Annotated in this window: 201 protein-coding genes, 2 pseudogenes and 4 riboswitches (2 of these 207 running past the window's edge); of the genes and pseudogenes, 111 read left to right on the top strand and 92 right to left on the bottom strand. The window is 72.0% G+C overall.

The window, feature by feature from the left end; all coding sequences use genetic code 11:
* Positions 1–342, bottom strand: the 5' portion of a protein-coding gene (locus C2865_RS20650; protein WP_157963833.1) for a hypothetical protein. 111 nt of this gene lie to the left of the window's left edge; only the first 342 of its 453 coding nucleotides appear in the window; it begins with the start codon at positions 340–342; its stop codon lies beyond the left edge, outside the window.
* Between the two features lie 203 nt (positions 343–545).
* Between C2865_RS20650 and C2865_RS20655 the strand changes: the two genes are divergently transcribed.
* Positions 546–1,700, top strand: a complete 1,155-nt coding sequence (locus C2865_RS20655; protein ID WP_106400180.1) for a hypothetical protein — start codon at positions 546–548, stop codon at positions 1,698–1,700.
* 149 nt (positions 1,701–1,849) lie between these two features.
* Here the strand turns inward: C2865_RS20655 and C2865_RS20660 are convergent, their stop codons facing one another.
* Positions 1,850–3,472: an AMP-binding protein gene (locus tag C2865_RS20660; RefSeq protein ID WP_106400181.1), complete on the bottom strand. Its 1,623-nt coding sequence runs from the start codon at positions 3,470–3,472 to the stop codon at positions 1,850–1,852.
* Between the two features lie 109 nt (positions 3,473–3,581).
* Here C2865_RS20660 and C2865_RS20665 point away from each other — a divergent pair, with 109 nt between their 5' ends.
* Positions 3,582–4,445, top strand: coding sequence for a helix-turn-helix transcriptional regulator (locus tag C2865_RS20665; protein ID WP_106400182.1), 864 nt, complete (start codon positions 3,582–3,584; stop codon positions 4,443–4,445).
* A gap of 164 nt (positions 4,446–4,609) precedes the next feature.
* Positions 4,610–5,875 (top strand): MFS transporter, encoded by a 1,266-nt coding sequence (locus tag C2865_RS20670; RefSeq protein WP_106400183.1) that lies wholly within the window; start codon positions 4,610–4,612, stop codon positions 5,873–5,875.
* A gap of 58 nt (positions 5,876–5,933) precedes the next feature.
* On the opposite strand, the gene C2865_RS20675 is transcribed toward C2865_RS20670, so the two are convergent.
* Complete coding sequence (locus C2865_RS20675) at positions 5,934–6,428, bottom strand: winged helix-turn-helix transcriptional regulator (protein WP_106400184.1); 495 nt, start codon at positions 6,426–6,428, stop codon at positions 5,934–5,936.
* A gap of 101 nt (positions 6,429–6,529) precedes the next feature.
* Between C2865_RS20675 and C2865_RS20680 the strand changes: the two genes are divergently transcribed.
* The 6 genes from C2865_RS20680 (at position 6,530) to C2865_RS20705 (ending at position 13,384) form a co-directional block, all read left to right on the top strand.
* Entirely contained in the window at positions 6,530–7,966 is a 1,437-nt protein-coding gene (locus C2865_RS20680) for an MFS transporter (RefSeq protein ID WP_232835735.1), read from the top strand.
* Between the two features lie 287 nt (positions 7,967–8,253).
* Entirely contained in the window at positions 8,254–9,360 is a 1,107-nt protein-coding gene (locus tag C2865_RS20685) for a serine hydrolase domain-containing protein (RefSeq protein WP_106400186.1), read from the top strand.
* Positions 9,361–9,409: 49 nt separating this feature from the next.
* Entirely contained in the window at positions 9,410–10,453 is a 1,044-nt protein-coding gene (locus tag C2865_RS20690) for an alpha/beta hydrolase (protein ID WP_106400187.1), read from the top strand.
* A 241-nt stretch (positions 10,454–10,694) separates the two neighbouring features.
* Positions 10,695–12,119, top strand: coding sequence for an MFS transporter (locus tag C2865_RS20695; protein WP_106400188.1), 1,425 nt, complete (start codon positions 10,695–10,697; stop codon positions 12,117–12,119).
* A gap of 60 nt (positions 12,120–12,179) precedes the next feature.
* Positions 12,180–12,761, top strand: coding sequence for a TetR/AcrR family transcriptional regulator (locus C2865_RS20700; protein WP_106400189.1), 582 nt, complete (start codon positions 12,180–12,182; stop codon positions 12,759–12,761).
* A 77-nt stretch (positions 12,762–12,838) separates the two neighbouring features.
* Positions 12,839–13,384 carry a dihydrofolate reductase family protein gene (locus C2865_RS20705; RefSeq protein ID WP_106400190.1) on the top strand — a complete coding sequence of 182 codons (546 nt, stop codon included), beginning with the start codon at positions 12,839–12,841 and terminating at the stop codon, positions 13,382–13,384.
* Between the two features lie 19 nt (positions 13,385–13,403).
* Here the strand turns inward: C2865_RS20705 and C2865_RS20710 are convergent, their stop codons facing one another.
* From C2865_RS20710 to C2865_RS41475, 5 genes are all read right to left on the bottom strand, one after another.
* Positions 13,404–14,741: an oxygenase MpaB family protein gene (locus C2865_RS20710; protein ID WP_198653478.1), complete on the bottom strand. Its 1,338-nt coding sequence runs from the start codon at positions 14,739–14,741 to the stop codon at positions 13,404–13,406.
* Between the two features lie 39 nt (positions 14,742–14,780).
* Entirely contained in the window at positions 14,781–15,947 is a 1,167-nt protein-coding gene (locus C2865_RS41470) for a PucR family transcriptional regulator (protein WP_106400192.1), read from the bottom strand.
* Positions 15,944–16,156: a hypothetical protein gene (locus tag C2865_RS20720; protein ID WP_106400193.1), complete on the bottom strand. Its 213-nt coding sequence runs from the start codon at positions 16,154–16,156 to the stop codon at positions 15,944–15,946. The genes C2865_RS41470 and C2865_RS20720 overlap by 4 nt, the downstream gene beginning before the upstream one ends.
* 65 nt (positions 16,157–16,221) lie before the next feature.
* Positions 16,222–18,021, bottom strand: a complete 1,800-nt coding sequence (locus tag C2865_RS20725; RefSeq protein ID WP_106400194.1) for a hydroxysqualene dehydroxylase — start codon at positions 18,019–18,021, stop codon at positions 16,222–16,224.
* A 124-nt stretch (positions 18,022–18,145) separates the two neighbouring features.
* Positions 18,146–18,757 (bottom strand): TetR/AcrR family transcriptional regulator, encoded by a 612-nt coding sequence (locus C2865_RS41475; RefSeq protein ID WP_106400195.1) that lies wholly within the window; start codon positions 18,755–18,757, stop codon positions 18,146–18,148.
* Between the two features lie 79 nt (positions 18,758–18,836).
* Between C2865_RS41475 and C2865_RS20735 the strand changes: the two genes are divergently transcribed.
* A complete protein-coding gene (locus tag C2865_RS20735) occupies positions 18,837–20,303 on the top strand; it encodes a flavin-containing monooxygenase (protein ID WP_106400196.1) in 1,467 nt (488 codons plus the stop codon).
* Between the two features lie 27 nt (positions 20,304–20,330).
* Here the strand turns inward: C2865_RS20735 and C2865_RS20740 are convergent, their stop codons facing one another.
* Both C2865_RS20740 and C2865_RS20745 read right to left on the bottom strand, forming a co-directional pair.
* The gene (locus tag C2865_RS20740) at positions 20,331–23,699 is read right to left on the bottom strand and encodes a pyruvate carboxylase (protein ID WP_106400197.1); all 3,369 of its coding nucleotides are present in this window, start codon (positions 23,697–23,699) and stop codon (positions 20,331–20,333) included.
* 164 nt (positions 23,700–23,863) lie between these two features.
* Complete coding sequence (locus tag C2865_RS20745; RefSeq protein WP_106400198.1) at positions 23,864–24,133, bottom strand: helix-turn-helix domain-containing protein; 270 nt, start codon at positions 24,131–24,133, stop codon at positions 23,864–23,866.
* Between the two features lie 88 nt (positions 24,134–24,221).
* On the opposite strand from C2865_RS20745, the gene map reads away from it, so the two are divergent.
* The 4 genes from map (at position 24,222) to C2865_RS20765 (ending at position 29,242) form a co-directional block, all read left to right on the top strand.
* Entirely contained in the window at positions 24,222–24,986 is a 765-nt protein-coding gene (map, locus tag C2865_RS20750; RefSeq protein WP_106400199.1) for a type I methionyl aminopeptidase, read from the top strand.
* Positions 24,987–25,062: 76 nt separating this feature from the next.
* A riboswitch (cobalamin riboswitch) is annotated at positions 25,063–25,272 on the top strand.
* A 98-nt stretch (positions 25,273–25,370) separates the two neighbouring features.
* Positions 25,371–27,563, top strand: coding sequence for a ribonucleoside-diphosphate reductase subunit alpha (locus C2865_RS20755; RefSeq protein WP_106400200.1), 2,193 nt, complete (start codon positions 25,371–25,373; stop codon positions 27,561–27,563).
* Positions 27,554–28,576, top strand: coding sequence for a ribonucleotide-diphosphate reductase subunit beta (locus tag C2865_RS20760; RefSeq protein WP_106400201.1), 1,023 nt, complete (start codon positions 27,554–27,556; stop codon positions 28,574–28,576). The genes C2865_RS20755 and C2865_RS20760 overlap by 10 nt, the downstream gene beginning before the upstream one ends.
* 75 nt (positions 28,577–28,651) lie before the next feature.
* A complete protein-coding gene (locus C2865_RS20765; protein ID WP_106400202.1) occupies positions 28,652–29,242 on the top strand; it encodes a Uma2 family endonuclease in 591 nt (196 codons plus the stop codon).
* 57 nt (positions 29,243–29,299) lie between these two features.
* Here C2865_RS20765 and C2865_RS20770 read toward each other — a convergent pair whose 3' ends face one another.
* From C2865_RS20770 to C2865_RS20785, 4 genes are read right to left on the bottom strand one after another with little or no spacing between them, the layout of a single operon-like run.
* Complete coding sequence (locus C2865_RS20770; RefSeq protein WP_198653479.1) at positions 29,300–30,112, bottom strand: ABC transporter ATP-binding protein; 813 nt, start codon at positions 30,110–30,112, stop codon at positions 29,300–29,302.
* Positions 30,109–31,185 carry a FecCD family ABC transporter permease gene (locus tag C2865_RS20775; protein ID WP_106400204.1) on the bottom strand — a complete coding sequence of 359 codons (1,077 nt, stop codon included), beginning with the start codon at positions 31,183–31,185 and terminating at the stop codon, positions 30,109–30,111. The genes C2865_RS20770 and C2865_RS20775 overlap by 4 nt, the downstream gene beginning before the upstream one ends.
* On the bottom strand, positions 31,182–32,168 hold the full coding sequence (locus C2865_RS20780; RefSeq protein ID WP_106400205.1) for an ABC transporter substrate-binding protein: 987 nt from the start codon (positions 32,166–32,168) through the stop codon (positions 31,182–31,184). The genes C2865_RS20775 and C2865_RS20780 overlap by 4 nt, the downstream gene beginning before the upstream one ends.
* Positions 32,169–32,180: 12 nt before the next feature.
* A complete protein-coding gene (locus C2865_RS20785; RefSeq protein WP_106400206.1) occupies positions 32,181–32,576 on the bottom strand; it encodes a hypothetical protein in 396 nt (131 codons plus the stop codon).
* A 39-nt stretch (positions 32,577–32,615) separates the two neighbouring features.
* Positions 32,616–32,805, bottom strand: a riboswitch (cobalamin riboswitch).
* A gap of 137 nt (positions 32,806–32,942) precedes the next feature.
* Here C2865_RS20785 and C2865_RS20790 point away from each other — a divergent pair.
* Both C2865_RS20790 and C2865_RS20795 read left to right on the top strand, forming a co-directional pair.
* The gene (locus C2865_RS20790) at positions 32,943–33,503 is read left to right on the top strand and encodes a hypothetical protein (protein WP_106400207.1); all 561 of its coding nucleotides are present in this window, start codon (positions 32,943–32,945) and stop codon (positions 33,501–33,503) included.
* An 84-nt stretch (positions 33,504–33,587) separates the two neighbouring features.
* Positions 33,588–34,970, top strand: a complete 1,383-nt coding sequence (locus C2865_RS20795) for a PepSY-associated TM helix domain-containing protein (protein WP_106400208.1) — start codon at positions 33,588–33,590, stop codon at positions 34,968–34,970.
* A 141-nt stretch (positions 34,971–35,111) separates the two neighbouring features.
* Here C2865_RS20795 and C2865_RS20800 read toward each other — a convergent pair whose 3' ends face one another.
* Positions 35,112–37,565, bottom strand: coding sequence for a WD40 repeat domain-containing protein (locus C2865_RS20800; RefSeq protein ID WP_106400209.1), 2,454 nt, complete (start codon positions 37,563–37,565; stop codon positions 35,112–35,114).
* Complete coding sequence (locus C2865_RS39505) at positions 37,566–37,946, bottom strand: hypothetical protein (protein WP_157963834.1); 381 nt, start codon at positions 37,944–37,946, stop codon at positions 37,566–37,568.
* Between the two features lie 45 nt (positions 37,947–37,991).
* On the opposite strand from C2865_RS39505, the gene C2865_RS20805 reads away from it, so the two are divergent.
* On the top strand, positions 37,992–39,422 hold the full coding sequence (locus C2865_RS20805) for an ATP-binding protein (RefSeq protein ID WP_157963835.1): 1,431 nt from the start codon (positions 37,992–37,994) through the stop codon (positions 39,420–39,422).
* 41 nt (positions 39,423–39,463) lie between these two features.
* Here C2865_RS20805 and C2865_RS20810 read toward each other — a convergent pair whose 3' ends face one another.
* The gene (locus tag C2865_RS20810) at positions 39,464–39,952 is read right to left on the bottom strand and encodes a hypothetical protein (protein ID WP_106400211.1); all 489 of its coding nucleotides are present in this window, start codon (positions 39,950–39,952) and stop codon (positions 39,464–39,466) included.
* A gap of 283 nt (positions 39,953–40,235) precedes the next feature.
* Between C2865_RS20810 and C2865_RS20815 the strand changes: the two genes are divergently transcribed.
* Entirely contained in the window at positions 40,236–41,219 is a 984-nt protein-coding gene (locus tag C2865_RS20815) for a tetratricopeptide repeat protein (RefSeq protein WP_106400212.1), read from the top strand.
* 13 nt (positions 41,220–41,232) lie between these two features.
* Here the strand turns inward: C2865_RS20815 and C2865_RS20820 are convergent, their stop codons facing one another.
* Positions 41,233–41,865 (bottom strand): TetR/AcrR family transcriptional regulator, encoded by a 633-nt coding sequence (locus C2865_RS20820; protein ID WP_232835736.1) that lies wholly within the window; start codon positions 41,863–41,865, stop codon positions 41,233–41,235.
* A 132-nt stretch (positions 41,866–41,997) separates the two neighbouring features.
* On the opposite strand from C2865_RS20820, the gene C2865_RS20825 reads away from it, so the two are divergent.
* Together C2865_RS20825 and C2865_RS20830 are read left to right on the top strand one after the other, a co-directional pair.
* Positions 41,998–43,059, top strand: a complete 1,062-nt coding sequence (locus tag C2865_RS20825; protein ID WP_106400214.1) for a hypothetical protein — start codon at positions 41,998–42,000, stop codon at positions 43,057–43,059.
* An 11-nt stretch (positions 43,060–43,070) separates the two neighbouring features.
* A complete protein-coding gene (locus C2865_RS20830; RefSeq protein WP_106400215.1) occupies positions 43,071–44,810 on the top strand; it encodes a hydroxysqualene dehydroxylase in 1,740 nt (579 codons plus the stop codon).
* A 1-nt stretch (position 44,811) separates the two neighbouring features.
* Here C2865_RS20830 and C2865_RS20835 read toward each other — a convergent pair whose 3' ends face one another.
* Entirely contained in the window at positions 44,812–46,161 is a 1,350-nt protein-coding gene (locus tag C2865_RS20835) for an outer membrane protein assembly factor BamB family protein (RefSeq protein ID WP_106400216.1), read from the bottom strand.
* A gap of 105 nt (positions 46,162–46,266) precedes the next feature.
* On the opposite strand from C2865_RS20835, the gene C2865_RS20840 reads away from it, so the two are divergent.
* On the top strand, positions 46,267–46,860 hold the full coding sequence (locus tag C2865_RS20840; RefSeq protein ID WP_106400217.1) for a DUF4291 domain-containing protein: 594 nt from the start codon (positions 46,267–46,269) through the stop codon (positions 46,858–46,860).
* A 144-nt stretch (positions 46,861–47,004) separates the two neighbouring features.
* Here the strand turns inward: C2865_RS20840 and C2865_RS20845 are convergent, their stop codons facing one another.
* Positions 47,005–47,727, bottom strand: coding sequence for a CAP domain-containing protein (locus C2865_RS20845; protein WP_157963836.1), 723 nt, complete (start codon positions 47,725–47,727; stop codon positions 47,005–47,007).
* A 525-nt stretch (positions 47,728–48,252) separates the two neighbouring features.
* Here C2865_RS20845 and C2865_RS20855 point away from each other — a divergent pair.
* Positions 48,253–49,086, top strand: coding sequence for a siderophore-interacting protein (locus tag C2865_RS20855; RefSeq protein ID WP_106400220.1), 834 nt, complete (start codon positions 48,253–48,255; stop codon positions 49,084–49,086).
* 217 nt (positions 49,087–49,303) lie between these two features.
* Here C2865_RS20855 and C2865_RS40875 read toward each other — a convergent pair whose 3' ends face one another.
* Positions 49,304–51,679, bottom strand: coding sequence for an AfsR/SARP family transcriptional regulator (locus C2865_RS40875; RefSeq protein ID WP_106400221.1), 2,376 nt, complete (start codon positions 51,677–51,679; stop codon positions 49,304–49,306).
* 105 nt (positions 51,680–51,784) lie between these two features.
* Between C2865_RS40875 and C2865_RS20865 the strand changes: the two genes are divergently transcribed.
* From C2865_RS20865 to C2865_RS20895, 7 genes are all read left to right on the top strand, one after another.
* Positions 51,785–52,663 (top strand): alpha/beta fold hydrolase, encoded by an 879-nt coding sequence (locus C2865_RS20865; RefSeq protein WP_106400222.1) that lies wholly within the window; start codon positions 51,785–51,787, stop codon positions 52,661–52,663.
* Between the two features lie 130 nt (positions 52,664–52,793).
* Complete coding sequence (locus tag C2865_RS20870; protein WP_106400223.1) at positions 52,794–53,072, top strand: DUF1905 domain-containing protein; 279 nt, start codon at positions 52,794–52,796, stop codon at positions 53,070–53,072.
* A 159-nt stretch (positions 53,073–53,231) separates the two neighbouring features.
* A complete protein-coding gene (locus C2865_RS20875; protein ID WP_106400224.1) occupies positions 53,232–53,654 on the top strand; it encodes an NUDIX hydrolase in 423 nt (140 codons plus the stop codon).
* A 384-nt stretch (positions 53,655–54,038) separates the two neighbouring features.
* The gene (locus C2865_RS20880; protein ID WP_106400225.1) at positions 54,039–54,671 is read left to right on the top strand and encodes a GNAT family N-acetyltransferase; all 633 of its coding nucleotides are present in this window, start codon (positions 54,039–54,041) and stop codon (positions 54,669–54,671) included.
* Positions 54,672–54,724: 53 nt separating this feature from the next.
* A complete protein-coding gene (locus tag C2865_RS20885) occupies positions 54,725–55,492 on the top strand; it encodes a DUF2071 domain-containing protein (RefSeq protein ID WP_106400226.1) in 768 nt (255 codons plus the stop codon).
* Positions 55,493–55,825: 333 nt separating this feature from the next.
* Complete coding sequence (locus C2865_RS20890) at positions 55,826–57,187, top strand: alpha/beta hydrolase domain-containing protein (protein WP_232835738.1); 1,362 nt, start codon at positions 55,826–55,828, stop codon at positions 57,185–57,187.
* Positions 57,188–57,230: 43 nt separating this feature from the next.
* Positions 57,231–58,052, top strand: a complete 822-nt coding sequence (locus C2865_RS20895; protein WP_232835739.1) for a poly(ethylene terephthalate) hydrolase family protein — start codon at positions 57,231–57,233, stop codon at positions 58,050–58,052.
* A 49-nt stretch (positions 58,053–58,101) separates the two neighbouring features.
* Here the strand turns inward: C2865_RS20895 and C2865_RS20900 are convergent, their stop codons facing one another.
* Positions 58,102–59,418 (bottom strand): outer membrane protein assembly factor BamB family protein, encoded by a 1,317-nt coding sequence (locus C2865_RS20900; RefSeq protein WP_106400227.1) that lies wholly within the window; start codon positions 59,416–59,418, stop codon positions 58,102–58,104.
* A gap of 245 nt (positions 59,419–59,663) precedes the next feature.
* Here C2865_RS20900 and C2865_RS20905 point away from each other — a divergent pair, with 245 nt between their 5' ends.
* Entirely contained in the window at positions 59,664–59,894 is a 231-nt protein-coding gene (locus C2865_RS20905) for a helix-turn-helix domain-containing protein (RefSeq protein WP_106400228.1), read from the top strand.
* Positions 59,891–60,451 (top strand): Clp protease N-terminal domain-containing protein, encoded by a 561-nt coding sequence (locus C2865_RS20910; protein WP_106400229.1) that lies wholly within the window; start codon positions 59,891–59,893, stop codon positions 60,449–60,451. The genes C2865_RS20905 and C2865_RS20910 overlap by 4 nt, the downstream gene beginning before the upstream one ends.
* A gap of 2 nt (positions 60,452–60,453) precedes the next feature.
* Here C2865_RS20910 and C2865_RS20915 read toward each other — a convergent pair whose 3' ends face one another.
* Positions 60,454–61,017, bottom strand: a complete 564-nt coding sequence (locus C2865_RS20915; RefSeq protein ID WP_157963837.1) for a hypothetical protein — start codon at positions 61,015–61,017, stop codon at positions 60,454–60,456.
* Positions 61,018–61,235: 218 nt separating this feature from the next.
* On the opposite strand from C2865_RS20915, the gene C2865_RS20920 reads away from it, so the two are divergent.
* Entirely contained in the window at positions 61,236–65,909 is a 4,674-nt protein-coding gene (locus C2865_RS20920) for a phosphatase PAP2 family protein (RefSeq protein ID WP_106400231.1), read from the top strand.
* Between the two features lie 13 nt (positions 65,910–65,922).
* Positions 65,923–66,669, top strand: a complete 747-nt coding sequence (locus C2865_RS20925; protein WP_106400232.1) for a cobalt-precorrin-6A reductase — start codon at positions 65,923–65,925, stop codon at positions 66,667–66,669.
* Positions 66,670–66,699: 30 nt separating this feature from the next.
* Here C2865_RS20925 and C2865_RS20930 read toward each other — a convergent pair whose 3' ends face one another.
* The 3 genes from C2865_RS20930 to C2865_RS20940 are packed head-to-tail and all read right to left on the bottom strand — an operon-like array spanning position 66,700 to position 70,862.
* Positions 66,700–68,109, bottom strand: coding sequence for a cobyrinic acid a,c-diamide synthase CobB (locus C2865_RS20930; protein ID WP_106400233.1), 1,410 nt, complete (start codon positions 68,107–68,109; stop codon positions 66,700–66,702).
* Positions 68,103–68,717, bottom strand: a complete 615-nt coding sequence (gene cobO, locus C2865_RS20935; RefSeq protein ID WP_106400234.1) for a cob(I)yrinic acid a,c-diamide adenosyltransferase — start codon at positions 68,715–68,717, stop codon at positions 68,103–68,105. Before cobO ends, C2865_RS20930 begins: the two co-directional genes overlap by 7 nt.
* Positions 68,718–68,768: 51 nt before the next feature.
* Positions 68,769–70,862, bottom strand: a complete 2,094-nt coding sequence (locus C2865_RS20940) for a VWA domain-containing protein (protein WP_106400235.1) — start codon at positions 70,860–70,862, stop codon at positions 68,769–68,771.
* A gap of 21 nt (positions 70,863–70,883) precedes the next feature.
* Positions 70,884–71,018, bottom strand: a riboswitch (cobalamin riboswitch).
* Positions 71,019–71,086: 68 nt separating this feature from the next.
* On the opposite strand from C2865_RS20940, the gene cbiE reads away from it, so the two are divergent.
* From cbiE to C2865_RS20955, 3 genes are all read left to right on the top strand, one after another.
* Positions 71,087–72,292, top strand: coding sequence for a precorrin-6y C5,15-methyltransferase (decarboxylating) subunit CbiE (cbiE, locus tag C2865_RS20945; protein WP_106400236.1), 1,206 nt, complete (start codon positions 71,087–71,089; stop codon positions 72,290–72,292).
* A complete protein-coding gene (locus tag C2865_RS20950; RefSeq protein WP_106400237.1) occupies positions 72,289–73,056 on the top strand; it encodes a cobalt-precorrin-4/precorrin-4 C(11)-methyltransferase in 768 nt (255 codons plus the stop codon). The genes cbiE and C2865_RS20950 overlap by 4 nt, the downstream gene beginning before the upstream one ends.
* Positions 73,057–73,171: 115 nt before the next feature.
* Positions 73,172–74,719 carry an amino acid permease gene (locus tag C2865_RS20955; protein WP_106400238.1) on the top strand — a complete coding sequence of 516 codons (1,548 nt, stop codon included), beginning with the start codon at positions 73,172–73,174 and terminating at the stop codon, positions 74,717–74,719.
* A 48-nt stretch (positions 74,720–74,767) separates the two neighbouring features.
* Here C2865_RS20955 and C2865_RS20960 read toward each other — a convergent pair whose 3' ends face one another.
* Positions 74,768–75,472: a TetR/AcrR family transcriptional regulator gene (locus C2865_RS20960; RefSeq protein ID WP_106400239.1), complete on the bottom strand. Its 705-nt coding sequence runs from the start codon at positions 75,470–75,472 to the stop codon at positions 74,768–74,770.
* A gap of 156 nt (positions 75,473–75,628) precedes the next feature.
* Between C2865_RS20960 and C2865_RS20965 the strand changes: the two genes are divergently transcribed.
* From C2865_RS20965 to atzF, 4 genes are read left to right on the top strand one after another with little or no spacing between them, the layout of a single operon-like run.
* Positions 75,629–76,453: an urea amidolyase associated protein UAAP1 gene (locus C2865_RS20965; protein WP_106400240.1), complete on the top strand. Its 825-nt coding sequence runs from the start codon at positions 75,629–75,631 to the stop codon at positions 76,451–76,453.
* On the top strand, positions 76,450–77,055 hold the full coding sequence (locus C2865_RS20970) for an urea amidolyase associated protein UAAP2 (RefSeq protein WP_106400241.1): 606 nt from the start codon (positions 76,450–76,452) through the stop codon (positions 77,053–77,055). The genes C2865_RS20965 and C2865_RS20970 overlap by 4 nt, the downstream gene beginning before the upstream one ends.
* Positions 77,052–80,597 (top strand): urea carboxylase, encoded by a 3,546-nt coding sequence (uca, locus tag C2865_RS20975; RefSeq protein ID WP_106400242.1) that lies wholly within the window; start codon positions 77,052–77,054, stop codon positions 80,595–80,597. Before C2865_RS20970 ends, uca begins: the two co-directional genes overlap by 4 nt.
* Positions 80,598–80,613: 16 nt before the next feature.
* Positions 80,614–82,239: an allophanate hydrolase gene (gene atzF / locus C2865_RS20980; protein WP_106400243.1), complete on the top strand. Its 1,626-nt coding sequence runs from the start codon at positions 80,614–80,616 to the stop codon at positions 82,237–82,239.
* A gap of 6 nt (positions 82,240–82,245) precedes the next feature.
* Here atzF and C2865_RS20985 read toward each other — a convergent pair whose 3' ends face one another.
* Together C2865_RS20985 and C2865_RS20990 are read right to left on the bottom strand one after the other, a co-directional pair.
* Positions 82,246–82,848 (bottom strand): response regulator transcription factor, encoded by a 603-nt coding sequence (locus C2865_RS20985; protein WP_106400244.1) that lies wholly within the window; start codon positions 82,846–82,848, stop codon positions 82,246–82,248.
* Positions 82,845–84,056 carry a sensor histidine kinase gene (locus C2865_RS20990; protein ID WP_106400245.1) on the bottom strand — a complete coding sequence of 404 codons (1,212 nt, stop codon included), beginning with the start codon at positions 84,054–84,056 and terminating at the stop codon, positions 82,845–82,847. Before C2865_RS20990 ends, C2865_RS20985 begins: the two co-directional genes overlap by 4 nt.
* 172 nt (positions 84,057–84,228) lie before the next feature.
* On the opposite strand from C2865_RS20990, the gene C2865_RS20995 reads away from it, so the two are divergent.
* Both C2865_RS20995 and C2865_RS21000 read left to right on the top strand, forming a co-directional pair.
* Entirely contained in the window at positions 84,229–84,657 is a 429-nt protein-coding gene (locus tag C2865_RS20995) for a hypothetical protein (RefSeq protein ID WP_106400246.1), read from the top strand.
* Entirely contained in the window at positions 84,650–85,201 is a 552-nt protein-coding gene (locus C2865_RS21000; RefSeq protein ID WP_106400247.1) for a hypothetical protein, read from the top strand. Before C2865_RS20995 ends, C2865_RS21000 begins: the two co-directional genes overlap by 8 nt.
* 143 nt (positions 85,202–85,344) lie before the next feature.
* Here C2865_RS21000 and C2865_RS21005 read toward each other — a convergent pair whose 3' ends face one another.
* Entirely contained in the window at positions 85,345–86,568 is a 1,224-nt protein-coding gene (locus C2865_RS21005) for an oxygenase MpaB family protein (RefSeq protein WP_106400248.1), read from the bottom strand.
* A 171-nt stretch (positions 86,569–86,739) separates the two neighbouring features.
* Between C2865_RS21005 and C2865_RS21010 the strand changes: the two genes are divergently transcribed.
* The 4 genes from C2865_RS21010 (at position 86,740) to C2865_RS21025 (ending at position 91,453) form a co-directional block, all read left to right on the top strand.
* The gene (locus C2865_RS21010; RefSeq protein WP_106400249.1) at positions 86,740–87,420 is read left to right on the top strand and encodes a TetR/AcrR family transcriptional regulator; all 681 of its coding nucleotides are present in this window, start codon (positions 86,740–86,742) and stop codon (positions 87,418–87,420) included.
* Between the two features lie 111 nt (positions 87,421–87,531).
* The gene (locus tag C2865_RS21015; RefSeq protein WP_106400250.1) at positions 87,532–88,083 is read left to right on the top strand and encodes a (2Fe-2S)-binding protein; all 552 of its coding nucleotides are present in this window, start codon (positions 87,532–87,534) and stop codon (positions 88,081–88,083) included.
* Entirely contained in the window at positions 88,080–89,171 is a 1,092-nt protein-coding gene (locus C2865_RS21020) for an FAD binding domain-containing protein (RefSeq protein ID WP_106400251.1), read from the top strand. The genes C2865_RS21015 and C2865_RS21020 overlap by 4 nt, the downstream gene beginning before the upstream one ends.
* Positions 89,168–91,453 carry a xanthine dehydrogenase family protein molybdopterin-binding subunit gene (locus C2865_RS21025; protein ID WP_106400252.1) on the top strand — a complete coding sequence of 762 codons (2,286 nt, stop codon included), beginning with the start codon at positions 89,168–89,170 and terminating at the stop codon, positions 91,451–91,453. Before C2865_RS21020 ends, C2865_RS21025 begins: the two co-directional genes overlap by 4 nt.
* Positions 91,454–91,549: 96 nt before the next feature.
* Here the strand turns inward: C2865_RS21025 and C2865_RS21030 are convergent, their stop codons facing one another.
* Both C2865_RS21030 and C2865_RS21035 read right to left on the bottom strand, forming a co-directional pair.
* Positions 91,550–92,110, bottom strand: a complete 561-nt coding sequence (locus C2865_RS21030; protein ID WP_106400253.1) for a hypothetical protein — start codon at positions 92,108–92,110, stop codon at positions 91,550–91,552.
* Positions 92,111–92,748: 638 nt separating this feature from the next.
* On the bottom strand, positions 92,749–93,315 hold the full coding sequence (locus tag C2865_RS21035; RefSeq protein ID WP_106400254.1) for a TetR/AcrR family transcriptional regulator: 567 nt from the start codon (positions 93,313–93,315) through the stop codon (positions 92,749–92,751).
* Between the two features lie 101 nt (positions 93,316–93,416).
* On the opposite strand from C2865_RS21035, the gene C2865_RS21040 reads away from it, so the two are divergent.
* Complete coding sequence (locus C2865_RS21040) at positions 93,417–94,340, top strand: NmrA family NAD(P)-binding protein (protein WP_106400255.1); 924 nt, start codon at positions 93,417–93,419, stop codon at positions 94,338–94,340.
* Between the two features lie 117 nt (positions 94,341–94,457).
* Positions 94,458–96,506 (top strand): hypothetical protein, encoded by a 2,049-nt coding sequence (locus tag C2865_RS21045; protein ID WP_157963838.1) that lies wholly within the window; start codon positions 94,458–94,460, stop codon positions 96,504–96,506.
* An 85-nt stretch (positions 96,507–96,591) separates the two neighbouring features.
* Here the strand turns inward: C2865_RS21045 and C2865_RS21050 are convergent, their stop codons facing one another.
* From C2865_RS21050 to C2865_RS21070, 5 genes are all read right to left on the bottom strand, one after another.
* Positions 96,592–97,173, bottom strand: coding sequence for a Uma2 family endonuclease (locus C2865_RS21050; RefSeq protein WP_157963839.1), 582 nt, complete (start codon positions 97,171–97,173; stop codon positions 96,592–96,594).
* Positions 97,174–97,338: 165 nt separating this feature from the next.
* Positions 97,339–98,424: a hypothetical protein gene (locus tag C2865_RS21055; protein WP_157963840.1), complete on the bottom strand. Its 1,086-nt coding sequence runs from the start codon at positions 98,422–98,424 to the stop codon at positions 97,339–97,341.
* A 98-nt stretch (positions 98,425–98,522) separates the two neighbouring features.
* Positions 98,523–100,061 (bottom strand): precorrin-2 C(20)-methyltransferase, encoded by a 1,539-nt coding sequence (locus tag C2865_RS21060; RefSeq protein WP_106400259.1) that lies wholly within the window; start codon positions 100,059–100,061, stop codon positions 98,523–98,525.
* Positions 100,058–100,708, bottom strand: a complete 651-nt coding sequence (locus C2865_RS21065; protein WP_106400260.1) for a precorrin-8X methylmutase — start codon at positions 100,706–100,708, stop codon at positions 100,058–100,060. The genes C2865_RS21060 and C2865_RS21065 overlap by 4 nt, the downstream gene beginning before the upstream one ends.
* A gap of 73 nt (positions 100,709–100,781) precedes the next feature.
* Entirely contained in the window at positions 100,782–101,759 is a 978-nt protein-coding gene (locus C2865_RS21070; RefSeq protein ID WP_232835740.1) for a nitrite reductase, read from the bottom strand.
* 75 nt (positions 101,760–101,834) lie between these two features.
* A riboswitch (cobalamin riboswitch) is annotated at positions 101,835–102,027 on the top strand.
* 23 nt (positions 102,028–102,050) lie between these two features.
* Between C2865_RS21070 and cobN the strand changes: the two genes are divergently transcribed.
* Together cobN and cobF are read left to right on the top strand one after the other, a co-directional pair.
* Positions 102,051–105,674, top strand: a complete 3,624-nt coding sequence (gene cobN / locus C2865_RS21075) for a cobaltochelatase subunit CobN (protein ID WP_106400262.1) — start codon at positions 102,051–102,053, stop codon at positions 105,672–105,674.
* Positions 105,671–106,444, top strand: coding sequence for a precorrin-6A synthase (deacetylating) (gene cobF, locus C2865_RS21080; RefSeq protein ID WP_106400263.1), 774 nt, complete (start codon positions 105,671–105,673; stop codon positions 106,442–106,444). Before cobN ends, cobF begins: the two co-directional genes overlap by 4 nt.
* A gap of 24 nt (positions 106,445–106,468) precedes the next feature.
* Here cobF and C2865_RS21085 read toward each other — a convergent pair whose 3' ends face one another.
* Genes C2865_RS21085 through C2865_RS21105 form a run of 5 tightly spaced genes read right to left on the bottom strand, consistent with a single transcriptional unit; the run spans position 106,469 to position 111,578 of the window.
* Positions 106,469–107,428 carry a winged helix DNA-binding domain-containing protein gene (locus C2865_RS21085; protein WP_106400264.1) on the bottom strand — a complete coding sequence of 320 codons (960 nt, stop codon included), beginning with the start codon at positions 107,426–107,428 and terminating at the stop codon, positions 106,469–106,471.
* Positions 107,429–107,468: 40 nt separating this feature from the next.
* Positions 107,469–108,134 carry a response regulator transcription factor gene (locus C2865_RS21090; RefSeq protein ID WP_106400265.1) on the bottom strand — a complete coding sequence of 222 codons (666 nt, stop codon included), beginning with the start codon at positions 108,132–108,134 and terminating at the stop codon, positions 107,469–107,471.
* The gene (locus C2865_RS21095) at positions 108,122–109,363 is read right to left on the bottom strand and encodes a sensor histidine kinase (RefSeq protein WP_198653480.1); all 1,242 of its coding nucleotides are present in this window, start codon (positions 109,361–109,363) and stop codon (positions 108,122–108,124) included. The genes C2865_RS21090 and C2865_RS21095 overlap by 13 nt, the downstream gene beginning before the upstream one ends.
* The gene (locus C2865_RS21100) at positions 109,360–110,496 is read right to left on the bottom strand and encodes a glycosyltransferase family 4 protein (RefSeq protein ID WP_106400267.1); all 1,137 of its coding nucleotides are present in this window, start codon (positions 110,494–110,496) and stop codon (positions 109,360–109,362) included. The genes C2865_RS21095 and C2865_RS21100 overlap by 4 nt, the downstream gene beginning before the upstream one ends.
* Positions 110,481–111,578, bottom strand: coding sequence for a glycosyltransferase 87 family protein (locus tag C2865_RS21105; protein ID WP_157963841.1), 1,098 nt, complete (start codon positions 111,576–111,578; stop codon positions 110,481–110,483). The genes C2865_RS21100 and C2865_RS21105 overlap by 16 nt, the downstream gene beginning before the upstream one ends.
* Positions 111,579–111,977: 399 nt before the next feature.
* On the opposite strand from C2865_RS21105, the gene C2865_RS21110 reads away from it, so the two are divergent.
* Both C2865_RS21110 and C2865_RS41480 read left to right on the top strand, forming a co-directional pair.
* On the top strand, positions 111,978–112,511 hold the full coding sequence (locus tag C2865_RS21110) for a hypothetical protein (protein WP_106400269.1): 534 nt from the start codon (positions 111,978–111,980) through the stop codon (positions 112,509–112,511).
* A 569-nt stretch (positions 112,512–113,080) separates the two neighbouring features.
* Positions 113,081–113,275, top strand: a pseudogene (locus C2865_RS41480) (TetR/AcrR family transcriptional regulator); the annotation flags it as partial.
* A 452-nt stretch (positions 113,276–113,727) separates the two neighbouring features.
* On the opposite strand, the gene C2865_RS21120 reads toward C2865_RS41480, so the two are convergent.
* The 5 genes from C2865_RS21120 to C2865_RS21140 all read right to left on the bottom strand — a co-directional run bounded on the left by C2865_RS21120 (position 113,728) and on the right by C2865_RS21140 (position 120,040).
* Entirely contained in the window at positions 113,728–114,483 is a 756-nt protein-coding gene (locus tag C2865_RS21120; protein ID WP_106400270.1) for an SDR family NAD(P)-dependent oxidoreductase, read from the bottom strand.
* Positions 114,484–114,486: 3 nt separating this feature from the next.
* Positions 114,487–115,764 carry a cytochrome P450 gene (locus C2865_RS21125; RefSeq protein ID WP_106400271.1) on the bottom strand — a complete coding sequence of 426 codons (1,278 nt, stop codon included), beginning with the start codon at positions 115,762–115,764 and terminating at the stop codon, positions 114,487–114,489.
* 11 nt (positions 115,765–115,775) lie between these two features.
* Positions 115,776–116,246, bottom strand: a complete 471-nt coding sequence (locus tag C2865_RS21130; RefSeq protein ID WP_106400272.1) for a hypothetical protein — start codon at positions 116,244–116,246, stop codon at positions 115,776–115,778.
* 3 nt (positions 116,247–116,249) lie between these two features.
* Positions 116,250–117,542: an aromatic ring-hydroxylating oxygenase subunit alpha gene (locus tag C2865_RS21135; RefSeq protein ID WP_198653481.1), complete on the bottom strand. Its 1,293-nt coding sequence runs from the start codon at positions 117,540–117,542 to the stop codon at positions 116,250–116,252.
* A gap of 1,469 nt (positions 117,543–119,011) precedes the next feature.
* A complete protein-coding gene (locus C2865_RS21140; RefSeq protein ID WP_232835741.1) occupies positions 119,012–120,040 on the bottom strand; it encodes a sensor histidine kinase in 1,029 nt (342 codons plus the stop codon).
* A 180-nt stretch (positions 120,041–120,220) separates the two neighbouring features.
* Between C2865_RS21140 and C2865_RS21145 the strand changes: the two genes are divergently transcribed.
* Both C2865_RS21145 and C2865_RS40885 read left to right on the top strand, forming a co-directional pair.
* Positions 120,221–121,087 carry an ATP-binding cassette domain-containing protein gene (locus tag C2865_RS21145; RefSeq protein ID WP_232835774.1) on the top strand — a complete coding sequence of 289 codons (867 nt, stop codon included), beginning with the start codon at positions 120,221–120,223 and terminating at the stop codon, positions 121,085–121,087.
* Entirely contained in the window at positions 121,084–122,616 is a 1,533-nt protein-coding gene (locus C2865_RS40885) for a hypothetical protein (RefSeq protein ID WP_232835742.1), read from the top strand. The genes C2865_RS21145 and C2865_RS40885 overlap by 4 nt, the downstream gene beginning before the upstream one ends.
* A gap of 592 nt (positions 122,617–123,208) precedes the next feature.
* Here C2865_RS40885 and C2865_RS21155 read toward each other — a convergent pair.
* The gene (locus C2865_RS21155; protein ID WP_106400274.1) at positions 123,209–123,811 is read right to left on the bottom strand and encodes a TetR/AcrR family transcriptional regulator; all 603 of its coding nucleotides are present in this window, start codon (positions 123,809–123,811) and stop codon (positions 123,209–123,211) included.
* A 73-nt stretch (positions 123,812–123,884) separates the two neighbouring features.
* Here C2865_RS21155 and C2865_RS21160 point away from each other — a divergent pair, with 73 nt between their 5' ends.
* Together C2865_RS21160 and C2865_RS21165 are read left to right on the top strand one after the other, a co-directional pair.
* Positions 123,885–124,712, top strand: coding sequence for a class I SAM-dependent methyltransferase (locus tag C2865_RS21160; protein ID WP_106400275.1), 828 nt, complete (start codon positions 123,885–123,887; stop codon positions 124,710–124,712).
* A 647-nt stretch (positions 124,713–125,359) separates the two neighbouring features.
* On the top strand, positions 125,360–125,929 hold the full coding sequence (locus C2865_RS21165; RefSeq protein ID WP_106400276.1) for a hypothetical protein: 570 nt from the start codon (positions 125,360–125,362) through the stop codon (positions 125,927–125,929).
* Positions 125,930–126,069: 140 nt separating this feature from the next.
* Here the strand turns inward: C2865_RS21165 and C2865_RS21170 are convergent, their stop codons facing one another.
* Positions 126,070–127,281: an MFS transporter gene (locus tag C2865_RS21170; RefSeq protein WP_106400277.1), complete on the bottom strand. Its 1,212-nt coding sequence runs from the start codon at positions 127,279–127,281 to the stop codon at positions 126,070–126,072.
* Positions 127,282–127,427: 146 nt separating this feature from the next.
* Here C2865_RS21170 and C2865_RS21175 point away from each other — a divergent pair, with 146 nt between their 5' ends.
* From C2865_RS21175 to C2865_RS21195, 5 genes are all read left to right on the top strand, one after another.
* Positions 127,428–127,871 carry a MarR family winged helix-turn-helix transcriptional regulator gene (locus C2865_RS21175; RefSeq protein ID WP_106400278.1) on the top strand — a complete coding sequence of 148 codons (444 nt, stop codon included), beginning with the start codon at positions 127,428–127,430 and terminating at the stop codon, positions 127,869–127,871.
* Between the two features lie 154 nt (positions 127,872–128,025).
* A complete protein-coding gene (locus tag C2865_RS21180; protein WP_157963842.1) occupies positions 128,026–129,213 on the top strand; it encodes a sensor histidine kinase in 1,188 nt (395 codons plus the stop codon).
* Entirely contained in the window at positions 129,213–129,878 is a 666-nt protein-coding gene (locus C2865_RS21185) for a response regulator transcription factor (protein ID WP_106400280.1), read from the top strand. The genes C2865_RS21180 and C2865_RS21185 overlap by 1 nt, the downstream gene beginning before the upstream one ends.
* A 150-nt stretch (positions 129,879–130,028) precedes the next feature.
* Positions 130,029–130,232 carry a ferredoxin gene (locus tag C2865_RS21190; protein WP_106400281.1) on the top strand — a complete coding sequence of 68 codons (204 nt, stop codon included), beginning with the start codon at positions 130,029–130,031 and terminating at the stop codon, positions 130,230–130,232.
* Positions 130,229–131,560, top strand: coding sequence for a cytochrome P450 (locus C2865_RS21195; protein WP_198653482.1), 1,332 nt, complete (start codon positions 130,229–130,231; stop codon positions 131,558–131,560). Before C2865_RS21190 ends, C2865_RS21195 begins: the two co-directional genes overlap by 4 nt.
* A 45-nt stretch (positions 131,561–131,605) precedes the next feature.
* Here the strand turns inward: C2865_RS21195 and C2865_RS21200 are convergent, their stop codons facing one another.
* From C2865_RS21200 to C2865_RS21245, 10 genes are all read right to left on the bottom strand, one after another.
* Entirely contained in the window at positions 131,606–132,637 is a 1,032-nt protein-coding gene (locus C2865_RS21200; protein ID WP_106400282.1) for a 2-hydroxyacid dehydrogenase, read from the bottom strand.
* 13 nt (positions 132,638–132,650) lie between these two features.
* Complete coding sequence (locus C2865_RS21205) at positions 132,651–133,244, bottom strand: histidine phosphatase family protein (RefSeq protein ID WP_106400283.1); 594 nt, start codon at positions 133,242–133,244, stop codon at positions 132,651–132,653.
* Positions 133,241–134,665: an FGGY-family carbohydrate kinase gene (locus C2865_RS21210; RefSeq protein WP_106400284.1), complete on the bottom strand. Its 1,425-nt coding sequence runs from the start codon at positions 134,663–134,665 to the stop codon at positions 133,241–133,243. Before C2865_RS21210 ends, C2865_RS21205 begins: the two co-directional genes overlap by 4 nt.
* Positions 134,662–136,131, bottom strand: a complete 1,470-nt coding sequence (locus tag C2865_RS21215) for an FGGY-family carbohydrate kinase (RefSeq protein ID WP_106400285.1) — start codon at positions 136,129–136,131, stop codon at positions 134,662–134,664. The genes C2865_RS21210 and C2865_RS21215 overlap by 4 nt, the downstream gene beginning before the upstream one ends.
* Position 136,132: 1 nt before the next feature.
* Positions 136,133–137,362 (bottom strand): sugar ABC transporter permease, encoded by a 1,230-nt coding sequence (locus C2865_RS21220; RefSeq protein WP_198653483.1) that lies wholly within the window; start codon positions 137,360–137,362, stop codon positions 136,133–136,135.
* The gene (locus C2865_RS21225; RefSeq protein ID WP_106400286.1) at positions 137,359–138,153 is read right to left on the bottom strand and encodes an ATP-binding cassette domain-containing protein; all 795 of its coding nucleotides are present in this window, start codon (positions 138,151–138,153) and stop codon (positions 137,359–137,361) included. Before C2865_RS21225 ends, C2865_RS21220 begins: the two co-directional genes overlap by 4 nt.
* A 68-nt stretch (positions 138,154–138,221) precedes the next feature.
* The gene (locus C2865_RS21230) at positions 138,222–139,295 is read right to left on the bottom strand and encodes an ABC transporter substrate-binding protein (protein ID WP_106400287.1); all 1,074 of its coding nucleotides are present in this window, start codon (positions 139,293–139,295) and stop codon (positions 138,222–138,224) included.
* A 201-nt stretch (positions 139,296–139,496) separates the two neighbouring features.
* Positions 139,497–140,477: a sugar-binding transcriptional regulator gene (locus C2865_RS21235; protein ID WP_232835743.1), complete on the bottom strand. Its 981-nt coding sequence runs from the start codon at positions 140,475–140,477 to the stop codon at positions 139,497–139,499.
* A gap of 374 nt (positions 140,478–140,851) precedes the next feature.
* Positions 140,852–141,580, bottom strand: coding sequence for a hypothetical protein (locus C2865_RS21240; RefSeq protein WP_106400288.1), 729 nt, complete (start codon positions 141,578–141,580; stop codon positions 140,852–140,854).
* Positions 141,581–141,645: 65 nt separating this feature from the next.
* Entirely contained in the window at positions 141,646–143,619 is a 1,974-nt protein-coding gene (locus C2865_RS21245; protein ID WP_106400289.1) for a hypothetical protein, read from the bottom strand.
* Positions 143,620–143,766: 147 nt separating this feature from the next.
* On the opposite strand from C2865_RS21245, the gene C2865_RS21250 reads away from it, so the two are divergent.
* The 4 genes from C2865_RS21250 to C2865_RS21265 all read left to right on the top strand — a co-directional run bounded on the left by C2865_RS21250 (position 143,767) and on the right by C2865_RS21265 (position 147,701).
* A complete protein-coding gene (locus C2865_RS21250; protein WP_232835744.1) occupies positions 143,767–145,056 on the top strand; it encodes a hemolysin family protein in 1,290 nt (429 codons plus the stop codon).
* Between the two features lie 128 nt (positions 145,057–145,184).
* On the top strand, positions 145,185–146,762 hold the full coding sequence (locus tag C2865_RS21255) for an alpha-L-fucosidase (protein WP_157963843.1): 1,578 nt from the start codon (positions 145,185–145,187) through the stop codon (positions 146,760–146,762).
* 80 nt (positions 146,763–146,842) lie between these two features.
* Complete coding sequence (locus tag C2865_RS21260; RefSeq protein WP_198653484.1) at positions 146,843–147,487, top strand: HemK2/MTQ2 family protein methyltransferase; 645 nt, start codon at positions 146,843–146,845, stop codon at positions 147,485–147,487.
* On the top strand, positions 147,471–147,701 hold the full coding sequence (locus tag C2865_RS21265; RefSeq protein ID WP_106400293.1) for a CDGSH iron-sulfur domain-containing protein: 231 nt from the start codon (positions 147,471–147,473) through the stop codon (positions 147,699–147,701). The genes C2865_RS21260 and C2865_RS21265 overlap by 17 nt, the downstream gene beginning before the upstream one ends.
* Here C2865_RS21265 and C2865_RS21270 read toward each other — a convergent pair.
* Together C2865_RS21270 and C2865_RS21275 are read right to left on the bottom strand one after the other, a co-directional pair.
* Positions 147,672–148,703 carry an iron-containing redox enzyme family protein gene (locus tag C2865_RS21270; protein ID WP_106400294.1) on the bottom strand — a complete coding sequence of 344 codons (1,032 nt, stop codon included), beginning with the start codon at positions 148,701–148,703 and terminating at the stop codon, positions 147,672–147,674. The two genes, C2865_RS21265 and C2865_RS21270, sit on opposite strands and share 30 nt — an antisense overlap.
* Positions 148,700–149,815: a carboxylate-amine ligase gene (locus tag C2865_RS21275; RefSeq protein ID WP_106400295.1), complete on the bottom strand. Its 1,116-nt coding sequence runs from the start codon at positions 149,813–149,815 to the stop codon at positions 148,700–148,702. The genes C2865_RS21270 and C2865_RS21275 overlap by 4 nt, the downstream gene beginning before the upstream one ends.
* Positions 149,816–150,064: 249 nt before the next feature.
* Between C2865_RS21275 and C2865_RS21280 the strand changes: the two genes are divergently transcribed.
* Complete coding sequence (locus C2865_RS21280; protein WP_157963844.1) at positions 150,065–150,325, top strand: DUF6343 family protein; 261 nt, start codon at positions 150,065–150,067, stop codon at positions 150,323–150,325.
* A 6-nt stretch (positions 150,326–150,331) separates the two neighbouring features.
* Here C2865_RS21280 and C2865_RS21285 read toward each other — a convergent pair whose 3' ends face one another.
* Positions 150,332–150,958, bottom strand: a complete 627-nt coding sequence (locus C2865_RS21285) for a flavodoxin family protein (RefSeq protein WP_106400297.1) — start codon at positions 150,956–150,958, stop codon at positions 150,332–150,334.
* Between the two features lie 118 nt (positions 150,959–151,076).
* On the opposite strand from C2865_RS21285, the gene C2865_RS21290 reads away from it, so the two are divergent.
* The gene (locus C2865_RS21290; protein WP_106400298.1) at positions 151,077–151,703 is read left to right on the top strand and encodes a TetR/AcrR family transcriptional regulator; all 627 of its coding nucleotides are present in this window, start codon (positions 151,077–151,079) and stop codon (positions 151,701–151,703) included.
* Here the strand turns inward: C2865_RS21290 and C2865_RS21295 are convergent.
* The gene (locus tag C2865_RS21295) at positions 151,676–151,882 is read right to left on the bottom strand and encodes a DUF1918 domain-containing protein (RefSeq protein WP_106400299.1); all 207 of its coding nucleotides are present in this window, start codon (positions 151,880–151,882) and stop codon (positions 151,676–151,678) included. The two genes, C2865_RS21290 and C2865_RS21295, sit on opposite strands and share 28 nt — an antisense overlap.
* 142 nt (positions 151,883–152,024) lie before the next feature.
* Here C2865_RS21295 and C2865_RS21300 point away from each other — a divergent pair, with 142 nt between their 5' ends.
* Positions 152,025–152,432 carry a nuclear transport factor 2 family protein gene (locus C2865_RS21300; protein WP_198653486.1) on the top strand — a complete coding sequence of 136 codons (408 nt, stop codon included), beginning with the start codon at positions 152,025–152,027 and terminating at the stop codon, positions 152,430–152,432.
* A gap of 6 nt (positions 152,433–152,438) precedes the next feature.
* Here the strand turns inward: C2865_RS21300 and C2865_RS21305 are convergent, their stop codons facing one another.
* Entirely contained in the window at positions 152,439–153,008 is a 570-nt protein-coding gene (locus C2865_RS21305; RefSeq protein ID WP_106400301.1) for a dihydrofolate reductase family protein, read from the bottom strand.
* Between the two features lie 166 nt (positions 153,009–153,174).
* Here C2865_RS21305 and C2865_RS40890 point away from each other — a divergent pair, with 166 nt between their 5' ends.
* The 10 genes from C2865_RS40890 to C2865_RS21360 all read left to right on the top strand — a co-directional run bounded on the left by C2865_RS40890 (position 153,175) and on the right by C2865_RS21360 (position 161,721).
* Entirely contained in the window at positions 153,175–153,978 is an 804-nt protein-coding gene (locus C2865_RS40890; protein WP_232835745.1) for a hypothetical protein, read from the top strand.
* A gap of 406 nt (positions 153,979–154,384) precedes the next feature.
* Positions 154,385–155,158 (top strand): MarR family transcriptional regulator, encoded by a 774-nt coding sequence (locus C2865_RS21320; RefSeq protein WP_106400302.1) that lies wholly within the window; start codon positions 154,385–154,387, stop codon positions 155,156–155,158.
* Between the two features lie 53 nt (positions 155,159–155,211).
* Positions 155,212–155,586, top strand: a complete 375-nt coding sequence (locus C2865_RS21325; protein WP_198653487.1) for a roadblock/LC7 domain-containing protein — start codon at positions 155,212–155,214, stop codon at positions 155,584–155,586.
* On the top strand, positions 155,586–156,017 hold the full coding sequence (locus C2865_RS21330) for a hypothetical protein (protein ID WP_106400303.1): 432 nt from the start codon (positions 155,586–155,588) through the stop codon (positions 156,015–156,017). The genes C2865_RS21325 and C2865_RS21330 overlap by 1 nt, the downstream gene beginning before the upstream one ends.
* Positions 156,018–156,260: 243 nt before the next feature.
* Complete coding sequence (mbhE, locus tag C2865_RS21335) at positions 156,261–158,981, top strand: hydrogen gas-evolving membrane-bound hydrogenase subunit E (RefSeq protein ID WP_198653488.1); 2,721 nt, start codon at positions 156,261–156,263, stop codon at positions 158,979–158,981.
* Complete coding sequence (locus C2865_RS21340) at positions 158,978–159,292, top strand: sodium:proton antiporter (RefSeq protein ID WP_106400304.1); 315 nt, start codon at positions 158,978–158,980, stop codon at positions 159,290–159,292. The genes mbhE and C2865_RS21340 overlap by 4 nt, the downstream gene beginning before the upstream one ends.
* A complete protein-coding gene (locus C2865_RS21345) occupies positions 159,289–160,752 on the top strand; it encodes a monovalent cation/H+ antiporter subunit D family protein (RefSeq protein ID WP_106400305.1) in 1,464 nt (487 codons plus the stop codon). Before C2865_RS21340 ends, C2865_RS21345 begins: the two co-directional genes overlap by 4 nt.
* Positions 160,749–161,123 (top strand): Na+/H+ antiporter subunit E, encoded by a 375-nt coding sequence (locus tag C2865_RS21350; protein ID WP_157963845.1) that lies wholly within the window; start codon positions 160,749–160,751, stop codon positions 161,121–161,123. The genes C2865_RS21345 and C2865_RS21350 overlap by 4 nt, the downstream gene beginning before the upstream one ends.
* Positions 161,123–161,377, top strand: coding sequence for an MrpF/PhaF family protein (locus tag C2865_RS21355; protein WP_232835775.1), 255 nt, complete (start codon positions 161,123–161,125; stop codon positions 161,375–161,377). The genes C2865_RS21350 and C2865_RS21355 overlap by 1 nt, the downstream gene beginning before the upstream one ends.
* Positions 161,374–161,721: a cation:proton antiporter gene (locus C2865_RS21360; protein ID WP_106400308.1), complete on the top strand. Its 348-nt coding sequence runs from the start codon at positions 161,374–161,376 to the stop codon at positions 161,719–161,721. Before C2865_RS21355 ends, C2865_RS21360 begins: the two co-directional genes overlap by 4 nt.
* Positions 161,722–161,726: 5 nt before the next feature.
* Here the strand turns inward: C2865_RS21360 and C2865_RS21365 are convergent, their stop codons facing one another.
* From C2865_RS21365 to C2865_RS21385, 5 genes are all read right to left on the bottom strand, one after another.
* Positions 161,727–162,272 carry a TetR/AcrR family transcriptional regulator gene (locus C2865_RS21365; RefSeq protein WP_106400309.1) on the bottom strand — a complete coding sequence of 182 codons (546 nt, stop codon included), beginning with the start codon at positions 162,270–162,272 and terminating at the stop codon, positions 161,727–161,729.
* A gap of 63 nt (positions 162,273–162,335) precedes the next feature.
* Positions 162,336–163,502, bottom strand: coding sequence for a hypothetical protein (locus C2865_RS21370; RefSeq protein WP_106400310.1), 1,167 nt, complete (start codon positions 163,500–163,502; stop codon positions 162,336–162,338).
* Entirely contained in the window at positions 163,499–163,996 is a 498-nt protein-coding gene (locus tag C2865_RS21375; RefSeq protein WP_106400311.1) for a SigE family RNA polymerase sigma factor, read from the bottom strand. The genes C2865_RS21370 and C2865_RS21375 overlap by 4 nt, the downstream gene beginning before the upstream one ends.
* A 102-nt stretch (positions 163,997–164,098) precedes the next feature.
* Complete coding sequence (locus C2865_RS21380; RefSeq protein ID WP_198653489.1) at positions 164,099–164,887, bottom strand: enoyl-CoA hydratase/isomerase family protein; 789 nt, start codon at positions 164,885–164,887, stop codon at positions 164,099–164,101.
* A gap of 60 nt (positions 164,888–164,947) precedes the next feature.
* Positions 164,948–165,538, bottom strand: coding sequence for a helix-turn-helix domain-containing protein (locus C2865_RS21385; RefSeq protein ID WP_106400313.1), 591 nt, complete (start codon positions 165,536–165,538; stop codon positions 164,948–164,950).
* Between the two features lie 80 nt (positions 165,539–165,618).
* Here C2865_RS21385 and C2865_RS21390 point away from each other — a divergent pair, with 80 nt between their 5' ends.
* Entirely contained in the window at positions 165,619–166,671 is a 1,053-nt protein-coding gene (locus C2865_RS21390) for an NAD(P)/FAD-dependent oxidoreductase (protein WP_106400314.1), read from the top strand.
* Positions 166,672–166,677: 6 nt separating this feature from the next.
* Here C2865_RS21390 and C2865_RS21395 read toward each other — a convergent pair whose 3' ends face one another.
* Positions 166,678–167,409: an ABC transporter permease gene (locus C2865_RS21395; RefSeq protein WP_232835746.1), complete on the bottom strand. Its 732-nt coding sequence runs from the start codon at positions 167,407–167,409 to the stop codon at positions 166,678–166,680.
* Between the two features lie 131 nt (positions 167,410–167,540).
* Between C2865_RS21395 and C2865_RS21400 the strand changes: the two genes are divergently transcribed.
* The 4 genes from C2865_RS21400 to C2865_RS21415 are packed head-to-tail and all read left to right on the top strand — an operon-like array spanning position 167,541 to position 174,707.
* Complete coding sequence (locus C2865_RS21400; protein ID WP_106400315.1) at positions 167,541–168,551, top strand: ADP-ribosylglycohydrolase family protein; 1,011 nt, start codon at positions 167,541–167,543, stop codon at positions 168,549–168,551.
* A gap of 56 nt (positions 168,552–168,607) precedes the next feature.
* Entirely contained in the window at positions 168,608–170,140 is a 1,533-nt protein-coding gene (locus tag C2865_RS21405) for a TIGR02677 family protein (protein WP_232835747.1), read from the top strand.
* On the top strand, positions 170,137–171,330 hold the full coding sequence (locus C2865_RS21410; protein WP_106400316.1) for a TIGR02678 family protein: 1,194 nt from the start codon (positions 170,137–170,139) through the stop codon (positions 171,328–171,330). Before C2865_RS21405 ends, C2865_RS21410 begins: the two co-directional genes overlap by 4 nt.
* Positions 171,330–174,707 (top strand): SbcC/MukB-like Walker B domain-containing protein, encoded by a 3,378-nt coding sequence (locus C2865_RS21415; RefSeq protein ID WP_106400317.1) that lies wholly within the window; start codon positions 171,330–171,332, stop codon positions 174,705–174,707. The genes C2865_RS21410 and C2865_RS21415 overlap by 1 nt, the downstream gene beginning before the upstream one ends.
* Position 174,708: 1 nt before the next feature.
* Here C2865_RS21415 and C2865_RS21420 read toward each other — a convergent pair whose 3' ends face one another.
* On the bottom strand, positions 174,709–174,894 hold the full coding sequence (locus C2865_RS21420) for a hypothetical protein (protein ID WP_157963846.1): 186 nt from the start codon (positions 174,892–174,894) through the stop codon (positions 174,709–174,711).
* A gap of 225 nt (positions 174,895–175,119) precedes the next feature.
* Between C2865_RS21420 and C2865_RS21425 the strand changes: the two genes are divergently transcribed.
* A complete protein-coding gene (locus C2865_RS21425; RefSeq protein WP_106400319.1) occupies positions 175,120–176,160 on the top strand; it encodes a DUF5753 domain-containing protein in 1,041 nt (346 codons plus the stop codon).
* Positions 176,161–176,249: 89 nt separating this feature from the next.
* Here the strand turns inward: C2865_RS21425 and C2865_RS21430 are convergent, their stop codons facing one another.
* From C2865_RS21430 to C2865_RS40115, 4 genes are all read right to left on the bottom strand, one after another.
* Positions 176,250–176,582: a plasmid stabilization protein gene (locus C2865_RS21430; RefSeq protein ID WP_106400320.1), complete on the bottom strand. Its 333-nt coding sequence runs from the start codon at positions 176,580–176,582 to the stop codon at positions 176,250–176,252.
* Positions 176,583–176,625: 43 nt separating this feature from the next.
* The gene (locus C2865_RS21435; RefSeq protein ID WP_106400321.1) at positions 176,626–178,692 is read right to left on the bottom strand and encodes a catalase; all 2,067 of its coding nucleotides are present in this window, start codon (positions 178,690–178,692) and stop codon (positions 176,626–176,628) included.
* A 97-nt stretch (positions 178,693–178,789) separates the two neighbouring features.
* Positions 178,790–179,284: a DUF6328 family protein gene (locus C2865_RS21440; RefSeq protein ID WP_232835776.1), complete on the bottom strand. Its 495-nt coding sequence runs from the start codon at positions 179,282–179,284 to the stop codon at positions 178,790–178,792.
* A 274-nt stretch (positions 179,285–179,558) separates the two neighbouring features.
* Positions 179,559–180,929: a helix-turn-helix domain-containing protein gene (locus tag C2865_RS40115; protein WP_106400323.1), complete on the bottom strand. Its 1,371-nt coding sequence runs from the start codon at positions 180,927–180,929 to the stop codon at positions 179,559–179,561.
* A gap of 191 nt (positions 180,930–181,120) precedes the next feature.
* On the opposite strand from C2865_RS40115, the gene C2865_RS21450 reads away from it, so the two are divergent.
* From C2865_RS21450 to C2865_RS21480, 7 genes are all read left to right on the top strand, one after another.
* Positions 181,121–182,059, top strand: a complete 939-nt coding sequence (locus tag C2865_RS21450) for an ATP-binding protein (RefSeq protein WP_106400324.1) — start codon at positions 181,121–181,123, stop codon at positions 182,057–182,059.
* A gap of 2 nt (positions 182,060–182,061) precedes the next feature.
* Positions 182,062–182,487 carry a roadblock/LC7 domain-containing protein gene (locus C2865_RS21455; RefSeq protein ID WP_157963847.1) on the top strand — a complete coding sequence of 142 codons (426 nt, stop codon included), beginning with the start codon at positions 182,062–182,064 and terminating at the stop codon, positions 182,485–182,487.
* Positions 182,484–182,828, top strand: coding sequence for a DUF742 domain-containing protein (locus C2865_RS21460; RefSeq protein ID WP_106400326.1), 345 nt, complete (start codon positions 182,484–182,486; stop codon positions 182,826–182,828). Before C2865_RS21455 ends, C2865_RS21460 begins: the two co-directional genes overlap by 4 nt.
* Positions 182,809–183,399 (top strand): GTP-binding protein, encoded by a 591-nt coding sequence (locus C2865_RS21465; protein WP_106400327.1) that lies wholly within the window; start codon positions 182,809–182,811, stop codon positions 183,397–183,399. The genes C2865_RS21460 and C2865_RS21465 overlap by 20 nt, the downstream gene beginning before the upstream one ends.
* A 16-nt stretch (positions 183,400–183,415) precedes the next feature.
* Entirely contained in the window at positions 183,416–184,648 is a 1,233-nt protein-coding gene (locus C2865_RS21470; protein ID WP_106400328.1) for a styrene monooxygenase/indole monooxygenase family protein, read from the top strand.
* Between the two features lie 112 nt (positions 184,649–184,760).
* A complete protein-coding gene (dapF, locus tag C2865_RS21475; RefSeq protein ID WP_106400329.1) occupies positions 184,761–185,756 on the top strand; it encodes a diaminopimelate epimerase in 996 nt (331 codons plus the stop codon).
* Positions 185,757–185,833: 77 nt separating this feature from the next.
* Positions 185,834–187,120 carry a carotenoid oxygenase family protein gene (locus C2865_RS21480; RefSeq protein ID WP_106400330.1) on the top strand — a complete coding sequence of 429 codons (1,287 nt, stop codon included), beginning with the start codon at positions 185,834–185,836 and terminating at the stop codon, positions 187,118–187,120.
* Positions 187,121–187,523: 403 nt separating this feature from the next.
* On the opposite strand, the gene C2865_RS21490 is transcribed toward C2865_RS21480, so the two are convergent.
* A complete protein-coding gene (locus tag C2865_RS21490; protein ID WP_106400332.1) occupies positions 187,524–188,198 on the bottom strand; it encodes a formylglycine-generating enzyme family protein in 675 nt (224 codons plus the stop codon).
* Between the two features lie 368 nt (positions 188,199–188,566).
* On the opposite strand from C2865_RS21490, the gene C2865_RS21495 reads away from it, so the two are divergent.
* Complete coding sequence (locus C2865_RS21495; protein WP_106400333.1) at positions 188,567–188,878, top strand: DUF6191 domain-containing protein; 312 nt, start codon at positions 188,567–188,569, stop codon at positions 188,876–188,878.
* A 4-nt stretch (positions 188,879–188,882) separates the two neighbouring features.
* Here C2865_RS21495 and C2865_RS21500 read toward each other — a convergent pair whose 3' ends face one another.
* The 5 genes from C2865_RS21500 to C2865_RS21520 all read right to left on the bottom strand — a co-directional run bounded on the left by C2865_RS21500 (position 188,883) and on the right by C2865_RS21520 (position 195,363).
* Positions 188,883–189,356, bottom strand: coding sequence for a DUF6194 family protein (locus tag C2865_RS21500; RefSeq protein ID WP_106400334.1), 474 nt, complete (start codon positions 189,354–189,356; stop codon positions 188,883–188,885).
* A gap of 158 nt (positions 189,357–189,514) precedes the next feature.
* Positions 189,515–190,525: an NrfD/PsrC family molybdoenzyme membrane anchor subunit gene (gene nrfD, locus C2865_RS21505; RefSeq protein WP_106400335.1), complete on the bottom strand. Its 1,011-nt coding sequence runs from the start codon at positions 190,523–190,525 to the stop codon at positions 189,515–189,517.
* Complete coding sequence (locus C2865_RS21510; RefSeq protein ID WP_106400336.1) at positions 190,522–191,352, bottom strand: 4Fe-4S dicluster domain-containing protein; 831 nt, start codon at positions 191,350–191,352, stop codon at positions 190,522–190,524. Before C2865_RS21510 ends, nrfD begins: the two co-directional genes overlap by 4 nt.
* A gap of 1 nt (position 191,353) precedes the next feature.
* Entirely contained in the window at positions 191,354–194,593 is a 3,240-nt protein-coding gene (gene fdh / locus C2865_RS21515; protein WP_106400337.1) for a formate dehydrogenase, read from the bottom strand.
* Between the two features lie 77 nt (positions 194,594–194,670).
* A complete protein-coding gene (locus tag C2865_RS21520) occupies positions 194,671–195,363 on the bottom strand; it encodes a hemerythrin domain-containing protein (RefSeq protein ID WP_106400338.1) in 693 nt (230 codons plus the stop codon).
* 291 nt (positions 195,364–195,654) lie between these two features.
* Between C2865_RS21520 and C2865_RS21525 the strand changes: the two genes are divergently transcribed.
* Together C2865_RS21525 and C2865_RS21530 are read left to right on the top strand one after the other, a co-directional pair.
* The gene (locus C2865_RS21525; protein ID WP_106400339.1) at positions 195,655–196,641 is read left to right on the top strand and encodes a DUF7064 domain-containing protein; all 987 of its coding nucleotides are present in this window, start codon (positions 195,655–195,657) and stop codon (positions 196,639–196,641) included.
* A complete protein-coding gene (locus tag C2865_RS21530) occupies positions 196,638–197,696 on the top strand; it encodes a phosphotransferase (protein WP_157963848.1) in 1,059 nt (352 codons plus the stop codon). The genes C2865_RS21525 and C2865_RS21530 overlap by 4 nt, the downstream gene beginning before the upstream one ends.
* Before the next feature lie 121 nt (positions 197,697–197,817).
* On the opposite strand, the gene C2865_RS21535 is transcribed toward C2865_RS21530, so the two are convergent.
* The gene (locus tag C2865_RS21535) at positions 197,818–198,213 is read right to left on the bottom strand and encodes a hypothetical protein (RefSeq protein ID WP_106400341.1); all 396 of its coding nucleotides are present in this window, start codon (positions 198,211–198,213) and stop codon (positions 197,818–197,820) included.
* 124 nt (positions 198,214–198,337) lie between these two features.
* Here C2865_RS21535 and C2865_RS21540 point away from each other — a divergent pair, with 124 nt between their 5' ends.
* The gene (locus C2865_RS21540) at positions 198,338–198,709 is read left to right on the top strand and encodes a DUF6221 family protein (protein WP_157963849.1); all 372 of its coding nucleotides are present in this window, start codon (positions 198,338–198,340) and stop codon (positions 198,707–198,709) included.
* 6 nt (positions 198,710–198,715) lie between these two features.
* On the opposite strand, the gene C2865_RS21545 is transcribed toward C2865_RS21540, so the two are convergent.
* Positions 198,716–200,302 (bottom strand): CocE/NonD family hydrolase, encoded by a 1,587-nt coding sequence (locus C2865_RS21545; protein WP_106400343.1) that lies wholly within the window; start codon positions 200,300–200,302, stop codon positions 198,716–198,718.
* A gap of 9 nt (positions 200,303–200,311) precedes the next feature.
* Positions 200,312–201,946: a DUF3237 family protein gene (locus C2865_RS21550; protein ID WP_106400344.1), complete on the bottom strand. Its 1,635-nt coding sequence runs from the start codon at positions 201,944–201,946 to the stop codon at positions 200,312–200,314.
* A 62-nt stretch (positions 201,947–202,008) separates the two neighbouring features.
* Here C2865_RS21550 and C2865_RS21555 point away from each other — a divergent pair, with 62 nt between their 5' ends.
* The 3 genes from C2865_RS21555 to C2865_RS21565 are packed head-to-tail and all read left to right on the top strand — an operon-like array spanning position 202,009 to position 203,963.
* Positions 202,009–202,506, top strand: a complete 498-nt coding sequence (locus tag C2865_RS21555; RefSeq protein ID WP_106400345.1) for a MarR family winged helix-turn-helix transcriptional regulator — start codon at positions 202,009–202,011, stop codon at positions 202,504–202,506.
* A gap of 45 nt (positions 202,507–202,551) precedes the next feature.
* On the top strand, positions 202,552–203,367 hold the full coding sequence (locus C2865_RS21560) for an SDR family NAD(P)-dependent oxidoreductase (RefSeq protein ID WP_106400346.1): 816 nt from the start codon (positions 202,552–202,554) through the stop codon (positions 203,365–203,367).
* Positions 203,367–203,963, top strand: a complete 597-nt coding sequence (locus C2865_RS21565; protein ID WP_106400347.1) for a TetR/AcrR family transcriptional regulator — start codon at positions 203,367–203,369, stop codon at positions 203,961–203,963. Before C2865_RS21560 ends, C2865_RS21565 begins: the two co-directional genes overlap by 1 nt.
* 7 nt (positions 203,964–203,970) lie before the next feature.
* On the opposite strand, the gene C2865_RS21570 is transcribed toward C2865_RS21565, so the two are convergent.
* Complete coding sequence (locus C2865_RS21570) at positions 203,971–204,579, bottom strand: acyl-CoA-like ligand-binding transcription factor (protein ID WP_106400348.1); 609 nt, start codon at positions 204,577–204,579, stop codon at positions 203,971–203,973.
* A gap of 144 nt (positions 204,580–204,723) precedes the next feature.
* On the opposite strand from C2865_RS21570, the gene C2865_RS21575 reads away from it, so the two are divergent.
* Both C2865_RS21575 and C2865_RS21580 read left to right on the top strand, forming a co-directional pair.
* Complete coding sequence (locus tag C2865_RS21575) at positions 204,724–206,916, top strand: MFS transporter (RefSeq protein ID WP_232835777.1); 2,193 nt, start codon at positions 204,724–204,726, stop codon at positions 206,914–206,916.
* Entirely contained in the window at positions 206,909–208,006 is a 1,098-nt protein-coding gene (locus C2865_RS21580) for a CU044_5270 family protein (RefSeq protein WP_106400350.1), read from the top strand. Before C2865_RS21575 ends, C2865_RS21580 begins: the two co-directional genes overlap by 8 nt.
* 7 nt (positions 208,007–208,013) lie before the next feature.
* On the opposite strand, the gene C2865_RS21585 is transcribed toward C2865_RS21580, so the two are convergent.
* Positions 208,014–208,601 (bottom strand): TetR/AcrR family transcriptional regulator, encoded by a 588-nt coding sequence (locus tag C2865_RS21585; RefSeq protein ID WP_106400351.1) that lies wholly within the window; start codon positions 208,599–208,601, stop codon positions 208,014–208,016.
* 145 nt (positions 208,602–208,746) lie between these two features.
* Here C2865_RS21585 and C2865_RS21590 point away from each other — a divergent pair, with 145 nt between their 5' ends.
* The 7 genes from C2865_RS21590 to C2865_RS21615 all read left to right on the top strand — a co-directional run bounded on the left by C2865_RS21590 (position 208,747) and on the right by C2865_RS21615 (position 216,106).
* The gene (locus tag C2865_RS21590; protein ID WP_198653490.1) at positions 208,747–210,270 is read left to right on the top strand and encodes an MDR family MFS transporter; all 1,524 of its coding nucleotides are present in this window, start codon (positions 208,747–208,749) and stop codon (positions 210,268–210,270) included.
* Between the two features lie 114 nt (positions 210,271–210,384).
* Complete coding sequence (locus tag C2865_RS39515; protein ID WP_157963850.1) at positions 210,385–210,528, top strand: hypothetical protein; 144 nt, start codon at positions 210,385–210,387, stop codon at positions 210,526–210,528.
* A gap of 111 nt (positions 210,529–210,639) precedes the next feature.
* A complete protein-coding gene (locus tag C2865_RS21595; protein ID WP_106400353.1) occupies positions 210,640–212,094 on the top strand; it encodes an APC family permease in 1,455 nt (484 codons plus the stop codon).
* Positions 212,075–212,560 carry a hotdog family protein gene (locus C2865_RS21600; RefSeq protein WP_106400354.1) on the top strand — a complete coding sequence of 162 codons (486 nt, stop codon included), beginning with the start codon at positions 212,075–212,077 and terminating at the stop codon, positions 212,558–212,560. Before C2865_RS21595 ends, C2865_RS21600 begins: the two co-directional genes overlap by 20 nt.
* A complete protein-coding gene (locus C2865_RS21605; RefSeq protein WP_106400355.1) occupies positions 212,553–214,103 on the top strand; it encodes a class I adenylate-forming enzyme family protein in 1,551 nt (516 codons plus the stop codon). Before C2865_RS21600 ends, C2865_RS21605 begins: the two co-directional genes overlap by 8 nt.
* On the top strand, positions 214,079–215,275 hold the full coding sequence (locus C2865_RS21610; protein WP_106400356.1) for an MAB_1171c family putative transporter: 1,197 nt from the start codon (positions 214,079–214,081) through the stop codon (positions 215,273–215,275). Before C2865_RS21605 ends, C2865_RS21610 begins: the two co-directional genes overlap by 25 nt.
* 585 nt (positions 215,276–215,860) lie before the next feature.
* A complete protein-coding gene (locus C2865_RS21615; RefSeq protein WP_157963852.1) occupies positions 215,861–216,106 on the top strand; it encodes a hypothetical protein in 246 nt (81 codons plus the stop codon).
* 1,412 nt (positions 216,107–217,518) lie between these two features.
* On the opposite strand, the pseudogene C2865_RS41980 reads toward C2865_RS21615, so the two are convergent.
* The 4 genes and pseudogenes from C2865_RS41980 to C2865_RS21655 form a co-directional block, all read right to left on the bottom strand.
* A pseudogene (locus C2865_RS41980) lies at positions 217,519–218,657 on the bottom strand (IS701 family transposase); the annotation flags it as partial.
* 65 nt (positions 218,658–218,722) lie between these two features.
* Positions 218,723–219,526, bottom strand: coding sequence for an SAM-dependent methyltransferase (locus C2865_RS21645; protein ID WP_106400363.1), 804 nt, complete (start codon positions 219,524–219,526; stop codon positions 218,723–218,725).
* Positions 219,527–219,651: 125 nt separating this feature from the next.
* A complete protein-coding gene (locus tag C2865_RS21650) occupies positions 219,652–220,164 on the bottom strand; it encodes a hypothetical protein (RefSeq protein WP_106400364.1) in 513 nt (170 codons plus the stop codon).
* Positions 220,161–220,886: a hypothetical protein gene (locus C2865_RS21655; protein WP_106400365.1), complete on the bottom strand. Its 726-nt coding sequence runs from the start codon at positions 220,884–220,886 to the stop codon at positions 220,161–220,163. Before C2865_RS21655 ends, C2865_RS21650 begins: the two co-directional genes overlap by 4 nt.
* Before the next feature lie 142 nt (positions 220,887–221,028).
* On the opposite strand from C2865_RS21655, the gene C2865_RS41495 reads away from it, so the two are divergent.
* The 4 genes from C2865_RS41495 to qcrB all read left to right on the top strand — a co-directional run bounded on the left by C2865_RS41495 (position 221,029) and on the right by qcrB (position 226,110).
* Entirely contained in the window at positions 221,029–221,625 is a 597-nt protein-coding gene (locus tag C2865_RS41495; RefSeq protein ID WP_269802736.1) for a TetR/AcrR family transcriptional regulator, read from the top strand.
* Complete coding sequence (locus C2865_RS21665; RefSeq protein ID WP_106400367.1) at positions 221,622–222,959, top strand: MFS transporter; 1,338 nt, start codon at positions 221,622–221,624, stop codon at positions 222,957–222,959. Before C2865_RS41495 ends, C2865_RS21665 begins: the two co-directional genes overlap by 4 nt.
* The gene (locus tag C2865_RS21670) at positions 222,949–224,391 is read left to right on the top strand and encodes a pyridoxal phosphate-dependent decarboxylase family protein (protein WP_106400368.1); all 1,443 of its coding nucleotides are present in this window, start codon (positions 222,949–222,951) and stop codon (positions 224,389–224,391) included. Before C2865_RS21665 ends, C2865_RS21670 begins: the two co-directional genes overlap by 11 nt.
* Before the next feature lie 102 nt (positions 224,392–224,493).
* The gene (qcrB, locus tag C2865_RS21675; protein ID WP_106400369.1) at positions 224,494–226,110 is read left to right on the top strand and encodes a cytochrome bc1 complex cytochrome b subunit; all 1,617 of its coding nucleotides are present in this window, start codon (positions 224,494–224,496) and stop codon (positions 226,108–226,110) included.
* Positions 226,111–226,112: 2 nt separating this feature from the next.
* Here qcrB and ctaD read toward each other — a convergent pair whose 3' ends face one another.
* Together ctaD and C2865_RS21685 are read right to left on the bottom strand one after the other, a co-directional pair.
* Positions 226,113–227,780, bottom strand: coding sequence for an aa3-type cytochrome oxidase subunit I (gene ctaD, locus C2865_RS21680; protein ID WP_106400370.1), 1,668 nt, complete (start codon positions 227,778–227,780; stop codon positions 226,113–226,115).
* Between the two features lie 170 nt (positions 227,781–227,950).
* Positions 227,951–228,044 carry the final stretch of an acyl-CoA desaturase gene (locus C2865_RS21685; protein ID WP_106400371.1) on the bottom strand. 863 nt of this gene lie beyond the right edge of the window, so the window shows 94 of its 957 coding nt (coding positions 864–957); the start codon falls outside the window, past its right edge — the gene reads right to left on this strand; it ends in the stop codon at positions 227,951–227,953.

A 228,044-nucleotide genomic window follows, 5' to 3' on the forward strand; every position in this document is an offset into this window, starting at 1 on the left:
GCCCTCGGCCGCCAGGGCGGCTCGGAGCTCGGCGTAGTAGTGGCTCTTGTCCGGGACCGCCATGGAGACGACGGGCCAGTAGAGCAGCCCGGCGAGCGTCACCGCGACCGGCGCGAGCCAGGGGGCGCCCGCCGCGTCGGCGAGCAGGGCACCGAGGACGGACACGGCGAGGTAGCCGACCGCGGAGGCCAGTTGCAAGCCGAGTGCCAGCAGCGCGGCTCGAAGGGCGCTGCCGCGGGCCGCCGGCAGCAGCGGGCGCCACAGCGCGGTGCGGAAGCGGCGGCGCTGGACATGGCCCCAGCAGAGCAGGAACAGCTGAGTGAAGACCAACAATGCCGCCATATCGGCTGAATGCTCCTAAGGACGGGCTACGGGGGTGGTCATCATGCCACGTGCCGCGGACGGATTCCCGCGGCAGGCGATCGGACGGGTGACCCGGCCGCTTTACAGAAAGCGGAAACCATCAAGAGAATTCCACGAAGGCGGCTCCCGGATTCGTCGTTCTCGCCGTTGAGGGCGTAGGGCGGACTGCCGATAGTGGCCGCATGAGAAAGCAGCGCATCATCATGGCGGGAGTGGTCGCCGCGACGGTCGTGGCGGCGCCCGCGACGGCCCGCGCGGCGGACGGGGACGAGTGGCGCGCCATCCGGCCGGTCGTCACCCTGCCGACCCGGGACCTCCGGGACGTCGAGGCCGTCAGCCCCACGGAGACCTGGATAGCCGGCTACCAGTACAACCACCGCAGCGAGGCCCCCGACTACTTCCCGATCCTGCAGCGGTGGAACGGCAGGAGCTGGAAGGCGTACGAGCCCACGGGCATCGGGTTCGAAGGCCGGCTGTACGCCCTCAGCGCGGTCGGCGCGAACGACGTCTGGGTGGCGGGCTCCCTCGAGGGGGAAGAGGACGCGAGCTACGCCGACACCTACCTGGGGCACTGGGACGGCACCGCGTGGAGCAGGGTCGCCGCTCCGCCGGTGACCGAGGCCGGCGGGCGGCTGCGCCACATGGCGGCGGACGAGGGCGGCGTCTGGCTGTCGGAGCTGAACGGCAGGGTCTCCCGCTGGGACGGGACGTCCTGGACCACCCATCTCGAACTCGGGAAGCGGGTGATCGTCCTGGAGTCCTTCTCCTCGGGCGAGGCGTGGCTGCGGGCGGAGGACGGCCTGTACCGGTGGGACGGCACCTCCTGGAGCCGGGTTCAGCTCCCCGCGGGCGCCGAGCCGTCCCACGTGAGGATCGACAAGGCGGACGGGGTCTGGACGGCGACCCCGAACGGGCTGGCCGTCTGGAACAACGGCTCCTGGCAGGAGACCCCCTACCCCGAGGAGTACCGGAACAGGCGCGTCGGCAACATCTCCCAGGGGCACTGGGTCCACCTGCGGGACAACGAAGGTCCGGTGAGCTGGCTGCGCTGGACCGGCTCCGACTGGACCGTCATCTCGGACGAGTCGCAGAACACCCCCGGCAGGCAGGTGATGACCGACTCCGCAGGACGCATCTGGGGCGTCGCGTACGCCTACCTCCCTTTCGTGGACGGGACGAGCGGCAAGCTGGTCCGCTTCGAGAACGGCCGATGGAAGACGGTCTCCGGCCTGCCCCGCGCCATCTACACGCTGCACGCCATCCCCGGCAGCGACAAGCTGATCGGCGTGGGCGTCGACGGCTTCACCGGCGACCTGAAGGCCATCACCAACGGCTGACGACGACGCACGGCGACCCCTTCACCAGGGGCACGGCCCCGGCCGTGCCCCTCCGGCCACACGTATGACCGGGCCGAGGCCGCCTCTCGACGGGGACGGCGATCAGCCGCCTTCGAGCCGTGTGAGAAAGGAGCGCGTCATGGCGGAGTTCACATGCCGCTGGTGCGCTGCTTGCGGAGGACGAAGCGCTGGACCTTGCCGCTGGGGGTCTTGGGGAGGGCGTCGATGAAGTGGACGGCGCGCGGGTAGGCGTGGGCGGCGAACCTGGTCTTGACGAGCTGCTGGAGCTCCCGGACGAGGGCGTCGGCCGGGGGCGTGCCGGGGCGGAGGACGACGTAGGCCTCGAGGACCTCGCCGCGCAGGGTGTCGGGGACGCCGATGGCGGCGGCCTCGATGACGCTCTCGTGCTGGACGAGGACGCTCTCGACGTCGAAGGGGCCGATGCGGTAGCCGGCCATGATGATGATGTCGTCGTCCCGGGACGAGAAGCGGAAGAAGCCGTCCTCGTCCCTGGTGCCGGCGTCGCCGGTGAGGTACCAGCGGCCGTCGGGGGTGAAGCGTTCGGCGGTCTTGCCGGGGGCGTCCACGTAGCCGTGGAACCACATCAGCGGGCTTTCCGCGACGTTCAGCGCGACCCGTCCGAGGACGCCGGGGCCGGCGGGTTCGTCGCGGTCGTCGTGCAGGACCTCCGCGGACCAGCCCGGCAGGGCCCTGCCCATCGAACCGGCCGGGACGTCGGTGCGCAGGCCGTCCGCCCAGGCGTCCGCGATCACCATGCCGTGCTCGGTCTGGCCGTAGTGGTCGCGGACGGCGGTGCCGAGCACCTCGCGGGACCAGGCGTTGACCTCGGGGGTGAGCGGTTCCCCGGCGGAGGAGGCGCGGCGCAGCCGGATCCCCTCGGGGGCGGGGGCGTCGGAGGCGCGCAGGCTGCGGTAGACGGTCGGGGCGGAGGTGAAGTTGGTGACGCCGAACTCCTGGAGCACCTTCCAGGTGAGTTCCGGGCTGAACCCGGCGCTCAGCAGCAGGTTGCGCCTGCCCGCGGCGAGCGGGGCGAGGATGCCGTAGTACAGGCCGTAGGCCCAGCCGGGGTCGGCGGCGTTCCAGAACACGTCCTCGGGCCGCACGTCGAGCCCGTACTCCAGGTAGGCATGGAAGGACGCCAGCGCCTTGACCGGCACGGGGACGCCCTTGGGCGTACCGGTGGTGCCGGAGGTGAACAGCTGCACGAGCGGGGCGTCGCCGCCCATGACGGCGGGGGCGGCCGAGGGCTCGTCGCCGCCGTAGAGCTCGAGCAGCCTGCCGAAGGAGAATCCGTCGGCGGTGCCCTCTCCGGCGACGATCGTCTCCCAGGGCGCCTCGGCGGGGATGTCCTCGCCCGGGGCGAGCTTGGGCAGCTGCCCGGAGTCGACGACCACGACCTTGGCCTTGCCGGCGTCCAGCCGCAGCGCGATGGCCGACGGCGCGAACGCGGTGAACAGCGGGATGTGCACCGCGCCCCGCCGCCAGATGCCCAGCAGCGCCACGACGAGGTCGGCGGACTTGCCCATGAGGGTGGCGACGGCGTCCCCCGGTTCGACGCCCAGCCCGGCCAGTGCCGCCGCGAACCGCGCCGAGTCGTGCCGCAGCCGTCCGTAGGTGAGGTCCTCGAAGGAGAGGTCGGCGTTCACGACGGTGAACGCGACGGCCTCGGCGGGGTGCCGGTCGCACAGCAGTTCGGCCGCGCAGGCCCGCGGAGATCCGTAGAGGGCGAGCAGCTCCTCGACGTGGTTCATGAAGATCCCTCTCTTTCTCCGGTGCAGCGGTTTTCGAGTGGAGTGTGACCTTCGTCTATCTTGTGAGGAGAGTTCAGAACGGGACTACCCCCGGAAAGGGGTGAACAAAATGCACCCCGCTCCGGACGGCCTGCTGCGGCCCGACGACGGCGACGCCTACCGCCAGGAGCTGCGCCTCCTGCGCGACCGGTCCGGCCTCCCCGTCGTCTTCGGAGGCCAGGTCCTTGACGGGAACTTGACACTCGCCCAGTTCCTCGGCGTCCGCACCTCCGGGCTCCGCGGCCTGCGCGTCACCCCCGGCAGCGGCCTGGGCGGCCGCGTCCTGGCCGCCGGGCGCCCCATGGCCCTGAACGACTACGGCTCCGCCGGATCGATCACCCACGACTACGACACCCCCGTCCTGGCCGAGGGCATCCGCGCCGTCACCGCCGTCCCGGTGACCGTCCTGGGCACGGTGAGGGGCGTCCTGTACGCCGCCGACCGCAGCCCCGCCCCGCTGGGCGGCCGCGCCCACGACCTCCTGGCGGACGCCGCCCGCCGCCTCGCCGCCGAGCTGTCCGTCCGGGACGAGGTGGACCGCCGCATCCGTCTCTCCCGCACTCTCCCCGCCGCCGCGGACGGCCCCCTCACCCCCCGGGTCGCCGAGGAGCTGCGCGCCCTCCACGCCGAGCTGCGAAGCATCGCCCAGGACGCGGCGGACCCCGCCCTGCGCACCCGCCTGCGGTCGGCCGCCCGCCGCCTGACCGCCCTGGCCTCCCCCCAGGACCCCCCGCCCCTCACCCCCCTGTCCCCGCGGGAACTGGACGTCCTCTCCCAGGTCGCCCTCGGCTGCACCAACGCCGAGGCCGCCGCCCGGCTCTCCCTCCTCCCCGAGACCGTCAAGGCCTACCTCCGCAGCGCCATGCGCAAACTGGACGCCCACACCCGGCACGAGGCCGTCGTCTCCGCCCGCCGCCGAGGCCTCCTGCCCTGACCCGGATCGACACGATCGGTGATCTCCCCTAGGCTCCCCTGCCGTGACAGCTCTCTTCGGGTAGCGGACCGCGTGGTCCTGCGGCGTCGTAGCAACGCTCCGCCGCGGCCGCGCGCTTTTCATGTCCGCCCGTGAGAGCTTCTGTCATTTCTGGAGGATGCGCCGTGCGCACCGTCCCCTCGTCTTCCCAGCCCTCCCGGCCGAGCCTGTGGCGGCACCGGGCGTTCGCGCTGCTGGCCTCGGCTCACGCCGTCAGCCAGGTGGGCAGCCAGATCAGCCTCGTCGCGCTGCCGCTGCTCGCGCTGACGGTCCTGCACGCCTCGCCGGTGCAGATCGGGTTGCTCACCGCCGCCGAGACCGCGGGATTCCTGCTGGTCGGCCTGCCCTCCGGGGTCTGGGTCGACCGGATGGCCAAGAAACCCGTTCTGGTCGTGTGCGACGTGATCCGGGCACTCGCGCTCGGATCGCTGCCGGTCGCCCACCTGCTCGGGGTCCTGGGCCTGCCGCAGTTGTACGCCGTCGCGCTGGTGACGGGCCTGGCGACGGTGTTCTTCCAGGTCGCCTACCAGTCCTACCTGCCGGTCCTCGTCGACTCCGACCGGCTGGTGGAGGGCAACACCAGGCTCCAGACGCTCGGGACGGCGGCGGAGGTCGCCGGTCCCGGGCTGGGCGGGTGGCTGACGCGCCTCGTCGGGGCGCCCGTCGCGATCGTCCTGGACGCCGTCAGCTTCCTCGGCTCCGCCCTGCTCCTGCTGGGGATCAGGGCGGACGAGCCCGCACACGCCACCGAGCGGCGCGGGTTGTGGACGGAGATGCGCGAAGGGCTGGCGTTCCTCGCCCGCCACCGCATCCTGCGCGCCGTGGTCGCCGCTTCGGCCTTCGCGAACCTCTTCGGCACCGCGCTGATGGCGATGCTGCCCGTCTTCTTCATCCAGGAGGCGGGCGTCGACTTCAGCACGTACGGGATGGTCCTGGCGGCGGGGAGCGTCGGCGGGGTGCTCGGCGCGATGACCACCGAGTGGCAGCAGCGGCTGATCGGCGGGGCGCGGATGCTCTGGCTGAACGCGATCCTCGCCGGGCTGGCGCTCCTGCTCGTGCCGCTCGCCGAACCCGGCTGGAAGCTCGGCCTCGCCGTCGCCGGACTGGCCGTCGACGGCTTCTTCGTCGCCTCGTGGGCGGTCGCTTCCGTCAGCCTGCGCCAGACCCTCACCCCGACCGGCCTGCTCGGCCGCGTCAACGCCACCGCCCGCTTCGTCAACTGGGGCGTCATGCCCGCCGGAGCCCTCCTCGGCGGCCTCCTCACCGAGGCGATCAGCGCCCGCACCGCGCTGCTGGTCTTCGGCGCCGGCTACCTGGCCTCCTGCCTCCCGGTCCTCCTCTCGCCCCTGCGCGGCCTGCGCTCCCTGCCTCGGAGCGGCGGCGTCCGGTGACCGGGCGGCGGGGAGGCCCGCCGCCCCCGCACGGCGGCCGATCCGCGTTCCGGGGAGGTCAGCGGCCGCGGGCGAGGACGCTACGGGCGAGTGCCGTCCGTTCGGCGGCCTCGTCCGCGGCGGCCTGCTCCTCGGCGGCGACGCGGGCGTCGTAGGCGGTGCGGGCGGCGGCTATCTGGTTCTGGTGCTCCTCGGTCCAGGTGACGAGGGCGCGGATGGTCGTGTGGAGGGTGGCGCCCAGCGGGGTGAGGGCGTAGTCGACGCGCGGGGGCACGGTCGGGTGCACGGTGCGGCTGACCAGGCCGTCGCGCTCCAGGTGGCGCAGGGTGCGGGTGAGCATGCGCTGGCTGACGCCGTCGATCATGCGGCGCAGCTCGGTGAAGCGGAGGCTGTGCTTGTCGAGCAGGGCGATGACCAGGAGCGACCACTTGTCCGCGACGCGGTCGAGGATCTGGCGGACCTCGCAGTCCTCCCGGGTGTCCCACTGCAGGATGTCGTAGTCGTCGCCGGTATCCCCGCAGTAACCGGGGGACTCTGATGTGCCTTCTTCCATGATCCTTCATGGTGCCCGACGATGGGGCCGGTTACAAGAAGGAACCGGCATGCACTCGGGGAACCGGGAAGCCGGTCCGTGTCCTGGAGAAGGGGTGGACCGTGTCCACGACATCCGCATTGAACGAGCGCATGGACGCGCGCGCCTGGGGCGTGCTGCTCGTGCTGGCCGGGGCGGTGTTCCTGGAAGGCGTCGACGTCGCGATGCTGAACGTGGCGCTGCCGGCGATCCGGGCCGACCTCGGGCTGTCCACAGGGACGCTCAGCGGCGTGGTCAGCGCCTACGTGCTGGGGTACGGCGGGTTCATGCTGCTGGGAGGGCGGGCGGCGGACCTGCTGGGCCGCCGCCGGATGTTCCTGTCCTGGCTGGTCGTCTTCCTGCTCTTCTCCGGTCTGGGCGGCTTCGCCAGTGAGGGCTGGATGTTGCTGCTCGCCCGGTTCGTCACCGGTGTCGCCGCGGCGTTCATGGCGCCCGCCGGGCTGGCACTGCTCATCGGCGCCTTCCCCGAGGGCCCGCGGCGCACCAAGGCGCTCGGCGTCTACGCGGGGACGGCCGCCGGCGGGTTCTCCCTGGGGCTGGTCGTCGGCGGCCTGCTGACCTCGGTCGGCTGGCGGTGGGTGTTCTTCGCCCCGGTGCTGCTCGCCGCGGTGATCCTGGTGGCGGCGCTCCTGCTCATCAAGGAGGCCGACGAGCCGGAACGCCCCGAGGGGGGCTTCGACCTGCCTGGCGCGTTCAGCATCACCGGCGCGATGCTGCTGCTGGTGTACGGGGTGGTCCGGCTCGAGCACTCCGGAAACGGCATGGCGGGCACCCTCGGCGTCTTCGCCGCGGGGTTCGCACTGCTGGCCGCCTTCGTCGCGATCGAACGCCGCTCGCCCGACCCGCTGGTCCGGCTGGGCATCCTGCGCTCGGCGCCGTTCGTCCGGGCCAACCTGGGAGCGCTGCTGTTCATCGGCTCGTTCATGGGCTTCCAGTTCCTGGCGACCCTCTACCTCCAGGAGGTGCGCGGCTGGAGCCCCCTGCAGACGGGCCTGGCCATGCTGGTGGTCGGCGTGGACACCGTCCTCGCCCCGACCCTGACGCCGCGCCTGGTGAACCGCTTCGGCAACGTGCCCGTGCTGTTCGGCGGGATGGTGCTGGCCGTGCTGGCGTACCTGTTGTTCCTGCCGCTGGGGATGGACTGGACGTACGCCGCGATGCTCCCGACCATGGTCCTGCTCGGCCTGGCGTTCTCCCTCGCGTACGGCCCGCTCACCATGGCCGCCACCGAAGGCGTCGACGAGCGGGAGGAAGGCCTGGCCAGTGGCATCTTCTACACCTCCATCCAGTTCGGCACCGCCCTGGGCGTCTCGGCCGTGACCGCCGTGAACGTCGCGGCGCTCGGCGACGCCACCGCCCCCGCCGCGAAGCTCGACTCCCTCCAGGCGGCCCTGCTCATCCCGCTCGCCGCCGCGGTCGCCGGCGCGGTGATCACCGCCTTCGGCCTCCGCGGGGCCACCGCTCCCGAACGGCCCGAGCCGGTGCGCGTCCCCGTCTGAGCAGCCCCTGACGCGCGAGGCTCCGGACCGGGAACCCCCGGTCCGGAGCCTCGCCGGTCGCTCCCTGCCCAAAAACAGCCACTTGTAACAAAAACCTCACTACATGTCCGGTTTTGGTCTCCATCGCCTTTCGCGGGGGGCCGCCCGTCATGATCAAGGAGCGGTCCCCGCCCCGGGGGTGTGCGGACGCCCGGTTGTGATCGACTTCTCATCGTCAAATATACATAAATGTCTATTTGACAGTTAGGCTGCCGCTCGGTCAAACCTCCCCTTGCTCGAGGAGTGTCATGAAAGCCAAGCGGTTCTCCGTGGTCGCGGCCCTGTGCGGCCTCGGCCTGTCCACGGTCGCGGTCCCGGCCGAGGCATCCGTCCCCGACGCCGCGCAGGTCCTGCTGGACGGCATGGAACAGGGCCACGCGGCCGGATATCCGGGTGTGATCGGCATGGTCCGCGACGGCGGGCAGGAGCAGTCCGTGCACGTCGGCGTCGGCAACCGGTCGACGAACGCGGCGGCCGACCCGGCGGCCAGGTTCCGGATCGGGAGCGTCAGCAAGTCGTTCACGGCCGCGACGGTCCTGCTGCTGGAGGCCGAGGGGCTGCTCGACCTCGACGACAGCGTCGAGCAGTGGCTGCCCGGCGTCGTCAGCGGCACCGGTTACGACGCGACGCAGATCAAGTTGCGGCACCTGCTCAACCAGACCTCCGGCCTGCCCCAGTACACGATGAACATCGACGGTTTCCTGTGGGGCGCCGAATGGACGCCGCAGCAGCTCGTGAACGGCGCCACGAAGAAGGCGCCGATCGGGGCGCCGGGGCAGACCTGGCACTACTCCAACGCCAACTACGTCCTCGCCGGCATGGTGATCGAGGCCGCGACCGGCACCAGCGCGGCCGCGGCGATGCAGGCACGGATCTTCACCCCGCTCGGCCTCGCCGACACGAGCCTGCCCTCGGCCAACACGATGGCGGGCGCGCACCTGCAGGGCTACTTCCTCACCACCCCGATCACCTACATGACCGTCACCACCCAGAAGGTCTCCGCCACCTGGACCGCCGGAGCGATCGTCTCCACGCTCGAGGACATCGCCACCTTCGAGCGGGCCCTCCTGGACGGCACCCTCCTGCCGCCCGCCCAGCTGGCCGAACTGAAGACGACGGTGCCGACCGACACGGCCGGGACCTCCTACGGCCTGGGCCTGGCGAAGAACGACCTCGGCTGCGGCGAGGCGTGGTGGCACAACGGCTCGGTGCCCGGCTACTTCACCCTCACCTACGCCAGCGACGACGGCTCCAGGCAGGTCACCCTCACCGCCAACGAGAACCACCTCCTGGGCGGCACCCCCGGCCAGACGCACCTGTGGAACGGCGGCGTCTCCGCCTTCTGCGCCCTCTGACCCGCACGCGCGCACGCCGTTCGGCCACCCCCCGGCAAGAGGAGCATCCGTGAAGAAATGGTTCACCGCCGCCGCGACCCTCATGGTCGCCGCCCTGACCCTGCCCTGGTCCGCGCCGGCGCTCGCCGACGGGCCGCCCCCGCTGGCGGACGCCGCGGGCCTGACCGTGACCGGCGCGCCCGCCGGCACCGACACGAACTTCACCTTCAAGGTGACGACGCCGAACGTCGCGGGCGAACGCACGATGCGGGTCATCCTGCCCGCCGACTACGCCGCGAACCCGACGAAGCACTACCCGGTCAACTACTTCCTGCACGGGGCGCACCCGACCGCGAGCGGCGGCGAGCCGGGCTGGGCCTTCCCGGCGTTCCTCGACGCCTCCGCCCGCTCGGCGATGATCACGGTCGTCCTCGACGGCGGCAACCGCGGCTGGTACACCGACTGGCGGGTCCAGAACAGCGCGGCGGGCGCCGCCAAGTGGGAGACCTTCCACATCCAGCAGGTCATCCCGTTCATCGACGCCAACCTGCGGACCCTGGCGACCCGTGACAAGCGCGCCATCACCGGCTACTCGATGGGCGGCTTCGGCGCGATGCACTACGCCTTCAAGCACCCCGACCTCTTCTCGCACGCGGCCTCGATGTCCGGTCCCGTCGACATCGCCGACACCCTTGGCCGCCTCGCCGTCATGAACGGCCTGCGCAACCTCGCCGAGTGGTGCAGCGCCGTCGTCGGCTGCAACGGCTCCTACGGCCCGACCCTGCCCGACAACGTGATCTTCGGCCCGCTCATCCCGATCCCCGACCCCGGCATCTGGCACCAGGAGAACCCGACCTTCCACGCCGACCAGCTCGTCGACGTCGAGCTCGGCCTCTACCACGGCAACGCCGACATCATCGAGCAGGGCGCCACGGTCCTCAACGGCAACTTCGCCGCGGCCCTCGACGCCGAGGACATCACCTACCGCCACGTCAACTACGGCAACGGCTCCACCTGGGGCACGGGCTGCACCGGCGTGCACGCCGACGGCGACTGCGTGGAGGCCTCCCTCCGCGACTGGCTCCCGCGCGTGGAGGCCGGCTTCGCCTCCTGACCCCACCCCCGCAGACCCTTCCGCCGCGCCCCGTGCGCGGCGGAAGGCCGTTGGTGAAGGCGCGCAGTTCTTCGCTGGGCTCGGCCGCGTCCGGCGCGCGGCGGAGGACTGTTGGTGAAGGCGCGCAGTTCCCCGACGGGCTCCGTCGCGCCCCGCGTGGCGGAAGGGACCGCGTTCTGTGGGCGCCGTGATTTCGGGGGCCGGGCGGTCTGGGTCCGGGCGGCGGGGGAAGAGGGAGGGGGTGGAGGACTTGCGTTACGGCAGTGCGGCCGGGAGGTGGGTGCTGGCCGCGACGGTGCTCGGGTCGGCGCTCGCCGCGATCGACGCGACGGTGGTGGGGATCGCGCTGCCGGCCATCGGGCGGGAGTTCGGGGCGGGGCTGGCGAGCCTGCAGTGGGTGGTCACCGCCTACACGCTGACCCTCGCGGGGCTGCTGCTGGTGGCGGGTGCGCTCGGGGACCGGTACGGGCGGCGGCTCGTCTTCCAGATCGGAGTCGTCTGGTTCGCGGTGGCGTCCGCGTTGTGCGCCGTCGCGACCGGGCCCGGCATGCTGATCTGGGCGCGGGCGCTGCAGGGGGTGGGGGCGGCCCTGCTGACCCCGGGCAGCCTCGCGATCCTGCAGGCGTCCTTCCACCCGGACGACCGGGGCAGGGCGATCGGCGCCTGGTCGGGGCTGGGCGGCGTGGGTGCGGCGATCGGCCCGTTCCTGGGCGGCTGGCTCGTGGACGCCGTGTCCTGGCGGCTGATCTTCGTGATCAACCTGCCGCTCGCGGCGCTCGTCTTCGTGATGGCGTGGCGGCACGTCCCGGAGTCCCGCGACGCCGAGGCGACCGGCCGGGTCGACGTCGTCGGGGGAGTGCTGGTGACCGGCGGGCTCATCGGCGTGACCTACGCCCTGATCGAGGGCCCCGCGCACGGCCTGACGCCGCCCGCCGCGCTCGGCCTGCTCCTGGTCGCCTTCGTCTGGTGGGAGCGCCGGACGGCGCATCCGCTGCTCCCGCTGGACATGTTCCGCTCGGTCGCCTTCAGCGTGACGAACGTCGTCACGTTCATCGTGTACGGCGCCCTCGGCGGAGCCCTGTTCCTGCTTCCGCTCCAGCTCCAGCAGGTCTCCGGCTACACGGCCCTGGAGGCGGGCATCGCCCTGCTCCCCGTCACCGTCATCATGCTGCTGCTGTCGTCACGTTCCGGCGCGGTGGCCGCGAGGATCGGACCACGCCTCCAGATGAGCGTCGGCCCCGTCGTCGTGGGTGCCGGATTCGCCCTGCTCGTGCGGGTGGACGAGGCCGGGACCTACCTGACCGAGGTGTTCCCGGCGGTCTGCGTCTTCGGCCTGGGCCTGGCCATCACGGTGGCGCCTCTGACCGCCACGGTCCTGGCGGCGGTCCCCGCCCGCCACGCCGGGATGGCCTCGGCCGTCAACAACGACGTGGCCCGCGCGGCCTCCCTGGTCGCGGTGGCGGTCTTCCCCGCGCTCGTCGGCATCACCGGCGACGCCTACCTGCACCCCGAGCTCTTCTCCGCGGGCTTCCACAGCGCCGTGCTGATCGCCGGGGTCCTCTGCGTCGCCGCGGGGCTCCTGTCCGCGGTCGCCCTGCGCGACACGCCCTGCCCCAGGACGACCGCCCACCACCACTGCGCCCTGGACGCCCCTCCTCTGGACTGACCGCCGTGACCGGCCTTGCGGCTAAAGTTAACGAACGAACGTTCACGAACTGGAGGCCCCGTGGTCCGTCCCCGCACGACCAGCGACGAGGAGATCCTGGCGGCGGCCGCGCGCGCCGTCGGGCAGGTCGGGGCGGCACGGCTCACGCTGGCCGCCGTCGCCCGCGAGGCGGGCCTGGCCCCGGCCACGCTCGTCCAGCGCTTCGGCTCGAAGAGGGGCCTGCTGCTGGCCCTGGCCGAGCACGGCTCCGGCACCTCGCCGTTCGAGGCGGCCCGCGCGGCGAACCCGTCACCCCTCGCGGCGCTGCACGAGGCGCTCGGGGCGCTCGCCTCCCGGGTCGACAGCCCCGAGCAGATGGCCAACAACCTCGGTTTCCTGCAGCTGGACCTCACCGATCCGGAGTTCCGCGAGCACGCGGCGGACGACGCCCGGCGCACCGGCGGGCACATCGCCGGCCTGCTCGCCGAGGCCGTCGCGGCCGGCGAGCTGAGGGCGGGCGTGGACGTTCCGCGCCTGGCGCGCGCCGTCCAGGTCGCCTACAACGGCTCGCTGATCCTGTGGTCGCTCACCGGCGACATCCCTTTGGGCCGGGCCCTGCGCGCCGACGTGGACGAGGTGCTCGACCCGCACCGCCCGGGTTAGTAAACGAACGTAAATTTACTAACCCGGGCAGGGCTGCTACCGTTAACGAACGGTCATTCACAAACCAGGGGGCCCGCATGTCCTTCCCGCGTTCGTTCACCGCCCACGTCTTCATCGGCGTCAGCCTGGACGGCTTCATCGCCCGCCCGGACGGCGGCCTCGACTGGCTCACCGAGCGCGGCGAGGCCGCCGAGGGCGACCTGGGCTACCAGGAGTTCGCGGACGGCGTCGACACCGTCGTCATGGGCCGCGCCACCTACGAGAAGGCGCTGAGCTTCGGCCGCGACGTCTGGCCCTACGACGGCAAGCACGTCGCGGTGCTGAGCACCCGCCTCCCCGCCGACGCCGACCCGCGCGTCACCGTCCACCGCTCGCTGGAGGAACTGGTCGAGGACCTCGAGAAGCGCGGTGCCGAGAGCGTTTACGCCGACGGCGGCCAGGTCGTCCAGTCGTTCCTGCGCGCCGGCCTGATCGACGACCTCACCATCACCACGGTCCCGGTCCTCATCGGCCGCGGCTTCCGCCTCTTCGGCGACCTCGACGCCGACATCCCCCTCACCCTGCGCTCGACCGCGGACATGGGCGCCGGCATCACCCAGTCCGTCTACGAGGTGGCCCGCTGAACGCCCGCCTCCCGACGCCTCACGCCACGCTGGTGTCGTGGTGGTCGTAGGGGGAGGCGGTGATGCCGGACCGGCGGGCGCGCTCGGCCACCGCCGCCACCGCGCGTCTCTGCCAGACGTCGCCGTGGCGTGCGCGCCGCTCGCGGCGGCGCCGGGCGCCGGGGAGGCGGTCGCCGATCCTGCGTTGCAGAACGTTGAGGCGGGTGAGGGCCTCGGCGACGGCCTGCCAGGGCTGGAGGCGCACCCCGGCCAGGGGTGAACCGCGCAGGAGCGCCCGTACCAGGGACTCGCCGGTGAGGGCGGAGAGCAGGCCGAACAGCGGCGCCAGCGCCTCGAGCTGGAGCCTCCGCCGCACGGGGCGGGGGCTGAGGACGCGGTCGCAGACGGCGTTGACCGTGACCGCGGTCCAGGGGGTCGGGCCGCCCGCGGTGAGGATCATGTGGTGGGCCAGGTGCAGCCCGTCGAGGGCGCGGCGCGGGACGAGCTCGTCGGTGACGCCCATCAGGTGGGCGATGTAGGCCCAGTACAGCATGACGTCGTCCAGGTCCGCCGGCGTGATCCGCCGCCCGTGGGCGTGGTCGAACAGCGGCGGGAACAGCCCGAAGGTGATCGCGGCGCCCATCGTCATGGCGTTGGAGACGGGGTTGCCGTGGCGGGCGAAATGCTCGTCCCCCCAGGCGCGGCGCAGCGCCAGCCGCGCCTGGGCGTGCATGAGCCGCACCCGGACGATGCTCTTGAAGACGGGGGAGTGCCGGTCCGCGCCCCCGGGGAGGGTGACGTCGTGGAACCAGGTCGCCGTCTCCAGCTCCCGGCGCCGGAAGTCGGTGAGGAAGCGGCGGGTCTGGCCGGTGGCCGAGGAGACCTCGGCGCCGACGAACGTCCCCATGGCGTCGCTGAACAGCATGGTCAGCTTGCCCGACAGGGAGGAGCCGATCCACAGCCGCCGGCCCCGCTCCCAGCGGCGGGCGTCGAACCACTCCGGCGGGTCGTCCAGGTGGCGGAACAGCTCCACGAGTTCGTCCGGCGGGTCGGGCACCGCGTCGATCCCCCGGTCGAGCGCCTGGTCGAGCATGCGGCGGCCGCGGGGCATGCCGACCCTGCCGAAGGCCGACACGACGGCGTCCATGAGCTCGTCGCCCTGCCAGCGGTGGTCGTCGAAGAGGGCGGTCAGCGCGGTGCGCTCGGGGACGGCGCTCACGGGAATCCAGGGGGAGAACAACCGGTGGTGCGGCTCGGTCAGCCACAGCGGTGACGGCGCCGCGGCCTCGGGCCCGGGGCGCAGCGGCATTCCCCGCCGGTGGTAGTGGTCGAAGGGGTGCCGGCCGGGTTCGGCGGGCGAGGGCATGGCCGTTGGCATTCGTGACTCCAAAGGGGGGAACGGTGCCGGGGGTCCGGGTCAGGTCTGCCAGATTCCGTGGCCGTCCGGTGAGCTCATCAACGTCCAGGCGTGCAGGGCGATCATGTAGTTGAGCGACTGGTCGGGTTCGTAGAGGCCGGGGCCGAAGAGGTGCTCGAGCCGGCGGATGCGGTAGCGGACGGTCTGGGCGTGGACGTGGAGGCGCTCGGCGGTGGCGGAGGTGTTGAAACCGCAGAGGAACCAGGTGCGCAGGGTGTGGGCGTAGACCGCCCTCTTGTGCGGCGGGTGGTCGGCGAGGGGGGCGAGCTGCCGTTCGGCGAGGCGGCGGACCGGCTCGGGATCGTTCATGATCATGAGGTCCGGGACGTGCTCCATGGCCGGGACGGGCCCGGCGGCGGTGATCACGCCGGTGGTGAGCAGGTCGAGGGTGTGGCGCGCCAGGCGCAGGGAGGCCGCGGCCCGGACGGGCTCGACGGTGGGGCCGATGGCGGACGGTATCCCCGCCAGCATCCGGTCGAGCACGGCCCCGCGGCCGGGGCCCTCGGGGTCGGGCACGATGAGGCGGTCGCGTGCCGGGTGGGCCAGGACGTCCGGGAGCAGGTGCCGGGCCGGCCGCCGCGGGCCGGGGGAGAGGGCGACCACGGCGAGGGTGCGGGGCAGCGTCCAACCGGCCTGGTCGGCGGCCTGCCTGAGCCGCGCCCTGCTGACGGCGGTGCGGAACAGGAGCGTGAGCAGCCGGCGTTGCCGCGGGTCCGGCTCGGGGTGCACGGCCTCGTTGTAGCCCGAGGCGGTGGCGTCCTTGAGCCGGTCGGCGTAGGTGAACGCGCGCTGGGCCAGCAGCCCCGTCTCGTGGACCCGGGTGAGGGCCCCGAGGCGCAGGGCCTGCTCGGCGAGCCGCTGGACGGCCGTGCCGACCGCGATCTGCTGGGCGGCGCTGACGTCGTGCAGGGGAATGCCGAGGTCGGCGGCGGCGCCGCCCAGGCGGTGGAAGAGCGTGAGGGCGGAGGGTTCGGGATGCCGCGCGGGGTCGAGGAACTGGACGATCGCGGTCCGGAGGGCGCGGCACAGCCCGGGAGGCACGCGCCCGGTGGCGGACGCCTCCTCGGCGGAGGCCCGTGCGATTCCGGGAGCGGCCCGGCACAACCGCTCCAGCACGCCGGCGTCGACGGCGGGGGAATCGGGCGGCCGGTGGAAGGCGAGGGTCACGACCGGTGTCCTCCCTGCAGGAGCGCCCCGCTCATCAGGACGACGGCCCCGGTGACCCGCAGGCCGTGGGTGGTGAGGGCAAAGGGTAGGTGGACGGGCCGGGCGCCGCGCAGTTCGGGCATCTGCCCGGCCGCGGCCTTGAAGCACGCGAGTCCGGCGAAGTACACACCGGTGGACGCGACGGCGACGTACTGATCGGCGTAGGACATGTTCCGGCCTCCGGCGGGGCCGCCCGCGGTCCGCACTGCCCGCGGGCGGCCTGCTTCGGTGCGGGTCAGGGACGGTAGGGGTCGATGACGTCGAAGGCGTTGGGCTTGCCCGCCGCGAAACGGGCGTCGTCGTCGGCGAAGAAGCCGTTGAACGCCGGGGGCTGCCAGAGGTCGAGCAGCCTGGCCTTGGACCCGCCGGCGCCGGAGGCGTCGATGATGGCGTTGGCCGCCTTGCGGCCCGCCTCGTTGGCGCCCTCCATGGTGGCCAGGTTGATGTTGGCGCGCACGTAGTCGGAGGCCAGGAACAGGTTGGGGATCGCGGTCGTGGACTCGGGCCGGAAGTTCCAGGAGCTGGGGCTGTTGATCAGCAGCGGCTCGTCGTTGGCGACCTGGGGGGTGGCCAGGCCGGTGATGGCGGGGTCGATGAACCAGGAGTGGACGTTGGAGTCCTTCAGCACCCGGTCCCCGCGGGGGACGGCCCTGCGCAGCTGCGCGAGGACCTCCTCGATGATCTGCTCGGGGGTGCACTCCTTGGCGGTCCTGCCGTGCAGGACGCCCTTCCTGTCCCAGGCGGAGAGGTCGATGGACAGGCACTCGTTCACGGTGCCGTCGCCGTAGGTCCGGTTGAACCTCTTCTTCCAGAACTGGGCCTGGCTGATGGACGTGAGCGCCCAGGGCTGCCCGGCGTAGGCCACGTGGCCCCTGCCGAGGTCGACCGGCTCCTTCAGGTAGAGCATGACGCCGTTCATCCAGTCGGTCGTCAGGTTGCCCAGGGCCTTGAGGTTCGGGTCGGCGTTCAGGATGTCGGCGTTCAGCAGCGGCACCGCCCGCTCCAGCGGCACTGCCAGGACGTAGTGGTCGGCCTCGACCGGCTGCGTCCCGTCGAGCACGGCCCCGGAGATCCTGCCGCCGGCGACCTTCAGCTCGGTGAGGGTGCGGCCGATCTGGAAGTCGACGCCCAGGGCGCGCAGGTGGTCCATCCACGGGTCGATGAGCGCCTCGTTGGTGGGGGCGTTCAGCAGCCGGTCCGGGGCGCCGTAGCCGCCCAGGCCCAGCGTGCTGTAGACCCAGGCCTCGGCCATCAGGCCCATGGTGTGGGCGTTGGCCTTGTCGGGCTTGGCGGCGACCAGGGTGCTGGTGAACATGTCCACCAGCAGCTCGTTGTAGCGCTTGGACTTGCCCTTCACCTTCACGTAGTCGGCGAAGCTCATGTTCTCCCACTGCTTGAGCCGCCGCTGCGGCCCGCTGGTGACGAACACGATCATCTTCTCGAGGAAGTACGCGACCTCCCACGCCGGGACGTTGCCGATCACCTTGACCGCGGTCGACAGGAAGGTGAGCAGCGAGCCGGGGCTCAGCGTGCCGACGATGCTGCCGTGGGCGGGCAGCACCATCTTGGTCCCGTTGTAGAAGGCCGAGACCTCCTTGCCGTCGACGAAGTTGTCCTTCAGGGTGCCGCCGCCGGGGCGCGGGACGCGCTCCATCGTGTCGGGCAGGTTCTGGTAGAAGCCGGGGAAGAACCGGAACCCGTGCTCGGCGGGCAGGTCCTGGCGGCCGCCCGTGGCGGTGCCGGTGAAGGGCATGCTGCGGCACTTGCCGCCCCAGGCCTTGCGCTCGTAGACGGTCACCTCGAAGCCGCGCTCGATCAGCTCGTGGGCGACCGTCAGGCCGCCCATCCCGCCGCCGAACACCGCGACGCGCCGTCCGGGCGCGCGCTTCCGCCGGGCCCGGGAGGCCCTCGACGCCGAGGCGGGGCCGCCGAGGCCCGCCGCGCCGGCGGCGGCCAGGGCCCCGGTGACGAATCCCCGTCTTCCGACGCCTTCGTCCTGGTTCTGCGGGGCGGCGGAGGTGCTCTGTTCCTCCATGGTGCGCTCCTCTGGAGTGGGGGGAAGTAACCGACACTGATGTCGGTTACTGGCCACTCACTATGGGAAGGAGGCGGCACCGCGTCAAGGGCCCGCGAAGGGCGCGGGGGTGTCCGGATCCGGTCTAGGGGCGCGGTCCGAGCCCGGACCACAACAACCACATGACCCCCTCCACCAGGGTCGACCGGGCGATCTCGGGGCGGTGCTCCCACCACTGGGCGACCCCGTCCAGGCCGGTGATGACGAACTCCACCATGGCCTCGGCGCCCGGCTCCGCCGGGTCGACGCCGATCTCCCGCATGTCCGGTGCCAGCATCGCCGCGACCGCCCGGGTGCGGGCCTCGCGGATGCCCTGGCGCACGGTCCGGATCTCCGGGTCGTCCTCGTTCAGGCTGTCGAACAGGAGTTTCCTGGCCTCGGGCTGACTCTGGGCGAAGCCGAAGTAGGCGTCCACGGTGCCGCGCATCCGCTCGCGCGCCGTCCCCTGGGCGGTGATCCGTGCGCCGATGTACTCGATCAGCGCCGCGTTCTGCTCCTGGAGGACGGCCAGCAGCAGCACCCGCTTGGAGGGGAAGTGGTCGTACATCACCGTGCGCGCCACCCCCGCGGCCCTGGCGATCTCACCCAGCGACGTGGCGTGGTACCCCTTCTCCGCGAAGATCCTCAGTGCGGCCGCGGTGATGACCGCCCGCCTGGCCGGCCCGCGCATGCGGCTCTTGGGTGCGCTTTCCACCATGGACCGTCTTTCCTTTCCGTGTTACGGTCACGCAACCGACATGAGTGTCGGTTGCCCTGTCGATCACTGGGAGTCTCACATGGGCCGCAGAGAACTGTCGATCGCCATCGTCGGAAGCGGATTCAGCGGCATAGCCCTGGCCGTCGGCCTGAAGAAGGCGGGCTTCGCCGATCTCACCGTCTTCGAGCGGGCCGACGGCCCCGGCGGAGTCTGGCGCGACAACACCTATCCCGGCGCCGCCTGCGACGCGCCCTCCCACCTGTACTCCTACTCCTTCGCACCCAAGCCCGACTGGACGCGCCGCTTCGCCGAACAACCGGAGATCCTGGCCTATCTGCGGCACTGCGCCGAACTCTTCTCCCTGCTCCCGCACTGTCGCTTCGGCGCGGAGGTCACCGAAGCGGTGTTCGACGAGGACTCCCGCCGGTGGCGGGTCCGCACGGCGCAGGGCGACGAGCGGGACTTCGACCTCCTCGTGTCCGCCTGCGGCCAGCTCGGCAACCCCGCCGTCCCGAACCTGCCCGGCCTGGACTCCTTCACCGGCACCGTCTTCCACTCCGCGCAATGGGACCACGACCACGATCTCACCGGCAGGCGCGTGGTCGTGGTCGGCAACGGTGCCAGCGCCATCCAGTTCGTCCCCCTCATCGCTCCGGCCGTCGCCGACCTCACGATCTTCCAGATCGAGTCCAACTGGATCAGCCGCAAACCCGACCGCGTCTACCCGCGCTGGCGGCGACGCCTCAACCGGCGCCTCCCGATCGTGCAGAAGGCGTCACGGCTGGGCATCTTCCTGTGGTTCGAGCTGCTGCTCAACCCCGCTCTCACCGCGCCCGCCGGCCGCCGCCTGCTGTCGGCGCACATCCGGGCCCTGTGCCTGCTCACGCTCAGGTCGGTCAGGGACCCGGCCCTCCGCCGCGCCCTGACCCCCGACCACGAACCCGGGTGCAAGCGCATCCTCACCTCGAGCGAGTACTACGACACCCTGAACCGCCCCCACGTGCACGTCGTCACCCGGCCGATCACCGAGGTCGTCCCTGACGGCGTCCGCACCGCCGACGGCACCCGCCACCCGGCCGACACCCTCATCTGGGCCACCGGTTTTCGCTCCCAGGACTTCGTCGCGCCCATGCGCGTCATCGGATCACACGGCATGGACCTGAACACCGCCTGGAAGGACGGCGCCCGCGCCTACCTCGGCATGGCCGTCACCGGCTTCCCCAACTTCTTCCTCATGTACGGGCCCAACACCAACGTTGGTTCCGGCTCCATCGTCCACATGCTCGAGAGCCAGGCCGCCTACATAGTGCAGGCCGCCGAACTCATGGAGCGCGGCGTCTCCCGTCTCGAAGTGCGCGGCGACGTCCTCGACGCCCACGACGCCGCCGTCCAGCGCCGCCTCGCCACCACCGTCTGGAACCAGGGCGGCTGCGACAGCTGGTACCTCGACCCCACCCGCCGCAACACCAACAACTGGCCGGGTTACATGACCGGCTACCGCCGCCGCACCCGCCGCCTCGACCCCTCCGACTACCACCTGCACTGATCCGCCGGCGGACGCGGTCCGCCGGAGTCAGCCGAGGAGGACGAGGAGGTCTCCCGCCTCCACCTGGGACGGGCCGGGCACGGGGACGCGCGCCACGGTGCCGGCCACGGGGGCGGTGATGGCCGCCTCCATCTTCATCGCCTCGATGACGGCGACGACGTCGCCGGCCTCGACGCGGTCGCCGGGGGAGACGCGGGCGGTCACCGTGCCGGAGAACGGGGCGGCCACCTGGCGCGGGTCCGACGGGTCGGCGCGCTCGACGGGGGGCGCGTCCACGGCGACCGAGCGGTCGCGGACGGCCAGGGTGCGCATCTGGCCGTTGACGGTGCAGATGACCTGGCGGCAGCCCGCCTCGTCGATCTCGCCGACGGCCTCCAGCGCGGCGAGCACCCGTACTCCCGGCTCCAGGTCGAAGGCCACCTCGCGCCCCGGGCGCAACCCGTACAGGAACGCCTCGGTAGGCAGCACCGACAGGTCGCCGTAGGAGGCGCGGGACTCGGCGTACGCCTTGGCGGGGGCGGGGAACAGGAGGCGGTCGAGGATGGTGCGCACGTCGGGCCCGGCGAGCGCCTTCTCCTCCTCCTCGGGCAGTTCGGCCTGCGGGGGCGTGTAGGAGCGGGCGCGCAGGGCGTCGCTGCGGAAGGGCTCGGGCCAGCCGCCGGGCGGGTCGCCGAGCTCTCCGGAGAGGAAGCCGATGACGCTGTCGGGGATGTCGAACCGGCCGGGCTCGGCGGCGAACTCCGCCGGGTCGGCTCCGGCCGCCACCAGGTGCAGGGCGAGGTCGCCGACGACCTTGCTGGACGGAGTCACCTTCACGAGCCTGCCGAGGACGCGGTCGGCCGCCTCGTAGAGCCGTTCGATCTCCTCGAACCGGTCGCCGAGGCCGAGCGCGACGGCCTGCTGGCGCAGGTTCGACAGCTGCCCTCCGGGGATCTCGTGCCGGTAGACCCGCCCGGTGGGGGCGGGCAGGCCCATCTCGAACGGCGCGTAGAGCCGCCGCACGGCCTCCCAGTACGGTTCCAGCGCGGTGACGGCGTCCAGGTCGAGGCCGGTGGCGCGTTCGGTGTGGTCGGTGTGCGCGACGATCGCCTGGAGGGGCGGCTGGCTGGTGGTGCCCGCCAGCGGCGAGGACGCGCCGTCCACGGCGTCCACGCCCGCCTCGATCGCGGCGAGGTAGGTGGCGAGCTGGCCGCCCGCGGTGTCGTGGGTGTGCAGGTGGACGGGCAGGTCGAAACGTTCGCGCAGCGCGGTGACCAGGGTCCGCGCGGCGGGGGCGCGCAGCAGCCCGGCCATGTCCTTGACGCACAGGACGTGCACGCCCGCCTCGACGAGCCGCTCGGCCAGGCGCAGGTAGTAGTCGAGGGTGTAGAGCCGCTCCCCGGGCGAGGACAGGTCGCCGGTGTAGCACAGCGTGCCCTCGGCGATCGCGTGGGTGTGCAGGACGGCGTCGACGGCCGGGCGCATCCGCTCCACGTCGTTGAGCGCGTCGAAGATGCGGAAGACGTCCACGCCGGTCCGCGCGGCCTCCGCCACGAACGCCTTGGCGACGGAGTCGGGGTAGGGCGTGTAGCCGACGGTGTTGCGTCCGCGCAGCAGCATCTGCAGGCACGTGTTCGGGGCGGCCTCGCGCAGCGCGGCGAGCCTGTCCCAGGGTGATTCGCCGAGGAAGCGCAGCGCCACGTCATAGGTCGCGCCGCCCCACGCCTCGATGGACAGCAGCCCCGGCAGGGTCCGCGCCACGTGGGGCGCGGCCCGCAGCAGGTCGAACGTGCGGACGCGGGTGGCCAGCAGCGACTGGTGGGCGTCGCGGAACGTGGTGTCGGTGACGGCCAGGGCCTTCTGGGCGCGCAGCCGCTCGGCGAACGCGCGCGGGCCGAGGGCGAGCAGCAGGTCGCGGGAGCCCTCGGGGAACGGGCCGTCGGGCAGAGGAGGCAGCTTCTCGGCCGGGTCCAGTTCGGTGGGCGTCTCCCCGTGGGGCTTGTTGACCGTCACGTCGGCCAGGTAGCGCACGAGCCGCGTGGCGCGGTCGCCGCTGGAACGGGCGGTGAGCAGTTCGGGATGCTCGGCGATGTAGGCGGTGGTGACGCCTCCGGCGCGGAAGTCCGGTTCGTCGAGCAGGGCGCGCAGGAAGGGGATGTTGCTGGCGACGCCGCGGATGCGGAACTCCGCGACGGCCCGCCGGGACCGGCGCACGGCGTCTTCGAAGGTCCTGCCCCGGGTCGTCAGCTTCACCAGCAGGGAGTCGAAGTGCGGGGAGACCTCGGCCCCGGCGTACGCGGTGCCGGTGTCCAGCCGGATGCCCGCGCCGCCGGGGGAGCGGTAGGCGGAGATCCGCCCGGTGTCGGGGCGGAACTCCTGCGCGGGGTCCTCGGTGGTGATGCGGCACTGCACGGCGAACCCGGAGACCGTGACGTTCTCCTGGGAGATGCCGAGGTCGTCCAGCGTCTGCCCGCCCGCGATGCGCAGCTGCGCCTGGACGAGGTCGATCCCGGTGACCTCCTCGGTCACGGTGTGCTCGACCTGGATGCGCGGGTTCATCTCGATGAAGACGTGCTCGCCGCGCTCGTCGACGAGGAACTCCACGGTCCCCGCGTTGACGTAGCCGACCTCCCGGGCGAACGCCACCGCGTCCGCGCACAACCGCTGCACGACCAGCGGGTCCAGCCGGGGAGCGGGCGCGATCTCCACGACCTTCTGGTGGCGGCGCTGGACCGAGCAGTCGCGTTCCCGCAGGTGGACGGTGTGGCCCGCGCCGTCGGCGAGGACCTGCACCTCGATGTGGCGGGGCCGGTCGACGGCCTGCTCCAGGAAGACGGTGGAGTCGCCGAAGGCGCTCTCGGCCTCGCGGCGAGCGGTCTCGACCGCCGCGAGGAGATCCTCGCGCCGGTCCACCCGGCGCAGCCCGCGCCCGCCTCCGCCCGCCGCGGCCTTGACGAAGAGCGGCAGCCCGACCTCGTCGGCGGCCTCCAGTTCCCGGCCGGGTTCGGGCGTCACCGACCGCAGCACCGGCAGTCCCGCCCGCCGCGCCGCCTCGACCGCCTCGATCTTGTTCCCGGCCAACCGGAGCACCCGCGAGGGCGGCCCGACGAAGACGAGCCCGTTGCGTTCGCACGCCTCGGCAAGCTCCGGACTCTCCGAGAGGAACCCGTATCCGGGGTAGACGGCGTCGGCCCCGACCCGCAGCGCCGTCCGAACGATCCCGTCGACGTCCAGGTAGGCGCGGACCGGGTGCCCCTTCTCGCCGATCGGGTACGCCTCGTCGGCCTTCTGCCGGTGCAGCGAGAACCGGTCCTCGTGGGCGTAGACGGCGACGCTCGCGACGCCCAGCTCGTACGCGGCCCTGAAGGCGCGGACGGCGATCTCACCGCGGTTGGCCACCAGCAACTTCGTGATCACGGCAGTGCTCCTCGTCCTCGGCTACCGCGACGGTCACATGAACCGTCGGATGCCGGGAAGAGCGCCGATCCGCCAATTAGTGCGAATTTTCGCGGACTTCACGTAAAGGAGGCAATATTTGCGGGCTTTCCCGGGCATCGCGTGGTGCGGAGGCCCCTGGGGCCCTAGGCGCTGCTGCGGGCGGGGGCGGAGGCGGGGCGCCAGGCGTCGGCCAGCTCGGACAGGGGGACGTCGAGGGCCTCGCTGAGCTGGACGACGGTGCCGAAGGCGGGGGTGGGCAGGCGGCCGGTCTCGATCTTGCGGAGGGTCTCGGGGGAGATGCCCGCCGCCAGGGCGACCTGGGCGAGGGGGCGGGTCCCCCGGGCGGCGCGCAGGGCGGCGCCGAGACGGCGGCCTGCGTCGATCTGTTCGGGGGCGAGCGGGAGCCGGACCATGGGTCAACGGTAGGCGGCGGTACCGCCGGAGGCAACCCTGGTGGTATAAAAATACCAACCCTGTCGTCCCGGAGAACGAGGAGCAGCCTTGATCGAGCTCAAGTCGCCCGACCAGATCGAACGCATGGGCGTGACCGGCCGGTTCGTCGGCGAGGTGCTCACGGAGCTCGGCGAACTCGCCGCGGTGGGCGTCGACCTGATGGACCTGGAGCACCACGCCCGGCGCCGGATCAAGGAGCGCGGCGCGCAGTCCTGCTACTGGGACTATTCGCCTTCGTTCGGGCACGGGCCCTTCCGCAACGTGGTGTGCCTGTCGGTCAACGACGCCGTCCTGCACGGCCTGCCGCACCGCTACAGGCTGCGCGACGGCGACCTTTTGAGCATGGACATGGCGGTGACCATCGACGGCTGGTCCGCCGACTCCGCGCGCTCCGTCGTCGTCGGCACCCCCTCCGAGGACGACCTGCGGCTGATCCGCGCCACCGAGGAGGCGCTGGAGGCCGCCATCGACGCCGCCCGCCCCGGCAACCGCCTGGGAGACGTCTCGGCCGCGATCGGCTCGGTCGCCGCGGCCTACGGCTACCCGGTCAACCTGGAGTTCGGCGGCCACGGCATCGGCCGCACCATGCACGAGGACCTGCACATCCCCAACGACGGCAGGCCCGGCCGCGGCTACCGGCTCCGCCCCGGCCTGACCCTCGCGATCGAGCCCTGGTTCGCCGCCACCACCGACAAGATCGTCTACGACCCCGACGGCTGGACGATCCGCTCCGCCGACGGCTCCCGCACCGCCCACTCCGAGCACACGGTCGCCGTGACCGAGGACGGGCCCCGCGTCCTCACCCGCCGTTAGCCTGCGCGAGGTTCCTTCTCCGCGATGAACACGCCTACAACATCTGGGTTGTTCATTCGCCGTCGCCACAAGATGTAGAGTCTTCCGCAGCGCTGGTCCGCTTCGCCCGTCAGGGTGGAAGCGGCGTGAGAGGGAACCCGGTGGAAATCCGGGACTGCCCCGCAGCGGTGATGGGGAACGAAAGCCGTCAACGAAGCACTGGGCCCGCGGGCCTGGGAAGCGACGGCCGGTAGGCGTGTGCCGTGCGCCCCTGAGTCCGAAGACCTGCCCGCGCGCCGAGACGTCCATGAAGCCTCGAGGGAAGGCCGGTGGACAGGCGCGGAGCCGTGGGTCCCGTGTGCTGTCTTCCGTGCGCCCGGAAGGCGGGAACACGAGGGAGAACCCATGACCGTCACCGCGCCCGCCGCACCCGAACGGGAGCTCCTCATCCGGGAGGCGGCGGCGAAGGTCGGCGTCGACCCGGCGCAGTCGCGGGTGGCCGCGGGGCTGCTCGCCGAGCTGATCCGCGACGAGGCCGCAGGCGAGGGAGCCGTGTCGTTCTCCGGCTCGATCGCCCGCGCGCACGCCGAAGGGCTGCTGAACGACACCACCGCCGCGTTCGTCGCGGCGCACGCGGCCGAACTGGACGCGCTCGTCGACGACGGCGCCGACGACCGGTTCGAGTACTTCGGCCTGCGCACGGTCTACGACCGGTACCTGCTGCGCCACCCGCGCACCCGCAAGGTGATCGAACGCCCGCAGTACTTCCTGATGCGCGTCGCGTGCGGGCTCGCCGAGACGGCCGCCGAGGCTGCGGAACTGTACGGGATGATGTCGCGGCTGGAGTACCTTCCGTCGTCGCCGACGCTGTTCAACTCCGGCGCCCGCCGCGCGCAGCTGTCGTCCTGCTTCCTGCTGGACTCGCCGAAGGACGAGCTGGAGTCCATCTACGAGCGGTACGGGCAGGTCGCGCGGCTGTCGAAGTACGCGGGAGGCATCGGGATCTCCTGGTCGCGGATCCGTTCGCGCGGGTCGCTGATCCGCGGGACGAACGGCCACTCCAACGGGATCGTGCCGTGGCTGCGCACCTTGGACTCGTCGGTGGCCGCCGTCAACCAGGGCGGCCGGCGCAAGGGCGCGGCCTGCGTCTACCTGGAGCCGTGGCACGCCGACGTCGAGGAGTTCCTGGAGCTGCGCGACAACACCGGCGAGGAGCAGCGCCGCACGCACAACCTGAACCTGGCGAACTGGATCCCCGACGAGTTCATGCGCCGGGTCGAGGCCGACACGGCATGGTCGCTGTTCGACCCCAAGGAGGTCCCCGAGCTGGTGGACCTGTGGGGAGACGAGTTCGACGCGGCGTACCGGGCCGCAGAAGCCGCAGGGAAGTACACGAAGCAGGTCCCCGCACGCCAGCTCTACGGCCGGATGATGCGCACTCTCGCGCAGACCGGCAACGGCTGGATGACGTTCAAGGACATCTCCAACCGGACCTGCAACCAGACGGCGGAGCCCGGCAACGTCGTGCACCTGTCGAACCTGTGCACCGAGATCCTCCAGGTGACCAACCAGTCCGAGACGGCCGTGTGCAACCTCGGCTCGATCAACCTGGCCCGCCACGTCACGGCCGACGGCTTCGACTTTGCGCGCCTGCGCGAGACGGTGCGCACGGCCGTGCGCTTCCTCGACCGGACGATCGACCGCGGTTTCTACCCGACGCCCGAGGCCGAGGCCGCCAACAAGAAGTGGCGGCCGATCGGCCTGGGCGTGATGGGCCTGGCCGACGTCTTCTTCACCCTGCGGCTGCCGTTCGACTCTCCGGAGGCGCTGCGGCTCTCCACCGACATCGCCGAGGAGATCGCCCTCACCGCCTACGCGGCCTCCGCCGATCTCGCAGAGGAGCTCGGCGCCCACCCCGCCTACGACCGGACACGCGCCGCCCGCGGCGTCCTGCACCCCGACCACTTCAGCATCGGCGACGGCAGGAAGGCCGAATGGGATGCGCTGCGCGACCGCGTCGCGCGCACGGGCCTGCGCAACTCGCTGCTCACCGCGATCGCCCCGACGGCGACGATCGCGTCCATCGCGGGCTGCTACGAGTGCATCGAGCCGCAGGTCTCCAACGTGTTCAAGCGTGAGACGCTCTCCGGCGAGTTCCTCCAGATCAACAAGTACCTCGTCGACGACCTGCGGGAACGCGGCCTGTGGATCCCCGAGATCCGCGATGCCGTCAAGCGCGCCGACGGCTCCGTCCAGGACGTCCCCGTCCTCGGCGACGACCTCAAGCTGCTCTACCGAACCGCGTGGGAGATCCCGCAGAAGGCGCTCATCGACCTGGCCGCCGCCCGTACTCCGTTCATCGACCAGTCCCAGTCGCTGAACCTCTTCATGGCCACCCCGACCATCGGCAAGTTGTCGTCGATGTACGCCTACGCCTGGAAGGCCGGCCTGAAGACCACCTACTACCTGCGCTCGCGCCCCGCGACGCGCATCGCCCAGACCACAGTTCCCACCCGGGGCGAGAGCCTGCCCGTCGCCGACGACGCCGCGGTCGCCTGCTCCCTGGAGAACCCCGAGATCTGCGAGGCATGCCAGTGACCGCCACCCAGCGGGGAACCCTGCTCGACCCCGGCATGGACCTGACCCTGCGCCCCATGCGCTACCCCGACTTCTACGAGCGCTACAAGGCCGCTATCCGCAACACCTGGACGGTCGAGGAGGTCGACCTCGCCTCGGACCTGGCCGACCTGGCGAAGCTGACGCCCGAGGAGCTGCACCTGGTCAAACGCCTCGTCGCGTTCTTCGCCACCGGCGACTCCATCGTCGCCAACAACCTCGTGCTCAACCTGTACAAGCACGTCAACAGCCCCGAAGCCCGCCTCTACCTGTCCCGGCAGCTCTTCGAGGAGGCCGTCCACGTCCAGTTCTACCTGACGCTCCTGGACACCTACCTCCAGGACGACGACGAGCGCCGCCAGGCGTTCGCCGCGATCGAGCACATCCCCAGCATCCGCGCCAAGGGCGAGTTCTGCTTCAAGTGGATCGGTTCGATCTCCTCCCTCGACGAGCTGCGGACGGCCGCCGACCGCCGCGCCTTCCTGCTCAACCTCATCTGCTTCGCCGCCTGCATCGAGGGCCTGTTCTTCTACGGCGCGTTCGCCTACGTCTACTGGCTCCGCGACCGAGGCCTCCTCAACGGCCTCGCCTCCGGCACCAACTGGGTGTTCCGCGACGAGTCCATGCACATGGAGTTCGCCTTCGCGGTCGTGGACACCGTCCGCGCCGAAGAACCCGACCTTTTCGACGACAAGCTCGCCGCCCAGGTCACCGAGATGCTGGAGGAGGCCGTGACCGCCGAACTCGCCTTCGCCCAAGACCTGTGCGGCGCCGGCCTCCCCGGCATGAGCGCCACCGACATGCGCTCCTACCTGGAGTACGTCGCCGACCAGCGCCTCGCCCGCCTCGGCTTCCCCCGCCGCTACGGCACCCCCAACCCGTTCCCCTTCATGGAACTCCAGGACGTCCAGGAGCTCTCGAACTTCTTCGAACGCCGCGTCTCCGCCTACCAGATGGCCGTCGAAGGCACCGTCGCCTTTGACGAGGACTTCTGACCCATACCAGTGCATACATCTCCCATGGGTCGGGGTTGATGTGCCCCGGTCCATGGGAGCCGCTACGGTTGTGGTATGACCGCACTGCCGGACTGGATGCGCCCGCCGCGCGAGGAAGGCTGGTTCGCGGAGGACCTGGACCGCCTCCCGGAGGCGCCCCGCCATACCGAGCTGATCGACGGAGCCCTCGTCTTCATGATGTCGCCGCAGCGGTCCTGGCACGGCCGCCTCGTCACCGCCCTGACCGCGGCCCTCATGGCGCAGGCCGGGCCGGACGTCGAGGTGGAGCGCGAGATGACCATCCGCCTCGACGGGCGCAACCGCCCGGAGCCCGACCTGCTGGTGACCTCGGCCCCCTACGACCCCGACCGCACGTGGTACGCGCCGGAGGACGTCCTGCTCGTGATCGAGGTGGTCTCGCCCGAGTCCGCGCACCGCGACCGGACGGTCAAGCTCCGCAAGTACGCCGAGGCCGGCATCCCGCACTACTGGTGCATCGAAGACGAGGGCACGTCTCCCGTCGTGCATGTCTACGAGCTGGACCGGCCGACCGAGTCCTACGTCGCGGTCGGCATCTTCCGCGAGACGCTCCGGCGACCGGTCCCCTTCAAAATCGATCTTGATCTGAACGCTCTGCTGCCCCGGAGAGACGGCACGGCTTCGTGAGCGGCCGGGAGTTCTCCCGGTGTGTGCTTCACCCGCCGTGCCTGGTCCGCCGGGGTTTCAGCTGAAGGGCCCTTCCTTCCGGGGGGCGGGATCGGGGAGCAGGGTCATCCGGGGGGCTCCGGTGCGGGGGTGCACGTCGATCTCGGCCTCGACGCGGTAGACCTCGGTCAGGAGGCCGGGGGTGAGGACCTCGGCGGGGGTCCCGAGGGCGACGACCCGTCCGTTCTGCAGGACGCAGACGCGGTCGCAGAACATCGCGGCCAGGTTGAGGTCGTGCAGGGCGACGACGGCGGTGACGCCGAGGCGGCGGACCAGGCGCAGGGCGTCGAGCTGGTGGCGCAGGTCGAGGTGGTTGGTCGGCTCGTCCAGGACCATGGTCCCGGCTTGCTGGGCGAGCGCGCGGGCGATGAGGACGCGCTGCTTCTCCCCGCCGGACAGGTGGTCGAACGGGGCGTCCGCGAGGTGGGAGACGTCGAGTTCGGCCAGCGAGCCCGCGATGATCTCGCGGTCGGCGCGGCCGTCGCCGTCGAAGGCGCGCTTGTGGGGGGTGCGGCCCATGGCGACGATGTCGTGGACGCTCAGGTCGAACTCGCCGGAGGACTCCTGAAGGACGGCGGCCAGCCGCCGGGCGAGCCGCTTGCCCGGCATCCTCCACACGTCCTCGCCGTCCAGGAGGACCCGTCCGGAGGAGGGCCGTACGGCGCGGTAGAGCGTGCGCAGCAGGGTGGTCTTGCCCGCGCCGTTGGGGCCGACGAGCCCCATGACCTCGCGGGGCGCGACCTCCAGGGACACGCCGTCCACCAGGGTCCGGCGGCCCGCGGTCACCGAGACGCCGCGAACCGACAGGGATCCGGGAGCCGTTCCGCTCACCGTGCCGCCCTCCGCCGCATCAGCCACAGGAAGAAGGGCCCGCCCACCAGGGCCGTCAGGATGCCGACCGGGATCTCCTCGGGGCTGATCGCGGTGCGGGCGGCCAGGTCGGCGAGGATGAGGAAACCCGCGCCCAGCAGCGCGGCGGCGGGCAGCGCGCGCCGGTGGTCGGCGCCGACCAGCAGCCGCACCGCGTGCGGCATGATCAGGCCGACGAAGCCGATCGAGCCGCTGACCGCCACGATCGTGCCGATCATCATCGCCACCAGGACGAACAGGGCGGAGCGGAAGCGGTGCACGTCCAGGCCGAGGGCTCCGGCGGCCTCCTCCCCGGCCAGCAGCAGGTTCAGCGGGCGGGAGACGCCCAGCAGCACGAGGGTGCCGGCCAGCACCGCGCCCGCCGGGATCCAGAACACCTCCCAGGTGGTGCCGGCCAGGCCGCCGAGCATCCAGCGCAGCGCGGACTGGGCGGCGTGCGGGTCGTCGGAGGTGACGACGACGAAGCTCGCCACGGCCGACAGCACCTCGGCCGTGGCCACACCCGCCAGCACCAGCCGTACCGTGGTCATCCGCCCGCCGGAGCGGGCCAGGAGGTACACCGCGGTCAGCGCCGCGAGCGCCCCCAGGAAAGCCGCTCCGGGCAGGGTGAACATCCCGAACCAGGACACGCCGAACACCACGACGAGGACCGCGCCGACGGTCGCGCCCGAGGAGACGCCCAGCAGCATCGGGTCGGCGAGGGGGTTGCGCACCAGCGCCTGCAGCGCCGTCCCGCACACCGCCAGCCCGGCGCCGACCATCGCGCACAGCAGCACCCGGGGCAGCCGGACGTCCATGACGATGCTCTCCCGGACGGCGGGCCAGACGGGGTCGGCCAGCGCCGGATGGACCTGGTGCAGCAGGATCCCCCACACTTGCCCGGCCGGGATGGGGATGGAGCCCGCCGCGACGCCGGCCGTCGCGGAGGCCAGCAGGAGCACGCCGAACAGCAGCAGCACCAGCCCGTAGGGGAGCCGCCGCCGGACGGCCGGGGCGGTCGTGCCCGCCCCGGCCCCGTGGGCGACGCCCGTCACCGGAAGCGGTCCGGGTGGATCTGGCGGGCCAGGGACTCCACCCCTGCCGGAGCCCGCACGCCCAGCACGGCCGACGACAGGGGCAGCACCGCGAACCGCTCGTCCTTGATGGCGGGGACGTTCCGCAGCGCGGGGCTGGCCAGCAGGAACCTCTTCTTGTCCTCGACGCTCTGGTCGCCGTAGTCGTAGATGACGACGACCTCGGGCGCTCGTTCGGCGACCTGCTCGAACGACACGTCGGCGAAGGACTTGTCGACGTCGGCGAACAGGTTCACCCCGCCCGCCAGCTCGATCATCTCGTTGCCGATGCCCGCGCCGCCCGCGGTGAAGGCCGTCTTGTCCCCGCTGTCGTAGACGAAGACCTTGACCGGCTCCACGCCGTCCAGCTTCTCCGCGACGGCGTCGAGGATCCCGTGCAGGCGCTCCAGCTGCTCCTCGCCCCGCTCCGGAACGCCGAAGACCTCCGCGACGTCCCGGATCTCCCGGTCCAGCGTCTCCATGGTCACCGGGCCGGACGGGCACGCCTCGATGTCGAGGCGGGTGTCGATGCCCGCGTCGGCGAGCCGCTCCCGGCTCCGGCCCTCCTTCTCGTCGAAGGCGCTGGTGAACCCGCCGTAGACGAAGTCGGGCTCGGCCGACAGCAGCGTCTCGTAGGAGGGGTACTCGTCGGCGACCACCTTGATCCCCTTGTAGGCGGCCTCGTACTCCGGCAGGACCGCGTCGTCGAGGAAGGCCGTGCCGGCCATGGACTTCTCCAGTCCCAGCGCCAGCAGCACCTCGGTGACGTGCTGGTTCATCGTCACGGCCCGCCGCGGCGGGCGCTCGTAGGTCGTCGTCATCCCGCAGTTCTCCACGGTGACGGGGAAGCCCCGCGGGGGCGGGGCCGCCGGGCCGGTCTCGTCAGAGGGGCCGCCTCCGCAGGCCGTGATGAGCGCGGCGCAGGACACGGCCAGCAGCAGGGACAGGGGGCGTCTGCCCGTCATGGGGTCTTCCTCTCACGCGGGATCCCGCGAATCGTCGAGGGGCGGACCCGCCGGAAGACGGCGTGGAGGGGTGAGCAGGTGCAGGTCCAGGATCGCGGGGATCGGCGCCGCACCGGGGCCGCCCGCCCTGATCCAGCCGGCCACGTCCTCGGTCGCGGCGGGGTCGTTGACCAGGCCGAGCCAGACGGGCCGGGCTCCGGCGGCACGCCCCTCCGCGGAGGGATGGACCACGACGACGTTGGCGTGCTCGCACACGCCCAGGCACTCCGCCACCCGGACGGGGGCCTCCTCGCGCAGCCGCGCGATCTGCTCGTCGTGGTCGACGCCGGTGACCTTCGGGCCGCCGCAGCAGCAGTCCCGGCACACCGTGACCCGGCACGGCACCCGCCGGGCACGCTCCATGGGCATGCCACGCACTCCTCTCCGGGGAGATCCGCCCCAGTTACAGTGAGGAGGCGAGACACGTGAGTCTCCTGGCTCTCGGCTCGAACGCTCGTCCCGGCCTTCCCACCCCAGGGGGGCAGTGGCTCAGTCGGGATCCGCTCGCCGATCACAGTGGCGGGACCGCGCCGGTTTCACACCGGCTTCCTCGTCCGCGCTCGCCTTTTCAGCGCCCATCATGGCACATCGTCGACGATCGGCCAGTAGTACTTGTCCGGGTTTGTCGGTAGGGCCGACGCGGCCGAAGTCCTGTGCGGGTGAGGGAAGGGTGGTGGAGGCGAGCGGATATGCCCCTCTTGCAGGTGAGCGGGGGGAAGGCGGCATACTTGCCGGGTGACGCCCGACTGGAGCCTGCGGACGGTGCGTGCCGTCGGCTTCGGGGTGGTGTGCACGCTGGTGACGGCCGCCGCGCACTGGTTCGGCGGGGGAGCCCCGGTGGGGCCCGGCGGCCTGGCGTCGGCGGCCATGCTGACGTCCGCGGCCGCGTTCCTGCTCGGCGGGCGCGAACGGAGCATGCGGGTGATCTTCCCCGCGGCGTTCTCGGCCCAGTACGGGCTGCACGACTTCTTCGGGCGGATCGCCCCCGAGGCCCCCGCGGTCGTGGACCCGGACATGCCGACCATGGTGGCGACGGGCCACTCCGGCGTCACGATGCTGCTCGGGCACGTCATCGTCGCCTTGTTGTCGGCCGCGTGGCTGCGGTCCGGCGAGGAGCTCTTCTGCTCCGTGGTGCGGCGGCTGGCCGCCCGGATCCTGAGGCTCCTGCGGTGCCTGCTCGTGCCGTCCCGGGAGGTGCCGGGTCCGGCCGTCACGGTGGCGGAGCGGGTACTGGTCCCCGTCGCGGTCGTCACGACCGTGGGGCGGCGCGGTCCGCCCGCGGCGGACTCTCTCTGACCCTTCCCTTTTCGTCAGGCCTCCGGCTGTCCGCCGGAGGTCCATGGCCGCGTGCCATGAGAGTTCGTCGTGGAGTGATCCGACGTGTCCGTGCAACCTCCTCCCGTTCAGGCCGCAGCGGCCGAACGGTCCGATGGCAGACCCCCCAAGTCCCTCAAGGGCGGGCTGCGGGCGCTGGTGCTGCGCCTGCACTTCTACGCGGGCGTGCTGGTCGCGCCCTTCCTGCTGGTCGCCGCGGTCAGCGGGCTGCTGTACGCCTGCTCCTGGCAGGCCGAGAAGATCATCTATGCCGACCAGCTGCGGGTGCCCGCCGCGGGTGAGCGCCTTCCGCTGGCCGAGCAGGTCGAACGGGCCCAGGCGGCCCGGCCCGACGGGACGGTGCTGGCGGTGCGGCCGTCGGTGGAGGAGGGCGCGACGACCCGGGTGCTCATGAGCGCCGCCGGGCTCGGCGCCTCCGAGAAGCTCGCCGTCTACGTCGACCCCTACCGGGGGGCGGTCAAGGGCGAGCTGACCGTCTACGGCTCGTCCGAGGCGCTGCCCGTGCGGGCGTGGTTGTCGCGCCTGCACGCCCACCTGCACCTGGGCGACCCGGGCCGCAACTACAGCGAGCTCGCCGCCAGCTGGTTGTGGGTCGTGGCCGCAGGCGGGCTCGTCCTGTGGGTCTCGCGCAGGCGCAAGCGGCGCCGTGACCTGCTGGTGCCCGAGCTCAAGACGCCGGGACGGCGCAGGACGCTGTCCCTGCACGGCACCGTCGGCATCTGGTCCGCGGCCGGCCTGCTGTTCCTGTCGGTGACGGGCCTGACCTGGTCGGTCAACGCCGGAGCCCGCATCGACGAGATCCAGACCGCCCTGAACAGCTCGGCCCCCAAGCTGCCCGGCACCACCACGGGCCACCACGACGGCGCCGCGCACGACCACGCCCACCACGATTCCACCGGCACCGGCGCGAGCATCGACCGGATCCTGGCCGCGGCGCGCCTGGACGGCCCGGTCGAGATCGTCTACCCGGCGGAGCCGGGCAGGGCGTTCGTGGTCGAGCAGATCGACTCCACGGTGCCGCTGCGCCAGGACTCCGCCGCCGTCGACCCGGCCACCGCCCAGGTCACCGGCACCCTGCGCTTCGCCGATCACCCCCTGCCGGCCCAGCTCACCACGATCGGCATCGCCGCCCACATGGGCCAGCTGTTCGGCCTGGCCAACCAGCTCCTGCTCGCCCTCCTGGCCTTCGGCCTCATCCTCCTCATCACGTGGGGCTACCTGATGTGGTGGCGGCGCGGCAAGCACGGCTTCGGCCGTCCCCTCCCGCGCGGCGCCTGGCGCACCGTCCCGGCCTGGGCCCTGGTCCTGCTGGTCGCGGGCGCCGTCCTCGCCGGATGGCTGGTCCCGATGTTCGGCTACCCCCTCGCCGCCTTCATCGTCGTGGACGCGCTCATCGGCCGCGTCCGCACCGCCCGCCGCACACGCTGAACCAGCCGTCACCCGTGGCGGGGAGAGCTTTCAGCTCTCCCCGCCACACACCCACCGGCCCTGTGGCGGACAGCGCCGTCGGGGATCGGGGTCGAGGCACATGACCCTCCCGAGCGGGTCGGCGATGGCCCCGAGGCCCCGTCACAGGTTGCGGAGTTCGAGATAGTAGATGCCCGAACTGCTCGAACAGGCGATGCGATCACCTCGCGGATGCCAGGCGCATCCGGTGAGGATCGAGTCGCATGACATGGACGCGACGGGTGTGAAGCCGTTCACGCTCCATGTGCTGATCTCGCCGTTCTGGGAGACGCCTGCGAGCCTGGCTCCGTCGCGGGAGAAGGCCAGCCCGGTAAGGAACGAAGCCCGGGTGTCGAGTTGGGAATGCAGGCTTGTGTCGCGTAGATCCCAGACGTTTATTTTTCCATCACTGTGGCCGGACGCGAGCCAGCGCCCGTCCGGTGAGACGGACAGACACATGATCCTTCTTTCTCTGGGAAGCCGTCCGGGGGATGCGGGGGAGGGCGACTGAAGCCGGGCGACTTCGTGCAGCGTGGCGCGATCCCAGATTCTGATGTCGTGATGAGAACCGGCAGAGGCGAAGACGCCCGCCGCCACCTCGACGATCGCGTGGACGCCGTCCGCCGCCTCTTCTTCGATGGTGACGCCTCCGGAGAACCTCTTCTGAAGTGAGCCGTTTCTGTCCCAAAGGCAGATGCCGCCGTCTGAGAGCCCGGCGATGACCCTGCGTCCGTCCGCCGACACCCGCACGGTGTGGACACGGGGCGAGTCGTCAGAGGCTCGGGCGAACGTGGAGATCAGACGGCCGTCCGCGTCCCACCGCCGTACTTCTCCGTCCTCACCGCCGGTGACCAGCCACGTGCCGTCTGGGGAGACGGAGACAGAGGTCAGCGTCCCGGCGGCCTGGGGGACGGTCTTGGGGGCTGATCCATCGAAGCGGTGGATGAGAACGGTGTCCGGCTCGCCGGCCGCGGCCAGCCAGGAACCGTCCGGAGAGAAGTCGATATCGCGGGCCCACGCAGGTCTGGACTGCTCCGCCGGACGTTCGAGAAGCGTGCGATGATCCCACTCCCGAATGCTGGAGCCCAGATCGGAGGCGATGAGGGACCGCCCGCGGCGAATGAAATCGACATGTGTCAGCCTGGTCGGGAGGAAGACCGCTTCCTCGGATGCGATGACCGGATACCCGTTGTCCGGGTCCTTGGCCAGGTGGCGGATCCGCAGCGTCTCCCAAGCCCCGTGGGCGAGGTATCCGCCGCAAGGCGAGTAGGCCATCGACGTGAAGATCGCCGTGGTGCTGCGGTCGTCGAGCGTGTGGAGCCGGCCGGACTCGCAGTCCCACATCGCGAGCTTCGTGTCCCCATCCGCGACCGCGAGCCATCTTCCACTCGGATCGAAGGAGACGGCCAAGGAGAGGCCGGAAGCATCGACCTTCTCCTTGAACTCCCTCATGAGACGTCCCGAACGAGGGCACCACAATTGCCCTCGGCCATCGGAGTCGACGGAGGCGAGCCTCGTTCCATCGGGTGAGAAGCACACGCCGGAGAAGAATCCCTTGGTGACCGCATCGTCGAGATGGAGCGGCCGGGAGAGCCGACGGGACCGGTAGGCCACGCTGGACAGGAGTTGGAGGACGACCACCGCCGCTGCGAGTATCACGGCGTGACGCTCGCTCAAACCGAAGACGTAGGCGGACAGCAGGACACTGATGAGATAAGCGGAGAAAGCTCGGAGGTTGGCGATCTCCGGTCTTTCCTCTCTCCGGAGGAAGGCGCCGCCGATCAGGACGTCGACGAGCCTCCGCGAGAACGGTTTCTCAAAGGTGAGGGGAATTCCCCGCAGGTCGTAGACCGTGATGCCGATGCTGGAGACGACGAAGTACCGTCCCTGAGGCTCGAAGAGGGCCTTCGCCCCCACGGCGGTGACTTCAAAAGTTATCTTTTCGGCTTCGGGACGGGCCGGGTCCCAGATCTGGACATCTTTTGCGCCGACGGAGACGACGCATCCGTCCGGGCTGACGTCGAGTGACCAGACAGGGCCCTGGTGTCCACCGGTGGTCGCGGTGCGCTTGGCCTGGGGGTGACTCCAGACGGAGACGCCGCCATCGGAGTGGCCTGTCACCAGGCGGTCGCCGTCGTGCGTCACCTTCATGGCGGTGATCTCACTCGCCTCCAGCCGCAGCGTTCGCGTCAGCGCATGGTCCGCTCTGTCGGGAAGCGGCCATAGGCTTCGCAACCACGGGACGCCGAGGGACGATTCCGCGGCATCGATGATTTCTTCTGTCCCGGGCCGGTCGGTCAGGCGGGGCATGAGGACGGTCGCGTTGTCCCGCCAGTCCTCGGCCGGTGACCGGATGAGATGCCGGTACTGCTGGATCACGGTGCGCAGTTCGGCGACATCCGGTTCGTCCACCAGCATGAGGTCGTCGTCGATCGCGCCCGGCTCGGCCAGGCTCAGACGTCTGGCCCAGTATTGAACGGATCGTGCTGCGAGGAGGAGAACATCCCGATCGCCGCATTGCTCGGCGCGGGACAGCACTTCGCGCAACATGATCTCTTCAGTGGCCGGATGGCTCATTCACATCCCCGTGTTTTCGCTCTGCCCCGCCGCCGGCTGGTTATCGTACTTACATACTCGTCGTTTATCGGCGGTATGGGCCGGACCGTTGCATGAACGCGGAAAGGGACTGCCTTGGAGCCTTTCACCAGTGCGTTGCTGGGCTGGCTGACCGCGCGGTACGGGGAGAGGATCACCGGTGGCGCCGCCCAGAAGATCTTGGGGAGTGAGCAGCGGCGAGCATTCGATCGAGTGGTGGGGGAGGCCATAGAGAAAGCGGTTCGAGCGGTCGGCGATCGACTCGACGAAGGCCGGCGGAAATCCCTGGTGAAAAGGCTTCGCGGGGCGCGGGTCGCCCTCGGCGACGCGGCGGCCTATCCAGAGCTCGCCGGCGTCGTCCATGCCTGCCTCGCCTCCCCGGACCCGGAGGAGTCTCCGGACGGGCCGTTGAGTGGTTTTCCCGTCGACCGGACGGCCCTGGCGGAGGCACTGACCTTCTGGATCACCGACGGCGTCGTCCGGGACGCCGTCGGGGGCGGGCCGCTGTCCTCCCTCATGACGCACGTGAACTTCGGTCGGCTCTTCGAGATGAACGACCGGCTCCTCGGCTCCCTGACCAGGCTGGAGACGGTCGTCGGGAGGATCGACGAGACGCTGGCCCTCCTTCACTCGCTGGACCGGCGGGCCGCCTCCGCCGGCCGGCCGGCGGCCGGCGGGGAGTTCTCGGCGCTCGTCACCGAGCGGGCGCGGGGGTTCGTCGGACGGCGGCACGTCATCGCCGAGATCGACGCCGCGCTGTCGGCGCCGGACTTCTCCTCCGGCTACGTCTTCATCACCGGAGAGCCGGGAATCGGCAAGACGTCCCTGCTCGCCCACCTCGTGAGCGTCCGCGGGCTGCCCCACTACTTCAACAGCCGCAGCGAGGGGACCACTTCGCCGGCGGAGTTCTTCGCCAAGACCGCGGCCCAACTCGCCGAACGGTACGGGGTGTTCGTTCCGGACTCATGGGAGGCGTCGTCCGGCGGCGCCCTCTTCTCCCGGCTCCTGAGCGAAGCGGCCGCCCGGGCGACCGCCGAACGGCCGCTCGTCCTCGCCATCGACGCCCTCGACGAGGCGGACAGCCCTCCTCCGGGCGCCAACCGGCTCTTCCTGCCGCGGTCCCTCCCCGAGCACACCTACATCATCGTGACCTCCCGAGAGCTGAACGATCCCTCCCTGGCCGTGGACCGGCGCCGGGACGTCCACATCGCCGATGACTCGCCGGAGAACCTCGGCGACATCGCCGAGTACATCCGCGGCAGGACGGAGGGTCCGCACGCCCGGGAGCTCGCGGTGAGGATGGCCGCCTGGGGGATGACGAGCGCCCGGTTCGAGGACTTCCTCGTCACCAAGAGCCAGGGCAACTTCCTGTACGTCTTCCACATCGTCGAGGACATCAGCCGCCACCGCCTCACCCCGGAGGCGCTGTCCGACCCCCGGAAGCTCCCCAACGGGCTGCGCGACTACTACAAGGTTCACTGGCAGGTCATGAAGGAGCGCTGGCCGCCGTCTCTCGCCGACCGCTACGAGACGGCCTTGCGCTGCCTGGCGGTGATGCGCGAACCCGTCCCCCTCGGGGCCTGGACGGATCTCGCCCCCGACGTCGACGACGCCGTCGCCCGTCATGTGGTGGGCGAATGGCGCGAGTTCCTGAACACCCGCTGGAGCGATGACCACGACGAACCCGTCTACGCGGTGTACCACTCGACCTTCGTCGACTTCCTCCGGGTGGAGGGCCCCGGCCTGGAGCCCTACGAGCGGATGGTGTACCGGATCGAGAGGTCCCTGCTGCTCGACCTCCTCGGCGAGCGCCCGGCCACCGGAGACCGGCCGGGGTGAGGGGGACCGCGTCGGTGGCCTTGCGGGCGCGTCGTCCGGGGTCACCGGTCGCCGGAGTCGAAGGTCTCCGGGTCGTGTGAGCTGCTCCAGACGGCTTCGTCGTTCTTCGCGGACTCGCGGCCGCGGTAGGTGGTGCCGTCCACGTAGGCACGTTCGCGCTGGAGGGCGGCCATCCTCTTGCGGAGCTTCTGCTCGGCCTTGCTCACCTGGATCTTCTTGAGGCGGCGCGGGAGCCTGGCGGCGGCTCGGGCGCGGTCGTACTCCGACTGCTTCGCGCGGAGGGGGAGGAGTTCGGCTTCGATCTGGGCCAGGAGGCGCTCGCGTTCGACGGCGATCTTCTCGAGTGCGGTGCGCACGGTCGCGGCCTCGGCCTCCAGGCCGGGGCTCCGCCGGTTCCCGTGCCGGTCGAAGGCGCGTCGCCGGTCCAGTTCGGACCGCCTCGCGCGCAGTTCGGCCTCCTGCTCGCAGAGGCGAAGGCCGCGTTTCATGCGGGGGGTCAGCCGGGGGCGGGCGTCGAGGGGAACGCTCATACGTCCATGGTGAACGGGCTATTTGGACAAAAGCCATGAACATGGATGTGGTGTCACCTCGCGGAGAGGGGCTGCTGCGGGCGGGGTGAGGCGGGAGGTGGGTCTCCGGCGCCGCGGCACCGTCAAGTCCGGGCCGGGTGCCGTTCAAAAGGGATCGGCATAACGGGGGTGATATGCCCTATTTGGCCAGATATGTAGCAATACGGGTTTCTCGCCGGGGCGGGCGGACACCCCTGTAGCTGAGGTGGACCGTGACGGCGGTCCGGTGAGAAGGGGGACGCCGGTGGGATCACAGCACGCACATCCCGACCCGGCGCAGGCGCTGCGCACGGCGGTGTCGCTGGGGGACGAGGCGAACCGGCTGGTGGAGGAGGGGCGGCTGGACGAGGCGCTCCCGATCTCGGAGAAGGCGCTCGGGCTGCGCAGGGAACTCGTCGAGCGGGACCGGGACTCCAACATCCTGGACCTGGCGGCCACCCTGCACAACCACGCGGTGCTCTTGGCCGAGACCGGGCACCGGGACGAGGCGCTGCCGGTGTCGGAGGAGGCGGTCGCGCTCTGCCGGGAGCTCATCGGAGTCGACCGCGACACCTACCTCCCCGATCTGGCGATGACGCTGACCAACCAGGTGCTCTGGCTGGCGGAGGGCGGCCGGGACGAGGAGGCGCTGTCGGTCTCCCGCGAGGTGATCGCGCTCTACCGCGAACTCGTCGAGGTCGACCGCGACACCTTCCTCCCCGACCTGATGATCACCCTGATCAACCACTCGGTGCGGCTCGCCGAGGGCGGCCGGCGCTCCGAGGCGCTCGAGGCCTCGGAGGAGGCGCTGCTCTTCTCCCGGGAGCTGACGGCACGCGACCGCGAGACCTACCTCCCGTACCTGGCGATGTCGCTGAACAACCAGGGCCAGATGCTCGCGGAGCTGGGCCGCCCGGCGGACGCGCTCTTCGTCTCCGAGGAGGCGGTCAACGCCTACCGCGAGCTCATCCGGACCGACCGCGAGACCTACCTGCCGACCTTCGTCCGCAGCCTGGCGGCGGCCGGCTACGCCAGGGTCGTCGGCGGCCAGGTCAGCGAGGCGGTCGACCCCCTGCTCGAAGGGCTCGACCTCACCGAGGCGCTGCCCGACCACCTCCGCGACGAGCTCACCCCGGCCTTCGTCGGCATCCTGCGCGAGGCGCGCGCCGCCGACCCCGACGCCTTCGCCGTCCGGTACGCCCGGATCACCGGCGAGGACCCGCCGGAGTGGACTGAGGGCCGCACCTGAGAACGCGTCCGGCTCAGCGCGCGGACGGGGAGTCGCCGTAGACGCAGAGCCAGACGGCGCGGCCCACGGAGCGGGCGACCTGGGCGTCGCCCGAGGGGTCGTCGTTGCGGCAGTGCATGGAGATGGTGCGTTCCACCATCCAGGTCAGGAGGGCGGCGGTGGTGGGCGGGTCGAGCAGGGGCGCGACGGTGCCGGCGCGCCGCTCCTCGTCCAGGCGCCGGCGGGTCAGGGCGGTGAAGCGGTCGAGGCGGCCCTGGTAGTAGGCGGCGACGTCGGGGTCGTAGGCGGAGACCTCGCTGAGGGCGAGCAGGACCCAGCGGTTGGCGCGGTACTCGTCGATCATGCGGGCGATGGCCTCGGCGACGCCCTCGGGGCCGGTGGAGTGGTCGCCGCGCCACCAGGCGACGGCCGCGTCGAACATGCCCTGGCCGCCCTGCTCGGACAGGGCGATGAGCAGCCGGCTCTTGTCGGGGAAGTGCAGGTAGAACGTCGAGCGGGCGACGCCCGCGGCCTCGGCGATGCGCTGGACGGGCAGTTCGGTGTAGGGGGTTCCGTCGGCGACGAGCCGGTGGACCGCCTCGAGCACGCGGCGGGCCACCTCGTCGCGTCTCTCCCGTACGGCGCGGGAGCGCGAGATCGGGGGCACAGACCGGAGTCTAACCCGGTCCCTCCTCGATCGGACAGTGTGTCGACACACTGTTGACAGCATGTCCAGAGAGGCGCACACTCCGGGCGTCGCCCGAACGCCGTTCGGGTGTTCTCCCCGAGGAGGTGCCGCGTGCGTTCCCCCCGACGTCGTCTCGCCGCCATCGCCTGCACGGCGACCTCGCTGGCAGCACTGCTGCTCGGCCCCGCCGTCCGGCCCGTCTCCGCACGGGACGGGCTCCCGCTCACCGACATCAAGCGCTCCGACCTGACGCTCGTGCCCGGCAAGCTCGCCGAACCGTCCGACGACGGGCCGCACCCCGGCTCGTGGACGGAATGGTGGTACGCGCACGTCATGGACCCCGCCACGAAGCGGACGTTCATCGCCATGCTCTTCACCGCGCCGGTCCCCACCGGCCTGATCTTCTGGTACCCGGAGAAGGGGCGGAAGCTCGTCGTCCCGGTGCCCACGACCAGGGTGACCGCCACCGACCAGCCCGCCGTCCGCAGCAGCGTCGGCAACCTCGTCTGGGACACCGAGCGCGAGGTCTACCACCTGACCTGGGACGGCGGATTCGCCAAGGCCGACATCCGGTTCGAAAACGCCGTGCCGGGCGTGACCGGAGGCCCCATCCGCTACGACGGGGGCCAGGAGATGTACTGGACGTCCCCGGTCGCGACCAGCCACGTGAAGGGCTGGCTCAAACCGCCCGGCGGAAAGAAGATCGACGTCGACGGCTGGCGCGGCTACCACGACCACAACTGGGGCCGCTTCAACGTCGCCGACCAGGGCTACTCCGGCTGGGAATGGGGCGTCTCGCACGAACCGGACGGCAGTGCCACCCTGCTCGGCGGCGTCGTCAAGGGCGACGGGACGTGGCAGGGCGTCGTCGGCCGCGCCACCCCGTCCGGGACGTACGGCTGCATGGCCACCCTGAAGTTGTCGAAGTGGACGACCCACGGCCTGTTCACCTACCCCGAGACGACCAACGCCTCCTGCCCGAGCTCGCTGCACGCCACCCCCGAGGGGCTCGTCGGCGAACGCCCCGGGCTCGACGTCGACTTCCACGTCGTCGACCCGTTCATCCTGGACGTCGGGCTCTTCGCCCTGCCCGAGTCGCTGGGCCGCACGACCCCCGGCTCCCTCGGCCTCATCGAGCACATCCGCACCCTGTCGGCCAGGGTGAACCCGTGAGGAGCCCGCAGATGAGCCCTTCGCGCCGCCGCGTCCTGGCCGGGACGGCCCTCGCGCTCACCCCCGCGCTGCTGCCCGTGCCCGCGTTCGCCGCGCCGCGCCGCAGCGTCGCGGTGCTCGGCGGCGGCATGTCCGGGCTGGCCGTCGCGCACGAACTGGCCGAACGCGGCTTCTCCGTGTCGGTCTACGAACGCAGGGCCCTGGGCGGCAAGGCCCGCAGCATTCCCGTCCCCGGCAGCGGGACGGGCGGACGCCGGCCGCTGCCGGGAGAGCACGGCTTCCGGTTCTTCCCCGGCTTCTACCGGCACGTGACCGACACGATGCGGCGCATCCCGTTCCCCGGCAACGGCGGAGGGGTGCGCGACAACCTCATCGACATCTCCGCCGGACGCCTCTCGCGCAGCGGAGGCCGCTCCGACCTGGGCGTCCCCGACCTGCGAGGCGGGGGAGGGCTCGACGTCGACTGGCTACGGGAGACCTTCACCGGCCTGATCCAGCAGGTCACCGCGCTGCCCGCCCCGGAGGTCGCCTTCTTCGTCAACCGGTACATCGTCTACGTGACCAGCAGCGAGGCCCGGCGCCACGGCCAGTGGGAGAACGTCTCCTGGTGGGACTTCATCCGAGCCGGCGGCAGATCCTCCGAATACCAGGCGATCATGGCGAAGTTCCTCACCCGGGGGCTCGTCGCCGTCAAGGAGGAGGTCGCCAGCACCCGCACCGTCGGCAACATGGGCCAGGCGTTCCTGCTGTCGGCGATCGGCCTGGGCAACGACGGCGACGCGGGCCTCGCCCGGATGCTCAACGCCCCCACCAACGAGGCATGGATCGACCCGTGGACGGAGCACCTGCGCGAGCTGGGCGTCCGCTTCCACCTCGGGCAGACCGTGGAGCACCTGGACGTGAGGAACGGACGCGTCGACGCGGCCCGCACCGTCGACACGTCCGGGAAGCGCCACCGGATCGATGCCGACTGGTTCGTCTGCGCCGTTCCGCCCGACCGCGCGGTGCGGCTGTGGTCCCGCGACGTCCTCGCCCACGCCCCGGAACTGGAGGGCACCAAGGGCCTGCGCACCGACTGGATGAACGGCCTCCAGTTCTACCTGCGCGAGACCCCGCGCGGCCTGGGCGAGCTGCTGAGCTTCATGGACTCGCCGTGGCAGCTCACCGCCATCCTGCAGAGCAGCATCTGGAACCGCGACTTCGCCCGCGACTACGGCGACGGAAAAGCAGCGGACTGCCTGTCCCTGGACATCTCCGACTGGGACACGCCCGGCATGCTCTACGGCAGGCCCGCCCGGCGCTGCTCGCCCGCCCAGATCGCCAAGGAGTGCTGGGCCCAGATGAAGGCCCACCTGGAGGACACCGGCGCCTCGGTGCTCCCCGACGGCGTCCTGCACTCCTGGTTCCTGGACCCCGCGATCACCTGGCACCCCGAGACGGGCCGCAACACCAACGACGAACCCCTCACCGTCAACACCATCGGGTCCTGGAGCAAACGCCCCGAGTCCCGGACCGGCATCCCCAACCTCTTCGTGGCGGGCGACTACGTCCGGACCGACACCGACCTGGCCACCATGGAATCGGCGAACGAGTCCGCGCGGTCCGCCGTCAACGCCCTTCTGGACGCCGCGGACTCCGCCGCCGCCCCCGCCGCGACCTGGAAGCTCTACCAGCCCCCGGAACTGGACGCCCTCAAACGCCTGGACGCCCAGCGCTACAGGTCGGGCCGCCCCAACCTCTTCGACACCTGACTCACTCCTCTCCGGTGGCGAAGGCGAGGATCTCGGGATCGGTCTCGTTCGACGGGTCCCGCAGGACGAAGAGGACGCGGTCGGCGGTGACCAGGAGGTCGGGCCGCCAGCCCGCCGGGGCCGCGTGGCCGATCTCGACCCTGCGGGTCTCGGCGCCGGAGCGGGGATCGAGCGTGGTGAGGTCGAGGTGCTCGGAGACGCCCGGCTCGGAGAGGGCGAAGAGCCCGGAACCGGTGAGCCGCACGGCTTTGACGCCGTCCTCGAAGTGCACGCTCCAGGGCTTCCCGCCGGTCAGGGGATGGGAGACGAGGTCGTTCTGGTAGACCTCGGTACCGGGCCTGTCGATCACGGTGTGGATCCGGTCCTTCTCGACGATGACGGGGAAGGCCGGATCCAGGGTGTCGGCGGGGATGGCGGACCTCCGCTCACCGCTGACCGGGTCGAAGACGAGCAGCTCCTTCTTCCCGCGGTCACCGGCCTCCTGCACGTGGACCACCAGCGGTTCGGCGGAAAGAAGGGCCAGCCCCTCGACCGGCCCGCTCGTCCCCAGGTTGGTCGACCACCGGTCCCGGCCGCCGAGCTCGACCACCCCGAGCCTGCTGGAGTCCTGCGCGCAGACGTAGGTCGCGGCGACCCTGCCGCCGCCGACCGCGACCGAGGAGAAGGAGCACCCGGCGGGCGTCCGGAGGGAGCGGCGGGGGGTGCCCGTCCGCAGGTCGAAGACCTTCAACCCGGACGCGGCGGCCACGGCCGCGACCCCCGACCCGGTCTCGAGGCCGCCCTGCCCGTCGGACCGGCCTTCGACCGTGCGCTCCCACAGGACCCGGCCGGACGCCAGGTCGAGCGCCGCCACGTGATCACACCCCGCGCCGTCGGCGGTGTACGCGATGAGCCCGACGCCCCCGTCCGCGCTCCCGCTCGTCGCGCACACCACCTGCGGCCGGGGCAGCTCGTACGCCCAGCGCCGCTTCCCGTCCCTCAGGTCGTGGGCGAAGGCCCCGTCGGAGCGGACCCGGACGAGCGTGTCGGAGATGCTCCAGTGGCCCTTGGGTTTCAGGGTGTTCGGGCTGTCGGCCTCCACCGTCCACGCCCGCTCCAGCCGTTCGTCCTGGAGCACGTCGTGGACGACGTACCCCAGCCCGAGCCCCGCCACCGCGGACCCGACGAGCACCGCGCCCGGCCGCCCGCTCTCGGGCACGCCGACCAGCTTCACCAGGATCAGCAGCACCAGCCCCACGATGCCCAGCCAGGCGCCCTCGCCGTCGGAGCCGTACGCCCAGAGCCCGGCCACGAGAAAAGCCGCCGCCAGCCCGCGCAGCAGCCCCAGCACGGCCAGCAAGATCCACTTCATGTCGCGCGACCCTACGCGCCGATCTCCGGGCCCGGTGTCGCGGCTGACACATTCCCGGCGGAAAACCCGTTGTCGGGGAAGAAGGCGATACGGGAACGTGCCGGGATGGAGACCTTCGAGATCCGGGCCGACCACGACAGGGAGAGCATCGTCGTCTACCAGGCGTACGGCCGGGCGATAGGGGAGCCCGCCGTGGCCGCGGGCCGGTTCGTGCACCCGTTCTCCCGCGGCCGGATGACCTGGATCAAACCGTCGTTCCTGTGGCTCATGGGCCGCAGCGGCTGGGCGAGGAAACCGGGCCAGGAGATGGTGCTGGCCGTCCGCATCACCCGCGAAGGCTGGGAGAAGGCCCTGCGCCAAGCCGTCCTCACCAGCCCCGACCGCCGCGTGTACGCCGACGGCGCCGTCTGGCGCGAACGCATGAAGACGGCGCCCGTACGCGTCCAGTGGGACCCCGAACGCACCCTGCGAGGCGCCCACCTCGACGCCCGCAGCATCCAGGTGGGCCTCAGCCGCCACATCATCGACGAGTACGCCGACGACTGGACGCTCGGCATCACCGACCTGACCCCCACCGCCCGGAAGATCCACGACCTGCTGCGCCAGGGAAGGGACGACAAGGCCCGCGCCCTGCTCCCTCCCGAGAAGGTCTACCCGCTCCCCGAAGACCTGGCGCTCTCCCTGGGCATGCGCGCCTGACGAGAGCGCCGGCCGGCGGCGGCCCGCGCCCGTCCGCGTTCTGGGCCACCGGCTCTCGGAGACGTCCGTCGGGAGAGGGCCGTGGTGGGTGTCCGCGGGGATCGGACGGCTCCGAGGTTCTCCGGAGCCGTCCGATCGAGGGCGTCACCGGACGCAGTTCCCGAAGAGCTGCACGTACGCGGCGGCGGGGGTGGTCGAGCCGGCGGCCGGGTCCGCGCTGCCCCGGGCCACGGCGATTCCCGTCTCCCGGAACACCGGGTTGAGGATGGCGGCCCGGTGGCCCGGACTGCCCATCCACCAGGTGACGGCGGCCCGGGGCGTCACGCGGGCGGTGCCCCAGCCCGTATAGGTGTTCTCGGCGTAGTTGTAGCTTCTGCAGCCGGTGAGGTAACCGGAGGCGCGTACGCGTCCCTCGATGGTGGAACCGGTCTGCGGGTTGATGTGGGGATCGCACGTGGTGGGGTCGTTCTGCAGGGGCCGGCAGTTCTTTCCGGGCGCCACCTTCCCCCACCATTTCAGGGAGACGGCGGCCATGACGTGGCCTCTCGCGGCACTGTAAAGCGCGTTGTTGGAGGACAGCGCGGTCAGGTTCCGCGAGGTCCGCTGGGCGTTGACGAGGCACAGGACCGCGCTCCTGATCTGGTTCGCCTGGAGCGCGTAGCGGGCGAGGCCCGCGGAGGTGTTGGGGAAGGCGGATCTCGGCCGGTAGACCATGTCGCTGTTCGCGCAGGTCTGCGCGTTCCGGTGCGCCGCGGCGGCGTTCGCGCCCGGTGCGGCATGCGCGGGGGAGGCGTGGGCGAGCAGGCTCGCCACCACGGCTCCGGCCGTGACGACGGACGCCTGACGAAGGCGTGAGGTACGGAGCACGGCTGTCTCCCTTCTAGAGAAAAGCCTTGTGCGTCCGTTATGGCCCTGTTTGTGGCGAATAAAACTTATCTTCGGGGTGAAAGGTGGAAATTGCCTATATCGGCAAAATTCTTTTATGTCTAGTGCTTCCGCCTGCGGTGTCGTGCGGTTTTTGCCTTTCCCGGGCGCGTCGCTCACCGTGGGTGGGGCGTGGTGAAGGGGGTTTTTAGGGTGATTTGGAAAAGTTGATCAGTATTGGTTTGTTCCCCTAAGTCGGCCAGTTGCCCAGGCGGCTGACGGCCGCCTCCGGCGCCCCGGCCTCGGCCCTCGCGGGCGTGCTTTCTGCGCCCACGGTCGTCCCCTCCTCGGCCTGCGCGGCCCTGGCTGCTCCGGTCACCGCGCCCTTGGCCGCGGCGGTCTCGATTGCGGCGGTGTTCGGGGTGTGCGGGGGTTCGGTGGGGCGGTTCCGGCTTTCGGGCTGGCAGACTGGCGGGAAAGATGCGTCCTAAAGGCGTATTGCGGCTGGTGTGCCCGAAGGAGTGACGAATGGCGGAAGTACGGCGGGAGCGGCGGGCGCCTCAGGCCCGGCAGGGCGTGGTGGTGCGGGGCGAGTGGGTGACGCCCGGGATGCGGCGGGTCGTGCTGGGGGGAGACGGGCTGGCGGGCTTCCCGGCGGGGGAGTGGGCGGACCACTACATCAAGATCTTCTTCCCGAGGGAGGGCGTGGCCTACCCCGAGCCCTTCGACATGCAGCGGATCCGGGAGGAACTGCCGCGGGAGGACTGGCCGGTCACCCGGACGTACACGGTACGGCGCTGGGACCCCGAGTCCGGGGAGCTGACCGTCGACTTCGTCGTGCACGGGACCGAGGGGATCGCGGGCCCCTGGGCGGCCGCGGCGCGACCGGGGGACGTGATCCACTTCTCGGGTCCGGGCGGCGCCTACGCGCCCTCCGCCGACGCGGACTGGCACCTGCTGGCCGGTGACGAGTCGGCGCTGCCCGCGATCTCCGCGGCGCTGGAGCGGATGCCCGAAGGCGCCGTCGTCCGGGCGTTCGTCGAGGTGCCGGGACCCGGCGAGGAGCAGGCCGACGTCGAGAACGTCACCTGGATCCACCGGGACGGACGCCGGGTGGGCGAGGCGCTGACGGAGGCGGTCCGCGGCATGGACCTCCCCGCCGGACGCCCGCACGCCTTCGTGCACGGCGAGGCCGGATTCGTCAAGGACCTGCGCCGCTGGCTGCGCGTGGACCAGGGCGTCCCCCGCGAACTCCTGTCCGTCTCCGGCTACTGGCGCCTCGGCCACGACGAGGACGGCTGGCAGGCCAGCAAATCCGAATGGAACGCCACCGTCGAAGCCGAGCAGGAGAAGCCCGCCTGACCCGCCCCTCCCGCGGCATCACCCGCCCCGGCCTCCCGACGGCCCCGCCCGTCCCGGGGCCTCAGCGGTGCTGTCCGTCCCGGGGTCTCGGCGGCTCCGTCCGTCTCGGGGCTTCGGTGGTGCTGTCCGCCCCGGGCTCCCGACGGCCCCGCCCGTCCCGGGGCCTCGGTGGCTCCGCCTGTCTCGGGGTCTTGGCGGGGCTGTTCGGGCCGGGGCCTCAGCCGTGGTGTCGGAGGGCGGCGGTGAGCTCGTCCAGGTAGCGGGAGACCGGGCCGAGGGTGAGCAGGCCGCTGCCCGCTCCGGCGAGTTCCGCCGAGGCGGGGGAGAGCGCGTGCAGGGCGCGTTCCATCGTCCCGGTGTCGCCGACGGCGACGGCCGCGCGGGCCAGGAGGCACCACAGCGCCTCGAGGAGCAGGCCGGGCGGCGGTTCGGGCGCCTCGCGCAGGGCCGCCGCCGCCTCGGCGCGGCGGCCCTGCTCCAGCAGGACCAGCGGGCGGACCCACGGCTCGTACGGTCCCAGGCCGGTGTGCTCGCCGAGGGGCAGCGCGTGCCGCAACCGGACGGACAGGAGCGCCAGCGGCAGCAGCCCGTCGGCCAGCCCCGGCATCCCGGCGCCGTCCAGCAGCCGGGCGGCGGCGCGGTAGGCGTCCTCCTGCTCGGCCGCGGACGCGCGCCCGTCCGCGGCGAGCCGCAACACCCGGTACCACTCGGTGAAGATCCCCACCAGCGGGATCTCGTGCCGTCCGGCCAGCCGCCCGACGGCGAGGGCGTGCCGGTCGGCCGCCGGAAAGTCGCCGAGGGCGCCGAGCGCCTGAAGCCGGACGAGATGCCCCAGCACCTCGAAGGTGACCAGCCCGTGCCGGGCGCCCAGCGCGACCAGCTCCGCGCCGATACCGTCCCGGCGCGGAGCCAGCCCGGCCCGCCGGAACGACTGCATGAACACCCCGTTGAGCGCGAACGCCAGCAACGCGGGATCGTCCAGCTCCCGCGCGATCCGCTCGGCCTCCAGAGCCGCCTCCGCCCCCCGCGCCGACCGCACCCCTCGCGACTCCACCGCGATCGTGGCCAGCAACCGAGCCCGAACAGCCCCATACCTCCCGAACAGCGCATCTCCCGACCCTCCGCCCCGCCCGAGCCCGTCGTCCGCACCCGCGTCCCCCACACGTCCACGCGCACGCCGGACGCCCGGCATGTCGTCTGTCATGTGGGTTCGAGCGATTTCGCGTCCACCGGCCGCGTTCGAGTCCGGCGCAGGGGCGGCCCTGTGTCGTATATCTGATATATCGCCCATCGTGTTGGTTCGTGCGGTTTCATGTCCGCCGGTCGGAGTGCCCGGTGCTTGATCCTGTGCAGGTTCGCGTCCACCGGTCGCACCCGCGTCCGGTGTCCGGGCGGGTTCATGCGGGGCAGGCGGGATGTCGTCTGTTGTGTGGGTCTGTGCGGGTTCTCGTTCGTCGGCTGCACCCGTGTCCGGACTCTGTGCGGGTCCATGCGGGGTGGGCGGGGCGGGGGTCGCGGGTGGGAGGGAGGCGAGGGTGCGTTCGGCGGCGGCGATGATCTGGGCGGCCTGGCGGGGGTCGTCGGGGCGGGTCCAGAGGGCGGGGACGTCGTAGGCGCCGATCACGCGGGCGGTCAGCTCGGGGTCGCCGAGCTCTTCGGCGGCGGTGATGGCGGCGAGGCGGTGTTCGCGGGCGGCTTCGAGGCCGCCGCCTCCGGTGATCGCGAGGGTGCGCAGGAGGCCGACCGTGGACTCCAGGCGGATCCGGGCGCCGGATGCCACGGTGCGGTCGTAGGCGGCGGCCGCGCGCGTCCACACCCGTTCGGCCGCGTCCTCGGGGGACAGGCGTTCGGCCTGGCGGAGGATGTCCTCCTCCAGGCGGCGCAGGGCGGGGCCCGGGTCGATGCCCAGCTGCTCGGCCAGGAGGGTCCGTGCCCGGCGCAGCACGGCGAGCGCGTCGCCCTGGCGGCCGGCGCGGTACAGCGCCAGGGCCAGCAGCCGCCAGGCGTTCTCGCGCCAGGGGTGCTCGGTCACGTGCGCGTCGAGGTCGGGCACCGCCTCGGCGGCCGGTCCCGCGGCCAGCAGCGCCTCGGCACGGAGTTCGACGGCGTGCAGCCGCAGCTCCGCCAGGCGGGTCCGCTCGGCGGCGGCCCAGGGCTCCGCGGTGAACTCGGCGTAGGCGGGCCCCCGCCACCAGCCCAGCGCCTCCTCGAGCCGGGTGGCCGCCTGCCGGGGCGGCTCCTTCGACGCCTCCTCGACCGCCCTTTCGAAACGCCAGGCGTCCACCGCGTCCGGCTCGGCGCGCAGCGCGTACCCCGGACCCCGGGTGACCAGCGTCCGCGCGGGCGCCCGGGGCGGGCGCTCCGGCTCCAGGGCGCGCCGCAACGCCCCCACGAAGGTGCGGATCGCGCTCACCGCGCCCGCCGGAGGGTCCTCCCACAGGTCCTCGGCCAGCAGCGGGACCGGGACGACCCGGCCGCGGGCGACGATCAGCCGTGCCAGCACGGCCCGGTGCCGGGGGCCCTTCAACCCGATCGGGCGCCCCGCCGCGTCCCAGGCGGCCACCGGCCCCAGCACCCCGAAGGAAACCTCCACCCCGACCTCCCTCCCGGGCCTTCGGCCCGGCTCGTACTGACCGGATGCTCATCCGGCCCCGGCAGGCTGAAGGCATCCAAGGATCCACCGAGTGAACGGAAGACCATGACGCCCGTCATCCCCGGTTTCGACTACCAGCGCGTCCCCGTCGCCGAGGGCGTTTTCCTGCACGCCGCGGTCGCCGGGTCGGGCCCGGCGGTCGTGCTGCTGCACGGCTTCCCCCAGACCCACCTGATGTGGCGGCACGTCGCCGCCGACCTCGCGGCCGACCACACCGTGGTCTGCCCGGACCTGCGCGGCTACGGCGCCAGCGACAAACCCGCCGAGACCGACGGGACGACCTACTCCAAGCGCACCATGGCCGCCGACGTCGCGGCCCTGGCCCGCGCCCTGGGCCATGACCGCTTCGCCCTGGCCGGACACGACAGGGGCGCCCTCGTCGCCTTGCGCGCCGCCCTCGACCACCCCGAGTCGATCACCCACCTCTCCTGTCTGGACGTCCTGCCCACCCTGGACATGTGGGACGTCATGCACGGCGCCACCGCCGCCGTGGGCTTCCACCTCTACCTGATGGCCCAGCCGCCCGGCCTCCCCGAACAGATGATCGCATCCTGCCCCGATCTCTTCTTCGGCCACTTCCTCGACCTGTGGACGACCGACCCTGCGGCCATCCCCGCCGACGTCCGCGCCGCCTACCTGGACGCCTGCCGCGCCGCGGTCCCCTCGATCGTCGCCGACTACCGGGCCTCCGCCGGCATCGACGTCGCCCACGACCAGGCCGACCGCGCCGCGGGGAACCGCCTGCGCATGCCCGTCACCGTCCTCCAGCAGGACTGGGGCGCCGCCCTCGGCTACGACGCCGCGGCCGTGTGGGGCGCCTGGGCCCCCGACCTGCGGCACCTCACCGTCACCAGCGGCCACTTCATGGCCGAGGAGGCCCCCGCCGACGTCACCGAGGCGCTCCGCGAGCTCCTCACCCGCTGAGGCCCGGAACCCGGCGGGAAATGTCACAGGGCCGTGCCGCAGTGGCCGCGTACACGACGGTGCAGGCCGAGCGGGGAAGAGGGCATGACGGGGACGACGAGGAGCACCGGCCGTACGGGGGCGTCGGGCGGTGCCTGAACCGGAGGTGTTCGAGGTGGCCCTGTTCCGCTGGCAGGGCGAGGACGCCTGGGTGTTCGCCCCCGTCCCCGCGGAGCACGCGCCGGACGGCGCGGGCCCCTTCGGCAGGGTCCCGGTGATCGCCACGGTGGACGGCCGCACCTGGCGGACCAGCGTCTGGCGCGGCAAGACGGGCACCTGGGCGTTGGCGGTCCCCGCCCGTATCCGCGCGGGCAAGGACGACGGCGACACCGTCAGCGTCGCCGTGGAGGTCGACCACACCCGCCTGTGATCCCCGCGCTCCGGCCTGCCGAGGCCAGGCCGTGGCGGCCTGGCCCGGGCCACCGGGTCGGGCCGGTCGCCGGAGCCGCGGAGCCGTCGTGATCGTCCCGTGACCGGCGGGGATCACCATGGCCCTGGCACGTCGCGGAACTCGAAACGGGGTGGGGAAATGGGCAAACTCTGGCCGGTTTCTGTGAAAGGGGTGGTTCTCGACGCGAAGGGGCGAGTTCTACTGCTGCGGAACGAGCGCCGGGAATGGGAGTTGCCGGGAGGCAGACTGGAGGACGCGGAGACCCCGGAGGAGTGCGTCGTCCGGGAGATCTCCGAGGAGTCCGGCTGGACGGCCGAGGCGGGCCCGTTGCTGGACGTATGGGTGTACGAGCCGCTGCCCGGCGCCAAGGTGCTCATCGTGACCTACGGGTGCCGCCTGCCGGAGGCCGCCGCCGCTCCGAGGCTGAGCCACGAACACGCGGAGATCGGCCTCTTCGAGGCGGAGGAGATCGAGGATCTCGTCATGCCGGAGGGATACAAGGAGTCCATCCGAGCCTGGTACCGCCGGGAGGCGCGGCCGTCCGGTCCCACACCCGGGTAGCGGCCCGCGCTGCCGGGACGGGGTCTCTCGCCGGTCCTGCCGAGAGCGCATCGATACAGGACCTGCTGGTTTCGGGAGCCGGTCCGTACGGGATGCCGGGCGTGCGTCGGGGCGGTTTCCCGGTTTCTGGGAGCCGGTCCGCGTGCGAGTCTGCCGGGGACGCGTACCGGACGGGCCTCTCCTGGTCTTCGAGAGCCGACCCGAGCGCCGCCGGGACGGGCTTCTCCGGCGGCCGGTTCGAGCGCGGACCTGCCGGGTTTTTCGGTTTGACGGTCGGCGGAACCGGCCGCCATGATCGTCGGCGTTCATCCGGAGGATCCGAGGGACCTGGCCCTGCGACGGTCCGGCGTCCGCCGATGCCAGGAGCGATGAGGAGTCGACGTGATGCGTTCCCCGTTCGGTGCGCCCGTGCTCGAAGGCTCGCTGGTCAGGCTCGAGCCGCTGGCCAGGGGGCACGCGGAGGACCTGGCCGTGGCCGCGGAGGAGGATCGCGGCGGCTACGGGTTCACGCCCGTGCCCCGCGCCGGTGGGATCGAGGACTACCTGGAGGCGCATTTCGCGCGGGCCGCGCAGGGGGTCGTCCCGTTCGCGCAGGTCCGGCGGTCCGACGGGCGGGCGGTGGGCTGCACGGCGTACCTGGAGCCGCGCTACCGGTCGGGGCGGGACGGGCTCTTCGCCGTCGAGATCGGGTACACGTGGCTGGGCGCGTCCGCGCAGGGCACGGGGATCAACGCCGAGGCGAAGTTCCTGCTGCTGCGCCATGCCTTCGAGGTGCTCCGGGTGGCGCGGGTCGACATCAAGACCGACGCCCGCAACGAGCGGTCGCGGCGGGCCATCGAGGCGCTCGGAGCCTGTTTCGAGGGCGTCCTGCGGAACTGGTCGATATCGTGGGCGCCGGGGGAGGACGGCCTTCTGCGGGACTCGGCGATGTACTCCGTGGTCGACTCGGAGTGGGACGGGGTCAAGGAGCGGCTGATCGGACGGCTCGCGAGGTACACGGTCGCGAACCGGGCCTGACGGGACGAACAGCCCTGCCGTACGGGACAGCGCGGAAAGTATCGTCTGCCGCCATGACCTTCCCCGGTACGACCCGTCCGCCGCTGCGCTGGTACCACGCGGAGACCGAGCTGGACGACTTCGCGATCGTCACCTACCGCGTGGCCTCCTCCGCCCTCGCCGCGTGCCTGCCGGACGGGTTCGCCCCGCGCGAGGTCGCCTTCGACGACGGTACGACGGGCGCGCTCGTCTCGGCCGTCGCGTTCGCCGACCGCGACTTCCACTTCCGCTTCTGCCCGCCGGTCGCGATCTCCTGCGGCCAGATCAACTACCGCGCCTACGTCACCGCGCACGGCAGGCCCGGTGTCTGGTTCTTCGCCACGGGCCTCGACCATCGCGTGGTGGGCCTGCCGAGGCTGCTGTGGGGCATGCCCTGGCGGCGCAGCCGCATCACGATCGACGCCGGCTGGAGCGACGGCGCAGCGCGGTGGCGGCTGACCACGTCCGACGAGTCGGGCACCGGTGGTTGCGACGCGGCCGAGACGGGCCCCGCCCCCGACCGGCTCGACGGCTTCCCCGACCGCAACGCGTGGCTGGACTTCCTCACCCACCCCACGTCGGGCTGGTACCGGCGCCCCGACGGCCGCGTCGGGGAGTACAGCATCTGGCACCCGCCGATGCGGCCGCGCCTGCTCAAGGCCGGATCCGCACGCTTCCCCCTCTTCGAACGCCTCGGCCTGATCGATTCCGGCACGGCTCCGCACTCGGTGCTCGCCCAGCGGACGCTCCACTTCGACATCCACACCCCACCGCGCCGCTACGTGAGAGGAACGCGGCCTTAGTGCTGCAACGGCAGGTCACTCAGGCTGAATCACCGATCAGTGGTGATACCGGCCGGTATCTGAGTTTCGATGCCGCGCTCGGGTGGGTGGCGGTTTCATAAACGATCCTGTCGTAGCCGTAGGAGAACGGTCCGGCCCGCGGGCATACGGGATCGTGCGCGGAGGGGCCGTGCGGCGTACGGATCCGTGCGGCGTACGGACCCTGCGGCGTCGGGTCTGACGCCGTATCAGGCCACCGGAAGGCCGGTGATTTCACCGATGCGCGCGGGAGGCGCGCGTCGGATCGTCTCTCGTACGCGGGTGGGAGCGGCCCTCCGCGTACGAGAGGAGCACATGATGATCTTTTCGTCCCGGCCGTTCCGGTTCCTGCTGGGCGGGGCCGTCGTGGCCGCCGCGGCGGTGACGGGTGGCGGCGTCGCGGCGGAGGCTCCGGGAACGGCGCCGGTCGTGGAAGGCCCGATCCCCGGGACGCTACCCGGCGACCCCAAGGCCCCGGACATCGCGGAAACCTATCCGTGGATGTCAACGGACGTGGCTTCCAAGGGGTACGTGGAGCAGGAGTTCTACCTCTCCGGTGAAGCGGACGCCTACAGCACGACCGGCGAACTCATCGACTCCGACGTTCCGTACCGGACCCGCGTCATCGTGCGCAGGCCCGCACGTCCGGCGAAGTTCAACGGCACGGTGCTGACGGAGTGGCAGAACGTCACCGCCGGGTACGACCTGGACGCGCTGTGGACGCCCGAGCAGATCACCCGCGCCGGATATGCATGGGTCGGAGTGTCCGCCCAACGCGTCGGCGTCGACCACCTGCGCGGCTGGAGCCCCGCGCGTTACGGCGGCCTCGACGTCACCGGAGGCGGCCGTTTCACCACCGACCAGCTCTCCTACGAGGTCTTCGCGCAGGCCGCCAAGGCGATACGCGACTCCCGGGGCACCGTACTGGGCGGTCTGAAGGCCAGAAAAGTGCTCGCCATCGGCGCCTCGCAGTCCGCGGCGCGCATGACCGTCTACTACGACGCCGTCCTGCCCAAGACCGGCGCGGTCTTCGACGCTTTCGCCAACATCGTCGGCCCCGCGCCCGCAAGGAAGGGCGCCGAACCGGTGTTCCAGGTGCTGTCCGAGACCGACGTGCGCACCCCCGCCCGCCGTCCCGACGACGACGTCTTCCGCCGCTGGGAGGTCGCGGGCACCGCCCACTCCGGCTGGCACGGCCAGAACTACCGCGCGCCGATCCTCGAACGAGACCTGGGCGCGGCACCGGCCTATGAGTGCGCCCGTCCGCCGTTCAGCCGCATCCCGCTGCACCACGTGATCGCCGCCTCCTACGACCATCTGGTCCGCTGGACGAACGGTGCCCGGCCGCCGTCCGCGCCTCCGCTGGAGTTCAACGCGGACGGCACCAAGGCCCGCGACGGGCTCGGCCTGGCCCGAGGCGGCATCCGGCTGTCCCAGATGGAGGCGCCGATCGCCCTCAACACCGGCGACAACTCGGGTGAGACCTTCTGCGTGCTGTTCGGCACCCACATCCCGTTCGAGAAGTCCCGGCTCGACGAGCTCCACCCCACCCACGGACGTTATGTCGCCGCAGTCGTCAAGGCCGACAAGGACAATGTCCGCGCCGGTTACCTGCTCCCCGCCGACGCCCGCCAGAACCTCCGGGACGCCGCCGCGTCCGACGTCGGCAAGCGCTGAACCTCCGCGAACCCCGTCCCGCCGATTCGAGGAGATCCCGCCCGTGAAACTCAGACGTCTGTTCACCGTCGTAGCGGCCCTCGCGCTGCTCCAGCTCTCGGCCGCCCCCGCCCAGGCCCTCCCCGGCGGCTCCGGCCCCTACCCGGCCGACTACGAGACGACGTTCCGGCTCCCCGGCCACACGATCTACCGGCCGCAGAACATCCCGTCCGGGGTGAAGCTGCCGATCGTCGCCTGGGGCAACGGCGCCTGCCGCGCCGACGGAACCTGGTTCGAGAACATCCTCAAGGAGTTCGCCTCCCACGGCTTCCTGGTCATCGCCAACGGCCGCCCCGGCGGCTTCGGCTCGACCGACGCCGGCATGCTCATCGACGCCATCGACTGGGCCGTCGCCGAGAACACCCGGTTCGGCAGCAGGTACCGCGGCAAGATCGACACATCCGAGGTCGCCGTGATGGGCCAGTCCTGTGGCGGTCTGGAGGCCTACGAGGCGTCCGCCGACCCGCGCGTCACCACCACGGGCGTTTTTAACAGCGGCATGCTCGACGACTCCGACAACTGGCGGCTCGCCCGCCTCCACGCACCCGTCGCCTACTTCGTCGGCGGCCCCGAGGACATCGCCTACCCCAACGCCATGGACGACTGGGACCGCCTCCCCGCCGGTCTCCCCGCGTTCATGGGCAACCTCGACGTCGGCCACATGGCCACCTACAGCGAGCCCAACGGCGGCGAGTTCGGCCGCGTCGGCTCCGCCTGGCTCACATGGCAGCTCAAGGGGGACACCGCCGCCAAGCAGCTGTTCGTCGGCTCGAACTGCGGTCTGTGCGGCACCGACTGGGACGTCCGGCAGAAGAACCTGACCTGACCTCCTCCACCAGGCCGCCCTCCACGGAGGGCGGCCTCTTCTTCCCCGCTCAGAAGGCGAACGCCTGCGCTTCTGAGCGGTCCTGCAGGACGAAGAGCACCCGGTCCGAGGTGGTGTGAAGGATGGGGGAGCCCGTTCCCGAAGCCGAATAGGGCACGGTGACCTCTCGGTTCACGGTGCCGGAACGGGCGTCGAGGGCGGCGAGCGTGGTCGGAGCGGCGAAGCCGGAGCCGTAGGTGGCGAAGAGCGTGGAACCGGCGAGGTGGGCGCTGCGGAGCGGCCCGTCGAAAGTGGAGGACCATAGAAGTTCGCCGTCCAACGCATAAGTACGGACGGCGGATTTGCCGTCCGCGACGTGGATTCGGCCAGCACCGAAGAGCACCAGGGCGTTCTCCTGGGGAGGAACGGGGACCGTGCCCGTGCGTGTGCCGTCGCGCGGGTCGAGAACGAGGAGTTCGCGCTTCTCGGAGGCTTTCCACTGGAGTACCAGAGGGGCGGCGGAAAGAACGGTGATCTGCCCGGCCTTCTGCTCGGCCGCCCAAAGGGTTTTGCCCTGGAGGTCGGCCGCGACGAGGCGGACGGAGCCGTCCTTGCAGGAAGCGGCCGCGACGAACCGGCCATCACCGACTCGTACGGGGGAACGGGAGTCGAACGTGCATCCCGCGGGAGGACGCGGAGCCCGGCGAGGCTTGCCCGTCTGCAGGTCGATGACCCTCAGCCCGGCACGGGTCGGCCGGACGGCGATCCCCGACCCGGTCTCCCAGCCGGGTTCGCGGTCAGGCACATCCGTCTTCGCCGCCCACAGCGACCGCCCCGTGCTCAGATCGAGCGCCGTCAGCCGGTCGCAGCCCTTTTCGCCGGACGAGAAGGAGACGAGCCCCACCCCTTCGTCCGTGTTCCGGCTCGCCTCGCACACGGAGAGCTTGCGGGACCAACGCGGTCGTCCGTCTCGCACCCCGTACGAGGCCACCCCGTTCGCACGCACCCGTACGAACGCGTCGGCGGTCGTCCAGAACCCCTTCGGCTCGTGGCCGCCCGACTCGTCCGCGGGCAGCGTCCACGCCGTCTCCAGGACTTCGCCCCGCAGCATCGCGTAAGCGCCGTACCCGACGGCTTCCCCCAGCAGGAGCGCCACGACGAACATCCCCGCGAAGCGCCCCAGCCGCCGGAACCCGGGCCATCTCATCCGGAGCTGCCGGGGGAACGCGAGCCTCCGCAGCAGGAAGGCACCCGCCGTCCCCAGCAGGAACCACAGGCCGAGGAAGAAGAGCCACCCTCCGCTGCCTCCCCGCTGGACCGCCAGGATCCCGCCTCCGGCGCAGGCGGCCCCCACCCCCACCGCGAACCCCGCCACGAGCGCTTTCATAACGAACAACGCTATATCCCCAGGAAAACCGAAGATCCCTTCCGTCTCACCGCTGACAAGAGCGGTCGTCCGCCGGTGCCCCGATGGCGGCCGCGGTCCGGCGGTGCGTCGCGATCCGTTGCCGGAGGGCACGCTCGGTCCCGTGTACACGAGACCCGTCCCGGGGGTTCCGTCTTTGCGGCGTGCGAAGCCGAGTTTGTCAGCCTGGGCTGACAAAACGGGCCGTGTCAGTTTAAGCTGACGGCATGGCTTCGATGACGGAACTCGCGGTGGCCGTGGACAGTCCCGATCCCGCCACGGGACTGGCGGCGGTCGCCGCCCTGCGCCGCCTCGCGGACGAGCTGGAGGCGCTGCACGTCGCCAACGCGCGTGCCCGGGGCTGGTCCTGGGAGGCCATCGCCTCCGCGCTGGGCGTCCGCCGCCAGTCGGCCCACAGGAAGCACGCCCGGCGGCTCGCTGAGGAAAGGCAGAAATGACCGTGTTCTCGCACTGCGCTCCCGACACCCGCCGGACGATCGTCCGCGCCGGCGTCCTGGCCGACGAGGCCGGAGGCGCCCTGCTCGGCACCGAGCACCTCCTCCTGGCCCTGGCGGAGGACGGCTCCCTGGCCGGGGCGGAGATCTCCCCCGACACGCTCCGGACCCACCTTCCCCGGTCCCGCAGGGACGACCGCGCGCTTCTGGCCGCGCTCGGCATCGACCTGGACGAGGTCCGCCGCCGGGCCGAGGCCTCGACCTTCCGCCGGCTCGACGACCCGTCCCTGTGGAGCCTGCGCCGCTCCCGCCTGCGGCCCCTTCGCGTCACGCTCACCGGCCCCGCCGCCGCACTCGTCCTCGACGCGCACGCCCGCAAAAGCGTCGAGGTGGCCCGCTGGGCGGCCCGCCGCGCCCGCCGCCCCCTCGTCGGCCGCGAGGACCTCCTCTGGGGGCTCCTCGCCGACGGCACCAGCCCGTCCGTACGCCTTCTCCGGCGTCTGGACGTCGACCTCTGCGCCCTGTGGGCCGGGCTCCGCGCCCGGCACGAGGCCGCCTGAGGTCACTCCGGGGTGTGGAACCAGGTGCGGGGCTCCAGGACGAGGGAGGACAGGGCGCGCCCGTCGGCGGCGAGGGCGGTGGCCGTGGCGGGCTGCAGGGTGGGCCATACGGCCGAGACGATCCCGTGCCCGGGAACGGTCACCGGCCGGTCGTTCAGGAGGAGGGCGGCGGCCTCGTCGCAGAGCTGGAGCTCGGCCGTCACGATCCAGCGCCGCTCCGGGAAGAGCGCGGGCCGCCGCCGCCGGGTCAGGCCGTGCCCGGTCAGCCTCAGGTGCGCGCCGCCCAGCCCCGTCCGGGGCAGCCGGACCGGGCAGGGGGAGTCCATCGAGGCCGAGCCGCCGCCCAGGTACTCCCAGGCGCCGTCGGCGCGTTCGAAGACGTAATGCTCGCTGCAGTAGCTCCTGTCGTCCGGCATCGAGGTGATGAACGTGACGACCGCGATGTCCTCGGCGATGTCGCAGTTCAGGGGGAACGTCCCGGACACGGGAGCGGTGAAGGAAGGCGCCTCCACCTTCCCGTCCTCCAGAATCCTCCTGCACTCCCTCAACACTTCCTCGTGCGTCATGGCACTCCCGGCGTCGAACGATGGCGGATCGGTCCCCTCCCATTGTCTCCCCCGGAAGTACGAAAGATCACCCTTCCGTCCCGCAGCGGGTGCGAAGGGTGCCGGTATGCGGTCAGTGGGACCTTTGCCACCCCTGGTGGGCCGTTTGATGGCGCTTTCAACGGAAATCTTGGGGGAACTTAAGAAAACGACCCCCCACCAGAGAAGAGCCACCAGCGATGCTCCGAGAGACGGCCGAAACCCCCCGAAGACGTGGCTTCTCCTGGAAGGCGCCCTCCCGCCGGGCGGTCGGCGCGGTGCTGGGGGTGGTGCTCGCCGGAGTGCTGTTCGGGGCGGTGCTTCCCCGGCTGGTGGACCTGCGGGAGGTCGGGGAGATCCTCGGCGGCAAGGTCGACGCGGTGGAGATGGCGGGGCTGGTGGCGCTGACGGTGGCGGCGATCGCGGCCTCCGCCGGGGCGCTGATGGCGGGGCTGCCCGGATTGCGGTTCCGGGACGCGTTCGCGGTGAACGTCGTGACCACCGCGGTGTCGTACGGGCTGCCCGCAGGGGGAGCGGCCGGGACGGCGCTGAACGTCACCATGCAGCGTAAGGTCGGCTTCTCCCTGCAGGAGATCGCCACGCAGGCGCTCGCGACGGGCGTGTGGAACCTCGTGGCGCGGCTCGTCCTGCCGTTGACGGCGCTCGGAGTGGCGGTCGCGGTCTCCGAGGTGCCCTCCGGGGTGCGCGGGGCGGGGCTGCTCGGCCTCGTTCTCGCCGTCGCGATCCTCGGCGTCACCGCGTGGCTGTTCTGGGGGACCTTCCCGGCGGAGAAGCTGGCGCGCGCCCTCACCCGGGCGGCCCGGATCCTGCCCGGGAAACCGCAGATCGAAGCCGAGAAACTGCAGATCTTCCGCGCCGAGGTGCGGGAAATCGTCCGGTCCCGCTGGGGCTCGCTGACGGTGACGACGCTCGTCTACCACCTGGCGACGTTCGGTGTCCTGTACCTGTCGCTGCTGGCCGTGGGGGTCACCGAGGCCGGGGTCATCGAGACGTTCGCCGTCTACGCGGTGGCCCGCCAGGTGACGGCCATCCCGCTCACCCCGGGCAGCGCCGGCGTCATCGAACTCGCCCTCATCGGCGGGCTCGGGCTGACCGGAGGCGAACTGACGAAGTTGGCCGCGGGTGTTCTCCTGTTCCGCTTCTTCACCTTCCTGCTCTACCTGCCGGCGGGCGCGGTGACGTGGGTGTGGTGGCAGTGGGCGGTCAACAAGGAGGAACAGGAGCAGCCGACGGTCTTCCGCCACCCGGGCGACGGCGCTCGGGCGCTCGCCGCTCTCGCGCTGACGGCCTTCTGCGCGCTGCTCGCCACCCGTGCCCCTGGAAGCCTTGAGACGAGCCTGTTCCGGCTGGCGAACGACCTCCCGGACGTTCTGTTCGTTCCCGTGTGGGTGCTCATGCAGGCCGGGTGGATCGGGGCCGTCGCTGTCAGCGGCGTCCTGGCACTGCTCGCGCACCGCAGGGCGCTCGCCCTCGCGCTGGTGACGGCGGGTGGTGCGGCCTGGGGACTGGCCAAGGCGGTCAAGTGGGTCGCCGGCCGCGAACGGCCGGGAGCGATCCTGGAACAGGTGCATCTGCGCGGAGACGTCCCCGCCGAAGGCGTCGGCTTCATCGCAGGACACACTTCAGTCGCCGCCGCACTGGCCACCGTCGCTTCCGCGTACCTGCCGCGCGCCTACCGCAGGACGTTGTGGGGCCTGGTCATCGTGGTGGCCTTCGGCCGCATGTACGTCGGTGCGCACCTGCCTTTGGACGTCTTCGGCGGCATCGCATTCGGCTGGGGCATCGGTTCGGCCGTCCTCTTCGCCTACGGAACCCCGGCGCACATCCCCGGAATCCCGCGTCTGCGAGCCGTCTTTCCCGACCTGCTTCCGGCTTCGGTGGCCCTGGAGCCGCTGCGTACCGACATTCGCCGCGCCGTCGTCTACCGAGCCCAGGCCCGGAAACTGTTCTTCAAGGCGATCGGCCGCGACCAGCGTGACGCCGACTTCTTCGACCGCCTCCGCTCTCTGCGCGAAAGCCCTGGCGCACCGTTCACCACGGCAAGACGACAACTGGAGCACGAGGAGTACGTCCTACAGCTCGCCAAACATTGGGGCGTACGCGTACCGAACGTCGAACGCTTTGTGGGCAAGCCGTCCGGTGACTGCTTCCTGGCGATGGAACTCATCGACGGATGCTCGATCTCGATGCTCGGCAACATCAGCGACGAACTCCTGGATGAGCTCTGGGCCCAGCTCGGAGTGCTGGGTGAGGCCCGTATCGCACACCGGGAGCTGAGCCCCGAGAACATCATGATCGACTCCGAAGGGCTCCCATACCTGACGGGCTTCGGCCGCTCCCGCTCTCAGGCCCCCGTCAAGGCGTTGCAGCTGGACCGCGACCAGCTCCAGGCCGTCACCGAGGAGCTCGTCGGCGTCGAACGCGCCAAAGCCGCACGGGAACGCGCCGGCGAACCGGACTTCACCCTGCCGAAACGCAAGAGGCAGTGGAACAGGACAGGCCCTCACACCGCACGCCACCCCGGCGACGTCGTCCGCATCATCGTCGGCCTGTTCCTGGTGACGTTCCTGGCCCTCTACGCCGCCGACGGATTCCTTCTGCCCACTGAAAGCAACCTCTTCCGGCTGGTCAACAGCCTTCCGGACTGGCTGTCCTGGCCGCTGGTGATCCTCATGCAGGCCGGAGCCCTCGGTGCCGTGGGCGCGGCCGCCGTGGTGGCACTCGCCTTCCGTCGCTTCAGGCTCGCCGCCGAACTCGCAGCAGGCGGGACGCTCGCCTGGTTCCTGGCGAAATTTCTCAAGGAGCTGACCGACCGGGGACGCCCCGGAGCGCTTCTGGAAGAGGTCGTCCTGCGCGGCGCCCACGAGAACGGTCTCGGCTTCATCTCCGGCCACGCCGCCGTCGCCGCGACCCTCGCCACCATCGCCTCCGCCCACGTACCGCGCAGATTCCGCCGCGTCTTCTGGGCGTGGGCGGTGATCGTGGCGGTCGGCCGCGTGTACGTCGGCGCGCACTTCCCGCTGGACGTCGTCGCGGGCCTGGGCCTGGGCCTGATCATCGGCGGTGCCTTCCACCTGCTGTGGGGCACGCCCTCGATCATGCCCTCCGCCGACGACATCTCCCGCGGCCTGCGCCTGGCCGTCGGGAAGGTCGACAACATCCGGAAACTGCACGCCGACGCGCGCGGCTCCGTCCCGTACCTGGCCGAACGCGAACGGGACGGCAAGGGCCTGTTCATCAAGGCCGTCAGCCGCGACCACCGGGACGCCGACCTGCTGTTCAAGTTCGCCCGGCTCCTGACCCTGCGCGGCGTCGAGGACGAGAGCCCCTTCGCCACCCCGCGCCGCCAGCTCCAGCACGAGGCGTGTCTGGTGATGCGCGCCCAGGGCGCGGGAGTGCGCGTCCCGGAGTTCGCGGGCCTGGCCCCCTGCGGCGGAGGCACCTACCTCCTGGCCGAGGCGGCGATCGAAGACGCGCGGGAGCTCACCGACCTGCCCGAACTCACCGACGACTTCCTGCACGCCTTGTGGAAGGAGGCCCGCAAACTCCACCGGACACGGATCGCACACCGCGACCTGCGGGCCGCGAACATCCTCGTCGACGCCGAAGACCGCCCCGTCATCGTCGACTTCGGATTCGCCGAGGACGGTGCCAGCGACCGCAAACTCGCCCAGGACATCGCCGAGCTACTGTGCTCCACCGCGATGTTCACCGGTCCGGAACGGACGGTACGCGCTGCCGCGGACGTCCTGGAACCCGAAGAACTGGCTGCTGCGATTCCGCTACTGCAACCTCTGGCGTTCGGCAGCGCGACCCGCAAGGCGTTGCGCGAGCATCCCGACCTGCTGGACGAGCTGAAGAACGAGATCAAACGGGTCACCGGAGCCGAGGAACCCGAGGAGATCCGGCTGACCAGGCTGCCGTCCCGCTCGTGGGCGCTGCTCCTGGCCCTGCTCGGCATGGTCGCGACGGCCGTCGGGCTGTCCGGCCTCCCGGAGGTGCACGACCCTCTCGAAGTGCTCGGCGACGCCGACGCGCGCTGGCTGGCGACCGCCGTCGTGCTGATCGCCGTCTCTTACGCCGCGGGGGCCGTCGCGCTCATGGGCGCTTACGGGCGGCGACTGCCGTTCCTGCGGACCTGTCGCGAGCAGCTGGCGGCCGCCTACTCCTCTCGCCAGCACCTGCCGGGCCTGGGTTCGGGCACCGCCCTGGCCGGATACCTCCAGTCGTCGGGAGCGTCGAAGAACAAAGCCGAGGACGCCGTCGCAGCCACCCGTCTGACCGGCGCCCTCGTACACGCCGCCGCTCTCGTCCTGGCGGTCGCCGCGGCCTTCGCCGAGAACCCCGGCCCGCTCACCCTCCCGGAGTGGCCGCTCCTGCTGGCCATCGCGGGCACCCTGGCCGCCGTGGGCCTGCTGCTCCAGTTGAAGGCCCAGCGGTCCTTCCCCAGCAGGCTGCGCGCCGCCTTCCCGTCGCTGACCGGAGGGCTGCGCAAGCCGATCCGCACGGCCGCCCTCCTGGCCGGGAGCACGGCCGTCACCACCAGCTCCGTACTGGCCTTCCTCGCCACCGCGCAGGCCCTCGGCGTGGCCGCCGGTCCCGGAGCGCTGGCCGCGGCCTTTCTCGCGACGATCCCGCTGCGCCTCCTGGGCCCCTTGCCCGCCGGTATCGGCCTGGTCGAGCCCGTCCTGGTGCTCGCCCTGGTCGCCCTGGGCGGCGGCGTCACCGAGACGGTCGTGGCGGTCATCGTCCACCGCGTCCTGTCCTTCTGGCTCCCTGTGCTCCCCGGCGCGTTCGCCTGGCGGGGTGGGAGCGGGCTCGGGAAGCCCGGGGAAATATCATCTTCCCGATGAACGGGGTGTCACGATGACGGTGTTGATTCTCGGCGGAACGGCCGAGGCGCGCGAGCTCGCGCTGTGGCTCCAGGAGCGCGGCGTGCCGTTCACGTCGTCCCTTGCCGGGCGCGTGGCACGCCCCAGGCTCCCCGTGGGGGAGGTGCGCATCGGCGGTTTCGGCGGAGCCGAAGGCCTCGCCGCCCACCTCCGCGAGCACGGCGTCACCGCCGTCGTCGACGCCACCCACCCGTTCGCGACGGGCATCTCCCGCAACGCCGCCGCCGCCTGCACGGCGACGGGCACGCCCCTGGTCCGCCTGGAACGCCCCGGCTGGGAGACGGCCCCCGGCAGCGACGCCTGGACCTGGGCCGACACCCACGCCGAGGCCGCCGAGGCCGCGGCCCGCCTGGGCGGCGCCCCGTTCCTGACCACGGGCCGCCAGTCCCTCGGACACTTCCTGGCGCCCCTGGCGGAGAGCAGGGCGCTCGTGCGGGTCGTCGACCCGCCCGACGTCCCGCTCCCCGCCCCCTGGACCCTCCTGACCAGCCGCGGCCCCTACACCCTCGAAGGCGAGCGCGAACTCCTCCGCCGCCACGCCTGCGACGTCCTGGTCACCAAGAACTCCGGCGGCGCCCACACCTGGCCCAAGATGGCCGCCGCCGCCGAACTCGGCGTCCCCGTCGTCGTCATCCGCCGCACCGGCCAGCTCCCCGGCGGCGAGGTCCGGCCCGACCACCTCGCCACCGGAGCCTGGCTGTCCGCCCGCGGCCTGGCCTGACGCCCGCAGACCGGGGAGGGCCGCCGAGGATCAGGGTCCGGCGAACCGGTGCGCGGTCCGGGCGGTGAAGTCGCGGGCGGCGTCCGCGAAGCGCCGTGCGATGCCGGGGCTTCCGGCCCAGTGCGTGTGCAGGTAGGAGGCGTGCAGCGTCGGGGAGCCGGTGGCGGCGGGGTCGGCGCTGAAGCCCTCCGGGCCCGCGCCGAACTCCCAGGCGGCGTGCGCGCCCGCACGCGGCTCGACGACGGTCCGGTGGAACTCGTGGCCGGTGACCCGCCCGCCGGCCTCGGCCAGCAGGGTGCCGCGCGGCGCGGTCGCGTCCCGGTAGCCGAGCGTCAGGCGCGGGGACATCCGCGCCGTCGCGTCCAGCGCGCCCACCATCGGCGCGCCGTCCAGGGTCCGGCACAGGTAGAGCAGGCCCGCGCACTCGGCGACGACCGGGACGCCGCCGTCCACGGCCGCGCGCAGCGCCGCGCGCAACGGTTCGTTGGCCGACAGCTCCCCGGCGTGGACCTCGGGGAACCCGCCGCCGAGATAGGCGCCCGCCGTGCCGCCGGGCAGACCGGTGTCGGTGAGCGGGTCGAAGTACGCGACCTCGCAGCCGGCGGCCCGGAGGAGCTCCTCGGTCTCGCTGTAGCGGAAGGTGAACGCCCGCCCGCCGGCGAACGCCACCACGGGCCGCGTCCCGGCGGACGCGGCCCGTGGTGGCGCCAGGACCGAGGACGCCTCCCAGGGCGCGGCCTCGAGGGGCGCCGCCCGGCGGGCCAGCTCGACGATCCGCCGGAGGTCGATGTGCTCGGCCATCCGCGCCGCCAGCCGGTCCAGGGCGCCGGCGGCGTCCCGCCGCTCCGCGACGGGGACGAGCCCGAGATGGCGGGAGGGCGCCGATATCCCGTCGTCCCTGTACAGGACGCCGAGGACGGGGACGCCCGTCGGTTCCAGGGCGCGGCGGACCTCGGCGGCATGGCGTTCCGACCCCGCCTTGTTCAGGACGACGCCGACGACGTCCAGTTCGGGCCCGTAGGCCACCATCCCCTGCACGACGGCCGCGATGGAGCGGGAGGCGTGCGAGACGTCCACGACGAGCAGCACCGGGGAGCCGGTGGCGGCCGCGACATGGGCGGTCGAGGCGAACCCGTCACCGCCGAGCCGCCCGTCGTACAGGCCCATGACCCCTTCGATGACGGCGATGCCAGCGCCCCGCGCCCCGGCGAGCAGCAGCGGCGCGAGCAGGTGCTCGCCGACCATGCACGGGTCGAGGTTGCGGCCCGGCCGCCCCGTCGCCAGGGCGTGGTAGCCGGGGTCGATGTAGTCGGGCCCGACCTTGTGCCCCGAGACGGTGTGGCCCGCCGCCCGCAGCGCCGCCATGAGGCCCGTCGCCACGGTCGTCTTGCCGTGGCCGGACGCGGGGGCGGCGATGACGAGGCGGGGAAGCTCTACCATTCGATGCCCCGCTGGCCCTTCTGCCCCGCGTCCATGGGGTGCTTGACCTTCGCCATCTCGGTCACCAGGTCCGCGGCCTCCAGCAGGAGGGGGTGCGCCCGCCGTCCCGTCACCACCACGTGCTGGTGGCCGGGCCGGTTCCGCAAGGTCTCGACGACGTCCTCGGCGTCCACCCAGCCCCAGGCGATCGGGTAGGTGAACTCGTCGAGCAGGTACAGGTCGTGCGCCTCGGCCGCCAGGCGGCGTTTGACCTCCGCCCAGCCCTCGGCGGCGTCGGCCGCGTGGTCGGCCTCGGCGCCCTGCTTGCGCGACCAGGACCAGCCCGAGCCCATCTTGTGCCACTCGACGGGCCCGCCCTCGCCGGTCTCGGCGTGCAGCCGCCCGAGCCGCTCGAGCACCGTCTGCTCCCCGATGCGCCACTTGGCGGACTTCACGAACTGGAAGACACCGATGTTCCAGCCCTGGTTCCAGCCGCGCATGGCCAGGCCGAACGCGGCGGTCGACTTCCCCTTCCCCTCTCCGGTGTGCACCATCAGCAGCGGCCGGTTCCGCCGCTGCCTGGTGCTCAGCCCGTCTTCGGGCACGTTCGACGGCTGTCCTTGCGGCATGAGAGGCCTCTTTCGCAGGGTTCGGTTCGGGGGGAGAAGCGGTGCCGGAGGTCAGGCGACCCGCTGCCGGACGGTGGCGGTCAGGGCATCGGCGGCGACCTCGCCCAGGGGCAGGTGCTCGGCGCGGAGCGCGGCGCTGAGCTCGCGGGCCAGGCCCAGCCGGAAGCGGCCGGTCTCGCAGTCGACGACCAGGGTGGTGACGTCCGCTCCGGCCAGCAGCGCGGCGGCCCGGCGGGAGCGGGCGACGGCGTCCGGCCCGTGGGTGGCGCGGCCGTCGGTGACGACGACGAGCAGGGGCCTGCGCCGCGGGTCGCGCAGGCGTTCCACGCGCAGCACCTCGGCGGCGGCGAGGAGGCCTTCGGCCAGGGGGGTGCGGCCTCCGGCGGGCAGGTCCTTCAGGAGGGTGGCGGCGATGTCGACCGAGGACGTCGGGGGGAGCACGACCTCGGCGCGGGACCGGCGGAACGTCACCAGGCCGACCTTGTCGCGGCGGCGGTAGGCGTCCAGGAGGAGGGAGAGGATCGCGGTCTTGACCTGGGCCATACGGCGGCGGGCGGCCATGGAGCCGGAGGCGTCCACGCAGAACAGGATGAGGTTCGACTCGCGGCCCTGCACGACGGCGAGCCGGACGTCCTCGGCGCGCAGCAGCAGGGGCGTGCCGCTGCGGCCGCGCGCCCGCTGGTGGGGGGCGGCGGCGCGGAGCGTCTCCAGCAGGTGGAGCGCGCCGCCGGGCCCGTCCGGCCTGCGGGCGCCGACCCGGCGTCCGGTGCGGGTGAAGGCGGGGGAGCGGCGGCCCGCCTCGCCCGCCCCGGTCCCGGCGACACGGAAGGTCTTCGGCCGGTACGGAGCGTCGGGCGCGACGACACCGGCGGAGGTTCCGGCAGGAGCGCCGCCGTCCGTGCCGGGCGCCTCCTCGGAAGCGTCCGCACCGGCGCCGCCGTCGCTCGAGGGCGTCTCTTCGGGAGCGTCCGCACCGGTGTCTCCGCCGTTCGGGGACCCTCCCGCACGGCTCTCGTCCCCGCGGGCCTCGTCCTGCGGCTCGGGCGCGTCCTCGGGAGCCCCGTCCGAGGGCTTTGCGTCCCCGGGCGGGCCGTCCTGCGGTCCGGTCGGCGGCGCGGGCGGCTCCGGGGGGAGCTCGTCCGAGCCGAGGATGCGGTCGAGCAGCTCCTCGTCGAGGCCGGGGGCGTCGAACGGGTTGCGGCGGCGGCGGTGGGGGAGGGCCAGCCGGGCGGCGGCGCGGACGTCCTCGCGGGTGACGGCGGCGCGCCCGTGCCAGGCGGCGTGGGCGGCGGCGGCACGGGCCGTCACCAGGTCGGCGCGCATGCCGTCCACCTCGAACGCCGCGCACACCTCGGCGATCTTGAACAGCGCCGCGTCGCCGAGCTCGACCTTCGGCAGGAGCTCCCGCGCCTCGGCGATCCGGCGGGTCAGCTCCCGTTCGGCCGGGGCGAAGCGGGCGGCGAACGCTTCGGGATCCGCCTCGAACGCCAGGCGGCGCCGGACGACCTCGACCCGGGTCCGGGGGTCGCGGGGCGCGGCGACCTCCACGGTCAGGCCGAACCGGTCGAGCAGCTGCGGCCGCAGCTCCCCCTCTTCCGGGTTCATCGTGCCGACCAGGACGAACCGGGCGGCGTGCTCGACGGAGACGCCGTCGCGCTCCACCGTCGCGCGGCCCGTCGCGGCGGCGTCGAGCAGCAGGTCGACCAGGTGGTCGTGGAGCAGGTTGACCTCGTCGACGTACAGGACGCCGCGGTGCGCGCGGGCCAGCAGCCCCGGCTCGTAGGCGGTGACGCCCTCGGTCAGCGCCCGCTCCAGGTGCAGCGAGCCGAGCACCCGGTCCTCGGTGGCGCCGACGGGCAGTTCCACCAGCCGGGCGGGCCGGGTCTCCACGGGCGCGTCCGGCGGGAAGGGCCCGTCGGGGGAGAGCGGGTCGCGTTCGCGCGGATCGCTGGAGAACCGGTCGCCGGCGATCACCTCGACGGGCGGCAGGATCCGGGCCAGCGCCCGCACCATGGTGGACTTGGCGGTGCCCTTCTCGCCCCGCACGAGCACCCCGCCGACCGACGGCGAGACGGCGGTGAGGGTCAGGGCGAGCGCCATGTCGTCGGAGCCGACGACGGCGCTGAACGGAAAGATCGATGGCATGTGAGGCTCCCGCTCGTCGTGCCGTCCGCAGTGCACGAGGCCGGTCTTCGGACTTCCCAGGTCGATGCCTGGATCACCGCAGCGGGCCTGTGCCGGATTCTCACCGGCTTCCCAGATTCTCCCCACAAAGGAGGCACCTCGTGCTGAAGTACGCGCCAAGGCTACTCCCCGGCGGAGGCCCGCGAAGCCACAGGGGGTGGAAACGGGCACTAAGGTCGTGCGGCATGACTGTCTCCGTGACCGTGGTCGGTATCGGCGCCGACGGCTGGACGAGCCTGGACGAGGCGGCCCGCCGCACCGTCGAGGAGGCCGGGACGCTGCTCGGCGGCGCGCGCCACCTGGCGATGGTCCCGCCCGTGCCCGCGCAGCGGCGCCTGCCGTGGCCGTCCCCGCTGCGCGCCGGACTCGGCGCCCTCCTGGCGTCCTGCTCCGGCGACGTCGTGGCGCTGGCCTCGGGCGACCCCCTGGTGTCCGGGGTGGGCAGCACCCTCATCGACGTGCTGGGCCCCGACCGGGTGCGCATCGTCCCGGCGCTCTCGTCGGTCGCGCTCGCCCGCGCCCGGATGCGCTGGCCCGCCGAGACCACGTCCGTCCTCAGCCTCGTCGGCCGCGACCCGCGCACCCTGCTGCGCCTGCTGAGCCCCGGCCGCCGCGTCCTCGTGCTCTCCGGCGACGGCACCACCCCCCGCCGGGTCGCCGAACTCCTGCTCGCAGCCGGTTTCGGCACCAGCGAGCTGACCGTCCTGTCCGACCTGGGCACCGAACGCGAGGCGATGCTCCGCGCAGTACCCGCCGAGGGCGTGCCGGCGGAACTCCCCGCCCTGAACATCGTGGCGATCGAGTGCTCCGGCACCGGAGGCCGTTCCCTGGTGGCGGGCCTGCCCGACGACGCGTTCGAGCACGACGGCCAGCTCACCAAACGCGACGTGCGGGCCTCGGCCCTGTCGCGCCTCGCGCCCCTGCCCGGCCAGATGTTGTGGGACGTCGGCGCGGGAGCGGGCTCGGTCGCCGTCGAGTGGATGCGCACGGACGCCTCCTGCCGCGCCATCGCGATCGAATCCCACCCGGAACGGGCCGCCCGCATCGCCGGGAACGCGGCCTCCCTTGGCGTCCCCGCCCTGCACGTCGTGCACGGCCGGGCCCCCGAGGCGCTGCACGGCCTCGCATCCCCCGACGCCGTCTTCATCGGCGGCGGGGCCACCGCCGAAGGCGTCATCGACCTGTGCTGGAAAGCGCTGAAACCGGCCGGACGCCTGGTCGTCCACGGCGTCACCCTCCAGACGGAAGCCCTGCTCATGGCGCGATACGCCGACCTGGGCGGCGAACTGACCCGCCTCAGCGTCGAGCAGGCCGCCCCCCTCGGCGCGTTCGACGGCTGGAAGCCCGCCAGAACCGTCACCCAGTGGTCGCTGCGAAAGGACGAAAAGTGACCGTGCACTTCGTGGGAGCCGGCCCCGGCGCCGCCGACCTCCTCACCCTCCGCGCCGCGCGCATGCTCGAACGCGCCGACGTCTGCCTCTACCCCGGCACCTACCTCGACGAGCAGGTGCTCTCCCACTGCCGCCCCGAGGCCGTGCTCATCGACACCCAGCACCTGGACCTCGACCAGATCACCGCCCACCTCACCGAAGCCCACCACGCCGGGCACGACGTCGTCCGCCTCTGCTCCGGCGACCCCTCGCTGTACTCCGCCCTCGCCGAGCAGACCGGCCGCCTGGACGCCCGCGGCATCCCCTGGGACGTCACCCCCGGCGTCCCCGCCTACGCCGCCGCCGCCGCCCTCCTGGGCAAGGAGCTGACGGTCCCCCTGATCGCCCAGTCCGTCGTCCTCACCCGCACCCAGGCCCGTTCGACCGCGATGCCCCAGACCGAGTCGCTCCAGGCGTTCGCCCGGACCGGGGCCACCCTCGTCCTCCACCTGGCCATCACCCGCGTCCGCGCCCTGGCCGCCGAGCTCGCCGCCGAGTACGGCCCCGGCTGCCCCGCCGCCGTCGTCGCCAACGCCTCCCAGCCCGCCGAACTCGTCATCACAGGCACCCTGTCCGACATAGCCGACCAGGTGGAGGCCCACGGCCTCAAGAAGGCCGCCGTCATCCTCGTCGGCCCCGCCCTGGACCCCGCGGCCTGCCGCGGCGGGGAATCCCACCTGTACGACCCCCGCCGGATCCGCCCCGACCAGCCCGCCCGGACCTGACCTCAGCGGCCTCGGTGAGGACTTGGACCCTGGGCCGACACGATCGTGACACTCCGCTGAAACAGCTCCTCCCTAATTTCTGTCGCATGACAGGAATTAGGGAGGGACTGCTGCCATGACCGCCATCGCTCCATCGCCGCGCACGGAAGCCACCGATCCGGCGCCCGACTCCGCCGCGCTCGCCGGGTTCGGCTACCGCCAGGAACTCCACCGCAGCATGGGGCGTTACGCCTCCTTCGCCGCAGGCTTCTCCTTCATCTCCGTCCTCACCACCGTCTTCCAGTTCTTCGCCTTCGGGTACTCCTTCGGCGGCGGCGCCTTCTTCTGGACGTGGCCCGCCGTCCTCCTCGGCCAGCTGCTGGTGGCGGCCTGCTTCGCCGAGCTCGCCGCCCGCTACCCGATCTCGGGCGCCATCTACCAGTGGTCCACCCGGTTGAGCCGGCCGGCCTTCGGCTGGTTCGCGGGCTGGATCATGGTCACCGGGCAGATCGTGGTGGTCGCAGCCGCGGCGCTCGCGCTCCAGATGGTGCTGCCGGCGGTCTGGAGCGGGTTCCAGATCGTCGGCGGCGACCCGGCTCCCACGACGGCGACCGGAGCCGCCAACGCCGCCGTCCTGGCCGTCGTGCTCCTCGTCCTCACCACGGTCGTCAACGTGCTGGACAACAGGGTCCTGTCGGTGGTCAACCGCGTCGGCGTCACCGCGGAGATCATCGGCGCGGTGCTCATCGTCGTCCTGCTGCTCACCCACTCCGAGCGCGGCGGGGGCGTCACCCTGCACACCGGGGGAGAGGGCGGGGCGATCGGCGCCCTGCTGGTCGGCGCGTTCGCCGCCGCGTACGTCCTGATCGGCTTCGACAGCGCGGGCGAGATGAGCGAGGAGACCCGCAACCCGCGCCGCACCGCGCCCCGCACCATCCTCACCGCCCTGCTCGCCGCGGGCGTCCTGGCGACCCTGATGGTGCTCGGCGGGCTGCTCGCCGCGCCGAGCCTGACCGACGGGCGGCTGGCCACCGAGGGCCTGGCCTACGTGCTGACCAGCAGCCTCGGCCCGGGGGTCGGCAAGGCGCTGCTGCTGGACGTGGCCCTGGCCGTCGCCGTCGCCACGCTCGCGATCCAGACCTCCGCGACCCGGATGCTGTTCTCCATGGCCCGCGACGGGGTGCTGCCCGCCTCGCGCGTCCTGGGCAGGGTCTCCCCGCGCACCGGCATGCCGGTCGCCCCCGCCGTGGTGGTGGGCGTCGCCGCGGCGGGGCTCTGCCTGCTCAACCTCGCCTCGCCGGAGGCCTTCCTCGCCATCGGGACGACCTGCATCGCCATGCTCTACCTCGCGTACGCGATGGTCACCGGGCCGATGCTGCTGCGCAGGCTGCGCGGCGGATGGGCCGCCGACGCCGGTGTCGACGAGCTCGGCAAGCCGCTCTTCTCGCTGGGCAGGTGGGGCCTGCCGATCAACGTGCTCGCCCTGGCCTACGGACTGTTCATGACCGTCAACCTCGCCTGGCCGCGCGCAGCCGTCTACGACCCCGAGGGCGGGCACTGGTACTTCCAGTGGTTCACCGTGCTCTTCCTCGGCACGATGCTGGCGCTCGGCACCGCGTACCGGATGCTGCGCCGTCCCGCAGTGGCCGTCCAGCCCGTTCCGGAGCCGTCCGCGGCGTCGTAGCGCGGCGGACGGACCAGGACCCGGAGCCCCGGCGCTTCGGGTCCTTCGTCATGGACGGGCAGGGCCCGGGGCCGGCCGGCGCAGCGGCCCGGCGGCCTCGCGCACCGCCGGCAGGTCCTCCTCGCGCACTCCCGCCACGCGCAGCGCCGCGTCCGCCGTCGCCGACGCGAAGGCGGGGACGGGGCGGTCCGGGTCGGAGCGGTGGATCAGGATGACGCCCTCGATGAGCCCGAAGACGAGGTCGTTGCGGAGCGCGAGCTCGCCCCCGTCCAGGAGGCCGCCGCTCTCCGTGGCCGCGAGCAGCCGCCCGTACGCCTCCTTCAGCTCGCCGCGCATCCGGCTGAACCCGGCGAACCGCTCGGCGCGGGTCTCGGGCAGCAGGTAGAGGCTGCCCAGGTTGTGCGGGCCGCCGCACAGCAGCTCCACGTCGGAGCGGCACAGCTGCCACAGGCGGGCCTCCGCCGGCAGGGAGCGGCCGTCGGCGAGGAGGCCGCGGGCGAGGACCAGCGACGGCGTGACCGTGCTCTCGAGGAGCGCGGCGAGAAGGTCTTCCTTGCCGTCGAAGTAGTGGTACATCGTGGCCTGCCGCATTCCGGCGCGTTCGGCGACCGCCCTCGTCGAGGTGGCCGCGTACCCGCGCGAGGTGAACAGCTCGGCCGCCGCGGCCAGCAGCTCCTCCCTGGCGGGCAGCCCGCTCTCGGGGCGCTGCACCGCGCGCGGCCTGCCGACCCGTCTTCCCGTGGTGGTCCCCATGGGGCCGATCGTCGCACACCGCGCCGCGCGCACCGCCCCCGCGCCCGCGCCGGTGAGGACTCGGTAACGCGGCGGCAACGCGGCGGCAACGTCCGTGAATCCGCCCCGGCCTAATTTCTGTCAAGCGACAGAAAAACGTCTCGAGGAGGTCTGGCCATGTCGACGGCGACGACGTACGGAGCGCGGGACCACGCCCGCGCCCAGGAGGGGACCAGCGTCGAGGCCATGCCGGTGGTGCCCGCCGCCGCATGGCCGGACCCGCCCCGCGAGGCCGGTCCGCTGGTGTGGGCGGAGACCGTGGCGGGCGGCGGCTACACGCACAAGGTGCTCGCCCGCGGCACCGAGCTGCGGCTGACGGACGTGCGCGGCGACGCCTGCGCCCACCTGCTGCTGTTCGTCGCGGACCGGCCCTGGGAGCGGCTCAACACCGCCGACACCGTCAAGGTGCAGTGGAACGCCTACCTGGGCGAGGGGAATCTGCTCCTGTCCGACCAGGGACGGGTGCTGGCGTCCATCGTCGCCGACACCTCCGGACGGCACGACGCGCTGTGCGGCACCTCCACCCTCGTGCGCAACACCGAACGGTACGGCGACGGGACGCCGCAGTCCGCGTCCCCGGCGGGCCGGGAACTGCTCAAACTGGCCGCCCTCAAGAACGGGCTGGAGCCCCGCGACCTCCCGCCTTCGATCTCCTTCTTCCAGGGCGTGGAGGTCCAGGAGGACGGCTCCTTGAAGTTCACCGGCTCGGCGGGACCCGGTGCCGCCGTGACCCTGCGCGCCGAGCAGGACCTCACCGTGCTCATCGCCAACGTCCCGCACCCCGTCGACCCCCGGCCGGAGTACGCCAGCACCCCGCTGGAGGCGCTCGCCTGGAAGTCACGTCCGACCGGACCCGACGACGCGCTGTGGAACGCCGCCCCGGAGGGCCGCCGCGCCTTCCTCAACACCGCCGAATTCCGCACCGCAAGGGGGCTCGCATGACCACCACGACCGTTCCCGCCAGGGCCGCCTGGTCCGCCGTCGTCCCTGCGGGCCACCTGCTCACCATCACCGACCTGCACGGCAACCAGGCCGTGGACTGCCTGGTGTACGACGCACACGACACCGCCGTCCGCTACAGCGCCCCCGACACCATCCACGCCCAGGGGAACATCTTCCTGACCACGGGCTCCGTCCTGCTCTCCAACGAGCACACCCCGCTGATGACCGTCGTCGAGGACACCTGCGGCCGCCACGACACCGTTGGAGGCGCCTGCTCCAAGGAGTCCAACACCCTGCGCTACGGCCACCACACCTGGTCGCAGCACGCCTGCGTGGACAACTTCCTCGCCGAAGGAGCGCGTCACGGCCTCGGCAAACGCGACCTGGTGTCGAACATCAACTGGTACATGAACGTTCCCGTCGAGCAGGACGGCACGCTCGGCATCGTGGACGGCATCTCCGCCCCCGGCCTGAAGGTCGTCCTGCGTGCGGAGACCGACGTCCTCGTCCTGGTGTCCAACTGTCCGCAGATCAACAACCCCTGCAACGGCTTCGAGCCGACCCCCGTCCAGATGACGATCGGCGATGGGACGGCCGCATGAAACCCGCCTTCGACACCCTGCTGATCGCCAACCGGGGCGAGATCGCCGTCCGGATCATCCGTACCGCCCGTCGGCTCGGGCTGCGCACGGTCGCGGTCTTCTCCGACCCGGACCGCACGAGCGAGCACGTACGGCTGGCGGATGAGGCGGTACGGCTGGGCCCGGCGCCCGCCAAGGAGTCGTACCTGGACGTGGAACTGGTCCTCAAGGCCGCCGCGGCGACCGGCGCCGGGGCGATCCACCCGGGATACGGGTTCCTGTCCGAGGACGCGGAGTTCGCGCGGCGCTGCGAGGAAGCGGGAATCGTCTTCGTCGGCCCCACGCCCGAGCAGCTCGAGCTGTTCGGCGCCAAGCACACCGCCCGCGCGGCGGCCGAGGCCGCGGGCGTGCCCCTCGCCCCCGGCACCGGCCTGCTGCCCGACCTCTCCGCCGCGCTGGAAGAGGCCGTCCGCATCGGCTATCCGGTGATGCTGAAGGCCACCGGAGGCGGCGGCGGTATCGGGATGCGGGCCTGCCGCGGGCCAGAGGAACTGGCCGACGCGTGGGAGCAGGTGCAGCGGGTCGCCGCCGCGTCGTTCTCCTCCGCCGGGGTCTTCCTGGAACGGCTCGTCGAGCACGCCCGCCACGTCGAAGTGCAGGTCTTCGGCGACGGCGCGGGCCGGGTCGTCGCCTTCGGCGACCGCGACTGCTCGTTGCAGCGCCGCAACCAGAAGGTCGTCGAGGAGGCGCCCGCGCCGGGCCTGCCGGACCGCGTCCGCAAGGAACTGGCCGACGCGGCACGGAGCCTGTGCGCCTCGGTGGGCTACCGCTCCGCCGGAACGGTGGAGTTCGTGTACGACGCCGCCCGCGAGGAGGCGTACTTCCTGGAGGTCAACACCCGGCTGCAGGTGGAGCACCCGGTCACCGAGGAGATCTACGGCGTCGACCTCGTGGAGTGGATGCTGCGCCTCGCCCAGGGGGAGGCGGCGGTCGTCCGCGAGCCCGGCGCCCCGCGCGGCCACGCCGTGGAGGCCCGCGTCTACGCCGAGGACCCTTCCCGCGACCACCGCCCCAGCGCGGGCCTGCTGACGCGGGTCTCCTTTCCCCCGGACGTCCGCGTCGACTCCTGGGTGGAGACCGGCACGGAGGTGACCACCGCCTACGACCCGATGCTGGCCAAGGTCATCGCGTACGGCGAGGACCGCGCGGAGGCGCTGAGCCGGCTGGACGCCGCGCTCGCCGCGACCCGCGTCGACGGCATCGAGACCAACCTGGGCCTGGTGCGGGCCGCGCTCGCCGACCCCGAGGTGCGGGCGGCCCGGCACTCCACCGCCACCCTGGCCTCGGTCACGGACCCCACCCCGCGCGTCGAGGTCGTCTCGGGCGGCACCCTCACCACCGTCCAGGACTGGCCGGGCCGGACCGGCCACTGGCAGGTCGGCGTCCCGCCCTGCGGCCCCATGGACGACCTGTCGTTCCGGCTCGGCAACCGGGCGCTGGGCAACGACGAGGGCGCGCCCGGCCTGGAATGCACCCTCCAGGGGCCCGGGCTGCGCTTCACCCGCGAGACGACGGTGTGCGTCACCGGGGCCCCGGCGCCGGTGAGCGTGGACGGAGTCGCTGTTTCACAGTGGGAGCCGGTGACGGTCCCCGCCGGGGCCACGCTCCGGATCGGGGCCCCCGACGAGTTCGGCCTGCGCACCTACGTGCTGTTCGCGGGCGGCGGGCTGGACGTGCCGGACTTCCTCGGCAGCGCCTCCACCTTCACCCTGGGGCGCTTCGGCGGCCACGGCGGTCGTGCTCTGCGCACGGGCGACGTGCTGCACGGCGGGACGGCCGGGCACGCGGGCCGTCCGGTGCCGCAAGCCGACCGGCCCGTGTTCGGCCGGGAGTGGGAGGTCGGAGCGGTCGAGGGCCCGCACGCCGCGCCCGAGTTCTTCACCGAGGACGACATCCGCGACTTCTACGCCGCCGACTGGAAGGTCCACTTCAACTCGGCCCGCACGGGCGTGCGCCTGGTCGGTCCCAAGCCGCGCTGGGCCCGCAAGGACGGCGGCGAAGCCGGGCTGCACCCGTCCAACATCCACGACACGCCGTACTCGGTGGGCGCGGTCGACTACACCGGGGACATGCCGGTGCTGCTCGGCCCCGACGGCCCCTCGCTGGGCGGCTTCGTCTGTCCGGCGACGATCGCCAAGGGCCAGCGGTGGAAGCTCGGCCAGCTGAGGCCGGGGGACTCCGTCAGGTTCGTCCCGCTGACCGTGGACGCGGCGGACGCCCTGCGCCGTACGCCCCAGGTGCGTCCCCTGGCGGACCGGACGGAGATCGCGGACGGCGGGGTGCTGGCCCGGCAGGGGGACGTGACGTACCGGCGCAGCGGAGACGACAACCTGCTGGTCGAGTTCGGGCGGATGGAGCTGGACCTGGCACTGCGGATGCGGGTGCACGCGCTGATGGAAGCGGTGGTGGCGGCCGAACTGCAGGGCGTCACCGACCTGACTCCCGGCATACGCTCCCTGCAGATCCAGATCGATCCGGACGTCCTGCCGCAGAAGGAGTTGCTGGCGGCCGTACGCCGCATCGAGGGCGCTCTTCCGCCCACCGACGAACTGGTCGTGCCGTCCCGGACGGTTCACCTTCCGCTGTCCTGGGACGACCCGGCGACCCGCGAAGCCATCGCCCGGTACATGGCCGGGGTGCGAGACGACGCCCCCTGGTGCCCCTGGAACATCGAATTCATCCGCCGCGTCAACGGCCTCGAGTCCGTCGAGGACGTCTTCCGCACGGTCTTCGACGCCGAATACCTCGTTCTCGGCCTGGGTGACGTCTACCTGGGCGCACCCGTGGCCACGCCTCTCGACCCCCGCCATCGCCTCGTCACCACGAAGTACAACCCGGCCCGGACCTGGACGGCGGAGAACTCCGTCGGTATCGGTGGCGCGTACCTGTGCATCTACGGCATGGAAGGGCCCGGCGGATACCAGTTCGTCGGCCGCACCACACAGGTCTGGTCGAGCTGGAAGCGGGAGGGCGTCCCCTGGCTGCTCCGCTTCTTCGACCGCATCAAGTGGTACGAGGTCGGGCCGGACGAGCTCCTGGAGCTCCGCGCCGACATGGCCGCCGGACGGTTCACCCCCCGCATCGAAGAAGGAACCTTCGCCCTCGCCGACTATCAGCGCTTCCTGGACGAGAACGCCACGTCGATAGCCGACTTCCGTGCTCTCCAGGCCGCAGCCTTCGGCACGGAACGGGACGCCTGGGAGGCTTCGGGTGAGTTCGCCCGTGCCGAGGCGGCGGCCGAACCGGTGGCCGCACCCGAGGAGATCACCGTCCCGCCCGGCGGACGGCTCGTGGAAGCCGAGTTCGCGGCCTCCGTCTGGCAGGTGTCCGTCTCCGCCGGGGACACCGTCACGGCGGGCCAGCGGCTTCTCGTACTGGAGGCGATGAAGATGGAAGCGCCGGTCCACGCGCCGAGCGACGGCGTCGTCGCCGAGGTCCTCACCAAGCCCGGAGCCCAGATCGAGTCCGGAACCCCGCTGATCGTCCTGGCCCCGCCCGCGTAGGAAGGCATCCGCACCGATGACCGAACGTTTTCTCGCCCGCGTCCGCGCCGCCTACGAGCGCATCTCGACGGTCGACCGCCCCGAGATCTGGATCGACCTCCGCCCTCGAGCCGACGTCGAGGCGGAGATCGCCGGGATCGACCCTGCGCTTCCCCTCGCCGGACGGCTGCTCGCCGTCAAGGGAAACATCGACGTCGCCGGACTCCCGACCACCGCTGGCTGTCCCTCCTACGCGTACGAACCGGCCCGGGACGCCCCGGCGGTCGCCCGCCTCCGCGCGGCGGGCGCCGTCGTCATCGGCACCACGAACCTTGACCAGTTCGCCACCGGCCTGGTCGGCACCCGCTCGCCGTACGGGGCCGTGCGCAACGCCGTCGACCCGTCCCGCATCAGCGGCGGATCGAGTTCCGGTTCCGCCGTCGCCGTGGCGCTCGGCATCGCCGACCTGGCCCTCGGCACCGACACCGCGGGTTCCGGCCGCGTCCCGGCGGCCTTCAACGGCATCGTCGGCCTGAAACCGACACGGGGCCTGGTCCCCACCGAGGGCGTCGTCCCGGCCTGCGCGAGCCTCGACTGCGTGACGGTCTTCGCCCGCACCCTCCCCGAAGCCGAACAGGCCCTCGCCCACCTGGCCGCCGGCACCATCGTGCCGCCGCCCCGCGAGCCGGGCCCGTGGCGGATCGCCGTCCCCGGCCTCTCCCAGCTCGGCGAGCTGGACGAAGGCTGGGCCGAGGCGTTCCAGAACGCCGCCGCCCGGCTGGAGGCGGCCGGAGCCCGCCTCCAGTCCGTGGACCTCGCCCCGTTCACCGAGGCCGCCGCGATGCTCTACGAGGGCGCCTTCGTCGCCGAGCGCTACACCGCCGTCGGAGAGTTCATCGACAAGCGGGCAGGACACGGCGATCTGGACCCGACCGTGGCCGGGATCATCGGCCGCGCCCGCGACATCCCGGCCCACCGCCTCTTCAGCGACCAGGACGAGCTGGCCGCCCTGCGCTCCCGCGCCCTCGCCGCGCTCGGCGACGCGGACGCCCTGCTGCTGCCCACCGCTCCCGGCCACCCCACCCTCGCCGAAGTGGCCGCCGACCCCTTGGGAGCCAACGCCCGCCTGGGCCGGTTCACGAACTCCACGAACCTCTTCGACCTCGCCGCGGTGGCCGCCCCCGCCGGAACGACCGGGGGCCTGCCCTTCGGCGTGATGCTGATCGGCCCCGCCCACACCGACGACCGCCTCGCCCGGATCGCCGCGCTCCTCACCCCGCCCGCCCGCGTGGCCGTCGTCGGCGCCCACCTGACGGGCCAGCCCCTCAACTCCCAGCTCCTCGCCCTGGGCGCCCGGTTCTCCCAGGCGACCGCCACCGCACCCCGCTACCGCCTGTACGCGCTGCCCACCACCCCGCCCAAGCCCGGCCTGGTACGCGTCCGCGAAGACGGCGCCGCCATCGAGGCCGAGGTGTGGGACCTGCCGCCGGAGGGTTTGGGCGGCCTGCTCGCCGCCCTCCCCCACCCCATGGCCCTCGGCAGCGTGGAACTGGCCGACGGCAGCCGCGTCCCGGGCTTCCTCTGCGAGCCCTCCGCCCTGCACGGGGCCGCGGACATCACCTCGTACGGCGGCTGGCGGGCCTATCTCCGCGACCGCGGCTGACGCCCGTCAGATCCAGCCCTCCTCCCAGGCGCGGTGGGCGGCGGCGTGGCGCGAGGAGGCGTTCAGTTTGGCCATGGCCGCGGACAGGTAGTTGCGCACGGTGCCGGGGGCCAGGTGGACCTGCGCGGCGATCTCGTTGACCGAGGCGCCCGTCCGCGACACGCGCAGGACCTCGAGCTCCCGGTCGGTGAGGGGGCAGTCGTCCTCGGTCAGGGCGGAGGCGGCGATGTCGGGGTCGACGTAGCGCCGTCCGGCGGCGACGTCGCGGATGATCTCGGCGAGCCGGGCGGCGGACGTGGTCTTGGGCACGAAACCGCTGACGCCCGCGGCGAGGGCGCGGCGGAGCACGCCGGGACGTGCGTGGCGGGTGACCAGGACGATCCTGACCGGGGACGCGGAGCGGATCTCCTCGGCGGCGCGCAGGCCGTCGGCGGGCGGCATCTCCAGGTCGAGCACGGCGATGTCGGGGCGGTGCTCGCGCGCCAGCCGCACCGCGTCGGTGGAGGTCGAGGCCTCGGCGACGACCTCCAGGTCGTCCTCCAACGCCAGCAGCGCCGCCAGCGCGCTGCGCAGGAGGTCCTCGTCGTCGGCGATCAGCAACCGGATCATTCCGCTCCCGCCGTGCCGGCCGGCAGCGACGCGACGACCTCGAACCAGCCGTCCTCGCTCCGCCATTCGAGTGTTCCCTCGGCGTTCCGCAGGCGCTCCGCCAGCACGGCGAGCCCCGTTCCCGAACCCCGTGACGGCGAGCCGGCCGCGCCGTCGTTGCCGACGCGCAGCAGAGCCCGGCCGTCCTCCACCCGGTAGGCGATGTGCGCGCGGGCCGCCTCGCTGTGGCGCAGGACGTTGGTGGTCGCCTCGCGCATCACCAGCCCCAGCAGGTGGCGGCCGGTCTCGGAGAGGTCCTGCGCGGTGCCGGCGGCCCGGTCGATGCTCGTGCGGATCTCGGCGGACGCCAGCACCTTGGCCGCGTTGGAGAGCTCCTCCTCCAACGTGGTGCGCCGGTATCCCTGCGCCACGGCACGGGTGTCGCGGAGCGCTTCAGCGGACAGTTCCCGCACCTCCCGCATCTCCGCGGCGGCCCGCGACGGATCGGTCTCCGCCAGCCGCGCCGCGAGCTCGCTCTTGAGGGCGATGACCTGCAGGTGATGGCCCTGGATGTCGTGGAGGTCCGCCGCGAACCGCAACCGCTCCTCCTTGACCGCCAGCTCGGCGGCCAGCCGCCCGGCGGTGTTCAGCCGTTCGGCGACGTCCCAGCCCCACAACATGCCCAGCACCGTCCACGAGGTGAACGCGACCAGCCCGACCGGCTCGAGGACGGGGGACGGCCCTTCCACGTCCGCGGAGACGAAGCCGACGATCCCGCCGATGACGGCGGCCGCGACCACCGCGGCGGCGACCAGCACACGCCGTCGCGCCGGAGGCAGGAACGTCGCCGCGACCGCGACCATCATCGCCGGAGCCAGCGACCACACCCGGTGCTCGTGGACGGCCAGCGCGACCGCCCCGAGCACGCCCGCCGCCGCGCTCCCGGCCGCGAGCCACCCGACCGGCGGACGGCCGTCCCGCGGGCGCACGGCTCGCGGACCGCCGGACGCGGAGGCCAACCGGATCCGGAGCGACACCACGATCGCCGTGACGAGCACGGCGAGCGCGGCGGCGCTGAGCGTCCTGGCCCAGCCGGGCACGCCCTGGTCCAGGGTCCGGCCGCCCACGGCGAGCACCAGGAAGAACACGAGGGTCCCGGTGAGGCTCCACCACGTGTAGCGGCGGAAACCGCCCAGGCCGCTCCCGCGCTCCCTCGATCCGTCGTCCACACGGCCATTGTGTCCGCCCGCCGCCGCATACGGGCCCCGTCGGCCATCCGATGACAAATGTCATGAGAGGCCATGACATGCCCACGCCCGCAGGTGCTCTTCCGTCACTACTGCGCGTACCGGCCCTGGCGCAGTCTGAACGCACCACCCGCTCCGGCACAGGAGGGCGACGATGCCGAACACCACCACTGGCCACGACCACCCCACGGGGAGATGGCGCCACTTCTTCCGCCACTACCTCGAGATGATCGCCGCGATGCTCGTCGGCATGGCGGTCTTCGGAGCCCTCGTCCGCGGCGCCCTGGTCCTCGTGGGCCTGGAGTTCCCGGCGGACCGCCCCGAACTGACCCTCCTGGAGATGTCCTTCGACATGACGGCGGGCATGACCCTCTGGATGCGCTACCGCGGCCACGGCTGGCCCGCCACCCTCGAGATGGCCGCCTCCATGATCGTTCCCGCCCTCGTCCTGCTGCCGTTCCTGTGGCTGGACATGCTCACGGGCGACACGGCGATGCTCCTGGAACACGTGCTGATGCTCCCGCTCATGCTCCTGGTGATGCTCCGCCGCCGCGAAGAGTACGGAGCCCCCGCCCATGCTTGACCTCGCCGCTCGCTTCTGGCCCTTCGTCCTGGCCGCGGTCGCGGCGGTGTCCATGCCGACCGAGGACCCCTCGGCCGAGACGGCGGCCCTCGCCAACGTCCTCCTCCTGCTGCCCCTGGTCTACCTCATGGTCGCCAAGGCGGGCCGGCGCAAGGCGACCTGGCCGGTCCTCCTGCTCCTCACCGGCGTCTACGTGCTCCTGAGAGAACTCGACGTGGTGCCCCCTTCCGTCGTCTTCACCGGAACGGCACTGGCCGTCCTCCTGTGGGGCGCGCTCGACGGAGAACTGCGCAATTCCCGTACCTTCCGTATCCAGGCGTTCGGAATGCTCGCCTTCGGCGCACTCGCCCTGACCGCCCTCCTCGTGGAACCCGCTTTGGGCCGCCACCTGGTCGCCGCGGGCTGGTTCCTCCACGGCTTCTGGGATTTCGCCCACCTCAGAAAGGACGCCGTCGTCGCCCGCTCCTACGCGAAATGGTGCGGCACCCTCGACATCCTGGTCGCGGCCCAGCTCGTCCTCCTGCCGTGGATCGTCTCCGGCTGAGGCCCGGACGCAAAGGCCGCGGGCTCGGAATCCAGGGGACTCCGAGCCCGCGGCGGGCTTGTGGACGGGGGATCAGGGGGCCGGGGCAGGAGTTCCTCCGTCTGCGCGGGGCGGGTCGCCGGAACGGGGAGGGGGTCCGCCGGTCAGGGGTAGTTCGGGTTGTTGGCCACGGGGATCTCGATGCTGATCTCCTTGGCCTCGGAGACGTAGAGCAGCACGAACTTGCGGATGAACTCGTCGAGGGTCCAGTAGGCCGCCGGCGCCAGCGGGAAGGGGAGCAGCCCTTCGCGGACGGCGATGAACGGCATCCAGGCCGTCTCGAGGATCCCGGTGAAGACCGGGGTCCTGGGGAGCTTCAGCCATCCGGCGATCTCGTCGCCGAGCAGGAAGCGCGTGAACGCGGTGAGGACGGGCCTGCTCAGGACGGTGCCGTCGAGCTGGGCTCCGAGGTCGAGGAGGATGTCGGCCAGCTTGATGCCCTCGGGGGTGGGGGCGAGCACGGCGTCCAGGGACTGCTTGGCCTGGGACTCGGCCTCGGTCCAGGAGTCGGGGATGTACTCCTCCTTGATGCCGAGCATGTAGGCGGTCAGCTGCCACGAGTGCAGGAAGGCGTCGGCCTCGGCGGTGGGGATCGGCACCCTCCAGCCCTTCAGCTGGCGCATGACGGTCGTGGGCAGGCTGTGCCAGGTGACCATCATGTCCATCTGGCTGATCGGGATCTCCTCGTCGGCGACCTTGTCCCAGTGCGGGGACTTGGGCAGCAGGTGGCGCACCGCGGCGTGCACCAGGCGGGTCTTGACGCAGGTGACGATCATCTCGCCGTCGGCGGCGAAGGCGTTGCGGGTCCCGATGTCGTAACCGAGCTTGGCGGTCTTGGAGATGCGGTCCTTCATGTCCGCGCCGCCCTGCGAGTAGTAGACCGCGCGCGCCTCCTTGGGGATGACCGTGCTGATCATCCCGCTGGCGAAGCCGTAGAGGACGCCGAGGTAGAGTCCGCGCTTCTCGTTGAACCTGAAGGCGGTGGCGAGCTTGCCCTGGTCGGCCCACGACGGCAGCTTGCGGGCCTTCTCGATGAAGTTCTTCAGGTCGGCCGGGAGTCCGGCGGGCAGCGGCTGGCCGTTCTTGGTCCAGGTCCGCAGCAGCTGGTTGACCCGGGGCACGTCGCCCCGGTCGATCAGGGAGGCGACCAGCGGGTCGGCCTCGTCGTCCCACACCGTCCGCGGGTCGGCGCCGAGGCCCGCGCCCACGACCGACCCCTTGGGCGACCACGTCCACAGCGCCTGCGCGGGCGAGGCGGCGCCGAGCGCGCCGACGGCGCCCAGCGTTCCGCTCGCCAGCAGCAGGTCGCGCCTGCTTGGCTTCTCCATGCCTTGCTCCTCTTCGGGCCGAGAACGCCTTGGTGATATGATGAAACGCGATCTGCATCTGCGTATCATCGGTGGCGAACCCCATAACAGCACACCGTGACGGGCATCACAAGGCCTATTGTTGGACGTTGTCGGCGAGCGAGGCGGAAGCAGTCGTCCCAGGAGGAGAACATGGAACCCGCACTGCCCTTCCTCATGGCCAACCCGGGCCCGGAGTCGCTGCTCGAACGCGCCTACACCGACGCCGTCGAACGGGTCGAGGACATGGACGAGTCCCGTGTCCGCGTCCTCGACGCCGCCTACGAGCAGTTCTGCCGGATGGGCATCCAGCGCTCCACCATGGAGGACGTGGCCCGCCGCGCCGGCGTCTCGCGCATCACCGTCTACCGCCGTTTCTCCACCAAGGACGCCCTGATCGAACAGGTGGTGCGCCGGGAGTTCCGCCGCTACTTCGACCGCTTCCTCGAGGAGATCTCCCAGGCCGAGACCGTCGCCGACCGCGTGGTGCTGGGTTTCGTGAGCTCGCTGCGCGTGATCCGGGGCAACCCCCTGATCGGCGGCCTCATCGCCACCGAACCCGACCTGGTCGTCCCCTCCATGATCAGCGACGGCGGCCGCACCCTGGCCACCGTGCGCCAGTTCGTCGCCGGGCAGCTGCGCCACGAGCAGCGCGCGGGCACCGTCTCGGCCGACCTGGACGTCGACTTCGTCGCCGAGATGATGGTCCGCGTCTCCGCCTCCTTCCTGGCGATCCCCAGCCTCCTGCTCGACCTCGACGACGACGAGCAGCTCGCCGCCGTGGCCCGCCGCTTCCTCGTCCCCATGCTCCAGCCCCCGGCCGTGCCGGAGTGAACCGGGACGTTCCGTTCGGGCTCCGTCATGGTTTCGCCATGGTTGGGCACTAAGGCGGCGTCCGCGTATCTCGCCGGGATTCACCGAGGTCACCGGGGGTATCCGCCCCGCATGGGCAGCGAGATCGAGAGCATGGCCCCCGAGGCCGCACCACCGGTCACCGCCGACCGGCACCACGTCGAACTGGTCGTCAACGAAGTGCCTCACCGGCTCGAGGTCGAGTCCTGGGTCACCCTGCTTGACCTGCTGCGCGACCGGCTGGACCTGATCGGCACGAAGAAGGGCTGCGACCACGGCCAGTGCGGCGCCTGCACGGTGCTGCTGGACGGCGTGCGCGTCAACTCGTGCCTCACCCTGGCCGTCATGCACGACGGCGCCGAGGTCGTCACCGTCGAAGGACTCGCCGAGGGCGAGCGGCTGCACCCGCTGCAGCAGGCCTTCATCGACCGCGACGCCTTCCAGTGCGGGTACTGCACCCCGGGCCAGCTCTGCTCGGCGGCCGGGATGCTGGACGAGTTCGACGCCGTGCCGGAGGGGAGCGACGTGGCGAGGGTGCGCGAGCTGATGAGCGGCAACGTGTGCCGCTGCGGCGCCTACCCGCAGATCACCCAGGCCGTGCTCGACGTGCTCGCCGCCACCCGGGGCCGGGGCGGTGCCGCATGAGGGCCTTCACCTTCGCGTCCGCCCGCACCGTGGAGGACGCGCTCGACGCGCTGGCCGACGGCGGCCCCGGCCCGAAGCGGTTCATCGCGGGCGGCACGAACCTGATCGACCTGATGAAGGAGGACGTGGCCCGGCCCGCGGCGCTGGTCGACATCAACCGCGTCGGCCTGGACGAGATCCGCCCGACCGAGGCGGGCGGGCTGCTGCTGGGCGCTCTGGCCCGCAACGCGGCGACCGCGCGGCACCCGGAAGTACGCCGCCGCTACCCCCTCGTGTCGGCGGCGATCCTCGCCGGAGCCTCCCCGCAGATCCGCAACATGGCCACCAACGGCGGCAACCTGCTGCAACGCACCCGCTGCCACTACTTCTACGACGTGGGCACGCCGTGCAACAAGCGCGAGCCGGGCGAGGGGTGCAGCGCGATCGAGGGCCTGGCGCGCCAGCACGCCATCCTCGGCGCCAGCGAGCACTGCATCGCCACCCACCCCTCCGACCTCTGCGTGGCGCTGGCCGCGCTCGGCGCCGTCGTGCACGTGCGTTCGGCCGCCGGTCAGCGGCTCATCCCCTTCGAACAGTTCCACCGCCTGCCCGGCGACGAGCCCCAGCGCGACACCACGCTCGGCGAGGACGAGCTGATCACCGCCATCGAACTCCCGCCATCGGACGGGTACGCCGCCCATTCGACGTACCTGAAGGTGCGCGAACGCGCCTCCTACGCCTTCGCCCTGGTCTCGGTGGCCGCCGCGCTCGACCTCGACGAGGACGGCGCCGTGCGGGGCGCCCGCCTCGCGCTCGGCGGTGTGGCGCACAAGCCGTGGCGGGTGCCCGAGGCCGAGGAGGCCCTGGTGGGAGCCCGTCCCACTCCCGCCGCCTTCGAGGCGGCCGCCGAAACCGCGCTGGCAGGGGCACAGAGCCGGGGCGACAACGCCTTCAAGATCCCGCTCGCCCACCGCGCGGTGGTACGGGCGCTGGGCATGGCCCTCGACGGCGTCCCGGCGAACACCGGCCTGCTCGGGCTCCCGTTCTTCGCGGGAGAGCCGTTCGAGGGCACCCCGCTGGACCGCATGGACACCGAGGAGCAGCCGTGACCGACCTGATCGCCGACCTCGAGACCCCGACCGCGCCGGCGGGCACCGGCACCGTGCGGCTCGGCCAGCCGGTGTCGCGGGTGGACGGCGTGGCCAAGGTGACCGGCCGCGCCCGCTACGCCGCCGAGCACCCCGCCGCCGACCTCGTACACGGCGTGGTGGTCAACAGCACCATCGCCAAAGGCCGGATCATCTCCCTCGACACCCGCAAGGCGAGGGAAGTCCCGGGCGTGCTGGCAGTGCTGACCCACGAGAACCGGCCGAGGACGCGTTCGCTCGGCCTCGCCTTCAAGGACCTGACGGCTCCCGCGGGCTCGCCGTTCAAGCCGCTGCACGACGACCGCATCCGCTACAGCGGCCAGCCCGTGGCGCTCGTCCTGGCCGAGACGTTCGAGGCCGCGCGGGCGGCGTCACGCCTGGTACGGGTGCGCTACGACGAACGCCCGCACGACACGAACCTGATGGCGAACCTCCGGAAGGCGCACCGCCCCCGGCCGCTGAAGTTCGGATACAAGCCGCCGCCCTCCGAGAAGGGCGACGCACGGGCGGCCTACGGCGCCGCCGAAGTGAAGATCGACGCCGTCTACACAGCCGGAGTCGAGCACCACAACCCCATGGAGATGTTCGCCTCGACCGTCATCCTCGGGGAAGACGGGCACCTCACGATCTACGACAAGAACCAGAGCTCCATCAACTGCCGCTCGTACGTGTCGCGCGTGTTCGGTCTCAAGAAGAGCCAGGTGACGGTGCGCAACCCCTACGTGGGCGGCGCGTTCGGCTCGGGCCTGCGCCCGCAGTACCAGCTGCCCCTCGCGGTGATGGGGACGCTGCACCTGGGACGCTCGGTGCGCGTGGTGATGACCCGCCAGCAGATGTTCACCTTCGGTCACCGGCCCGAGACCTGGCAGCGCGTGCGCCTGGCCGCCGACCGCGACGGCACGCTGCGCTCCATCGAACACGTGGCGATCGCCGAGACGTCGCGCATGGAGGACTACACCGAGGTCGTCGTGAACTGGTCGGGCAAGTTGTACGCGTGCGACAACATCCGCCTCGGCTACCGGCTCGTCGACCTCGACCAGTACACGCCCATCGACATGCGGGCCCCGGGCGCCGCACACGGCGTGCACGCGCTCGAGGTGGCGATGGACGAACTCGCCGTCGAGCTGGACATGGACCCGCTGGAACTGCGGCTGCGCAACTACACCGAATCCTCGCCGACGGAAGGACTGCCGTACTCGTCCAAGGAACTGCGGGCCTGCTACACCCGAGGCGCCGAACGTTTCGGCTGGGCCGACCGCCCGCCGCACCCCCGCTCGATGCGCGACGGGCACGAGCTGGTGGGCTGGGGCATGGCCACCGGCATCTGGGACGCGGCCCAGTTCTACGGCCGCGCCACCGCGGTGCTGCACGCGGACGGCCGCCTTGTCGTCAGCAGCGCGGCCAGCGACATCGGCACCGGCACGTACACGGTGATGACGCAGATCGCCGCCGCGACCATGGGCCTGCCACTGGAGGACGTGGTCTTCCAGCTGGGCGACTCGAACCTGCCGCTGGCCTCCGTCGAGGGCGGTTCCAGCCATGTGGCGACGATCGGCTCGGCCGTCGAAGGCGCCTGCGTGGAACTGCGGCAGAAGCTCCTCCGCATCGCCGGCCGCCTGCCCGGCTCCCCGTTCGAGCACCTGACCCTCGACCAGGTCGAGTTCACCGACGGCTCCCTGCGCGTCGCGGGCTCCCCGGAACGCTCGATGCGCCTGGTGGACCTGCTGGCCGCGGCGGACGAACAGCGCCTCGAAGCGAGCCACACCCTGGTGTCCAACATGTTCCGCAAACGCAAGTGGGCACTGGGCACCCACTCGGCGGTGTTCTGCGAGGTCAAGGTCGACGAGGACCTCGGCACCGCCCGGGTGACCCGCGTGGTGAGCGCGATCGCCGCAGGCCGCATCATGAACCTGAAGACGGCGACGTCGCAGATCTCGGGCGGCGTGGTGTGGGGCATCAGCCAGGCCCTGCACGAGGAGACCCACAGCGACCACCGCCTCGGCCGCTTCATGAACCACAACCTCTCCGAGTACCACGTCCCGGTCAACGCCGACATCTCCAACATCGAAGTCCTCTTCGTCGCCGAGGACGACCGCGTCGCCAGCCGCCTCGGCGCCAAGGGCGTCGGCGAGATAGGCATCGTCGGCGTCTCCGCCGCGGTCTGCAACGCCGTCCACCACGCCACCGGCCGCCGCGTCCGCAGCACCCCCATGACCCCGGACAAGATCATGCGTCCCTGGTAAAAGAGAACCGGCACCGCCTGCTCCTTCGGCTCGAGCAGGCGGTGCCGCATTTTTTCTCACGGTTCTGCGGTCACCGGGAAATGCGCCGCGGGCCGATCAGGGGGCGATGGTGATGGTCTGGTCGTAGAGGTTGGTGGAACTGTTCCAGGCGCGGACCTGATAGACGGCGTCGAAGACCATGCTCATGGTGGTGGGGCACAGGAAGGAGCCGGAGATCTTGGTGAGGGGGACGGTGGTGTCGAATTCGATTTGCAGGTGGTCGTTGAGGGGATAGGGCCGGGAGGAATTGGTCCCGTTGTAGATCCGGGCGGGGATGGTGCCGGAGTAGGAGCAGGTGGCGGGAGAGGTCATCGTGAAGACGGCCGGCAGCGTGGCCTCTCCGTCCCAGGTGCTCGTGACGTGGTCGAAGGAGCCGCCAGAAACAGTGATGGCGAGCCCGCTGCACGTGCCGGGGAAGAACGTGTTGGAGACGGTGACCGGGGATCCGGTGGCGGTGACCGTTCCCTCCACGGCGACGGGGGCGCAGCCCGTCGAGGCCAGGGCGACGGCCAGCCAGCCTCCGGGGTTGCTGATGGTGGTGGCCGACGCGGGGCCGCCGAACATCAGCGCCGTCGTCACCGCCGTGAAGAGGACGGCGAGCACGCGGACGATTCTCATGTTCCCTGCTTTCTTTTCCGGGGATCTCGCGTCCGCACATGTCGGGTGGGCGGAAGCGTGTGCGAGGACGAACGATCACTGTGAACGTAGAAACCCGCTGACATTCCGTCAACAGGCGAAAACACGGACTCTTGGCCGGAATACGACAGGAGGCCGAAATACTATTTTCCGCGAAGGATTCCCCGACGGATCACGAACTCGCGATGCGCCTGTCGCCGGACCACCGGCCCCTCTTCCCGAACATCCGTTCCGCCCGCACGACCACCGCCATCACCTCCCGCCGAGGCCGCCGCGCATGCCCTGCGGCCCGCGGCCGACCGCCGAAAAGCCGCCACCGCCCCGTAAGAATGTGCCATCCTCGCGCACTACCCAGGACAGAACCGGGGAAAGGGGACGGCTTGGATGCCGCAGAGCGCTTCACCGCCCTGTACGACGACTGCCACCCGAAGGTCTTCGCCTACGCGGTGACGGTGGCGGGCCGAGGACTGGCCGAGGCCGAAGCGGACATCTCCGCCGGGTTCTTTTGTCAGCGGGTGGGGATGGTCGTGCGGCCGGGGAAGCTCGGAGATCGGGGAATCGGTGGTGGCCGGCGGCCGTACGTCTGCAGGCTCGGGTCGGTCTCGGGAGGCGGGGCGGGTTCAATTTTGCGGGCTCAGGCCTGTCACGGACAGTCGGAACAGCCGGTGGGCCTGGGTGGCGGGGTCGGGGTAGTGCTCCGTGGCCAGGACGATGCCGACGATCAGGGTGATCAGATCGGTGACGGTGACGCCCGCCGTTACCGCGCCGTCCTGTACGGCACGGCGTAGCAGGGGGCCTGCCGCCTCCTCCAGTGCTGCCGAGCAGCTGTTCTCGTGCACCGGGTCGGTTTCGGCGCCGTCGTAGGTCAGTGCGGCCGCCAGTCCCCGGGCGGTGACGCAGTAGGAAACGACGTCGCTCAGCCATTCCAGGAGTGCGTTCCGGCTGTCGTCCTTGCCGGTCAGGTCATGGGCGCGGACGCACAGGGCCTCGATGCGGCTCTGGGAGACCGCCTCCAGCAACGCGCGGCGGGTGGGGAAGTGCCGGCGCACGGTCGCCGAGCCCACTCCTGCGGTGCGGGCGATCTGTTCCAGGGAGGCGCCGAAACCGTGGGCGGCGACCTCCTCCTCGGCCACGGCGAGGATGCGCGCGTAGTTGCGGCGGGCGTCTGCACGGCGGTTGTCGGGCATGGCTTCACCTCCTGGCTTGCTAAACGGCGGGGCCCGCCATATCGTACCGGAACATAAACGGCGGGCCCCGCCGTTTAGTGGGAGAGCACTCGAGGAGCGTCATGTCCGAAGTTTCCGCACCCGTCCTGGTCACCGGTGCCACCGGAAGGCAGGGCGGGGCCACCGCCCGCGCCCTGCTCGCGGGGGGCGTTCCCGTCCGTGCGCTGGTACGCGATCCGGCCGCGGACCGGGCCCGGGCCGTCGAGGCCCTCGGCGCCGAACTGGTCACCGGCGACCTTCACGACCGCGATTCCGTGATCCGGGCGGCCGAGGGCGTCCGCGCCGTCTTCTCCGTGCAGATGGCCGCCGTGACCGAGGAGGGCTTCGATTTCGCGGGGGAGGTGGTCCAGGGCATCAATCTCATCGAAGGCGCGAAGGCCGCCGGGGTGCCGCAGTTCGTGCAGACCTCGGCCACCGGCGCCGGGCAGCACACCGCGACTCCCGGCTGGGCCGAAGGCCGCTGGGCCTCGGTGGAACCCAGCATGACCGCCAAGAGCGAGATCCAGGACCGGCTCCGCGCGGCGGGCTTCGCCCACTGGACGCTTCTCAAGCCGGGCTTCTTCATGGAGAACTTCCTGCCGTCCATGGGGTTCCTGTTCCCGCGCGGCATCGAGGGCGGCCTGGTGAGCGTCCTGAACCCCCAGACCCGGCTGTCCCTCGTCGCGGTGGACGACATCGGCAGAGCCGCCGCCGCGGCCGTCGCTGCACCGGAGCGCTTCGACCGGGTGGAGCTGGAGCTGGCGAGCGACCACCTGTCGATGGCGGAGATCGCCGAAATCCTCTCCCGCGTTCTGGGAACACCGCTGTCCGCGCCGGACATGACCGAGGAAGAGGCACTCGCCGCCGGAATGCCGGCGATGGGCGCCTCGCACGAGTGGCTCAACGTGGCGGGCCAGCCGGGCCGCCCCCGGTACGCGAGAGCCCTCGGCATCCCGCTCACCGGCTTCGAGGAGTGGGCCCGGCAGCACATGCGAGCCCAGGCCTGACACGCCTCCGGGCCTCACCCGGCCGGGAGAGGACCGCCCGGTGCGACGTCCGTTCCGTGATCCTTCTTCTCCGAGCCTCGATAGGCTCAGCCGTTTGCCGGAGATGTGGGGTTCTGGGTGAAGCGTGTCGCGGTTCTGATGATCGCCGTCCTGGCGGTCCTCCCGTTGCTCTGGGCGCCCGCACCCGCCGCGGCCTCCGGGGAGGGCCGGGTCGTCCTGATCGGCGTCCCGTCGCTGCGGTGGACCGACTTCCAGACCGGCCGGGCGCCCCATCTGCGGCGGCTGGCCGCCCGCAGCGCGATCGGGCTGCTGTCCGCCAAGTCCATCGGCCGCAGCACCTGCCTTCCGGACGGCTGGGCGACGGTCTCCTCGGGGAGCCGCGCCGCGACCGGCCTGTGCGCCGGGACGCCGACCGCCCGGTCCGACGGGCCGGGCGCCGTGGTCGAGGACGTTCCCTCGATCGGCAGGTATGTCGACGCCCTCGGCTTCCCCGCCAGGATCGGCCTGCTCGGGGACGCCGTCCACCGGTCGGGCGGCTGCGTGTCGGCCGCCGGTCCCGGCGCGGCGCTCGGCGGGGCCGACGGCTCCGGCCGGATCGACCGCTACACCGCCGATCCGGCGGCCGCGAACGTGACGGACTGCGCCGTCACCCTGATCGGCTTCGATGATCTCGTCACCGCCCGGGGCGAGCGGCGACGCGACGTCGTGCGCCGGGTGGACGCGGCCGTCGGCGTCCTGCTCGCCCGGATCCCCGCGGGGACGACCGTGCTGGTCGCCGGATTGTCCGACCGCTGGGGCATTCCCCGCCTCCGGGCCGTGCTGGCCTCCGGCGGCGGATTCGACCGCCGCTCACTGGGCTCGGCCTCCACCCGCCAGCCCGACCTCATGATCCTTCCCGATCTCACGGCCACGGTGCTGGCGGCGGCCGGGATCCCCGCCCCGGACACCCTCGTCGGCACTCCGGCGCGCTCCACCGGCGGCCCGCACGAGCGACTCGGCGAGGAGATCCGCCGGCTGAACGTCCAGGCGTCCGAGGGAGAGGTCCTCAAGCGCGTCTCCTCCGGCTTCCACCTGGGCGTGGTCGTCGCGCTCTACGCCGTCTACGCCCTGGGCGCCGTCGCGCTGTGGCGGCGCGGCCGCTGGCTGCCGGTGCTGAGGGCCGCCGCGCTCGCCGCCGCCGCGCTGCCCGCCTCGACCTTCCTGGTCAACCTGCTGCCCTGGGCCGACCCGCCGCTGTCCGCCGACCCCGGTGCGGCCCTGGTCGCCGGGGTCCTGCTCTGCGACGTGCTGATCACCGCGGCCGCGCTCGCGCTCACCCGGCGGCGTTCGGCGCTCGCGCCCGTCCTCGCGGTGGCCGGGCTGTCGGCCGCGGTCCTGGCCGCCGACCAGCTTCTCGGGATGAACCTCCAGGTGAACAGCTTCATGGGCTACTCGCATCTGGGCGGCTGGCGCTACTTCGGCATCGGCAACGTCGGATTCGCCGTCCTGACGACCGCGACACTGCTGGCCGCGTCGGTCCTCGCGCAGCGGGCGCACGACCGGGGACGGCCGGGGACGGCCCTCGGCGTGATCGCCGGTCTCGGCCTGTGCGCCGCGCTCCTGGACGGGCTCCCGCTGTGGGGCAGCGACTTCGGCGGAATGATCGCCTTCATTCCCGGCCTGGCCGTGACGCTCCTCCTCGCCTCACGCCGACGCGTCTCGGCCGCCAAACTCGCCGGGCTGGCCATCGCCACCGCGGCCGGTGTGCTCGCCGTGGCCTTCGCCGACCGCCTCCGCCCGGCCGCCGACCGCACCCACATGGGCCGGTTCGTCAACGACCTGCTGCACGGAGACGCCCTCCCCGTCATCGAGCGCAAGCTCACCGTCATGGCGCACAGTTTCACCAACCCCCGGCTCGTCCCGCTGACCCTCCTGGCCGTCCTCTTCCTCGTCTTCGTCCTCCGGGGACCGGCCAAGGACCTCCTCACCCGGGCGCCGCTGTTGCGGGCAGGGCTGCTGGGAGCCCTCACGACCCTGGTCGTGGGCACGCTGGTCAACGACTCCGGGCTCTCCGTCCTCGCGATGGGCATCACCGTCCTCTTCCCCCTCACCCTCGCCGCCACCACCCGAACCCTGAACGTCACGGCCACCGAGCCGGCCCCACGACCCCTGGAACCCGTCCCCTGATCCCGCCCCCACCTGACAGAACGGCCCGCGCCGCCCATGGGCCTTCGAAGCCGTCCCGGGCCAGGCGGTCTTTCTGGGCCGCGTCTCAGGTGGACGGGGGACCGTAGGTGCGGAAAGCGCTGGTGTCCAGGGTGACGTTCAGGGGGGACGGGAGTTCGATCGGCTCCCCGAAGGGGAAGACGCGGTGCTCGGTGTAGGTCGGGCCCATGGTCTCGTCGTCGCCTCGCGGGGCGAGGCGCAGGACGCACCTTCCCTTGAACGGGTCGACGATCAGGTAGAGCGGGATGCCGAACCTGGCGTAGACGTCGGTCTTGCGGACCTCGTCGTTGTGAGGGTTGCTCCGCGAGACGACCTCGACGACGAAGGCGACCTCGTCGGCGGGATGGTAGGCATCGTCGTCGGCGGGCTCATCCGTGTACGGGAGGACGGCCAGGTCGGGCTCGGGGAGATCGGTGAACCTCGGGTGCTGGATCGTCTGCTCGGTGACGCACTCCCATTCCGTGAGCGGGGCGAGCTGCGCCGTGATCCGGCTGATGAGACGCCAGTGCAACCGGCGGCCTGAAGGCGACAAGATGATCTCTCCATCGATCAACTCGGCTCGGAAGCCCTCGGGGACGATGAGCTCCCGGAACGCCTGCTGAACGTCGGGCAGATCTCGGCTCGCCATGATGGTCACGGTAGCAACGTCCCCTCGTCGGTTCGCGGGCTGCGGCCACACTATCCCGACCATGCCAATCCGTATCCGAGTGATTACAGATTCGTTGGAGAGCGGGAAGGCATCGACCTCATCAGTTGCGGATTTGGAGCATGACGGCGATGGCTTCCTTTTCTTTCAGCGGGTGGTGATGATCCGGCCGTACTCGTGGACGAGGTAGGTGCCCGCGACGCCGATCAGCCGGGTGGAGCCGGGGAGGCGGGTCAGGTCGTCGGGGCGGGTGTTGAGGTTTCCGTAGGGGAGGGCGCGGGTCTTCCAGCGGCCCTTGGCGGTGCGGTGGTAGAGGCGGTCGGGTTCGTTGAACCCGGCGGGGTCGGAGCCGAGGGCCCACATGCCGCCGCGGCCGTCCGGGACGGCCACCTGCAGGACCTTGGGGCGGGCCGGGCCGGGCTTCTCGACGCGCCAACGATGGCCGTTCCCGGAGACGATGCGGCTTTCACCCGACAACGGGGTGCCGTCTTCGGTCGACCGCTTCGTGGAGAAACCGACGGTGACGCGCTCGCCCTGGACGTCGAGGGACGTCGTCTCCCAGCGGGAGGCGCCGCCGGGCAGCGTGACCTTGACGGCCTTCCACCGGGTTCCGGTCCAGCGGAACAGGCGGCGGCCGCTGAACCAGTCGATCGCCCAGATCCGGCCCGCGCCCGACCGGACCATCAGGTGGGAGGCCTGCGGGCCCGGCACGGTCTTCGCGCGCCAGGCGCGGCCGTCGTAGTGCCAGGCCTTGTCCTTCTTCGCTCTGGTGTCCGTGCCGAAGACCCAGACGTCCTTTCCGCCCGTCACCGCGATCTGCTCGAGCAGCATGCCGGGAAAGGAACGGGCCTTCGACCAGCGCCGCCCGTCCCAGCGGACCACCCGGCTTCGTGCCTCCCCGTAGTTCCCGTCGTGGGTCGACATCAGCGTCCACACGTTGGAAGGTCCCGAAGCGGCGGCTTCGACCTCGAGGTTGAGCGCGTCGTCGAACCCGCCGGGCAGCGGCGTGGAACGCCAGGTCCTGCCGTTCCACCGGTAGGCGAGCGGCTTCTGGGGTTCGCCTCCGACGAAGAAGGCGAACCCGGACTTCGCGCCGGTCATGATGATCCGGCTCGCCACTCCGTCCACCTTCTTGAGCACCTTGAACGGTGAGGCCGGAGCGGCGTGGGAAGGCGCGACGGGCGCGAGGGCCGTGACGAGCACGAGGGGAAGCAGGAGCTTGCTGCGCGACATGATCGGCATCTTCCCGTATGTGAAACCTCTTCGTATCGGGAACCCGGTCGCCGCTGTTCCCCGCGCGCGGATCCGGGCGGTCACACAGGGCACGGACCTCAGTCCGCCGGGACGGAGCGGGCGGTCCAGGCCCGGCCCGAGGGGGTGAGCCTGGTGGCGCGGGCGCCGATGATGAGCAGGCATTTCATGTCGATGGACGCGGGGTCGAGCTCGCCTAGGGTGGTGACGGTCAGGGACTCCTCGGCGCGGCCGACGTCGCGGCCCACCACGACGACGGTGTCGGGGGAGCGGTGCTCCAGGAGGATCTTCTGGGCCTCGGCGACCTGGGTGGTGCGGGAGCGGGAGGCGGGGTTGTAGACGCCGAGGACGAGGTCGGCCTCGGCGATGGCGCGCAGGCGCTTCTCGATGACGGGCCAGGGCTTGAGGCGGTCGGAGAGGCTCATGACGGCGAAGTCGCCGCCGATGGGGGCTCCGGCTCTGGCGGCGACGGCCTGGATGGCGGTCATGCCGGGGACGACGCGGATGGAGACGTGCCGGAGGTCGGGGTGCTCGGCGGCCTCGAAGACGGCGGAGGCCATGCCGAAGACGCCGGCGTCGCCGCCGGAGACCACGGCCACGCGCTCCCCGGCGGCGGCCAGGCGCAGGGCGTGGGCGGCGCGGTCGACCTCCACGGTGTTGCCGCTGGCGTGGCGTTGCAGGCCGGGACGCTGGGGGATGCGGTTGACGTAGGGGGCGTAGCCGACGACGTGGTCGACGGAGGCGAGGGCCTCGGCGGCTTCGGGGGTGAGCCACTCGTCCGGGCCGGGACCCAGGCCGACGACGAGGAGTTCGGCGGCTTCGGACGCCTCGACGGGGAAGGGGGCGGGGGCGGGTGTGCCGGCCAGGCGGGCGGCGGGGGCGCTGGTGGCGCGGACGCCGTTCACGCTGTCGCCGGTGACCACGACGACGGAGAAGTACGGGACGGACGCCGGGTCGACGTCGCGGACGGGGCGCCAGCACTCCTCGGGCATGGAGGCGCGTTCGACGTACAGGGCGTCGTCGAGGCGGCCCGCCTCGGTCAGCGCCTGGAGCACGCCGGGGAAGGTGCGGCCGAGCTTCATGATGATCGCGCCCTGGGTGTCGGCGAGGCGGCGGGCCAGCTCGGGCACCGGCAGGGTGCCGGGCAGGACGGTCAGGACGTCGGTGTGCCGGACGAGGGGGCTGGCGATCGCCGCCGTCGCCGCCGACACCGAGGTCACGCCCGGTACGATCTCGGCGGGGAAACGCGGGGAGAGCCGGTCGTGCATGTACATGTACGAGCCGTAGAAGAGCGGGTCGCCCTCGGAGAGCAGCACGACGTCGCGCCCCGCCTCCAGGTGGGCGGCGAGCCGCGCGGCGGACTCCTCGTAGAACTGCGCGATCGCCCCCGCGTAGCCGCCCGGATGGTCGGTCTTCCCGGTGGTCACCGGGTAGGTGAGCCGCTCCTCGACGACCCCTTCGGGGAAGAGCCCGGCCGCGATGCGCCGGGCGTTGGAGCGCCCGCTGGACTTGGCGTGGTAGGCGATGACGTCGGCTTCGGCGATGAGCCGCGCGGCCTTGAGCGTGAGGAGTTCGGGGTCGCCCGGCCCGACGCCGACCCCGTAGAGCTTTCCGGTCATTCGGCTTCCCGTGCGAGTGCGTTGAGGGCCGAGGCGGCCATGGCGGAGCCGCCCCGTCTGCCCCGGACGGTCAGGAACGGCACGTCCAGCTCGAAGGAGGCCAGCGCCTCCTTCGACTCGGCGGCCCCGATGAATCCCACCGGGACGCCGATGATCGCGGCGGGCCGCGGCGCGCCGTCGAGCAGCAGTTCCAGCAGGTGGAACAGCGCGGTCGGCGCGTTCCCGATCGCCACCACGGCCCCCTCGAGCCGGTCGCCCCACAACGACACCGCGGCGGCCGAGCGCGTCGTCCCCCACTCGCGGGCCAGTTCGGGGACGCGCGGGTCGCGCAGCAGGCAGAGCACCTCGTTGTCCTTCGGCAGCCGCGCCCGGGTCACCCCGGAGGCGACCATGTGCGCGTCGGTGAGGATCGGTGCGCCCGCCTCCAGCGCGGCGCGCGCCGCGGACACCAGCCGTTCGTGGACGACGAGGTCGCCGGCGAGGTCCACCTGCCCGCAGGCGTGGATCATGCGTACGGCGACCTTCTCCGCGTCGGCCGGCAGGTGCGACAGGTCGCTCTCGGCGCGGATCGTCGCGAACGAGTCCACGTAGATCGCGGCCCCGTCGGTGAGGTAGTCGAACCGCCTGGCGGGGCGAGTCGGATTCATGAGAACTCCTTGGACGTGGAGACCCGCGCCCTCCGAACGAGACGGGAATCCACCGGGACGATGCGGTCTGGGGTCAGGAAGGGTCCAGGTCGGGGACGATGACGCTGCGCCAGGGCGTGACGATGAGCCGCGGCCCCAGTGCCGCCAGCCGCACCGCCTCGACGGCCGGCAGCAGCCCGTCGGGGACGGCGAGGTGCTCGGCGCGGCGGCCGTCGTCCTGCCGGATCATGCCGAAAGGCGGGGGTGCGGACGGTCGGGTCCGCGGATCCCGAAAGGCGTGTTCTTGCAGGTCCGCGCGTGTGCTGCCCGGCGGCATGCCCTGGCGTCGAGACCCGGAGACGGGTGGTTCCTCGAGCGGCTCGCCGTCGGGTCGCGGGTCGTGGGTGGCCGTCTCGAACAGCTCGCGTCCGGTTTCGGGTAGTTCATCCACGTGCCAGGGTGCGGACGGCCCCGCGCCCCGCACGCGCAGGAACGTCCGGGCCAGCGAGATCAGCGCGGCCGGGGCGTCGGCGAGGGGGACGATCGGCCCCAGGTGGCCGGTGCCGACGCGCAGCCGGACGCGGGAGCCGTCCAGGGCGGACAGGCCGAGGTCGAGGTCGCGGTCCGCCACGTCGCCGCGGCCGTCGTCGAGGCAGAACAGGAACCTTCCCGGCAGCGCGGCCAGGCCGGGGTCGGCGCACAGCAGCCGGTCGAGTTCCGCGGCGGCGGGGCGCAGGTCCGCGCGTCCGCCGGCGAGGCCGGTGAGCGGGGAGACCAGGATGTTGCGGGCCCGTTCGTGCGCGGGGCTGGGCAGCAGCCCGGTCGCGCGGATCGCCTCGACGACCTCGTCGGCGAGTCGCCCGCCGGTGTGCGCGACGCCGCGGATCTGCAGGTTGGCGCGGGTGGTCAGGTGCAGGTTCCCGTCGCCGAAAAGCCCGGCGACCTGGGCGATCCCGCGCAGCGCGGCGGCGTCGACCAGGCCGCCGACGAGACGCAGCCGGATGAGTGCTCCGTCGTCGGCGATCCACGGTCGCAACACGCCGGGGCAGCGGTCGGCTCGGTCTCGGATCACGGCGCCATGGTGCCACAGCACCGCGAATGCCCCGTGAATCAGCAGAGCGGATGCGAAGGGAGGGTTCGGGCGCTGGTACATTGCCGGTGCCCTGGTGTTCGGGAAGTCCGGTGTGAATCCGGCGCGGCCCTCGCCACTGTGAACGCCGAGTCGTACGACTCTCGCCGACGAGCCCGTCTCGTCGGGGCCACTGGACGAAGGTCCGGGAAGGCCGGTCGTGCGGCGTTGAAGCGTGAGCCAGGAGACCGGCCGGGGTGCGTCATGTTTTCCACGAGGGTCTGGAAGTGAAGAATGCGCATCACGCTGCTGTCGACGTCCGACACCGACCTGCTGTCGGCACGCGCCTCCGGCGCCGCCTACACGCTCGGCAACCCGTCCAGGCTCGACGTCTCCGCGGACCTCCCCGCCCTCCTCGACGGCGCCGACCTCGTCGTCGTCCGCATCCTGGGCACCGCCCGCTCCTGGCAGGACGGGCTCGACGCCGTCGCCGCGCACGGGGCCCCGTTCGTCGTCCTGGGCGGCGAGCAGACCCCGGACGCCGCGCTGATGGGCCTCTCGTCGGTCCCCGTCGGCGTCGCCGCCGAGGCGCACCGGTACCTCGCCCAGGGCGGGCCCGGCAACCTCGCCCAGCTCCACGCGTTCCTCACCGACACGGTGCTGCTCACCGGCATCGGCTTCGAGCCCCCGGCCGCCGTCCCCGAGTGGGGGTACGCGGCGCGCGAGCTCCCGCCGGGCGGCCTGCCCAAGATCGGCATCCTGTACTACCGCGCCCACGAGACCAGCGGGAACAACGGCTTCGCGCACGCCCTGGCCGACGCCATCGACGCGACCGGCGAGGCCGTCGGCGTGCCGCTCTACGTCTCCTCGCTGCGTTCGGCCTCCGACGACCTCTACGCCGACCTCGCCGCGTTCGACGCGCTCATCGTCACCGTCCTCGCCGCCGGGGGCACCGCCCCCGCCACCGCGAGCGCCGGGGGGGACGACGAGGCCTGGGACGTCGAGCGCATGCGCGCCCTGGACGTCCCGATCCTGCAGGCGCTGTGCCTGACGTGGTCGCGCGAGGCGTGGGAGGGCTCCGACGACGGCGTCTCCCCGCTGGACTCCGCCACCCAGATCGCCATCCCCGAGTTCGACGGCCGCATCATCACGGTGCCGTTCTCGTTCAAGGAACTCGACGAGGACGGCCTGCCCCGCTACGTCGCGCACCCCGAACGCGCCGCCCGGGTCGCGGGCATCGCCACCGCCCACGCGCGGCTCCGCCGGATCCCCCCGGCCGAACGCCGCATCGCGATCGTGCTCTCGGCCTACCCGACCAAGCACAGCCGCATCGGCAACGCCGTCGGCCTGGACACCCCGGTCTCCGCCGTCCGCCTGCTGCGCGCGATGCGCGAGCACGGCTACGACCTGGGCGGCCCCGGCGAGATCCCCGGCCTGGAGCCGCTGCCGCCCGTCGAGGGCGAGGACCCCGACACCACCTCCGGCAACGCCCTCATCCACGCGCTCATCGCGGCGGGCGGCCAGGACGAGGAGTGGCTGACCGACGCCCAGCTCACCGAGAGCACCGTGCGCATCCCCGCCGCCGACTACCGCGAGTGGATCTCCGGCCTGCCCGCCGAGCTCACCGACGCGATGGCCGAGGCGTGGGGCCCGGCCCCCGGCACGCTGTTCGTCAACGAGAACGACGAACTCGTCCTGGCCACCCTGCGCGCCGGGAACATCGTCATCCTCATCCAGCCGCCGCGCGGCTTCGGCGAGAACCCCGTGGCGATCTACCACGACCCCGACATGCCGCCCTCGCACCACTACCTGGCGGCCTACCGCTGGCTGGAGCGCGGCTTCGGCGCCCACGCCGTCGTCCACCTCGGCAAGCACGGCTCGCTGGAGTGGCTGCCCGGCAAGAACGCCGGCCTGTCGGCGGCGTGCGCGACGGACGCCGCGATCGGGAGCATGCCGTTCGTCTACCCGTTCCTCATCAACGACCCCGGCGAGGGGGCGCAGGCCAAACGCCGCGCCCACGCCGTGATCGTCGACCATCTGGTGCCGCCGATGGCGCGCGCCGAGACCTACGGCGACATCGCGAAGCTGGAACAGCTCCTCGACGAGCACGCCAACATCGCGTCCATGGACCCGGCCAAGCTCCCCGCGATCCGCGCCCGCATCTGGACGCTGCTCCAGCAGGCGCAGATCAACCGCGATCTCGGCCTGGACGAGCGCCCCGACGACGAGGAGTTCGACGACTTCCTCCTGCACGTCGACGGCTGGCTGTGCGAGATCAAGGACGCGCAGATCCGCGACGGCCTGCACGTGCTCGGCCAGGCGCCGGAGGGCTCGACCAGGGTCGACCTCGTGCTGGCGATCCTGCGCGCCACCCAGATCTGGGGCGGCGACACCAGGGCGCTGCCGGGCCTGCGCGCCGCGCTGGGCCTGAAGCAGGACGCCCCCGCCGCCGAGGTCGACGCCGTCGAGGAGACGGCGCGCGCCCTGGTGGCCGGGCTGGAGGACGCGGGCTGGGACGCCGCGCGGATCCCCGGACTCGTCCGCGCCCGCCTCGGCCGGGACGACGAGACCGTGGCGAAGGTGCTGGAGTTCGCCGCCGGGCAGGTCGTCCCGCGCCTGGCCGCCACGACCGGGGAGCTCGACGCCGTCCTGCACGCGCTCGACGGCGGCTTCATCCCCGCCGGACCGTCCGGCTCGCCGCTGCGCGGCCTGGTCAACGTCCTGCCGACCGGCCGCAACTTCTACACCGTCGACCCGAAGGCCGTGCCGTCCCGACTCGCCTACGAGACGGGCCGTTCCATCGCGGAGTCCCTGCTCGCCCGGCATCTGGACGACACCGGCGAGTACCCGCGCTCGGTCGGCCTGTCGGTGTGGGGGACGTCGGCGATGCGCACGTCCGGCGACGACATCGCCGAAGTCCTGGCACTCATCGGCGTCCGCCCCGAATGGGACGAGGCGTCCCGCCGCGTCAACGGCCTCACCGTCATCCCCCTCGAGGAGCTCGGCCGCCCCCGCATCGACGTCACCGTCCGCATCTCCGGCTTCTTCCGCGACGCGTTCCCGCACGTCATCGCGCTCCTCGACGACGCCATCCGCCTCGTCGCCGACCTGGACGAACCCGACGAGCAGAACTACGTCCGCGCCCATGCCCGAGTCGACCTGGCCCGCCACGGCGACGAACGGCGCGCCACCACACGCATCTTCGGCTCCAAGCCCGGCTCGTACGGCGCGGGCATCCTCCAGGTCATCGAAGCGGGCAACTGGCGCGACGACGCCGACCTCGCTCAGGTCTACACCGCCTGGGGCGGCTTCGCCTACGGCCGCGGCCTCGACGGCGCCCCCGCCGAGGAGGACCTGCGCGCCAACTACGGCCGGATCACGGTCGCCGCCAAGAACATCGACACCCGCGAACACGACATCGCCGACTCCGACGACTACTTCCAGTACCACGGCGGCATGATCGCCACCGTCCGCGCGCTGACGGGCAAGGCGCCCGCCGCCTACATCGGCGACTCCACCGCCCCCGACGCGGTGCGCACCCGCCTCCTCGCCGAGGAGACCGCCCGCGTCTTCCGCGCCCGCGTCGTCAACCCGCGCTGGATCACGGCGATGCGCCGCCACGGCTACAAGGGCGCGTTCGAACTCGCCGCCACCGTCGACTACCTCTTCGGCTACGACGCCACCGCCGGCGTCGTCCACGACTGGATGTACGAGGCCCTCGCCACCAGCTACGTCCTCGACGAGGACGTCCAGCAGTTCATGCGCCGCGCCAACCCGTGGGCGCTGCGCAGCGTCATCGAACGCCTCGACGAGGCGGCCGAACGCGGCCTGTGGGAGGCCCCCGACGCGGCGCTTCTGGCCGAACTGCGCCGCGTCTACCTCGAGGTCGAAGGCGACTTGGAGGACGACGCCGAATGAGACGCGTCCGCATCATCGGCATCGGCCCCGGCCACCCCGACCAGGTCACGGCCGAAGCCGTCCGCGCGATGAACGAGGTCGCCTACTTCCTCGTCCCCGACAAGTCCGCCGACCACGCGGGAACGGACGGGCTCCTGCGCGCCCGCGAGGAGATCTGCCGCCGCCACCTCCCCGGCGAATACCGCGTGGTGACCGTCCGCGACCCCGAACGCGACCGCGACGACCCGTCCGACTACCGCCGCGCCGTCGAGGACTGGCACGAGGCCCGCGCCGCCGCCTACGAGCAGGCCATGCTGGAGCACCCCGGCGACGTGGGCTTCCTCGTGTGGGGAGACCCCTCCCTGTACGACTCGACCATCCGCGTCGTCGAACGCGTCCTGGCCCGCGGCAACGTCTCCTTCGACTACGACGTCATCCCCGGCGTGAGCAGCCTCCAGCTCCTCGCAGCCCGCCACCGCCTCGTCCTCAACGACATCGGCACCTCCCTCACCGTCACCACCGGCCGCCGCCTCCCCGCCGAGGCCGCCGCGGGCAACGACAACCTCGTCGTCATGCTCGACGGAGCCCTCCGCTGCCGCGTCCTCCCCGACCTCTCCGCCTGGCACATCTGGTGGGGCGCGAACCTGGGCTCCCCGGAAGAAGCCGTGGCCTCCGGCCCCCTCGACCAGGCCATGGACGACATCGTCAGCGCCCGCACCCAGGTCAAAGCCACCGCGGGCTGGGTCATGGACACCTACCTCCTGCGCCGCACCCCCGCTCCCCGCCCCTGACACGGAACACGCACGCCCATACGCTCAACGGACGAGGCGGGACGGCTCCCGGAACCTGGCGATGTCGGCGAGCTCGGCGGAACAGTCGACGGGCTCCCACAATTCGAGCCGTCCCCCGGGCCAGATCCCGACGATCCGCCCATCGGCGATGACGACGGGCCGCAGGACGCCGCCACCAGGGTGCACGGCCCGGCGGCGGACTTCAGGAACGGGCCTCTCGCCCCAGCCGAGAAGGTACTCGTCGTAGGCGGGCAGCAGCCGGACGAAAGAACTGGGGACCTCCGGCACGGACGGCTCGGGAATCTCCCGCCAAGCCCGCTGGACGGCACGCAGCGGCAGCCCCGACCAGAGGGCGAGATCTTCCGGAGCACACGGGTGGTGGGCCCGCCGATAACGCAGGACCAACTCCCGCAGCGCCTTCTCCCCGTCCGCCGGCACCTCGGGCAACGGAGCCCCCAGCCAGTCGACGGTATGCACATAGGTGGGTTTGCCGCCGCGTTCCGGCCCCAGCACGACAAGCCCCGCATGCGCCCCGAGCGCGGCGAAATGGACGATCGCCTGCCCTTCCTCCCCGAGTCGCGCCCCGAGCTCGGCCTTCGTCAACGGCCCCTGCCCGTCCAAGGCCCGGCCGACCCGGCACAAGGCGTCCTCATAGGACGTCTCCCGGCCCAGCTCACGCAGGCGGCGCAGTGAAGCCGCCGCCGTTCCCCGCACGAGAGGCAGGAACCACCCCGCGTCCTCGACCGCCACCAGATGCAGGGTCCCGCGCGGCCCCCAGCACCTGAGCACCGACCGCTCCTCCCGAACGGCGTCGACCTCGTCACGTGTGACACCGTCCATCCGCGCCCGGAAGGCCAGCGGAAACGCCGCGACGTCCTGCGCCTGAACGGCCAGCAGCCTGCGGACGACCTCGACGACCCCGCCCAGAGCAGGCCGGTGCAGCAACTGGGAGACCGCCCTCACCGCGAAGGGAAAAATGTTCATACGGCCTCCTGAAGAAAAGAGAGAACCATGCCCGCGGCGGTCAGCCTTCCGTTGTCGGTCCGCCGCCGTCGCGCAGGTAGGCCAGGACCGCGCGGACGCGGCGGTGGTCGTCGGGGGCGGGCGGGAGGTCGAGTTTGGCGAGGATCGATCCGACGTGTTTGACCACCGCGGCCTCGCTGACGACGAGGCGGCGGGCGATCGCGCCGTTCGACAGGCCTTCGGCCATGAGGCCGAGGACCTCGCGTTCGCGTTCGGTGAGGCGTTCCAGCGGGGAGCGTTCGCGTCGCCGCGACAGCAGGCTCCGCACCACTTCCGGGTCGATGACGAGGCCGCCCGCTGCGACCCGCTCGAGGGCGTCGACGAACTCCATGACCTCGCCGACCCGGTCCTTGAGCAGGTAGCCGACGCCGCCGCCGGTCTGCAGCAGTTCGGCGGCGTAGGACTGCTCGACGTACTGCGACAGCACCAGCACCGGCAGGCCGGGACGTTCGGCCCGCAGCGCCAGAGCGGTGCGCAGTCCTTCGTCGCGGAAGCCGGGCGGCATCCTGACGTCGGTGACCACGGCGTCAGGTTCGTGCTCGGCGACGGCGGCGGCCAGGCCGGGGGCGTCGGTCACCGCCGCCACGACCTCGTGGCCGAACCGGGTGAGGATCTGGCTCAGGCCCTCCAGCAGCAGGACCGAGTCCTCGGCGATCACGATGCGCATGGGATCTCCACCCGAAGGATCGTAGGGCCGCCGGGCGGGCTGGACAGCCGCAGCGTGCCGTCGTGGACGGAGACCCGGTCGGCCAGGCCCTGCAGTCCGCCGCCCTTGGCGGGCTCGGCGCCGCCTTCCCCGTCGTCGTGCACCTCGACGGTGAGGATGTCGCCATCGCGGCGGACCCTCACCCGGGCCGAGGAGGCCCCGCTGTGCTTGGCCACGTTGGCCAGCGCCTCGGCGACCACGAAGTACGCGGCGCCTTCGACAGGTTCCGGTGGCCGTTCGGGCAGCTCGACGTCGACGTCCACCGGTACGGGGGAGCGTTCGGCCAGGGACTCCACCGCCGCGCCCAGACCGCGGTCGGTGAGGACGGAGGGGTGGATGCCGCGGACGAGGTCGCGCAGCTCCTCCAGGGCGGCACGCGCCTCCGCCTGCGCCTTGCCGATCAGGTCCGGCGCGGCGCCGTCCAGCCTGGCCAGGCCCAACGTCATGATCAGGCCGGTGAGCCGCTGCTGGGCGCCGTCGTGCAGGTCGCGTTCGATGCGGCGGCGTTCGGCCTCGAACGCGTCGGCCAGGCGTGCCCGCGACGCCCGTACCTCGACCAGTTCCTCGGTCGCGGGCCGCACCAGCAGGGCGCGGGCGAGGGCGGCGCGTCCCCCGGCCAGTGCGGCGAAGACGTAACAGCCGGCCAGCGCGATGGCGACGCCCAGCAGGGAGTGCAACCACGCCTCCGCAGGCTCGTCCACCGTGGCGAACGAGCCGTACATGATCCGGTCGCCGTTCGCCACCAGGTAGGGAGCGCCCGCCGCCACGGTCGAGCCGACGATGATCACGAACGGCACCAACAGATCGACGGCCGCCAGCACGGTGAACAGCAGCGCGTATCCAAGTTCGCGCCAGGTGGCGGCTTCACGCAGCCGGAAGCGCACCAGAGCGCGCAGGCCCGTCCCGTCCGGAGCGCGGTGGGCGGACGGGGCAGGGCGCGGGTCGAGCCAGCGCAACCGCCGCCGCTCGACGGCGGCGAGCACGACGGCCGTCAGCGGCACGCAGGCCAGCACCCCGATGCCGACCACCAGCGGCGTCAGTACCACGCCGACCACGAGCATCGCGGCGACGACGGTCAGCCAGACCAGGGCCACGACCGGCCCTGTGGCGAGATACGCCAGCGAACGCCACGGCCAGGACGAGAACACGAAGCGCAGAGGATGACGCTTCATGGCCCGCCAGACGTTCATGGAACGACCCTAAGGGAGGTCGAAGAGCGTTCGAGCAGGTCACGGAGGCGCTCGTAGGAGCGGTCCCAGCTCCACTCGGCGCGCACCCACTCCCGTCCCCGCCGTCCCATGGCGTCGCGTTTCGCCGGGTCGGTGAGCAGTTCGACGAGCCGGTCGGCGATCGCGGGCACCGAGGTGGCGGTGACGACGTGGCCGGTCTCGCCGTCCCGCACCGCCTCGGGCGCGCCGCCTGAGTCACCCGCCAGCACGGGCAGCCCGGCCGCCGCGGCCTCCAGGAAGACGATGCCGAGTCCTTCGGTCTCCAACCGGAGCCGCCGGGAGCGGCACGGCATGGCGAACACGTCGGCGGCGGCGTAATAGGGCGGCAACTCGGCGTGGGGGAGTGCTCCGGCGAACACCACGGCGCCGGGCGGCAACCGCTCGGCCATCGCGCGGAGCCGGGATTCTTGTGGGCCGTCGCCGACGATCAGCAGGGTGGCGTCGGGGACCGTCCGCCGGACCAGGGGCAGCGCCTGGATCAGGAGGTCCTGGCCTTTGCGGGCGACGAGCCGCGACACGGTGAGGACGACCGGTCTGCCGCCCAGGCCGTGGCGCTCGCGGACGGACCCGTCGTCGGCGCCGGGCCGGAAGACCTCGCCGTCCACACCGGGGACGAGCCGTGTCGTCCGGGCGTGCGGGCCGAGCGCGCCGACGATGCGCGAACGGGTGTAGCCGGTGAGGTAGGTGACGGTGTCGTTGTGTTCGCCGATGCGCCGCAGCACCCGCCGGGCACCGGGCACGGTGGCCCACCACACCTCATGGCCGTGGGTGGTGGCGACCGACGGCAGCCCGCCGAGCCGTCCCGCGAGCAGCCCGAGCGGCGCGGCCGCCCCGAACCAGACCGCATCGCACTTATGGACGGCGGCCAACTCACGAACGGTACGCGCGACGCGTGGGGTCGGAAGGAGAGTGCGGGAGCGGTCACGGACCACGGGGAAGGGCAGCCGGGCGTCGAAGGCCTCGGCACCCGGTTCGGCGGAGGTGTAGACGGCCACCTCGTCGGCGGGGAACCGGCGGGCCACCTCGTGGACGAAGGTCTCGATGCCGCCGAGCCGCGGCGGGAAGTCGTTGGTGACGATCAAACAGCGGGGCACGGCTCGTCCTCCGTCCGGCACGTGGCCGTCCATCCCCACAGGGCCAGGAGCGCCGGGTAGATGAGGTAGCCCCACCGGGTGGCGGGCATCAGCAGGGCCGCCAGCAGCAGCCCGAGCGCGAGGCGCAGCACGGTGTCACCGACGGAGCGGGGCGGGCGGACGACCAGCCAGACGCCCATGGCGACCGCGGCTCCCGCGAGCGCGGCCACCGCGATGGCATGCCCGTACGGACCGAGGCCGGCGATCAGATGTCCGGGAAGGGGACTCCCCGCGGGCGAGGCGACGTCGGCCAGCCCCAGGGGGAACTCGACGGCGTTGGCCCAGATCCCGGCGGGATCGACCAGCGCGGGCAGCAGGACGCCCAACGTCACGGCACCGGCCGCCGCTCCGGCGAAGACGGGCAGATCCGCACGTTTTCTGACCGCCACCAAGGCGAGGCAGACCGCCAGAGCGGGCCAGGCCGTGGCCTTCATCGTCGCCGCGACTCCCAGTACCAGCCCCGCCGCCCCCGGCCACCGGACGGTCAGCGCCAGCCCCAGACAGGCCAGTCCGATCACAGGCAGATCGTCACCGCCCACCGCCAACGGCAGTGCCACCAGCGGGGAGGCCGCAAGGAACAACAGCGGACGAAGCACCGCCTGTCCGCGCAGGATCAACCCGGCGGCGGCCATGGCGGCGAGGAACACCATCCCGAAGACCACTCGCGGATCCACTCCGAGCGTCCCGAAGAGCGCCATACCGGGCAGGTAGGGGTTGTAAGCCGTGTAATCGAGGCTCCCCACCAGCTCGGCAGGCCCCAGATAAGGCGTGCCGTGCTCCAGCAGGTGCTGTCCGGAACGCTCGACGACCACCACCTCGGGCTGCGCCTGGCCGGTGCCGATGAGGAACACCAGCGGCAGCAGAACGGCCCCGGCGAACACCGACCCCGCCACGACGCCTCGACGGCGACGCCCTGCAGGCAGGAGCGCCAGAAGCGCCCCTAGCCCGTACGCGAAGGCCGCGATCTGCCCCCATACCTGATGCGTCTCCAACTCGGTGACGCCCGCGGTCACCCCGGCGAAGACGGCGGACCCGCCGTACACACCGGCATCCAGATACCGACTCGGCCATCCTCGGAGTCTCCGGCGCTCTGCCGGTCTCTTCGGTCGTCCCGGCCGGACCACCACAGGCGGCCTTGTCGCGATCGTCATCTGTGCCCCTTATCTGCGACTTGAGCTGCACTTTCTGTCGCATACCAGGCAATCGCCTCAGAGCGCGGAGATCATGGGGTCTGGCCGCCGACCTTGAGGTAGAGCCGGCCCTACCTCCGAGCTCCGCCAGGCCGGATCAGGGCCGAGGCGAGTTCACCGACTCTCCGAAGGTGCAAAAGTGTGACTTGTCGATATCTGAGGCGGTATCTAGCTTTCTGTATGAGCAACCTCGCGCAGAGTGATCTCTCGAAAGCCTCCAGCGTTCCCGTCCCCGCGAAGGAGACCCGCCTCATGGCCGGACGCAAGTCCAAGACGCACCCCCTGTCCGCAGTGCTCACCGCCGCCGCACTCGGCGCCGCCACCCTGACCGCGAGCGCGGCGCAAGCCACCGAAACCGGCCTGCTGCAATGCCAGGGAACGGAGACCATCGCCTACAGCCCGGGCGTCACGCTCACACCACGCGACATCACCTTCACCATCGACGGCCGGTTCACCTCGTGCCTCGACACCGCGAACCAGGTGACCAGCGGCTCCTACGACGAGGAATTCACCGTCACCGTAGGCTGCAACGGCCTCCTCGACTCCTTCGAAGGCGAACGCGTCCTCACCTGGAACACCGGCGACACCAGCACCGCCGAGATCAACGGCCAGAGCACCGCCGTCCTCGGCCAGGTCATCACCACGATCACCGGCACCATCACCCAGGGCCGCTTCCAGGGCCGCTCCGTACTGCAGACCGTCACCCTTCCCCAGCTGGGTTTCCTGCAGTGCGCCACCACCGGCCTGACGGGCACGACCGGCCTGACGACACTCACCCTTACCTGAGACCACAGGACATGACGACCGTCCAACCGCAGAACCGCCGGGACACCGACGAAACGGCCGACAACTGCGCGTCGCCGGAGGCGCCGCGCCCCATCCGCCTCACAAGAACACCCTGATGGTCATGTAAGGCCCGGACGGACGGCAGACGCCCGCCGCCACGGGTACGAATCCCCAACCGGATTGCAGTCAGATGGCTGCACGTCCGCTGTCGGCTCGGTTCGTCGTCAGCTGGTGATCATGTATCGATTCGGGATCGCTCGTGGGGATGGGCGTCCATGATGCGCATGCCAGGGGTCATGCCGCTGTCGCCTGGATGAATGCGATCTCTACGGGAGACGGCGGTAGACGTTGTGGCGGTTGCCGACCGCCAGAACCCATACGGTCGGCCGACTGTCTTCGACGGTGTACGCGAAGCGGGAAAAGCGGGCCGAGTTCTCCGGGGCGAACGCGGCCATTCGCCTATGTTCTGGCCTGTCCTGCTGGAGAGGCAGCGCCGGACATGTCCGTGGTGATGATCTCGTGCCGAGTAGAGTGTTTTCAGGGACGTTCTCACTGAACCGGGGGATGCCGTGTCGACAAATCCGCCGCTTCTGGGACGGCCGGTCGCCGCCAAAGGGGGAGAGACCAGGCAGCGCATCATCGCGGCCACGATGCGCTGCGTGGCGGAAACGGGTTACTCGCGGGCGACCATCCGGGAGATCGCCCGGGCGGCCCAGATGACCAGCGGCAGCCTCTACCACTACTTCCCCAACAAGGCGGAGCTCGTCAAGGCCGCGTTCCTCGAACTCTCCGGGATCTCGCTGCCCCGGCTGGCCGCGGCCGCGGACCGCGCGGACGGCGTCCTGGACAAGCTGATGGCCGTGTTCGACGAGGGCGACCGGCTCCTGCGCGACTACCCCTTCGCGGTGGCGTTCGATCGCGCGATCCGCGTGGAGAGCGCCGCTGACCTCCAGCTGGCCGGGGAGAGCGACACGATCTTCACAGCGCTCCGCGACGTGGTCACCGGCATCATGGAGCAGGCCCGGCAGGAGGGGGCCCTGGGGCCGGAAGTCGACGTCGAGAGCGCCTCGAACGCCATCCACACCATCATGCTGGGCCTGTGCGAGCACACCGCCACGACGCCGCCGGAGGTCTACCAGGCCACCGGACGCGCGTTGAGGCTTCTCATCCGGGGGACCCTGTTCGACTACGCGAAACTGGCACAGGGGCCTGACGCTCAGGTCTTACGGCCGCCGTTGACACCGAGGACCTGGCCGGTGATGTACGACGACGAGTCCTCGCACAGGAAGACCGCGGCGTTGGCGATGTCCTCGGGGCGACCGGCACGGCGTACCGGGGTGATGCTGATGAAATGCTCGAGCGAGTCGTAGAAACTGCCTTCGGCGACCGACTTCTCGAGCATCGGGGTCACCACCATGCTGGGCGGGATCGTGTTGACGGTGATCCCCTTGGGGCCGAGTTCGAGCGCCAGGCTCTTGGTGAGCCCGATCAGCCCCGTCTTCGAGCTGACGTAGGCCGACATGTACGCTTCGCCGCCCTGCGCGCTGGAGGACGAGATGTTGATGATCCGGCCCCACCCGGCGGCCTTCATATCGGGCAGCACCGTCTGGGTGCAGAGGAACGGACCCCGCAGGTTGACCGCCATGACCCGTTCCCACAGCTCGTCGGTGATCTCGGAGAACTTGCCGAACTGCACGATGCCGGCGTTGTTGACCAGGATCAGCACTGGGCCGAAGTCGGTTCGCACCCATTCCACGGCGGCCTCGACCAGGAAACGGTCGGAGACGTCGACTGCATAGCCGTTGACGGTGGCGCCCGTCTTGCGCAGCCGGGCGACCTCGGCGTCGAGCAGCTCGGCCTGGACGTCGAAGACGGCGACCTTGACGCCGCGTGCGGCGAGCGCCTCGGTGATCGCGAGCCCGATGCCGGACGCTCCGCCGGTGACGATCGCGGTGGTCCCCTCGAAAGGCATGGCTCAGCTCTTTCCGGCCGGGTCGAATCTGATGTGCAGTTCGGTGAGACCGCGGAGGATGAACGTCGGGATGTACCGGTAGCGCCGGTCTCCCGGGGGGCCGTGCCGCTCCTCGTCGATCCGGATGTCGGAGGTGCGGTCGAGGAGCCGCCGGAGGCCGATCCCTGCCTCCGCGCGGGCCAGGGGGGCTCCCGGGCAGCTGTGGACTCCGCGGCCGAACGCGACATGGCTCCGCGCGTTCTTGCGCTCGATGTCGAAGACGTCGGGGTCGGGGAATCTGCGCGCGTCTCGGTTGGCCGCCGCGTTCAGCAGCATCATTGTGGTGCCCGCGGGCAGGTCCACGCCGCCGACGGAGACCGGGACCTTGGACAGGCGGAAGTCGCCCCGGATCGGACTCTCGTACCGCAGGGTCTCCTCGATGAAATTGGGGAGCAGGGAGCGGTCGGCGCGCAGCCTCGCCTGCAGAGCGGGGTCCTCTGCCATCAGCATCACCGCGGTGCTGAGCAGGCGGACCGTGGTCTCCTGGCCGGCGGCGAACAGGTTGGCCGCGACGCGCACCGCGTCGATCACCTCCGGGACGCTCCCGTCCGGGAAGGTCGCCGAGGCGACACCGGTCAGGACGTCGTCGCGAGGCTCGCGGCGGCGGTCCTCGATGTACTCGGTGAACTTGCCGTAGAGGTATTTCAGGGGCGAATGCGCCAGCGTGTCGCCCTTCTTGCTGCTGCCGAGCACGCTCCCGCTCAGCAGCGCCTCCCGGAACTCGGTGTGGTCGGACTCCGGGACGCCGAGGAGGTCGGCGATGACGAGCATCGCGAACGGGGACGCGAACTCGCCGTTGAACTCGCAGCGGTCGCCGGTCAGCGCCCTGTCGAGCTGGCCGTCGGCCAGCCGCCACATGGACTCCTCGTTCTCCTTCAGACGCTTCGGCGTGATCATCTGTGACAGGAGGCCCCGGTGGGCGGTGTGGTCCGGGGGGTCCATCGTCGGCAGCTGGTCGTTCATCGGCAGCTCGTCGCGGTGCGCGGCGATCAGTTCGGAGATGTCGTCGCCCTCGAGCGGGACGGGGAAGCCGGGGAACGGGCCGGTGACGGAGGTGCACGAGGAGAACCGCTCGGTGTCGTTGTAGACAGCGATGGCCTCCTCGTATCCGGTGATCATCACCACGCCGTGATGGGGCTCCCTGCGGACCGGGCACTGCTCGCGCAGTGCGGCGAGGTAGGCGTACGGGGCGTGCAGGAGCGCGCTGTCCGTGAAGAAGTCCACGGAATCGATGTCGGTCATCTGGTCTCCACTCACTCGGATATCCGGACGCCCTCGTAGCTCTTGAGCATGTCGTTCTCGGGCAGCGCCATCTGCAGGTAGACGTCGATGTGCCGGATCTTGCCGGCTTCGTCGAACTCGTAGACCGAGACCGAATTGACGACGCTCTTGTAGTCTCCGACCTCGCTGCGCTCCTCGAGCTCGAGGAAGACCAGGCCAGGCCTCTCGGTGATCCGCTTGAAAGAGCATTCCCATTCAGCGGAGGTCGCCCAGCCGGTGAGGAACTCGACGTACTCCGCCCAGTTCATGACCTCTTTGAAGTTGCCGACGCGCTCGAACTCCTCGACCGCGACCAGTTCGGCCAGAGGCGCCCAGTCCGCGGCGGAGAAGCCGGGGTTCTTGGCTCTGTCCACCAGGTGTTTGGTCGTCAGGCCGTATTCCAGCACCTTGCGGGAGAGGCCGGTGTGCTCCCCGACCACCTCGCTGAGCTCACGCATCCCCATGGATCACACCTCGCCGTTCGCGCCGACGGAGAGGTACCCGTCCACGACCGAGTGGTAGTGGGCGATGACGATCTCCTCTTTCACCAGCGTCATGTGTTCGAGCCGCTTGTTGCGCAGTCCCCGCTGCTGTCGCGGCATCTGCTCGTAGTCCTGCTGGAGGGCGAGGAAGTACGGGAAGCTTCCCGGCTCCTCGACCTCGGTCAGCTCCGCCCGGAACGCCTCCCGGTGCTCCGGAGGCAGCCACATGTAGCTGCTGATGTGCCAGACGCACCTTCCGGGGTCGCCGCCGGGGTCCGGCAAGGCCAGGATGACCGTGGCCTCGCCCGCGCGGATCGTCATGAAGAAGTTCGGAAAGAGCACCCAGCCGTGGTTGTCGCTCATCTGGGCGTCGGTCAGCCCGCTGACGTCCAGCCCCATCCCGGTCAAGGTGTCACGCGTGGCCCGCTGCAGCAGCGTGCGAGCGGTCACGCCCTCAGGGAAGTCGAGCTTCCCGTCCTCGTCGCGGTGGGCGGAGACGAGCTCCTCGAAACGGGGCAGCACCGTGGCCACCGTGGGGAAGGTCCCGGGCAGCTCCCTGATGCCCTCGACCTGGTCCTCCGGGCCGAAGACGGACACGTTCGCCACCTCGAACGGGGCGACGGACACGCTGTGGTCGCCGAGGAAGAGGTGTCGGCTCTTGGACGGATCGATGTCGATCACCTTGAGGAGCTCCGGATGGATGCCCGAGATGTGGTAGCCCTCCGAGAACGCGTCGACGACGACCTTCCAGTTGCAGTCCAGGCTCTCCCGGACGTCCAGCACCGTGACCATCTCGTCGAGACGGTAGGGGGCCAGGAGCTTCGGTATCTCGTCGCCCAGGAAGTCGACGAGCGGCGCCGCGTCCGGGTCCGGGTTGAGGAAGACGAACCCGGCGAAGCACTCGACCCGCACTGGGAGGAGCGAGTTCTCGTCCTTGTCGATCGGGTCGAGGACCTTCTCCCTGAGGATGCCCCGCAGTCTCCCGTCGAGGTCGTACGACCACAGGTGGTACCGGCACAGGAACCCGCGCTTGGAGTTCCCCTTGCCCGTGCACAGCGGGTTGCCGCGGTGCCTGCAGGCGTTGGCGAACCCGCGGATCTCGCGGTCCTTCCCCCGGACGATGACATACGACTGGTCGAAGAGCCGGTACTCCTTCCAGTCGCCGACCTCGGGCAGTTCGTCGACGCGGCCGGCAACCTGCCAGGTCCGCATCCAGATCAGGTCCCGCTCCTTCTCCGCGAACTCCCGCGACGTGTAGCGGTCGGTCGGAATCTGCATGCGGTACCTGCCGGACGGGATGTCCGCCAGACCCAATCCCGTTTCACCGACCCATTCACCCGGTCTGGCTGATGACATGGAACTCGTCCTCCTCGTTTATGGCAGGGCTGACGTGAAAATGTGCCGATAAAAGGCATGGTTTTTCTGCAGGGCGCACTTCTTGGATCCTCGCCGTTTGGGCGGGCAGAGAACCCCTGCGTCGCAGGTGAAGAAGTGGATGAGAGGCCTGGCTGGCCGGGCGCTCCCGTGTTTCAAAGATCGGGATGGAGAGGTAATTGATCGCTTGATTGATTAGTATCATGAAGGGCACATCAAGGGTGTGTCAATAGCCTTATGTAGAGACGAGAATCCTCCTACCGGATTGAAGGCTGCACTCTCCCGTGTGAGCTGGGAACCCTCGCCCCGGGGTTGTGGAGGGGCGCCGCGGCGTCAGCGGTGCCGCGGCCGGAAGCGGAGGGTCTCGTGGTCGTCGTCGCGGGCACGCCGGCGGGTGCGCGGACGTCGGAACCGGTGGGGCGGTCTGATCGTGCGCTCCGCGACGTGGCGTCGGGTGCCCGGCCCTGAGGCATGGGAAGTGCTGTGACGAGAGGTGGCGGACTCGGTGTCGAAGGCCGTGCACACCGTTCCGATGCGGTTCGCGGGCGAGGCGTGGCCCGGAGGGTTCGGTGTCGCCGTAGCGTCCGAGGGGCGAGGCGGCCATCTGCACACGCCCTGCCCGTCCCGTCGGCCGAGGTTCTCCCCGTAGCCGGGCATCGTGGCTGCCAACCTGGGTGAAGTTCATCCGCGGGATGCCGGAGGCTCGAAGGGGCTTGCGCTTGCGCAGAGGCAGCGGGCTTCACCGGTGGGGTGAACCGCAAGATGGAGCATGGGACGCGAAGAGTCCGTACTCGTCCGGGTGTCATCTTCGACTGTTGGGCCTGCCCATCGATCCCGTTTGAAGCCGGCGCGAGAGCTGTCCGGCTTTTGATGAAGTCCGGACCTGGCCTCTCGTGAGAAAACAAAGAGCCAATCAAGACCTTCAATTTGTGATCTTGATTAGCTCAAGGTTTGGCAAAGTACCCCCAACCGGATTGCAGCCAAATGGCTGCACGTTCGCCGGCGGTCCGCTCCGCCGTCAGCTGGTGATCACGCATCGATTCAGGGCCGATCGTGACGTGTGTGAGGGTTCATAACGGTGGACGCACACGCACTGGTGGCGCGTTACGCAACGTTGGCCGGGTGACCGGTCCATGTTGGCCACCGCCCGTGTCCTGCTCTGGGGGCGCTTGTGGGGTGGGTAGTCGTCCAGGACCGCATGCAGGCGTTTGCCGGGCTGGCGCTCACGCAGGGGCTTGAGGAAGGACGGGAACTCGCTCCATCGTTTCCGGTGCCGGATGCGGTGGTAGAGCTTGCCGGTGGCCAGGCCCAGGGCGCTGAGCAGGTGGCGGACCCCGTCGTTGCGACGGTAGGTCGCCCGCAGCCGGGGCGGTTCAGGGATCGACCACGTGGCGATCCCTCGATATGGATATGCGTTCAGGTCGCGGGTTCTGCGTAGTCGTCCCTCTGATGTCGGGGGTCGGCTGAGATGGGTGTGCGAACCGCACGGTGATGGCCAGGCCCCCTTCGCGGCGTGCGTCGGCGGTGAGGACGGCGTGGTGGGCTCGGGATACGGCGTTGACGATGGCGAGGCCGAGACCGTGGCCGTCGTGGCGGCTGTGACGGTCGGGCGTCAGTCTTTGGAAGGGCTGGAAGAGGCGCTGGACCTGGTCGTCGAGGATGGCCGGCCCGCTGTTGACGACCGTGAGGATCGTATGTGTGCCGGAGGCCTGAGTGGTGATCTCCACGTGCCCGTCCGGGTGGTTGTGGCGGATGGCGTTGTCGACGAGGTTGGCGATGAGGCTTTCGATCAGTCTCGGATCCCCGGCCGTCAGCGCGGGAGTGAGGCGTTCAGTGAGGTCGATGCCTTTCCGCCTTGCTCGGTCGCGGCGGGCGGCGAGCACTCCTGCGGCGACCTGGGCGAGGTCGAGGGTGTCCCTGCGGGTGAGGCCGCGTTCGCTGGTGGCCAGGGCGAGTAGCGCTTGGACGAGCCGTTCCTGGTGTCCGCCGAGAGCGAGAGCCTCCTGGCAGGCCGAGCGCAGGGTGTCGGTGTCGGCGTCGGTGTCGGCGAGGGTGACTTCGAGGAGGGTCCTCAGGCCGGCCAGGGGGGTGCGCAGCTCGTGGGAGGCGTTGGCGACGAAGTGCCGGTGGGAGTCGAAGGAAGCTTCGAGACGGGTGAACAGGTCGTCGAGGATGTAGCCCAGTTCGGTCAGCTCGTCGGCGGGTTCGCCGAGGTCGAGGCGTTGGTGCAGGTTTCCGGCGGAGATGGCCTTGGCGGTGGTGGTGATGGCCCGCAGGGATCTATGGAGCGGGCGAGGACCTCGAAGTCCTCGACGACGAGGACCCTCACCACCGGTCACCGCCGGTCGTCGTGCGGGCGGGGCGGCCGAACCGGTCGCCGGGTCGAGATGCCATGCCTTCAACGATGCCAGATCCCCGGTTTCAGCCGGGTCGCAGTCGCTGCGACCCGGCTGAAACCGGGTGCCGCGTACAACCGTCGGCATGAATGCATTTCGAACCGTGAGAGCGCCGCGGTGAGCGCCCCGGGGATCGCCGTCGCCGGACTGCGCAAGCGGTATGGGGCCACTCCGGCCCTCGACGGCATGTCCTTCACCGTCCGTCCGGGTGTGGTGACCGGCTTCGTGGGACCGAACGGGGCAGGGAAGTCCACCACGATGCGGGTGATCCTGGGCCTGGACGCGGTCGATGAGGGCACCGCGCTCATCGGCGGGAAGCCGTACCACAGCCTCCGCCGTCCGCTGAGCCACGTCGGCTCACTGCTGGACGCGGCGGCGCTGCACCCCGGCCGGAGCGCTCGTGACCACCTGCTCTGGCTGGCGCATTCACAAGGCCTGGCCGCGCGCCGGGTGGACCGGGTGATCGAGCAGGTCGGCCTGACCTCGGCGGCCCGGCGCAGGACCGGCGGCTACTCGCTCGGCATGCGTCAGCGGCTCGGGATCGCTGCGGCCCTGCTCGGGGACCCGCCGGTCATCATGCTCGATGAGCCTTTCAACGGCATGGACCCCGACGGGATCATCTGGATGCGCGGCTTCCTGCGGTCGCTGGCCGCTCAGGGCCGCGCCGTCCTGGTGTCCAGCCACCTGATGAGCGAGGTGCAGGACACCGCCGATCACCTCGTCGTGGCCGGGCGCGGCAAGGCCATCGCCGACGCCGGCGTGACCGACCTGATCGCGGCCGCCTCCAGGGGCCGGGTGGCCTTGCGGACCACTGCCGGTACGCACGCGATGAGGGTGCTCGCGCATGCCGGCGCGACCGCGGCGGCCACCGGCCACGACACCATCACCGTCTCCGGACTGCCCGCGGATCGGATCGTCACGCTGCTCGGCAAGAGCGGGGTGCCGTTCTCCGAGGTATCGGCGCACCGCGCCACCCTTGAGGACGTCTACCTGGAACTCACCCGCGAGGCGGTCGAGTTCCGTGCCGCGATGCCCACGGAGGTATCACGGTGACCCCCGCCACGACGCCGTACCGACCTGGCCAACGGGCCGAGCGGTACGGCTTCCTCCAGTTGCTGCACGCGGAGTGGACCAAGTTCCGAACCGTCCGGGGCTGGGCGTTCGGAATGGTGGCCGCAGCACTGATGGTGGTGCTGGTCGCCCTGCTCGCCGGGACCAGCAGCGATCAGAAGGGTTCACCATCCGTTCCGATCGGACCGGGCGGTGAACCGGTCACCGACAGCTTCTACTTCATGCACCGGCCGCTGGCCGGAAACGGCAGCATCACCGTCTCCGTTTCCGCACTCAGGAGCAGCGTCCCCGCGGGTCCCGCGGACCTGCGGCCCGGCACCGTGCCGTGGGCGAAGGCCGGGATCATCATCAAGCAGAGCACCCGCCAGGGATCGCCCTATGCGGCGATCATGGTCACCGGCAGCCACGGCGTGCGGATGCAGGACGACTACGTCAACGACACGGCCGGCCTCCCCGGCCCCGTCTCCGCCGCGTCTGTTCGCTGGCTGCGGCTGGACCGCTCGGACGACACGATCACCGGCTATGCCTCCGCCGACGGCGCACGCTGGACCAAGGTGGGCGCCGTTCACGTGAGGGGGCTCGGACCGACCGCGCAAGGCGGGCTGTTCGTCGCGTCTCCACCTTCCGTGCACGGCCACGGCACGCGCGTCAGCGTGTCCACGGCCGTCTTCGAAGACCTTCGTGTCCAGGGTCACCGGGTCGGCGGCGATTGGACGGGCGACCAGGTGGGACGCATGAGACCGGCTCTGCACGCGGAATGGACGAAGATACGGACCGTCGCCGGCCCCCTGTGGCTGCTGCTCGGCATGATCGCGGTGACGGTGGCCCTGAGCGCCGGGGCGGTTTCGGTGGTGACGTGCACGTCCGCCGGCTGCGGCGGTGACATGACCAAGCTCAGTCTCATCGGCGTCCAGCTCGGCCAGGCGCTGGTCGCCATCCTGGCCGTGCTGGTCATCAGCGGCGAGTACGGCTCGGGCCTGATCCGCACCACCCTGACAGCGATGCCGCATCGGGCCACCGTCCTCGCGGCCAAGGCCATCGTTCTCGCCGGCGTCGTCACCGCGGCCGGAACCATCGCGGTTCTCGGGTCGCTGCTGGCCGGGCGGCTCATCCTGCCCCGCCACGGCTTCACCACCGCCCTCGGCCACCCGGCCCTGTCCCTGACCGACGGCCCCACGCTACGCGCGACCGCCGGGTCGATCCTCTACCTGATCCTGATCGCCCTGTTCAGCCTCGGCATCGCCGCCATCGTGCGGGACTCCGCGACCGGCATCGGGGTCATCCTGGGCCTGCTCTACCTTCCCCCGCTCTTCTCCCAGGTGATCGGGGATCCGGACTGGCAGCGTTTGCTCCAGCAGATGAGCCCGATGAGCGCCGGCCTCGCCGTCCAGACCACCGCCGACCTCCGCGACCTGCCCCTCAGCCCCTGGGCCGGTCTCGGCGTCACCGCCGGATGGGCCGCCGCCGCGCTCATGGCCGGCGGCCTGCTGATACGCATGCGCGACGCCTAAGGCCCTGTTCGTCGTCGAGGCCATCGGGTTTCGCTGTGCGGTGCGCGCACTGCTGGTAGTCCGATGATCGCGATGCGTGGTGATGCGGCGGACGAGGAACGGGCGCTGACCGGGCTCAGGTCGGCGGGGATGGAACGGGCTCCGGGCAGGGCGACCTTGTCAGGGTCTCGGCCGACGGCGATGACGGTGTCGCCTCGGCCCAGGTGGGTGCGGGCCCACTCGACGATACCGACCTGAAGGAGGGCTTCGTGGTTTCGGATCTGCGGGGGCGGGCCGCCGGCTCTGCGTGATGACGTGTCCGGGGCCGCGGTGCAGATCTACGAGGTGCTGGAGGCGGTGGCCGCTGATTTCAGGCCGCTGTCAGAGGAGTGAGGTGGTTTCCGGCTGAAATGGGCGGGTGATCGACGCGGTGGAACTGGCGGGTGTCTTGGATCCTTGAAGGTGTGGCCTTGTTCGTTCTTGACGGCCCGGGGGTGCAGGGGGCGGAGCCCCTTGCCGAGGTGGGGGCTCGGCCCCCGATGGGCACGGCCCCGAGCGGAGCGAGGGACCACATCGGGGTCGACATCTTCCCGGCCGGCATCTCGATCCTGCGCTAGGCAGGCCGGCGTCGCACGGCCTCGGCGATGACCGATGTCACGAACTTGTCGACGGATGCCGTGGTCGGCGGGCCGGGGTCGCGGTCCGCGAAGAGGAGGTGCCCGCCGCCGACCAGGGAGAGGGTGAGCGAGTCGATGTCGGCGTCGGCCGCGATACGGCCCAGTTCGCGCTCGTCGGCCAGATAGGCGGAGATCGCGGTCGTGGCCTGGGCGAGGATCGCGATGCCGCCTCCGGGCATGGCCTGCCGCAGCCGTGCGCGCAGCTCGTCCCGGAAGGTGATGAGCGGGATGATCGCCACCGGGATCGGCCCGAACAGGGTGGTCAGGGCGCTGGTGAGGTTGCCGGCCACCGTGCCGGTGCCGGCGGAGGCGCGCAGCGCACTCGCCTGCGTCTCGAGTTGTGCGGCCCGGTCGAGCACCAGTTCGGTGAGGAAGGCGTCGAAGTCGGGGAAGTGCCGGTGCAGGACGCCTTTGGCGCAGCCCGCCTCGTCGGTGACGGCCCGGCTGGTCAGCCCGTTCGGCCCGTCCCGCAGGAGCACGCGCTCGGCGGCTTCGAACAGCTGTCGCCGCGCATCGCGAAGGTGCACGCCAGTCGGCACTCGCAGCTCCTCTCATGCGTCGCCCCGCCGGCACCCGTTGCCTTAGTGGGCATGCGCCCACTAAGGTGGGCGCATGCCCACAATAGCGCAGGAGCAGCCAGAACCGTCCCCGGCGGAGCCGCAGAAGGCCCGAGGGATGGCCGAGTCGTTCGGCGTGAACGCGCAACGCTACGACCAGGCCCGGCCCGGCTATCCCGATGAGCTGGTGGCGCGGATCGTCGCCGGAAGCCCCGGGGCCGACGTGCTCGACGTCGGCTGCGGTACCGGCATCGCGGCCCGCCAGTTCCAGGCCGCCGGCTGCACCGTGCTCGGCGTCGAGCCCGATGTGCGGATGGCGGACTTCGCGCGATCCCATGGCCTGCAGGTCGAGGTGGCGACCTTCGAAGCCTGGCAGTCGGCCGGCCGGACGTTCGACACGGTCATCGCCGCTCAGTCGTGGCACTGGGTGGAACCGGTCACCGGTGCCGTGAAGGCGGCACGTGTGCTGCGTCCAGGGGGACGGCTGGCGGTCTTCGGGCATGTGTACGAGCCGCCTGCCGAGGTGGCCGAACCGTTCGCCGCCGCCTACCGGCGGGCGGCGCCCGACTCCCCGCTCGGCGGCCAACCGGCCCGACGCCCACTCGACCTCTATCGGGCGGGATACGCGAAGTTCGCCGACCAGATCCGCGAGACCGGACAGTTCGACGATCCCGAGCAGTGGCGATTCGACTGGAAGCAGTCCTACACACGCGATCAATGGCTGGACCTGCTTCCCACCACCGGCGGCCTCACCCGACTACGCCCCGATCAGCTGGCCGGGATACTGGACGCGGTCGGGAGCGCCATCGACTCCCTGGGCGGGCGCTTCACGATGGACTACACCACCCTGGCCGTGACCGCCGTACGCGCCGGCACCTCCTGACCTCCCGATGGCCACGGCTCAAGCACGACCCCGGACGTGAGCTTTCTCCTTCAGCGCGGACATCGTGGCCGTCGACCTGGGCGAAGCTCATTCGAGGGATGCCGGAGACCCGAAGGCGCTCGCACCTCCATCAGGGCCGGCGGGCTTCACCGGTGAGGTGAGCCGCGGCGGGCACGCGCACCGATCGCCCACGCTGACAGCCGCCTGCGCGCTGGTCCGGTGGTAGCGGTTCTGGTCGATGCCTGGGCGCGGATCCGGTGCGGGGGAAGGCTCGCTCTCGATGTCGCCCTTCAGGGGGGTCTTCGTAGGCGTTAAGCCTGCCGGACGATGCAGCGGACCGGTCATGAGCTCAGCACATGATGTGGTGGCAGATTCCAGACTTTAGCGGTGAACCATGTGCATGCAGGCTGGTTTTGCGGTGGGCTCGTCCCTATCTCTCCGGATCTTCGTAGTTGAGGGTCCTGTTGAGTTCTTTGCCGCGGCGGCTCGTTGCTTCGGGTGCTTTTGTAGCGGTGCTGTCCGGTTTGCTTGCGGTCGGTCCTGCGCAGGCGGAACAGGCCAGGCGTGCTCCCGCCGCCACGCTGACTTCGGAGGTGTCGCCTCCCCGGCTTCCCGCCGGTTCTCGCGGTCCTTACGGGGAGCCGTCGGTGACGCTCGGCGGGAGTCTGAAGGGCGCGGATGGCGATCCTCTGCCCGGCCAGGTGCTGAAGGTCGACCTTGTCGAGGACGACGGTGCCGTCAGGTTCGGCACCACTGCGAAGACGGACGCGCAGGGCGGCTGCCTGGTCACGGAGGCCGACAGGTTCGGCGGCCATCTCACGGCGCGGGTGACCTGGTCGGGGGACGGGTCCAGGCTGGTCGCGCGGAAGGAGATCGAGGTCGGGTTCCTCCACCTGCGGATGGGATACAACGCGGTCGGCAATGTGGGTGTCGCGTTCGAGTCCTTCCTCGAGCAGGGCCCGGATGTCCATGGCTTCGTCGTCCAGCGGTCATTCGACGGAAGTGCGCTGGAAGAACGTCCGGCCGGTCACCGGCAGGTACATCACCAGGGCCGGTGTTGGGCCGGTGCCTTCGGCCCCGCGCGGCGCGAAGCCCGAGGGGCAGGCCGTCCCCGACCGGAAGAAGATGCCCTCGCCCGCCTTCATCCGCTCTCTCGGCCGCCACCCCGACCGCTTCGGCGCCTCCTGAACATCAAAGCCCCCACGCCCTTTGCGTAAGCACAGCGCCGTCCGGCCACCGGTGAGATCTGCGTGAACCCGGGCTGCAGCGGCCCTCAAGGGACCGGCGGCGAAACCGGTCGGTGGGATGGCAGCACCAGCGCTCGGCTTCGGCCCGTTCGGTTTCCGCGGCTGACGGTTCACAGCGTGCTGGGAGCCGGTGTCCGGGTCGGGGCGGAGGGCGCCGGGGTCCTTCGGAGGGTGCGGGTGCGCTTGTCGAGGTACGCGGAGAGGAGGGCCAGGAGCAGGGCGGTGCCGGACAGGAGGGCGCCGACCCAGTTCGGGGAGGTGTAACCGAGGCCGCCGGCGATGACGAGGCCGCCGAGCCAGGCGGCGAGCGCGTTGCCGAGGTTGAAGGCGCCGATGTTGGCGGCCGAGGCCAGGGTCGGGGCCGCGGACGCCTGGTCCAGGACCCGCTTCTGCAGCGGCGGCACGGTCGCGAACCCGAGGGCGCCGATCAGGGTCAGGGTGATCGCTGCGAACACCTTGTCGTGAGCGGTGGCGGTGAAGACCAGCAGCACCAGGGCCAGGGCGCCCAGCGAGGCGGACAGCAGGGGCATCAACGCCCGGTCGGCGAACTTTCCGCCGAGCAGGTTGCCCAGGAACATGCCGATTCCGAAGAGGACGAGCAGCCAGGTGACGGCGGCCTCGGAGTAGCCGGCGACCTCGGTCATCATCGGCGAGATGTAAGTGATGGCCGCGAAGACGCCGCCGTAACCGAACACTGTCATCGCCATCGCGAGCCACACCTGCACGTTCTTGAACGCGGCGAGCTCCGCGCGCACGTTCTCCGAGGCCGGAGGCCGCCCAGCGTCCGGCACCAGCTTCATCACACCGAGGAGCCCGACGACGCCGAGGGCGGCCACGAGGGCGAAGGTGGCACGCCAGCCGAACGCGTGGCCGATGTACGTGCCCCCTGGGACACCGACGATGTTCGCCACCGTCAAGCCCATGAACATCAGCGAGATCGCCGACGCCTTCTTCTGCGGCGCGACCAGATCGGCCGCGACCACGGAACCGATGCCGAAGAACGCACCGTGCGCGAGCGAGGCGATGACCCGCCCGGTCAGCATCACCTCGAAGCCGGGCGCCACGGAGGAGAGCGCGTTGCCGACGGTGAACAGGCCCATGAGGAGTACGAGCATCTTCTTCCGGGGCACCTTCGTCCCCAGGATCGTGAGTAGGGGGGCACCGAGCACGACGCCCAGGGCGTAACCGGTGACGAGCCGGCCGGCGGTGGGGATCGAGACGCCGAAGTCGCCGGCGACCTGGGGCAGCACGCCCATGATCACGAATTCGGTGGTGCCGATTCCGAAGGCCCCGATGGTCAGGGCCAGGAGCGCGAGAGGCATGGGGCGCCCTCCATTTGATTGCATAGAGCTTTTACAGGCGCCAACAATACTTGCAGACGCGTTATAAGCGCAAGCGCGGTATGTCGTATATTGGATTTGCCATCGCCCGCCCACACCGATCGCAGCCCGACAACGGAGGAGGCACCGTGACCGCCACGACCCCCGCGCTCGCCCAAGGCTGGTGCGCCCTGTCCCTCCTGCACGGCCGGATCGAGGCCCACCTCGAACGCGCGCTGCAGGCCGGGCACGACCTGAGCGTCCGCGAGTACACCCTGCTCGACGTCCTCAGCCACCAGCACGACGGAGAGGGCGGGCACCTGCAGATGAAGCAGGTCGCCGACGCCGTCGTCCTCAGCCAGAGCGCCACGACCCGCCTGGTCACCCGGCTCGAGGACCGCGGCCTGCTGTCCCGCTACCTGTGCCCCACCGACCGTCGCGGCATCTACACCAACGTCTCCGACGCCGGCCTCTCCCTCCTCCGGCGGGCCCGTCCCACCCATGACACGGCACTGCGCGAGGCCCTGGACGAAGCAGCCCGCGACCCTCGGCTCAAGCACCTGGTCCAAGCCGTGGAGGGAGCGGACTCCTGACGGGGTCCGCTGCCTTTGCCGCGGCGAGGCGGAGTCCGCCGTCTTCGAGATTTCCGAGGGGTTTCCCGGCGAGGAACGTACGCCCGCGGGAGTAGGGGCGGGTACTCTCCGTGGGCCCATGACACCTCTGCCCGGTCCGGTTACGGTGAGCGCTGTGGCGCCCATCACTGACGTCCCCGCGCGGTGGCCGAGGCCGAGTGAGCTTCCCGTCTGGGCCGCGCCGCCGGTGATCCTGTTCTGCCAGATAGCCGGCGTGCACGTCATCGCCCCGTACTTCGCGCCCGCGCCCCGGGCTCTGGACGTGCTCGGGTACGGGCTGCTGGTGCTGGGGCCGCTCGTGCTCATGGGCCGCCGCCGGTGGCCTGTGGGGGTGCTGGTGGCCGTCGCGGCGGCCACGCTCCTGTACCACCTGTGCGGTTATCCCGTGGGGCCGTTCTTCCTCGCGCTGATCGCGGCCGTCTTGGCGGCGATGACCGGCGGGCACCGCCGGGCCGCCTGGCTGGCGGTCATCGGGGTGGTCTGCTGTTATGTGGCGGCCTCCTTCCTGCTGCCCGACTCGGGTCTGGTGCTGATCCGGCGTCCCGAGCTGTCGCTGGACGGGGGAGTGGTGGCGTGGGCGTTCCTCGTCCCGGCGGCGGCGGAACTGGCGCGCAACCGGGCCGAGCGGGCGGCCGAGGCCGGGCGGATCGCGCGGGAGCAGCAGCGGCGGGTCGCAGGTGAGGAGCGGTTGCGGATCGCGCGCGAGCTCCACGACGTGCTGGCACACAACATCTCGATGATCAACGTGCGGGCGGGGGTGGCGCTGCACCTCATGGACGACGATCCCGAGCAGGCCAGGACCGCCCTCACCGCGATCAAGGCGGCCAGCAAGGAGGCGCTGATGGAGATGCGGTCGGTCATCGGCGTGCTCCGCCAGGGCGAGCAGCCCCCGACCGTTCCCACGGCGGGCCTGGCCCGGCTGGACGGCCTGGTGGAGGCGGCCCGCGCCGCGGGAATGCAGGTGGCCCTGGAGCGGACCGGCCCGGTCCGGGACCTGCCTGCGGGGACGGACCTCGCGGTGTTCCGCATCATCCAGGAGTCGCTGACCAACATCACCCGTCACGCCCGTCCGCCCGCGTCCGGGCGGCTGTCGGTCCGGATCGTCCTGGAGTACGAGGAGGCCGCGGTGACGGTGCGGGTCGACGACGACGGGACCGAACCGCCGCCCCCGGACGGCGGGGGGAGCGGCATCCCGGGGATGCGGGAGCGGGCCGTGGCGCTGGACGGCGAGTTCCAGGCCGGGCCGCGGACCGGCGGCGGTTTCCGGGTCCGGGCACGGTTGCCGCTGGCCGGGGGCTCCTGATGATCCGGGTGGTGGTCGCCGACGACCAGGCGCTGGTACGCGCAGGATTCCGCTCCCTGCTGGACGCCCAGGAGGGCATCGAGGTGGTGGGGGAGGCCGATGACGGCCGCGCCGCGGTCGAGCTGGCCGAGAGGCTGCGGCCCGACATCGTGCTGATGGACATCCGCATGCCCGTCCTGGACGGGCTGGAGGCCACCCGGCTGATCTCCGGCAGGCCCGGTCTGGCGGGTGTCAGGGTCATCATCCTGACGACGTTCGAGCTCGACGAGTACGTCTTCGACGCGCTGCGCGGCGGGGCCAGCGGCTTCCTGGTGAAGGACACCGAACCGGTCGAGCTGATCCGGGCGCTGCGCGTCGTCGCCGGAGGCGACGCGCTCCTGTCCCCGGGGGTGACCCGCCGCCTCATCGGCGAGTTCGCCGCCCGCGCCAAGGAGCCCCGCGGCCTGCCCGCCCTGGACGTGCTCACCGGGCGCGAGACGGAGGTGCTGGCGCTGGTCGGCGAGGGGCTGACCAACGAGGAGATCGCGGGACGGCTGCTGGTCAGCCCCGCCACCGCCAAGACCCACGTGAGCCGCATCATGATCAAGATGGGGGCGCGGGACCGCGTCCAGCTCGTCGTGTCCGCCTACGAGTCCGGGCTGGTGCGGCCCGGCTGGACGGCCTGAGCCCGGCGTACGCCCCGCGGCGCAGGCGAGGTGTCTCCCGGCGGGGGACGACCGGACGCGCGGCTCCGGTCACGATCGGTGCATGTCCACGACACGCGCCCGCCCGGGGATCCCGGGCGGGAGAACGGACCGGCCGGAAAGAGGAAAGCCGTGAAAGTGCGCGTTGACCAGGGGCGCTGCCAGGGGCACACGCTCTGCGCGATGGTCGCCCCGCAGGTGTTCGAACTCGACGACGTCGACGGCCACGCCTCGCCCGTCGACGAGAACGTGCCGGCGGGCAGGGAGGCGGAGGTGCGCGAGGCCGCCCGGTCCTGCCCGGAACGCGCGATCTCCGTAGGAAAGGACGCACCGTGAGCGACCGCAAGAAGAACCGCTACCACTTCGACCGGCACACCCCGCAGTACCGCCACGACTTCGAGGAGGTCACCCGGGAAATGCAGGAAAGGTGCCCGATCGCCTGGTCGGACACCCACGGCGGCCACTGGGTGGCCGCCGGCAACCGGGAGGTCTTCGAACTCGCGGCCCGCTCCGCCGGCGTCATCTCCAACGACCATGACGTGACGGGCGAGCGGCGCGGTTACCAGGGCATCTCCATTCCCGCCCCCACCCGGGCGGGCAAGGGCGGCTTCCTGGAGATGGACCCGCCGGAGCAGCGCCACTACCGCCAGGCGCTCAACCCGTACCTGTCCCCGGCCGCGGTCGCCCGCTGGATCCCGGTGGTCGACGACGTCGTGCGGGCCTGCATCGACGAGAAGATCGAGGAAGGCCGCATCGACTTCGTCGAGGACCTCGCCAACATCGTCCCCGCCGTCCTCACGATGGCCATGATGGGCATCCCGCTGCGGAACTGGGACATCTACAACGAACCGGCGCACGCCGTGATCTACACGCCGCCGAACTCGCCCGACCTCGCGCGGGTCGGCCGGCTGCACGAGGAGATGAGGAGGGACCTCGCCGGGCAGCTCGCGGAGATCAAGGCGAACCCCCGCCCGGGCCTGGTCAACGCGCTCCTCAACCTGGAGATCGACGGCGAGAGGCCGTCCGACGAGGACCTCCTGGGCTCGCTGCACCTGCTCATCGGCGGCGGCTTCGACACGACGACGGCGCTGACCGCGCACGCGATCGAATGGCTGGGGGAGAACCCGGCGGAGCGCGAGCGCCTCAGCCGCGAGCGCGACACCCTGCTGGACTCCGCGACCGAGGAGTTCGTGCGCTACTACACGCCGGTGGTGGGCGGCGGCCGCACCTTCTCCGCCGACTGCGAGGTCGTCGGGACCCGCTTCGAGGAGGGCGAGCGCCTGTGGCTCTCCTGGGCGATGGCCAACCGCGACCCGTCGGTGTTCCCCGACCCCGACGAGATCGACCTGGCCCGCGAGGGCAACCGGCACACCGGCTTCGGCCTGGGCGTCCACCGCTGCATCGGCTCGAACGTCGCCCGCACGGTGTTCAAGCGCATGATCGTCCAGGTGCTCGACCGCATGCCCGACTACGTGTGCGAGCCCGAGGGCACCGTGCACTACGAGACGGTCGGCGTCATCAACGGCATGCGCTTCCTCCCGGCGACCTTCACCCCGGGCCCCCGCCTGGGCCCGGGCCTCGACGAGACCCTCGAAAGCCTCCAGAGGACCTGCGACGAGCAGCGGCTCGCCGACCCGGTCACCAGGCGGGGGACGAAGCCGTGACCCCGGCGATCCCCGGCAGGGGTGCCTGCCGGGGATCGCCGGAGCTCAGGGCAGGACGGTGGGGTTGGCCAGGTGGAGGGGCCTTTCGCCGCGGAGGTGGCGGGCGACGTCGGCGGCGACGATGGTGGCGGCGTTGGCGGCGGTCTCCTTGGAGGCGCCGGCGAGGTGGGGGGTCATGATGAGGTTCGGGGTGGTCAGGAGGCGGGAGCCCGCGGGGATGGGTTCCTCGGGGAAGACGTCGGTGGCGGCGCCGAAGAGGTGGCCGGAGTCGAGGGCGTCGCACAGGGCGTCGTAGTCGAGGAGGGAGCCGCGGGCGCAGTTGACGACGACGGAGCCGGCGGGCATCGCGGCGAGTTCGGCCCGGCCGATCATGCTGCGGTTGTCGGCGGTGGCGCGGGCGTGCAGGGACAGGAAGCGGGAACGTTCCAGGAGCTCGGGCAGGCCGACGAGCTCGATGTCGGGGGAGGCGAAGGACTCCAGGTAGGGGTCGTGGACCAGGACGTTCGCGCCGAAGCCGCGGAGCATGACGGCGACGCGGCGGCCGATGGCGCCGTAGCCGACGAGGCCGACGGTGCTCCCGGCCAGTTCGGGGCCGACGTTCTCGTAGCGGTAGTAGTCGCCGCGCCAGACGCCGCCGGCGAGGTCGCCGTGGGTCTGGGGGATGCGGCGGGTCGCGGCCAGGATCATCGCCAGGGTGTGCTCGGCGGTCGCGACGGCGTTGCGGCCGGGCGCGAACGTCACCGCGACGCCCGCCTCGGTGGCGGCCTCCAGGTTGGCGTTCACCGGGCCGCCGCGGCTCACCCCGAAGAGCTTCAGCCGGGGCGAGGCGGCCAGCACCCTCTTGGTCAGCGGCGCCATCTGGGTGACGCAGACGTCCACGCCGTCGAGCGCCTCGATCAGCTCGTCCTCGACGTCGGAGGCCTCGTCGACCTCCCCGACCCGGCCGAACGGCGTCACCGGCCACGGCAGCGTCAGCTCCCTGGCCTCGAAGTCCACGGGGACCTCCCGGCGCAACGCGTCGAGGAAGAGGCTGTTCAGTACGAAATGGTCGCCTGCGGTGAGAATCCGGATGGTCAAGGGAAGAACTCCGTCACTGGGTGGGAGAGTTGTACTGCAGGAGTGCCGCGCGTCCTTCGCGCAGGCGGATCTCGGTGAGGGCGCAGTTGTCCAGGCGGGGCAGCCGCCGCCGGTACTCGCCGAGCGGGATGCCCAGCAGCCGGCACAACGTCAGCCGGATCGCGGTGGTGTGCGCGACGACCAGGACCCGGCCGCCCTCGATCTCGGACAGGCAGGACGCGAACCGTTCGGCCGCCGCGTGCGGGTCCTCGCCGCCGGGCAGCGGGTTCGCCGCGGGGTCGGCCTCGAAGGCGGCGCGCTCGGCGGGGAAGCGCTCCTGCATCTCGGCCTTGGTGAGCCCCTCGCCGCGGCCGAAGTCCAGTTCGCGCAGCCGCGCGTCCACCCGCAGGCCGACACCCGCGGCCTGCGCGCTGGCCTCCGCGGTGATGCGGGCGCGGCTCAGCGTGGAGCACCACACCGCGTCGAGGTCGGCGCTCTTGGCCCAGACGGCGAGGCGTTCGGCCTGCCGCGTCCCCTCGTCGGTCAGCGCGATGTCGCTGACGCCGGCGTAGCGGTTCTCGGCGTGCCAGACGGTCTGGCCGTGCCGGACCAGGACGAGATCGGTCATCGTGTGCTTCTTTCGTGTGCGTGCGCGGCGACGTGTCCGGGCAGCCAGCCGCGCGCGGCCAGTTCGTCCACGAACCGCAGGTAGAGGGCCGGATCGGCGGGGCGCGGCTCGATCACCTCGCGGGTGCGGGCCATCCGCGCGGTGAGCCCCTGGGCGAGCAGCGCCATGCCGAGGGCGGGCTCGGCGTTCTCCCGCAGCGTCACGGGGCGGCCGAGGACGTCGGCGCGCATCCGGTTCCAGTAGCCGCTGCGGGTCGCCCCGCCCGTCAGGATGATCTCACCGTCGACGGGGGCGCCGAGCAGGTCCAGGTAGTCGAAGCACAGTCTTTCGATGAAGGCGGCGCCGCGCAGCGCGGCGACGTAGCGGGACACGTCGTCGTCGACCGTGCCGAGGGTGAACCCGCGCGCGTCGGGCGCGTTGAACGGGAACCGCTCCCCGGGGGAGACCAGGGGGTAGGTCACGGCGTCCAGGCCGGTACGGCTTTCGGCCTCGGCGGCGAGGGCGTCCAGGTCGCGGCCGGGAAGGTCGCGGGCGAGCACGCCCGCACCGGTGCTGGAGGCGCCGCCCGGCAGCCACCCGCCGTCGGGCGCGCGGTGGGAGTACACGACGCCGAGGGGGTCGTGCACCAGGTCGGGGGTGACGCCCTTGAGGACGAGGGTGGTGCCCAGCACGCTGTTCCAGCTGCCGGGAGCGGTGGCTCCGGCTCCGAGCTGCGCGGCGCACCCGTCGGTCGTCCCGGCGATCACCGGGGTGCCCTCGGGCAGGCCGGTCGCCTCGGACGCCGCCGCGCAGACCGTCCCGAGCACGGAGCCGGGGCGCACGACGCGGGGCAGCACCGAGGCGGGGACGCCCAGCGCCGCCATGACGTCGAACGGCCACTCCTCCTCGATGAGGTCGACGCCGGTCTTCAACGCGTTGCTGAGGTCCGTCGCGGTCTCATGCCCGACGAGCCTGCGGTTGACGAAGTCGTTCTGGTGCGCCAGCCGGGTGCCTTCAGGGTGCTCGCGCAGCAGCCACAGCAGCTTCGGCAGCGCCCACGGCGGCTGCATCGCCCGGTAGCCGAGCCGCGCCCAGACCTCACCGCCGACCTCGTTGACCCGCGCGAGCTCGCCCGCCGCGCGCCGGTCGTCGTACATCAACGCGGGGGAGCGCGGATTCCCGGCGTCGTCGACGAGCAGGACCGTGCCGGAGGTCGCGTCCACCGCGACGCCGCCGACGTCCTTCTGCGCGACCCCGTGCAGCGCAGAAGAACAGGCGGCGGCCAGGGCGTCCCACCATTCGGCGGGGTCCTGCTCGTGCCGGTCGCCGTCGCGGCGGCTGGTGAGCGGGCGGGACGCCGAGCCGACGACGTCGCCGGTGTCGGTGACCGCCATCACCCGGACACTCTGTGTCCCGAGGTCGATACCGACCCAGACCGTCATGCGTTCCTCCCCCAGGGCGGGACACCGGCGCGCAGCGCCCGGAACCCGGTGAACTTGTCGTGGTAGACCCCGGCGAGCGCGGGGTCGGGTTCGAAGGTGTCGCGCAGCCGCACGAGCGCGCGCGCCGCCCCGGCGAGGCTCGGATGGGCACCGGTGGCGACGAGCCCGGTGAAGTGGGCGCCGCGCGCCCCGACCTCCCGGTCGGCCGAGCGGTGCACGGGCAGCCCCGTCACGTCGGCGATGAGGCCGGCCCAGAAGTCGTTGGCGGCGCCCCCGCCGCACACGCGCAGGTCGTCGGTCCGCCCGCCGATCGCGGTCAGGCAGTCGCGGACGACGAGGGAGAGCCCCTCGAAGACGGCGCGGGCGAGGTGCTCGGGGCCGTGGTTGAGGGTCAGCCCGACGATCGTGCCGCGGGCGGCCGGGTCGGTGAACGGGACGCGCTCCCCGGCGGGCGACAGGTACGGCAGGAACGTCAGCCCATCGGCGCCGGGCGCGGACCGGGCGGCGAGCTCGGCGAGCGCCTCGGGCCCGGGGACGCCGAGCGTCCGGCAGGCCCAGTGCAGGACGTCGGCGCCCGCGAGGGTCGGGAACGCCCGCAGGTAGCCGGTGTCGAGCGCGAGCGTGACGCCGACGGGCTCGCCGTCCAGCGGAGGCTCGGCGACCGTCGTCTCGGTGCACAGGGTCGTGCCGAGGATCCCGCAGGCCCGGCCCGGCTCGATCGCCCCGACGCCGAACGCGGTCGTGGCGATGTCGTAGGGCGCGAGCACGACGGGCGTGCCCGCCGCGAGGCCGAGGGCCGCGGCGGCCTCCGCGCTCAGCGCGGCGACGCGGCCGTCGTGCTCGACCGGCTCGGGCAGCAGCGGCGCCGCCCATTCCATCCCGAACATGGCGATCAGCTCCGGCGAGTACCGGCGCGTCCGCAGGTCGAGGAACGGCGCGGAGGCGTCCGAGGCGTCGACGGCGATCCGCCCGGTGAGCCGGGAGAACACCCACCCGCCGCAGGTCAGGCATGCCGCGGCGTTCTCGAGGCGCGAGGGTTCGTGTTCGCGCAGCCAGGTGAGGACCGCGTGCGGCAGGCCGGGGAACGTGGGGTTGCCGCCGATGCGGAACGCCCGTTCCGGCAGCCCGGCCGCGGCCCACCGGTCGACGACGGGCGCGGCGCGGCCGTCGTTCCACAGGATCGCGGGCCCGGTCGGCTCACCCGCGGCGTCGATGAGCCAGGCGCCGTCGCCCTGGGCGGTGACCGCCACGAAGTCGACGGTCTCGGCGCTCCCCAGGGCCTCGCGCGCCTCGCGCACGGTCGCCGCGACGGCGGCCCAGACCTCGTGCATGTCCTGCTCGGCGCGGTCGGGGGCGGGCCGCCGGACCTCGGCCCGGCTGCGGGCGACGGCGGCCTCGGCGCCGTGGCGGTCGTAGCCGACCGCCTTGATCACCGAGGTGCCGGCGTCGACGCAGATCGCCCCCACGCTAGCCCCTGCCCGCGGAGGTGCGGGACTTGCGCGCCGCCGAGTCGATGATCACCGCGAGCAGCAGGACCAGGCCGGTGACCATGAAGCGGATGGAGGAGTCGAGGCTGAGCAGGGTGAGCCCGCTGGAGATCGACTGGATGACGATGATGCCCAGCAGCGCGCCCCACGCGCTGCCCCGCCCGCCGAAGAGGCTGACGCCGCCGATGACGGCGGCGGCGATGGCGTTGAGGTTGATGTCGCCGGTGCCGCTGCTCTGGTTGGCCGCGGCCAGCCGGGAGGCCATCAGGATGCCGCCGACCGCCGCGAAGGTGCTGCACGCGACGAACACCGAGGTGTAGACGCGCCTGACGTTGATGCCCGCGCGCCGTGCCGCCTCGACGTTGCCGCCCACCGCGTAAACCGACTTGCCCCACTTGGTACGGGTGAGCAGGTAGTTCATGACCAGGACCAGGACCAGGAAGAGCACGAACATCCAGCCCACGCCGCGGGCCTGGTTGAGGTACCACACGGCGCCGCCCAGGACCACCAGCAGCGCGACGCTGCGGGCGGCCAGGAAGCCGGCTCCGCTGGCCGACAGGCCGGCGGCGGTGCGGGCGCGGGCGTGCAGGAAGCCGCTGGCGAACAGCCACAGGGCCGCGACCGCGACCAGCACGTAGGACAGCCACTCCGGCACGAAGGCCAGCTGCGCGAAGTGCACGATGCCCGAGTCGAACGGCAGGTTGATCGAGCCCTTGGTGCCCAGCACGTACAGCTGCAGGCCCAGCAGGCCCAGCAGGCCGCCCATGGAGATGACGAAGCTCGGCACCCCGAAGCGGTTGAACACCTGCGCGTAGACCCAGCCGACGCCGACGCCCATCGCGATCGCGCCGAGCACCGCGACCGCCGCGGGCAGGCCCTGGTCGACGAACAGCACCGCCAGCAGCGCCGCCGACAGGCCGCTCACCGAGCCGACCGACAGGTCGATCTCGCCGACGAGCAGCACGCACACGATGCCGAGCGCCATGATGCCGACCGCGGCCGACTCCATGGTCAGGTTGACCAGGTTGGCGCTGGACAGGAACACGGGGTTCAGGACCTGCATCACCGTCCAGATGATGATCAGGCCCACGACCACCGGGATCATGCCGAGCTCGCCCTGCCGGGCGCGGTCCACGACGGTGGCGAGCGCGCCGCGCAGCCCGTCGCGCGCCTGGAGGCGCTCGTCCAGAAGATCGGTGTTCACGCTCACGGGCGCGTTCCCTCCTTGCTCTGCCGCTTGGCGGCCCGCTGCGTGACCACGTTGTCGGTCGCGCCGGTGATGGCGGCGATGATGTCCTCGGGGGTGACCTCGTCCACGGCGAAGACCCCGTTGTTGCGGCCGAGCCGCAGCACGGCCACGCGGTCGGCGACCGCCTTCACGTCCGCCATGTTGTGGCTGATCATGATCACGCCCAGGCCGTTCTCGCGCAGCCGCTCGATGAGGTTGAGCACCTCGGCGGTCTGCGCGACGCCCAGGGCGGCGGTCGGCTCGTCCAGAATGATGATCTTGGGGTCGCCCAGCAGGGAGCGGGCGATGGCGACGGTCTGGCGCTGGCCGCCCGACAGGGAGGCGATCGGCACCCGCACGGTCGGGATCTTGGCCGAGAGCTGGCGCAGCAGCTCCCACGAGCGCGTCTCCATCGCCACGGTGTCCAGCCGCAGCGGGCGCAGCTCGTGGCCGAGGAAGAGGTTCTCGATGACGTTGAGGTTCTCGCACAGGGCCAGGTCCTGGAAGACGGTGGCGATGCCCAGCTTCTGCGCGTCCTTGGGCGAGTTGATCTCCACCTGCCGCCCGGCGAAGGTGATCGTGCCGGAGTCCGCGGGGTGGACCCCCGAGAGGATCTTCACCAGGGTGGACTTGCCGGCGCCGTTGTCCCCGACCACCGCGACGACCTCGCCGGCCGCGACGTCGAGCTCGATGTCCGTCAGCGCCGCCACCGCGCCGAAGGACTTGTTGATTCCTCGCAGGGACAGCGCCTGCTCCGCGTTCTTCGCGGTCATGGGAGGGCTCCTTGACGGGGTGAAGGGGAGGCGCGCGCCGCAGGGCACGGCGGCGCGCGCCACGTGCGCTACTTGATGCCGAGCTCGGTGCAGGCCTTCTGGTACTCGGCGGTGCAGACGTCGGCGGCCTTCATGATCCCGCTGTCGAAGAGCACCTCCTTGACGTTCTCCCGGGTGACGACGGTCGGGACGAACAGCTCGGAGGGCGTGTCGTACAGGGTGGTCTTGGCCTGGGGCGTCTCGCCCTTGACGAAGGCGTGCGCGACGACCGCGGAGGCCTCGGCCACGATCTTGATCGGCTTGGAGATGGTGTTGTACTGGTCGCCGTTGATGATCCGCTGCGCGGCGGCGATCTCGGCGTCGTTGCCGGTGACCGGCGGGACGTCGGCGCCCGCGGCCTTGAACGCCGCGATCGTGCCGCCGCCGGTGCCGTCGTTGGCGGCGACCACGCCGGCGATCTCGTCCTTGAACTGCGCGATCTGGCCGCTCACCCAGTTCTGGGCCTTGGCCGGGTCCCAGTCGGGGGTGTCGTACTCGGCCAGCAGCTTGAAGCCGCTGTCGTCGACCGCGCTGTGGATGCCCTTCTTGATGAGCATGGCGGCGGCGTCGGTCGGGGAGCCGTTGACCTGGAGGATGCCGCCCTCGGCCTTCTCGGCCTTCAGGTGCTCGACCAGGGACTCGCCGATGAGGGAGCCGATCTTCTCGTTGTCGAAGGAGACGTAGTAGTCGGCGGGCGCGTCGGGGATGGGCCGGTCGTAGGCGATGACGGCGGCGTCCTGGGACTGCGCGGTCTTGACGATGCTGGCGGCCGCGGCGGAGTCCACCGGGTCCAGGACGATGACCTTCGCGCCCTGCGCGAGCGCCGAGTTGGCCTGCTGCTGCTGCTTGGCGGCGTCGGAGTCGGCGTTCTGGTAGATCACTTCGCAGTCGGGGCAGAGTTCCTTCATCTTCGCCTCGAACAGCGGCTTGTCCTGCAGCTCGTAACGGGTGGAGGCGAGGTCGGGCATCAGGAAGGCGACCTTGGCGCCGTCGCCGCCACCGGTCGAACCGGAGTCCGACTCCGAGGAGCAGGCGGTCAGGGCGGCGCCGGCGACGAGCGCCGAGACGGCGAGGGCGGCGGCCCGCAGCTGAACTTTCTTCACGATGACTTCCTTACTTACTGGCGCCGGACGGGGCTTCCCGCGACGGACCAGCTCCGGGGTGGCACGGGCCTGAGGGTCGACCCGTGGTGCCCGACACCGTAGCGCCCGACCGGAACAAATGTCCAGCAAAAGTGTTCAGGCATGGCCCGTGGTTGGAAAAATCAGACAAAACGAGAGTATGTCCAGGTCAGAGTGCCGGGTTCAGCGGCCGCGGACGGCCGCCAGGATCCCCTCGGCGGTGGGCACGTCGCTCACGAGCACGTTGAAGTACCCGCCGCGGGCCCCCGCGACGATCGAGGGGATCTTCTCCTGGCCGACGGCGACGGCGACCGAGACCGGGATCCGGCGCAGGTCGGCCAGGCTGGTGGCGACGACGCGGTCGCTGCCCGGATAGGACACGGGCAGGCCGTCCTGGTCGTAGAAGCGCGAGCACACGTCGCCCACGGCGTTGCGCAGGCTGGGGGCGTCCGAGGGCACGAACGACGGGAGGACCTGGCGCATCAGCGGCGCCGCCCCCACCCCGACCAGGGCGCACTTGGCACGGCCCCACAGCTCGTTGATCCGCCGGAAGGACGGCTCGTCCTGCAGCGACCCGAACAGGGCGGGCCCCGGCAGGGCGGGGGCGTACAGGTAGCTGGGCACGCCCCCGAGCCGCTCGGCCAGGATGCGCGTGGTCTCGTTGGTCTGGAACCACGGCTGCGGCTCCTCCTGCCCGCCGACCGCGGGCGCGACCATGACGCCGGGGAAGTGGCCGAGGTCCTCCTGGGCGCACTCGTAGACCGTCGAGCCGGACGACACCACCACCACGTCGCCGGGCAGCAGCCCGACCGCGGCCAGCGCGCGCGCCACGCCGGGCGCCAGCCAGGGGCCCAGCCGGGCGCCCTCGGCCCTGGGCACCAGGTACACCTGGCGCAGGCCCACGGCCTCGGCGACCTCCGCGGCGAGCCTGCCCCCGTCGAGCCCGGCGGGCCGGCGCACCCGGATCTCCACGATGCCCTGCCGCCGCGCCTCGGTGAGCAGCCTGCTCACCGTCGCCCGGCTGACGCCGAGCCGCCTGGCGATGTCGGCCTGGTTGGCGTCCTCCAGGTAGTACTGGGTGGCCGCCGCGTACATCAGCTCCTGGGGGAACCGGGCGCTCCCCGCGCTCTCGGCCCCGACCGCACCCGTGATGTCCGTGCCCACCCGCCCGCCCCCATCCAGAAATTCTGTTCCGCACAAGTGTAAGCGACCGGGTTCAGCGGCCCGCTGGGGAGGATCCTAGGGCGTGTCTCAAAGTTCGGTGCAGGAAAGTTTGGCGACTCATTGCGTTTCGATGGTCACCCTGTGTGGTTTTCATGGTGGGGCTGCAAGGAGCCCCGGCCGGGTCAACCACCAACCGTCCCATCCCGCACTGGCGGGGGGAAGGACGGGGCGGCAGCCGCTCGCATCTGCGTGTGGCCTCTGCCCGGCCGATTCCGGAACGCCAGTGGCGCCGACCCCGGTCAGGGACCCGCAAGGGACCACACCGGACAGACACCACCGGGCACTGGACTGCTTCAGCAACTTTGAAACAGACCTTAGGCGGCGGGGGAGTCCCCGTGGGGGACGGCGATCCAGGTGGCGGCGGCGACGGCGAGGAGGACGCCGTCCCCGGTGTACAGGGAGGAGCGGCTGAAGACCTTGCGGCCCTGCGGTTCGGTCGAGGAGGCGGTGATGACGTGGCGTTCGCCGATGGCGGGCAGGGAGTGGACCTGGACGGACAGGCGGCCCAGGACGCGGGTCTGGAGGGAGAGGTCCTCGGTCCAGCCGCCGGGGCAGTCCAGGGCGGCCCACACGAAGGCGGGGTCCAGGGAGCCGTCGGAGGCGGCCAAGGAGGGGTCGGGACGCCAGGTGCAGGCGACCTCGCGGGGACGGCCCGGCAGGGGGCCGGGGGTGAGGGCCAGGCCGTCGTGCCCGGGGCGGCCCAGGCCGCACACGAAGCACGTCGGGAAGGGATGGTAGGTGTGGCCCTGGTAGCGGGCGTGGCACTCCTCGGCGGTCTCCACCGGCACGGGAGGCACCGCGGGGATCGGGTCCGCGCCCGGGACGACGGTGGCGATCACGGCGTCGCCGTGCAGGACGCGGGACTCCTCGGCACCTCGCTCGACGGCCAGGGGGGTGTCCAGGGGAGGGGGGAGGCGGAGCGTGACGACGGATCTCGGGAAGTCGGGGTAACCCGCCGCCGCGGCGAAGACACCGGAGGCGTAACCGCCGTTCCCGCTTCCCGCGGGCCCGTTGTAGCGCCCCGGGATCACCAGCTCGTTCATCAGTCCCTCCTCCGCGATCTGCGAGAAGCCTAACCACGCCGGGCGGAGAGGGGGCCGGGCAGGGTTCATCCGCCGGAAGGGGCGGTGCAGGGGGCGCCTTCGCAGACGTCCACGACCTGGCCGGTCTTGAGGAAGGTCGCCGCCTGGAGGCGGGCGGCGGCGGACCTGCGCGGGTCGGAGTGGGGGTCGCGGCCCTCGGTGGGCGGGGTGTTGGTGAGCGGTCCGTAGGGGGTGCCGCTGTCCCAGACGACCAGGGCCGAGCCGTCGTAGGGGGAGGAGCCGATGGAGGGAATGTCCCAGTACGGAACGGTGTCGGGGTGGCGGCCGGGGGCCACGGCGGGCCGGTGGACGCGGGCGCCGGCGGTGCGGGCCAGGACGTCGGCGGTGAGCGGGGAGACCTGGTGGTCGCCGAACGCCACGTGCAGCAGGACGCGGTGGTCGGGGGTGCCGGGGAGCGGGTCGGTGGTGAGGTGCCGGGCGTAGCCGTTCACCTCGCCGCGGTCCCAGAGCATCTGGGCCAGCGCCAGGATGAGCTGCTGCTCGAGCTCGTCGGGGTAGGTGAGGTTCATCACGACGGCGTACTGGGTGAAGTCGACGCTGCGGTTGAGCAGCGTGCTGTAGTTCATGCCGGGAACGCCCAGCACGGCGCGGCGGATGTCGGTGGAGACGGCGGTGAGCGCGCCGCCCATGATCCCGCCCTGGCTGTTGCCGTAGTAGCCCAGGCCGTGCGAGACGTCGATGACGGGGTCGCCGCCGGCGTTCTGGAAGGCCTCGTGCTCGGGCAGCCCGGTGGTCATGGCGCGGCCCAGCCAGAGCTGGTTGAGGAAGCCCTGCTGCATCCGGTCGGCCATGGACGGGAAGTTGCCGAAGTCGGCGAGGGAGACGACGGCGTTCCCGATGTCGTCCTTGGACATGCCGGCCCATCTGGTGGCGCAGAAGACGAAGCCGTGCTCGGCGGCGAACGCCTTGACCGCGCCGGAGCCGACCTCCTCCTCGGTGCCCAGCAGGCCGTGCCCGTACAGTGCCGCGCGTCCCGGCTCCGTGAGCGCGCTCCGGGGGATCTCGCACTGGAACGCGGCGACCTGGACGTTGCCGGGGAGCCGCGAGGGGAGCCCGTCCGGGCCGAGGCGGAAACGGGATCCGGGCGGCCCGCCGTAGACGTTCAGGTAGCTGGGGACGGTCATCCGGCCGCGCACCCTGCGGGCGATCGGGTCGTCCTCGGGGTTGTCGGTGACCTCGGTGACACGGAACGACGGGCTCCTGTCGCCGAGTCTCCCGAACGCGTCGTCCCGGATGTGCAGCATCCGCTCGGACAGGTTCCGCTCGCTGGCGACGGTGAAGTCCCAGGCCAGGTAGAGCCCGCCGGTGCCGACGCCGTGCCGTTCCAGGTCGGCGACGACCTCCTTGGCCGCCCGCTGGCGCTCGTGCAGCGGATCGCCGTCCGGGAGCGCGGGGCCGAGCAGCGCACGGAAGACGTCGGTGGGTTCGATGGCCGTTCCGGACGCGTCCTTCAGGTCGCGCAGCGCCACCGCGTACCGGTGGCCTTCCAGGAGGTTGCGCGCGGGCCGGATGATGAGCGCCTGCCGGTCGGGCGAGGAGGCGTTGGCGTCCAGTTCGGCGAAGTACGGCCAGCGCTCGCCCGTGACGGTGTCCAGGAGGACGATCGGCGCGTCGGCGAGCAGGGAGCGCCCCATGTCCGTGACGGGGGCCGCGCCCGTCGTGCCGAGGTCCAGCCCCGGAACGCGGGCGAGGATCATCGAGCCGGGGGAGAAGCCGTCGTTCCGGTTCCATCCGGCCGGGTCGATGTGCTTGCGCAACCGGTTGCGGGGCATCGCGGCCCTGGCGAAGTCCACCCGCAGCCCCGTCGCCGTGCTCGCGTCCGGCACGGTGTACCAGTCGTTGGGGAAGGGCAGCAGGCAGGCCGCCGGATCGACCGGGTCGCAGGCCGCGGGGTCCGCGGCGGGCTCGGCCGAAGCCGCCGGCGGGAGCAGGACGCTCGCCGCGGTGAGGACCAGCAGAGCAGTGATGCGCCGGAGCACCCGCCACCTCCGTGACCTGAAACATCTTCATGTGCTACGCGCACCATCCGTCTTCCCGGTGCCGCGGTCAACCCCCGGATGCGGACGCGTCACCGGATCCGGGAGCGGGATGCCCTGAACGCGCCTTCGGCGGGTAGGAGTCCTGCGGTGGACGGTTACTGGGGGAACATCGCGCTGGTCCTGTTGCTGATCCTGGTCAACGCCCTGTTCGCGGGCAGCGAGATCGCGCTGGTCTCGTTGCGGGAGGGGCAGTTGCGACGGCTGGAGGGCGAGGGAGGGGGTGGGCGGAGGCTGGCCCGGCTGGCCCGGGATCCCAACCGGTTCATGGCGACCATCCAGATCGGCATCACGCTCGCCGGGTTCCTCGCCTCCGCGACGGCCGCCGTCTCGCTGGCCGAGCCGCTGGTCGGGCCGCTGGGGTTCCTGGGCGGCGCGGCGCGTCCGGCGGCGGTGGCGCTGGTGACGGTGGTGATCGGCTTCTTCACGCTGGTGCTGGGCGAGCTGGCGCCCAAGCGGCTGGCGATGCAGTACGCGCGGCGCTGGGGGCTGGTGGTGGCGGCGCCGCTGGAGTGGCTGGCGGCGCTGTCCCGCCCGGCGGTGTGGGTGCTGGGCAGGGCCACCGACGGGGTGGTCCGGCTGTGCGGCGGGGATCCGGCGGTGGGGGAGGAGCCGGTCGGCCCCGACGAGCTGAAGGAGCTGGTGGCCGGGCACCAGGGGCTGAGCGCCGAGCAGCGCGTCGCGATCTCCGGCGCGCTGGACCTGCACGCGCGGAACCTGCGCGAGGTGCTCGTGCCGCGTCGCCTGGTCTTCTCGCTGCCGCACGACACGCCGGTCGGGCGGGCCCGGCTCGAGCTGGCCCGGTCCGGGCACTCCCGCGCCCCGGTGGTCACGGCCGGGCACGTGGACGAGGTCGTGGGGGTGGTGCACCTGCGCGACCTCGTCGGGCAGGACGCGGGCCCGCCCGTCGGCTCCCGGGTCAGGCCGGCGATGGTGCTGCCGGACGTCATGCGGATCTCCGAGGCGCTGCGGGAGTTCAAGGAGCGGCGCCAGGGCTTCGCGCTGGTGGCGGACGAGAACGGCGCGCTCGCCGGCATCGTCACGGTGGACGACCTGCTGGAGGAGATCGTCGGGGAGTTCGCCGAAGGCACGGAACGGGAAATACGCGACGAACCGGAGGGGGCGGTGCTGCTGCCCGGCACCTTCCCCGTCCACGACCTGCCCGACCTCAACGTGTACCTGGGCGGGATGCCGCACCGCGGGTACAACACCGTCGCGGGGCTGGTGCTCGCCCGGCTGGGGCGCCTGCCCGAACGGCCGGGCGACCGCGTCGAGGTCTCGGGATGGGACTTCGAGGTCGCCGAGATCGAACGCCGCGCCATCACGTCCGTACGGCTCCGTCCGGCGCGCCGCGGGAGGCAGCCGCAGGAGCAGGGCTGAAGCCCGAGCCGGAGCGGCTCCGAAAAGCGGAGGCCGGGGCGCCGCGCAACGGGTACGACACCGTTGTGGGGCCGGTGCTCGCCAGACCGTGCTCCGCCTCGAGCGGCCGGAGCACGATGGAAACCGAGATGAAGAAGATCCGGAAAGCCGTCCTCAGGGCTCTGATCTGGACGGTCGGAGCGTTCCTCTCGGCGGCCATCGTGTTCACGGCCGCCTCGGAGGCCTGGATGTGGCGCGACGGCTCACGGGCGCGCATGACCACGGAAGGCCCGTTCACCGCGACGGAGAAGTCCCTGGACCGGCACGGGCTCCCGTCCTGGTTCGCCGACGCGAAGTTCGGGATCATGCTGCGCTGGGGGCTGTACTCGGTACCGGCCTTCGCCCCGGCGGGCAGGACCTTCGCCGAGCGCATGGCCGGGGACTACGACCGGGCGATGACGCGCAACCCCTACGCCGAGGACTACGCCAACGCGATGAAGGACCCGTCGTCGCCCACCGCCGAGTACCACCGGCGGCATTACGGGACGGCCCCCTACTCCGGTTTCGCACCCGAATTCGAGGCCGGGCTGGAGAAATGGGACCCGGAGGGCTGGGCGGCCGCCTTCCACGCGGCGGGGGCTTCCTATGTCGTGATCACCGCCAAGTACGCCGACGGATACGCCCTGTGGCCGACCTCGGTGCGCAACCCGCACGCCCCCGGTTTCCACTCCGAGCGCGACCTGGTGGGCGAGCTGGCGAAAGCGGTGCGGGCGAAGGGGATGAGGTTCGGCGTCTACTACTCCGGCGGCGCCGACTGGACGTTCCGCCCCGGAGTGGTGCGGACGTTCGGGGACCACGCCTACCAGCCCTACGGCGAGGACTACCGCGCTTACGCCGTCGCCCAGATGCGGGAGCTGATCGAGCGCTACGAGCCCGACATCCTGTGGAACGACGTCTTCTGGCCGACGGGACACAAAAGGCTCTTCTCCCTGCTGGCCGACTACTACAACACCGTCCCCGAAGGCGTCGTCAACGACCGCTGGGAGACGGTCACGCTGGGCCGCCAGATCCTGGGCTGGGAACCGGTGCGCGGAGTGTTCGACGCCTTCCTGAAGCGGGCCCTGCCGGATCCGGAGGCGGTGGACGGGCTCGGCACCCGCAAAGACGTTCCGCACAGCGATTTCCGTACCTTCGAACACGGGTCGCACGACACCGTTCAAGAGAAATTCTGGCAGCGGGACAGGGGAATCGGCGGCTCCTTCGGATGGAATCGCGCCGAGACGGACGCCGATTACGCCTCTTTCGAGGAAATCCTGAACGACCTGGTGAACGCGGCGGCCAACAACGGCGCCCTGATGCTGAACATCGGGCCGGGCGGAGGCGAGGGGGTCATCCCCCCGGGGCAGCGGGACCGGCTGAAGGCGATCGGCGCCTGGATGAGGGTGAACCGCGAGGCGCTCGACGGCACCCGCCCCTGGAGGCGTTCGGTCACGGCCACCCGGGACGGGGCGAAGGTCGCCTTCACCCGCAAGGGGGACGTCCTGTACGCGACGGTCCTGGGCCGCCCCGAAGGCTCCGTCGTGCTGGAGGACGTCGTCCTGCGGGGCACCGCCACCCATCTGGGCACCGGTGAGCGTGCCGCGCTGTCGGCTTCGGAGGGCGGCACCCGGATCGCGGCCGAGGCGCTGGACGGTTCCTACGCACCGGTCTTTCGGATGACTCCCTGACCCGCCTTTTGTGAGAAAAGGGGCGTTTAAGTCGTTTCATGTTTGTGGTGCGAAACGGGTGGTAGCTGAATGTAGTGGACATGTTTCGGTTGCCGGGGGTGTACCGGCCACAAGGAGATACCAGCCTGCTCTGTGAGGCGCTGAAGGAATCGGGCGTACGCGGCGCGAGGGCGCTGGACGTGTGCACCGGCACCGGGCGCGTGGCCCTGGCCGCGGCGCTCGGCGGCGCGGCCAGGGTGACGGCCGTCGACCTCTCCTGGCGGGCCGTGCTGTCCGCGCGGGCCAACGCGCTGCTGCGCGGGGTGCGCATCCGGGTCCGCCAGGGAGACCTCTTCGCCCCGGTGCGCAAGGAGAAGTTCGACGTCATCACCGTCAACCCGCCGTACGTGCCGAACCTGAACGGCGAGCCGGCCCGGCACGGCAGGGAGCGCGCCTGGGACGCCGGACCGGCGGGCCGGGCCACCGTGGACCGCATCTGCGACCAGGCCCCCAGGCTGCTGGCGTCCGGAGGGGTCCTGCTGATGGTGCACTCGGCGCTGTGCGGGGTGGAGACGACGCTCGGCGCGCTGCGGACCGCGGGGATGAAGGCGTCCGTGCTGCTGCGGCACGAGGAGCCCTTCGGCCCCGTCATGCGGAGCCGGGCCCGTGAACTCGCTTCGTCCGGGATCATCCACCCGGAACAGGACCGCGAGGAACTGGTGGTGATCCGTGCGGAAAGAGCCTGAGACGCGCCGTGTGGTCCTCGACCCCGAAGGCCCCGTCCTGGTGGAGGGGCCCGTCGAGATCGTGCTGGAGGACGGCTCGACCGTCTTCTCCGACCGTTTCATGGTGGCCCTGTGCACCTGCCGCCGCAGCCGCCGCTATCCCCTGTGCGACACCAGCCACCGCGGGAAGAAGCGGAGCGGCGGCTCAGCGCCGGGGAAGGCCGGCGAGGAGTGAGCCGTGCCCGGCCCGCCAGCTCCCCAGCAGGCGGTCGCCGAGCCGCTCCTCCAGCAGCTCGGTCGCCTGGACGCCGAAGACGACGTCCGGGGCCAGGCCGGGTTCGCGGTCCAGCATGTCGCCGACCACGTCGCGCCGGAGCACCTGCTCGTGCACGGCGTCGGCCTCGATGTGCTCGGTGAAGAAGACCGTGGCGTACCGGCCTGCACCGAACCGCTCCAGCGCCTGCGCCATGCGGCGGGCGCTCGGCGCGGTGGTGATCTCGGCGGCGGCGAAGTGGCCGACGAGGGCGCCGCGCAGCGCCCGGTGCAGGCCGAACATCGACATCATGTTGACGGGCGCGAGCGCGACGGCCGGGGCGATCTCCAGGTAGTAGAGGTAGGACGGGTCGAGGCCCGCCTCCTCCATCAGCCCGGCGAAGAGCCGGGAGTGCATGCGGTCGGCGCGCCCGCCGCCGAACTCGTCGAACTCCACCGCGACCAGCGACGCCTTGGCCTGGCCCTGCAGGCGCGGGATCACCCAGGCATGCGGGTCTGCCTCCTTCAGGTGGTAGATCGAGCGGTGGACGAGGTACTCGCGCAGCTGCCACCACTCGCCGCGGTCCTTGAGGTGGTGGGAGACGCCGGGCGCGTCGAGGTCCTCGACCAGGAGCCCCTCCAGCGCGGCGTGCACGTCGTCGCCGCCGGGCACGCCCGCCCGCAGCGCGGCGAGGAAGACCTCCTCCATGTCGCGGCGCAGCCGCAGGAGGCCGGGGTCCCACTCCCAGGTGGGATCGACGCCGGCGAAGCCCCGGTAGTGCAGTTCGTAGCAGACGTACAGCGCGAGCTGGAGGTCCTCGCCGAACGGGTCGGCGCCGGACAGGCCCTGGGCGCGGCCGGACGGGAAGGAGCCCGGCGGCTCCTCCAGCGCGCGGACGACGAGCGCCGACAGCGGGCCTCGGGGACGGGGCAGCCGCGCCTCGAAGAAGCCGGTCTGCGCGGTGGGTGCGGTGGTGATGGTCATGATGCCCCATTCGCTGAGAGAAGTGGGGTGGGGGCCGTGTGCTCCGCGAGCACGTCCACGACGGCGCGCAGGCCGCCGGACGCCGCCGCGCGCTGGCGGGAGGCGCCGGTGCCCTCCTCGAGGAGGCGGCCGAACGCCGCCCGTACCCCGGCGAGGTCGCCGTTCTGCTCGAGGAACGGACGGGCGACGGCGAACAGTTCCGACACGAGCTCGCTCGCCGGGACCGGATGTTCCTTCCGCAGGTCCACGCCCTGGCCGTCCAGGCCGTAACGGGCGGCCGACCACACGGCGGCGGCGCACAGCTGCTCGTTCAGCCGCGGCGCCTCCCGGCCCGCGGCCAGCTCGGCCAGCGCGTGGTCCACCAGCGCGCGGGTGAGCGCGGCCTGCAGGACGGCGTCGTCGACCCTGGTCCCGACGTCCGCGACCCGGATCTCCACCGTCGGGTACGTGGGGGAGAGGCGGGCCAGCCAGAACGTCATGCGCTCGTCGACCAGCGCGCCGCACTCCACCAGCCGTTCGATCCGCCGGTCGTACTCGGCGGCGGAGCGGAAGTACGGCATGATGCCGGAGCCGGGGAACCGTGTCTGCTCGACCATCCGCCAGCTCGCGTAGCCGGTGTCGCGGCCCTGGTGGAAGGGCGAGTTCGCGGACAGGGCCAGGAGCGTGGGCAGCCACGGGGCGAGGTGGTTGAGCACCGCGACGGCGGTCTCCCGGTCGGGGACGCCCACGTGCACATGGCAGCCGCAGCACTGGTAGCCGCGCACGACCGCGGCGTACATGTCGGTGATCCGGGTGAAACGCGAGCCTTCGGCGGCCGGCGGGTCGGGGGAGGGCAGGACGGCGGTGCCGGAGGCCACCAGCCGCAGGCCCTCGGCCCGCGCGGCGGCGGCCAGGGCGAGGCGGCCTTCGGTGAGCTGGCGCCGCAGCTCGTCCAGCCCGGTGCAGACCCCGGTGGCGGACTCGACCTGCGTGGCCAGCAGCTCGCGGTGGAAGCCGGCGCCCGTGGCGGCGTCCGCCGGCCTGAGGCGGCCCAGCACGGACGAGGCCCGTGCGGCGGTGCCGCCGGACGCGGAGTCCACGAGCAGGAACTCCTCTTCGACCCCGACCGTCATCGCAGACCCCCTCCATCCCGCCGTGCCCGGCGCTTCGGTCACCGAAACACACCCATGTTCCATTCGGGCTGTTTCGCGGGGTTTTGTATTGTCCCCCCACCTTTGCTGAGGTTTGACTACTTACCCAGAAGTCCCGCGAAAATCGGCGATAAGTAAAAAAGTGATTTATCGCACGATGGGTTCATTGCCTAATAAAAGGGGCATCTTCTCTGTTTCGGTAAGCGAAGTCCGACCGCCAGCGAGGTGATCATGTCCCGCAAGCACCTGTCCCGAGCCGGCCTGGATCCCAGCACGGCCGGAGGGCATCTCCCGCCCGCCCGCAGCGCCCTGACCCTCCGGCTGGTCCTGGCGTCCTTCGGACTGGTCAGCTCCCTCCTGGGTCTGGCCATCGTCCTGCTCCTCGGGCTCCCCTGGGGCTTGGTCCTCCTCTTCGCGCTGATCGCCCTGACCGCGGCCGTCGACCTTTTCGTCGTCACCCGCCGCAGGCGCCGCGAACGCGCACTGCCGTGAGGCTCCTCAGCCGGGTGGAGGGGGGACGGGGCGGGAGTCCAGCGCGCGGGCGACCGCGACGAGGTTGGACGCCATGGCGCGGGCGGTCTTGGCCGACCAGTCGTGGCCGCGCGGGTCGTCGAGGTAGTCGGGCCCCGGACCCGGCCCCAGGTGCCAGTACGTCCACGCCTGGCCGGGAACGGTGTAGCCGATGTCCGCCAGAGCCCCGTTGATCTCGCTGATCACGTGGTGCGCGCCGTCCTCGTTGCCGGTGACGACCACGCCCGCCACCCGGTTGTAGGCGACGGGCCTCTCCTCGTCGTCGGTCTCCGACAACATCGCGTCCATCCGCTCCAGCACCCGCTGCGCCAGCGAGGAGGGCCGCCCCACCCAGGTGGGCGAGGCCACGACGAGGATCTGCGCGTTCAGCAGCATCTCGTGGACGCGGGGCCACTCGTCCCCCTCGCCCATCTCGGTCTTCACCCCCGGCGGCACGTTCAGGTCGGCCATCCGCACGAACTCGACGGACACCCCGCGTTCGCGCAGCCCGTCCGCGACGACCTCGGCCAGCGCCTGCGTGTTCGACGGCTCGGGAGACGGCTTCAACGTGCAGTTCAGGAACACCGCGCGCAGGGAGGATTCACTCTCGGACATGCCCTGGCCCCTGCCCCCGCTCCCGCACCCGAAACGCACGGCCCGGAGCGGCGCGCCTCACGAAACCCCCCCTTGAAAGGGCTTGATGGCTGAGTTGAACTCAACTTAATCTCGGGGCATGTCGTCTCTGTCAGAACGCGGGACCCGGACCCGCCGGCGGTTGCTGGACGCCGCGGCCGAGGAGCTGATCCGCACCGGTGAGGTCGAGGTGGCCGCGGTCGCCCGGCGGGCGGGAGTGAGCGTGGGGCTGCCCTACCGCTACTTCGGCACGCAGAGCGGCCTGGTCAGCGCACTGCTGGCGCGCTTCTACTACGGCGTCGACGCGCAGGTGTTCCGGAGCTTCCCGGGGACGACCTGGGCCGAGCGCGAACAGGCCAGGATGGCCGCACTCGTGCGGCACCTGTACGCCGACGCGATGGCGCCGGTGATCCTGGGCCAGCTGAGCCGGGACGTCCAGGCCGCCGAGGTCGAGGCCCGCTACATGCGCCTGGTCATCGACCGCGCCGCCCGCAACCTCGCGGGCGCGCGCAGCCGGGGCGAGGCCGCCTGCGGCGGCGACCTGGAGCTCCTGGCGGCCAACCTCATGGGCGGCCTGCGCTCGGCCATCGGCCTGGCCCTCAACCGCACTCCCCGGCCCGATCCCGCGGCCCTGACCGACCACCTGTGGGGGTTCATGCGGGACATCACCCACCCGGTCCGAGTGCGCCGGGGCCCGGCTCATCCGGGCGCGGCGGACTCCTCGTAGTGCCTCACCCTGGCGTCCGGGCCCGGGAAGAACAACGAGACGTGCCCGTTGTCGGACCAGCGCACGTAGTAGGGCGGCTCGCCCCGCGGGTCCGGCACCTCGATGATCTTCCCATCCCGGAAGACCCCGTGCTCGTCGTGCCGCAGAATGTCGATCCGATCCCCGACAGAGGCCTTCACGGCTCTCTCCTCTCCGAGACTCCGCTGTCCTTCGAGGGGTTCCTTCCAAGGTACGCCGCCGTGCCGGGGCCGGGGGGTCCGGCCGTTCCGTTGAGCGGGAGGAGGTGTGGCCTCCGGCACACGGCGGCACTAGAAATCACTGATGGACGACCGGCATCAGATCATCGAGGCGCTCGCGCGGTTCGCCGCGGGGCTGGACCGCAAGGACTGGGACGCGCTCCGGGAGATCCTCCTCCCCGACGCGTTCGCTTACGGGAGCAGCGGCAGGGAGGAGGCGGTCGCGACGGTCCGGCGGCACCTCGGCGGTTGCGGCCCGACCCAGCATCTCCTGGGCAACCACCGGGTGGAGGTGGACGGCGACCGGGCCCGCTCCCTCACCTACGCCCGCGTCTACCACCAGGGCGCCGGGGAGCGGGAGGGCGCCTTCTACGAGTGCCTCGGCGAGTACGAGGACCACTGGACGCGCACCGCGGACGGCTGGCGGCTGGCCCGGCGCAGGTTCGAGATCATGATCCAGCTCGGTGACTTCTCCGTGCTGCGGCCGGGCTGAGGGGGCTCAGCCGGGCAGGTAGCGCAGCAGCACGACCCCGTTGCCGAACGTCCTGGTCTCCACCAGGCGCAGGTCGAGCTCGACGTCCCCGGGGAAGAGGGGGCGGCCGCGGCCCAGCACGACGGGGTTGACGTACAGGGAGTACTCGTCGACCAGGCCGTGGCGCATGAAGTGCGCGGCCAGGTCGGCGCCGCCCAGCGCGATGTCGCCGCCGACGCGCTCCTTGAGCTCCCGGACGCCCTCGGGGGAGAACTCGGGGATGACCGTGGTGTTCCAGGCGGCGGACTCCATCGTCCGGGAGTAGACGTACTTGGGCACCTCCCGCCAGATCTTGGCGAACTCGGCGGTGGGCCCGGCGTTCGCCGGGTCGGCGTCGGCCGTCGGCCAGTAGTCCGCCATCAGCTCGTAGGTGACGCGCCCGTCCACGAAGGCCGCCACCTCGGAGAGCCGCTCGTTGAAGTGGGCGTGCACCTCCTCGTCGACCCGGTGCCAGCCGATCTCGCGGTCCGGCCCCTCGAAGAACCCGTCGAGGGACACCGACATCATCAGGAAGATCTTTCCCGTCGTCTCGCTCATGCCCGCGACGATAGACGCCCGGTACGACGTTCCCCGGCGCCGGACGGCCTTGGGCGGCTCTTTCCGGCCCGTCGGGCGATTTGTGGAGTTATCGGGCTCTTGTTCGGGCATGGGGTTATGAGCGGTATGACGTCGCGGTTGTATCTCCTCGGGGGAAGGAAAGACCATGCCATCCCGGAAACTGATCTCGATGCTGAACACACCCGAAGGGCTGGCCCGGGCCCACGGGATCTTCAACATCGTCGGCGGCGCGTGGCCGCTGGCGCACCGGCGGAGCTTCGAGGCGCTCTTCGGCCCCAAGCAGGACGAGTGGCTCCAACAGACCACCGGCGCACTCCTGGTCTCCGCGGGCTGCTCCCAGGTCCTGGCCGCCCGCTCCCCGGACGGCCACGTCCACGCCTGCCGCACCGGCCTGGGCACGGCGGCGACCCTCCTGGCCATCGACCTGATGTACGTCCCCACCGGCCGCATCCGCTGGACCTACCTCCTGGACGGGGCCCTGGAGGCGGCCTGGATCGCCGCCTGGCTCCGCATGGCCCGCAGGACCCGCCCGTCCACGACCCTGGAGTCCGGCCACATGGCGTCGGAGGACGCGACGTCCGGCCGTACGGCGTCGGGGGGCGCGCAGGACGGCCGCGCCGAGCCGGAAGGCATGGCGTCCGGCCGTGCCGTGCCGGGTGACGTGGCGGTCGCCGGCGCCGGGGTGGGGGCCGCGGCCCGGACCGGCGCTTCGAACATGGTCACCGTGGAGCACGTCGAGCAGCTGCTGCGCACCGACGATCCCGGGGCCGCCCTGGTGGCCGTCGGCGGCCGGGTCGAGGTCGTCTCGTCCGGCGAGGCCTCCGGCGGGCTGGTCGTCGCCGAGCGCGAGGACGTCCTGCGCACCCTTCCCGAGGGCGACCGCTCCCCGGACGCCCTCGAGAAGGTCGCCCGCGCCCTGGACACCGCCGTCTCGGAGCTGGGCGGCTGACCCCGCGGGACGGCTCCGGCGGACGCCGCGTGCCCGCGGCGTCCGCTCCATTCCCTTTTCGGTTCCATGGGACGGGCGCGGGCTCGGTCCCGCCTCCCGGCCCGGCCCGTCCCGCGTTCCGCTCCGGTGACGGCCCGCGCCCTCCGGCGGGCCCGGCGAACGCCGCCGGACCGTCTCGGACGCCGATCCTGACTCCGGATACCTACCGGTAGGAATTCTCTTTCGAGTAGCGAATATTCCTCTTCAGCTATTTTCTGTATTTTTCGCGAAGTGTATGACCGCGGCTGATAGAAATGCGTTTCCACCTGTCCGTCGCGCATCGGGAGAAGAACTGTCCGAACGGTTCTCTGGCGGGGCCGGGCACCGGCTGCTCTACGGCGCGCTCGCCAGATGCGGAGAGACCCGGATGACCGGGACGCTGCACGTCATGGGAAGGCCCGGCGGGGTCTTCCACTGCCGAGAGGGCCTCGTCGTGGCGGTGCGGACGCCCGGCGCCCCCGGCCCCGAGACGCTGCTGATGCGCTCCGGCCGGATCGCCTCGGCGGGGACGGAGGCGCCCGAGGCCGGGACCAGGGTGATCGGCGCCGCCGAGTTCGAGGTCGTGCGGGTGGTCTCGGCCTATGACTCCGCCTTCGCGATCATGGTAGGAACCGTGGACGACTGCGTGCTGCGCACCGGCGGCGAAACCGAACCCGCCGGACGGGGGGAGGAGCCCGAACGGCTGGTGCGGGAGGCGCTGCGGCGGGTGGACGCGCTGCGGGCGCTGCCGGACGCCGTCCTGCCGCACGACGACCGGATGGCGGTGGCGGCGGGCGCCGACCGGGAGACCGGCGGGGGGCTCCCGATCCGGCGGGAGATCCTCCTTCTGGCGGACGGGCGGCGCACCTGCCGGGACATCGCCTACGCAACGGCCCACGGCGTCTACGCGGTGGCCGTGGAGGTCTCCCGGATGCTGGAAGCCGGGTTGCTGGAACGCGCTGAGCCGCAGGAGCCCGAAGAGGGCGCGCCCGCGAAGCCGATCCTGGCCAGGGCGCCCGAACCGGTGGTGAAGGCGGCCGTGGGGCCCCCGCGGTCACTTCCCCGCAGGACGCCGGGCGGCAACGAGCCCTCTTCCGCGCGGCCGGAGAGACGCGCCAAGGACTGGGCGGACTTCGCCAGGCTCCGTGATCCGGCGGGGTGACGCCGCGCCTTTGACGACGAACCGACTGCAGGGCGCACTTCCAGGAGGAACAGATGATGCACAACGCGCTGACCGCGGAGATGCTGGGCCTGCGCCGGAGGGTCGTCGGGGTCACCGGCTCCCTGGTCGCGACGATCGACGGCCTGCTGGTCGCCTCGGACACCGAAGAGCACGTCGAGGCCGACCACCTCGCGGCCGTCGCGGCGGCCGGCCTGAGCATCGCCCGCCGCACGGTGGAGGTCACCGACCGCGGTGCCCTCCTCCAGACCATGATCCAGGGCCGCAAGGGCTGCACCGCCGTCTACGCCGTCGGCGACATGGCGCTCATGGTGGTGCTGGGCGACGAGGGGCTCGACATCGGCAGCCTGCACGGCCACTCGCGCCCCGCGCTCGAACGCATCGGCTCCATCCTGGACGAGGGGGAGTGATGCGGGAGCCGCGCCCGGCGGGCGACTTCTCCGAGCGGATCCAGGGCATGGTCAAGGAGCTGCGCGCGCAGGCCCCCGACTGCGTCGCGGCGGGCGTCGTCGACATGGCCACGGGGATGCTGCTCGCCTACGAGACCCTCGAAGAACACCCGTCCGAGGTGCTGGACCTGCTGGCCGGCGCCACCCTCGACCTCTTCCAGGGCCGCACCGTCGTGATGATCGAGGACGTCTTCAAGGAGCGCCGCGGCGTCCGGTCCGACCGGCACTACTTCCAGGAGGTCCTGATCAACAGCGAGCACGTGACGCACCTCTTCCTGCGCATGCTCTCCCAGCAGGACGTCGTCGCGGTCATCGTGTGCCGCAAGTCCGTCAACGTCGGCATGCTCTTCGCCCAGAGCCGCCGGGTCGTCGCCGGGTACGCGGCGACCTGACGCGGGCGCGGCCCCGTGGCCCCTATGTCCGGGATGTCGGGCCGGGGTGCAACGAGTGCCCCACGATGCGGAGAAACCCGTGGCCGGAGCGGTCACGGTGGGTAGGCATGGCCGTGGGTCGTCCGAACGGTCGCCGGGGGACGCGGCCCGGAGACCGGTGCGGGCAGCCGCCGCGCCGGCGCGGGCCGGCGGCGGCGGTGCGGACGCGGCGGATCGTGGGGTGCCTGGGTAAGGGGAGTCGGGGTGGTCCTCCTCATCGCGTTGGCCCTGATGGGCGGGCTGACTCTGGCCGCCCCGCCGGTGAGCCGCAGGCTCGGGCGGGACGCGGGCTACGTGCTGGCCGCGGGTTTCGCCGCGGTGGCGCTGGTGCTTTCCACGGCGTCCTCGACGGTGCTGGCGGGGGGCGTGGTGTCGGTCTCCTGGTCGTGGATCCCCTCACTGGGCGTGTCGTTCACGCTCCGGATGGACGGGCTGTCGGCGCTCTTCTGCGTGCTGATCCTGGGGGTCGGCGCGCTGATCATGGCGTACTCGGCGCGTTACCTGCCCGAGGGAGGGCCGCACGGCGCCGTCTACTGCCTGATCACCGCTTTCGGCGGGTCGATGCTGGGGCTGGTGCTGGCCGGGGATCTGGTGCTGCTCTACGTGTTCTGGGAGCTGACGACCGTCGTCTCCTTCCTGCTGATCGGCATGTCCGGGGGCAAGGGGACGCGCCCGGCGGCCCGCGCGCTGCTGGTGACGGGGGCGGGCGGGCTCGCCCTGCTGGGGGCGGTGGTGCTGCTGGTGGCCGTCGTGGGCAGCTCCGACCTCACGGCGGTGCTGGGGGCGCGGGAGGAGGTCGCGGCCTCCCCGCTGGGGCCTGCCATCGCGGCCCTGGTGATCATGGCCGCGTTCACCAAGTCGGGGCAGGTGCCCTTCCACTTCTGGCTGCCCGGCGCGATGGTGGCGATCACTCCGGTGAGCGCCTACCTGCACGCGGCGACCATGGTGAAGGCCGGCATCTACCTGCTGATGCGGTTCTCGACGCTGTTCGCGGGGGAACCCGGCTGGACGCTGGTCCTGATGGGCTCCGGGCTGCTGACGGCGTTGCTGGCGTCGGTGTGGGCCCTGCTGGAACGCGACCTCAAGGCGCTGCTGGCCTACTCCACGGTGAGCCAGCTGGGGCTGCTGACCGCGTCGATCGGGGTGGGGACGTCGGTGGCGCTGGCGGCCGCCGTGCTGCACACCTTCGCCCACGCGCTGTTCAAGGCGACCCTGTTCATGCTGGTGGGCGTCATCGACCGGGAGGCGGGCAACCGCGACATCCACCAGCTGTCGGGGCTGATGCGCGTCATGCCGGTCACCGCCGCGCTGACCGGCCTGGCGGGGTTGTCGCTGGCGGGGGTGATCCCGATGATCGGCTTCGTCAGCAAGGAGTCGCTGTTCCAGGGGTTCACCGGGGCGCGGGTGGTGCCGGGCGCGGGCGCGGTGGCCGGGGTGCTCGCGGTGGTGATCTCGGCGTTGACCTTCGCCTACGCGATGCGGATCTGCTACGGGGTGTTCGCCGGGCCGACGCTGCAGCCGCGGTTGCGGGAGCCGTCGTGGTCCTTCCTGGCACCGGCCGCGGTGGCCGCGGTGGCGGGGCTGGTACTGGGACCGGCGGTGACGGTGCTGAACCCGCTGGTGCGGCAGGCGAGCCTGGACATCGAACCCTGGGCCGAACCGCCCCTCTTCGTGTTCTGGCACGGCTTCAGCATCGAACTGTTCATGTCCGCCGCGACGATCGGGCTCGGGCTGGTGCTGTTCCTGACCCGGGACCGTGTCGACCGTGTGCTGCGCCGCTCCTCCTCGCTGGAGGGCGGGGAGCAGTTCGACCGGGGGTACGGGGCCCTGCTGAAGGCCGGCTCCGCGGTCGCCGCCTCCACGCACCGCGACTCGGCGGCGCCCTTCCTGGCGCGCCCTGTGGCGGGGGTGGTGCTCCTCGGCGGGGTGGGGGTCGTGACCTACGCGGGGTGGGGCGGGGCGCGGCCGCCGTCGGGACCGGCGGACTGGATCGTCCTGGCGCTGGTGGCGATGGTGGTCGCGGGGCTGGTGACGGCGCGTTCGGTGCTGGGCACGGTGGTGCTGGGCGGGACGGTGGGACTGCTCATGACGGTCTGGTTCCTGCGGGCCGGGGCGGTGGACGTGGCGTTGACGCTGCTGCTGGCGGAGATCATGACCGCGATCGTCGCGGCGTTCGTGTTGGGCCGGGAGCCGCGGTCCCTTCCCCGGACGGGCCGCCGCGGCGCCCTCGCGGCCGGGGGGCTGGCGGTGCTGGCGGGAGCCACGGCCGCGGCCGGGACCGCCGCGTTGACGGGGCGGCGCGAGATCTCGGAGGCCGGCGCGTTCTTCCTGCGGGCGGCGGAGCCGGAGACCGGCGGCCACAACGTCGTCAACACGGTGCTGGTCGACTTCCGGGGTTTCGACACCCTGGGGGAGATCAGCGTGCTGGCGGTGGTGGCGCTCGGGCTCTCCTCGGTGCGGGCGGGGCGGATGCGCAGCGGGAGCCGGGCGGAGCCGTACCGCAGTCCGGTGCTGACACCTGCCTACCGGGTGCTGGCGCCGTTCATCGGGGTCCTCTCCGGCTACCTGTTCCTGCGCGGGCACCAGGAGCCCGGCGGCGGGTTCATCGCGGCCCTCGTCTCGGGGATCCTGGTGGCCTTCGGGGTGCTGATCGGCAGGGTGGGGGCGGCGGCGGGGACGGTGCGTCCGGGCGCCGCCTGGCTGCCGGGCTGGGGCCTGGCGGTCGCGGTGGCGGCGGGGTTGGCGGCCGCGGTGGCGGGAAGGGCCTTTCTCACTCCGCTCAAGGCGTCCTGGTCGGTGCCGCTGCTGGGTGTCCTGGAGTTCTCCTCTTCACTGCTGTTCGATTTCGGGGTGTATCTGGTGGTGCTGGGATTGATGGTCACCGCAGTCATCCGGCTGGGCGCCGAGGAAGAGCCCGTGGGATGAGCGCCCCGCTGCTCGTGGGGGTGCTCGTGGCGGGCGGCGTCTTCCTCGTCCTGCTGCCCGGGATGGTGCGGATCGTCTTCGGCTTCGTGCTGCTGGGGCACGCGGTGAACGTGCTGCTGGTGACCGCCGGAGGGACGGGCCGCACGCGGGCGCCGCTGATCGGCGAGGAGGACCCCGCCCGGATGGCGGACCCCCTGCCGCAGGCGTTCGTGCTCACCGCGATCGTCATCACGTTCGGGACCACGGTGTACCTGCTGTCGATGATCCGCGCCCGGAGTCCGGGCGGGCGGTCCGAGGAGCCTTCCGGGTGAGCGGCGTGGTGCTGGTCCTCCCGGTGGCGGTGCCGCTGCTGGCGGCGGGGCTGCTCTCGCTCCTGCCGGGCAAGTGGCCGCACCGCCTGGTCGGGGCGGGCGTCAACGCGGGGGTCCTGCTGGTGGGCGGGGTGCTGCTGGTGCGGGGCCTGGACGGCGGCATCCCCACCGAGCGCATAGGGGGCTGGCCGGCGGGTTTCGCCATCGTGCTGGCGGCCGACCCCTTCAGCGCGCTCATGGTGTGCGCCAGCGCGGTGCTGGTGACGGCGGCCCTGTGCTTCGCCGCGGTGTGCGGCCAGGACGGGGACCGGCGGTTCACGCCCCTGGTGCTGGTCCTGGCGGCGGGGGTGTACGGAGCCCTGCTGACCGCCGACCTGTTCAACTTCTTCGTGTTCGTCGAGGTCATGCTGGTGCCGTCGTACGTGCTGCTGGTGCTGGGCAGCGGGCGGGACGCGGCGGCGGGCCGCATCTACGTCACGGTCGGCCTGCTGGCCTCGTCGGTGTTCCTGGCCGGGGTGGCGCTGGTGTACGGGGTGGCCGGGACCGTGAACCTCGGCGAACTGGCGGGGGCGGCGGAACGGGGCCCGGCCTTCGCCCTGGCGGGGGCGGTGGTGCTGCTGGGGATGGCGGTGAAGGCGGCGGTGGTGCCCTTCCACGGCTGGCTGCCGCGCACGTACCCGCGGGCTCCGGCGGCGGTGTCGGTGCTGTTCGCGGGCCTGCTGACCAAGGTCGGCGTGTACGCGATCATACGGATCTACGCGGTGTTCTTCGGAGGGGCGCCGCAGTTCCGCTGGGTGGTCATGGCGGCGGCGCTGCTGACCATGGCGGTCGGGGTGCTGGGGGCGCTCGGCGAGCGGACCATGCGGGACGTCCTGTCGTTCGACCTGGTGAGCCAGATCGGCTACGCCCTGTTCGGCCTGGCGCTGTTCACCGGCCTCGGGCTGACCGCGGCCGTCTTCTTCATGGTGCAGTACGTGCTGGTCAAGACCGTGCTGTTCATGTGCGCCGGGGCGGTGGAGCACGTCTACGGCTCGGACCGGCTCGACCTGCTGGGGGGCCTGCTGCGCAAGGAGCCGCTGCTCGCCGGGGTGTTCCTGGTGGCGGCCCTGTCGCTGGCCGGCATCCCCCCGCTGTCGGGCTTCGTGGCGAAGCTGGGACTGCTCCGGGCGGCGGTGGCGGAGGAGGAGTACCTGCCGGCGGCCGTCGCGGTCGTGACCAGCCTGCTCACGCTGGCCGCCATGCTCAAGGTGTGGAGCCGGGTCTTCTGGAGCAGGCCGTCGCCGGTGAGCGCGCTGCCCGGGTGGGCGGGGCCGCGGCCGGTGCTGCTGGCGCCCGCCGTGGTGCTGGCCGTTCCGTCGGTGGCCTTCGGGTTGGGGGCGGAACCCCTGTGGCGGGTGGCGGAGACGGCGGCCGGGGGGCTGCTGGACGTCTCGGCGTACGTGCGGGCGGTGACCCGGTGAAGGCGGGGGGCCTGCTGCGGCGGACGGTGCTGCGCGGACGGCGGACGGCGGCGTTCGCCTTCTTCTACGCCCGGTTCTTCCTCCGGTCGAACGTGGAGGTCGTGGTGGAGGTCATCACCCCGGGCAGCGGGCTGGCACCGGCGGTCGTGGAGCTGCGGTTGCGGGCGCGCACGGTGCTGGAGGTCGCGACGATGGCGCACCTGATCACCCTGTCGCCCGGCGCGCTGGTGCTGGAGGCGCGCGCCGATCCGCCGGTGCTGTACGTGCACGGGATGCACCTGGCCGATCCGGAGGCCTTCCTGGCCGAGCTCGGTGAACTGGAGGAACGGCTGCTCCGGGTGATGCGGCCGGTGGGAGAGGAGGTCCCGTGATGGTGGTCGACGCCATGCTCGTGGTGCTCGCGGTGGTGGCGGCCGTGGTCGTCTGGCGCCTGGCGGCCGGGCCGACCGACGCCGACCGGCTGGTCGCCCTGGACCTGGGGTTCGTGGTGTTCGTGGCGGTGGTCGCGCTGCTGGCGGTGCGGTTGCGCACTCCCGCGATGTTCGTGCTGGTCCTGTGCGCGACGCTGGTGGGCTTCCTGGCCACGGTGGCGGCCTCCCACCTGCTGGAACGGTCGTCGTCATGACGGTGCTGACGGTGGCGGGGAACGTTCTGGTGGTGCTGGGGACGGGGCTGATCGCGATAGGGACGCTGGGCCTGGTGCGGCTGCCCGACTCCTACAACCGGGCCAACGCGACGGCCAAGGCCGCGGCCACGGGAGTGGTGTGCGTGCTCCTGGGCGCCCTGGCGCTGATGCCCGGCCCGCTGACCGCCTGTTTCCTGCTCCTGGGAGTGGCGCTGCAACTGCTGACCACACCGTTCGGGGCGTACACGGTGGGCCATGCGGCTTACCGTTCCGGTGCTCCGCTGGCCGCCTCCACGCACCGTGACGACCTGCGTGAGGCGCTGCGTGAACGCGGTGAGGAGTGAGGCCGTCAGGCGGACGCGTCGAGGATCAGCCGCAGCGAGGCGAGCGTGCCGGCGCGGACCTGCTCCGGCGCGTCGAGCGCCCCGCCGACGGCCACCCCGTCCCGCAGCAGCAGGAGCTGGCGGGCCGCGGTCTCGGGGGCGGGATGCCCGGCCTCGGTGAGGAGCTCGCGCATGAAGCCGGTGAACCAGGCGCGGTAGTCCGCGACGACGGCCCGGACGGGATGGGCGGGATCGGCGAACTCGGCGGCGGTGTTGAGGAACGGGCAGCCGCGGAAGCCGGGTCCCTCGCTCGCCTCCACGATCCGCAGGAAGACGTCCTCCAGCTTGGCGCGCCCCTGTCCGGGCAGGGCGGGCAGGGACGCGCGCTGCAGTTCGTACTGCTCGGCCAGGTAGGCGCGGACCAGCGCGTCCTTGGCCTTGAAGTGGTGGTAGAAGGTGGCCTTCGCCACCCCCGCCTCCGCGATGATCCGGTCGATGCCCACCGTGTGCACGCCCTCCGCGTAGAAGAGGAGGGTCGCGGTGTCGAGGATCCGGCGCCGGGCGTCTCTCATGCCCCCGAGCCTACCGGACAGATCTGTCTACTTCGGGTGCCCCGGCGGCGGGCCCGGCCGCGCCTACTCCTGGAAAGGAGCCGTGCTCCACTTCGCGACCGGGCCGTCGATGAGCGTCATCCGCCGCAGCAGCCCCGACAGGCCGCCGGACGCCTTGAGCAGCTCCGACGCCCAGTCGGGGCCGGGCGTCACCACGTCGATGTCGACCGTCGGATCGATCGGCACCTGCGCCTCGGTGGACAGGCACACGTCGTGCCCCTGGAACCCGTAGACGCAGAGCCTCTCCGAACCGACCAGCCGCTCCTGGCGCCGGTCGAGCCGCTGCCAGTCGACCGGTGCCTCGTCCCTCCGCCCGCTCACCGCCTCGAGCCGGGTCCCGCTCCCCGCGAAGTGGTAGGCGGGGAGCCCGGCCACGGTCGTGTTCGGCGCGGGTTCGTCACGGGTCCACCCGGGGACGATCTCGATGCGGAGGCCGCTGCGCAAGGAGAGGGAGACCTTCCTCCGGGCGGGGTCGTGCGGGTCGGTGATGTCCCCGTCCAGCACCCAGAAGTCGGCGGGCAGGCCGGTGATCTCGAACGGCAGGGCCACCGGCCGCTCGGTGAGGTCCAGCCGCGCGGCGACCTCGCCGAGGAGCGCGGCGGGATCGGCGGACGCCCCGCCGCCCCGGCGGGCGACGAGCTGCGCCCACCTGTCCTCGGCGTACTGGAAGTGCAGCTCGGCGAGGCGGGGCCGGGACGTCACCCAGTACGCGGACCTACCTCCCACGGGGTCGGCGGGCGAGGTCTCGTCCTTCTTCTCCAGGATCCACTCCCACGGCCGGTCCACCGACCTCTCGTGGTAGACCGTCAGATGGATGGGGGCCTCCTCGGGCCCGGAGGGGCGGGCCACCATGGTGTACAAGCCGTCGCGCTCAGATTCCAGCGCCGCGGTGAAACCCTCGGGGAGCCAGCCGAACGACACCGGTACCGTCCACCGGCTCGGCTGCTGCCTGGTCTGCGCGGGCGCCACTGTCTCCGGCCGGTCGGGCAGCGCCAGGCTCACCCCGGCGACCGCCACCGCCGCCGCGGTCAGCGGCGCGGCGATCCGCGCGGCGCGGCGGCGGCGGATCGCGCGGCGGCCCCGGTCGCGGGCGCGGGCGAGGTCGGCTCCGGGCGCGGCGTCGTCCGCGCCCGCCAGCAGCCGCAGCGCCGTGCGCAGCTCGTCCTCCAGGACTTCGGTCGGGTCGGTCATGCGCGGTTCCCTTCGAGGCGGGGTTCCAGGAGGCGGCGGAGGGAGGCGAGGGCCCGCGAGGTCTGGCTCTTGACGGTGCCCTCGGAGCAGCCGAGCACGGCGGCGGTCTCGCCCACGGAGAGGTCGCAGTAGAAGCGCAGCACCACGGCCGCCCGCTGCCGCGGGGGAAGCCCGGCGAGCGCGGCGCGCAGGTCCTCGGCCTGGTCGAGGTCGTCGGCGGGACGGGCGGTCTCGGGCGGCTCGCGGGTCACCGTGACACGGCGCCACCAGGCGGTGCGCTGCTCGCCGAGATACACCCGGACGAGCACCGTCCGGGCGTACCCGTCGAGGTTCTCGACCTTGGAGACACGCGCCCAGCGCACGTACAGGCGGGTGATGGCCGTCTGGACCAGATCGTCGGCGCGCGTCCTGTCCTGGCACAACAGGAACGCCACCCTGGTCAGCCAGGACAGGCGTGACGAGACGTAGGCGGTGTATTCGTCGTCGGAACTCACACCTGCCCTTTCCGTTGGGGGGTCATGCCCCCTTAATGCCGCCGGCCTGCGCCGAGGTTGCACCGGAAAGGGAAAGGCCGCGCGGAGTCCGCGCGGCCTGAGTCACTGGGAGGGCTGTCCGCTGGGGAACTGCGGAGGCCGCTTCTCGAGGAAGGCGGCGACGCCCTCCCGGCCGTCCGGAGAGGCGGCGCAGCTGCGGATCGACAGCGTCTCCTTGCGCAGTGTGCCCTCGGCGAGCGGTGTGGCCTGCTCGCGCAGCAGCCGCTTGGTCGCCACCTGCGCGGTGCGCGAACCGGCCAGCAGCGTGGAGACGACCTTCTCGACGGCCGCGGGCAGTTCGTCATCAGGATGCACCTCGGCGACGAGTCCCGCCGCCTGCGCCTCCTCGGCCGAGAGCCTGGGGTTGAGCAGCGCCATGTGCAGGGTCCGGTGCAGTCCGAGGGAGGAGGTCAGCAGCGACGTTCCGCCGTCGGGGGAGAAGCCGATGCCGGTGTAGGCGAGGGTGAACTTCGCCGACTGGGCGGCCAGCACGATGTCAGCCGCGGCGGAGAGCGCGACTCCAGCTCCCGCGGCCACCCCCGCGACGGCCGAGACGACGATCGCGTCCATCCGGTACAGCTCGCTGACGAAGTGGTGCAGGTCCTCGGCGAGGTCGTCCAGGAAGACTTCCACGTCGTCGGTGGAGCTGAAGGCCCGGATGTCACCGCCGACGCAGAACGCACGGCCCTCCGCGGCCAGCACGACCACCCGCGCGTCGTCGGCCTTGGCGCGCCGCGCCGCGGCCAGCAGTTCGGCGGCCATCTGCGGGTTGATGGCGTTGCCGTCACCCGGCGAGCACAGGGTGATGCGGGCGGTGCCGTCCGCCGCCTCGTAGCGGACCTTGGTTCCCAACGCTGCCTCCATATGCCTCTTCGAACGCGCTGCCCACCGTAGCCGACGGCGGTTTCCGGCCTAGCGCCGGGAGGGCCGGGCGCGGACGTGCATGCGTTCGCCCTGGGCGCCGAAGATGCTGAGGAACTCCACCGGCTCGGGACCGGCGCTGCACCAGCTGTGCGGGGTGCGCGTGTCGAACTCGGCGGCCTCGCCGGGACCGAGGACGAAGTCGTGTTCGCCCAGCCGCATGCGCAGCCGCCCGGAGAGGATGTAGAGCCACTCGTATCCCTCGTGGACGCGCTGTTCGGGAGGCGTGCCGTCGGCGCTGCCCGGAAGGATCTGCTTGTACGTCTGCAGCCCGCCCAGGTGCCGGGTCAGCGGGATGTAGGTCGCCCCGTGCCGGGTGAAGGGCCGGAGCCGGACCCGCGGGTCGCCGGCAGGCGGCGCCCCGACGAGGTCGTCCAGCGGCACGTCGTAGACCCTGGCCAGCGGCAGCAGCAGCTCCAGTGTCGGCTTCCGCTGCCCGGACTCCAGCCGGGAAAGGGTGCTGAGAGAGATCCCGGTGGTCTCGCTCAGCCCGGACAGGGTGAGGCCGCGCTGCTTCCGGATCGTCCGCAGCCGGGGGCCGACCTCGTCGAGCACTCCGCTCAGGTCTTCTTCTTCCGTCATGCCTCTATTTGCTGATACAGCAAGAAACTTTGTCAAATCGCGGAGTCTGGCGCACTCTTTCCCCGAGAGGGAGGAACAAGATGAACGCACAGGTGAAGCAGGTCTCCCCCGAGGGGGAGAAGCGGTACGACGTCGTGGTGGTCGGCGGGGGAGCCGCCGGGTTGAGCGGGGCGCTGACCCTGGGCCGGGCGCGCCGCTCCGTTCTCGTGGTCGATGCGGGGGAGCCGCGCAACGCTCCGGCGGAACACGTCCACACCTACCTGACCAGGGAGGGCACCCCGCCCGCTGAGCTGCTGGAGATCGGCCGGGCGGAGGTGGCGTCCTATGGGGGCGAGTTCGTCGCGGGGGAGGCCGTGAAGGCCGAACGGCTGCCCGACGGGGAGTTCCGCATCGGGCTCGCGGACGGGACCGCCGTGACGGCGCGCAGGCTGCTGGTGACCACAGGCCTGGTCGACGAGCTGCCGCCGGTGCCCGGAGTGCGGGAACGCTGGGGCCGCGAGGTCCTGCACTGCCCGTACTGCCACGGCTGGGAGGTGCGCGACCAGGCCGTCGGCATCCTCGCCACCGGGCCCTTGGCCGTCCACCAGGCGCTGATGTGGCGGCAGTGGACCTCGAAGGTGACGCTCTTCCAGCACACCGCCCCCGACTTCGAGGACGAGGACTACGAGCGGCTCGCCGCGCGCGGGGTCGAACTGGTGCTCGGCGAGGTGGCGGGACTGGAGGTCGAGGACGACCGGCTCCAAGGGGTGCGGCTGGCCGGCGGCCGCCTCGTCCCCTGCCGGGCCGTGGTCGTCTCGGCCCGCCTCACCGCCCGCTCCGGCCTGCTCGACGGCCTGGGACTGGAAGCCGTCGAGCAGGAGATGCTCGGCCACGTGGTGGGGACGCACATCCCCGCCGACGCGACGGGGGCGACCTCCGTCCCCGGCGTCTGGGCCGCCGGCAACGTCACGGAGCTGAACGCCCAGGTCGTCGCCGCGGCGGCGGGCGGCGTCCGGGCGGGCGCCGCGATCAACGCCGACCTCACCGCCGAGGAGACCCGCAGCGCGCTCGCCGAGCGCCGGGGCCTCTTCTCCGGCGGGCTGGAGAGCGAGGTCGGCGAGCGGGTCCTCGGCGACCGCCGCCACGGTCTCTGAACCGGCCTACGGGACGGGCAGCGGCGAGCGGGCGGTCAGCTCCACGGTGACGGTGATCGCCAGGGACTGGGCGGCCAGCAGGCCGAGGAGCACGACCAGCTGGACCGCCGCGGCCTGCTGGGGGGAGGCCCCGCCCAGCAGCATGCCGACGAAGGCGCCCGGGAGGGTGACCAGGCCGACGGTCCTGGTCTGGTCGAGGGCGGGCAGCAGGGCCTCGGCCGCGCCCGGGAGGCAGATCTCCAGCGCGGCCTGGCGGTCGGTGAAACCGATCGCCAGCGCCGCCTCCACCTCGCCGCGCCGGGCGCGCAGCTCGTCGAGGCAGCGGCGGCCCGACAGGACCGTCGCGCTCATCGTGCCGCCGATGAGGATGCCCGCCACCGGGATCAGCGCGAGCCCCTGCGCGGGCAGCAGCCCGGTGGCCAGCAGCAGGGCGAGCACCGGCAGGGTGCCGGCCAGGAGGGGAACCACCGCCCAGCCCGGCCGGCCCAGCCGGAACTCCGACGTCCAGGCCGCGACGGCGTACATGCCGGCGACGAACAGGGCGGTGCCCCACAGCCGCTCCATCGCCAGCGCGATGACGAACGAGACGGCGGCGAGCTGGACGGCCGCCCGGACACCGGCCGTGAGGATCGCCTTGCCGTGCCCCAGCCGCGCCGCCGTCGCGACCCCCGCCGCCAGCAGGAGGAGGAACACGGTGACCGCGATGAGCACGGGACCGAAGGGGAACAGGTCTTGCACACCCCGATCCTGGCGCACCCCGTGTCGTGCCGGAGTCAACGGGGAGGCGGAAAGGGCCGGACGGCGTCACCGAACGTACAGATTCCCTTCCATCTCCGGCGGATAGGCTGCCGGGGACGGAAGGCGGCGAGATGAAGCGAGCGGCGACCGGGGCCCTGCTGGGGCTGGCGATCGGGGACGCCATGGGGTTCCCCACGGAGTTCGACGACATGGCGCGGATCGCCGCCAAGGTCGGCCCCTGGCGGGAGATGCCGCTGCCGCTGGCCTCGGGCCGCGCGTACGTCACCGATGACACGCAGATGACGCTGGCGCTGGGGGAGGGCCTCGTCGAGGCGCTGGCGGCGGGACCGCTGACGGCGGCCCGGATGGAACCGCCGGTGCGCGAGCACTTCGTCCGCTGGTGGCGGTCGCCGGAGAACAACCGGGCGCCGGGGATGACGTGCCTGCGGGCCTGCGAGGGCCTGAGCCGCGGCGGCGACTGGCGGGCGGCGAGCCAGGTCGGCTCCAAGGGCTGCGGGGCGAACATGCGGGTCGCGCCGCTGGGGCTGATCCCGGGGCTGGACCCCGACCAGCGCGCGGGGGCGTCGCAGCTGCAGTCGGCCCTCACCCACGGGCATCCCACCGCGCTGGCCGCCAGCGACCTGACTGCCTACACCGTCCGGCTGCTGGCCGAAGGCACGGACCTGTCCGGGCTGCTCGGAAGGCTCCGCGCATACGCGCACGAGAACCGCCGGGTCTACCGGGCGGACTGGCTCGGCGGCCTGGCGGAGCGCGCGCACGACCACGACCGCGTCTCCTTCATCGCCCGCGGCTGGGACGAGTGCCTGGCCGTGCTGGACCGCCTCGAGGCCGCGCTGGCGGCGCCCGACGTCGAGGCCGACCCGTGCCTGGCGACGGGCGCGGGCTGGATCGCCGAGGAGGCCTTCGCCACCGGCCTGTACTGCTTCCTCCTGCTGCCCGGCGACCCTCCGGCGGCGGTGCGCCGCGCGGCCTGCTCCTCGGGGGACTCCGACTCCATCGCCGCCCTGGCCGGAGCCTTCGCCGGCGCCCACCACGGCGCGGCCGCCTGGCCCGGGGAGTGGGCGGAGCGCATCGAGTACCGCGACCGCCTGCTCGCCCTCGGCACCGCCTGGGATGGCTGAATTCTGGGGTTTTGTTGGCGTAGCATTTCGGGCTGGCGGCGGGGAGGGGAAGCGCGGTGGCAGGGTTGCCTCGGGTGCCGGGCGAGATGTTCCGGTTCACCACCACGGAGAAGGCCGAGCTGCACACCGCCGTGTTGTGGCTCTTCGGGGAGACCGGCGAGCGGATGCCCACGGCCCTGACCGTCGAGCAGGTGCTGGAGCGGCTGCGGGCGGCGGGGTGGTACCTCGCGCTGGAGGCCGGAGAGCTGAGCGGCGTCCTCGACGGGCTGGCGCAGTGGGGACTGCTGGACGTGGTGTTCAACCACTCCGGCCACTTCGCGACGGCCGAGGAGTACGAACGCAAGAACCTGCAGTACTCGCTGACCAAGCGCGGAGAAGCCGCGTTCGCGGGAGTGCAGCACGCCCTGTCGGTGCTGAGCTCTTCTGGAGCGTTGCAGACGGCGGTTCTGACCGCGATCGCAGACCGGCTCAACGAGCTCGGGACGCTGCTGGACGACGCCGACAGAAGCCGGGACCGGCGCATCTTCGCAGCACTGCAAGAGCTCGAAGGCCACCTGGACGCGCTGCGGACGAACACCCGCGGCTTCAACGGCGAGCTGCAACGGCTGATGCGCGTGGAAGGAACGGACCTCGCGACCTTCCACGAGGTGAAACGTGCGACCGTCGGCTACCTCCAAGAGTTCGTCACCGACCTGGAAGCCCGCGCCGACACCGTCGTCCGAGCGCTGGAGACCGTAGACGCGCACGGCGTCAACACCCTGCACAGACGCGCCCTCGCGGGAGCCGAACTTCCTCCCGTACACGGAACCGACCCGTCTGCGGCCTGGCTCAACGCACGCGCCGCCCAATGGAAGCGCCTGCGTGACTGGTTCGCCCCCGAAAGCGGCGACACCCCGTATGTGATGCAGCTGCACGACGTGGCTCGGCACGCGATCGTCTCGCTGCTCCAGGTGCTCGAGCGCATCACCGACTCGCGGCGGCACTCTTCGAGCATGGCGGGCGACTTCCGGACGCTCGCGCGCCGCTTCGCCGCCGCGCCCTCCGAAGCCGAAGCCCACCGGCTGTGGGCCGTGGCGTTCGGGCTCGGCGCCTCCCAGCACGCCCACCTCGGCCACGAGGACGCCGAGGCCATCCCCGCCGGCATCCCGTGGGGGCAGGCGGCTCCCGTCCGCGTGTCGGCCCTGCTGCGCGAAAAAGGCAAGACCGAGCGCATGGGAAGGCCCGGACGCGTCCGCGACGTCACCGCGATACGGGCCGCGCGAAGAGCACGCGCCGAACAGGAACGCGCAGAGCTCGAAGCGGCCTGGACGATGCTCTCCACCCAGGGGCCCGTCCGCCTGTCGTCCTTCGGCCGCCTCGACCACGGCACCTTCGGGCGGCTGCTGGAGCTCCTGGGACGCGCCCTGGCCGAACGCGCGGACTCCGCAGGAGTGCGTTGCGCCGTCACGTCCGACGGGAGGACCGAGATCATCCTGTACCCGCCCGCAGACGGGGCGACGGCCGAGCTGCGCACGTCCGAAGGGCGGCTCCTCGGACCGGACTACGCCGTCGACATCCGGGTCTCCGGCAGGACGGCGGCGAGCGCGTGAGCCGATCCGGTAACCAGCTCGCACGCCGGGAACGGGAGGAGATCGCCCGCGCGATCAGGCTGCTGCTGCGCGACCCGCTGATCTCCGTCCACCTCGACCCGGCGGGGTTCGACCTGGTGCGCAAACGCCGCCAGCCGCTCGCCGCGTGGTTCGACTACTACTGCGGCTGGCGGCTCGTCGTGGAGCCCCGGCACGGCTACGCGCGCCTCATCAAGGTCCGCGGGGACGCCGGCTCCGCGCGCCCCGCCATGCGCCGCAGAGGCGGCCGCATCCCCTTCGACCGCCGCCGCTACACCCTGTTCTGCCTGGCCTGCGCCGAACTGCTCGCCACTCCCGTCACGACCATCGGGATGCTCGCCCGCAGCGTCGTGCAGGCCGCCGCGGCCGAACCGGACGTCCCGGAGTTCGACCCGCTCCGCGCCGACGAGCGCTCGGCCTTCGTGGACGCGCTGAAGCTCCTGGAGCACTACGGCGTGATCGCCGCGACGGACGGCATGACCGACGCCTATCTCAAGGACGCCGAGGCCAAGGTCCTCTACCGGGTGGACACCAGCCGGATCACCCGCCTCCTCGCCACCCCCGTCCCCCCGTCGCGGACCGGGGACGCCGACGACGGCTGGCCCGACCCCGCCGACCTGGCCGTGGAGAGCCGCTACGGCGACACGGACGGCGGCGAGCGCACCGGCACGCAGCGCGCCCTGTGGACCCGCCACTCCCTCATCCGCAGGCTGCTGGACGACCCCGTCGTCTACCGCAAGGAGCTCACCTCCGCCCAGCGGGAGTACCTGGCCTCGCCCACCGGACGCAGAACCGCCCGCGAGGCCGCCGAACGGGCCGGTTTCGTGCTGGAGGAACGCGCCGAGGGCCTGCTGCTGGTCGACCCCGAGGGACTGTCCACCGGGGAGAGGTTCCCCGACGACGGCAGCCCCGCCAAGGTCGCCGCACTCCTGCTCCTTGACCTCCTGGCCACGCACGGGCCCCTGTCGTCGATCCGCCTCAAGCAGGAGATCGACGGCATCCTCGAGCGTTTCCCCGGCTGGGCCAAGGCCTACCAGTCCACGGGCGGCCCGGCCCGCCTCCTCGACGACGCCCTCGACGTCCTGACGCTCTTCGGCCTCGTCCACCGCTCCGAGGGCATGACCCTCTCCCTGCCCGCAGCCGCCCGCTACCGCGTAGCCCTGGAAACCTGATGACAGAACCCCGCTGGATGCCGACCCGCGCCGGAATTCTCAACGTCTGGCGCTACTACGACGAGGTCTTCGAGTTCCACAAGGGGCGGCTGCTGCTGCGCGGCCCCAACGGGAGCGGCAAGTCCAAGATGCTGGAGCTGCTGCTGCCCTTCGTGCTGGACGGGAGCCTCAAGGCGAGCCGTCTGTCGACGTTCGGGGGGACCGAACGCACGATGCACTGGAACCTCATGGGGGACGGGGCGACGGGCACGACCCGTGCGGGTTACGTCTGGGTGGAGTTCGGGCACACGGACGGGCGCTGGTTCACCTGCGGGGTGCGCCTTCAGGCCACCGCGCACACCACCACCGTCACGCCGACGTACTTCATCACCGGACTGAGGGTCGGGGACGGGCTCTCCCTGACCACCGAGACCCAGCAGCCGCTCACCCGCGCGCAGCTGGAGGCCGCGATCGGTGTGCACGGGGCCGTTTACAGCGCGGCCGACGACTACCGGACGCGGGTGCGGCAGACGCTCTACCAGGAGCTCAGCGAAGCGCGTTACGACTCCCTCCTGGCCGCGCTGCGCCAGCTCCGGACACCGAAACTCTCCGAGCGGCTCGACCCGGGTCTGCTGTCGGAGCTGCTGTCCAGCGCGCTGCCGCCACTCGGCGAGGGAGAGATCCACGAGATAGCCGAGGGTTTCGAACGGCTCGACCGGCAGCGCACCGACTTGCGCGACCTGGACGAACACGTGGAAGAGGCCGCGAGGCTCGCAGCCAGACAGAAGACCTACGCCCAGCGGGTTCTGCGCGCCGCCTCGCAGACCGTTCTCGGTGCCGTCGCGACCACGGAGACCGCCGAGAACGAGCTGAAGGCCGGACGCGAGGCCCTGCGAGCGGCGGAGGAGGAACTGGAGAAGGTCACCGCCGCGCACGTCGAGACCGACAACCTCGTCAAACGGCTCGACGCCAAAGTCGAAGGGCTCAAGGAGAGCGAGGCCTACCGGGCGGGCCACGACCTGTCACGGCTTCGGGCCGAGGCGGTCGAAGTGGCGCGGCTGGCGGATGAGCAGCACAGGAGAGCCGAGGAAGCGGCCCGGGAGGCGGCGGAGAAGGAGAAGGCAGCCGAGCAGGCCCGCCAGGAGCTGTCCGAGGCCGAGAACCTGCTCACGCAGGCCGAGGACGATGCCGCGCGCATAGCCCAGCACTCCGGCCTGGAGACCGTCTACGAGGAACTCCGCAGAACTCCGGGCGTAGCGCAGGCGCGGACGCTCCTGCGCGCGGCGATCAGCACCCGCGCCACCCGGATCCGCGAGGCGGGAGCCCAGGTCCGGGCGCACGCGCACACCGTCAGGCTGCGTACCGAGGCCGAACACGACCGCGACGAGGCGCTGGAACGCCTGGCCTCCGCCAAGGAGATCGTCGCCCTGGCCCGGACGGCACGCGACGAGCTGGGCAACGACCTGGCCGCCGCCTACGCCGTCTGGGCGGAGAAGTGCACGCTGCTGGAGCTCGACGGACCCGCGCTCACCGCCGCGGCCGAGGACGCCGCCGCCGTGGAGGCACTCGTCGGAGCCGCACGCGACAGCGCGCTGGACCGCCTGGCCACCGGCAGGATCGACACGTTCCTCGCCGCGGCGAAGACGGGGCCCGTCTCCTTCTCCCTGGCCGACGAGCGCAAGTCCTGTGACGTCGAGCTGGCCGTCCGGCCCGACCGGGGACCGTTCGAAGCGGCGGTACGGGAACTCGATCGGGCCGAGCACACGCTGGCCGACCGCGAGGACGCCGTCAGCGCCCGACAGGAGCGCGTCAAGGCACGCGAGAAGGAAGTCGCGGCGGCCTTCCGCAAGCTCGGCTACGTCGGCGCCAAACTCGGCCTGCCCACCTCGCAGTTCGAGCTCGACCTGCTGGACGCGGCCCGCAACAAGGCAGACGAGGCACTGAACGTCTGGCTCGACGCGCGGGAGCGCGCCCGTGCCGCCGCCGGGCACCGGGACACCGCGCAGCAGACCGCAGAGGCCTACCGCGCCCTGGCCGAGCGGGCCGCGGCCGAAGCCGAGGAGACGGCCGCCAGGGCCGAGGCGCTGGCGGAACGCCATGCCGCCGTCGACACCGCGCTGAACGCCTCCCACCGGGAGATCCTGCAGAGCATCCAGGAGTCGCTGGAAGAGCGCCGCGCCGGCCGCGCGCGGCTGAAGGAACTGGCCGAGCGCCGGACCGCGCTCAGGGTCTCCCTCGGGGTGCTGTCCAACGAGGCCGCCGCCCTGGAGGCCCGCCGCGCCGAGACCGCGCGGGCACGCGACCGGGCCGTGGCGCGCTTCCACCGCCTGACCCGGGGCCACCTGCTCACCGACGCCCGCCTCGACGTGTCGCCGCCCGGCACGGACCCCGTGGCGGTCGCGGCGGCGGCGCGGAGCGTCGTCGAACGGCTGCCGGGGACACCGCACGAGCCCAGGAGCGTCCGCGAGGCCGAGACCGCGCTCCAGGAGGCCTACCACCACGCCAGGGACGCCCTGCAGACCCGCGCCGACCTGGAGTTGACCCCCGACGACGACGTGCGGATCCTCACCGCCTCGGTCGGCGGCATCCGGCTCGGCGTCGCCGCCTTCGAGCAGGCCCTGCGCGCCGAGCGCGACGAGCGCAGCGCCGACATCAACGAATCCGAGCACGAGCTGTTCGACCGGACCCTGGCCGGGGACGTCCGCAGGCACCTGGCCGACCGGATCCGGCAGGCCGCCGAGCTGGTGGCGGGCATGAACGAGCGGCTGCGCCGGGTGCGCACGGCCTCCCGGGTCGCGGTCGAGCTGGTCTGGCAGGTCGATCCGCGCCGGGCCGCCGACACCCTGGAGGCGCGCGGGCTGCTGCTGCGCGACCCGGGGGAGCTGGACGAGAAGGGCCGCGCCGTCCTGCACCGCTTCTTCCGCGGCCTGCTCGACGAGGCGCGGGCCGACGACACCGCGGCGTCCTGGGAGGAGCAGCTCCTGAAGGTGCTGGACTACACCGCCTGGCACCAGTTCGTCGTCCGGCTCGACCGGGGCGACGGCAGGGGCTGGCACGAGCTCACCCGCAAGCTGCACGGCGCGCTGTCGGGCGGGGAGAAGGCCATCGCCCTGCACCTCCCGCTGTTCGCGGCGGTGGCGGCCCACTACCGGAGCGATCCGGGCTGCCCCCGCTTCATCCTGCTCGACGAGGTCTTCGTCGGCGTCGACCGCGCCAACCGGGGCCAGGTCTTCCAGCTGCTGGTGGACCTCGGCCTGGACCTGGTGCTCACCTCCGACCACGAGTGGTGCGAGTACCGCGAGCTCGACGGCATCGCCGTCCACGTCCTGCAGACCGGAGACGGCGACGACGCCGTCACCACCACCAGGTTCGTCTGGGACGGCGAGCGGACGGGATGACTCAAGGCCCCGAGTAAGGGGGTTCCAGCTGGTCGTCGGCCCAGAACTCCACCAGTTCGGCGGCGCTGAGCTCGCCGACGGGCACGCGCCGCAGGGTCCGCCCCGTCCGGGCGGACCAGGTGGTGATCAGCAGGAGCGCCGTCAGCTCCGCGTCGGTCGGCGCAGATGCGGGAGGCGGATCGAGCACCGGCACGGTACCTCGCTTCCGGGAGAGGGAGAACGTGCGTCCACTGTGGCGGAATGGTCCTTCCGGCGGGAACCCGGTGGAACGAGTTCGGACACCGTCGGACGATCCCGGAAGCGGAGAACACTTATTCCGCTCACTCTCCACAACCTGTCGGACACGGTCCGGAGGAAGTGAGAACATGTTTCCACGACGACTCAGGGCCGTCCCAGAGAACGGACGTGAACGATGACTGAGCGGGAACGGGAACGCATCATCAGGGAATTCCGGACAGCCCTGAACACGGCGTGGCTGGCCTCGGGGGTGAGCAGTTACGGGGAGGCGGAGAAGGCGTCGCGGGAACTGGCGCAGCGGATGGCCGCCGAGGGCAGGCAGATCCAGCTCCTGCACGACTCGACGATCTGCGACCACCTCAGGGGGCCGCGGCTGCGCCTGCCGCGCTGGCCGTTCGTGTTGTCGCTCATCACCGTCCTGCGGGCGGTGGCCGAGCGCAACGGCGTCGATCCCGCGCGGGTGGGCGGCATCGCCCACTGGAAGGGCCTGCACGAGAAGGCCGAGCGGGCGCTGGCGGCGGCCCGCCTCGGTGTGGGTGCGGCGGCGGGCCGGGGCGCCGGGCGCGGGGCGCGGGGCGCCGCCGTGGCGGTCGCCGAGGCCGGGCCCGCGGTGTGGTGGGCGGGATACGAGGACCTCGTGCCCGGCTGGCTGGAGCCGTACCTGACGGCGGAGCCCGCGGCGACGCTGGTCCGCGTCTACGACACCAGGACGGTCCCGGAGCTGCTGCAGACCCCGGCGTACGCGCGGGCCGCCCTGCGGGCCCGCCGCCCGCACCTGCCGGCGGAGGACCTGCACCGGCACGTGGAGCTGCGGACGAGGCGGCAGCGCATCCTGGCCGGCGTGCGGCCGCCCCGGTTGTGGGCGCTCCTGGACGAGGTGGCGCTGCACCGCCCGCCGGGCGGCGGCACGGTGCTGCGCGAGCAGATCGGGCACCTGCTCGAGCTGACCGAGGAGCGGCACGTCACCGTGCAGATCGTGCCGCCCGACGGGAACGGGCAGCCGCAGGGCGGGGGGCCGGTGACGCTGCTGAGGTTCGCCGAGAGCGAGCGCCCGGATCTGGTCTACCTTCCGCAACCGGATTACGCCCTCTACCCGGGCAGCGAGGCGGATGTCTCCTATTTCTCCATGGAATTCAGCAAGCTCGCCATCATGGCGCTCTCTCCGGCGGAGAGCCGCGGTCTTCTCGAACGGCGGTATTCCCGCCGGGGAATCTGAGAGTCCGCACTAAATAATTTTCCTATTTTTCCCGGCAAATAAGGATGAATCGGCCGGACGGGGGCGGCCCCCCGTCCGGCCGCGGCGGCTCACCGGTTGTCGAGCGCCTTCTCGAGTTCGGACTTGGTCATGTTGGAGCGCCCCGGGATGTCCCGGCGCTTGGCCTCCTCGTAGAGCTGGTCCCTGGTGCGTCCCCGCCCGCCGGAGGAGCCGCCCGAGTGCTTGCCGCCCCGCCGCTGGGGCGACTCGCCCTCCAGGGAGGACCTGCTGGCCTCGCGGGCCTCGCCGGACCGGGCCCGGTTCTTGTTCACGGTGCGCGCGGCGATCTCCTTGGCGCGCCTCTCCCCGGTGCCCCGCTCCTCCTGGGACTGCTTGATGTGCTCGTACTGCCGTTCCCGCTTGTCGTTCCATGCCTGGGGCATCTCTTCTCCTTCTCTTCCATCGGCGGTGTCCCGAGCGGCCCGTTCAGGCCGGTACGTGCTCGGAATCGCGGTTGAAGTGGCGGTGGGAGGCGACGGCCTCGGTGAAGGCGTCGGTGAACTCCGAGGCCGCCGCGTCCCCGGTGACCACGCCCTCGGCGGGGACGGCCACCCCGGCGCGTTCGAGCAGCGCCTGGGCCGCGGCGCCGGAACCGGCGACGGCCTTGCCGTGCTTGTACGCCTCGGTGATGAAGTGCAAGGCGTCACCGTCCTCGCCGAGCGTCGCGACGCTCTTGTCGCCGCCCGGCACGTAGACGGCGTCGTAGAGCACCGACCCGGTGGTCGTGAGCGCCTTGGCGACCTCCACCCGCTCGCCGCCCGCGCCCTGGACGGCGCCGTCGCGGGCGGCGAGCACCTCGCAGACCGCGCCCCGCCCGCCGAGGGACTCGGTCACCAGCATCACGTCGGAGGCGTCGACGCCGTCGGCCGCCAGAATGGCGATCTTCCGGGTGGCCACGCCCCGCACCGGGTCGGTGGCCTGGCTGAGCGCGGGCGAACTCCGCTTGTGCGTCTCCTCGGCCCGCTCGGGCGGGGCGACGCCGATGCCCTCGGCGACCGCCACGGCCAGGTGGTGGTCGACGTGCGCGAGGTTGCGGACGACGCCCTCCCGGATGTGGCTGCGGGTGACCTTGCCCAGCTCGAAGCGGAACGCGGCGACGATGTGCTTCTTCTCCCAGACCGACATGCTGTTCCAGAACAGGGTCGCCTGGCTGTAGTGGTCGCCGAAGCTCTCGGCGCGTTTGCGGATCGTCCTCCCGTCGACCTGCTGCGGGTAGAAGGTGTAGGCCGAGCCGTCGGTGGCCAGGGCGGGGCAGCCGCCGAGCACGGTGCTGGGGTGCTGGGCGGCCTCCCCCTGGTGGATGAACATCTGGTGGTAGCCGTCGCGGTGGTGGTTGGCGATCGGCGCCACCGGCCGGTTCACCGGGATCTGGTGGAAGTTGGGGCCGCCCAGGCGGATGAGCTGGGTGTCCAGGTAGGAGAACAGCCTGGCCTGCAGCAGCGGGTCGTTGGTGACGTCGATGCCGGGCACGACGTTGGCGATGTGGAACGCGGCCTGCTCGGTCTCGGCGAAGAAGTTGTCCGGGTTGCGGTCGAGCACCAGCCTGCCCACCGGCCGGAGCGGCACCTCCTCCTCCGGGATGATCTTGGTGGAGTCGAGCAGGTCGAAGTCGAATTTATGCTCGTCCTCCTCGGGTACCAGCTGGACGCCGAGCTCCCACTCGGGGAAGTCGCCGCCCTCGATCGCCTCCCACAGGTCGCGCCGGTTGTAGTCGGGGTCCTTCCCGGCGATCTTCTGGGTCTCGTCCCACACCAGGGAGTGGATGCCGAGCTTGGGCTTCCAGTGGAACTTCACGAACGTGCTCCGGCCGCCGGCGTCGACGAACCGGAAGGTGTGGACGCCGAACCCCTGCATCATCCGGTAGCTGCGCGGGATGGCCCGGTCGGACATCAGCCACATCATCATGTGCATGGTCTCGGGCTGGAGCTGCACGAAGTCCCAGAGCGTGTCGTGCGCCGACGCGGCCTGGGGTATCTCGTTGTGCGGCTCGGGCTTCACCGCGTGGACGAAGTCGGGGAACTTGATGCCGTCCTGGATGAAGAAGACCGGCATGTTGTTGCCGACGAGGTCGAAGTTGCCCTCGTCGGTGTAGAACTTCGTGGCGAAGCCCCGCACGTCCCGCACCGTGTCGGCCGAGCCGCGCGAGCCCGCCACCGTGGAGAACCGGACGAACACCGGGGTCCGCAGGCCCGGCGTCGTCAGGAAGCGCGCCTTGGTGAACTCCGAGAGCGAGCCGTCGTAGGGCTCGAAGTAGCCGTACGCGCCCGCGCCCCGGGCGTGCACCACCCGTTCGGGGATGCGCTCGTGGTCGAAATGGGTGATCTTCTCGCGGAAGTGGAAGTCCTGGAGCAGACTCGGCCCGCGCTCGCCGGGGCGCAGCGTGTTGTCGGTGTCGTCGACGCGGATGCCCTGGTCCGTGGTGAGGTTTCCTTCATCGGCCTTCACCCGGAAATTAGCGAGCTGTTGGTCTTTGGCCGTACCTTCGCTGGTCATGCCTGTTCCACCTTGTATGTCGTGCAGAGTCCGATGTATCGCGACCTGCCCTGACAGCCTCGGCTGAATCCGTCACTTGCTGTTTATTTACCGTGACTCAGCCCTTGCGCGAGCGGTAGAGCATCGGGCCGAGGAACCACATCCACAACGCCATGCCGGCGAGGGCGATCGCGCTGGCGAGCGCGAGGTCCCACCGGAAGATGTAGTCGACGACCAGCAGCGTCGCGGAGGTGATGGAGACCGCGAGGGCGAGCGTGCCGAGCATGGCGTACCGGTTGGACCGGTGCACCAGCGGCTCCTTCAGGCCCTGGCGGAACAGGATGCGGTGCTGGGCCGCGGGGGCGATGAAGAAGATGGAGGCGATCGCCGCGGACACCAGCGCCACGTAGTACATGGTGCGCTGGGCGTCGGTCACCTCCTCGAAGCCGGGGGAGAACGGCACGGTGAGCAGGAAGGCGAAGAGCACCTGCACACCGGTGACGGCGACCCTCAGCCCCTGCAGCAGTTCCACGAAGTTGCGGTCGGCACGGGCGGCGGGGGACTCGCCGGGCACGCCGCTGGGGGATCCGTCCATGCCCGGGGGCTCTTCCACGCTCAAGATCTGTTTCATCCTTCCACGTTGGTGGTGTGATGGGGGGTTCCGACGGGCTTGGACTCGGGGGAGCCCCGCTGCCGGAGGCGGATGGACGGGAGGCCATCGACGCCACCGCCTCGCCGCCCTCCGGCGGCGGCCCGTGCCTGGGGGCAGCGGCCCGCCAGGGGGGCCGCCGTCGGCAATAGCACAGTCCGTCTCCACATGGGTCCCTTTTACCCATGATCATTCAAAAAAACGCGGATACCCGTGGGCCCGCGGAGTGAGCTGGGACTCAGGCGGCCGGGTGCAGCGCGGTGCGCAGGTACTCCCGCCACTCCCGGACGGCGGGGGAGTCGCCGTGCGGTGCGAGCTCCGCGGCGAAGGACCTGAGCAGGGCGCGGGCCCGGCGGGAGGTGAGGCCGTTGGCCATGGGGACGGCACGGCGGGCGACCGCCACCGCCTCGTCGATCTCGCCGAGCCGGGCCAGCGCCTGCGCCTGGTGCACCACGTTGAACTGGACGGAGCGGGGGTAGGCGGCGCCGAACCCGGCCAGCGCCTCCCGGGCGCAGGCGGCGGCGCGCCGGGCGTCGCCGATCATGCGCCAGGCGCAGCCCGCCTCCGCGGCGATCTCGGCGGGCCCGAGGTCGCTGATCCAGTCGGGTTCCTCGTCGCCCGGCGACGCCTGCGCGAAGGCGGTCTCCACCTCGCCCAGCAGCCGCCGGACCCGGCGGGCGGTGTGCTCGTCGGGCGTGCCGGCGAGCTCGACCCGCAGCGCGGTGGCGCGTGCCTCGCGCAGCGCCAGCGCGGCGCGCACCCGGGGCGGCGCGGCGGCCGTCCGGCCCGCCCCGCGGGCGGCCCTGGCCAGCCGGACGGCCCAGACGGGCAGGCCCAGGTCGATGGCCTGCTGGGACATGACCGTCAGCACCCAGGCGGAGGTCATCGGGTCGCCCGCGGCCTTGGCCAGCCGCAGCGCCTGCCCGTAGTGCCGCTGGGCCAGGCCGTCCAGCCGCAGGTCGTAGGCCTCCCAGCCGGCCAGTCCCGTCATCGCGGCGGCGGCGGCCAGCAGGGCCGCGCCGATCCGGTCGGGATAGGTCCCGGCGAGCAGCGGGGCGACCCTGGTGTGCAGGTGGTCCACGACGGCGGGGCGGACCAGGCCGCCGCCGTGGCGGCGGTCCATCGCGGCGAACGCCCGGGTGGCCTCCTGGACGCGCCGCACGTCCGGCATGCCGACCCTGCGGCGCCGCCCGGTGTGCTCGCGCGACTCGGGGTCGGCGTCCAGGCCCCAGCCGAGCAGGAGCTCGGGCCAGGTCTCGGGGGAGAAGGGCAGGGCCCGCAGCGCGTCGCGCCGCCCGACGTCCGCGTCGGAGGCCCACAGTTCGAGGGCGTCGCGCACGGTGTCCCCGACGCGGCCGCTCCGGCCGCCCTCCGGGGCCGGCGCGGGCCGCGCGCCGAACCAGCGGGAGACCTCCTGGACCGTGGTGCCGAAGACCTCGGCGAGCCGGGCGCGGTGGGCGGGGCGCACGTCCTGCACCCCGCGCTCCCAGCGCGACCAGGTGGAGACCGACACCCGCATCGCCTCCGCCGCCTGCTCCTGCCCCCAGCCGAGCCGGTCCCGGGCGTCCTTCAGCTCGGTCCGGTGGTTGTGGTCCTGCTCGACGTCCACGGTCAGCCTCGGTCTCGGAGCCTCTTTCCTAGCTGATTGTGGTGGTTTCTTACGGGCGGTTCATTGTGTTTGGTAATAAACGCCCAGTAAACGCCCGGTCGGTGAAACGCCGGGTGCAACGCTCTTCCCCCGCCGCCGGACGGTCCGGTCTCCTAAGGCGCTGTGATCAAGCGTCCTGGAGGTGAACGCCGGTGACCCGGTGGAGACGGCGGCGGGAACCGGCTCCCCCGGCGGCGGTCCCCGCCGCACCGGCCGCACCGCCGCCCTGGCCCCCGCAGGTGGCCTCGGCGCTGACGCTGCGCCTGCTCGGCCTCACCGAGCAGCAGCGGGAGGTCCTCGACACCCTGCAGCGGGCCGAGGACGACCCGCGCACCCTCGAACTGCTCTACCGGCTCGACCACGGCAACGCCCAGGTGCGGCGCCTGTCGCGGGGGCTGCAGATCCTCGCCGGGGAGCCCGCCGGGTACGGCGGGGGGCATCCCGCGACGGTGTTCGACGTGGTCGGCATGGCCACCGCCATGGTCGGCCAGTACCAGCGCGTCCGCGTCGCCGAGCTCGTCGAGGGGGTCGCCCCGCCGCACTTCGCCGAGGACCTGGGCCTCCTGCTCGCCGAGCTGCTCGACAACGGCACCCGCTACGGCGACCGGGCCACCGTCGGCGCCCACCGGATGGAGAGCGGAACCGTCGTGTTCCACGTGCGGGACGGCGGAGCCGGCTGCTCCCCGGACTGGATGGCCCGGGTCAACGCCTGGCTGGCCGGAACGATCCAGCCGGTGACCGTGCAGACCGGGCGGCACAGCGGCCTGACGGTCGTGCACCACCTGGCCCGCAGGCACGGGCTGCAGGTCAACCTCGCCGCGTCCCCGCCGGGGGAGGACGGGAGCGGCACGCTCGTGACCGTCTACGTCCCCGCGCGGCTCCTGCCCGGACCCCGGCCGGAACCGGAGGTCCCGGAGCCGCCGCACCCGGCGGAGGCGGAGGCGGCCGACCTGCCGCGGCGGGTCCCCGGCAGCGCCTACACCGGAGGCGAGGACCCGGCGCCGCCCGTCCAGCCCGTCCAGCCCCCGGGCGGAGGCACGCTGGCCGACCTGGCCGCCGCCTTCTCCCCCGATCCCGAGCACCAGGAGTGACCGTGACCGCACCGCCCCGACCGACCGGCGGCGACCTGCGCTACCTGCTCAACGACTTCGCCCGCACCCCCGGGGTCCGGCACGTGGTGCTGCTGTCCATGGACGGGCTGGCGATGACGTGGTCCGACGGGCTCGGCCGCGACACCGCCGAGCGGCTCGCCGCCCTGACCTGCTCGGCCCTGGGCACCGGGCGGGCGCTGGCCAAGGAGATCGGCGAGACCGACCGGCGCGGCGGGCAGATGATCTGCCAGTTCCCCTCCGGCGGCCACTACGTGGTCGGCGCGGTCGGCACGACCGCCGGCGTCGGCGTCGCGGTCGAGCCGGGCGCGAACCTGCCGGCGGTCGTGGGCGAGCTGCAGCGGCTCATCGGCGGCGTCGGCCCCCGGCTGGCGCCCCAGCCCCTGTACCACCAGGGCGGCCCGGCATGAGTCCGCCGCCCCGCCACCCGTGGGCCCGCGGCTTCGTGCTCGTCGGCGGGCGGACCACCACCCGGTGGCGCATGCTGGTGCACACCCTGGTCAGCAGCACCGGAGAGCACCCGCCCGCCGCCGCGGGGCCGCATCCCGAGGCGCGCGCCCTGTACCTGCGGGTCCTGGCCGGGCCACAGTCGGTGGCGGAGCTGTCCGCCTCCTGCGGGGTGCCGCTGGGCGTCACCCGGGTGCTGCTGGGCGACCTGGCGGGGCGCGGCCTGGTCACCCTGCACGCCGACACCGACCCCTTCAGCCCGCACATCCTGGAAAGGCTGCTCGATGGCCTTCGCGCACTCTGACCGGCCGGCGGACACCGCCAAGATCGTCGTCGCCGGCGGGTTCGGAGTCGGCAAGACCACCTTCGTGGGATCGGTCAGCGAGATCGAACCCGTCGACACCGACGCGTGGATGACCGCCGAGTCCCGCGGCGTCGACCGGGAGCGGCCGGGCAAGGTCCGCACCACCGTCGCGATGGACTTCGGCCGCATCTCCCTGCCGACCGGGCTGGTGCTGTACCTCTTCGGCACGCCCGGCCAGCCGCGCTTCTGGCACATGTGGGACGACATCGCGCGGGGCGCCAGCGCCGCGCTCGTCCTGGTCGACACCCGCGACCTGGAGTCGTCCTTCGCCGCCGTCGACTACTTCGAGCAGAACCGGCGGCTGCCGTTCGTCGTCCTGGTCAACCTCTTCGACGGGGTGGCCACCCACGCGCTGGACAAGGTGCGGGACGCGCTGCAGATCTCCCCCCACGTGCCGCTGATGGCCGCGGACGTGCGGGACCGCAGGCAGACGCTCAGCGCCCTGGTGGCCTCCGTGCAGCACACGATCCGCACCACGCGACCCGCCGCGGCACGCGCGGCGGACCTCTGACCCACCGGGAGCACGGATGCGCAGAATCCTCATCGTCGGCGCGGGGCAGGCCGGGCTGCAGCTCGCCCTCACCCTGCTCGGGCACGGCGGTTACGACGTCACCGTCATGACCGCGCAGACGCCCGAGGAGATCCTCAACGGGCGGATCAGCTCCACCCAGTGCATGTTCTACCCCGCCCTGCAGATCGAGCGGGATGCAGGCCTGAACCACTGGGAGGAGCCCGCCCCCTGGATCGAGGGGCAGCGGGTGACGCTGGCCGGGCCGGGCGGCCACAAGCTGCTGGAGACCTACGGGATCTGGGACGCCCCCGCCCAGTCGGTGGACCAGCGGGTCAAGATGGCCGGCTGGCTGGAGCGGGTGGAGAAGGCCGGCGGGCGGGTCGTCCTGCACCCGGTCGTCACCTCCGACCTGGAGTCCCTCAGCCGCATGTACGACCTGACGCTGATCGCGGCGGGCAAGGGCGCGCTGGTCGAGCTGTTCGACCGCGACGCGTCCCGCTCGCCCTACGACGCCCCGCAGCGCAACCTCGCCGCGATCTACGTGCACGGGGTGAGGCCCTACCCGCCGCGCCCGGTGCCGCACGTGCGGATCAACGCGGTCCCCGGCGTGGGGGAGACGTTCCTGATGCCCGCGCTGACCAGGAGCGGGGTGTGCGACGCGGTGCTGGTCGAGGCGGTGCCGGGCGGGCCGTTCGACGTCTTCGGCGACCGGCGGATCACCCCCGACGAGCACCTGCGCCGGCTCCGCGCCCTCTACGCCGAGTGGGCGCCCTGGGAGCACGAGCTGTACACCGAGGCCCGCCCGACCGACGAGTTCTCCACCCTCTACGGGGGCTACGCGCCGGTCGTGCGGCACCCCGTGGGCAGGGTCGGCGACGGGCACGTCCTGGGCATGGGCGACGTCGTGGTCCTCAACGACCCCGGCTGCGGGCAGGGCGCCAACAACGCGGCGCACTGCGCGTCGATCTACCACCGGGCGATCGTGGAGCACGGCGACCGGCCCTTCACGCCCGAGTGGATGCACCGGACGTTCGAGCGGTACTGGGACTACGCCCAGTGGCCGACGGCGCTGACCAACACCATGATCGGCCCGCTGCCCGAGCACGTCCAGCAGATCCTGGGCACGGCGGCGGTGGACGACGAGACGGCGCGGCGGTTCGCGGGCGGCTACGCGGTGCCGCCGTCGATGGCCGACTGGTTCTTCGACGCGGGGAAGGCCGGCGCGTACCTGGCGACCCGGATGGGGTGACCGGCGTCTCACCGGGCGCGCCCCGCTCGTCCGGCGGGGTGCGCCCGGCACTTGTAAAATGGGCTGATCCGCTGGTCACGGCGGTTCCCGGCACCCTTTCAGGAAGCGGTCCATGCCCACGCTCTCGGTTACCAAGACCCACGGTTCGCGCAACGAGATCTTCGTGATCGACGGCGCGCCGGACGCCCTGCTGCCCGCCGGGGACGTGGCCCGCGCCGTCGAACGGCTGTGCGACCGGGAGCTCGGGCTCGGCGGCGACGGCGCCTACTTCGTCGAGGACGGGGGGGACGGGACGGCCCAGGCCTGGTTCTTCAACCCCGACGGCTCGCCGTCCCTGCTGTGCGGCAACGGCATGCGCGCCGTGGGGCGGCTGCTGCTGGACCGGCACGGCGCCGACGGGGTCCTGGTGCGCACCGGGCCCTACGCCTTCGCCGTCCGGCACGTCGAGCCGACCCCGCACGGGGTGCGCCAGGTGTCGGTGGAGCTGCCGCCGGTGGACTTCGCCCCGGCCGAGCCGATCGTGGCCGGTGTCGCGTACCCGTTCGTGGACCGGGAGCTGCCCGCCTACCACCCGTCCCGGACGGTGACGGCCGTCGCGGTCCCCAACTCCCACCTGATCACCGTCGTCGACGCCTACGACGAGAACGAGCTGGTCGCCACCGGGCGGCGCGTGGCGGCGGACACCGCGGCGTTCCCGATCGGGGCGAACGCCAGCTTCGTCCTGCCGCTGGCGGAGGAGGAGGTGTTCGTGCACACCTTCGAGCGCGGCGCCGGCCTCACCCCGTCCTGCGGCTCGGGGATCGCCGCCTCACGCTCGGCCCTGTCCCGGCTGGGCCTGGTCGAGCCGGACCGGCCGGTGCTGGTCCGCAACCCCGGGGGCCCCGCGCGCAGCCGGCTGCAGGAGCGCGACGGCCGCTGGCAGCCGCTGCTCGAGGGCAACGCCACCATCGTCTACCGCACCGAGCTGGAGCCGTCGGCGCTGCTGGGCGAGGGCGCGCTGAAGTGGGAGGAGGAGAGCGACCCGGCGGAGGCCGCGGCGTTCTCCGCCCTGTATGAGGAGAATGCCGAGATTCTGCGCTCTCGAGGAGTCCATCCTTCTTCGTTGTGATCGGCGAAGGGCTTGGCAGCCCCTCCGGCAGCGGTGATGATCGGGGTCCGTGATCCGGCGCCGAACGGAGTGACCTCATGACCGCTTCCTATCTGCAGGGAGACTTCGCACCCGTCCCCGACGAGATCGAGACGGGGGAGCTGGCCGTCGAGGGCGTGCTCCCCGCGGAGCTGGAGGGGCGCTACCTCCGCAACGGGCCCAACCCGCCGCCCGGCCGGGACCCGGGGAACTGGTTCATGGGCGACGGGATGCTCCACGGGATACGGCTGCGCGACGGGCGGGCGCAGTGGTACCGCAACCGGTGGGTGCGCACCGGACGGCTCGCGGGGAGGCCGTTCATCGGCCGGTCGGGGATCGACCTGTCGGCCGTCGCGGCGAACACCAATGTCGTCCGCCACGCGGGGAGGATCCTCGCGCTGGTCGAGAGCGGGTTCCCGTACGAGGTGGATCGTGAACTGGGGACGGTGGGGCCCTGCGATTTCGGCGGCAGGCTCACCACGGCGATGACCGCGCACCCCAAGGAGGACCCGCTCACCGGGGAGCTGCACTCCTTCGGCTACGGTTTCACCCCGCCTTACCTCACCTACCACCGGATGGACGCGTCCGGCGAGCTGGTGGAGAGCCGGGAGATCCGGGTGCCGGGGCCCACGATGATGCACGACTTCGCCATCACCGAGAACCACGTCGTCTGGCTGGACCTGCCGGTGGTGTTCGACCTGGAGATGATCCGCAGCGGCCTTCCGTACCGCTGGGACGACGCGTACGGGGCGCGCATCGGTCTCATGTCGCGCCGCGGCGACGGCGCCGTCCGCTGGTTCGACATCGATCCCTGCTACGTCTTCCACGTCGGCAACGCGTGGGAAGACGCCTCCGGGCGGGTCGTCGTCGACGCAGTCCACTACCCGCGCGACGTCTTCGTGAAAGTGCTGGAGGGCATCGGCGGGGCTTCCGACCCCGCGGCGCAGGCGGGCGGCTCGGGCCTGCACCGCTGGACGCTCGATCCCGTCGCCGGTACGGCGAAGGAGGGGCTCCTGGACGACTGCCCCGTGGAGTTCCCCACCATCGACGACCGCCGTACGGGGCTGCCCTACACCCGCCTCTACACGGTGAACCGCGGGGAGATCGTCAAGTACGACACCGCCACGGGCTCCGCGACCGTCCACCGGACGCAGGGCATGCCCGGTGAGGCCGTCTTCGTCCCGCGGAGTCCCGACGGGGCCGAGGACGACGGCTGGCTGCTCTCGCTGATCGGCTCCCGCGCCGAACTGCGCGTCCTCGACGCCCGGGATCTCTCGCACGTCGCGTCCGTCCGGCTGCCCCGCCGGGTTCCGGAAGGCTTCCACGGCGCCTGGATCGGCGACTGACGGATCAGAACTCCTTCGGTGCCCGGTCCGAAGGCACCAGAATCCGCATCCTCTCCGTCTGCTCACCCCGTGACGTCTCCTGCGGCGGCGAGGAGTCCGCGGGGCGCACCCCCGACGGCAACGCGTCACCCGGGGGCGACCCCAGCGCCCACCCGGTCATCGCCACCGCCCCCGTCACCGCGATGGCGGCCAGCATCACGCGCCACCGCCCCCGAAGATCCCTTCGCACCGGCTCCTGGTCTTCGCCGGTCTCCGAACTGCTCATACGGCCCCCGATTACCTGCAAGTCACGATGGCCTTATTCCCGGAAAACCGTCCTATATCACCAGGCATCGTGCGGCAGTGTCCGGACGAGGCGGCACGGCGGCCGGAAAGTGCGCCTTCTGGCGCGTTCCAAGGAGGGTCACAGGGAGCGGGCCAGGCGGAAGCCCAGGTCGTCTATGCGGAAGGTGGGGTGGCTCTTGCGGCGGGTGCCGGCGCGGCAGCTCCACGAGGGGTCGTGGGCGCCCCCGCCCCGGAAGACGCGGTAGGGGCCGTAGACGGCGGGGTCGTAGACGTCCCAGCACCACTCCCAGACGTTGCCGAGCATGTCGTGCAGCCCCCAGGGGTTGGGGTCCTTGGCGGCGACCTCGTGCAGCACGCCGCGGGAGTTGGTGCGGTACCAGGCGATGCCGTCCAGGGGGGCGTAGTGGGGGCCGGGGGTGCCGGCGCGGCACGCGTGCTCCCATTCGGCCTCGGTGGGCAGGCGGTAGCCGTCGGCGCGCCAGTCGCAGACCACGTCCTGGGCGTTGGGGTCGTCGGTGAGGGTGTAGCAGGGGGTGAGGTCCGACGCCTCGGACAGCAGGTTGCAGAAGCGGACGGCCTCCAGCCAGGAGACCTCGGTGACGGGGGTGCGCGGGGTGGCGGGGGCGCCGGGGACGCCTCCGGTGAGGGCGAGGTGGAGCTCGCGGGTGACGGGGGTGGCCGACAGGAGGAAGGGCGCGACCTGCGCCGTCCAGGTCGCCTTGGTGCTCTCGTCGCGCAGGGCGACCTCGCCGCCCGGGATCTCGAGCAGGGCCGGGCCGGGGATGCGGTTCATCGGCGGGTCGTGTCTCGCGTCATCTGTTTGCGTCAACAACATATCTCGGGCTCGGGCCGCAAGGCGGTGTCGGTCGGGTGCGGGTGAGGCTCCAGGGGCCGTCGGCGTCGGTGGTGATCGGGGAGGCGGCGGAGGGCCCGCCGCGACAGGTGCCTCTGTGATGGACGAGCAGAACGGGGTGGGAGTTCGCGATGAAGTTGGATCTGTCCCGATATGTCGCCTTCGCCGTGGCGAGGGCGCGGGACGCGGGAGACGTGGGGCGGTGTCCCCCGGCCTTGATCTTACGGGCCTTCCGGCGCCGCGCGGTGGAAGGGCGGGCGTCCGTCCCGATCGGGGAACTCGTCTCCGGCACGGGGCGTTCGGGAGGCATGGCCGTTCTCCTCTTCCTGACCGTTCCCGGACTGGTGCTGCTCCTCGTCCTGTTCGCGGCGGTCGACAGGCTGGGCCTGGCGGCGAACCGGCGGGTGCGGCTCCCCTGGCGCAGGGAGGAGGAGGGGCGGCCCGTCTCGGCCGTCGGCCTCGACGAGATGCACGCCCTCTTCTACGCCACCAAGCGCCACGAGCTGGACCAGCGCCGCACCTCGCTGGTGTTGCGGGACGAGGAGGGCGACGCCGCGCCGCCGCGCAGCCGGGTCGACCTGGAGGGCGGCACGGCCGTCCTCCAGGTCCCGCGGGGCTGACCCCTCAGGAGCGCGGGCGGTGGCGCCGGGCCGCACGGTCCCGCGCCTCCTCCAGGAGCTCCAGGGTCCGCCGCCCGGACTCCTCTCCCGGGTTCAGGACGCAGGCCCACCCCTGGGCGGCGTACACCGGATGGGGGAGGACCCGGTCCAGCACGGCGTGGTCGACGTCGGCGCGGTGTTCGGCGTGCGCGGCGGGCGGATGGCCGAACAGCCGCCGGAACCCCTCGCGCCCGACGGCGATGTTCACCCGGAACACCCCGGCCCGGTCCAGCGCCGAGGCCTCGTCGAACCCCGGGTAGTCCTTGGTGACGATCGTGGCGAAGGGGAACCGCCGGTCGTCCGGCGTGTCCCCCCGCGGGTCGTAGAAGAAGAACGAGTCGCCCCAGGCGATCTCCGGGGCCCCGCCGTCCGCCCCGGCGGTCTCGGCCACGACCCCCGGCAGCCCGGCCGCGAACCGGATGACGTCTTCCTCGGTCATCGAAAGGAACCTCCTTGGTTTCGGCTGTTCCTTCGACTATGTCATTGCACCACCCTGTGAGACTTGGATCGGCTTTGCCTGGAAACAGGGGAGTAAACCCTCAAAGCAGGTGAAGATCCTCGCTTCCCGGGCGCGGCCGGGGCGAGCGTGAGGCGGGATCAGGTGGCGGGCGGGGGGAGGGCCTTGGTCTGCTGCTGCTTGCGGAGGCGCTGGGGGATGACGGTGTACTGCGGGTCGGCGGCCGAGGCGCGGCCGGCCTCGAAGACGGAGAGGCGGGTGAGGGCGGAGCCCAGGAGGAGGGCGGAGCCGCAGAGGAGGCCGGCGCGGCGGGTGCGGACGAAGGGGGCGGTGAGGGAGGCCGCGGCGGTGAGGGTCTCGGCCGCCCTGGTGAGCAGGGCCGCGCGGCCCTGGCGGTAGGGGTCGGCGAGGAAGCCGAGGCCGCGGCGCATGCGGCGGGCGGCGGTCAGTTCCAGGAGGCCGCCCAGGAAGGCGGTGACGCGGACGGAGGCGTGGCGGGACGGGGAGAGCACGGTCAGGGCCAGGCCCGCGGCGGCGCACGCGGAGGAGCCCGCGAAGACGAAGGGGAGCTCGCGGTAGGCCTCGTGCCAGACGGGGACGGCGGTGTCGGCGAGGAGCACGGCCGTGTAGGTGGCGACGGCGGGGCCGGTGAGGGCGGCCAGGGCGGTGGACGTCGCGCCGAGCCGGGGGAACAGGCGGGTGACATGGGTGGCGGCGGCGACGCCCGCGGAGGGGCCGTAGACGGCCAGGATCCAGGAGCCCATGCTCATCGGCGACGTCGGTTTGAAGACGCGGAGCATGTTGGGGAAGCGGGACGGCACGCCCAGGTCGTGGATGAGCAGGACGGTGGACATGCCGATGGCGCCCAGCGCGCCGACCTTGCTCACCGTGGCGAGGGAGCGGCGGCCCGCGGCGTCGGCGCCCGCCGCGATCACCGAGGACGCTCCGGCCAGGCCGCCGAGGAAGAGATATCCGGCGATGTCGGAGGCCGCCCACGGCGCCTCCTTGAGGATCGGACGGCCGTAGTAGGAGGTGAACTCCGCATCCGGGACGACGGAGCCCTTGCCGCCGCGCAGCGCGGCGGGGCTCGCCTCGCGGCCGGGGCGCTGGCCGCGAGGCGAGCCCTCCCTGGTGACGACTGACTCGCTCATCGGCGTCTCCCGAACATCGCGACGGCGGTGATCCCGCCGAAAAGGGTGAGGGCGGCCATGCCCGCGTAACGCCACATGGCGGGCAGGTCGCGGGTGGTGACGACGGGGTCGGGCGGCAGCCCGTAGGTCTCGGGGGTGTCCAGCAGCAGGAAGAACGCGCCGTCCCCGCCCACCCCGTCGGCCGGGTCGTCCCCGTACAGGCGGGCGTCGGCGACCCCCGCGACGTGCAGCTGCGCCAGCCGGGTCGCCGCCCGGGTGCGCAGTTCCTCGAGGGGGCCGAACTGGATGGATTCGGTGGGGCACGCCTTGGCGCAGGCCGGCTCCATCCCGCCGCCGATCCGGTCGTAGCACATCGTGCACTTCCAGGCCCGCCCGTCGTCCTCCCGCTTCTCGATGACGCCGTACGGGCAGGCGGGCACGCAGTAACCGCACCCGTTGCAGATGTCCTCCTGCACCACGACGGTGCCGAACTCGGTGCGGAACAGCGACCCCGTGGGGCAGACGTCCAGGCAGGCCGCGTGCGTGCAGTGCTTGCACACGTCCGAGGCCATCAGCCACCGGATGCCGCCGTCGCCGTCGGACGCGGGCTGCTCGACGAACGCCACGTGCCGCCAGGAATCGGCCCCCAGCGCCTGCGTGTTGTCGTACGACCAGCCCGTGAACTCCAGCCCGTCCTCGGGGATGGCGTTCCACTCCTTGCACGCCACCTCGCACGCCTTGCAGCCGATGCAGACGGACGTGTCGGTGAAGAACCCCACCCGCGGCGGCGGGCCGGCGTGCCCGGCGTCGGCGGCGACGTCCGGTTCGGGTCCGCTGAGCAGCCCCATCTCACCTCTCCGTTCCGGTCGACGCGGTGATGCCCGCCCGCTCCCGGTACTCGCGCACCAGGGACGTCAGGGCGGCTCCGCGCGGACGCCGCCCTGGACGGATGTCGGCGCTGAACGCCTTGACCTCCTGGATGTGCACGTTCGGGTCCAGCGAGACGGACGCCAGCTCGTTCGCCGCGTCCCCGGTGCTGTACCCGTTCGGCCCCCAGTGGTAGGGCAGCCCGATCTGGTGCACGACCTGCCCGTTCAGCCGCAGCGGGCGCACCCGCCTGGTCACCATGACCCGCACCTCGATGGCGTTGCGGGCCGTGACGACGGTCGCCCACCCGCTGTGCTCGAGCCCCTTCTCGGCGGCGAGCTCGGGGGAGACCTCGCAGAACGCCTCCGGCTGGAGCTCCGACAGGTAGGGCGACCAGCGGCTCATCCCGCCGGCCGTGAAGTGCTCGGTGAGCCGGTAGGTGGTGACCACGTACGGGAAGACCTCCGCCCCCGGCTCGGACCCGCTGGGGTGGTACCGGTTGTACGGGTGGGAGAACACCTGGCGGACGGGGTTGCGCCGCTGCCGGTAGAGCGGGTTGTCGAACGGCGAGTCCTGCGGCTCGTAGTGCGTCGGCATCGGCCCGTCCACCATGCCGGTGGGCGCGAACAGCCAGCCCTTCCCGTCGGCCTGGAGGATGAACGGGTCGGTGCCCCGCAGCCCCTCCGGTCCCGTGGCGCCGGCGGAGGGGCGGTACGAGGGCGGCATGTCGAGCTTGAAGTCCGGCACGTCGTGCCCCGTCCAGCGGCCCGCCTCGCCGTCCCACCACACCAGCGCCTTGCGGTCGCTCCACGGTGTCCCGTCGGGCGCGGCGGACGCCCGGTTGTAGAGGATGCGCCGGTTCTCCGGCCACGCCCACGCCCACTCCGGCGCGATCCAGCTCTGCTCGCCGCCCGGTCTGCGGCGGGCCGCCTGGTTGACCCCGTCCCTGTACACCCCGCAGTAGATCCAGCAGCCGCAGCTGGTCGTCCCGTCGTCCCGCAGCTGGGAGGACGTCGCCAGGTGCGCGCCGTCCGGCCCGAAGCCGTTGACCTCCGCCAGGACCGCCGCCGCGCTGGGCTCGGCCGACGGACCCTCCACCGGGTAGTCCCAGGTCAGGTCGAGGACCGGCCGGTCGCGTTCCGCGGTGGAGCCCGCCAGCCGCTCCCGGATGATCCGCCCCAGGTGGTACATGAACCACAGGTCGCTCCGCGCGTCCCCGGCGGGCTCGACGGCCTGGTCGTGCCACTGCAGCCAGCGGTTGGTGTTGGTGAAGCTGCCGTTCTTCTCGGTGTGCGAGGCGGCGGGGAAGAAGAACACCTCGGTCTCGATGTCGCGGGTGCGCAGCTCGCCGGTCTCGATCTCCGGCCCGTCCTTCCACCACGTCGCGCTCTCGATCAGCGAGAAGTCCCGCACCACGAGCCAGTCCAGCTTCGCCATCCCGAGCCGCTGCAACCGCGCGTTGGCCGAGCCGACCGCCGGGTTCTCGCCCATCAGGAAGTAGCCGCGGCACTCGCCCTTCAGCTGGGCCATGACGGTCTCGTACGTGCTGTGCCCGCCGGTCAGCCGCGGCAGGTAGTCGAAGCAGAAGTCGTTCTCCGCCCGTGCGGCCTCGCCCCACCACGCCTTGAGCAGGCTGACGACGTAGGAGCGCATGTTCCCCCAGTAGCCCTTCTGCGCGGCGTCCGCCGCGACGAAGGCGTCCAGGTTCTGGTGGGCGTGCGCGTGCGGCATCGGGATGTATCCCGGCAGCAGGTCGAAGAGGGTGGGGATGTCGCTGGAGCCCTGGATGCTGGCGTGCCCCCGCAGCGCCTGGATCCCGCCGCCGGGGCGGCCGATGTTGCCCAGCAGCAGCTGCAGGATCGACGCCGTCCTGATGTACTGCGAGCCGACGGTGTGCTGGGTCCAGCCGACGGCGTAGGCGAACGCGCTCGTGCGGTCCGGGCCGGAGTTGCGCACCAGCGCGGCGCAGACCCGGGCGAACAGCTCAGGGGTGATGCCGCAGACCCGCTGCACCATCTCGGGCGTGTAGCGGGCGTAGTGCCGCCTGAGGATCTGCAGGACGCACCGCGGATGCCGCAGCGTCGGGTCGGTCTCGGGCGTGCCCGGCCCGAGCGAAGGGCCGCCCGCGCCGTGGCTCTCCGCATGCCCGGATTCGCGGATCTTCTGCGTCCGCTCGTCGTACGCCTCGTCCCGCGGGCCGGAAGCGGGGACGAGGGGACCCATCCCCGCGTACCGCCAGGTGTCGAAGGTGTAGTGGCGGTGTTCGGGGTCCAGTCCGGAGAACACCCCGTCGAGGTCCTCGGTGTCCTGGAAGTCGTCGTTGACGATGGTCGAAGCGTTGGTGTAGTTGGCGACGTACTCGTGGAAGTAGGCGTCGTTCTGCAGCACGTGGTTGATGATCCCGCCGAGGAAGGCGATGTCCGATCCGGCGCGGATCGGCACGTGCAGGTCGGCGAGCGCGCTGGTGCGGGTGAACCGGGGGTCGACGTGGATGACCGTCGCCCCGCGCGCCTTGGCCTCCATCACCCACTGGAAGCCCACGGGATGCGCCTCGGCGAAGTTGGACCCCTGGATGACGATGCAGTCCGAGTGCTGCAGGTCCTGCAGGAACATGGTCGCGCCGCCCCGCCCGAAGGACGTGCCCAGGCCCGAGACGGTCGAGCTGTGGCACAGCCGCGCCTGGTTCTCCACCTGGATGACGCCCAGCGCGGTGAACAGCTTCTTGATGAGGTAGTTCTCCTCGTTGTCGAGGGTCGCCCCGCCCAGGCTGGCGATGCCGAGCGTCCGGCGCACCCTGACGCCGTCGGCCTCGTCCTGCCAGGTGTCCTCCCGGGCGGCGATGACGCGGTCGGCGACCATCTCCATCGCCGTCGCCAGGTCCAGCTCCTCCCAATGGGCGGAGCGGGGCCGCCGGTACAGCACCCGGTGCTCGCGGGACGGGCCCGTGGTGAGCTGCAGGGACGCCGACCCCTTGGGGCACAACCGCCCCCGGCTGACGGGGGAGTCCGGATTGCCCTCGATCTGGACGACCTTCTCGTCCTTGACGTAGACGTTCTGCGCGCAGCCGACCGCGCAGTACGGGCACACCGACTTCACGACCCGGTCGGCGGTCGCGGTGCGCGGGCGCAGGTCCGCGGTCTCCTCCGAGCGCGCCGCCGCGCCCCGGCCGAGCCGGTCGCCTCCGGTGAGCTGCCGGTAGACCGGCCATCTCCGTAGGTCCATGACATCCCCCCGCGGGCGTCGCGAGCCGTCGTCGGAAGAGGGGAGGCCGGACGCCCGTCGCGCCCGGCCTCCGGTGGTCAGCGTCCGCGACCCATCGTGTCCTTGGGCTTCTCCCGGCCCCGGGACTGCTCCTGCTCCTGCTCCTGTTCCTGGTGGCGGTTCTGCTGGTTCTGCTGCTGGCCCCGCTTCTGGTTCTGCTGCCCCTGCTGCCCCTGCTGACGCGGGGAGCCGCCGCCCGAGCTCCGCGCCTGGGCGGTGCCCTTGAGCGCGCCGGGCCGCGGTGCGGCGTGCGGGCGGGCCCGGCCCTCGGCCGCCGCCTGCTTGCGCTGGGCGATCTGCGCGCCGATCTGCTGGGCCCGCTGCGGGTCCATGACCTTGCGCAGCGCCGGCAGCACCTGCTGCTCCTCGAAGTCGATGTGCGCCTTGATCTCCTGGGCGGCGGTGCGCAGCTGCTCCTCGAACTTCTGCTCCTGCGGGTCGATGTTCCGCAGGTCGGCCATGGTCTGCTGCGCGGACTGCTCCTGCCGGACGCCCTGCTCGGCCATTTGCGCGCCGTTCGCCATGAGCTCGCGGACGGCGGGCCAGAAGCACTCCTGCTCGGCCGACTCGTGCTGGGAGTGCTCCATGATGAGCCGGTCGACCAGCTGCCTGCGCCGGGCCAGCGCCGCCTGGTTCGCTCCGTTGGCGCTGTTCGGCGAGCTCTCCAGTTCGCGGAGCATCCGCCTGATCTCCCGGTGGCCGTTCTCCAGAACGGTGAACACGTCGTCCATGCTTCCCCCCGTTGTATCTGCGTCACCGTCGGTGACACCCGCACAGGACCTCCCCCTGCCGCGTCCGGCAAATCCCCGGTATGCGCAGTTCAGAGCGTTTCTGGTGATCCCTTTCCCGGGCTTTCCTGTGTTTTGCCGGAAGTGCGTTCAGCCCATGAGGGTGCCGCGACATGTTCCGTGCCGTCGGATGTCCTACGCGACGTGCGGCGAACCGGAGATATTGAACTCTGTTCTAGTTTGGCCGTCTGTGGCATTGTCGGCCCACACCCCTGGTCGAGGAGGAGCGCCCGCATGGCGAGGATCGTGGAGCACGGGACCTGGAAGCCGACGGAGAAGGACGAGTCCCGGCATGCCCCCGGTGAGGGGACATTGTGGAACGAGTCCTACTATTTCGACTTCGTTACCGAGGACGGGAAGCTCGGCGGCTACGTCCGGCTCGGGCTGTACCCGAACTGGGACCGGGCCTGGTACTGGGCCTGCGTGACAGGACCCGGCCGTCCGCTCGTCATCGTCGCCGACAACGACGCGCCGCTGCCCGCATCCGGTGGGACGACGGTCGAGGCGGACTCCTACCGGGCCGCGCAGGAGATCCCGGAGCCGTTCGGCCCGGCGCGCGTGACCCTGGACGGCACCGCGCACGTCCTCCCCGACGCGGCACAGGCCTACGGCGACCTCGGCACGGCCGAGACCACCCGGCTCGTCCTCGACCTGGAATGGCACACCGTCGGCGGCGTCTACCCGTACAAGGACCTGCCGCGCTACGAGATCCCGTGCACGGTCTCGGGAACGGTCCGAATCGGCGACGAGACGTTCACCGTCACCGCCTCGGGAGAGCGGGACCACTCCTGGGGCGAGCGCGACTGGTGGTCGGTGTCGTGGTTGTGGACGTCGGGAAGGCTCCAGGACGACACCTGGTTCCACGGCATGCAGGCCAACATCGGGTTCCCGCTGGACTGGCCGTCGTTCGCCGTCACGCCGCCGGAGGCGCCCGTACACCTCGACGGCTTCTGCGCCGAGACGGTGTTCGGCGGCGACGACATGCCGGAGCTCTCACGGCTCCGGTTGAAGGGCGCGCCGATGACGGCGACGCCGGTGGCGTTCGCGCCCGTCGCGATGACCTCCCCGGACGGTGCGACCGCCCGCTTCCCGCGTGCCCTGTGCCGGTTCGAGACCGAGGACGGCCGCACCGGGTACGGCTGGACCGAGTGGCACCAGCCGCCCGGCTGGCGCGACCACGGCTGGTCGTACCTCGCCGAGACCCCGGAGGCCCACCAGTGAGCGCCGCCGCCCTCCCCGACGCCTCCGGGCTGACCGCCGACTGGCTGACCGAGGCGCTCGCCCCCCGGCTCGCGGGCGTGAAGGTCACCGGCGTCGAGGCCGCCCCCGTCGGCACCGGCCAGGTCTCCGACACCTTCCGCCTCACCCTGGCCTACGACCGCCCCGCCGACCTGCCCGCCACCCTGATCGCCAAGGTCCCGGCCCTGGACCCGGCGAGCCGCGCGGCCGCCAGGGCCATCCGCACCTACGAGATCGAGGCGGGCTTCTACACCCATCTGGCCACGGGGCTGGCCGCCGCCGTCCCCGTCTGCCACTTCAGCGCCCATGAGGCGGAGAACGACGACTACACCGTCCTCCTGGAGGACCTCGCCCCGGCCCGCCCCGGCGACCAGCTCGCCGGCATCACCGTCGAGGAGGCGGCGGCCGCCGCGGACGAGCTGGCGCTCCTGCACGCGGCGGGCTGGGACTCACCCGACCTGGCGGCCCTGCCCTGGCTGAACCGCCACGACACGGCCTCCGCCGAGTTCACCGCCGCCATGATCACCGGCCTGTACGAGGGCTTCCGCGAACGCTACGCCGACCGACTCTCCGCCGAGGTCCTGACCCTCCTGGAGGACTTCGTCCCGCGCCTCGGCGCCTACCTGACGCCCGGCTCCGGCCCGTCCACCCTCGTCCACGGCGACTTCCGCGCCGACAACCTCCTGTTCGGCCGCCCCCGTCCCGTCATCCTGGACTGGCAGACCTGCGCCTACGGCTCCCCGCTGTCCGACCTGGCCTACCTCCTGGGCTCCAGCCTCCCCGTCGAGACCCGCCGCGCCCACGAACGGACCCTCGTCCGGCGCTACCACGCGGCCCTCACCTCGAGCGGCGTCCCCCTCGGCTGGGACGACTGCTGGACGTCCTACCGCGAACACGTCTTCCACGGCATAGCCATGGCCGTCGGCGCCTCCATGCTCGTGGAACGCACCGACCGAGGCGACGAGATGTTCTGCACCATGACCACCCGCCACGCCCACCACGCCCTGGACCTGGACTCCCTGTCCCTGCTCGGTTGACCGCCGATGGCGGCTGGAAAAGCCTGCGGGTCCTGCCCGACGGAAGGGAGGCCAGGACGTGGGGGCCGTCCGGCGGGAAGTTCCCCTGCCCGTGGCAGGAGTGATCGGCCCGCCGCCGGCGTCAGCCGAGCTGGACGCCGAAGAAGAGGGCGAGGAGGGCGGTGACGACGCCGATGGCGCCCCAGGCGGCGAGGCCGGCCTTGGAGGTGGCGCGGCTGTGCAGGAAGGCGGCGACGCCGGAGAGGATCGCGAAGCCCATCTTCACGTGCAGGGTGGTCGACTGGGCGTCGGAGTAGTGGTCGCTCACCTCGAGCATGTTCCACACGCCGGTGAGGAGCAGCACGGCGAAGGCGGGCCAGGCGACCTGGTTGAAGCGGCGGGCCGCGACCTTGGTGACCCCGTCGAAGCCGCGGATGGCGGGCACCAGGGCGCCGAGGGTGATCTGCCCGCCCACCCAGATGGTGGCGGCGAGCACGTGCAGGAAGACGCGCATGTTTTCGACGGTGATGGCGAGCATGGAGGGGCCTCCTGGATTGTTCTGGACGCGCCCAGTATGCCGCCGATCAAGGGACGGGCCGATCCGGGTCGCCGGGTTCGGGTTTCGGGGTGCGGACGGCCGTCCGAGGAAGCAGGATGGAGGTGTGGAAGATCTTGTGGCGTTCCTCCGGGCGAGACTCGACCGGGACGAGGCGGTGGCGCGGGCCTGCATGAGCGCCGCGTGGAAGGTGGCGGCGGGCGGGACGGTCAGGGTCGATCCCGCGGGAGAGGCGGCGCCGGAGCGCGCCTTCGTGGCGACGGCGGAGAACGAGGCGTACGCCGAGCACATCGCCCGCATGGACCCGCACAGGGTGCTGCGGCAGGCCGGGGCGCAGCGGCGGTTGATCGCGCTCTACGAGAAGGAGCGGTGGGCGCGGCAGCGGGGCGTGCCGGGCGGCGGCGTGCTGGAGGACGTGCTCAGGGGCCTGGCCTCGCAGTACTCCGACCACCCCGCCTACCGGCCGGAATGGGCGTGAGGCCCCTCAGGGGACGACGGGCAGGGTGATCCAGGACGGCCGCGCCGCGTCGTGGAAGACGGTCTGCTCGGCCTTCTCCAGCGCGGGGTGGCGGTCGAAGCGCGGGTGGTTCGACCCGGCGACCTCGACGCGGATGCGGTGGCCCGCCTTGAAGACCTGGCTCGTGGCCACCAGGTCCACCTCGTGCACCGCCCGCGAGGCGGGGGAGCGGACGATGCCGTCGGCGACGTTCAGGGCGCGGCCGTCCGGGTGCACGTCGACGAGCTTGACCGTCCAGTCGGCGCCGGAGGCGGTGGTGGCGCCGTGCAGGGTCGCGGTCAGCTCACCGGTGACCTCCAGGTCGTGCTCGAGCGGCTCGGTGGTGAAGCACGCCACGCCGGGGTGCCCCTCGACCTCCCGCTGGTCGCGGGGGCCGACGTTGAGGGGATCGGGCAGGAGCAGCCCGCCGCCGTGGGTCGGCACGGGGTCGGCGGGGTCGTGCGGGAAGACGGACGGCGTGGCGCCCTCGGCCGGGGCGTCCGTGGAGAGCACGCCGCCGGAGTGCAGGTGGAAGCGGGTGGGGACGGCGCGGGCCAAAGGCCACGACTCCTCCTCGCGCCAGACGTTCGCGCCCATGATGAAGATCCGCACGGCGGGCCCGTCCTGGTTCCCGGCCAGGAACGCGACCTGGGTCTGCTCCAGGGCGGCCATCTGGGCCGCCGCGGACGCGCCGAAGAACACCTCGCCGGCCGCCGATCCCTGGCTGAGGTGGGTCCAGGGGCCGATGATGAGCCGTCCGCCGGGAATGCGCCTGTGGTTCTCCAGGGTGCCCTTGAGGAAGACGTCGAACCAGCCCGCCGTGTGCAGGACGGGGACGTCGATGTCCTCGTGCCGCAGGGTCGTCGCGAGCGCCTCCCAGTAGGCGTCGCGCTCGGGGTGCTCCACCCACTCGCGCCAGGCCGGGAAGTTCTCGGCGACCCGCGCCTCGGTCAGCGGGTGGTCCTCGGTCGGCGAAGGGTTCTCGCCCATGAGCGAGAACTGCTTCAGGAGCCTTCCGAGGGCCTCGGGGTCTCCGCCGCGCATGTCATGGAGCGCGCCGAGCATGCCCTGCAGCGCGCTCCAGTGGAAGGCGGATCCGACGGCCAGCGCACCGCCGTTGTAGTTGAGCCCGTCGTAGAAGTCGTACGGCGTCATGGTCGCGACGACCGCCTTGAGCGCCTCGGGCCGCTCGGAGGCCAGTTGCAGGGCGCACCCCGCCAGGTAGGACATGCCGGACGCGACGACCTCGCCGTTCGACCACGGCTGCGCGGTGATCCACTCGACGGTGTCCACCCCGTCCGGGCCCTCGTTCACCCACGGGTCGAACTCGCCGTCGCTGTCGCCCCGGCCCCGGCAGTGCTGGAAGACCACGGCCATCCCCGCCTCCAGGAAGGGCCGGAGCGGCGCGGACCGGAAGGTCTGCTCCCCGTAGGGGCTGCGGACCAGCACGGTCCGGTGCGTATTGTCGTCGTCGGGTCGGTAGACGTCCGCGCGCAGGACCGTGCCGTCCCGCATCGTGACCGGCTGCCCGTGGACGGCCGCCACCGGCCGTGGTGAGAGGTTCAACTGACCCATCGGAGCTCCTCAGTTCAGGGTGTAGGCGTCATAGGCGACGGCGTCGGCCTCGCGGCGTCCGGTGGCCACCGCGACGGTCCGGCCGAGCCAGGCGTAGTCGGGGTGGGATGTCTCGAACCGCAGCGTGAGCCGGAAGTAGTACTCCGACGGGTCGACCTCCTGCCCGCGCGACAGCCGGTCCAGCACCTCGGGCGGGCCGTGGCGGAAACCCTGCGTCTGCAGGTAGATGAGGGCCCCGTCGTGCGTCCGCAGGGTGTACCGGGTGTCGATGGAGGCGGCCCCGTCGTCATGGACGACCTGCCAGTCCGCACCGCCCGGCAGCACGGTCCCGCTCAGCCGGGGGCCCTCGAAACCGCCGCCGGTGATCTCGATGACGCGCCGGTCGCCCCACGGGGTGCGCCCGAGGTGCCGGACGGGCGCGAGCGTGACGCGGAAGGTCGCCAGCGGCGCCAGCACAGGCGCGTCGCGGTGCGCCGACCAGGAGGCACGCTCGTTCAGCCCGGCCGGGTCGAACCCGGCGAGCTTTTTGTAGCGCAGCGAGATCTCCTCCCGCTCGGCGCGCGGGATGACCTCCTCGATGTCGTCGAAGCCCTCGGGGGCCCGTTCCTGCGCCAGTCCCAGCAGGACCTCGGGCCCCTGCCCCCGGTTGGCCCGCACGATCGCGGCCGTCGCCGGGCGGCGCCGCTCCTCGTAGAACTCCAGTCCCTTGCCGGTGGCCAGCGCGTGCGCCAGGACCCGCGCGTCGATGACCGCCTGGGAGGCGCCGTTGGAGCCCACCGGGTACATCGGGTGCGCGGCGTCGCCGAGCAGCGTGACGTTCCCGCGCGTCCAGCGCGGCAGCGGGTCGCGGTCGACCATCGGGTACTCGTAGACGGCGTCGGCCGCGGCGATCAGCGCGGGCGCGTCGAGCCAGCCGAGGTCCCAGGCGGCGAAGTCCCCGGCGACCTGCGCGGGGTCCGCGCGCCGGTTCCAGTTCCCGGTGTCCACGGCCTGGTCGGTGGGCCGCTCGGCGATCCAGTTGACGGGTACGAGCCCGTCCCCGTCCGGCGCGCCGATGGGGTAGGCGACGAACTTGCGGACGCCGTCTCCGGCCATGACCATGCTCCGGCCGGTGAGGAACGGCTCGGCCCGGGTGACGCCGCGCCACAGGGTGAGGCCGTTCCAGACCGGCGGTCCCTCGTCGGGGTGGAGGGCGGCGCGCACGGCGGAGCGGATGCCGTCGGAGCCGATGAGGAGGTCGGCGTCGTGCTCCAGGCCGGTGACGGGGGCGCCGCAGCGCACCGCGTCCGGACCGAGGCGCTCGCGGACCGCCTCCAGCAGCATCATCTGCAGCTCGCCCCGGTGGACAGAGTACTGCGGCCACCGGTATCCGGCGGCCAGGCCGCGCTCCTCGGCACTGATGATCCGGCCGCGCGGAGTGGCGTAGACGAGCTCAGCGACGGGGACGCCGAGCCGGGCGAGCCGGTCGGCCAGGCCGAGCTCGGTGAGCTCGCGCACGGCGTGCGGGAGCAGGTTGATCCCGACTCCGACGGGCCGGAGCTCGGCGACGGCCTCGTGCACGCCCACCTGGGAGAACCCGGCGGCGTGCAGGCTCAGTGCGGTGGTGAGCCCGCCGATCCCCGCCCCTGCGATGATGACGCGCATCGGTGGCCTTTCGCAGTTTGTTATGGCCGTAACAATATGGACCAGTCCCCGGGGGGAAGGCAATGGAGGAGTACGAGGAGCTCGCCCGCCGGAGCATTCCGGACCGGGCGCCCGGCGCCGACGTGGAGGCGTTCTCCCTGGCCTACAACCTGCTGCACGTGGCCTACCTGCTGATCAGCGATCTGGAGTCGGCGGTCCACCGGCCGCGCGGCCTGACGCTGCCCGGCTTCCGGCTGATGTTCAAACTCTGGCTGCTCGGCCCGGCGAAGCCCGCCCGGCTGGCGGAGCTGTCGGTGATGAGCCGCTCGGCCGTCACCAACGCCCTGCACACGCTGGAGCGCGCCGGGCTCGTGGAGCGCCGCCCGTCCCCGACGGACGGGCGCGCGGTCACGGCGGAGCTCACGGCGGAGGGGGAGGCCGTGGTGCGGGAGGCGTTCGGGGCGCAGGCGGCCCGGGAGCGGGAGTGGTTCGCCGGTCTGGACGAGGCCGAGCGGGCCGGGCTGACCGCGCTGCTGCGCCGGATGGTGGGGTCCCGCCCGGAACGGCCGCGCGATGATTAGAGAACCTCTCTAGAGAACCTCTCTGGAAACGGCTACCTTCATGCCATGACAGAACGAGGAGCAGTGATCATCACGGGCGGCAACCGGGGCATCGGCCTGGCCACCGCGGAACTGCTGGCCGCCCGCGGGGCGAGGGTGGTCCTGGTGGCGCGGCGCAGGGAGCAGGGCGAGGCCGCGGTCGCGCGGCTGGGCGCGAACGCCGAACTCGTGGTCGGCGACCTCGCCGACCGGGCGGGGACCGCCGCGCTGGCGGGCGAGCTCGGCGAACGTTTCCCCGACGTCCGCGCGCTGGTGCACAACGCCGGGATCTGGCCGTCCAGGCGGGTGCTCAACGCCGACGGGTTCGAGCAGGCCTTCTTCACCAACCATCTGGCGCCGTTCCTGCTCGACCACCTGCTGGAGGAGCGCCTCAAGGCGAGCGGCTCGACCGTCGTGAAGGTCAGCGCCGGCCTCTACGTCAAGGGCAGGGTCGATCCGGAGCGCACGCCGACCGGTGCGGACTTCCACGCCATCCGCACCTATGCCGACACCAAGCTGGCGAACGTCATGATGCTCCCGCTGCTGGCCGAACGCTGGAAGGATGCCGGGGTGACCGTCAACGCACTGCACCCCGGCGTGATCCGCACCGGCCTGGGCGACCGGCGCGGCCCGGTCGGCCTGCTGCTCAAGGCCGTCAAGCGCACCTGGCAGCCGCCGGAGGAGGGCGGGCGCCCCGTCGCCCGCCTGGTGGCCGACCCTCCCGCGACGTCCGGCGCCTACTTCGACGTGGACAAGGAGGTCCCGCTGGCGCCGGTGGCGCTGGACACCGCGCTGGCCAAGAGGTTGTGGGCCGACGCGTCGGCCGCGCTCGACGTCTCCTGATGTCCCCCAGGCACCGGGCCACCGCCGGGACGGTGGAGAGGCTGCTGGACACCGCGCTGGACGTCTACGCCCGTGACGGCCGCGACGGTTTCACGATGAGCGCCGTCATCAAGGAGAGCGGTGTCAGCAGCGGCAGCCTCTACCACCACTTCGGCAGTTTCGACGGGCTGGCCGCCGCCCTCTACACGCGGTGCATGACGGCGCTGCTGGAGGCCATGGCCGCCGCGCTCGAACCGTGCGAGGACGCCCGTGAAGGCGTCATCGCCGCGGTCCGCGCCTACTTGGGCTTCGCCGCGGAGCACCGTGTGGAGGCCGGTTTCATCCACGCCTCCGCCTACGCGGCCTTCCTGCCCGCCCACGCGCCGGCGATCGCCGCGGCCAAGGAGCCGCTCCTGCGGCGCATGATGGACTGGACGCGCCCGCACGTCGCCGCGGGCGAGATCGTCGACCTGCCGCCGGCCCTGATGGAGATGCTGCTCATCGGCGCAGCCGCCGAGACCACCCGGCGCTGGCTGGCGGGAGCCCCCGGGATCGATCTGGCGGAGGCGTCCGAGCTGCTTCCCGAGCGCGTCTGGCGCTCGCTGCGCGCGGGCTGAGCCGCCGTCACCGCGTGAAGGGCTTCTCCAGCTCGTCGAGCGCGGTGAGGAGGATGTCCCTCAGGGTGCCGTTCTGCTGTTTCTCCAGCCAGGCGATGTTGGCGACCCGCACCGCGCCGGTGTAGGCGGCGGCGAGCACCCGCGGCCGCATCCCGCCGTCCCCGTCGCGTTCGGTGATCGCCTGGGCCAGTTCGCGCTCCAGGGGGCCGAATCCCGCCATCTGGCGGGCGAGCAGGGAGGGGTGGCGCCGGGTCAGCTTGCCGCGCAGGACGGCCTCGCGGTCGGGTTCGCCCCTGCGTTCGGTCAGCTCCTCGGCGGCGCGGCGCAGCGCCTGCCAGCCGGTCTCCCCGCAGGGGCGGTCGCGCACCGCCGCGATGAGCTGGCGGAAGCGCGCCTCCTCGCCGTACATGACGGCGTCGGCCTTGTCGTTGAAGTAGTTGAAGAACGTGCGGCGGGAGATGTTCGCCACATCGGCGATGGCCTCGACGGTGACCTTGTCGAAGCCGTACTCGGCGACGAGGTCGAGCGCGGCCCTGTGGACGGCCAGCCGTGTCTCGGCCTTCTTGCGCTCCCGCAGTCCCGTGGCGGGTTCCCGCAGTCCCGAAGAGGTGGTCATGCGGTCAGCTTATGCGGAATCCGAGATTCGTGCCCAATGTGCAAAGTTTCGCGGAGTGCAGGTAACCTCAATTCGTTAATCGGACAGAACGGGAGGAAACGGGTGACGGATACCGAGTCCGAGCCGATGAGCCACCGGCAGATCATGAAGGTGCTGAGCGGTCTGCTCACCGTCATGGGCGTGGCGATGATGAGCAGCACGATCGTCTCGGTGGCGCTGCCGCAGATCATCGGCGCGCTCAAGGGCACCCAGTCGCAGTACACCTGGGTCGTCACCGCGATGCTGCTGACCTCCACGGTCTCCACCCCGCTGTGGGGCAGGCTGGCCGACCTCTTCAGCAAGAAGCTGCTGCTGCAGGTGGGCATCGTCATCTTCCTGCTCGCCTCGCTGGGCGCCGGGTTCGCCCAGAACACCGGCCAGCTGATCTTCTTCCGGGCGGTGCAGGGCCTGGGCATGGGCGCGGTCCAGGTGCTGATCCAGGTGGTCATCGCCGCGATGATCTCGCCGAAGGACCGCGGGAAGTACAACGGCTACCTCGGCGGCGTCATGGCCGTGGCCACCGTCGGCGGGCCGCTGATCGGCGGCTTCATCACCGACTCCGCGCTGGGCTGGCGCTGGTGCTTCTTCCTCCCGCTGCCCTTCATCGCGATCGCCTTCTTCCTGCTGCAGAAGACCCTGCACCTCCCGGTGGTCCGCCGCGACGACGTCAAGATCGACTACCTGGGCGCGACGCTCATCGCGGCCGGGGTGAGCGTGCTGCTGGTCTGGATCACCTTCGTGGGCGGCAGTTTCGCCTGGCTGTCCTGGCAGACCGCCGCCATGGTCGGCGCGAGCGCGGTGCTGCTCGTCCTGTCGGTGTGGGTGGAGACCCGTGCCGCGCAGCCCGTCGTGCCCGTGCACATCGTGCGGCAGCGCACCCCCGCGCTCGCGATCATCGGCAGTGCCGCGGTCGGCATGGCGATGTTCGGCGGCGCGGTGTTCCTGGGCCAGTACTTCCAGATCGGCCGCGGCTACTCGCCCACCGAGGCGGGCCTGCTCACCATCCCGATGATGCTCGGCGTGCTGGTCTCCTCGACGATCTCGGGGCGGATCATCTCCAACACCGGCAAGGTCAAGCCGCACATCATCATCGGCCTCGCGGTGCTCACCGCCGGTTTCCTCGCCATGTCGACCATCGACCACGAGACCTCGCTGATCTTCGTGGGCGCGGCGATGGTGGCGATCGGCACCGGCGTCGGCATGTCGATGCAGAACCTCGTCCTGATCGTCCAGAACGACGTGTCCATGCGGGACATGGGTGCGGCCAGCGGAGCGATGGCGTTCTTCCGCTCGCTGGGCGGCACCATCGGCGTCTCGGTGCTCGGCGCGATCCTCGCCACGAAGGTCGCGGAGTCCATCAAGAAGGGCTTCGCCGAGGCGGGCGTCCCGGTGACCGGCGACCAGGGCGGCAGCCTGGACATCGCCGCGATCCCCGAGCCGCTGCGGGAGATCGTCCGCGCGGCCTACGGCGACGGCACCGGCCACATCTTCCTGGTCTCCACCGGCATCGCCGTCGTCGGCCTGATCGCGGTGCTGTTCCTCAAGCCGAGGGACCTGCGCGACAGCCTCGACCTGCACGAGACCCCCGCCCCGGCGGCGGCGACCCCCGCCCCGGCGGCGCAGGCCCCCGTCCCGGCGGCGAGGCACGTCCCGGCGGCGGTGACGCCCGTCCCGGTGATGCAGACCCCCGCCCCGGCGCCGGCGGTGGAGACGCCTGCCGCGGCGGCGGAACCGATCGTGACCGCGGGGGCGGACACGGCCGGGACCGCCGCCGCCGCGGACGGCCTGAGCGACGCGGAGGCGGTCGCGAGGTCGTTGCGCGAGCCCGAGGTGTTCGCGGTGCTCCTGGACCGGTACTACGCCCGGGTCCACGAGTTCGCCTCGTCCTGGCTGGCCGAGGACGCCGCGGCCTCGGTCGCCGCCGACACGTTCCTCACCGCGTTCGACCGGCGGCACCGGTACGACCCGGAGGGGCCCGCCGGGGTCTGGCTGTTCGCCATCGCCGCCAAGAAGGTGCGGCGGCAGTGGCTCGAGGACGGCAAGCGGCGCGACGGCCGCGACGGGTCCCCCCGGCCGGTCGGCCTGGAGGAGGAGCACGAGGCGAGGCTGACCGCCAGGCTGGCGGAGCTGTCCCCGGGGGCGCGGGACGTCCTGCTGCTCGTGGCCTGCGCGGACGTCGGCTACGCGGAGGTGGCGGCGGCGCTCGATCTGCCCGTCGCCGCGGTGGAGTCACGGCTGAAGAACGCCCGTGACAGGTTCAGGGAAGCACTCGAGCAGGAGGGGATCGACCATGGCTGAGCCGTGGCCGGCGCGGAAAGAGGAGAACGGGCGGCCGCGCGCCCAGGCCGAGGCCAGGGCACGGCTCCTGGAGCACGCCGGGAAGGCCCGTGCGGGCCGGCGGCTCCGGCCGGGCCGGATCGCGGTCTGGGGGGCCGGCGTGGTGGCGGTGTGCGCGGCCGCGGCCCTCGTGCTCGTCCCGGCGGTCCGCGACGACGACGGCGGCGGCCCGGTCGCGAAGGCGCGGCGGACGGCGGACGGGGTCCTGCTGGCCGCGGCGGACGCCGCGGACCGGCAGCCGCCGGAGAACGGCAGGTACCTGCACACCAGCTCGCGCGAGACCGAGCTGGTGAGCGCCGGCACCGAGCGCTCGTCCTTCCTGGTCGTCGAGGACCGGGTGACGGACCACTGGCAGGCGGCCCGTCCCGCGCGGGACGGGAGCCTGGTGTGGACGAGGCGGCTGGGCACCCGGCCGCTGAGCGCCGAGGACGAGCAGGCGTGGAAGGCCGCGGGCTCGCCCGCCCGGGTGGCCGGGCTGTCCTGGACCGGCAGGCCGAAGGTCGAGCTGCGGCAGGCAGGTGCGTGGAAGAGGAGCAGGGTCGAGGTCGGCAAGTCGGCGAGCCGGGCGAAGGTCGGCACCCTGGGCTCGGCGAAGGTGACACTGGGCCGGTTGAACGCGCTGCCCGCCGATGCCGGGGAGCTGCGGGCGTCGCTGCTGGGGCGTTACCGGGGCGGCGAGGCGGGGACCGACCTGTGGCTGTTCGGCGCGGCCCGCGATCTCCTGGACGGGTCCCTCCCGGTCCGCCCGGAGGTGCGGGCGGCCGCCTACCGGATGATGGCGGGGCTGGGCGGCGTCGCGCTGCTGGGCCCAGCCCAGGACGGGCGGGGCCGCCCGGGGACGGCGATCGCGTTCGACGAACCCGGGAACGAACGCGGCCTCGTCCGCCACACCCTGATCGTCGACGAGGGGACGGGACGGCTGCTGGAGGCCAGGGAGATGATGCTGAACCCCTCCCGGGCCTATGCGAAGATCCCCGAGGGCACCGTCTACGACTCCGTGGTGTACGACCACGAGTGGACCGACGCGCGGCCGGCCGTCCCGAGGTCCTGAGCGGCGGTCAGCCGCCGAAGGCCGGGTCCAGCTCGTCGAGCGCCGCCATGGTGGTTTCGGTGAGGCCGCGGCTCTGGTCCTCCTCCAGCCAGACGGCGGAGGCGATCCGGAGGGCGGCCAGGAAGGACCCGGCCAGGACGCGGGCGCGCAGGCCGCCGTCGCCGTCGCGCTCGGCGATGTCCTGGACCAGCTCGCGCTCGAGCGCGCCGGTCCCGGCCAGCTGGCGGGCGAGCAGGACGGGGTGGCGGCGGGCCAGCCGGACGCGCAGCACCCACTCGCGGTCGGGCTCGCCGTACTCCTCGATCAGCTCCTCGGCCGCCCGGCGCAGGGCCTGCCAGCCCCCCTCGTCGGCGGGCCGGGCCCGGAACTTCTCCAGCAGCCGGCGGTGGCGGTCCTCCTCGCCGTACATGACGGCGTCGGCCTTGTCGGCGAAGTAGTTGAAGAACGTCCGCCGGGAGATGTTCGCCACATCCGCGATGGCCTCGACGGTGACGTTGTCGAACCCGTGCTCGGCGATCAGATGCAGGGCGGCCCGGTACACGGCCTGGCGAGTCTCGGCTTTCTTGCGCTCGCGCAGCCCCGGCGTGGTGGTCATACGGAGCATCCTAAGCGGTGAGCAAATTAATGCCCACCGTGCAAAGTTTCCCTGAGTGCAGTTAGGCTTGTCCTGTCTACGTGCATATCGGGAGGAACATTCAGTGGCGGACACCGCATCCCCGGGGATGAGTCACAAAGAGATCATGAAAGCCCTGAGCGGGCTCCTGATCGTCATGGCCGTGACGATGATGAGCAGCACGATCGTCTCGGTGGCGCTGCCGCAGATCATCGGCGCGCTCAAGGGCACCCAGTCGCAGTACACCTGGGTCGTCACCGCGATGCTGCTGACCTCCACGGTCTCCACCCCGCTGTGGGGCAGGCTGGCCGACCTGTTCGACAAGAAGCTGCTGCTGCAGGTGGGCATCGTCATCTTCCTGCTCGCCTCGCTGGGCGCCGGGTTCTCCCAGAACACCGAGCAGCTCATCGCCTGGCGCGCGGTGCAGGGCCTGGGTCTGGGCGCCGCCCAGGTGCTGATCCAGGTGGTCATCGCCGCGATGATCTCGCCGAAGGACCGCGGGAAGTACAACGGCTACCTGGGCGCGGTCATGGGCCTGTCCACGGTCGCCGGACCGCTGCTGGGCGGCCTCATCACCGAGGTGATGGACTGGCGCTGGTGCTTCTTCCTGCCCGTCCCGTTCGCGGTGCTGGCCTTCTTCATGCTGCACAGGACCCTGCACCTGGAGCACGTCCGCCGCGACGACGTCAAGATCGACTACCTGGGCGCGACCCTCATCGCCGCCGGGGTGAGCGTGCTGCTGGTCTGGATCACCTTCGTGGGCGGCAGTTTCGCCTGGCTGTCCTGGCAGACCGCCGCCATGGTCGGCGCGAGCGCGGTGCTGCTCGTCCTGTCGGTGTGGGTGGAGACCCGTGCCGCGCAGCCCGTCGTGCCCGTGCACATCGTCAAGCAGCGCACTCCGGCGCTGGCCATCATCGGCAGTGCCGCGGTCGGCATGGCGATGTTCGGCGGCGCGGTGTTCCTGGGCCAGTACTTCCAGATCGGCCGCGGCTACTCGCCGACGGTGGCGGGCCTGCTCACCATCCCGATGATGCTCGGCATGATGGTCTCCTCGACGATCTCCGGCCAGATCATCTCCCGGACCGGCAAGGTCAAGCCGCACGTCGTCATCGCGCTGATCTCCCTCACCCTGGGCTTCGCGCTCATGTCGACCATCGACCACGAGACCTCCCTGGTGTTCATCGGCGGGGCCATGGTGCTGGTCGGGGTCGGCGTCGGCATGTCGATGCAGAACCTCGTCCTGGTCGTCCAGAACGGCGTCTCGATGCGGGACATGGGCGCGGCCAGCGGCGCGCTGGCGTTCTTCCGCTCGCTGGGCGGCACCATCGGCGTCTCGGTGCTCGGCGCGATCCTCGCCTCGAAGGTCGCGGAGTCCATCAAGAAGGGCTTCACCGAGATCGGTGTACCGGTGACCGGCGACCAGGGCGGCACCCTGGACCTGGAGGCGATCCCCGAGCCGCTGCGGGAGATCGTGCGCGCGGCCTACGGCGACGGCACCGGCCACATCTTCCTGGTCTCCACCGGCATCGCCGTCGTGGGCCTGATCGCGGTGCTGTTCCTCAAGCCGAGGGACCTGCGCGACACCATCGACCTGCCGCCGGCGCCCGCGCCCGAGCGGAAGGAAGAGGAGAAGGAGTTCGCCGCCCGCTGAGGCCGGGGCCCGAACGGTCCCGGAACCAGATCGTGATCCAGATTCCGGGACAAGAGCTCTGAAACGTCGCACTGTGGGTATATCTCGTTCCACCGGGATATGGGCAGGTGAGACATGATGACCCCGAACCGGCAACGAAAAATCCTGGCGGACATGGCCGAGCGCCTGCGCGAGGAGGACCCCCAGCTCGTCGGACGCTTCACGATCTTCGCTCGGCTCGCCGAGGAGGACGGGCCCGTGCCGCCCGAACCCGCCTGACCGCCCCCACCCCGTCCCGCGGCCGGTTATGGCCGCTTCTCAGAAGTGGATCTTCTTGCGGTTCCTCCGTGACAGGTATGGAATCGCATGATTCGTTGATCTTCGGATGGGATGGGAATGACCGGGACGGCCGAGGGGGTGGGCGCGCCGGAGCGGCTGGGCAGGACGCTGAGCGCGCCGAAGATCGTGTTCATGGTGGTCGCCGCGGCGGCGCCGCTGGTGGCGATGGCGGGAACGGTCCCGCTGTCGATGGGGTCGGGCAACGGCGCGGGGGTGCCGGGCGCCTACGTCGTGGCGATGCTGACCCTGCTGTGCTTCTCCGTGGGCTACGCCGCGATGGCCCGCTCGATCACCGACGGCGGCGGCTTCTACGGGTACATCGCGCGCGGGCTCGGCCGTCCGGTCGCGGCGGCCGGGGCGGTGCTCGCGCTGACCGGGTACAACGGGCTGGTCGCGGCGCTGGCCGGCGGCATCGGCTACTTCCTGACCGACATGGGCGGTGCGCCCGGCCCCTGGTGGGCGTGGACGCTGGGTGCGCTCGTCATCATGGGGGCGCTCGGGTACCGCAACATCGACCTGTCGGCGAAGGTCCTCGGTGTGCTGATGGTGTGCGAGATCGGGGTGCTGGTCGTCTTCGACGTCGCGGTGCTGGTGAACAGGGGCATGGACGCCTTCCAGTTCACCTCCTTCGCGCCGGACACCGTCCTGTCGGGGGCGCCCGGCGTGGCGTTCATGTTCGCGTTCGGGTCGTTCGTGGGTTACGAGGCGGCCGCGCTGTACTCCGAGGAGACCAAGGACCCGGTGCGGACGGTGCCGCGCGCCACCTACGCGGCGGTCCTGGTGATCGGCCTCTTCTACGCCGTCACCAGCTGGCTGATGGTCGGGGCGATGGGCGCGGACCAGACGAAGGAGACGGCCCGCACCCAGGAGGGCGACCTGTTCTTCTTCCTCACCGAGCAGCAACTCGGTGAGGCCGCCAGCGCCTTGTTCGGGCTGCTCATCATCACCAGCCTCTTCGCCTCCCTGGTGGCCGGGCACCAGGCCGCCGGACGGTACGTGTTCGCGCTGGCCCGCGACGGCCTCGCTCCGGCGAAGCTCAGCGCGGTCCACGCCGAGCACGGCTCGCCGTACATGTCGAGTCTGGCGCAGAGCGTTTTCACCGCCGTGGTGGTGGTGCTCTTCGCGGTCGCCGGGCTCGACCCGTACAAGACGCTCGTGACGGTGATGAGCGGCCTGTCGACCCTGGGGATCGTGCTGCTGCAGGCGCTCACGTCCATCGCCTGCGTGGTCTACTTCCGCAAGAAGGGCTCCGGCGGGCTGCTGGGCACCCTGGTCGTCCCGCTGATCGGCTGCCTGGGGCTGCTGCTCGCGGCGGCCCTCATCCTGCTGAACTTCGAGACGCTCGCGCACACCGACTCCGCGTTGATCAACGCCCTGCCCTACGCCGTCCTGGCGTGCGCGGTGGCGGCGGCGCTCTACGCGTTGCGGCTGCGCAAGTCGGATGAGGCACGTTATGTTCGGATCGGTGCGATGACGAGGGGAACCGATGAGCTACCCGTTGGCTGAACTGCCCGCCCGCGTCGGCACGGAGCTCTTCTGCTCCGACTGGATACCGCTGCGCCTGGAGGACGAGCAGGCGTTCGCCTCCGCGACGTTCCTGCGCGAGGACTTCCTCGGCCGCGCCCCGTCCAACGGAGACCCCTACGGCGAGAACCTGCTGTCGGGCTTCCTGCTGCTGTCCCTGCTGGTGGCCGTGCACAAGCGCCACCTGGACGTCGACGCGGACACCGCGTACGCGCTGAACTACGGGCTGGAGAAGGTGCGGTTCCTCCGCCCGGTCATGGCGGGGGAGAAGGTGCGGGTACGCGCCGAGCTCCTGGACGTCAAGGAACGCGATCCCGGGCAGTACCGGGTGCTCACCCGCAACGTCATGGAGGTCGAGGGCGCCGGCACCCCGGCCATGGTCGCGGAGTGGCTCACCCTTTTCGTGGACCCGGAGACCGCGGACTCGGGGGAGGCCGCCGGTGAGTGAGCTGCCGGGAGACGGCATCGTCCCCCGTCTCGAGCGGATCGCCGACTACCTCACGTACTGGAGCGAGCGGCAGCCGGACGCGCTCTTCGACGAGTCCGAAGGCCGTCTTCGCACCTACCGGCAGGCCGAGGCGGACGTGGACACCTGCGCCTCCGCCCTGCACGCCGCCGGTGTGACCCGCGGGGACAAGGTCGCGGTCCTGAGCACGCCGCGGGCGGAGTTCCTCACCCTGTTCCTGGCGCTGTCCCGGATCGGCGCCGCGTACGTCGGCCTCAACCCCGCGCACACCAGGGACGAGCTGCTGCACATCGCGTCCGACAGCGGGCCGGTCCTGCTGTTCGGCCAGAAGGAGCACCGGGGCCGCGACTACACCTCGGACCTGGCGGCCCTGCACCGGGAGGTACCGAGCATCCGGGAGTCCCACCCGCTTCCGGCCGGTGACTTCCTGACGGGCGCCGGCGGCACCGTCCCGTCCCCGGGAGACCCCCGCGAGGACGCGCTCGTCGTCTACACGTCCGGCACCACCGGACGCCCCAAGGGCGTGGCCATCAGCCACCGGGCCTTCGCCGAGGGCTGCCGCCTGCAGGCGGCGCGGCTCTACCACCCCGGCTCGGTCACCCTGGCCAACCTGCCGGTCAGCCACGTCGGCGGCGTCATGGACGTGGTGTCGGTGCCGCTGGCGATGGGCGGCGCGATCCGCTTCATGGACGACTTCGACCCCGCCGCCATCCCCGGCGTCATCGAGGAATCGAAGATCACGCTGTGGGGCCAGATCCCGCTGATGTTCCAGTACGTCCTGATGACGCCGCAGTACGCCGACGCCGACCTGTCGTCGCTGAAGCACATCGGCTGGGGCGGCGCGCCGATGCCGCGCGAGACGCTGTCCGCGCTGCGCGCCACCGGCGCCCGGCTCACCTCCGTCTACGGGCTCACCGAGAGCTGCGTGGCCGTCGCCTACAACGACGAGACCGCCGACGACGAGAGCCTGACGACCACGGTGGGCCGTCCCGACACGAGGCTGGAGCTGCGCCTGGCCGGGGAGGACGGCGAGCCGGTGCCGCCCGGGACCCCCGGCGAGATCCAGGTGCGCAACGCCTGCCTGATGACCGGCTACCTCGGCCTGCCGGAGGAGACCGCCGCGGCGTTCACCGAGGACGGCTTCCTGCGCACCGGCGACCTGGCCGTGGCCCGTCCCGACGGTGCGCTCACCCTCATCGGACGGCTGAAGGAGATGTACAAGTCCGGCGGGTACAACGTCTACCCCCGGGAGATCGAGCTGGTGCTGGAACGGCACCCCTCGGTGTCGGCCGCCGCCGTCGTGAGCGTGCCGGACGAGGTCTACACCGAGGTGGGCGTCGCTTTCGTCGTGGGTACGGCCACCGCGGAGGAGCTGGACGCCCACTGCCGGGAGCACCTGGCGTCCTACAAGGTGCCCAAACGCATCGAGCTCCTGCCGGGCCTGCCGCTCCTGCCCGCCGGGAAGGCGGACAAGGCGGCGCTACGCGAAGCGGCACTGAAATGCTCCGCAGCGCCCTCTACATAACCTGCGCCGTCGCGATGACGGCCTGGTTCCTCTACAAGCTCCGGTACCTGCGCACCCGCTGGGAGAGCCCTCGGTTGTGGGCGCTGTGCGCGGCGATCCTCTCCACCGCGGTCACGCTGTGGCTGGCGGCGCCCTCGAACGTGTTGTGGGTCGACCGCAGCACGGGCATCCCCAACCTGGCCACCTTGCTGGTCGCCGCCTGCCAGACGGTGTCGGGCGGGGTCTACCTGACCCTGGCCCTGCTGTGGCGCCACCCGTTCCGGGAGGCGTGGTCGCTGGTGCGATGGATCGTCCTGGCCTGCCCGCTGTGCGTCCTGGCGCTCTCGGCATTGTTCTTCGCCTCGTCCACCCCGGTGGAGCGCACCGAGGACTTCAACACCTACTACGCCGGCCAGCCGACGGTGGCGGTGTTCTCCCTGCTGTGGTTGTCGTGGGTGCTGACGGGCCACGCAGTGCTGGCCTACTGGTGCTTCCGCTGGACCCGGGAGCCGGACTACGCGGCCTTCCCGTGGTTGCGGCGCGGCCTGTGGGTGTACGGCGCGTACGGGGTGGACGTCGCGCTGTTCCCGCTGGTCGGCATCCTCGCGATCCTCGCGCGCCGCACGGGCCTCGCCGACCTGGACGCCCTCTACAAGGCCACCGGCCCGGTGGCCGCGCTGGGCGGCGTGCTGCTGCTGACAGCGGCGCTGACCCTGCCGACCTTCGGCCCGAAGCTGGAGCCCGCCGCGGCCTGGGTCGCCCGGTGGCGGCTGTACCGGCGGCTGCGGCCGCTGCACCGGGAACTGGCGAAGGTCGCGCCGGAACTCGTCTACACCTCCCCGGGACGGAGGTTCGACCCCTACCACCGGACCCGGCGCATGGTGCTGGAGCTGAGCGACTGGCGCTGGAGCCTGGCGCCGCTGTTCGACCCGGAGGTGGCGCGGCTGGCCGAGCGGCGCGGGCGCGGGGCGGGCTACGCGGGGGAGAGGCTGGCGGCGGTGGTCGAGGCGGCGCAGCTGAGGAACGCGCTGGAGACGTGGTCGCGCGGGGAGCGCGGCGTCGCGGCGGACCGGTCGGGGGAGGAGGTGCGGGACGGCGCGCTGGGCACCGAGCTCGCCTGGTGGGTCCGGGTCGCCGAGGCGTTCTCCCGGTGCCCGGTGGTGGCGGCCGTGGTCGTCACGGTCCGCGCCTAAGGCCTGTTTCAAAGGAGGAGAAACAGTCCGGTGCCCGGTGGTGTCTGTCCGGTGTGGTCCTTTTCGGGTCCCGGTCCGGGGTCGGCTCCGCTGGCGTTCCGGATGCGGCCGGGCAGAGGCCCCACCTTTGCGGGCGCGGCTGCCGTCCAGCACCTCGCCCCGCTGGGCGGGGTGGGGGCGGGTGACGGTTGACCCGGTCAGGGCTCCTTGCAGCCCTGACCCGAACACGCCCAACGCGTGCCGGGAAGTCACATAGTCGACCGACGCCGTAAGCGCATCGGCCGGATCGGTCCAGATGACGAACGCGCCCAGCGCTGCCGAGACCAGGTCCCGATCGGCTTCCAGTCCGCAGGCGGGGCAGTCGTGGACGCGCTGGGCGAGGGTCTTGGACACGCGTTGTCCGCACAGGCAGTGCTGGGACAGCGCCGTGGTGAACGTCGACGCCCGCCCCAACCCCCCACCCACGGCTGCACATTCGGCAGCCAACGCGGCGGTGAGCATGCCGGACGCGAAGGCCGCGCATGCCCGCCCCCATCGCCGGAACCAGGCGGGCAGGTGACAGGCCTCCACCGTCAGACGCGCACCGTGGACCTCGACGAGCCGGGCCGCCACCACCCGAGCGCGTGCCCGTTTGGCTTCGATACGCCCGGCCTGCTCTGCCCGAATGCGGGTGCGCAGGGCACGGTAGCCGCCGGTCAGCCGGTCTGTGCGGTGGGAGCTGAGGGGACGGCCCGCGGCGTCGGCCTGGCGCGGGCCTTTGGGCAGGTCGACGTGCCGGTCTGGCAGCCCGGTGGCCTGTCTGCGCCGCTGGCGTTCGAGCTGGCGGCGTGACAGTTCGTAGCGGGCTTTGTTGGCGGCGCGGCGGGAGCGCTCCAGGGCGCTTTTGCGTCGGCGGTCGGTGCGCCGCTCCCGCTCCACGGCGGCCTGCTCGACCTCGGTGAGGCGGATCTGGTCGGCCAGCACCGGCCCGTCGGCCGGGTCCAGGGTGGCGGGCAGGGAGAGGATCGACAGGTTGGAGACGTTCACGTCCACCCCGCCGACCCGCTCCAGAGCGGCGGCGCGTCGTCTGCGCTCTGCGGTGGCCGGGGAGGTGTAGTCGCCGTCCAGGACCATCAGATGCGCCTCATAGACCCACCCACCGGGAGCCGAAGGGTGAGGCCGCCGCACCAGGTCGATCTTGTGCCACAGCTCGGGTCGATCCAGGAAGTGGCGCAGCCACCGCCATCGGCCCGCGCCCGCAGGCAGGCGCACCGGCAGTACCAGTTCGCCGCGTCTGCTGTCGGGGCCGCCGTTGAACACCACCGTCAGGGGGCCGTCGTGGTCCCACCATGCTCCGCGCCTCGCCCCATCCGCACCGGCGGGATCAGGGAGCGGCAGGCGGCGGGGCTGGGCGAGTACCGGCGTTCCCGGCTCCAGGGCTGCGGCTTGCGCCGGGCTGGTCACGTGAGCGGGTAGGGCCGGGTGGCGGTAAGTGTTCAGATGGCCCTGCAGGCTGCCGTGCAGCCGGAACGTCTCCCACTTGCGCGGCGCGGTGTGGGATCGCGCCCGCCCAGGAATCCGCGTGTACTCCCACCACGAACCCGGCCGGGGACGGCACGCCCTGCGTCCCGAGGCATCGGGGAGCAGGTGGCGCTCCACCCCCGTCCACACCTCGTCGGCCTGATGCATCACCAGCGCCTTCGAGACGTGGTGCCGCAACCAGCCCGAAGCGTCCAGATGCGCATAAGCGGCCCGCTCCAGCCCCGGACGCGACAGGCCCAGCTGCTTGCGCCACTCCACCGGATCCCGCTCGCGCCGGTGCACGCCCCTCCAGAACGCCGCCACCCGCGCCCGCGCGTCCCGCTGCAACGCCCGCTTGATGCAGAACATCGCCCCGAACAACGACTCCAGCCGGGCCGCAGCCTGCTCATCGACCACCAGCGGCAGGCAGATCACCACCACCGGACCGTCATACCGCCACGCCGCCGCCTTGTTCGCCCCACGTGTCCGGCGCACACCACCACGACCGGCGGACGCACCCGAGGGGGCCGCGTCCGGGGTGGTGGTCGTCTTCATGACCCCGCATCCTGCCATGTGCAACCGACAGAACGCAGAGAGTCACCAAAGCTTTCTCCGCCACCCGGCAAAGCCACAACGGAACCCGGTTGGGCGAAAACCGCATCCGCCCCACACCAGACTTTGAGACAGGCCCTAGTAGTGCTTTGTTAGGTCTAGGGCGGTCTTCGGTGGCAGGTCGGGCAGCAGCCGGTCCAGGAACGGCCCTCGAAATGGTCCAGTCCCAGGGCGGTCTTCAACTCGCGGTAGTCGTGTTCGATCCGCCACCGGATCTTGGCCAGGCGGACCAGGTTGGCCGGTGGGGTGTCGGCGGGCAGGTTGGCCAGCCAGTACTTGACCGGTTCCGGCTCGTCGTGGGGCCATTGGGCGATCAGGTGGGCGAGTGGCAGGGTCCGGTCTGCGCCCAGGCGGGGTCGCCGTCCGGCGATGCGGACCGCCATGATGACGAACTGGGGGGGTCAGGATGCCTTTGGAGCCGTGCCGCCAGGCCAGGGTCGCCGCGGTGGTGCGGCCTGCGGTCAGGACGTGTTCGCGCAGGCTGACCGGTTTGGTGCGGTAGCGGGGCAGGGACCACCGGCCCGGTCCGCTGCGTTCATGAGCGATCAGCTGCGGGCGTGCGTCGGCGGGATGGGCGGTGACCTGGCCTTTGACCTGCACCACATAGCCCAGGCCGCGTTCTGCCAAAGCGGCCCGCAGGTGCGCGTTGTCGCCGTAGCCGGCATCGGCGACGACCACCGGGGGCGCAGTCCCCAGCCGGTGAGCTCGTCGAGCATCTCGACGGCCATCCGCCACTTGGGCCGATACCGCTCGGTTTCGGGGATGCCGCAGCGCCGCCGCTTGAGAGCGATCTGCTCGTCGTCTTCAGCGTGGTCCCAGGCGGGCGGGAGGAACAACCGCCAGTTCAGCGGGCAGGAGGAGGTGTCGGGAGGGCGTGCACGCTGACGCCGATCTGGCAGTTGCCGACCTTGCCCAGCGTCCCGGAGTACTGGCGGGCCACCCCCGGCGAGAAGTGGCCGTCCTTGACGAACCGGGTGTCATCGATCGCCCACGCCACCGGGTCCACCACCTCCACCGCGCGCACCGCCAAGCGTTGCCGGACCGCGGAGAAGTCCCAGGTCGAGGAGGTCACGAACTGCTGCAGCCCCTGGTGGTCCACCCCCAGCCGCCCGGCCATCGGCTGCATCGACTTGCGGCGCCCGTCCAGCAGCAGGCCCCGCAGATACGTCATGCCCTTGGCCCGCTGATCACGACGTGCCAACGGCGCGAACACCTCCGCCGCGAACGCCTCCAACCGTCGGCGCACATGAGCGAGTTCCTCGGGAATCATGCCTACACCCGAACACGCCAAAGCAGTCCAGACCAGGCACAACAGGCCGACCTAACAAAGCACTACTAGTCTCCGCGCACCCGCCAGCCGACGCCGGCGTAGCAGGTCAGTCCGGGCACGGTCGGGTCCGGGCGCGTGTCCAGCGTCTCGGGCGCGTGGGCGAGGCCGTCGAACAGCTCGGCGATCTGGGCGTCGGTGCGGATGGCGATCCCGGTGCCGGTGCGGGCGTAGATCTTCTCGACCGCGGCGACCATGCCCTGGTCGGCGCGGTCGCGGGACAGGTGGCTCAGCACCACCGCGCCGCCCGCCGCCATGACGTTGCGGAACGCGCGCACCGTCTGGGCGGGGTCGGGCAGGTAGGGGAGCACGTCGCCGAGCAGGACCCCCACGGGGCGGGCGAAGTCGACGGCCTCCATCGAGCTCAGCCGGGCGACGAGGACCTCGGGGGAGCGCAGGTCGCCCTGCACGGCCCACACCCCGGGACGGCCGGAGAGCAGCGCCCGGTTGTGCACGGTGACGACCGGGTCGTCGTCGACGTAGACGACCCGGCACGGGCCCGCGGCGTGCCCGGCCGCCACCTCGTGGGTGCAGGGCGAGGCGGGGAGCCCGGCGCCGAGGTCCAGGAACTGGTCGATGCCGTGCTCGGCGGCGAGCGACGCCACCGCGCGCATGAGGAAGCCGCGTCCGGATGCGGCCAGCGCCCGCAGTTCGGGGGCGGCGCGCAGCAGTTCGGTGACCGCCAGGCGGTCGCACGCGAAGTTGTCCTTGCCGTCCAGCAGGTGGTCGCTCATGCGCGCGACGTTGGGGACGCTGAGGTCGAGCGTCGCGGGGGCGCCGAAGGAATGGCTGGCCAGAGCGCTCCCCGTCATGGGCGCACCTCCCCGTTCTCATACTGGAGAAGGGCCATCATGAACCTCCCTGGACGGCAGTAGAACTGCAGCCTAATCTTCGGTGACCTTGGTCGGCAAGGACCCGTCCGGCGCCCCGGGCGGGCTCAGTGCAGGTGCGCCAGTTCCTCCGCGATGCGCCGCAGCCGGGGGGAGGCATGCGGGAGCACGCCGGGGAGCGGTTCGCGGTGCTCGGTCAGCCGGGCCAGCAGAAGGTCGGCGAGCTCCTCGGCCTCCTGCTCCTGCACCCCCGTGTGGTTGCTGCGGGCCGCGACGATGCGCGCCATCCGGCCCGGCAGGTGGGGCAGGAACTGCCGCCGCACGCCCTCCAGGGAGGCGGGCTCGTGGCCGAGCAGGACGTGCGAGAGCTCGTGCAGCAGGATGCCCATGCGGTGGTACCAGGACCGCGAGCTGGCGCAGTAGACGACGTAGGAGCCGTCGGCCAGCCGCACGGTCGCGCCGCTGAAGGGCGCGCCGCCCAGCGAGGCGAACTTCACCGACACCTGCGCCTGCACCAGCTCGCCGAGCAGCGCTCCGATGCGGCGGCACGTGTCCTGGTAGGTGGCCGAGGGCGTGAGCCGTTCGGCGGCCCACGCGCACAGCGCCTTCTGGTCGGTCATCGGCTCATGCCTCCGTTCCCGAACACCCATGTGGCCTCACCCGTCTCCACCGCCTCGGTGATCGCGTGCACGGCCCGCCTGCGCAGCTCCGGCGTCCAGTCCGGGGCCTGCCGCGCCATCCGGGCGGCGAACTCCACCACCCCGGCGTCGCGGAGCTCGATGAACCGGGCGAGCTCGGCGTCGACCGTCTCGGCCAGCCGGTCGTCGAGGAAGTAGGCGGCCTGCGGCCCGTGCTCGTCGCCGAGGCCGAAGAAGCCGGCCAGCGCCAGGATGTGCCGCAGCCGCGGGTTGGGCAGCGTGCCGGGGTCCGGGTTGAGCAGCTCCCGGATGTAGCTGGAGGAGATCGACCCGTGCCGGCCCCCGGAGGTGATGGCGGCGGCGGCCTCCTCCGGGGTGTAGGGGCCGCGGTGCGGCGGGTGGATCGCGGCGAACAGGTGGCGCAGCTTGCGGCTGAAGGAGCGGCGGGGGAGCTCGGGCCCGAGGCGCTCGCGCCTGCCGCCGACGAACACCGCGGGGCAGACGCCCAGGGCCGCCGCCAGGTCCTCGACCGTCTGGAGGGTGGGGTTGTCGCGGTGCCCCTTGCGCAGGTGGGAGATGTACCCGTCGGTGATCTCGCCCCCGCTCCCGGCGACGAGCCGGGTCAGCTCGGTGTTGGTGAACGGCTCGCGTCCGTCGGGCCGCGCGCACAGGCGGTCGAGGATCGTCGCGAAATTCTCAGTCATGCCCTGCCCTCCAGGGGCCTCACTGTAGTGGAGAGGCCGGACCGGCGATCACCGAACGGGGCGGGCGGCAGGTTCCGGACATATGACTCCTCTCTCCATCAAGCGATTGACCAAATACAGGTATTTGTCCTACTTTCCAGGGGTGACCAGTGCGAGCGCGGAATCCCCGGTGGAACGGATCCTGGACGCGGCGACCCTGCTCTTCGCCGAACAGGGCTTCGCCGGAACCCCGACCCGGCTCATCGCCGAGGCCGCGGGGCTCAACATCGCCACCGTCAACTACCACGTGGGCGGCAAGCGCGACCTGTACCTGGCGGTCATGGAGCGCGCCGCCGAACGCGAGCGCCTGGCGCTGGGCGAGGCCATGGAGGCCTTCACCGCCGACGCCGAGGGCGTGCACCGGCTGGCCGACCGCTACCTCGACTTCTGCGTGGCCCACCCGGAGATCGCCGCTCTGTGGCTGCGGCGCTGGTTGTCGGAGGCGGAGGACATCGCCTCCCTGGAGGCCGAACGGGTGCGCCCGCTGATCGGCCGGATCGTGGAGCTGGCCGGACAGGTCGCGGGACCCGAGGTGGACGCCGAGTACGCGGTCTGGTCGGTGGTCTGGTGCGTGCACGGCTTCATCCGCGGCGGCGTCCTGGACGAGCGGGGCCGGCGCCGGCGCGGCGGCGACGGGGCGGCGCTCCGGCGGTTCCGCCTCACCCTGCACCGCCTCGTGGACGGGCTGCTGGAGTTGTGAAGGGGAGAATCGGCCGCGGACGGCTCCTGGGATACGCGCTCGGCTCGGTCGGCACCGGCGTCTTCTCCACCACGCCGGGCCTGCTGCTCCTCTACTACCTCACCGACGTGATGGGCGTGCCCGCCGCGGTCGCGGGCGTCGCGCTCGTCCTGCCCAAGGCGTGGGACGTCCTGCTCAACCCCTACATCGGCACCCTCAGCGACCAGGAGGCCGTGCGCACCGGGCGCCGCACCCGGCTGCTGCTCCTGGGCGCGATCACCCTGCCCGTGCTGTTCGCGCTGATGTTCGCCGCGCCCGCGCACGGCACCGTCGCCGCGGTCTGGGTGATGGCCGCCTTCCTGCTGGCGGCCAGCGCCTTCGCCGCCTTCCAGGTGCCCTACGTGGCGCTGCCCGCCGAGATCTCCGACCTGCCCGAGGAGCGCTCGCGGGCCATGGCCTGGCGGATCGTCGCGCTGACCGTCGGCATCCTGGTGGCCGGAGGCCTGGCCCCCGAACTGGTCGGGCTGGCCGGAGACGGGCGCGGCGGCTACGCGGTGATGGGCGCGGTGATCGGCCTGCTCATGGGCGCGGCGATGCTGGCCGCGGCCCTGTCCACCCGCTGGATCGTCTCCCGGCCCGGCCCGAAGCCGCTGGGATTCGTCGCCGCGCTGCGCGTGGCGCGCGGCAACCGGCCGTTCTTCGCACTGCTCGGCGCGTTCGTCATGCAGTCGCTGGCCATCGCGGTGATGCTCGCCGGCGCCGCCTACGTCGCGGAGTACCGGCTGGGCGACGACGGGCTCACCTCGGTGCTGTTCGTCTGCCTCGTCGCGCCCAGCGCCCTGGCGGTCCCGGTGTGGAGCCGGCTGTCCCGGCGGTACGGCGCGGTGCCGTGCTACCTGCTGGCCGCCCTGCTCTTCGCCGCCGGGTCGCTCGCGCTCCACCCCGCGCTCACCGCCGGGGCCGCGGTCACCGCGTTCGCGCTGACCGGGCTGCTCGGCGTCTGCTACGCGGCGCTGCAACTGCTGCCGCTGTCCCTGCTCCCCGAGACCGTCCACGCCGACGCGGGACGGACCGGACACGCCCAGGCCGGGGCGTTCACCGGAACCTGGACGGCCGCCGAGACGGGCGCGATGGCGCTGGGCTCCGGCGTGTACTCGGCCGTCCTGGCGTTCACCGGTTTCCGCTCCGCCGAGGCCGGAACGGAGGTCGTCCAGGCCGAGGGCGCCCTGACCGGGCTCACCGCCGGGTTCGCCCTCGTCCCCGCCCTCCTGATGCTGGCCAGCGTCCCGCTGGTGCTCGCCTACCGGGCCCGCGCGCTGGCCCACCGAACCGAAGGAACCCCCGATGCTGCCTGAGAACGGACGCCCCGCCGAAGACCTGCTGGCCGAACTGGCCGCGCTGAAGGAGGCGGACCTGCCCGTCCACGGCGGCAAGGTGACGGCCTACGTCTACGACACCGGCCGCGCCGAGGTCCGCGACGCCGCCGCCCGCGCCTACATGCAGATGCTGGAGGTCAACTGCCTCGACCCCACGGCCTTCCCCAGCATCGTCGAGCTGGAGAAGCAGGTCGTCGGCGCGGTCGCGTCGAAGCTGGGCGGCGGCCCCGCGACACCGGGCGTCTTCACCAGCGGCGGCACCGAGTCGATCATGCTGGCGGTGAAGTCCGCGCGGGACGCCCGTCCCGTCGCCCGCCCGCGCCTGGTCGTCCCGGTGACGGCGCACCCCGCCTTCCACAAGGCCGCGCACTACCTGGGCCTCGACCTGGTCACCGTCCCGGTGGACACCACGACGTTCCGGGCCGACCCGGCCGCTATGGAGGCAGCCATCGACGAGGACGCCGCGAACACCGTCCTGGTCGCGGTGTCCGCGCCGTCCTACCCCCACGGCGTGATCGACCCCGTTCCCGAGGTGGCCGCCCTCGCCGCCGCCAGCGGCATCCCCTGCCACGTCGACGCCTGCGTGGGCGGATGGCTGCTGCCGTGGCTGCGCGACGCGGGGGAGGAGATCCCCCCGTTCGACCTCTCCGTACCGGGCGTCACGTCGATCTCCTGCGACCTGCACAAGTACGGCTACGCCCCCAAGGGCGCCTCCACCGTCCTGTACGCCGACGAGTCGCTGCGCCGCCACGCCTACTTCGCGTCCGCGGCCTGGCCCGGCTACACCGTCATCAACTCCACGGTCCAGAGCAGCAAGGGCGCCGGCCCGCTCGGCGGCGCCTGGGCGACGATGCAGGCGCTCGGCGAGTCCGGCTACCGCAGGCTGGCCGCCGACTCCGTCGCCGCCGCCCGCAAGATCATCTCGGGTGTGGCGGGCATCCCCGGCCTGCGCGTCCTGGGCGCTCCCGCGGCCTCCCTCGTCGCCATCGCCTCCGACGACCCGGCCCTCGACGTCTTCGTCCTGTCGGACAGGGCACGCGACCACGGCTGGCTCATCCAGCCGCAGCTCTCCTTCCCCGGCATCCCCGCCAACGTCCACCTGACCCTCACCGGCGTGAGCCTCGACGGCGTGGACGCCCTGCTCGAAGTGCTCGCCGAGGCCGCCGCCGAGGCCCGCGAGTGCGGCCCGCCCGCACTGCCCGACGGGCTGGTCGAGGCGCTCAAGGAACTGGACCTCGACACCGTCGACGACGCGGGCTTCGCCGCCCTGCTGGCCTCCGTCGGCGCCGACCCGGCGGGCGGCCCCGGCGGCATGGCCGTCGTCAACTCCGTCCTGGACGCCCTCCCCCCGCAGACCCGCGAGGGGCTTCTCATCCGCTTCCTGTCCTCCCTCTACCGGACCTTCGACTGACGGCCCACGAACGGACGTGGAAGTCCGTATGCGCTGGTGGGGGGCTGAAAACCCGTCTCCGGGGAAGGGCCTGAAGAGGGTCTGCCGGGGGAGGGCGCAGGGATGGGCCGGGCTGTCGAGGACGGGGAGAAGCGGGCCGGAGGGCTCGCGGCGGCGGGACGGGCGGTCGACGACCGCCTGGGCGCGGCCGGCTTCCTGAAGCGCAACATCGGGAAGGCGTTCCCCGACCACTGGACGTTCCTGCTGGGGGAACTGGCCCTGTACTCGTTCCTCGTCCTGGTGGCGACGGGGATGTTCCTGATGCTGTTCTTCAAGCCGAGCATGGGAGAGGTCGTCTACGACGGCTCCTACGCGCCGCTGCGCGGAGTGAGGATGAGCGAGGCCTTCGCCTCGACCGTGCGCCTGTCGCTCGACGTGCGGGGCGGGCTGCTGCTCCGGCAGATCCACCACTGGGCGGCCCTGGTCTTCCTCGCGTCGATCTGCGTCCACCTCCTGCGGGTCTTCTTCACGGGCGCGTTCCGCAGGCCGCGCGAGGTGAACTGGCTGATCGGCGTCACCATGTTCGTGCTGGCGATCGCGGAGGGTTTCGCCGGGTACTCGCTGCCGGACGACCTGCTGTCGGGCACGGGGCTGCGCATCATGCAGGGGATCGTGTTGTCGATCCCGGTGGCGGGCACCTACCTGAGCTTCTTCGTGTTCGGCGGTGAGTTCCCCGGCGAGGACTTCATCCCCCGGCTCTTCACCGTCCACATCCTGCTGCTCCCCGGGCTGCTGCTGGCGCTGGTCACCTTCCACCTGTCGATCGTGTGGCACCAGAAGCACACGCAGTGGCCCGGTCCGGGCGGCAGCGAGAGGAAGGTCTCCGGAGACCCGACCTATCCGGTGTTCCTCGCCAAGACGGTGGCGCTGCTGCTCTTCACGGTCGCCGTCCTCGCAGGGCTGGGGGCCTTCGCCCAGATCAACCCGGTCTGGCTCTACGGGCCGTACGAGCCGAGCCAGGTCTCGTCGTACGCGCAGCCCGACTGGTACGTCGGCTTCCTGGAGGGCGCCCTGCGGATCATGCCTCCGTGGAGCACGACGGCGGCGGGGCACACGATCGCGTGGAACGTCCTCGTCCCGGCCGTGCTCCTGCCGGGCGCGTTCTTCACCCTCCTCGCGCTGTACCCGTTCTTCGAACGGTGGGCGGTCGGCGACTGGCGGGTGCACAACCTGCTGGACCGCCCCCGGAACGCCGCGACGCGCACCGCCATCGGGGCGGCGGTGATCGCGTGGTACGGCAACCTGTGGGCGGCGGGCGGCGACGACGTGCTCTCCACCTACTTCCACATACCGGTCGAATGGCTCGTGTGGTTCTTCCGGGCGGGTTTCTTCCTCCTCCCCCTCCTGGCGTTCACGGTGACGCGGAGGTTGTGCCTGAGCCTGCAGCGGCGCGACCTGCGGACGTTCGAGGAGGGCTACGAGACGTGCGTCCTGACGGGTACTCCCGAAGGGGAGTACGTCGCGCTGCACGCGAAGGCGGACGAGGAGCAGATGGCCGCCCTGGAGCCGCGGCACCCGAAGGAGCTGGAGGCGAGCGCCCCCGGCCTGTTCCCGCTGCCGACCCCGGACCGGTTCAAGGCGCGGGTCAGGTCCAGGGCGAACCGGTTCTACGTCGACTACCAGAACGAGGTGATCGGAGGAGGGCAGGGCCGCGGCTCGGGCGGCGGGATCCCCGAATGAGCTCAACCCGACCCGGGCGGCCGCCGGCCCGGGAGCTCCCGCAGCCCGAAGTGCAGGTCGAAGGCCGGACGGCTGGTGCGGATCGGCGGGATCACCCGGAAGTTGTGGCGGGGCGGCGGGCATGAGGTCGCCCACTCCAGGGAGCCGCCCGCGCCCCACGGGTCGTCGGTCCCCACCCTGGTCCCGTGCCGGTGGGTGCGCCAGACGTTCCACAGGAACGCGAAGGTCGAGGCGCCCAGGACGAACGAGCCGAGCGACGAGACGGCGTTCAGGGCGGTGAACTCCCCGGCGTAGTCGGCATAACGCCGGGGCATCCCCTGCACGCCGAGCAGGTGGTGCACCAGGAAGGTCGTCTGGAAGCCGAAGAACAGCGTCCAGAAATGGATCTTCCCCCAGCGCTCGTCGAGCCGCTTGCCCGTCATCTTCGGCCACCAGAAGTAGAAGCCGCCGAACATCGCGAAGACGACCGTCCCGAACAGCACGTAGTGCAGGTGGCCGACGACGAAGTAGCTGTCGGTGGCGTGGAAGTCCAGGGGCGGCGAGGCGACGATGACGCCGGTGAGCCCGCCGAACAGGAAGGTGACGAGGAATCCGATGGCGAACAGCATCGGAGTCTCGAAGGTGAGGTGGCCCCGCCACATCGTGCCGATCCAGTTGAAGAACTTCAGGCCGGTCGGGACGGCGATGAGGAACGACATGAAGGAGAAGAACGGCAGCAGCACGGCCCCGGTGGCGAACATGTGGTGCGCCCACACGGTCATCGACAGGCCGGTGATCGCGATGGTCGCGCCGACCATGCCCTTGTAGCCGAACAGCGGTTTGCGGCTGAACACCGGGAGGATCTCGGTGACGATGCCGAAGAAGGGCAGCGCCACGATGTAGACCTCCGGATGGCCGAAGAACCAGAACAGGTGCTGCCACAGGAGCGCGCCCCCGCTCGCCGCGTCGTAGACGTGCGCGCCGAGCCTGCGGTCGGCGAACAGGACGAGCAGCGCCGCCGTCAGGACCGGGAAGGACAACAACACCATCAGACTGGTGAACAGGACGTTCCACGTGAAGATCGGCACCCGGAACATCACCATGCCGGGCGCGCGCATCCACACGACGGTGGTGACGAGGTTGACCGACGTGAGGATCGTCCCGGCCCCCGACAGGACCAGACCCATGATCCACAGGTCGCCGCCCACCCCGGGGGAGTGGGCCCCGTCGGACAGCGGCGTGTAACCCGTCCAGCCGAAGGCCGCGGCGCCGCCGGGCGTGAGGAACCCGGCCAGCACCAGGAGCCCGCCGAACAGGAACAGGTAGTAGCTGAGGGTGTTGAGCCGGGGGAACGCCACGTCGGGCGCCCCGATCTGCAGCGGCACCAGGAAGTTGGCGAACCCGGCGAACATCGGTGTCGCGAACAGCAGCAGCATCACTGTCCCGTGCACGGTGAAGAGCTGGTTGTAGCGGTCGGGGGAGACCACCTGCATGCCCGGCTCGAGCAGCTCCGCCCGCATCACCATCGCCATCAGCCCGGCGGCCAGGAACATCACGAACGCCGTGCCGAGATAGAGGTGGCCCACCACCTTGTGGTCGGTGGTCGTCAGGACGTCGCCCAGCCGCGTGCCCTTGCGGTGCCCCTCCAGCGCGCGGCGCAGGCTCGGCGCCCACGGTCCGGTCGCGGTCATCTTCCCTCGTCTCGTCGCCCACGTCGATCAGCTGTCCTACCCGCCGCCGCGACGCGACGAAATGAAGCGATGGCCAAGAATCGGCTCCCGTCCCGGCCTTCGCCCCCGAAAGCGCGCCCCCGCCCGGCGGGGGCGCGGCCCGTGCCGTCCGGGGGGTCCCCTCCGGTCGTTCAGGCGGCCTTGGCGGAGGGGTCCGCCGGGGTGTCGGCGAGGCGGGCCGCGAGGCGTGCGGGGTCGGGCCAGCGGACGTCGCGGGCCCAGCCG

This window comes from Actinocorallia populi (assembly GCF_002995495.1).
Lineage (GTDB): Bacteria > Actinomycetota > Actinomycetes > Streptosporangiales > Streptosporangiaceae > Actinocorallia > Actinocorallia populi.

Bases quoted from the DNA above. Each gene is read 5' to 3' on its own strand.
- C2865_RS21030 (WP_106400253.1), bottom strand. From the start codon at position 92,110: ATGAGAATCGTCCGCGTGCTCGCCGTCCTCTTCACGGCGGTGACGACG.
- C2865_RS21500 (WP_106400334.1), bottom strand. From the start codon at position 189,356: ATGACCGAGGAAGACGTCATCCGGTTCGCGGCCGGGCTGCCGGGGGTC.
- ctaD (WP_106400370.1), bottom strand. From the start codon at position 227,780: ATGACCGCGACCGGACCGTGGGCGCCGAGCCTGCGCCGCGCGCTGGAG.
- C2865_RS20675 (WP_106400184.1), bottom strand. From the start codon at position 6,428: ATGGAAGAAGGCACATCAGAGTCCCCCGGTTACTGCGGGGATACCGGC.
- C2865_RS21570 (WP_106400348.1), bottom strand. From the start codon at position 204,579: ATGACCACCTCTTCGGGACTGCGGGAACCCGCCACGGGACTGCGGGAG.
- C2865_RS21205 (WP_106400283.1), bottom strand. From the start codon at position 133,244: ATGACCGATCTCGTCCTGGTCCGGCACGGCCAGACCGTCTGGCACGCC.
- C2865_RS20810 (WP_106400211.1), bottom strand. From the start codon at position 39,952: ATGAGCGTTCCCCTCGACGCCCGCCCCCGGCTGACCCCCCGCATGAAA.
- C2865_RS20900 (WP_106400227.1), bottom strand. From the start codon at position 59,418: ATGAAAGCGCTCGTGGCGGGGTTCGCGGTGGGGGTGGGGGCCGCCTGC.
- C2865_RS20985 (WP_106400244.1), bottom strand. From the start codon at position 82,848: ATGATCCGGTTGCTGATCGCCGACGACGAGGACCTCCTGCGCAGCGCG.
- C2865_RS21460 (WP_106400326.1), top strand. From the start codon at position 182,484: ATGAGTCCGCCGCCCCGCCACCCGTGGGCCCGCGGCTTCGTGCTCGTC.
- C2865_RS21650 (WP_106400364.1), bottom strand. From the start codon at position 220,164: ATGACCGACCAGAAGGCGCTGTGCGCGTGGGCCGCCGAACGGCTCACG.
- C2865_RS21545 (WP_106400343.1), bottom strand. From the start codon at position 200,302: ATGGGTCAGTTGAACCTCTCACCACGGCCGGTGGCGGCCGTCCACGGG.
- C2865_RS21560 (WP_106400346.1), top strand. From the start codon at position 202,552: ATGACAGAACGAGGAGCAGTGATCATCACGGGCGGCAACCGGGGCATC.
- C2865_RS21135 (WP_198653481.1), bottom strand. From the start codon at position 117,542: ATGCAGATTCCGACCGACCGCTACACGTCGCGGGAGTTCGCGGAGAAG.
- C2865_RS20800 (WP_106400209.1), bottom strand. From the start codon at position 37,565: ATGAGCCATCCGGCCACTGAAGAGATCATGTTGCGCGAAGTGCTGTCC.
- qcrB (WP_106400369.1), top strand. From the start codon at position 224,494: ATGGGCCGGGCTGTCGAGGACGGGGAGAAGCGGGCCGGAGGGCTCGCG.
- C2865_RS21495 (WP_106400333.1), top strand. From the start codon at position 188,567: ATGGCCGTTCTCCTCTTCCTGACCGTTCCCGGACTGGTGCTGCTCCTC.
- C2865_RS21160 (WP_106400275.1), top strand. From the start codon at position 123,885: ATGCCCACAATAGCGCAGGAGCAGCCAGAACCGTCCCCGGCGGAGCCG.
- C2865_RS20705 (WP_106400190.1), top strand. From the start codon at position 12,839: ATGTCCTTCCCGCGTTCGTTCACCGCCCACGTCTTCATCGGCGTCAGC.
- C2865_RS21130 (WP_106400272.1), bottom strand. From the start codon at position 116,246: ATGGGGATGCGTGAGCTCAGCGAGGTGGTCGGGGAGCACACCGGCCTC.
- C2865_RS20725 (WP_106400194.1), bottom strand. From the start codon at position 18,021: ATGGAGGAACAGAGCACCTCCGCCGCCCCGCAGAACCAGGACGAAGGC.
- cobN (WP_106400262.1), top strand. From the start codon at position 102,051: ATGCGCATCACGCTGCTGTCGACGTCCGACACCGACCTGCTGTCGGCA.
- C2865_RS21400 (WP_106400315.1), top strand. From the start codon at position 167,541: ATGAAGCGAGCGGCGACCGGGGCCCTGCTGGGGCTGGCGATCGGGGAC.
- C2865_RS21360 (WP_106400308.1), top strand. From the start codon at position 161,374: ATGACGGTGCTGACGGTGGCGGGGAACGTTCTGGTGGTGCTGGGGACG.
- C2865_RS21050 (WP_157963839.1), bottom strand. From the start codon at position 97,173: ATGGCGAGCCGAGATCTGCCCGACGTTCAGCAGGCGTTCCGGGAGCTC.
- C2865_RS21290 (WP_106400298.1), top strand. From the start codon at position 151,077: ATGTCGTCTCTGTCAGAACGCGGGACCCGGACCCGCCGGCGGTTGCTG.
- C2865_RS21095 (WP_198653480.1), bottom strand. From the start codon at position 109,363: ATGAACGTCTGGCGGGCCATGAAGCGTCATCCTCTGCGCTTCGTGTTC.
- C2865_RS20745 (WP_106400198.1), bottom strand. From the start codon at position 24,133: ATGGTCCGGCTCCCGCTCGCCCCCGAACAGATCGACGCAGGCCGCCGT.
- C2865_RS20855 (WP_106400220.1), top strand. From the start codon at position 48,253: ATGGCGGAAGTACGGCGGGAGCGGCGGGCGCCTCAGGCCCGGCAGGGC.
- C2865_RS39515 (WP_157963850.1), top strand. From the start codon at position 210,385: ATGATGACCCCGAACCGGCAACGAAAAATCCTGGCGGACATGGCCGAG.
- cbiE (WP_106400236.1), top strand. From the start codon at position 71,087: ATGACTGTCTCCGTGACCGTGGTCGGTATCGGCGCCGACGGCTGGACG.
- C2865_RS20970 (WP_106400241.1), top strand. From the start codon at position 76,450: ATGACCACCACGACCGTTCCCGCCAGGGCCGCCTGGTCCGCCGTCGTC.
- C2865_RS21320 (WP_106400302.1), top strand. From the start codon at position 154,385: ATGACCGGGACGCTGCACGTCATGGGAAGGCCCGGCGGGGTCTTCCAC.
- C2865_RS21085 (WP_106400264.1), bottom strand. From the start codon at position 107,428: ATGAACATTTTTCCCTTCGCGGTGAGGGCGGTCTCCCAGTTGCTGCAC.
- C2865_RS21470 (WP_106400328.1), top strand. From the start codon at position 183,416: ATGCGCAGAATCCTCATCGTCGGCGCGGGGCAGGCCGGGCTGCAGCTC.
- C2865_RS21275 (WP_106400295.1), bottom strand. From the start codon at position 149,815: ATGACGGTCGGGGTCGAAGAGGAGTTCCTGCTCGTGGACTCCGCGTCC.
- C2865_RS21595 (WP_106400353.1), top strand. From the start codon at position 210,640: ATGGGAATGACCGGGACGGCCGAGGGGGTGGGCGCGCCGGAGCGGCTG.
- C2865_RS20965 (WP_106400240.1), top strand. From the start codon at position 75,629: ATGTCGACGGCGACGACGTACGGAGCGCGGGACCACGCCCGCGCCCAG.
- C2865_RS21565 (WP_106400347.1), top strand. From the start codon at position 203,367: ATGTCCCCCAGGCACCGGGCCACCGCCGGGACGGTGGAGAGGCTGCTG.
- C2865_RS20890 (WP_232835738.1), top strand. From the start codon at position 55,826: ATGATGATCTTTTCGTCCCGGCCGTTCCGGTTCCTGCTGGGCGGGGCC.
- C2865_RS20875 (WP_106400224.1), top strand. From the start codon at position 53,232: ATGGGCAAACTCTGGCCGGTTTCTGTGAAAGGGGTGGTTCTCGACGCG.
- C2865_RS20780 (WP_106400205.1), bottom strand. From the start codon at position 32,168: ATGACGGGCAGACGCCCCCTGTCCCTGCTGCTGGCCGTGTCCTGCGCC.
- C2865_RS21240 (WP_106400288.1), bottom strand. From the start codon at position 141,580: ATGAACGAGCTGGTGATCCCGGGGCGCTACAACGGGCCCGCGGGAAGC.
- C2865_RS21585 (WP_106400351.1), bottom strand. From the start codon at position 208,601: ATGACCACCACGCCGGGGCTGCGCGAGCGCAAGAAAGCCGAGACTCGC.
- C2865_RS20735 (WP_106400196.1), top strand. From the start codon at position 18,837: ATGGGCCGCAGAGAACTGTCGATCGCCATCGTCGGAAGCGGATTCAGC.
- C2865_RS21510 (WP_106400336.1), bottom strand. From the start codon at position 191,352: ATGGGGCTGCTCAGCGGACCCGAACCGGACGTCGCCGCCGACGCCGGG.
- C2865_RS21270 (WP_106400294.1), bottom strand. From the start codon at position 148,703: ATGACCATCACCACCGCACCCACCGCGCAGACCGGCTTCTTCGAGGCG.
- C2865_RS21110 (WP_106400269.1), top strand. From the start codon at position 111,978: ATGGCCGGACGCAAGTCCAAGACGCACCCCCTGTCCGCAGTGCTCACC.
- dapF (WP_106400329.1), top strand. From the start codon at position 184,761: ATGCCCACGCTCTCGGTTACCAAGACCCACGGTTCGCGCAACGAGATC.
- C2865_RS20880 (WP_106400225.1), top strand. From the start codon at position 54,039: ATGCGTTCCCCGTTCGGTGCGCCCGTGCTCGAAGGCTCGCTGGTCAGG.
- C2865_RS21015 (WP_106400250.1), top strand. From the start codon at position 87,532: ATGGGCAGCGAGATCGAGAGCATGGCCCCCGAGGCCGCACCACCGGTC.
- C2865_RS20865 (WP_106400222.1), top strand. From the start codon at position 51,785: ATGACGCCCGTCATCCCCGGTTTCGACTACCAGCGCGTCCCCGTCGCC.
- C2865_RS21280 (WP_157963844.1), top strand. From the start codon at position 150,065: ATGTCCCGCAAGCACCTGTCCCGAGCCGGCCTGGATCCCAGCACGGCC.
- C2865_RS21060 (WP_106400259.1), bottom strand. From the start codon at position 100,061: ATGACCGGAAAGCTCTACGGGGTCGGCGTCGGGCCGGGCGACCCCGAA.
- C2865_RS21525 (WP_106400339.1), top strand. From the start codon at position 195,655: ATGGCGAGGATCGTGGAGCACGGGACCTGGAAGCCGACGGAGAAGGAC.
- C2865_RS21170 (WP_106400277.1), bottom strand. From the start codon at position 127,281: ATGCCTCTCGCGCTCCTGGCCCTGACCATCGGGGCCTTCGGAATCGGC.
- C2865_RS20755 (WP_106400200.1), top strand. From the start codon at position 25,371: ATGACCGTCACCGCGCCCGCCGCACCCGAACGGGAGCTCCTCATCCGG.
- C2865_RS21520 (WP_106400338.1), bottom strand. From the start codon at position 195,363: ATGGACGACGTGTTCACCGTTCTGGAGAACGGCCACCGGGAGATCAGG.
- C2865_RS20955 (WP_106400238.1), top strand. From the start codon at position 73,172: ATGACCGCCATCGCTCCATCGCCGCGCACGGAAGCCACCGATCCGGCG.
- C2865_RS41475 (WP_106400195.1), bottom strand. From the start codon at position 18,757: ATGGTGGAAAGCGCACCCAAGAGCCGCATGCGCGGGCCGGCCAGGCGG.
- C2865_RS20655 (WP_106400180.1), top strand. From the start codon at position 546: ATGAGAAAGCAGCGCATCATCATGGCGGGAGTGGTCGCCGCGACGGTC.
- C2865_RS20720 (WP_106400193.1), bottom strand. From the start codon at position 16,156: ATGTCCTACGCCGATCAGTACGTCGCCGTCGCGTCCACCGGTGTGTAC.
- C2865_RS21125 (WP_106400271.1), bottom strand. From the start codon at position 115,764: ATGACCGACATCGATTCCGTGGACTTCTTCACGGACAGCGCGCTCCTG.
- C2865_RS21535 (WP_106400341.1), bottom strand. From the start codon at position 198,213: ATGCTCGCCATCACCGTCGAAAACATGCGCGTCTTCCTGCACGTGCTC.
- uca (WP_106400242.1), top strand. From the start codon at position 77,052: ATGAAACCCGCCTTCGACACCCTGCTGATCGCCAACCGGGGCGAGATC.
- C2865_RS20905 (WP_106400228.1), top strand. From the start codon at position 59,664: ATGGCTTCGATGACGGAACTCGCGGTGGCCGTGGACAGTCCCGATCCC.
- C2865_RS21390 (WP_106400314.1), top strand. From the start codon at position 165,619: ATGAACGCACAGGTGAAGCAGGTCTCCCCCGAGGGGGAGAAGCGGTAC.
- C2865_RS21670 (WP_106400368.1), top strand. From the start codon at position 222,949: ATGCTGCCTGAGAACGGACGCCCCGCCGAAGACCTGCTGGCCGAACTG.
- C2865_RS21465 (WP_106400327.1), top strand. From the start codon at position 182,809: ATGGCCTTCGCGCACTCTGACCGGCCGGCGGACACCGCCAAGATCGTC.
- C2865_RS21005 (WP_106400248.1), bottom strand. From the start codon at position 86,568: ATGGAGAAGCCAAGCAGGCGCGACCTGCTGCTGGCGAGCGGAACGCTG.
- fdh (WP_106400337.1), bottom strand. From the start codon at position 194,593: ATGGACCTACGGAGATGGCCGGTCTACCGGCAGCTCACCGGAGGCGAC.
- C2865_RS21600 (WP_106400354.1), top strand. From the start codon at position 212,075: ATGAGCTACCCGTTGGCTGAACTGCCCGCCCGCGTCGGCACGGAGCTC.
- C2865_RS20830 (WP_106400215.1), top strand. From the start codon at position 43,071: ATGAGCCCTTCGCGCCGCCGCGTCCTGGCCGGGACGGCCCTCGCGCTC.
- C2865_RS20885 (WP_106400226.1), top strand. From the start codon at position 54,725: ATGACCTTCCCCGGTACGACCCGTCCGCCGCTGCGCTGGTACCACGCG.
- C2865_RS21145 (WP_232835774.1), top strand. From the start codon at position 120,221: ATGTCCTTCACCGTCCGTCCGGGTGTGGTGACCGGCTTCGTGGGACCG.
- C2865_RS20910 (WP_106400229.1), top strand. From the start codon at position 59,891: ATGACCGTGTTCTCGCACTGCGCTCCCGACACCCGCCGGACGATCGTC.
- C2865_RS20665 (WP_106400182.1), top strand. From the start codon at position 3,582: ATGCACCCCGCTCCGGACGGCCTGCTGCGGCCCGACGACGGCGACGCC.
- C2865_RS21370 (WP_106400310.1), bottom strand. From the start codon at position 163,502: ATGACCGACCCGACCGAAGTCCTGGAGGACGAGCTGCGCACGGCGCTG.
- C2865_RS21285 (WP_106400297.1), bottom strand. From the start codon at position 150,958: ATGTCCGAGAGTGAATCCTCCCTGCGCGCGGTGTTCCTGAACTGCACG.
- C2865_RS21035 (WP_106400254.1), bottom strand. From the start codon at position 93,315: ATGCCCGACAACCGCCGTGCAGACGCCCGCCGCAACTACGCGCGCATC.
- C2865_RS21415 (WP_106400317.1), top strand. From the start codon at position 171,330: ATGACAGAACCCCGCTGGATGCCGACCCGCGCCGGAATTCTCAACGTC.
- C2865_RS21480 (WP_106400330.1), top strand. From the start codon at position 185,834: ATGACCGCTTCCTATCTGCAGGGAGACTTCGCACCCGTCCCCGACGAG.
- C2865_RS20915 (WP_157963837.1), bottom strand. From the start codon at position 61,017: ATGACGCACGAGGAAGTGTTGAGGGAGTGCAGGAGGATTCTGGAGGAC.
- C2865_RS21365 (WP_106400309.1), bottom strand. From the start codon at position 162,272: ATGAGAGACGCCCGGCGCCGGATCCTCGACACCGCGACCCTCCTCTTC.
- C2865_RS20920 (WP_106400231.1), top strand. From the start codon at position 61,236: ATGCTCCGAGAGACGGCCGAAACCCCCCGAAGACGTGGCTTCTCCTGG.
- C2865_RS21330 (WP_106400303.1), top strand. From the start codon at position 155,586: ATGCGGGAGCCGCGCCCGGCGGGCGACTTCTCCGAGCGGATCCAGGGC.
- C2865_RS21260 (WP_198653484.1), top strand. From the start codon at position 146,843: ATGTTTCGGTTGCCGGGGGTGTACCGGCCACAAGGAGATACCAGCCTG.
- C2865_RS21325 (WP_198653487.1), top strand. From the start codon at position 155,212: ATGATGCACAACGCGCTGACCGCGGAGATGCTGGGCCTGCGCCGGAGG.
- C2865_RS21575 (WP_232835777.1), top strand. From the start codon at position 204,724: ATGAAGGTGCTGAGCGGTCTGCTCACCGTCATGGGCGTGGCGATGATG.
- C2865_RS20925 (WP_106400232.1), top strand. From the start codon at position 65,923: ATGACGGTGTTGATTCTCGGCGGAACGGCCGAGGCGCGCGAGCTCGCG.
- C2865_RS21580 (WP_106400350.1), top strand. From the start codon at position 206,909: ATGGCTGAGCCGTGGCCGGCGCGGAAAGAGGAGAACGGGCGGCCGCGC.
- C2865_RS21645 (WP_106400363.1), bottom strand. From the start codon at position 219,526: ATGACGGGGAGCGCTCTGGCCAGCCATTCCTTCGGCGCCCCCGCGACG.
- atzF (WP_106400243.1), top strand. From the start codon at position 80,614: ATGACCGAACGTTTTCTCGCCCGCGTCCGCGCCGCCTACGAGCGCATC.
- C2865_RS21490 (WP_106400332.1), bottom strand. From the start codon at position 188,198: ATGAACCGCATCCCCGGCCCGGCCCTGCTCGAGATCCCGGGCGGCGAG.
- C2865_RS21555 (WP_106400345.1), top strand. From the start codon at position 202,009: ATGGAGGAGTACGAGGAGCTCGCCCGCCGGAGCATTCCGGACCGGGCG.
- C2865_RS21010 (WP_106400249.1), top strand. From the start codon at position 86,740: ATGGAACCCGCACTGCCCTTCCTCATGGCCAACCCGGGCCCGGAGTCG.
- C2865_RS21255 (WP_157963843.1), top strand. From the start codon at position 145,185: ATGAAGAAGATCCGGAAAGCCGTCCTCAGGGCTCTGATCTGGACGGTC.
- C2865_RS20760 (WP_106400201.1), top strand. From the start codon at position 27,554: ATGCCAGTGACCGCCACCCAGCGGGGAACCCTGCTCGACCCCGGCATG.
- C2865_RS20660 (WP_106400181.1), bottom strand. From the start codon at position 3,472: ATGAACCACGTCGAGGAGCTGCTCGCCCTCTACGGATCTCCGCGGGCC.
- C2865_RS21610 (WP_106400356.1), top strand. From the start codon at position 214,079: ATGCTCCGCAGCGCCCTCTACATAACCTGCGCCGTCGCGATGACGGCC.
- C2865_RS21355 (WP_232835775.1), top strand. From the start codon at position 161,123: ATGGTGGTCGACGCCATGCTCGTGGTGCTCGCGGTGGTGGCGGCCGTG.
- C2865_RS21435 (WP_106400321.1), bottom strand. From the start codon at position 178,692: ATGACCAGCGAAGGTACGGCCAAAGACCAACAGCTCGCTAATTTCCGG.
- C2865_RS21040 (WP_106400255.1), top strand. From the start codon at position 93,417: ATGTCCGAAGTTTCCGCACCCGTCCTGGTCACCGGTGCCACCGGAAGG.
- C2865_RS21425 (WP_106400319.1), top strand. From the start codon at position 175,120: ATGACTGAGCGGGAACGGGAACGCATCATCAGGGAATTCCGGACAGCC.
- C2865_RS20840 (WP_106400217.1), top strand. From the start codon at position 46,267: ATGGAGACCTTCGAGATCCGGGCCGACCACGACAGGGAGAGCATCGTC.
- C2865_RS20835 (WP_106400216.1), bottom strand. From the start codon at position 46,161: ATGAAGTGGATCTTGCTGGCCGTGCTGGGGCTGCTGCGCGGGCTGGCG.
- C2865_RS21305 (WP_106400301.1), bottom strand. From the start codon at position 153,008: ATGAGCGAGACGACGGGAAAGATCTTCCTGATGATGTCGGTGTCCCTC.
- C2865_RS21225 (WP_106400286.1), bottom strand. From the start codon at position 138,153: ATGACCGCGAAGAACGCGGAGCAGGCGCTGTCCCTGCGAGGAATCAAC.
- C2865_RS21210 (WP_106400284.1), bottom strand. From the start codon at position 134,665: ATGACGGTCTGGGTCGGTATCGACCTCGGGACACAGAGTGTCCGGGTG.
- C2865_RS21550 (WP_106400344.1), bottom strand. From the start codon at position 201,946: ATGCGCGTCATCATCGCAGGGGCGGGGATCGGCGGGCTCACCACCGCA.
- C2865_RS21340 (WP_106400304.1), top strand. From the start codon at position 158,978: ATGAGCGCCCCGCTGCTCGTGGGGGTGCTCGTGGCGGGCGGCGTCTTC.
- C2865_RS20940 (WP_106400235.1), bottom strand. From the start codon at position 70,862: ATGCCATCGATCTTTCCGTTCAGCGCCGTCGTCGGCTCCGACGACATG.
- C2865_RS40890 (WP_232835745.1), top strand. From the start codon at position 153,175: ATGCCATCCCGGAAACTGATCTCGATGCTGAACACACCCGAAGGGCTG.
- C2865_RS21300 (WP_198653486.1), top strand. From the start codon at position 152,025: ATGGACGACCGGCATCAGATCATCGAGGCGCTCGCGCGGTTCGCCGCG.
- nrfD (WP_106400335.1), bottom strand. From the start codon at position 190,525: ATGAGCGAGTCAGTCGTCACCAGGGAGGGCTCGCCTCGCGGCCAGCGC.
- C2865_RS21120 (WP_106400270.1), bottom strand. From the start codon at position 114,483: ATGCCTTTCGAGGGGACCACCGCGATCGTCACCGGCGGAGCGTCCGGC.
- C2865_RS39505 (WP_157963834.1), bottom strand. From the start codon at position 37,946: ATGGACGACGCCGGCGAGCTCTGGATAGGCCGCCGCGTCGCCGAGGGC.
- C2865_RS20995 (WP_106400246.1), top strand. From the start codon at position 84,229: ATGCCGAACACCACCACTGGCCACGACCACCCCACGGGGAGATGGCGC.
- C2865_RS20785 (WP_106400206.1), bottom strand. From the start codon at position 32,576: ATGCCCATGGAGCGTGCCCGGCGGGTGCCGTGCCGGGTCACGGTGTGC.
- C2865_RS20960 (WP_106400239.1), bottom strand. From the start codon at position 75,472: ATGGGGACCACCACGGGAAGACGGGTCGGCAGGCCGCGCGCGGTGCAG.
- C2865_RS21385 (WP_106400313.1), bottom strand. From the start codon at position 165,538: ATGACGGAAGAAGAAGACCTGAGCGGAGTGCTCGACGAGGTCGGCCCC.
- C2865_RS21055 (WP_157963840.1), bottom strand. From the start codon at position 98,424: ATGTCGCGCAGCAAGCTCCTGCTTCCCCTCGTGCTCGTCACGGCCCTC.
- C2865_RS21020 (WP_106400251.1), top strand. From the start codon at position 88,080: ATGAGGGCCTTCACCTTCGCGTCCGCCCGCACCGTGGAGGACGCGCTC.
- C2865_RS21430 (WP_106400320.1), bottom strand. From the start codon at position 176,582: ATGCCCCAGGCATGGAACGACAAGCGGGAACGGCAGTACGAGCACATC.
- C2865_RS20930 (WP_106400233.1), bottom strand. From the start codon at position 68,109: ATGGTAGAGCTTCCCCGCCTCGTCATCGCCGCCCCCGCGTCCGGCCAC.
- C2865_RS21185 (WP_106400280.1), top strand. From the start codon at position 129,213: ATGATCCGGGTGGTGGTCGCCGACGACCAGGCGCTGGTACGCGCAGGA.
- C2865_RS20710 (WP_198653478.1), bottom strand. From the start codon at position 14,741: ATGCCAACGGCCATGCCCTCGCCCGCCGAACCCGGCCGGCACCCCTTC.
- cobF (WP_106400263.1), top strand. From the start codon at position 105,671: ATGAGACGCGTCCGCATCATCGGCATCGGCCCCGGCCACCCCGACCAG.
- C2865_RS20765 (WP_106400202.1), top strand. From the start codon at position 28,652: ATGACCGCACTGCCGGACTGGATGCGCCCGCCGCGCGAGGAAGGCTGG.
- C2865_RS20685 (WP_106400186.1), top strand. From the start codon at position 8,254: ATGAAAGCCAAGCGGTTCTCCGTGGTCGCGGCCCTGTGCGGCCTCGGC.
- C2865_RS21065 (WP_106400260.1), bottom strand. From the start codon at position 100,708: ATGAATCCGACTCGCCCCGCCAGGCGGTTCGACTACCTCACCGACGGG.
- cobO (WP_106400234.1), bottom strand. From the start codon at position 68,717: ATGCCGCAAGGACAGCCGTCGAACGTGCCCGAAGACGGGCTGAGCACC.
- C2865_RS21000 (WP_106400247.1), top strand. From the start codon at position 84,650: ATGCTTGACCTCGCCGCTCGCTTCTGGCCCTTCGTCCTGGCCGCGGTC.
- C2865_RS21655 (WP_106400365.1), bottom strand. From the start codon at position 220,886: ATGACTGAGAATTTCGCGACGATCCTCGACCGCCTGTGCGCGCGGCCC.
- C2865_RS21090 (WP_106400265.1), bottom strand. From the start codon at position 108,134: ATGCGCATCGTGATCGCCGAGGACTCGGTCCTGCTGCTGGAGGGCCTG.
- C2865_RS21590 (WP_198653490.1), top strand. From the start codon at position 208,747: ATGAAAGCCCTGAGCGGGCTCCTGATCGTCATGGCCGTGACGATGATG.